This window comes from Labrys sp. ALF-8, from assembly GCF_059699065.1.
In genome coordinates this window covers 2,760,289-2,986,189 of the sequence record NZ_AP048537.1, presented here as the reverse complement: position 1 = coordinate 2,986,189, position 225,901 = coordinate 2,760,289, and the positions used below count along the sequence as shown (strand labels likewise).

Sequence of the window (225,901 nt, the reverse complement as noted above, 5' to 3'; positions counted from 1 at the left end):
CGCTTCGGCCGGCGGATGGCGCACGAACGCGGCGAACGGGCCGTCGCCCTCGCGGGAAAGGCGATACGAGCCGTTGCGCTGGGCGTCGTGGTGACTGCGCTCGTCCAGAGTCTCATCGGAGGGATAGGGCTCGTCGTGGTGGGCGTCGATTTCGCGGTGCTGTTCACGGCATTGATGTTCATTCTGTGCCTGGTCCAGCTCGGGCCGGGCTTCGTCCTCCTACCGGCGGTGATCTGGCTGTTCTATTCGGGAGAGATGATCCGAGGCGCCGCGCTGCTGGCCTTCACGCTGGTTGCCGGGACAATCGACCAGATCATACGGCCGATCCTGATCCGGCGCGGCGCCGACTTGCCCCTTCTCCTCATCATGGCTGGCGTGATCGGAGGATTGATCACCTTCGGCCTTCTCGGCATCTTCATCGGCCCGACGGTTCTTGCCGTGACCTATACACTGCTGACCGCCTGGATTTTCGAGGATGTCGACCCGGATACGGCACAGCTTCCCGCTGCTGAATCCCAGGCAAAACGCTAGAGCGTCTTGTATCTTGACGGAATCGACAAAACGCAAAGACGCGTCGAAAAACAAAGAGCTGGAGAAAAGCGGCGTTTCTCCCTAAACGCGCTTTGCTCCGGCAGATCCGAGGCGCGCAAGTCCGAAGCAAGATTTTCCCCGCTTGTTCGGACTGGCCCGGGTCAAAGGCGCCAGCGCATTCCGCCCAGCGAAATCCGATCGGCACCACCGGCGATGTCGAGGCCCGTCCGGCCGGCTCTTCCCGGCCGGACAAAGGTTGCAGCTCAATTGAGCGCTCGACACTACGCCCGGCTATCGCCGCACCTGGAACCGGCCCTCACAGCCCCCTTCACCCCGCCTTCACCACCGCCGATTTCGGCGTGCGCACGAACTCGCTGCGCTTGCCGAAGATCACCTCGCGCTGCGCCGGGCCGATCACGGCGCCGATCCTGAAGAGGTTGCGGGAGACGAAGAAGAAGTCGCGGGTGAACTGGCGCAGGGTGGTCTGGCCGGGGCGCAGGGAGAGGTTGCCGGCGCGCAGGAAGACGAAGAGCGCCACGTAGCCGATCAGGAGCTGACCGAGCAGCAGCCCCGCCAGGGGCCAGCGCAGGGGGGAGCCTAGGAGGATGGCGGCGAGGCCGGTGGGCAGGGCCACGGCCCAGGCCAGGCCCGACCACCAGACGCCGAGATGCATGGCGGCCTTCCAGCGATCGGCCCAGGGCAGGCTGGCGTCGCCCAGGATCGGCCAGAGCAGGCGCAGCATCACCTCGCCGAAGCCCTTGGTCCAGCGCTGCTGCTGCGTCATCCAGGCCTTCATGGTCTCGGGCAGTTCGCCCGGCACCGGCACGCCCATCAGGAAGGAGCCGCGCCGGCCGATGCGCCAGGCGCGATAGGAGAGGTCGAGGTCCTCCGCCAGCGTGCCGCCGCGCCAGCCGCCGGCCGCCTCGATGGCCTCGCGCCGCCACACGCCGCAGGTGCCGTTGAACGGCAGGGGATGGCCGGCCCAGCAGCGCGTGGCCTGCTCGATGGCCAGGTGCGCGTCCAGCAGCACGGCCTGGGTGCGGGTGAGTTCGTTCGCCTCGCGGTTGATGTAGTCGAAGCGGGCCTGGATGAAGGCGAGGCGGGGATCGGCGAGCAGGCAGGTCATGGTCTTCACCAGGAAATCCGGCTCGGGCACGTAGTCGACGTCGAGGATGGCGAAGAAGCCGTGCGGCGTCATCGTCATGGCGTTGGCCAGCGCGCCGGCCTTGTATTCCGAGCGGTCGGTCCGGTGGATCAGCTCGACATCGAAGCCGCGCGCCTGGCGCACGCCCACTTCCTGGCGGGCGAACAAGGTGGAGCCGTCGGTGGAATCGTCGAGGATCTGGATGTGCAGCCTGTCGCGCGGCCATTCCAGCGCGCAGGCCGCATCCAGCGCGCGCGCCACCATGGCGCCTTCGTTGTAGGTGGGGATCTGCACCACGACGTGGGGCAGGTCCTCTGCCCTCGGAAGGGGCCGCGACAGGGCCGCCCGCTCCGCCGCCATGCCCTTCCCGCGCAGGCGGCCATGTTTGGCGACGAGATAGAAGGTCGCGACCGTCGAGGCGAAGGTCACCGCCCAGCCGAGCAGGGAAACGCCCGACAGGACCATCGCCGCCACGCCGGCGACAGCCCGGATACTCTCCCACAAACCGTCCAAAACCGCCCCTATCTGCCGCCGGCCTTCGGCGTCCTCACGAAAACGTGCCGGCGCCCGAAGGGAGCAGCCAGCACGGCGGCGGAATTCGCCGCCGCCATGATCACCAGCAACGCCGGAATCATCGCCAGGGTTGCCCCGTAGCGGAGCATACCACCCCGGCGCAAGCGGCGAAACGGCGGCAGGGTGATCGCCACGGCCGACACAGCGACCATAAGCCCGGCCGATATCAGAATTGCGGCATGCGCCGGGCCGAAGCCGCGCAGCGCGGCATCGAGCGCGAAGGCCGCGACGGCGACGAGGAAGCACGGCAGCCCGAGTTGAAGGCCGAGCAACAGCGTCGAGCCTGCCTTGCGTGAAAACGGCCAGCCGGAACGCCAGACCAGCGGCAACGCCTTCCGCGCCACCTGCACGAAGCCGGCGGACCAGCGCGCCTGCTGCACGCGCCAGGCGGCGAGATCGGCCGGGGCCTCGCAAGCGAGCAGCAGGTCGAGGAGCAGCAGGCCGTGCCAGCCGGCCGCATAGGCGCGGAAGGTGAGGTCCAGGTCCTCCGCCAGCGTATCCGGCGACCAGCCGCCGGCCGCCTCGATCGCCGCGCGCCGCCAAACAGCGCCCGTGCCGTTGAACTGGAAGGGATCGCCGCAGGCCTGCCGGCCCGCCTGCTCGGCGAGGAAATGGGCGTCGACGGAGAGCTGCTGGCCGCGCGTCATCCAGTTCTGGTCGCGGTTGGCGAACTCGAAGCGGAACTGGGCGAAAGCGGCCCACTCGTCCGCCGCCAGCACCGCCACGGCCCGGCGCAGCCAGGCGGCGGGAGCCCGGAAATCGGCATCGAGGATGGCGACGAGCGGGGCTTCGCTGCGCGCCATGCCCTCCGCCAGCGCGCCGGCCTTGAAGCCGAGCCGGTCGGGGCGGCGGACATGCTGCACCAAAGGCCCGCCGGGCGGCAGGCGGGCAATGGCGGCGGCGGCGAGCGCGGCGGTCTCGTCGGTGGAATCGTCGAGAAGCTGGATGGTGAGCCGTTCGGCCGGCCAGTCCAGCGCGAGGGCCGAGGCGAGCGCCCCCTCCACCGAGCCGGCCTCGTTGTAGAGCGGGATCTGCAGGAGGATGGCGGGGAAGACCCCGGCCGCAGCGATCGCGGCCTCGTCCGCCCGCGGCGGCGTATATCCCCTCGCCCGCAACGCCAGGCGCAGATGCTGGGCGAGCAGGAGGAAGAGGAACAGGGCCGCAAGGAGGCCGAGGGCGTCGATCAGGCCGATCATGGCCGCCGCCCCGCCGAGAGCGGCATCGCCCTTCCGCCCCAGACGATGCGCCGCGCCGCGAGCGCGCGGAGCCAGAGCGCGGGCATTACGGCCTCGCGCAGCAGGATGGCGAGGGGCGTCGCCCAGGCGAGCGGCCAGCCCCGGCAGGCGGCAAGCAGGATCTCGACCGCCGGCCAGAGCGGCATGGTGGCGAGGATCGCCCAGGCGAAGGACATACCCAGGGCCGGGGCCGCGCCGGATGCGGCGACACAGGCAGCGGCAAGGCCGGTTAAAGGTTCGGCCGCGAAGGCAACCGGCTCCTCCAGCCGGCGGCAGATCGCCCAGCGCAGGTGCCGCCGCCAGATCGCGGACGGCTCGCGCACGCCGAGGTCCTGGTCCACCGTGGCGGCGAGGACGGTGCGCAACCCCCTCCCCGCCAGCAGGCCCGCAAGCGCGTGGTCGTCGGCGACCGCCGAGGCGATGGCGGCGAGCCCGCCCGCCGCCTGGAGATCGCTGCGCCGGAACAGCATGGCCGCGCCGATGCCCGCCCCGCCGCCGAGGGCGGAAAGCGCCAGCAGCATGCGCGCGCCATAGGTGTTGATCAACGCGGCCTCGACATGGGCGGCAAGGCCACGGGGCCGGCGTGCAACCGGCACCGCGCAGACGAGGCCGATGCCGGGACGCAGGGCGGCGGCCATGGCGCGGAGGGTTTCCTGCGACAGGAGCGTGGCGGCATCCTTGACGAGGATGAGGTCGTTGGCGGCGGCCTCCAGGGGCTCGGCGAGATTGGCAAGCTTGGGGTTCCAACCGGGGCGCGGGGCGGTGGGAACGCACCTGGCGCGCAGCCCGACCCCGCCGGGTTCGCGCCAGGAGGCGGCGCCGTCGCCGACCGGGTCGCGCCGGGCGGAAAACAGAATCTCGCCGGCCGGATGGTCCAGCACCGCCAGGGCCGCATTGGCAGGGTGGCCCGTCTCCTGGAAGGAGCGCAGCGGCACGAGGATGGAGATCGGCATGTCGGCCGCCGCCGCGACATCGCCATCCCTCTCCGCCGGAAGGCCGATCCCCTGACCCGGGCGGCCACGCTCCGGGGAAAACCGGCACTGCATGGCCAAAACGGCCGAGCCAAGCAGCAGTGCGACCGACGCCAGCCACCACAGCCCGAACAGGACCGCCGCGATGCTCATCGCCGCTCCCGTTCCCTGGTCTCCGGCACGTCGACGCCGGGGCGGTCGAGCAGCAGGTCGCCCAGGCGAGCCGGCATCAGAGCGAGGAGGCGCAGGCCGAGATAGAGGACGAGGGGAAAGGCGATCATCGCGCGGCGACCCTCGAGCCCGCGGCGGATGATGCGCGCGGCCCGGCCGGCGTCCATCTCCAGCGGACGCGGGGCGACCACCGCCTCGTTGAGCGGCGTGCGCACGAAGCCGGGCGCGATCAGGCTGACGGCGATGCCCTCGCGCCGCAACGCCGGACGGATGCCCTCGGCGTAGGCATGGACCGCCGCCTTCGCCATGGAATAGGCGGGCGAGGAGGGAAAGCCTCTCAGCCCCGCCAGCGATCCCACCATGGCGACGTGCCCTCTCCGGCGTGGTCGCATCGCCGCCAGGGTCGGCTCGATGGTGTTGACGACGCCTATGAGGTCTATCGCCAGCACCGCGCGCAGGGCTTCCTCGCTCTCCACGGGGCGGGCGGCGCTGGTGCCCGACACGATGCCGGCGCAGGCGATGGCAAGGTCGATGGCGTGGGCGGCATCCTGCCCGGCGATCCAGGCCGCCGTGGCCTCCCGCTCCCGCAGGTCGAGCCTGCCGGCGACGACCTCGGCACCCCTGGCGCGGCAGAGCCCGGCGACCTCTTCCAGCCGCGCCTCGTCACGCCCGACGAGCAACAGCCGCATGCCAGGTCCGGCATAGTCCAGCGCGAGCGCGCGGCCGATGCCGCTGGTCGCGCCGGTGATCAGGACGGTGCTCACCGCCAGCCTCCGGGCGGGGCGGCCAGCGTCGCCTCCGCCATGCAGGCGAGCGCGCCGGCACCCGTCCTGACCATCAGGCGCAGGATCAGCGCCTCGGCCATGCCGCCCTGCTTCACCACCCGCCCGGTGATCTCGATGCTCTCCCCCACCGGCACGGGCGCCATGAAGCGGGTTGAAAGCGCGGCGACGACGGCATCAGGCGCGTGGCGCCGCACCGCCTGGTGCAGGAAGGCGACCAGCAGCATGCCATGCACGGGCGCCTCCCGCAGGCCGATGGCGTGCGCGATCTCCCTGTTCACATGCAGCGGATTGGCGTCCCCCGAGACCGCAGCGAAGGCCTCGACCTGGGTCCGGCCGACCGGACCGATCCGCAGCGGCTCCATCACCGCCTTCATCGCGCCGCCTCCGGCCCGAACAGGCGATAGGTTGCCGAGAAGTCGGCGATGACCGCGCCCGCCTTGTCCTCGACATGCGCCTCGATCTGCACGTCACCGGCCGCCGCCGGATCGACGCGGCGCGTGATGAAGAAACGGACCTCGTCGCCGACCCGCAGCGCCCGGCGATAGCAGAAGCGCTGGGCGATCAGCACGGGGATGAGGCCGTCATCGCCGGAAAGGTCGTCGAAGGCCGACCGCGCCGCCGGATGCCACAGCCAGACCGCCGGGAACGTGGCGGGAACCTCGTCCGCCGGAGAATCGAGGCCGCCGATGGCCGTGGCCGTCCGGTAGCGCGCGACGGCCTCGGCCTCCACGCGGGCCTCGACCGGGCCAATTCGCAGCGGGGGCGGCGGGGTGGAGGGCGCGGTCATGCCCGGCCGACGATCAGCACGGCATTGATGCCGCCGAACGCGAAGGAATTGGACATGGCATGGCGCATGGTCACGGCCCGTTTGTGCCCCGGCACGCAGTCAAGATCGCACCTGGGGTCCGGCGTTGTCCAGTTGAGGGTGGGCGGGGCGACGCCGTCCCGCAGCGCCATCACCGTGACCGCCAGCTCGATCGCTCCCCCGGCGCCGAGGCCGTGGCCGTGCACCGGCTTGGTGGAGGAGACCGGGACGAGGGGGAGCTTCTCGCCGAAGACGCGCTTCAGGGCGGCGGCCTCGGTCGCATCGTTGGCGAGCGTGCCGGTGCCATGCGCGTTGACGTAGTCGATATCGCCGGGCGCCAGCGCCGCATCCTCGAGCGCTGCTCCGATGGCCGTGGCGGCGCCCTCCGCGTCCGGGCGCACGATGTCGCCGGCGTCGCTGGACGTGCCGTAGCCGCAAAGCTCGGCCAGGGGCGTGGCGCCGCGGGCCTCGAGGGCCTCCTCGCTCTCCAGCACGAAGATGCCGGCGCCTTCGCCGAGCACCATGCCGTTGCGGTCCTTCGAGAAGGGGCGGCAGGCGTCCGGCGAGAGCACGCGCAGGGCTTCCCATCCCTTCATGCCGGACGCCGTGATGCAGGCCTCCGCACCGCCGACGACGGCGCGATCCACCATGCCGGCGCGGATGAACTGGGTTCCGAGCCCGATCGCCTGGGTGCCCGAGGCGCAGGCGCTGGCTACCGAGAAGGATGGACCGCGCGCGCCATAGCGGGCGCTGAGCTGCGAGGCGGCGGCGTTCGGCATCAGCCGCGGCACGCTCCAGGGGTCGAGGCGCTGGCCGGTGACATAGGCATTGTGAATGCCGGTCTCGATCGTGTCGCCGCCGCCGATGCCGGTGCCGACGATGGTGGCCGTGCGAAGCCCGAGCTTCTCCTCGCGCGGCAGGCCAGCCTGCGCCAGCGCCTCGTCGCCCGCCACGATGGCGAGCTGGGTGAAGCGATCGCAGAAGGGCAATATCTCGGGGCCGATGTGGTCGGCGGGATTGAAGCCGCGCAACTGGCCGGCGATGCGGATGTTGTGGCGCAGCGGACGCGGAACTTCCAGGGGGCCGATGGCGCTACGGCCTTCGCGCGCCGCGTCCCACAAGGCGGAAACGCCGAGCCCGGCGGCCGTGGCCGCCCCCATGCCGGTAATGAAGACGCGTCTCTTTCTCAAATCAGGACTTTTCGCTGGCAATGCGCGCCAGAACCCCATCGATGAAGGACTTCAGATCCTTGGCTTCGGCAATCGAACCGTCCATCGGGATGTAGACGTCGAACTTCTCCTCCACCGCCGTGAGAATCATCACGATATCGATGGATTTCAAGCCAAGCGTTTCGAATGTCGCGTCTGGCGTGACCTTTTCGCGATCGACCATGCCTTCGGTTACGATAAGGTTGACCACCTCGTCATAGACACGCTGGGGATCGGACAGGAGGTTTTCTTTTGTTTCGGTCGACATCTTCTTTCCGGGCACAGATGTTCATTCTGCGCGAAGAGGCTGAATCGATGTTTCGAAGACGCCGAAGCGTCGAGTCGACTGGGCCCCGAGCCATTCAACAACGCTCGTCATGGCATAGTTGTCGTCAAGAATCCAACCGCATTCCAAATCTTGCACACCGGTGATACCGGCCCGGCGAAGCAGTTCATCCACCAGAATGAGCGAAACACTGGCCCCGGAAACCGATCCGACGAGCCTCGAAGCTACGCCGAACAGCACGGCCCGCCCCCCGGTGAAAGGCCGCCTGAGCCCCCGCCAGGCGAGCCTGAGCCAGCCGAGCGGCGACGGCGCGCCGCCGAGGTCGCCGGTAATCTCGTAGACGTTGGGCAGGAACAGCGCGAAGCCGACCAGCTCGCCGTCCTTCTCGACGAAGACCCCGTATTCGGACTTGAGCAGCGGCCTGAAGGCCTTGATCATCGCCGTCATCTCGGCCTCGGAGACGGGCACGAAACCCCAATTCCCAGCCCAGGAGCCGTTGAAGAGCCTGCGGCCGAGTTCGGCATCCTCGGCGAGATGATCCATGCGCATGGGACGCACGGAAAAGCCCTTGCGGCGACGCTCCATGCCGAGCTTCCCAAGCTTCGCGCCAAGATCGCTGCCGCGCCGGTCGAAGGCATAGGAGTGCAGCACCTTCACCAGGTGGCAGCCGGCGGCCTCCAGATGCGCGCGCAGATAAGGCGGATGCCAGGGCATCAGCACCATGGGCGGGGCGGTGAAGCCTTCGATCAGCAGCCCGGACTCGGCATTGATCGAGAGAGTGAAGGGGCCGCGCATGACCCTCTTGCCCTTGCCGGCGAGGTAGCCGCGGGCGGTCGCCACCAGGGCGGCCACCACCTCGGCGTCGTCGATCGCGTCGAAGCAGCCGAAGAAGCCGGCGCCCTCGTGCTGAGGGCCGGTGGCAAGGTTGTCGACCTGCGCGGATATGCGGCCGACCGGCCGGCCGGCCGGGTCGTAGGCAAGCCAATAGGCGGCCTCGCCATGGGTCCAGAAGGCGCTCTTCCCGGGATCGATGAGCTGCGCGCGATCATAGTCGAGCGGCGCGACATAGTCGGCGAAGTCCGCATAGATCCGCCGCGGCAGGGCCAGGAAGGCGGCCAGCTCGCGCTTGGACGAGACGGGGCGGACGATGGGGGACATGCGCTCTCCGGTGAATGCGCCGCCCTTTTGTCAATTCCCCGCCGGAAAGGCAATCGCCGGCCACGTCGGGAAGGCTCGGCATCGGAGGGGCGATCACCGATCGACCTCCCGGAAACGTCGAGCTTGTCGGCAGGGGCGGCGTCGATCGATGATCGACGCCCCGTGTCAGCACCAACGCCCCTCCCGGCGCTTGGAAACCCCTCCTCTTGCCATTAGGAAGATGGCGACCGACACCCACAACCGGAACCCGCCCTTGCTGCAGCCATTCGCCGATATCTGGCGCCAACGCGAGCTCTTCCGAGCCATCCTCACGCGGGAACTGCAGGTGCGCTTCCGCGGCTCGGTATTCGGCTGGGCCTGGGCGATCCTCGCGCCCCTCGCGATGCTGTCGATCTACACGCTGGTCTTCGCTGGCGCTCTCAAGGTCGGCGGCAACCGGAGCGATACGGGACGGTTCGACTACGCCTTTTCGATCTTCGTCGGCCTGGTGGTGTTCAACTTCTTTTCGGAGATCGCCTATCGCGCGCCCCTCCTGCTCGCCGAGCACAAGCACATCATCCGCCGCTCGATCTTCCCGCCGCAGATCCTGGCCTGGATCGCGGTGGCTCGCGGCGGTGTCTACATGCTCATCGCCCTCGGCGTGCTGCTGGCGGGGCAGATCCTGATCAACCAGTCGATCCACTGGTCGTGGCTGGCGCTTCCCTTCATCCTGGCGCCGCTCTGCCTGAGCCTGCTCGGCATCGTATGGATCCTTTCCACCATCGGGGCGTTGACCAGCGACCTCAATCACCTGATCATCTCGATCATCCCGGTGGCCATGTTCGCAACGCCGGTGTTCTATGAGGCGGCGAACGTGCCGGAGGGCTGGCGCTGGCTGCTCTACCTCAACCCGCTGACCAGCATCATCGAGATGATGCGGGCGGCGATCCTGCGGGGCGAATGGCCGGATCTCATCTCCTATGCGGGAAGCCTCGCCGCCGCGCTGCTGCTTTTCTACGCCGGCCGGACCCTGTTCATGCGGAAGAAGACGATCCTTGTCGATATCATCTGAACAGCAGCGGCCAATGCCTGCCGCTTCGGTTTCCCCGGATCTCGCGGTGGACTGCCGCGCGCTCGGAAAGGCGTACCAGTTCTATCGCCGGCCGATCGATCAAGTGAAGCAGGTACTGCTCGGCGGCCGCAAGCGCTTCTACGACGAATACTGGGCACTGAGGGACATCAGCTTTTCGATTCCGAAGGGCGACGCCGTCGGCATCGTCGGCCGCAACGGCTCGGGAAAGTCGACCCTCCTGCAGATCCTGTGCGGCATCACCGCGCCGACGGTGGGCTCCATCGCGGTCAGCGGACGCATAGCCCCCGTGCTCGCGCTGGGCGCCGCCTTCGACTACGAGCTGACCGGGCGCGAGAACTGCTACCTCTCGGGCGCGATCCTGGGCCTGAGGCGCGCGGAGGTAACGGAGCGGCTGCCCGCGATCCAGGAACTGTGCGGCCTCGGCGACTTCTTCGAACAGCCGGTGAAGCTTTATTCCAGCGGCATGGGCGCGCGCCTTGCCTTCGCCATCTGTGCTCACGCAGATGGCGACGTCCTGATCGTCGACGAAGCACTGGCTGTGGGCGACGACGCCTTTCGCGAACGCTGCCGGGCACTGATTCGCGGCTTCCGTGCGCGCGGCACCATCCTCTTCGTCTCGCACGATCTCGACCAGGTGATGGACCTGTGCGAGCGCACGATCTGGATCGACCGAGGGCGCCTGCGCGCGGACGGCGCCACGCCGGACGTGATAACGGACTACTGCAGGGCGCTGGCCGAGGAGCCTGACGATCCCAACCGATTCGCATTCATGACCTGATCAGGCCCTGCGCCTCTGCGGCTCGACATAGGTCGCGAAGACATGGTCCCAGAACGAGGTGACCACGCCGTAATTGCCCTCCTCGCCCCGGAAATGGTGGACCATGTGGTTCACGCGCAGGCGATAGAGCAGGCTGCCGGGCTTCAGTGTCCAGTGATGCGAAGCATGATGAACCAGCATATAGCCGACATAGCCTACCAGGATACCTGAGAAAAAGCCGCCCGCAAAAGCAACGCTGATAAAGTAGAAGGGCATATAGAACATCAGGAAGAACACACCGACGCTAAGGAAGGACGGCGCTCCGATCATGCCCTTGGGCTCCTGATGGTGAGCATCGTGCAATTTATCGAAAACCGGCACGGCATGGTATACCCAACGATGAATAATGTATTCTACGAGGGTCCAGGCGATGCATCCCAAGACAAAGGCGCCCCCCCATATGCCCAAAGCCGTCGCATCATGCTGGATGAGCGTGGCGATCAACAGGCCTAACGCCACCAGGGGACACAGTACAAAATCACCGAAATAGAGAAACCTGCCCAGATGCATGCATTTCACCATTCAACAAGGCCAAAGCGTTTCGACTATATTTATGGCGATTGCGACAGTTTGAGGACAGTGGGGTGCGTCGATCAGGCGCGGGGCTCTGCGCCCTACTCTTCGAACTCCCGGTTCTGTTGTTGATCCGAGGGCGTCTCAGTCCAGGGCCGTCTCGCCGATGATGCGCATGCCGTCGCCAATATCGGCCTCGATGGCGGCACGCAGCGCGGCGGCATCGCCCCTCTCGATGGCATGGATGGCGCGATGATGCTGGTCGACCAGGCCTGTCATGTCGAGATCGTCATAGACGTTGCGCATGAAGGGGCCGAACTGAAGCCACAGCGTCTCGATCAGCGGCACCAGCACCGTCGACGGCACGGCGCTGTAGATGGCGAAATGAAAGGCGTGATTCGCCTGCATGTAGCCTTCGGCGTTGTCGGCGGCGAGACATTCCTCCACCCGCGCGTCATGGGCCTTGATCGCGGCAAGGCGGTCGGCATCGATGGCCGGCAGCGCGCGCTCGGCCGCTTCCCCTTCCAGAAGTATGCGAACCCTCACGAGTTCCTCGAAGCGCGGCCTGGTCATCAGGGGAACGCTGACCCGCCTCGTGGCCGTGAGGGCAAGGGCGCCCTCGGCCACCAGGCGGGTGACGGCGGCCCGGACCGGCATCGGGCTGACTTCGAGCATGTCGGCAAGGCCGCGCAGGGTGACGGCCCGGCCCGGGACGAAGCGACCGCCCACCAGCCCCGCGCGGATCGCCTCGTAGACCTTGTCATGCACGGGCGCTTGCTTGCTCTCTGACATGGACGACGGCGACTCCATTTGACACGGTGGGATTTTGTGATCACAATTATAGAGCATGAAGGACACGTCAAGAAGCGGCGCGATCCAAAATCCGGTGCATCATGGGATTTCAAACGCACGGCGTGACAAAACTCGCCGGCGCCGAGGCACAAATGCCTCACACCTCCGAGGTCGACGTCATCGAGGTGCTCCTTCCCGATACCAACGGCATCCTGCGCGGCAAGTGGCTGCCCGGCTCCGCCATCGACAAGATCCTCAAGGACGGGGTGGCCATGCCACAGTCGATGTTCGGGCTCGATGTCTGGGGCCGCGAGGTCGAGGAGACGGGCATTCATATCGAGACCGGCGACAAGGACGGCCTCTGCCGCCCCGTTCCCGGCACCCTCAAGCCTGTCCCCTGGTCGCCGCAGCCCGCGCTGCAGACCCTGGTCTCCATGTATCTCCCGGACGGGCGTCCCTGGATGCTCGACCCGCGTCATATCCTGGAAGCGCAGCTCGATAGGCTCGGCGCCCGCGGCCTGAAGCCGGTGGTGGCGTTCGAACTCGAATTCTATCTGCTCCGGAGCGACGACCGGCCGGGCGCGACGCCGCGCACCGTGTTCCACCGGGAGAGCGGGCCGGCCCGCCAGAACATGTATTCGATCTCCGATCTCGACGAGTTCGCGCCGGTGATCCGGGAGATGCGTGAGGCCGCCGGGATACAGGGACTGCCGGCGGACTCGGTCATTTCGGAGGCCGCGCCGGGCCAGTTCGAGATCAACCTCTACCATCGCGAGGATGCGATGGCGGCGGCCGACGACGCCGTGCTGCTGCGCCGCCTGATCCAGGGCGTGGCGCGCAAGCACGGGCTGAGGGCGAGCTTCATGCCGAAGCCCTATCTCGACAGCGCCGGGTCCGGCATGCACATCCATGCCAGCCTGCTCGACAAGGAGGGTGCCAACGCCTTCGCCAAGCCGGAAACGGGCGAGACGACCCTGCGCCATGCCGTGGGCGGCCTGCTGCGGCACATGCCCGAGACGGCCCTGATGTTCGTCTCCAGCTATAACGGCTTCCGCCGCCTGATGCCTGGCTCCTATGCTCCCGTGTCCCTGACCTGGGGGTATGACAACCGGTCGGTCGCGGTCCGCATTCCCAACGGCAAGCCGGCGGCCACGCGCATCGAGCACCGCATCGCCGGCGCCGACGCCAATCCCTATCTGGTGCTCGCGGCGATACTCGCCGGAATGCACGAGGGGCTCGAACGGGAGATCGTCCCGCCGGAACCGATCATCGGCAATGCCTATGATCTCGGCGCGCCCCGCCTATCCGCCTCGATGCAGGAAGCCGTGTCGCTGTTCAGGTCCTCGGACTTCGCGCGACGCCAGTTCGGGGATGCCTTCGCGCGCATCTACGCCATCATGAAAGAGATGGAATGCGCCGAATTCGAGCGCCGGATCTCCAGTCTCGAGTTTGAGACCTATCTCTAGGAAATCCGCGCCTACAACCTGCGCGGGCATGAAGTTATTCTTGCTCGTTTTTTGCGCAAAAACGCACCACGCTGAAAATAACGTCAAAAAACACCTGCCGAGGGTTGAGCGGGGTGCTTCGGCACTTTAGCCTTTCCACAGCAGCGTTGCGTCCGGGAACACGCAACGCTCTTCCAGAGGAGGTTTTCCCGATGTCAGCCTTCAAGAAACTGGCTCTCGCAGCCACGGCAGTGGCTTTGTTCGCGGGCCAGGCGGTGGCCGAGGACAAGGTCGTCAACGTCTACAACTGGTCCGACTACATCGACCCGTCCGTGCTCGAATCCTTCACCAAGGAGACCGGCATCAAGGTCGTCTACGATACGATGGACTCCAACGAAGTTCTGGAAACCAAGCTCTATGCCGGCAACACCGGCTACGACGTCGTGGTGCCCTCGAACCTCAACCTGAAGCGCGAAATTGCCCACGACGTGCTGCAGCCGCTCGACAAGGACAAGATCCCCAACCTGAAATATGCCTGGGACAAGGTCTTCAACGCCCTGTCCACCTATGATCCCGGCAACAAATATGCCGTCGACTACATGTGGCTGACCACCGGCATCGGCTACAACGTCACCAAGGCCAAGGAACGCGTGGGCGACATGCCCATGAACAGCTGGGACATCGTCTTCAAGCCGGAGATCATCTCCAAATTCCAGGATTGCGGCATCTACTTCCTTGATTCGCCGGACGACATCATCCCCTCGGCGCTGCGCTACCTGGGACTGAACCCCGATTCGAAGGATCCGAAGGATATCGCCAAGGCCTCTGAACTGCTCCAGAGCGTGGGCAAATATGTGAAGAAGTACCACTCGTCCGAATATATCAATGCGTTGGCGAACGGCGACATCTGCCTCGTCATCGGCTGGTCGGGCGATGTGCTGCAGGCCCGGACCCGCGCGCAGGAAGCGCACGACAAGAGCCCGGACAAGCCGCTGGTCGACATCGGCTACGCCATTCCGAAGGAAGGCGCGCTGATCTCGTTCGACTCCTTCACCATTCCGAAGGATGCCCCGCATCCGGAAGAGGCGCATGCCTTCATCAACTACATGATGCGTCCGGACATCGCGGCGAAGAACTCCAGCTTCCTGTCCTACGCCAACGGCAACCTGGAATCGCAGAAGTCGATCGATCCCAAGATCCTGAACGACAAATCCGTCTATCCGGACGACGCGACCATGTCGAAGCTCTTCACCACCACCCCGGCCGACGCCAAGGCGCAGAAGCTGTGGACCCGCACGTGGACGAAGATCAAGACCGGCCAGTAGGAGCGGAGCGTCTTCCTATTGCGGAACGGCGTGGCGCAAGCCGCGCCGTTTTTCTTTTCCGAACTGCCGCCGTCCCTCGCAGAAAGTTTTTGTCCGATGAATTGACCTCGCGGCGCAATTATCGTTCCATGGCGCCAACCAAAACACCTGAGGAAACGCAATGCTCACCAAGGACTTTGAGGTCGTCGATCCGCGCTTCGAATCCCTCGTTTTCGGCAATGTCCACGTGGACAAGCTCTACACCGGCACCCGCTGGGCGGAGGGACCGGCCTATTTTCCCGCCGGCAAGTATCTGATCTGGTCCGACATCCCCAACAACCGCCTGATGCGCTACGACGAGACGGACGGCTCGGTTTCGGTCTACGATCACGACAGTCGCAACCAGAACGGCCACACGGTCGACCGCGAAGGGCGGCTGGTCGCCTGCGAACATCGCGGGCGCTGTGTCAGCCGTATCGAGCCCGACGGAAGCCGCACAATCCTCGCCTCGAAATTCGAGGGCAAGCGGCTCAACTCTCCCAATGACGCGGTGGTGAAATCGGACGGCTCCATCTGGTTCACCGATCCGACCTACGGTATCGATTCCCAGTACGAGGGCGATGCCGCGCCTTCGGAGATCGGTGCCTCCTACGTCTATCGCATCGCTCCGCGCGGAGGAAAGATCGAGGCCGTGGCCAAGGATTTCGTGAAGCCGAACGGCCTGGCCTTCTCGCCTGACGAATCCAAGCTCTACATCGTGGATACGGGCGCCACCCATGTGAAGAACGGCCCGCGTCATATCCGCGTCTTCGACGTCGGCGCCGACGGCATCACCCTGACGGGCGGCAAGGTGTTCGCCACCTGCCCGGTCGGTCTTTATGACGGGCTCCGCATCGACATCCACGGCAACATCTGGACCTCGTCGGGCGAAGGCGTGCTGTGCTACGCGCCGGACGGTACCCTGCTCGGCAAGGTGCTGATTCCCGAAGTCGTGGCCAATGTCGAATTCGGCGGCCCCAAGCGCAACCGCCTCTACATCTGCGGCACGACCTCGCTCTATGCGGTGTACCTCAATACCCAGGGCGCCAAGCGTCCGGTGAAGTAGCCCGGGATCGCCGGCATCCCTGCCTGCATCCTCCCTTCCGGACTAGGGCTCGATCACGACGTCGTAGGCCGGGGCTTGCGCCAGCCCCGGCAAGCTGTAGTGCCACCATTCGCGAGCATAGTTCGCCAGCCCATGCGCCGCGAAGGCCGCCACCAGCGCCTTGCGGTTGGCGCCGGCCTCCCGCGAAACCGCCCTGCTCGCCGTCCAGGATTTCGGATCGAACAAATCGAACCCGCCGCCGAAGTCGACCGGCACGGCCTCGCCCTTCTCGTCCAGGCGTTCTGCCCCGGCATCGACGGCGATGCCCCGGGAGTGGCCGGAAGTGCGGGCGATGTAGCCGAGCCGGAAGAGATCCTTCTTGTCGATATCGGGGTAGAACTCGGCCTTGGCGGCCTGGTCGGCCGGATCGCGCGCCCAAGCCACGAAAGCGGCCACAGCCCGCTTCGGCCGATAGCAGTCATAGACGACCAGGCGCCAATGGCGGCGCTCCAGATCCTGCTGCACGGCGGCGAGCGCCTGCGCCGCCTCGCGGCGCAGCCAGCAGGCGCCGGCCCCGTAGCCCGCCACGCGCTGGCCGGTAAAGTTGTGGGCCGTGGCGTAGCGCATCTCCTGGCGGATGGCGGGGGCGACGTCGGCAAGGCGCACGAAGCCCGGCGGAAGGTCGGCGGCGGCGGCCGGCCCGGCGACAAGCGCCGTGGACAGGGCGAAGGAAGCAAGGGCGGTCAGGCCGTCCACTCTCCACCTCAATTCTGCGGCTCGCATTCCGTTTCGGGTGCCGGCGAAAGCAGGAATATCCGGTGCTCGGGCCCATCGACGGTCTGGAAGCTCGCGCTTCCCTGCGCATCGGGGTGCTCGACCTGCACGCCGGCCTCAGGCAGGTCGAGACGAATGCCCCTGGCATTCTGCGTCGCTACCAGCCTGCCTCCGTCGCCATCGAGCACGCAGGAAAACACCTTTCCCTGCTGCCTGCAGCCGCCTCCTGCCCACCATTGCCGCTTGTCGCCGCGAAACCACATGCCGACGCCGACGCCCGTGCCGTTGTCGGCGAGCAGCCGGACGGTGATGCGGGTCACGCGCTGGTCGACATGCTTGACGAGGTGGGCGGTATCGTAGTCGCGGGCATAACAGAGGACGGCCGAGGCAGGGCCCGCAGCCGCAAGGGAAGCGGGGAGCGCACACGCGATGACGAGCAATCCTCTTGGTATCATCGCGGCCTCGCGCTCCGACTTATTTCTCTGGCATCTCACGCCGGATACGCTTATGTCCAGCGCGCTATGTCATTGATCAAGATCTGTGGTCTTTCCACCCCCGAAACATTGGAAGCAGCCCTTGCCGCCGGCGCGGACATGGTCGGCTTCATGTTCTTCGAGAAATCACCACGGAATTTGAGCTACGACAGGGCCGCCGAGCTGGGATCGCTGGTGAAGGCGCGCGCCCGCAAGATCGCGATCAGCGTCGATGCCGACGACGCGCAACTCGACGCCATCGCAGCCGCGCTGAAGCCGGACGGGCTGCAGTTGCATGGCAAGGAAAGCCCCGAGCGCGTCGCCGCGATCAAGCAGCGCTACGGCGTCCTCACCTGCAAGGTGATCGGCGTGTCCACCGCGGAGGACCTCGCCGCCGCGACGGCCTATCGCGACGTGGCCGACTGGCTGCTGCTCGACGCCAAGCCGCCGAAGGGCGCCGTCCTGCCCGGCGGCAACGGCGTTGCCTTCGACTGGTCGCTGCTCAACCATCTCGACCGCGCTTTGCCTTTCATGCTATCGGGCGGGCTCGACCCCGCCAATGTTGCCGAAGCCATCCGCATCAGCCGCCCCGACGGAGTCGACGTTTCGTCGGGCGTCGAAGACAGGCCCGGCGTGAAGAACCCCGACAAGATCAGGGCTTTCGTGGAGGCAGCTCGCGCCGCTTTCGCGTCATCCCGCTGAGAACAGGCTGAAACGATGAACGATACGCCCAAGCTCAATTCCTTCCGCAACGGACCCGATGAGCGGGGGCATTTCGGCCAGTTCGGAGGCCGCTTCGTGGCCGAGACGCTGATGCCGCTGATCCTCTCGCTGGAGGAAGCCTACAAGCAGGCCAAGACCGATCCTTCCTTCCAGAAGGAGATGGACGGGTACCTCAGCCACTATGTGGGCCGCCCCTCGCCGCTCTACTTCGCCGAGCGGCTGACCGAACATCTGGGCGGTGCCAAGATCTATCTGAAGCGCGAGGAACTGAACCATACCGGTTCCCACAAGGTGAACAACGTGCTCGGCCAGATCATGCTGGCCCGCCGCATGGGCAAGCCGCGCATCATCGCCGAGACCGGCGCCGGCCAGCACGGGGTCGCCACGGCCACGCTCTGCGCCCGCTTCGGCCTGAAATGCGTGGTGTACATGGGCGCCGTCGACGTCGAGCGGCAGCAGCCCAATGTGTTTCGCATGAAGATGCTGGGTGCCGAGGTAGTGCCGGTCCAATCCGGTTCGAAGACGCTCAAGGACGCCATGAACGAGGCGCTGCGCGACTGGGTCACCAACGTGCACGACACCTTCTACTGCATCGGCACGGTGGCCGGGCCCCACCCCTACCCAGCGATGGTGCGCGACTTCCAGTCCATCATCGGCCGTGAGACCCGCACGCAGCTCCAGGAAATGGAAGGGCGCCTGCCCGACAGCCTCATCGCCTGCGTGGGCGGCGGCTCCAATGCCATGGGCCTGTTCCATCCCTTCCTCGACGATCCTTCGGTGGAGATCTATGGCGTCGAGGCTGCCGGCCACGGGCTCGACAGCCTGCATGCCGCCTCGATCACCGGGGGCCGTCCCGGCGTTCTTCACGGCAATCGCACCTATCTGCTGATGGATGCCGACGGGCAGATCGAGGAGGCCCACTCCATCTCCGCCGGCCTCGACTATCCCGGAATCGGCCCGGAGCATTCCTGGCTGCACGATACCGGCCGCGCCAAATACATCTCCGCGACCGACAAGGAGGCGCTCGACGCCTTCATGCTGCTTTCGCGGCTCGAGGGCATCATTCCCGCGCTCGAATCGGCCCATGCCATCGCCAAGGTGGTCGAGCTCGCGCCCACCAAGCCGAAGGATCACCTCATGGTGGTCAACCTGTCGGGCCGCGGCGACAAGGACGTGCCCCAGGTGTCCGAGATCCTGGGTGGAATGTGATGACCTTGCCCGGGACCGCCGGCATCCTGCCGGCTCTTGGAAACGCTGCGTTCGTGGGAGCGGAAGATGCCGGCAGGATGCCGGCGATCCCGGAAAGCCGTCGCTCCCGCCACCCCATCCTGCCGCCTCCCACCTTCCGATAGGCCCAGCCCGACATGACCAGCCGCCTCACCGCCCGCTTCGCCGCTCTGGCCGCTGAAAAGCGCGCCGCCCTGGTGACCTTCATCACCGCGGGCGATCCCGACATCGAGACCTCGGCGAAGATCCTGGCAGGCCTGCCGGCCGCCGGCGCCGACATCATCGAGCTCGGCATGCCCTTCACCGATCCGATGGCCGACGGCCCCGCCATCCAGGCGGCGGGCCTGCGCGCCCTCAAGGCCGGCATGACGCTGACCAAGACGCTCGGCGTCATCGGTGAGTTCCGCAAGGGCGACGACAAGACGCCGATCATCCTGATGGGCTATTTCAATCCGATCTACATCTACGGAGTGGAACGCTTCCTCAAGGATGCGAAGAGCGCCGGCGTGGACGGCCTGATCGTGGTCGATCTTCCGCCGGAAGAAGATGACGAACTCTGCCTGCCGGCGCTCAAGGCCGGCATCGCCTTCATTCGCCTCGCCACGCCCACGACCGACGACAAGCGCCTGCCCAAGGTCCTGCAGAACACCTCAGGCTTCGTCTACTACGTCTCGATCACCGGCATCACCGGCTCGGCCACGCCCGACTTCGGCGTGGTGGCCAGCGCAGTCGACCGCATCAAGCAGCATACCGACCTGCCCGTCTGCGTCGGCTTCGGCGTGAAGACGGCCGAGCACGCCAGGGCCATCGCCAAGGGCGCCGATGGCGTGGTGGTCGGCTCCGCCCTGGTGGAAGCCGTGCGCGGCTCGCTGGAAGGCGACAACAAGGCGACGGACAGGACGGTGCCGGCCGTGCTGTCGCTGGTCGGCGAGATCGCCAGGGGCGCCCACTCGGTGACCAAGTAGGCCGAAGGCATCTTCCCGGGAATACGGACATCCTGTCCGCTCCGCGCTCCCGGTTAAAACAGCTCCGGCCTCCTCAGCTTGAGATTCTGGACGAGCGCATAGGTCTTGAGGTCCGTCAGATCGCCTCGCTCGGCCATGGCGTCGAGTTCGCCGAGCCCGATCTCGATCACCTCGATCTCCTCGTTCTCCTCCTCCAGTCCGCCGCCGTCGCCCACGCGGCTGGCCGAGGAATATTCGGCGAGAAACATGTGCATCTTCTCGGTGGAGATGCCGGGCATCACATAAAAGGCTCCGAGCGGAACGAGCCCTTCCAGCTTCAGCCCCGCCTCCTCCATCGCCTCGCGCCGGGCGCAATCGGCCGGATCGTCCTCATCCAGGATACCCGCGGGCGCTTCCAGGGAGGATTCGGTGCCATGTCCCTTCAGGATCGCCACCCGGAGCTGGCGCACCAGCAGCGCCACCCGCCGGACCGGGTCGAAGGGCAGCACCGCGACCGCATCGCCGTGATCCTCGACGCTGCGGTGGATCACCGCCCCGCGAGGCGTACGCACCTTCACCATGAGCAGGCGGTTCCAGCCATCATAGAGCAGGGCTTCGTCGAGAATTGCTGCGGACACCGGCACACTCCTTCGGATCTCGCGCCACACAAACCCAGCAAAGCGTCAAACGCAAGGCGCGGGGAGTTGAATCTGCCTGCCGTCACACCAATATCAAAAAGGCTGAGAAAGGGCGTTGACATCGGCCGATGCCCCCCCTAGAAGACGCCCCACGCCCAGATGGCGGAATTGGTAGACGCGCTGGTTTCAGGTACCAGTCTTGCAAGAGGTGGAGGTTCGAGTCCTCTTCTGGGCACCATTCCCTCCCGTTTCACGAACGGGGACAATAACTTAAAGATTGTCAAAGAGTTGCGATTGCGCCACCGTGTAACAAAGGTGGCAAACCGTGCTCTATCGTGTGGTCCGTCCTGTGCGACGTAGCGACTCCCGCATCCCCTATTTTGTCCAGAGAATCCCGGCCGATGTGGCGGGCCTAGCGTCCGGCCTCACGCTGGAAGTTCCCGTGGCCGGCATCACGGTCCCCGTAAAGATCACCCCCAAGACCCAATCCGTGCGGGTCTCCCTGCGGACCCCGGACCCCAGCCTCGCGAAGATCCGCCAAGCCGAGATCGCGGCATACCTAGAGGCATTCTGGCAGAGCCTCCGCGAGGATGCTCCCCTCTCCCTCACTCCCCGGCAGGCCACCGCCTTGGCCAAAGATCTCTACGTGTCCTGGGCAAACGAAGAGGCTGGCGAGAAGGTCACCTCAGGCACCATCGGGTTTGACGGCAAGTGGACCTCGGATACCCCGCCGAATCTCGAAGAGGTCCGCGCCGGGTGGGCGAACGTTGCCGAGCGGATGGAGGCTTTGGCGGCAAGCGGAGAAACCACAGACCTAGAGGCCCAACTGGGGCCGCTCGTGACGCGTCGCTTGGCCGCCAAGGGCATCTCGCGGGTAACGCCCGAGACACGGGACCTCCTCCTTGTCAGCTTCGCGGAGGCACTGCGGGACGGCTTCGCGAGCCGCAGGAGGAATGCAGAGGGCGACTACTCGCCGGACCCCAAGGCCTCGCGGTTCCCTGAGTGGCAGGCACCCGGCGAGCCTCCGAAGGTGTCCGGCTCCGTCACCCTTACGGGTCTGGTTGATTCGTGGTGGACAGAGGCGAAGGCTGCCGGCCGGACCCAGAGCACCTACGAGAGCTACCGCAATACGATGGGCCGCCTCGTGGCCTTCCTGAAGCACAACGACCCAGGCCGGCTTACAGTAGCCGATGTGATTGCCTTCAAGGACTATCGCCTTGCGGAGGGAGTGAGCCCGAAAACGGTGGGAGACAGTGACATCGCCGGGCTTCGCTCGGTCTTCACGTGGGCCGTGGCGAACCGGAAGATTCCCGCGAATCCCACAGATGGAGTCAAGGTCACTCGCGCCAAGACAGTCCGCACGCGGTCCAAGGCGTTCACCCCGAAGGAAGCCAGTGCGATCCTGAAGCATGCCACAGAGGTCACTCGCGGCCGGGAGCATCCCAAGCTATTCGCGGCCAAGCGGTGGGTCCCCTGGCTCTGTGCCTACACCGGGGCACGCGTTGGGGAGATCGTTCAGCTACGCAAGGAGGACGTGAAGAAGGTTGGGGACCTCTGGACCATCACGATCAACCCCGAGGCCGGTACGGTGAAGGACAAGGAGATCCGGGAAGTGCTCCTTCATCAACATGTGGTGGACCTCGGGTTCCTCGACTTCGTGAGAGCCTCAAAGCCCAGCCACCTCTTCCTGACACCCAAGGAGAACGGCGAAGTCCGGGGACCATGGAGGACCGCTAAGAACCGCCTTGTCGAGTTCGCCCGCGAGGTCGTCACAGACCCGAGAGTCCAGCCCAATCATGGTTGGCGCCACATGTTCAAGACGGTGGGGCGGCAGGCCGGCATTGAGGACAGCGTGTTGGATGCCATCTGCGGACACGAGCCGGGGACGGTGGGCGGCGATTACGGGGAGGTGACCCTAGAGGCCCAGGCGATGGCCTTCGAGAAGTTCCCGAGGTTCGAACCTACTTGATATGAGCAACCAGCCTAAGCGGCCGGCGGTTTCTTTTTTGAGTTCGTAGAATTCAGCATCGAAGTATCGGTTAAAGATGGATTCCACATCTGCTCAACGACAGTCAGCGCGTATTTTTTTGCCTCCTCATTGCCAATTCGCCCTGCTTCCGAAGTAGCTTGCCCGTGGCGGCGATTCGCTTCGTCGTTAAAGCCGCTCTGCCGCTCCGCAACCGCCCAGGACCCGTAAGTATCAGAGCGCATTCGCCGGCTTGTGTCATTATCCCCAATCGGCTCTTGTAGAGACAACTCAAAGTGTTGCCGTCCGGCTTCGGAGTTACCCTGATTAAATAAGAACCGAGCGAATCCGCGAAGATTTTGTGCACGAATTGTGGGAGTCGGAGACTTTGCGACGCAGGCCCGCCAATGATAGTCGGCCCGCGCATAGTCACCAGCGCTTTCCATGGCGCCGGCCACAAGGTTGTGATCTACATCTGTTACCATTTTGGGAATTTCTGCCATCAACACCTCAGCGTGTGCAGAGAGATAGCGGCGCTGTGAATTAAAATTCCTTCTCATATTGATATCTTTGTCCGTAAGACTGCCTGTTAGTTTGGTAAACTCGATATTAGTCTGCGCAATGGCAGCAATAGTGTCTGTAAGAGCCTTTCGAGCAGAGATTTTATCCTGCCATTTCTTTTGCCTATATGTAACTACGAGCGAAATGATTGACAGAGTGAACGAGGCCACGCTTAGAAGCAGTGGAAGCCCCGAGAGTACACTATCGAAGGCCATAAATCTCTCCTCGGCCGGCTTTATCATTTAAGCCAAATGATAATTCATACTTGACCAAATTCGAAGAGAGGACTCGAAGCAAGCCAAGCGAGTCGGGACAATCGGCTCTCGTCTGGCGGCAGTCCTCAGCGAATGGCGCGGGAGACGACTCCAAATGATAGCCATCGGCCTCATCTGCTTTCAACATCCAGTGCTCTTCCGGCCTGATACGCCCCCACGCAGCGCTCCCAGGACCCAATGCCCCGTTCCTGACACCAACTGGCGAGGAGGTCCGGACGGGGACCCGGAGCCGCTACCGTAGGTGGCCGGGTGAGGTCATGGACAATCCAAGGAATGATAAACGGACCCCAGGCGAGGAGACCCATCAAGAGGAGCCAGGCCAGCGCCTTTTGGTCTGCCGTCAAGTGGAAGCGAGGGAGAGACATTGCCGAACCCTGAATAGCCCCGAGTTTCGTGGACACCCTTGGGTTACATTTCCTGCTGCCGTTCGAACTCGACGGGTGACAGCATCCCGTTTCTGACGTGCTTGCGCTTGGGGTTGTAGAACATCTCGATGTAGTCGAACACGTCCTTCCTTGCCTCCTCGCGTGTTCGGTAGATCCTGCGCCGTATCCTCTCGCGTTTGAGGAGATTGAAGAAGCTCTCCGCCACGCCATTGTCATGGCAGTTGCCGCGACGGCTCATCGAGTGCTCAAGATTGTGGTGCTTCAGGAACGCCGCCCAGTCCATGCTAGTGAACTGCGAGCCCTGATCGGAATGGACTAGAACCTTGCTCTTCGGCTTTCGACGCCACACCGCCATGAGCAACGCCTGCAGCACGACATCGGTGGTCTGCCTGCTCTGCAACGACCAGCCGATGAGGCGGCGCGAGAACAGGTCGATCACCACGGCTAGATAGGCAAAGCCCTCCTGGGTCCGGATGTAGGTGATGTCTGTCACCCACGCCTTATCCGGCGCATTGACATCGAACTGCCGGGCAAGGGTGTTGTCGACCACGACCGACGGCTTGCCGCAATGGAAGCCGGGCCGACGCTTGTAGCCGATCTGCGCCTTGATCCCGGCCAGTCTCGTGAGACGAGCGATGCGGTTGGCACAACTGGTCTCTCCCTGATCGAGGAGGTCGTCATGCAGCTTGCGATAGCCGTAGACCCTGCCGCTTTCCTTCCAGGCCCTGCTGAGAAGCTCTGTCTGACGGACATCTTCCCGAGCCCGTTTGCTCAACGGGTTCTTCAGCCAGGCATAGAAACCACTGGGCCGGATACGCAGGCAGCGGCACATCGCCCGCACTGTGAACTGCTGGCGATGCTCGGCAACAAACGCGTATCTCACTTTGCATCCTTGGCGAAATACGCGGTGGCTTTTTTTAAGATGTCGCGCTCCTCGATGACGCGCGCCAGTTCCTTCTTCAGACGACGTATCTCTGCCGCCTGATCCCCATCGCTTCCTGATGGCTTCGAGAACTTCTTCTTCCACGCGTAGAGCGAGTGTTGGCTCACGCCCAGCCGCTGCGACACCTCCGCAACCGGATAGCCGCGCTCCGTGATCTGCGCGACAGCATCGCGCTTGAACTCGTCACTGAAATTGCCAGACCCCATCATGGCCTCCTTGCCTCAAAATTAGAGAAGAAGGCGTCCACAAATCTAGGGGCTATTCAGGATGGCCAACATCGAGCCGGACCCGAGGGACCTGATGGTGCCCTTCCCATCCGAGCTCATGGCCATGTGGCCGATTTCCTCGAAGGTGAGCACGGCGAGCTATAACCAGCCCGATATTACAGACCCGATAGAGGACGATCCGCTGCTTTGAGGTCCCACTAGGATATGCTATCGGTGCTTCATGGAGCTCCCAAGAGAAACGTTCCGGTCAAAATGCAGGAAGTATTGGTTCCTTGCACCGGTGTTATTTTTGAGTTCAACTATCTTAAAGCTTATTCAAACGTGGGGCCACGACATCCGGGACGCTTTGCTGTACGGGGTGTTCATGGGCCTCTTCGTTGTTCCAGCCCTGGCGTCACTCGAACTGTTCGTGGAGGCAATTCGCCGGGCATGGGCTCGGCGCTAATCGCGGTGCTGCGCTTTTGACTATCCTCTCAGTCCTCACTGCGCCTGTCGGCATGCGGGAGCCGTTGATAGAAGAGGTCCCGCGCATAAGCCTTGAATACCTTGGCGGTGATCTCCTCGACCTCCTGCCGGAGAGCCGCGAGGTCCCGCTGCATGGCGTCATTGAGAACGATGAGGGCACGTACGGCCGCCACCGGGTCTCCGCCGCAGTCCGCGATGGCCTGGGCTACGGAGGCTTCCAGTTGGGCCGCGTCACTGGCAACAAGAGGAGGGGAAGAAGCCTCGGGCATCGTCTCGGATTCCAGTCATGGTGTGCGCTGACGGTACCGCGACGGGTTGGGCTTGGCGAGTCTTTTGTTCACTCTATGTTCCCATCGATCTCTTGTCGCCTTAGCAGAGCCCACGGCGGAGGCAAGCATTTTATCTGATGCCAGATGCCCGCTTAGCCGCCGTTCGCTATGGAATCTTTGAGAAGGAGGGCTTGCCTTCGCCACGAAAATCTCCCTCATACTCTTTGTCCCCTGCGCAGTTTTCTTTTGGTGAGAGCTGCGAGGCGAGATGGACCCCTCAATTCACGTACAGATAAGCGCTAGTGGCTTTGAGGCCACCGCCTCGGGTTGGCTTGGCGTCGCCGCCGTGGTCATCCTCAGCGCCATGGTGATCTTTGTGGCACCCTGGGTCTGGCGGTACACCCTTCCCGGACGCAGCTCGAAGCCGCCCGGCCGGCCACCACAGGAAACCCTGCCCGGCCCTGACTCGCAGGAGGCCCACAGGCGGCCACCATCTCGGCCGGCACTCCCGGATTCCGAAAAGCAGAAAGCCCGCCAGTGACTCTTAGCGGGCTCTCTAGGGGGCATTCCGGTCGCGCAGATGGACGCGGCCTGTTGCTGCTATATGGTGCGAAGAGTTCGGGGAGGTGCCACAATGCGACTATCGGGACTTGCCGTTTTCGCCGCAGCCTTTGTCTTCAGCATTGTCGCAAGAGCAGAGTCGTCCAACTGGCCCTGGTACTTAGAAACAACAACCAATGGCCATATCTATCTAGGCGACACTCCCAACAAAGAGCAATGTCAGGCTGCCCTGAGAAAGTTACTTATCCGTCCTCTCACCGCCCGAGAGCAGCGCGAACAAGATAATGACTTAGCCACGAAGATGAAATTCGTCCACGCCAATGGCTGCACTGGCTATCAAATTGAGCCCGGTACTGCAGGGAGCCGGATGGTAGACGGAATCAAAATCTGCCACATCCCGCCGTGCTGCCAATGGGCACCCGAAGTCTATAAGGATTTTATGGGCCAGCCGGTGATCAAAGCCCGATGCATACAAGCCATCAAATAGCGACACGGAAAGCTGACGCATGAACCATCCAATACGTTTCTTCGGGACCTCCGAGAAAATTCTGTCGTTACGTCCTATTGGCTACAGCCCCTTCAATAGCCCGGTAGACGCTCCCCCGGCCAATCCCCAAGGCCTTTGAGATCTCCGTGGGGGTCCTGCCTTCCGCGTGCATCCTGCGGACCTCATCGGCCTTCGCCCTCGCAGTGGGCTTCCGACCTTTGTAGACCCCCTCAGCCTTGGCCTTGGCGATGCCTTCCTTCTGGCGTTCCAGCATCATCTCGCGTTCGAACTGTGCGAACCCCGAGAAGATATTCAGGATGAGCCGTCCGGTGGCGCTCTTGGTGTCCACCGTCTCGCCTCCCAGGTTGAGGACCCGCAGAGCCACGCCCTTGGCGTCCAGCTCCTTCACGATGTCCCAGAGGCCCACCGTCGAGCGGGCCAGGCGGTCTACCTTCGTGACCACCAGTGTGTCGCCGTCCCGGGCGAACGCCACGGCCTGGGCAAGCTCCGCACGGGTGGCGATGGATGAGATGCGCTCTGAAAAGATCCTCTCGCAGCCAATGGCTTTGAGGTCCCGGAGCTGGGCTTCAAGGCCCGCTTCCTGTTCCGTGGTCGATGTCCTGGCGTAGCCGATAAGCATGTGCTTCAAGCCCCTCAATGTCCAATAGGGTCTTGGCTATATGAGTCATCACGTCCAGAATGTCAACAGGTATCCTATTGGACGCACCTGAGGATGAAAGCGGACACGTCCATATGGGCAAGGTCTATTGGACGGAGCTGCTATCGTTGGCGCGGCCCTGCCGTTTTGCCCCGAGATTCTCAATGTCCTTGAGAGCAGAGATGAGGCGCGGTCCGACGTCCATGGCCCATACGGCCGCGCCAGCATCCGTTTCCTTTGTGTGAACTGCACGATTCAGGATGGGTAACAAATCTAACAATACCCCCGCTTCGTTCGGATTTAGGGTACCTACGCTCTGTAACCTCGCAATCAATTCGGGAAGGGGAAGAGGCCGGCCCCGAGAAGGAAGCACCCCGCCATGTTGAGCTAGCGCACGGACCACCTGCTCTATTTCGATCCGAAGTCCGGCAAGGGCTAACACTGGGTCGCGAGGAAATATTTCCTGGTAAGCAGCGCCGGTATGCTCCTCCGGTCCAATCTCTAAAAGTCCGGCTTCTTCGGCCTTCTCCGTGATCGCGTCGAGCTGCTCTCTAAGTTCAAACTTGAAGCCTCCCGGCAGCTCAAACGATTTTACTATCGTCAGTAAATAGGGCGCTGCGACGATCAAGAGCATCCCCAATGCAACAGCGCTCAGCGGCTTAACAAATGTATCGAACAGGAAAAGCAGAGCAGCCACCGAGATAACTGTGTGCTGTGGTTCCTTAAGCCATCGCCAAGAGAGCAAGCCAAAGCTCCGGAGGCGGCCCAATAAGCCTCTCTGTTCGGTAGCCGATTGGGGGCGCGTAGAAAATTGCTCGGCCATTTACGTAAGCGCTTTCATTCGGTTGGGCCTCAGGCGGCACGGGGGGAAAGCTCTCGCCGCTGCCACGTAGATGGGGTCTTACACGGGAGACCCCTGGGTAGTCGAGGAGACCATCTAGGTCTCTTGGGTGACCTTGCCTCCTCGGGGTGGGACCTGGGGTACGGCTTGGGCCGGGAATCTGGGGTTTCCCCGTCAGAGGCAGGTTATTACCCCGATGCGCTTTCAGCCTCCGCAAGGCTTCCGGCCTTATCGATAAGCTCCCAGAAACTCTCGGTGGGGAAGTACCGAGCATCACCGCCACCGAAAGTTGTCACCCAGACAGTACGAAGCAGCCCCCGGTTCGTCAGTTCCGCAAGACAGAGCGAAATTCGTTGGCCATCGAGGGCTACACCTCCTTGCTGCTCAGTGCCGTTAGATGGGTCCCAAAGGGCGTTGAGGACAAAAGATTGCTGGTCTCGCGCTACATCTTGTTGCCGCACCCAGGCTGCCACCGAGGCGATAACCTGAAGCTCTTCCTTTGACATTGCTTCCAGTCGTCGCGCCATGCGGGCGAAGTTACCTGCGTCCGGCAGTTTCTCTCCCAGTTCGCCTACGATGAACGCCGCGAGAACCTTCAAGGTGCGCTCATACTCACCCTGCTTGGCAGCCTCCATGAATCGGTAGGCCATCGGCACGAACTCCGCAGCCTGTTCATCTGAGAGCGCATCAAGGTCTCCTTCCTTCAAAGCCTGGATGAGTATCCGCTGAGGGCGCTCAATGAACTTGTCGATAGCGTAAGACAGAAAGGGTGCGGCAAGGGCGGCCGCAGGAAACCACAAGGCGGCCAACGCCGCACCGATCCCAGTGGTGAGCTTTGCGATATCGGCGGCGCCTGGCTTGGGACTGGGGAGACCTTTGATCATCAGCGGGGATTCCCTCGGGTGGTGGCGCTCTTCGCCTACCACAAACCCGGCTAGCCCACACGGGGGGAAAGCCGCGCCGCTGCTACGTGGATGGGGTCTTACATGGGTGACCCCCGGGTAGTTCGGCCCGCGCTAAGATGTCTAGGTGGGGCACGGGGGGAAACTCAAAGCTCTGCCTGTGAGGATGGGGCCTTGAATGGGCGACCCTGGGATAGTTTGGGAGGCTAGGCTGATATCGTACCTTGGTGGAATGTCATCCGCCAAATCCCCTCGGGCGATAGCCGCCAGATTGAACTGCGGAGGGTTTTGCGCCGGCTAGCGTCGCCCGCAAGATGTCTCACGGCAACATAGGTTAGAAGTGCAGCCCCTTCGCTCAACAGCCTTACGGATAGATCCTCGATTGTTCGTCCAATGGCAGGACCCTCTCGTTCTGCTGACAGGCTCACAATGACCATAGCCTTGTCGTAAATGTTGCCCGAACTGCCGAACTCCATGAAATCATCGGAGAGCATGCGATCCACGGCTACGGGATCTCCCCGCACGCTCGCATCCAAGAGTTGCCTCTCTAGGCTTTCGAGAAGGGCGACGGTCTCTTCTGTCATGGCGCTACGACCTCTCAGTTCCGCAGGGCATCCGGCCCGCACCAATGCAGCCGCTTCTCCATGTGAGCCTCGGAGCCGGCCTTGTAAGGAACCGCAAGATCCTCGCGGACCAACTGCATGCCGGCATTGAGTCCGCCCGGGCTGCCGATCCTCAGAGACGCCAAAGTCCGCCCATAGATGTCCCTCTTGCCCTTTGGGTCCCGCTCAATGAAGACCCGCTTGCCCCGGATGAGTTGGGCTAGTGGTGAAAACCTGACACTTGGTACCCGACGACAACGGCCGCATTGGGTGGACTGCAGACATGGCCGCCCCGCCGATTTGCAGACAATCCGGTGCAGCCACTCGCAAGCAGATTACGCTCAAGAAGTTCAGTTGGTTTGAGCAACTGTTCCCCAGCCGTCGTACGTAACGCCGAAGGTGAGTTCCAAAGTCAGCGCATCGACGGCGACACATGCGCCTCCCCACGGCCCCTTGCGTGGTAACAAATATAGAAATAATCAAGCTGTCAAACCGCATGCTAGCCCAATCCAGCTTATGTTAGACTAGATGTCACAGGTCAGTTTCAGGAAAATCAAATCTGGCGACGAGCGGCACGTTGGCTGGTCCGGCCTACAAAGGTATCGCAATGTCGCGTATGTTTCTGATCTCCTGGCCGTTAGACATGGACAACTAGGAAATAATCCCAATATCAAGAAGCAGGCGACACAGATCCGATTTTGCCTTCAGCAAGCATCCGATTATCGCATAGCCGCCGAAGCAGTGTCGATTTCTACGAAGCCCCTGTTACTCTATTATAGTGCAATGAGCTTAGCATTAGCTGAGATCCTCCTGAAACAATCGGGTGAAAGTAGCCTAGATAGAGCACGGGAGCAGCATCGACACCATGGCTTGCTTTTTGGCGTGAGGGACCCGCGAGGCGTCGCCCCTAACAGGCCGATCGAAGGGGCATCGGAGCTCTTTGCGGTACCCGCAAAGCACGGGAACAAAAGGCACGGGACATTTGAGCTTTGGCACCGCACCGCGAGCGAAAGTCCCTTGGGTGGGCGCATTGTGGAAAAGACGACTAACGGGGACACTAACGATGTTGGTGCCATCTTTGCGCCCGACAAGAAGCGCCGCCCACTGTTTCCTGAAGAAGGCGCTTCATTGCTAGATTGCATGCTAAGCCTTCCGAGAATGCGTGACTTCGTGCAGTCTTATGGCTTGACGCATCGTTCGGCGAGAACAACCCTATCGCTCATCCGAAATCACATAGAAAGATTCAATCTCCTGACGGTAATATTTCATCCCGAACTCACAGAAATTCTGGAACAGGTTTATTCTCAGATAACATGCGCCCCTTCTGACGTGTCAAAAATAAATATTCATGAATTTTCGAGCGGGTGTCGCCTAACTTTTCGTCCCGACGAACTCGGCAATATTGCTACCTACACTTTCCCAGGCGGCGTAACAAACGGTGAAGACGAGACATTGTTTTTTGCGGACCCGAAAATTTCGAATGAGTTTGGTCTTATATACGTGGCCTTATTTATCGCGGGCAACTATGCAAGATATTACCCGGATAAATGGATGTCCGAGGTGGAGCGATCGTCGGGGCTTGCCCTCGGCGTTCAAGAGCTTTGTCGTGTAAGCGAAGACAGAATGGCGCTGCTGACGCTGAGTGAATTTTCAGGGACTTATTACGTCACTGAGTGAGGGCGACCTGTGTAACACCACCGGCATACAAAGTTACCCTGCCTCTTGAAATTCCCCATACATTTCAATACTCATCGGCTTTATAGGCGCAATCCTCTTCTGGGCACCAGTTTCCAAAAGGCTCGACGCGGCTGACAGCCCGTCGGGCCTTTTGCTTTTGGGGTGCCGGTCGGTCGGGGAGAGCGACTGATTGCCTGCTCCGAACCGCACCCAAACCGCCACGATCGAGCACATCGCCACACCAATTCCTGCCGAGACGTCGATGCGGCGAACACCTCCGATCGAGGTGGCTGTTCGCCGTCGCCTCAGCTCCGGGCTGCGGTGCCTTCAGCCGAAGCCACGGCTTTGCCAAGGCGGCCAGCAGATGGCAGGAAGAATCCCACGCGAAAATCTGGGTGGTTCCCAAGACGGTAACAACAGGCCAGTGCGCCGCTCGCTTCATCGCACTTCGGCCAATTTCAACCGCGCCTCCAAGGCCGCGTGCGCCTCCTTACGTTCGCTATATCGATTGGTGAGGTAGGGCGAGATGCCACGAGTCAACAGCGTGAACTTGACCAGTTCCTCCATCACATCCACCACCCGGTCATAGTACGAGGATGGCTTCATCCTGCCTTCCGGCGTGAACTCCTCATATGCCTTGGCGACCGACGATTGGTTGGGGATGGTGAGCATCCGCATCCATCGGCCGAGCACCCGCATCTGGTTGACCGCATTGAATGACTGCGAACCGCCCGATACTTGCATGACGGCAAGGGTCTTGCCTTGGGTCGGACGGACCGCCCCGATGGAAAGCGGTATCCAATCGATCTGCGCCTTCATGATGCCCGTCATTGCGCCGTGACGCTCGGGACTGCACCAGACCTGCCCCTCGGACCACGCAGACAGATCTCTTAGCTCTTGGACCTTCGGATGGTCAGCGGGCGCGGCATCCGGCAGGGGCAGCCCTTCGGGATCGAATATGCGGATTTCGGCTCCGAATGCTTCCAGAAGACAGGCGGCCTCACGGGTCAGAAGGCGGCTGTAGGAACGCTGACGCAAAGAGCCGTAGAGCATCAAGATGCGCGGTGGATGGCTTGGCGAAGGGCTTTGCAAAGCGGAAAAGTCGGGGACTTCAAAGGCCGATGGAACAACACTGGGCAGGTCAGGCAACACGATGTCCCTCGCTGTCGATCACCACCTCGCCATCCTCCTTCACAAAGGGACCGATGTCAGGATTCGGCAAGATATCTAGGACGGCTTCCGACGGACGGCACAGCTTGGTGCCTTTGGGCGTCTCGACAATCGGACGATTGATCAGAATGGGATGCAACAGCATCTGGTCGACGAGTTGCGCATCCGTCCATTTGGAGTCGGATAGCCCAAGCTCCGCATAGGGCGTGCCCTTCTCCCTGAGCACGGCCCGCACAGGAATGCCCATGGCAGCGATGAGACCTTGCAGCCGCTCCCGGCTCGGTGGGTTCCTCAAGTACTCGATAACAATCGGCTCTTCGCCGCTCTGGCGGATCATCGCCAGCGTGTTGCGAGAGGTTCCGCAATCGGGATTGTGGTAGATCGTAATGGTCATGATTGGCTCTCTTGGATCGGACGTTGAGCGGTAACCGGCGCGCGCACGAGCCAGCCCATCAGCACCAGGGCGAGGGCCGCGCCGATCAATTCGGCCAGGATGAAACCCGGCACGTCGAGCGGTCGGATACCCGCAAAGGTGTTGGTGAGCGAGCGCGCTATGGCGACAGCGGGATTTGCGAATGACGTGGAGGCCGTGAACCAATACGCGGCGGTGATGTAGAGCCCCACCAGCCAGGGGACGGACTGCCGCTCAAAGCGAAGGCCAGCCAATATCGTGGTCACCAGCCCGAACGTCGCCACTGCTTCTGAAAACCACTGCCCACCGCCCGTACGTACCTTCAGCGAGGTTTCGAGCAACGGCAATGCGAACATGAGATGCGTGGCCCATGTCCCGATGATGCCACCGAGGATCTGCGCGAGCACATAGAGCCCTGCATCACGTGCACCGATTTCGCCCCGGAGAGCGAAGACAAGGGAGACCGCCGGATTGAAATGTGCACCGGAGAACGGGCCGAAGATTTTGATCAGCACCACAAGGACGGCCCCAGTCGCCAGGGTGTTCGCGAGTAAGGCAATTGCGGCGTCACGCGCCAGCGACTCAGCCATTATCCCCGAGCCCACGACCGTGGCGACCAGGAACGCGCTGCCAAGGAATTCAGCCACCAGTCGTCGAGATAGGTCGGCCTTCATTGCTTCAGCGCCTTCCACATTATCGTCGCGCTGGCCGGGCAAAGGCCTGCCGCTTGCTTTGTCTGGAGGATTGACGCAGGAACGTCGTCACGCGTCACCACGGCGAACCCCTGCGAGGCGAAGAAAGCTTGCGCTGCGGTGGTTAAGAGGTACGCGCGAAATGCCCCGGCTGCGCGAGCATCGTCCAGCAGCTTCCGGACGATTTCTCGTCCCCGCCCGTACCCTTGCATACCGGGAAGCACGACGATGGAGCGCAGAAGGACATCGGTGCCGTGAGCCTCGAAGCCCCCAAATCCGATGACGCGGCCGGTCCTTTCATCGAAGCGGAAAAAAGTTCGCCCCGCCTCGGCGATGTCATCGGCAGGCAGTCCGGCATGAGAGAGTGCCGCCGCCAGTTCGACGATATCGCCATCGGTCAAAGGGGTGCTGATCAGTCCGGTCATCAGACAACCAGGCCCCGGCGAACCGTCGTACCCCCAATCTGTCCAATCTCCCGCAAGCGTGGACCCAACACAGACTGATCGAGGGTCGCGATGGGAGGACTTAGAAAGAGCGTGATGCGATTTTTCAGGTAGAGCAGTGCGGTGACGAAAGCTCGTCTCTTCCCAAGTGCGAGCACGGCGAAGGGATTGACCTGCCCCTTTGGCTGGCTGCCGGCTGAGAACGCATTGAAGCGGCCAGCGCCCTCCTTGCGCAGAACACTCTCGGCCAGGATGGATCGAGCACTGTTGCCTGTGCAGAGGAACAGCACGTTGTAGATGCGTACGGGTGCAGCCGGGTCAGCCATGGATGGCTTTCTTCGTCGGTTTGCAGCAGTCGGACAGAGATGCGACCGCCGGATTGCAGACTTCCGGATGACCTTGGCAGCAGTCGCGCATCAGGAATTCCACCAAGGCAGAAAGAGCGGGGTAGGCGGCGGTGTAGACGATGGAACGGCCTTCGCGCCGAGACGCAACGAGGCCGGCCGCCTCAAGGTGGCTGAGGTGGAAGGACATGCGCGAGGACGACGCTCCGTCCATCGCTTCACCGATTGAACCCGCCGACATTCCCTCAGGCCCAGCCACAACCAACTGTTTGACGATGCGGAGGCGTGTCTCCTGCGAGAGCGCCGCAAAGGCATCGAGCGCTTGCTTTTCGTTCATTAATGTCTCAACATCTCAATAGTTATTGAGATGTTGGATACACGAAGATGAATGCTCCCGCCAGTCCCCATTCCATCGAATTTCGTGGCGACGCCTCGCTGGGCGCGGTGCTAATCGCCCTCCAATCCCATTTCACCAAGGCCTTGGTGCTTCACTACGCAGGGAGAACGATACGGCCCGGCTATCACGTGACAGAGGTAAAAGCGGGCTCGTTCGTCACCCTAGACTGCGGCGGCAACCCCGATGCTTGGCAGGAGACCATCCTCCAGGTGGAAGACTTGGGGCCAGACGGAACGCGGGACTACATGTCGGCCGGCAAATTCGCAGGCATCCTCGAACAGGTGCAGCGACGGATTGCTCTCGACAGCACTGCACGCCTCACCTTTGAAATCGGAACACCGGAAGTCCCCATGCAAGTGTTCGACGTCAACACACTGGACATCGGCTCGGACCGTGTAGAGTTGCGGCTTGCCGCGAGAGCCGCCACCTGTAAGCCGCGCCACCGGGCCGCCATTCCGGCTGCAACGACCAAGTGCTGCGCGCCGGGCTCTGATAGGACGGCGTGTTGCGCTTAGCGTGCGGCGCCGCCCCTTGCGCTTGATACAAAACTGCTACAAAAAACACCGCCAAAAAGCACTAAGCTATTGATTTTTGAAGATAAAATACTGGATTCCTTCAATCCTCTTCCAGGCACGAGTTTCCAGAAAGGCCCGCTGCAACACCGTCGAGTTCAGAACCCGAAGGTCATGGCTCCGGCACCACCGGGACTTACCGTCACTCCCTTGGGACTGGCGCATCCGGCGACGAGGCCACACACCAGCAACAGCATAAGCAAAACCCGCATGGCCAATCATCTCCGCCGAATATGCTCCCTCGAACGCTAAGGCATCGTGGCGAAAAGGCAAATGACCTTGAAACCAGCCCGGCAGGCCACATGAGACATCCGCTGGCAGGCATCGGCGGAGCCGGCTATGATCGCAGGAGGGAACCGCGACGGCGGTACGGCGTTCGTCAAGAGCGGACTTGGGCGGGTAGCTTCGGAGAGGCGGCATGCGTGGATTGATCTCGTTGCTGGTCGTGGTCTATCTCGTCGGCGTCGGCGTGGAACTGGCGCCCGTCGTGCAGGCGCAATGGAACAGCGGCACGGCCGCCGAGTTCGCCTCCAGCGTCGCGCAGGCCCTTCCCGACGCGATGGCCTGGCCGGCCAAGGTCATTCGCAACCTGACGAACCGCGGCTGATCACGAGCGGGGAAACCCAAATTCCCCGTCACGGCTGCTTGAAGGTGGTTCGGCCAGCCGATATCCCTCGGCAATGGTCAAGCGCATCGCCCGCCGGATTGGATATCTCGTCGTCGCCCTGCCTGGCCTTGCCGCCTTCTTCATCCTCGTCGCCTTCGCCTTTGCCCTGCTTCCGGCTCGAGGCCGCGGGCAGTCGGCGGAGGGCGAGCCTCCCCTCTATCTGTGTGCTTCTCTCGCCCATGCCGACATCGTGATGCCGGGCAGCGATCCCCTGGTGGACTGGGGAAGACTGTTCCCGGAAGTGGCGACGCCCAGCCTGCCGCCGCAAGCCTATCTCGCCTTTGGATGGGGGGATCTGACATTCTTTCGGGAAACACCGAGTTGGGGAGACTTGAAGGTCTCCACCGCAATCTCCGCGCTGGCGGGCCAGCACGAAACGGCGCTGCGCATCGTGGCGGTCAATCCACCGAAGGACAGGCCGGATTGCCTGACGCTTCGGGTCGACCGGGCCGGACGTCGGGCGCTGATCGCGCATATCGAGGCGACGCTTCGGCTCGACGCCGCCGACAGGCCGCAATGGAGACCCGGCGGAGCGGGACTGGAGGCGTATTATCTCGCCAAGGGCCGCTACAGCCCGCTGCGCACATGCAACCAGTGGGCGGCCGAGGGCCTCGCCGCGGCGGGCTTGCCGCACGCCCTGTTCGCCCCGTTCAGCTTCTCCGTGACATGGCCGCTGTCCGCGCTGGAAATTCCCTGAAACCGAAACCGGCGTTCGAGAGCTTCGACAACCTCCGCAGCATCGGGGAACAAGGACGGGCGAGATCGCCAATATTGGAGCCACTCCATCCTAGCTGCGAAGGGTGGTTTCATTTTTGTATTCCCTAGAGGCAAACATTCCGCAGCTTTGAAACAAAAAATAAATCTGGCTGTCATATTGCAATGCAATATGCTCCTCGTGCCTTTTTTCTCAATCCTCGGGCGGTCTTATCTTTGCCAAAATCGATGGCGAGGACTATGGTGCGCCTCCAGCCACATACGAGGAACGACATGGCCATCAACCTTCCCAGCCTCGTCTCCCAACTGATTACGCCTGATCTCATCAATCGGGTTGCGACGGCGGTCGGCATCGATCCCGCCCTCGCCCAGAAACTGGTCGGTGCGGCGATCCCGGCCGTTCTGGGCGCCTTCGCCAGCGAAGCCTCCGATCCCGAGGGAGCCAAGTCGATCTCGGACCTGATCTCAAATCAGGACCCGAACATGCTCGACAACCTGATCGCGGGCGTGAACAGCGGCAACGCCAGCGCCCTCGCGGGCGGCACCGGCGTGCTCGGTTCGCTGCTCGGCCCCGAAGGCCTCGGCCAGCTCGCTTCCGTTGTCGGCCAGGCCACAGGTGCCCCGCAGCAGGCGGCAAACGCGGTTCTCGGTCTCGTCGGTCCCGCCGTGGTCGGCGCCATCAGCAACCAGCCTCCCGAGAACTGGCAGGACGGTGCGGCAGTCGCCAATCTCTTCGAGGGAGAGAAGAAGGCCATTGCCTCGGCTCTCCCCGCGAGCCTCGCCGCAGCGCTCAACGACAGCGGCTTCCTGCAGGGTTTCGAAAGTTCGGTGACGGGCGCCTTCAAGACGACGACCTCGACGCTGGGCTCCGCCGCGGGCGCCGCCACGTCCACTCTCGGGTCCGCCGCCTCGACCCTCGGTTCCGCCGCCTCGACGCTCGACCCCAGGCCGACGCCCGGTCCCGCGCCGCAGCCGAAACCGACGCCCGTGTTCCCTCCACCCGCCCAGTCCGGTGGCGGCATGAACTGGCTCTACATCATCATCGCCCTCGTCATCGTGGCCGGCATCGCCTGGTATGTCTGGCACAAGCGCCAGGAAGCCGCGCCGGCGGCTCCCGCCACTTCCGGCCAGATCGAGATGACCGTTTCGCCCCGCATGGTGGGATGAGGCAGACACGAAAAAGGGCGGCAGGGCTATCGAAGCCCGCCGCCCCCCGCCCCGCCGGCAAGCGAGGCAACTACTCGTTGGACGAGCCGCCGGCATTGCTTCGGCGGCTCTTCTTTTTCAGTGCAGCGACACCGGGACCAGTTCCTGCTCCCAGGCATTCGCGACCGCGCCCTCGGCCGAATCCGAGATCATGATCGGCGTACCGTCGGCGGCGTTGAGCGTGAAGAGCTTCAGTCCGGGGCGGATCTCGCCGAGCTGCGGATAGAGCTTCATGGCGTCCTCCGACATGATCGGCTTGACATAGGCGACATGGCCCGCGCCCAGCGCGGCCAGCATTTCAGGGGTAGGCACAGCAGTCTTGTCGTTCCGGATCATGGGACCCTCCTGAACGTTGAATTGGATGAAAGGGGACGTGAGATCGTCAGTCCCGCACCGCAATGTCGATGCGCTTGGCGACCCGCTCGGGTTCCGGGCGAATGAGATCGACCGATAGCAGCCCGTTCTTCAGGTCTGCGCCCATCACTTCCATGCCATCGGCCAGAAGGAAGGTGCGCTGGAACTGGCGGGCGGCAATGCCGCGGTGAAGATAGACCCGCGACTTGTCGTCGACCTGTCGCCCCCGGATGACGAGCTGGTTCTCCTCGACCGATACATCGAGCTCCTCGCGGCTGAAGCCGGCGACGGCGAGCGTGATGCGCAACCTCTCGGGAGGGCGGTCGCAAGAGCCGACACGTTCGATGTTATAGGGCGGATAGCCGTCGTTGGCGGCTTTGGCAACCCTGTCCAAGGCTCGTTCGATTTCGTCGAAGCCGAGCAGGAAGGGCGAGTTCAGAGTAGGTACGCGTGACATATCAAAGCCCTCGCAGGAAGCGACTTTGCGGGTGAGGACCCTGACGGCATCCCCTGTCCCGGCATTCCGGAACAAACTCAATATGGGCAAGTGCACGCGGCTTTCAAGAGGCGGCCGGATTGCTTGCTGTTAATAGTCGCACACGCCCCTTCATTCTCCGATGCGATGATGCGCGATGGATCACGGGACCGCCATACGGTCCGGAAGAGGAGACTCGAATGCGTATCGCCGGGTGGCTGGCTGCAGCCGTCGTCATCGTCCATGGAGACTTCTCACCGGCCTGGGCCGGCCCCGCCTGCTCCCCAACCGCCGCACCGCTGCTCTCGGTAACGGCAGCGGCAAGCGCGCTGCAGCAGGCCGGCGCGAAGCGCGACGACATGGACACGGATGTCGGCGTGGACGAACGCAAGGCGCTGCAGGCCTTCAAGCAGGCCTTGGTCGAAGGCGTGGAGCAGCGCATGACCTGTGCCTCCCCCGATGCCCAGGCAGCCGAGCTGGAGAGCGATCTCGCCACCGCCCTGTCGGCGACGCCGGCTTCGAAACCCCTCCCGGAAAGCGGCATCGCCCCGGGCTTCGGACAGGAGTTGCGCATCGGCGCGGGCAGCAATGCGGCCCATCCCGGCCTGCTGCTGGTGCAGCTCGGCTTCGCCATCCCCTGCGGCGACGACAACATGCTGCTGGGCTACAGGGTCGAGAACGACAGGTGGACACGAGTGCTGCGCTGGCAGAGCGAGGACTACGACAGCATCTCAGGCGCTTTCGGTGCCCCCTTCGAAGTGCTGTCGCTCACAGGCGGCCAGGTGGCGGTCGTCCATGGCACGCCGTGGTGCACCTCGACCTGGAGCCGGCTGGGCCTCGATCTCCTGCAGCCGGCGCAAGCGGAGATGCCGCAGAAGGTGCTTTACCACCTCGACCATGGCTACAAGTCCGACGAGGACGTCTCCCTGGCGGCACGGCCCGGCGGCTTCGAACTGCGGGCCGAGGTCGGCATGCTCGATACCGATCTGCTGACCCGGCAGGGCATCTTCCGCTATCGAACCGAAGGCGGCACGGTGAAGCGCATCCAACCCGCCGCCCGCAATGGGCGCGATTTCGTCGACGAGTGGCTGCAGGTGGAAGAGCCCCTGGCCCGCGCCTGGAGCGATCCGGCGGCAGCATCCCGGATCATGCAGGCGCGGGCCAGCCTGATGAAGGACAAGCCGTCGTCCAGCTACGGCCCGGTACGCGCCTGCAAGGACAGGGCCAGGCAGTATCAGGTGGAGATCGGCCTGGGTGACTCCGGCGCGGACCTCCGCCGCTACGCCTTGCTGCGGCAGGAGGCCAACGGGTTCACAGTGCTCGGCTTTGGAAGCAAGGCGGATCCGGCCTGCAAGGGGCCGGACCTGATGCGGCAATGATCCCGCGAAAGGCGCCCCGAAGCTTTCCCCTCGACCGCTCCTATCGTACCGACAGCCCGGGCGGGTGGCGATAGGTCCACTCGGCCCACAACGAGATGACGACCGTGAGGGCACCAACGCCCCAGTGCATGCGGGTGGCCGGGACGTCGGCGATGAAGCGAAGTACCCAGGGCGCTGCGATCAGCCACGCTCCCAGGACCAGCGTGACCCATTCCTCCCACTGCCTGGTTTCGGACAGGGAGGCGGAGGCGACATAGGCCAGGAGCACGGCGACCACGCCGGCATTCCACTTGGCGGTTTCAAGATGGGCAAAGCCCAGCAGCCATGGCGACATGAATAGCACGAACGCCAGCAGCAGCAGGATGAGGTCCTGGAACCTCTTGCCGCGAAAAATAAGGGGAAACATCGCATACTCCTTCGCAGTCCCAGCGGCGCTCCTCAGGTCGGGGGCCAGCGCTGCCATCTGCTGGAAATTTATATCGTAGTACGATATAAATTTCCAGCTCGGAAAGGCCGTTCGCCGAATTGTGAAGGGGACGTCCATTCGTGCCCGGCCCAACCAGCGCCGCGGCTGAGTTTCCGCTTGCCACCGCCGCCACAGGCGAGGCAGGAACGAGGCCATGATTCCTCCCGGCCTCATCATCGCCGCCCCCCGTTCGGGCTCCGGAAAAACCACACTCGTCCTCGGGCTCCTGAGGGCGCTCGCCCGCCGCGACATCGCCGTCCAGCCGATGAAATGCGGGCCGGACTATATCGATCCCGGCTTCCATGCCGCGGCTGCCGGCCGCATCAGCTACAATCTGGACAGTTGGGCCATGCGTCCGGCGCTCCTCGACACCCTGGTCGCGCAGGCGAGCCACGGGGCCGACCTGTTCATCGGCGAAGCGCTGATGGGCCTGTTCGACGGAGTCGCCTCCCCCGGGGCCAGCGGAGACGGCTCTTCTTCCGGCATCGCCGCACGACAGAACTGGCCGGTGCTGCTGGTTCTCGACATTTCGGGCCAGTCCCAGTCGGCCGGGGCGGTCGCCAGGGGATTCGCCGGTTTCCGCCCCGACGTGCGCATTGCCGGCGTGGTGCTCAACAAGGTGGCGAGCTCCCGCCACGAAGCGCTGGCCCGAAAGGGCATCGAGGAGGCCGGCCTGCCGATCGTCGGCGCCCTGCCCCGGCAGGCCGACCTCGTCCTGCCCGAACGCCATCTCGGCCTGGTCCAGGCGGAGGAGACGGCCGAACTCGACAAGCGGCTCGACGCCCTCGCCGATTTCGTCGAGTCCCACTGCGACATCGGGGCCATCCTCTCCCTGGCGAACGCGACGGTGGTGCCCGCCGAGGCGGACGATACCGGCCTGAAGCCTCCGGGCCAGCGCATCGCCCTGGCCCGGGACGCCGCCTTCTCGTTCATCTATCCCCACCTTGTTGCCGGCTGGCGGCGCCAGGGCGCGGAGATCCTGCCCTTCTCGCCCCTGGCCGACGAAGGCCCATCCGAGGATGCCGACGTCGCCTGGCTGCCCGGGGGGTACCCGGAACTGCACGGCGCCCGACTCGCCACCAACACGAAGTTCCGGCGCTCGCTGCGCCTTTTTGCCGAGACGCGGCCGGTCCATGGCGAGTGCGGCGGCTACATGGTGCTCGGCAACGTGCTGACGGATGCCGAGGGCACGGCTCATCGCATGACCGGCCTGCTCGACCTCGAAACCAGCTTCGCAAAGCGAAAGATGAACCTCGGCTATCGGTTGGCGGAGCTGAAGGAGGATTGCGTGCTCGGCCCGCGTGGCGGCAGCGTGCGCGGACATGAGTTCCACTATTCCACCACCGTCCGCAACGGCGACGTGCCGCTCTTCGAGGTGAGCGATGCCAACGGCAGCTCGCTGGGTTCCCTCGGCGGGCGGCGCGGCAGGGTGACCGGATCCTTCTTCCACGTCATCGACAGAGTTTAGGTGGTTTCCTTCCGGACCGTAACGACACCGCCTGGACGCATTCGTCGTCAGGGGCCCGCGATCCACCGCCGGCCTCAACCCGCAAAGCCTCCTTCCTCCAGGAAGCGCCGCTCCTCCGGCGTGGTGCCGCGCCCCAGGATGGCGTTGCGATGCGGAAATCGGCCAAAGCGGCGGATGATGTCGCGATGGCCCTCGGCATGTTCGGCGTTGTCCGATCCCAACGCTCGATTCAGGGTAACCGATCGCTCCTGGTCTGCCAGATCCTCCGAGTGCGCGAAGGGCAAGTAGAAGAAGAGCCTGAGATCCTTGCCGACCTTCCGGTCCTGCCCCGCGTCGATCGCCGCGGCGGCCGAGGCGCGAGCCGGCAAGTCTGTCGCATACATGCGGGGCTCGCCGCGAAAGCAGTTGCGCGGGAACTGGTCGAGCAGGAGGATCAGGGCAAGCGCGCCGACCGGCGAATCCGCCCATGCCGCGAGCCTTCCAGCCGCCGCGGCCTCGTGCCAGCCGATGAACCGCTCGCGGAAGGACTGGTCGAAGGCCGGATCCTTCTCGAACCAGCGCTTCGGCCCCGCGTCCCGCCAGAAATCCACGACCGCTTTGGCCTCGGCCGGCGCCTTGGCGCGTCGTCCACGGAAGAGGAAGCCCATGATCATGCCGTTCTCCATGGAGGCGGAAAAGCCATCTCCCCGCAAAGGACGTTGAGAGAGGCGCCCCTCCGGCCTCCCGGGGGCGGATCGCTTGGGGCATACCACGGTGTCCGCCCACGAAGGCATTGAACAATCGGTCTTTGCCAGTCACATTAGCCGCAGGGAGATATGACCTTGTCCGCCGTGACGCCTTCGACTGCCAGTACCGAACTCGCCCAGCTCAACGATCGCTCGCGCGAGATCTTCCGCCAGATCGTCGATTCCTACCTTACAACCGGCGAGCCTGTCGGTTCACGCAACATTTCCCGTCTGCTGCCGACGTCCCTGTCTCCCGCCTCCGTGCGCAACGTCATGCAGGACCTGGAGATGCTCGGCCTGATCCAGGCGCCGCACACCAGCGCCGGGCGCCTGCCGACCGAACTCGGGCTGCGATTCTTCGTCGACGCCATGCTGGAGTTCGGCGACCTCGCCGCGCAGGACCGCGCCCAGATCGATGCGCAGATTCGCGCCGGCGCACCTTCGCGAACGCTGGAAAGCGTGCTCACGGATGCATCCAGCATGCTGTCCGGCCTGTCGCGCGGCGCCGGGGTCGTCGTCACCGCCAAGCGCGACCAGCGCCTCAAACATATCGAATTCGTCCGCCTGGAGCCGACGCAGGCGCTGGTGATCCTAGTGTCCGAGGACGGCGCCGTGGAGAACCGCGTGATCGCCGTGCCGATCGGCCTGCCGACCTCGGCGCTCGTGGAAGCCTCCAACTATCTGAACGCCCGCTCGCGGGGGAGGACACTGGAAGACCTGCGCCGCGAGATGAGCACGGCGCTCGACGCCGGGCGCGCCGAACTCGACGACCTCACCGCCAAGCTGATCGCTGCGGGGCTGGCGAGCTGGGGCGGCGGGGCCGCCGACATGCCGCAGCAGTTGATCGTGCGTGGCCAGGCAAATCTCCTCGAAGACCTGCATGCCGCCGAGGATCTGGAGCGCATTCGCCTGCTCTTCGCCGACATCGAGGCGAAGAAGGATCTGATCGACCTCCTGGGCCGCGCCGAGGCCGGCGACGGCGTGCGCATCTTCATCGGCTCGGAGAACAAGCTCTTCTCGCTTTCCGGCTCCTCGATGATCGCGGCCCCCTTCCGCGACGCCAGCCAGAAGATCGTGGGCGTGCTCGGCGTGATCGGCCCGACCAGGCTCAACTATGCGCGCGTGGTGCCGATGGTGGACTACACGGCGAAGGTGGTGGGAAAACTGCTGAACGGGTAGCCGCGGGCATCCTGTCCGCTCTGCCTCGGCCCGGTTTGTTTCAGGGGCCGACAGGATGTCCACGCTCCCAGCGATCCTCCCTGGGCGTCACCGCAAAATGAGCCCGGTAGGATCGCGAAAGGCAGGAAGCGGAGGAATAGCCGCAGGCCATCGCCACTTCCATCACGCTCATGTCGGTCTGGCGCAGGAGCTGCCGCGCCCGCTCCAGGCGAAGGCGCAGATAGTAGTTTGCCGGCGAGTCCCTGAGCTGCGACCTGAAGAGCCGTTCGAGCTGCCTCGCCGAAACCCCCGAGAGTGCCGCCAGCCTCTTCGCATCGAGCGGCGTCTCCAGATTGGCCTCCATGGCAGCCACCACGCGGATCAGCTTGCCGTTGCCGACGCCGAGCCGCTTGGGCAGGCTCATGCGCTGGCGGTCGTGCCTGTCTCGCAGCCGGTCATGGATGAACTGCTCGGACACCGCCACCGCCAGAGCCTGGCCATGCTTGCGTGCGATCATGTCGAGCATGAGGTCGAGCGCCGCCGTGCCGCCCGCGCAGGTAAAGTGCTTGCCGCAGACCTCGAACAGCGCCTCGCTGATCTCGATGTCCGGATAGGCCTCGGCGAAGCCGGGCGCCGCCTCCCAATGCATGGTGACGCGTCCGCCGCTGAGCAGCCCGGCGGCGGCGAGAATGGTCGCACCCGTATCGAGCGCGCCGATCTCCGTCCCGCGGCGGGCGAGGCGGCGCAGGGCCGCCAGCATCGCCTTGCTCATGTGCTGCTCCGGCTCGAAACTGGAGCAGACGATCAGGGTGGGAATGTCGGACAGCGCCGGGAGTGCCCCCTCTACCGGGATGGGCCACCCGTTGGAGGCCTTCACGGGCTGCCCGTCCATCGACCAGGCGCGCCAGTCGAACAATTGCCGCCCGGCAAGCCGGTTGGCGACGCGCAGCGGCTCTACGGCAGCCGAGAAGGCCATCATGGAGAATTGCGGCACCAGCAGGAAACCGATCGGCTCGGGGCCCGGACCCGGATGCGGCTTGAACATGGAAATCCCCGGCTACGCGGACGTTTAGAGCGTTCTGTGTTCTGGCGGAATCGGCAAAACGCAAAGACGCGTCGAAAAACAAAGAGCTGGAGAAAAGCGGCGTTTCTGCCTAAACGCGTTTTGCTCTAGCGCCCCTTACCTAGCTTCCGAGCGCAACGTTTCCAAGAGGCGCAGGAAATCTGAAGCGCAGGCTTCAAGGGAGAGCGCGCCAAGCACGGAGCGGCAGTCTCCGGCTGCCATCTTCCTTTCCCGTAAAACGCCTCGTCTCCAAGGGTGGCGGTCGGAGATCGCCACTCCGGGCCAGCGCCTATCCTCCCGGCCGGAAGGCCTTGCATATCGCCGGGTCGGTCTCCAGCCGCGGCCCCTCGATCAGGTCGATGCAGTAGGGAATGGCCGGGAAGACCGCCATCAGGCATTGGCGGATCGAGGCGGGCTTGCCGGGCAGGTTGACGATCAGCGCACCGCCGCGAATGCCGGCGGTCTGTCGCGACAGGATGGCCGTCGGCACATATTTGAGGCTCTCCTGGCGCATCAGCTCGCCGAAGCCCGGCATCATCTTGGTGCAGACGGCCTCCGTGGCCTCGGGCGTGACGTCGCGCCGCGCCGGGCCGGTGCCGCCGGTCGTGCAGATCAGGCAGCAGCCTTCCTGGTCCGCCAGCTCGACCAGCGTCCTCTCGATGAGCGCCTGCTCATCGGCGATCACTCGCACCACCGCCTCCCATGGCGAGGTCAGCACCTCCGCCATGAAGGCGGAAATCGCCGGACCGCTCTTGTCCTCGTATATACCCGCGCTCGCACGGTCGGAGACGGTCAGAATACCGATCTTCGCTGTCATGGCTCACCCCACTGGCGCGACGTCGACGGATACGCGCAATGTATGCCCCGCCGAGGCGACCACAACCCCATCGACCGGAGCGACATCGGCATAGTCGCGGCCCATCGCCACGCGTACATGATCCTCGCCCGCCAGAACGGCGTTCGTGGGATCGAGATCCACCCAGCCCAGGCCGCTCCCACACCAGACCGATACCCAGGCATGGGTCGCATCGGCTCCCACCAGCCGCTCCCGGCCCGGCGGTGGATGGGTGCGCAAATAGCCGGAGACATAGGCGGCGGGAATGCCGATCGAGCGCAGCCCCGCCACCATCCAATGAGCGAAATCCTGGCAGACGCCATGGCGCTCGCGCGCAACGACGTCGAGCGGCGTCGAGATGTCGGTCGCGAGCGGGTCATAGACGAAATCGGCGTGAATACGCTTCATCATGTCGATGGCGCCGTCGAGCACCGGCCGCCCCGGCTCGAAGGAGGTCCGCGCATACCCGCTGGCCTGCGCCAGCAGCGGTACGAAGCGAGAAGCGAAGAGATAGTGTGCCGGAGCTCTCCCGCCGAGATCGGGCACCAGCAGAGCTTCCTCGCGCACGTCCTGCCAGGACGGCGTGAGCAAGGCGTGCGGCGGCTCCGCCGGCTTCACGTCGATGCGGACCCGCGATTCGAAACGATGGCGCAACGCCGCCCCCGCAAAGCGGACATGCGAGGTGCGGTTGCCGAAAAAATCCACCGTCTCGACGTTTTCGAGCGGCTTGGGCGTGATCGTCAGCGTGGACGAGAAGACGCGCTGGTTGCCTTCGGTCACCGGCTGCAGATGCAGCGTGCACCGCGCCGCCGAGACCTCGGTACGATAGATGTAGGTCGTGGTGTGACGGATGACGTAGAGCAAGGGGTGATCCTGGGGGCGGGGACGTCCTCGTCCACTCTTCCTTTGTCATGAATGCAGCGCTGAAAGAACGGACGAGGACGTCCGCGCCCCCTATCCCAGTCCCTCCGCGATCTCGGCCATCGCTTCGATCTGGTTGAAATAGCGTGCCGTAATGTCGGAGGACAGGGCCAGGAGGCGGTTTTCCAGCGAAAGGATCATACGATCCTCGACATCGCTCGCTTCGGTCGTCTCGATCTCGGCCCGCAGGAGCCGCGTGGTGCGGGTCAGGGGATCGACCTCGCCTTCGCGCACCACTCTCGGCAGTTCGTCCAGGTGTTCGGCCAGCCGGATGATCTGGAAGGCGGCGGAGCGCGGATTGCCGTCGTCGAGCAGCACGAGGTCGAGCACCGGCAGGCGCAGGGTACCCATCAGGTATCGCGCCCGGTAGGTGATGCGGCTGTCGGAAACCCGCAGCAAAGCGTCGAGCATGTCGACGCTGGCGCTGGGATCGGCGAGGCGCCGGGCCAGGCGACACGTCTGGACAGCGCGTTCGAGATGCTGGCCGATGCGCAGGAAACGCCAGCCCGCCAGGCGGTTCATGTTCTCATGGGTCAGGCCCGAGAGAGCGGCGATGGTGCGCAGGTAGCGATCCGCCCGGTCAGTAACCTGCAGGTCGCGATCGCCCTGCACCATGGCGCTGAGATCGGCGATGGCCTGTGTGGCATCGCGCGACAGGCGCTCGCGGATGGAAGACGCCGTCCGGGCAGCAGAGCGGATGAGCGAGGGAATCCCGCCGATCTCCTCGCCGTTCAGCACGTCGCGCAGGATGGCCTCTGCGGCGGCCACGGGCGCCGTCGCCGCCCCCTTGCCGGTCCTCGGCCGCACCGTCTCCCGATCGCTCTTGGCAGCGCCCCAGGCCATGAGCTGATCCGTGAGGCGCTCTGTGGCCTGCGCCACGTCCTCGTCCGCCTCGGCGGCCATCTCGCTGACGGTCCGAACGACGCGCAGCGTCGCCTCGGCCCTTTCGAGATAGCGTCCGAGCCAGAAGAGATTGTCCGCGGCACGGCTGGGCAGGTGACCAAGCCGCCGCTTGATCGCAACCTTGCCCGGCGGCGGCAGGAGCGTGACATGATCGACGGGGCCTTCGGACGTCACCCAGACGTCGGCGGAACGCCCGCCATGCTGCATCGACAGGGCACGCGGGTCGTCGTTGTCGCCTACCCGGCAGAAGCCGCCATGCATCACCCTCCAGCCCTCGGGCGTGGCAACGGCATAGACGCGCAGGCTGAAGGGATGCGGCTCCAGACGCCTGCCCGTCCATACCGGCATGGTGGAAAGCCTCACCACCTCCTGAGCCACCACTTCCAGGGGGCGAGCCTTGAGGATCTGGCGCAGGCGTGCCCGGCCTTCCTCGTCGTGATCCGAGACGGCACTGGCGCCATTGCGCGACAGGCCCTCGATATGGCGGCTGAAGGCAGGCAGAATGGCGAGGCGGTCGAAATTGCGCTCCACCTCGTCGCGCACGCTCTCCTCGCCGCACCACCATGTCGCGACATTGGGAATCAGCAGGTCCTGGCCGAGCAGGCGCCGCGCCAGCGCCGGCATGAAGGCCAGCATGGCGGATGCTTCGACCAGACCGGCGCCGAGGCTGTTGGCAAGGGCGATGGTGCGCTGGCGCAGGGCCTGGACGAGGCCGGGCACCCCGATGCGCGAAGAGGCGTTGAGCTCGAGCGGGTCGGCGAAGTCGGCGTCGAGGCGCCGCACGATCGCATCGATCCGCTTCAGCCCTTCGATGGTGCGCACATAGACAATGCCATCCTGCACCGTGAGGTCCGCCCCCTCGACGAGCAGGAGACCGAGATAGCGGGCGAGATAGGCGTGTTCGAAATAGGTCTCGTTCGCCGGTCCCGGCGTAAGCAGGCCTATACGCGAGCCTTCGCGGCCTGCCTTGGCGGCCAGCGAGGAGCGCATCGCCTGGAAATAGCCGGCGAGGCGCTCGACATGCATGTCGCGATAGAGGGACGGCAGGGCAGCCGACACCGCAAGCCGGTTCTCCAGCGCATAGCCCATGCCCGAAGGTGCCTGCGCGCGATCCTTCAGGACCCACCAACGCCCGTCCGGGCCTCTGCCGAGATCCGCCGCATAAACGATGAGGTGCTCGCCGCCGAGCGGGGTGACGCCGGCGATGGCGCGCTGGAAGTCCGGATTGCCCGCGATGACGGCGGCCGGAAGCGCTCCCTCCCGGACCAGGTTCGCGGGGCCGTACAGGTCGGAAAGCACCGCTTCCAGGAGCTGGGCGCGCTGGGTGATGCCGGCCGCGATTCCGCGCCATTCCTCGTGCGGTATCACCAGCGGCACATGCGAAAGCGGCCAGGGCCTGTCGCTGCCGCCGGGCGTGTCATAGACGCGGTAGTAGACGCCGGAATTCTTGATCTGGCGATCCGCGACGGAAAAGCGCTGCGAGATCGCCTCCGGCTTGTCGCTGGCGATCTCTTCCAGCACGGGTAGCCAGTGGGGCCGGATCTCGCCGGCCGGCGTCATCAGTTCGTCCGCCGCGCCCGGCAAGGGTTTGTAGCCGGCAAGAAGCGAACGCAGGTTCGGATTGCGCGAGCGGGCGAGCATCAGGCCGCCCCGCGAGCGCCCATCGGCGCCGACTTGGCAGGGGAGAGCGCGCCAAATACGGAATGTCGATCACCGATCGACATCTCGGAAACGTTGCTTCTGCCGCCACAGGTGATGTCGATCGGTGATCGACACTCCAATCCCCCGCCTTTCCTCGCTCCCGGGATCCTTGTCATCGCACCGGCCTGCGCAGATCAAGCGTCAGCGGGAATTCGATGCTTCCTTCGGGCTGCGGCACCGACAGCCAGCCGGGCGTATGCCCGATCGGCTCGAAGCGGGCGAGACGGCGTGCCTGCGCCTCGTAGGCATTCACGGGGAATGTCTCGTAGTTGCGGCCGCCCGGATGAGCCACATGGTAGACACAGCCACCCAGGGAGCGTCCCGACCAGGTATCGATGACGTCGAAGGTGAGCGGCACGTGCACGGGGATGGTGGGATGCAGTCCGGAGGCCGGCTGCCAGGCCTTGAAGCGTACGCCGGCTACCGCCTCGCTGCCGCGGCCGGTCGAGACCATCGGCAGGCGCCGGCCGTTGCAGGCGATCACATGGCGGCTTGGGTTGAAGCCATCCGCCTTGATCTGCAGGCGCTCGACGGACGAATCCACGAAACGCACCGTGCCGCCCGCCACGCCTTCCTCGCCCAGCACGTGCCATGGCTCCAGCGCCTGGCGTACTTCAAGGCTCACGCCCTCATATTCCACCCTGCCGTAGAACGGAAAGCGAAACTCGAGCTGCGCCTGGTACCAGACCGGATCGAAACCATAGCCGGCACGGCCGAGATCCCCCAGCACGTCCTGGAAGTCGGCCCAGACGAAATGCGGCAGCATGAAGCGGTCATGCAACTGCGTGCCCCAGCGCGTGAATCCACCCAGTTGCGGCTCGCGCCAGAACCAGGCGATCAGCGCCCGCAGCAGCAATTGCTGCGCCAGGGACATGCGGTAGTCCGGCGGCATCTCGAAGGAACGGAACTCGATCAGGCCGAGGCGCCCGGTGGAGGAGTCCGGCGAATAGAGCTTGTCGATGCAGATTTCGGCGCGATGGGTATTGCCTGAAACATCGACCAGCAGGTTCCGGAACAAGCGATCCACCAGCCAGGGCGGCGGATTGTTGCCGGGCCCCTTCACCATGTCCATGGCGATCTCGAGCTCGTAGAGGCTGTCGTGGCGGGCCTCGTCGATACGCGGCGCCTGGCTGGTCGGGCCGATGAACAGACCCGAGAACAGGTAGGACAGCGAGGGATGGCGCTGCCAGTAGAGCACGATGCTCTTGAGCAGGTCGGGGCGGCGCAGGAAGGGACTGTCGGAAGGCGTGACGCCTCCCAGCACGACATGGTTGCCACCGCCGGTGCCGACATGGCGACCGTCGATCATGAACTTGTCGGCGCCCAAGCGGCTGAGGCGCGCTTCCTCGTAGACGGTCGAGGTGATCGCCACCGTCTCCTGCCAGGAGGCTCCAGGCTGGATATTCACCTCGATCACGCCGGGATCGGGCGTGACCTTGATGACCTGGATGCGCGGGTCGTAGGGCGGCGGGTAGCCTTCGATATGCACCGTCAGGCCACGCTCCTCCGCCGTCGCCTCGACGGCAGCCAGAAGTTCCAGATAGTCCTCGATGGCGCTGACCGGCGGCATGAACACGCAAAGCACGCCGTCGCGGATCTCGAAGGCCATGGCGGTTCGCACCACGCCCGTGCCGAGCTCCTGCTGCACCTGCGTCTGCTGGTTCGGCGTGCCGTCACGGGATTCGGTCGTCCGGCGGAACTGCTGCGCCAGCGCCGTCGGATCCGGCAATTCCCCCCGTGGAAGGGTGGGATCCACCTCGTGGACATGCGGGTAGGCAGAGGGCGGAACATAAGGCAGCGTGGCGAGGGGAAGGCGGAAGCCGGCCGGCGAATCGCCGGGCACCAGGAAAAGGCGCCCGCGACGAAGGCGCCAGCGCTCGCTCACCCAGCCTCCCCTGTGCTCCGCATTCCAGCGCTGAACCGGGAGGACGTAGCTCGCCGGCATGTCCAGGCCGCGATCGAAGACCCGGGCGATACGCGCGCGATCCTCGGGATCGCGCAGCTTGGAGTCCATCGGATCGACATTGTCCGGCAGCTGGGCTTCCTGCAGGATCCAGTGCGCCGCGTCCTCATAGGCAGGCACGGCGAAATCGGGCTCGATGCCGAGTTTTTCCGCTACCCCCTCGGCAAGGACGTGCATGGGCTTTGGATCGAAATTGCGCCTCACATTGGCCTTGCCCGGCTTGGGTTCCCTGGCAATGAGATCGGGCTTCCGCCAGATCGGCTTGCCGTCCTTGCGCCAATAGAGCGCAAAGGCCCAGCGCGGCAGGGATTCGCCGGGATACCATTTGCCCTGGCCGTAATGCAGGAAGCCGCCGGGCGCGAAGGCGGTGCGCAGGCGGCGGATCAACGTATCGGCCAAACCTCGCTTGGTGGGGCCGACGGCTCCGGTGTTCCACTCCTCGCCCTGGTAGTCGTCGATGGAGACGAAGGTCGGCTCGCCGCCCAGCGTCAGCCGCACGTCCTGGGCAACGAGGTCCTGCTCCACCTGCTGGCCCAGTGCATCGAGGTCCTTCCACGAATCCTCGGAGAAAGGCAGCGTGACGCGCGGGGACTCGGCTATGCGGCGAACCGGCATCTCGTAGCTGAACGTGGTCTCCACGGTTCCAATCGCCGTCATGGAGCCGACGATGGGCGCGGCCGAGGCGTAATGCGGCGTGGCGGCCAGGGGTATGTGCCCCTCCGTGGTCATCATGCCGGAGGTGGCGTCGAGGCCGATCCAGCCCGCGCCCGGCAGATAGACCTCGGCCCAGGCATGAAGATCCGCGACGTCGCGGCCGACACCGGTGGGTCCGTCCAGCGCCTTGAGGTCGTGGGTCAGCTGGATCGAATAGCCGGAAACGAAGCGAGCAGCGAGACCGAGGCGACGCAGCACCTGCACCAGCAGCCAGGCGCTGTCACGGCAGGACCCGGACTTGACGGTCAGGGTCTCGTCCGGCGTCTGTACGCCGGGCTCCATGCGGATGATGTAGGCGACTTCCGCCTGGATGCGCTGGTTGAGGGCGACCAGGAAATCGACCGTGCCCTGCCCTGCCATCTCGATCGAGGCGACGAAGTCCTCCAGCGCCTTGCCGCCGTTCTCGATCTCGAGATAGGGCCCGAGCTCGTGCTTGAGATCCGGCGGATAGGCGAAGGGCAGTTTGGTGGCGTACTCCTCGATGAAGAAATCGAAGGGATTGATCACCGCGAAATCGGCGACGAGATCGACCTCGATCTGGAACCTGGTTGCGGCCTCGGGAAACACGAAGCGCGCGAGCCAGTTGCCGTGGGGATCCTGCTGCCAGTTGATGAAATGGTTCGCCGGCTCGACCTTCAGGGCGTAGCTGACAATTCTTGTGCGGGAATGCGGCGCCGGCCGGAGCCGGATGACCTGCGGTTGCAGGACGACCGGGCGGTCATATTCGTAGGTTGTACGGTGATAGAGAGCAGCGACAATCGACAAGGCGGATTCCCGTATACGAAAACAGCGCACCGTATCGGTTTGCCTGCATGGGAGGCAAGCCTATTAGACAGGCATTGTTAAGGATTGTCGGGCCATTCGGGGGCGGCGCACAGGCTTGCGCCCGGCCGGCTTCAGCGTTTTATTAACGGACCGGCGCTAGATGGCGCTCAAGAGCTCATACCGAGGAGACCCCATGATGCGCCCGGCGTCCACCTTCGCCGCCACCCTGATCACCCTCGCCGCGCTTGGCGGCAGCATGGCCGCGGCGCAGGCCGGCAATATACCCACCTACCAGTACAAGATCTTCTGCAAGGCGCTCGGCAAGGGCCACGCGGTGATGGTGCAGAATTGCGAAACGCAGGAAGTGCTTTCCTACAAGCAGCTTCGCACGATCTGGCAGTCGCCGCCGGACGAGGACATCCAGGACCGGTGCTATGCCCGCAACCAGCCAGACCGGAAGACCGGCTCGGGATCCTACGTAAAGTATCTGAACTGCATCGTCACCAATACGGGGAACGGGTAGCATCGCCGGACTGCGTGCGCGTAGGATCGGAACGGCGGTGCCTGTCCGCCATCCTTCCTTTCTCGAAGGCCTTGTTTCCAGGCATGGCGGTCACTCGCCCAGCGATCCCGGACTTCACCTCTTAGCCAGCAGATCGCCCTCACGGCCGAAGATGGCGATGTCCAGCATGATATCAGCGCCGCGCAGCACCTTTGCCGCCGTCTCCCAGGCATGGCGCGCGACCAGCGGCGGCAGGTCGAGACCGGCGGCCGTGGCGATCTCGAGCGCTTCGATGGCCGTGTTCGCCTGGGAGATCGCGTAGACCGTATCGGGCGCTCCGCCGAGTTCCTCCGCCTTCTCCGCCAGCCAGTGAAAATCGACGGGGCCGGCCCGCGAGTGCAGGTCGAGCAGGCCCTGCCCGAGCTTGGTCATCTTGGCGAAGCCGCCGGCCACCGTGACACGCGGCACGGGGTGGGCGCGGATGTATTTGAGCATGCCGCCGACGAAATCGCCCATGTCGATGAGCGCCGCCTCCTCGAGCCCGTAGAGCTTGGCCACGGCCGCCTCCGAAGCGGAGCCGGTGGCGCCGGCGACATGCACAAGCCCCTGCGCCCTCGCGACATCGATGCCCCGATGGATCGAATGAATCCACGCCGAGCAGGAAAACGGCACCACGATCCCGGTCGTACCGAGCACGGAGAGGCCGCCGACGATGCCGAGCCGGCCGTTCAGCGTCTTGCGGGCGATCGCTTCGCCGTCCGCGATGGAGACGGTGACCTCGATGTCTCCGGCATCTCCATTCCGCGCGGCCACCTCGGCGATGGCGGCGGCGATCTGGGCACGCGGACCGGGATTGATCGCGGGTTCGCCTACCGGAAGCGGCAAGCCAGGCTTGGTGACGATACCCACGCCCTCCCCCGCGCGGTAGGTGACCCCCGAGCCGGCCGCACCGCGCCGCACGCTGGAGGATACCAGGGCGCCATGGGTGACGTCGGGATCATCGCCGGCATCCTTGACGATCGTCGCGCTGGCCCACTCCTCCGAGAGTTCATGCCGCGCGAGCGCGAAGGAGGGCGCCTCCCCGCGCGGCAGTGTGATGGCGACGGGATCGGGAAAGTCGCCGGTCAGCAAGGCCTCATACGCTGCCTTGGCTGCGGCGGCAGCGCAGGCGCCGGTCGTCCAGCCGTAGCGCAGGGGTCCAGGCGGTTTTTCTTCGGACAACAGAGGTCAACCCGATGGAGGCAAGGTGCGGCTCCTTCCCGGCAGGCCGGGAAGGCGATGATCGCGTCATGACGACTACCCTTTATCCTCAAGTCTCCCTGTGCCCAAGTCTCCCTGTCCCCAGCCCCCTTATCCAGGCCTCCTCATCCCCAGGTCTCGGGAAGCGGAATGAACTCCGGATCGCCAGGCACCGTGGTGAAACGGCCCTGCCTCCAGTCTTCCTTGGCCTGCTCGATGCGCTCCTTGGACGAGGAGACGAAGTTCCACCAGATGTAGCGCTGCCCGTCCAGCGTGGCGCCGCCCACCAGCACAAGCCGCGCGGAGGTCACCGCCCGGACCATCAGTGCGTCGCCGGGGCGCAGGATCAGCAGCGAGCCGACGCCGAAGCGGTCGCCAGCCAGGTCCACCTCGCCCGAGACGATGTAGATCGCCCGTTCCTCGGTCTCGGCGTCCACCGGAAGCTTGGCGCCAGCCTCCAGCGCGACATCGACATAGAGCGTGCTCCAGTCCTGCCGAACGGGGGAGGCAAGGCCGTAGGCGGAGCCCATCATCACCCGTACCGTCTTGCCCTCGGCACTATGCTCGGGGATCTTCAGCGCGTCGTAGTGCTCGAATGAGGGCTTGCCCTCCTCCAGCGACTGCGGCAGCGCGACCCAGGCCTGCAGGCCAAGCATCGAGAAGCCATGCTGGCGGTCCTCCAGCCCGGTTCGTTCGGAATGGACGATGCCACGCCCGGCCGTCATCAGGCTGATCTCGCCCGGCCGGGTGGTCTCGGTGTAGCCGAGGCTGTCGCGATGCACGATGGCGCCGTCGAACAGATAACTCACCGTGGAGAGCCCGATATGGGGATGCGGACGCACGTCGAACGCCTCGCCCGGCCTGAAGATGGACGGCCCGAAATGGTCGAGGAAAACGAAGGGCCCGACCAGGCGGCGGCGAGAACTCGGCAGCGCGCGGCGGACGGCGAAACCACCGAGATCACGCGAGCGGGCGATGATCTGCATCTCCACCGCATTACAGGAAAAGGCGTCACCGGCTATGGGATCGTCAGTCGGATAAACGGTCATCGGTCTCCCTCATTTCACCCATGCAATGAACCTGAAACATAATGTCCATATGGATCGATCGCACGGGCCTTTTTGCAAGCTGACCATGCAATAGCTCCGTGCATTTCCAGGCAAACCCGGCTATCACCGCCCGCGTCCCTTTCATAATCGAGAATACCCCTGATGTCCGCTACCCTCGTGCTCTGCCGCCACGGCCAAAGCGATTGGAACCTCAAGAATCTCTTCACGGGCTGGAAGGATCCCGATCTGACGGAGAAAGGCGTCGCCGAGGCCCATGAAGCTGGCAAGCGACTGAAGGACCTGGGCATCAAGTTCGATATCGCCTTCACCTCCGCCCTGTCCCGTGCCCAGCGCACCACCGCCATCATCCTGGAAGATCTCGGCCAGACAGGCCTCGAAACCATCCGCGACCAGGCCCTCAACGAGCGCGACTACGGGGACCTCTCCGGGCTCAACAAGGACGAAGCCCGCCAGAAATGGGGCGAGGAGCAGGTCCACATCTGGCGCCGTTCCTACGATGTGCCCCCGCCTGGCGGCGAAAGCCTCAAGGACACGGCAGCGCGCGTGCTGCCCTACTACATCCATCGTATCCTGCCCCAGGCGATGTCCGGCAAGACCGTGCTCATCGGCGCCCACGGCAACTCGCTGCGCGCCCTCATCATGGCGATGGAAGGGCTGACGGGCGAGGAGATCGTCAAGCGGGAGCTCGATACGGGCGTTCCGATCGTCTACCGCCTGAACCCCGACACGACGATCGCCAGCAAGCAGGAATTGAAGGGGTAAGGAGCAGCGTTGCCCGGCATCGCAGGCACCTCGCCTGCCCTGGGAACGATGCGGTTCAAGCTGCAGGCGAGGCGGCCGCGATCCCGGGGGCGCCTCACGGCGCTCCGCTTGCGTGCCGACCCCGGTCGGCACGCCATTCCTCCTACAAACTCATAGCCATGACGCGAAAGAACGCCTAAACGGGTAGGTGCTCTCGTTATTGCCGCGTTGCTGTCATGATCATCGCCTCTCCCTCCGACTACCGTGCCGCCGCAAGGCGCAAGCTGCCCCGTTTCCTGTTCGACTATATCGACGGTGGGGCCTATGCCGAGCGTACGCTGCGCAACAACGTCTCGGATCTTGAAAGCATCAGCCTGCGCCAGCGCATCCTTAAGAACGTCGAGAAGCTGAGCCTGGAGACTGAGCTGTTCGGCCAGAAATTCGCCATGCCGGTGATCCTCGCGCCGGTGGGATTGACGGGGATGTATGCCCGTCGCGGCGAAGTCCAGGCCGCCCGGGCCGCCGCTGCCAAGGGCATCGCCATGACGCTTTCCACCGTCTCGGTCTGTCCCATCGAGGAGGTCGCGCCTGCCAGCTCCCGGCCGATCTGGTTCCAGCTCTACGTCCTCAAGGACCGCGGCTTCATGAGGAACGCCCTCGAGCGGGCACAGGCGGCGGGCATCGATACCCTCGTCTTCACCGTCGACATGCCGACGCCCGGTGCGCGCTATCGCGATCCGCATTCGGGCATGTCAGGTCCGTTCGGCGCGCAGCGGCGCGTCCTCCAGGCCGTGTTCAAGCCTGAGTGGGCTTTCGACGTCGGCCTGATGGGCAAGCCTCACGATCTCGGCAATGTCTCTAAATATCTCGGTAAGCCCACGGGGCTGGCGGACTATATCGGCTGGCTCGCCAAGAATTTCGACCCCTCGATCAGCTGGTCCGATCTCGAATGGATCCGCGACTTCTGGAAGGGGCCGATCATCATCAAGGGTATCCTGGATCCCGAGGATGCGCGCGACGCCGTCAAGTTCGGCGCCAACGGCATCGTCGTGTCCAACCATGGCGGCCGCCAGCTCGACGGCGTTCTCTCCAGCGCCAGGGCGCTGCCCGCCATCGCGGACGCGCTGGGCGGCGATCTCACCATCCTCGCCGACTCGGGCATACGGTCCGGCCTCGACGTCGTGCGCATGCTGGCGCTCGGCGCCAGGGGCGTGCTGCTCGGCCGCGCCTTCGCCTATGCCGTCGCCGCCGGAGGCCAGGCGGCGGTGGAGAACCTGCTCGACATCATCGCCAGGGAAATGAAGGTCGCGATGACGCTGACGGGCGTGGAGCGCGTGGAGCAGATCGACGGATCGAGCCTGGTGAGGTAGCCGCGAACGCGGACGTGCGGGACCGGAGGTGCATCACGCCGCCCCGCTTTTCACCCGTCCCCCTTCCCAACCCAGCATGGCCTGCTTGCGTGTCAGCCCCCAATGATAGCCGGTCAGCGCACCCGAGCGTCCTATCACGCGGTGGCAGGGCACCACGAAAGAGAGCGGGTTCTTGCCGACCGCCGCGCCCACCGCCCGTGACGCGTTTGGATTGCCGATATGGCAGGCGATATCGGAATAGGTCGCCATCTTGCCCATAGGGATCCTGAGAAGGGTGCGCCAGACGCGCACTTCGAAATCCGTCCCGATCATCACCACATTCAGCGGTAGGTCGGCCTGCCATTTGCTCGGATCGAAGATGCGGCCGGCATAGGGGGCCGTCACCATGGAATCCTCGCGATATTCCGCGTTCGGCCAGCGTGAGCGCATGTCGGCGAGCGCCGCCGGCTCTTCGCCGGGATCGGCAAAGGCGACGCCGGCAAGGCCGAGGGGCGTCACCATCACCAGCGCGGTTCCGAAGGGCGAGGGATGGAATCCGTAGCTGACAGTCATGCCAGCCCCGCCCGTCTTGAAGGCACCGGGCGTGATCGCTTCGTGTGTGACGAAGAGATCGTGTAGGCGACCGGGCCCTGAAAGGCCGAGTTCATAGGTGGCATCGAGGATCGAGGCTGAATCGCGCAGGAGGTCACGGGCGCGGTCGAGCGTCACCGCCGCGAGGAAATCCTTCGGCGTAATGCCGGCCCAGCGCCGGAACAGGTGATGGAAATGCGAGACGGAGAGGCCGACATGCCCCGCTATGTCCTCCAGCGAGGGCTGCTGCTGCCATTTCCTGGAGATGTAGGCGATCGCCTTGCGGATGCGGTCGTAATCCTCGGGCGAATTGGCTAGCGGCGAGGCCAGCGACGGCTCGGTCGAGGACAGGCTGACGGGCGGCATGGCTGTTCTCCGGGCATGTTCATCATGCCCCATGTAGGCTGGCGGCGGCGGCGTTCCCACCCGAAACCTGCGATCGGCATGCCGGCCCGAACGATCCGCGCGGAGAGCAGCGCGACGGGCTTACCCGCGTCGCGCCGTATGCAGGGCCTGGGTGAAGGCGTCCGCGAACTCGCCCTTCTCATGCGCCCCGAGGAAGCGCGCGATCTCCACTTCCCGGCCCTGCTGGGCAAGGGCGAGCCGCATGGTGCCGAACTCCTCGTGCTCCTCGCGTTCGAGGCGCACCCAGCGGGGGTTGAAGTTCCAGTCGCGGCGACGGCCCCTCGGATCGATCCGGGAAAACAGCAATCTCGCGGGCGTCATGAAGACATGCTCGCGCAGCCTGGCGCCGCGATAGTTGATCTTGAACATCAGATAGAGCAGCGCGATGTCGATGCCGAAAAAGCCGACGACCGGCCAGGCTCCCATCAGATAGAAGGGAATGCTGAGCATGGTGGAGAAACAGCCCACCACGATCAGCAGATTCCGAAAGCCCCGCGGCCCGAGCGAGCGGTGGGGATAGAGCACCGCATCGAAGACGGGCTCCTCCAGCGGTGTTTTCGAATTGGCGCTGTCCATGATCGGTCAGTATAAGCGTTTCATGCCCCGCCGCCAGACTCAAATTCCGCCCCAGACCATCCCCGCTCCCCCGGCACGAAAGGCCAAAGCGAAGGCCAACGCCGCCGCCGCGGTCGCCGGTTCGAAGCGTTTGGCCTTGTCGCAGGCCGCCATCACCGAGATCTTTCGCCGTTTTTCCGAAGCGCTGCCCGAACCCAAGGGCGAACTCGAATATGTGAACGTCTACACGCTGCTGGTGGCCGTGGTCCTCTCGGCGCAGGCGACCGACATCGGCGTCAACAAGGCGACCCGCCCCCTTTTCGCCGTCGCCGAGACACCCGAGAAGATGGTCGCGCTCGGGGAGGAAAGGCTGATGGAGTATATCAAGACCATCGGCCTCTACCGCAACAAGGCCAAGAACGTCATCGCCCTATCCAGAGCCCTGATCGCCGAGCATGGCGGCGAGGTGCCGGCCTCGCGCGAAGCGCTGGAGACGCTGCCGGGGGTCGGCCGCAAGACCGCGAACGTCGTGCTGAACATCGCCTTCGGCCTGCCGACGATCGCGGTGGATACACATCTCTTCCGAGTTGCCAACCGTACGGGCATTGCGCCGGGCAAGACACCGCTGGCGGTGGAACTCGGCTTGGAGACAGTGGTGCCGGCCTCCTATGCCCGCCACGCCCATCACTGGCTGATCCTGCATGGTCGCTATGTCTGCAAGGCGGTCAAGCCGATGTGCCCGACCTGCCTGATCCGGGATATCTGCCTGTTCGAGGACAAGACCACCTAGGGCGGTTAAGCCTGGGCGTGGAATGCCTAGCCCACGCGCGCGGGCGCGCAGGGGTGTGGCGGTCGGCGACCGCGATCCCGTGCTACTGCGCCTCATCCTTCACCGTCGCTTTCACGAACTTGCCGCGCGCCATGCCCATGAGGAACGAGCGCACCTGGTCGAGCGCGCCATGCTTCAGCGCGTAGACGTCGACCTCATAGTCGCTGAAGACGCGCCAGCCGATCGTGCGATGGCCGATGGTGACGAGATAGATCCGGTCATCCAGTTGGAGCGGCAGGACGAAGGGCTGCGTATCGAGGGCATCGGCCGGCAGATCGGATCCCTGGGGCGTGGCATTGCCGGCATCGTCGGCTCCCTTGCCGGCCGGTTTCCAGGCCAGCTTCATCTTGTCGAAGGCGGCTCGCCCGTCGGGAGTCAGGCCCGAAAGGGCTTTCTCCTGCGCAGCTTGCGGACCGGCCTGGAACGCTTCGAGGAGAGCCAGGGCGGCGTCACGCAGCTTCAGGCAGTCCTCGTCCTTGCAGGCCGGCTGCGGTGTCTCCGGCGGATTGACGACGCGCTCGACGTCGAAGCGGGGGGAGAAGTCGAAGGTCGCGGTGCAATCGGGCGCCCAGCCAGCGGGCGTGCGCGCACTCAACGTGGCGCTCACGGACATGTCGGGCGTCAGGCCGCCGCCGCCGTCGATGATCGCCACCGGCGTGCCGTCCAGGCTGCCGAAGGTGGCGTCTATGCCGCAGTTGCCGCCATCGGACGGCTCCCAGCTCTTCGGCCCGGCCAGCGGCTTCGTCTTGCCGCCCTCCACCGTGAACCATGTCGTCAAAGCGCAATGGGCGGTGCCCTGCACGCCCAGGGCCAGGTAGTATGGCGACCCCGGCAGGTGCTGGATCTCGACATATTGGTTCTCGTCGTCGCTCATCTCCTGCAGAAGCGCCGGAGATGGCGTGAAGCTCTCCGGCAGTTTCTCGGCTGCCGACACGAAGGCATCGTCGGTGTAGTCCGTGAGCGTCATGATCGTCCGCGCCAGCCTGAAACCACTCGCCGGGTCGCTGGCGAGGGTCTCCACCGGACTCATGGGATAGATCGATCCGGCTCGGCCGTTGCCGCCTCCCGCCGGATCCAGCGCCGCATCGGGATTGCGGGTCACGAGCGCACCATATCCGTCGGCCAGGGCCTGGCAGAGCGGCAGGCTGGTTTCGGCGGCCCATGCCGGGCAGGATGCCACGATGGCGGCAACCAGGGACCAGCACATCATTTTCACGGGCACGAACCTGCCGTTTTTCACCATTGCCATCCATGCCCCTGCCGCGATCGCCGCATCTTGTGCATAGCTTCCGCCATGATAACAAGCGTCAAGAATACATTGGTAAGAGTGCTTGATTTAAGTTTGACAACCTATGGTTGCGATCAGATAACTTGGCTATTAATCACAATATTTTAGTAGCGCCGCTCGTGTTTCGGGGATTTTATGCCTGAATTGCTTTTGCAATGTCAGGGTATGCCTACCCCAACAAGGCCGATTTCGGCTGATCAATTGCGTAATGGGAGTTCTTTTGATGGACTTTACCCCCCAACAACGAAAGACCGTCATCGCCGCCTTTCTGGGCTGGACGCTCGACGCTTTCGACTTTTTCCTTCTCACCTTTCTGATCGGCGAAATTGCCCAGGAATTCGGCGTCAAGGGTCCGGACGTCGCATTCGCCCTGACGCTGACCCTGGCGACTCGCTGGCTCGGGGCATTCTGCTTCGGCTGGCTGGCCGACAAGTTCGGGCGAAAGCCCATGCTGATGCTGAACATCGTCAGTTATTCGGTGATCGGGGCGGCCGCCGCCTTCTCGCCGAACCTTCTCGTCTTCTACATCCTGCGCGCCCTGTTCGGCTTCGCCATGGGCGGTGAATGGGGCCTGGGCAGCGCCCTTGCCATGGAGAGCATTCCGCCCAAGGCACGCGGCATGGTCTCGGGGATGCTGCAGGCCGGTTATCCCGCCGGCTACCTGCTTGCGGCGGTCGTCTACGGCCTGCTCTCGCACAAGACCATCGCAGGCTTCACCTTCGACTGGCGAGGACTGTTCCTTCTGTCCATCCTTCCCGCCCTGATGGTGCTGTTCATCCGTTCGCACGTCCCGGAATCGCCTGCCTTCGTCGAGGGACGCACGCAGCAGCGCTCGGGCCTTTGGGAGACGCTGCAGGCGAATTGGGGCGTCGCGCTCTATGCCGTCGTGCTGATGATGTTCTTCAACCTCTTCAGCCATGGCACCCAGGATCTCTACCCCCGCTTCCTGCAGGACCAGCACAAGTTCGATGCCCCCACGGTGAGCTGGATCACCATCGTCGCCAATGTCGGAGCCATCTTCGGCGGGCTGGCCTTCGGCATGCTCTCTGAGAAGATCGGCCGCATCAACGCCATCACCATCGCCTGCGTGATCGCCCTGCCGGCGCTGCCGCTCTGGGCCTACAGCACGACGCCGATCATGCTCGCGGTCGGCGCCTTCGTCATGCAGATCGCCGTGCAGGGGGCCTGGGGTGTCGTCCCGGCTCATCTCAACGAACTCGTGCCGGGCGCCGTCCGCGCGACGCTGCCGGGCTTCATCTACCAGGCCGGCAACTTCCTCGCTTCGTTCAACGCCTACTTCCAGGCCAGAATCGCGGAGACGCCGGGCAACAGCTACGGTTACGCGCTCGCATTGGTGGGAGGCATCGTCGCCGTCGCCCTTATCGTGGTCATCCGCTTCAGCCCCGAAAGGCGCGGCCAGGTCATGACTGTGACGGACTGACCGACACGGGAAGAGCCGCTCCTGCCGGCTCTTCCCGCTTTCGCATTGACGCTGGCCGTGCTCGGCCTTATCTGCCTGACATGGCCATCAAACCGATCATTATCCTCCCCGATTCCAAGCTTCGCCTCGTTTCCGCGCCCGTCGAGCGCGTCGATGCGGAGCTGCTGGCGCTCGCCGACGACATGCTGGAGACGATGTACGACGCGCCAGGCATCGGCCTTGCCGCGATCCAGGTCGCCGTGCCGCGCCGTGTCGTGGTCATCGACCTCGCCAAGGAAGACGAGCCGCTGCAGCCGCAGGTCTTCTTCAACCCCGAGGTGGTCTGGTCCTCGGATGACCGCAACGTCTACGAGGAAGGGTGTCTCTCCATCCCCGACTATTATGCCGAGGTGGAACGGCCGGCCCGCGTGCGCGTCGCCTATGTCGACCGCGAGGGCAAGCAGGCGGAGATCGAGGCCGACGGCCTGCTCGCCACCTGCCTCCAGCATGAGATCGACCATCTGAACGGCGAACTGTTCATCGATCATATCTCCAAGCTCAAGCGCGACATGGTGATCCGCAAGTTCACCAAGGCGCAGAAGACCGGCGAGCTGCCGCAGTTCAAGCGCGAGAAGCGTCCCGCGCCGGCGCCCTCGGCGGCCGAGAGCTGAGACCTTGCGCGTCGTCTTCATGGGCACGCCGGACTTCGCCCGGCCGGTGCTGACGGAAATCCTCAGCCAGGGGCACGAGGTCGTCGCCGTATATACGCGTCCTCCCGCGGCCGCCGGCCGCGGCATGGCGCTGGCGCCCTCACCCGTGCACAAGCTCGCCGAGAGTTTCGGCATTCCCGTTTTCACGCCGAGGAGTTTTCGCGACGAGGAAACGCTCGCCACCTTCCGCGGGCTCAACGCCGACGTCGCCGTCGTCGTCGCCTACGGCTTGATCCTTCCCAAGGCGGCGCTCGAAGCGCCCGCGGAAGGCTGCCTCAACCTGCATGCCTCGCTGCTGCCGCGCTGGCGCGGTGCCGCGCCGATCCAGCGTGCCGTCATGGCGGGCGACGCCAAGACCGGCGTCATGGTGATGCGGATGGAGGAGGGCCTGGACACCGGTCCCGTGGCGCTCGCCGACAGCGTCGAGATCGGCACGGACACGACGGCGGGCGAGCTGCACGACCGCCTCGCCATCCTCGGTGCCGATCTCATGGGCCGCGCCCTGGGCGCCCTCTCTCGCGGCACGCTCACCTTCACGCCCCAGGCGGAGGAAGGCGTGACCTATGCGAAGAAGATCGAGAAGGCAGAAGCCCGCATCGACTGGTCTCTCCCGGCCGAGGATGTGCATCATCTCATCTGCGGCCTGTCGCCATTCCCCGGCGCCTGGTTCGAGGCCGACTGGGGACAGGGCCTGCAACGCGTAAAGGTGCTCCGCTCGCACCTGGCAGAAGGCTACGGCATACCCGGCACCGTTCTGGACGAGGAATTGACCGTGGCCTGCGGTAGCGGTGCTGTAAGGCTCGGCCAGGTGCAGCGCGCGGGAAAGACGCCGATGGAAGCGGAGGCCTTCCTGAAGGGCGCATCCGTCACGAAAGGAACGCGGCTGGGGTGACTTCCGCCGCTCCATGGAGTAGAGGCTCGCCTCCACCTCGTGAACGCACCGAATGCCGCGCTACAAGCTCCTCATCGAATATGACGGCACGCCCTATGTCGGCTGGCAGCACCAGGCCAATGGCCGCTCCGTGCAGCAGGCGATAGAAGAGGCGATCCTCGCCTTTTCGGGGCAGACGCTGCGCATCCAGGGCGCCGGACGCACCGATGCCGGCGTACACGCCACTGGCCAGGTCGCCTCGGTGATGCTGGAGAAGGACTGGCGGGCCGACCGCGTGAGGGATGCGCTCAACGCCCATCTCACCCTGCAGGACGACTACGTCACCATCCTCGGCGCCGAGAAGATGCCGGACACGTTCGATGCCCGGTTTTCGGCCAAGGGGCGTCGCTATCTCTATCGCCTGATCGACCGGCGCCCGCCCCTCGCCCTTGAGCGCCACCGCGCCTGGCATATCCGCAAGTCCCTCGATGCCGAGGCAATGCATCATGCCGCGCAGGGCATCGTCGGCCATCACGACTTCACCACCTTTCGCTCGGCCGACTGCCAGGCGCAGAGCCCGATGAAGACACTGGACCGGCTCGACGTCATGCGGGTGGGCGAGGAGATCCACGTCGTCGCCGCCGCGCGCTCCTTCCTGCACAACCAGGTGCGCTCCATGGTCGGCTCCCTGCGCCGGGTCGGCGCCGGCGACTGGAGCCGCGCCGACCTCGTGGCCGTGCTGGAAGCCCGCGACCGTACCCGCTGCGCGGCCCTCGCACCGCCGCATGGGCTCTATCTGACGGGCGTAGCGTACTAGCCCTGTCCTCGCATCCTGCTCGGCGGGGCATCGTGCAGCCTGCGCCAGGCGCGACGGAACTGGCGGGCGGAGGAAAAGCCCGCGCGCTCTGCCACGCTCTCCATGTCGAGGCGGGAACCAGCCATGATGTCGCCCGCGAGGGCGATGCGGGCGCGGTTGACGTAATCGGTGATGCTCATCGCAGCATGCTCGTTGAACAGGCGCGAGAGATGGCGCGGGCTGGCGGCCGCGAGATCCGCCAGATCCTCCAGCGTCCAGCCTCGGGTCGGATCGGCAACCACCGCATCCTGGGCCCGATGAACCGCCGGGTGGATATGGTTGCGCCCCTCCAGCCAGGGCGAAAGCTGGGGATCGGCGCCGCCGCGCCGGAGATAGACCACGAGCTGGCGCGCTACGGCCACCGCGCAGGCCGGGCCTGCCTCCCGCGCGACGAGATGGAGCATGAGATCGACGCCCGCCGTCACGCCCGCGCTGGACAGGCGCTTGCCGCTTTCCACGAAGAGCCGGTTCTCCAGCACGCGCGCCTTGGGCGCCAGGGCCCGCATCGTCTCGACATAGGAAAAGTGCGTGGTGCATTCATGCCCGTCGAGAAGACCTGCGCGGGCGGCGAGGAGCGCGCCGGCGCAAATCGACACGAGCCGCGTGGAGGGTGTCACGACCCGCGCCAGCCAGTCGCAGATCAGGCCTTCGTTGCGTGCATCTGCGACGGGATCGTCGTCCTCCGGCCTCAGGGTCTCGGCGGTACTGCCGGAAATGACGACGAGCGCCTCCTCCGGCAAGACCTCGGGCAGGGCTTCGAGGCCCGTGAGGTCGAGGCCGATCGAACTCGCCACCCGCGGCGTCGGGCTGACATAGCGGATATCGAAGCGGATGCGTTCCTGCATGCGGTTGGCCAGCCGAAGCACCTCGACCGGCCCCGCGACATCCAGCAGCAGCGTTCGCGGCGGCAGCACCATGAAGACCGGAATGGATTGCCGCTGCTCGGCCACCCTCAGGCCGCCTCCCGCTCGACACGACCCGCTAGCGCCTCCGCCACGGTCGCGATCCGTGCGAACCGCCCCGAAAGCACCGCCTCGGTGCAGGCCTTGAGTTCAGCCGGGCTCCAGCGCCTTCCGGCAGCGTCGACAATCTCGTGGGTCAGCGTCGCGGCGCCGACGAAATCCACCTCGTAGCCGAGATCGGACGCATGGCGCGTGGTGGTCTCGCAGCACTGCTCCGTGCGGATACCCGAGACGATCAGGCGGCGGATGCCGTGGCTCGTGAGCCAGACATCGAGACCGCTTCCGACGAGAGCGCTGTGACGGTGCTTGCGGAACACGGCATCAGGCTCGATCGAGATTTCCGCCAGCGCGCGAACGAAGCCGGATTCCTCGGAGAACGCCGCATCGCCGTCGACATGGAAGACCTGCACCACCGGGATGCCGCGTGCCTTGGCGCCATCGATCAGCGCCTGTTGCTCGCGAAGATAGGCCGGCAGGTCATCCGCTCGCCAGACCGGGAGCTGGCGGAAGGATTCCTGGACGTCGATAACGAGAAGCGCGGTATCAGGTGCGGACATTTGATGCCTCCATGCTTTAGAAGATGCGGGCATTCTAGAACCTCCGCCCGCCGGCGAAAGACAGGGAGCGGACAAGGAGAGGACAAATTACGCCATTATCCTCGCAACTGGCGCAATGGATTTTCAGTCGCCCCCAGGACCCATGCGAGCCCGCAGTAGACGGCGAGGCCGCCGCAGCACAGAACGCCCAGCATCCCGATGCGAAGCAGAATCGGCCCCTCCGCGCCATTCCATGGATCCACCAGCTCCTTCGCACCATGGAGGGCCAGCGCCATCGCGATTGCCGCGAAGAACAGCCTTGGCAACCGTTTCAGCGCCAGCGTGTCCACCTGCAGCAGACCGCTGCGCCAAGCGGCGAAGGCGAGCAGGATCAGGTTGATCCAGCCGGATGCCGCGGCTGCGACGGCAATGCCGGTCTGCCGCCAGACCGGAAAAAGGGCGAGTGAGAGGGCGACGTCGGCGGCCATGCCGATCAGGGCGACGACGAAGGGCAGGCGCATGCGTGTACGGGCAAAGAAGAGCGGCTGAAGCACCTTGGCGCCGGCAAAGGCGGGCAGTCCGGCCGCAAAGCCGGCCAAAGCAAGGGCCGTCGCCGCGCTGTCACCGGCGTGGAAGGCGCCGCGCTCGAACAGCACCGAGACGATGGGCCCGGAGAGGACCATCAGCGCCAGACCTGCCGGCAGGCTGAGGAAAGCCGCGAATTCGGCCGCACGGCTGAAGACGTTGCGCTCGGCCTCGACGTCGCCGCGCGCGCTGGCCCTTGCAAGCTCTGGCAGGAGGGCATTGCCCAGGGCCACCGCGACAATGCCGAGCGGAAGCTGATAGACCCGGTCCGCATAGTATAGCCATGTCACCGCACCGGGATCGGGCGAGGCCACGACCAGGCCGACGAAGGCGTTCACCTGCGTGACGCCTGCCGCCACCACGCCGGGCAGCGCCAACAGGAAAAAGCGGCGCACCTGTCTGTCCCATCGCGGCCTCACGGGGCGCAGCGAAAGGCCGGCACGCCAGAGCACCAGGAAGACCAGGGCACCCTGAGCGATCCCTCCCAGAAAGATCGTCCAGGCCAGCATACGGGCGAGGCTCTCCTCGTCTTGCCAGCCCGCAACAGGCGCCAGCAGCAGACCCCCGATGGTCACGACGTTGACCAATGCCGGCGCATAAGCCGATGCAGTGAAGCGGCCATGCACGTTCAGCACCGCCGAGGCGACGACCATCAGCGCCGTGGTGAGGCAATAGGTGAAGGTGATGCGCGAGAGCGCGACGGCGAGATCCACCCGCCCGCCGCCCTCGCCGAAGCCAGGAGCGATCACGCGAATCAAGAGAGGCATCGACAGGAGAGCGAGGGCCGAAAGGACGAAGAAGATCAGCGCGACCTGGGTAAAGACCTGGTCGGAAAAGGCCTGACCCTCGCCGCGTTTCTCCGCCTCGGCGTGCAGCGGCACGAAGGCGGTGTTGATTGCGCCTTCCGCGAAGAGCCGCCGCATCAGGCTCGGCAGGCGGAAAGCCACGACGAAGGCATCCGCCGCCGGTCCGGCTCCGAGCGCCGCCGCCACCATCGTATCCCTGACGAAACCGAGAATGCGCGAGAACAGTGTCGCGAAGCCCACGGACGCGGCATTGCGCAAAAATGCCATTAAAGCGCCACGCCTTTCTTGCCGCAGCGCAACACATCGCTATAGTCCGCGCGCTTCAAACAGAGATACTGCATGCCCAAGCCTCGCTTCGACGTTCTCACCATCGGCAACGCAATCGTCGATGTCTTCGCCCACACGGAAGACGATTTCCTGGTCCGCGAAGGCCTCGCCAAGGGCGCCATGATTCTCACCAGTGAGGAACGTGCCGAGCACCTTTACGCCGCAATGGGCCAGAGCGTCGAGATATCCGGAGGCTCTGCCGCCAATACCGCGGTGGGCGTTGCCTCGCTCGGCGGCAAGACCGCCTATTTCGGCAAGGTGAAGGAGGACGAGGCAGGACGCGTCTTCACGCATGATCTTCGAGCCCAGGGCGCGCACTTCGAGACCCGTCCTCTCAAGGAAGGCCCCTCCACCGCCAAGAGCTTCATCCTGATCACGCCGGACGGCGAGCGCACGATGAACACCTATCTCGGCGCCTGCCACATGCTCGGCCCTGACGACATGGAGGAGACGGTCGTGCGCGATGCGGCCATCACCTACATGGAGGGCTATCTATGGGATCCGCAGGAGGCCAAGGATGCCTTCCTGAAAGCCGCCGGGATCGCGCATGAGGCGGGGCGGCGCGTGGCGATCACGCTGTCGGATTCCTTTTGCGTCGATCGCTTCCGTGACGAATTCCTGGAGCTGATGCGCTCGGGCGTGGTCGACACGATCTTCGCCAACACGCAGGAAATCAAGTCGCTCTACCAGACCTCCGACTTCGAGACCGCCCTGAGCCTGGTCGAGAAGGATTGCCGCCTCGCGGTGGTAACGCGCTCGGAGGAAGGCGCGCTCGCCATCGAGGGCGGCGCACGCGTCTCCGTTCCGGCGTTCCCCATCGGGAGGCTGGTCGATACCACCGGCGCCGGCGACCTCTTCGCCTCCGGCTTCCTGTTCGGCCTCGCCCGCGGCCTCGGCCATCTCGCCTCGCTCCGGCTCGGCGCGATGGCGGCCGCCGAGGTGATCCAGCACGTCGGCGCCCGTCCGGAAGTCAATCTGCGGGCCATGGCACAGGAAAACGGGCTTCTCTGAGGCCTACCGGGCGGTTGACGCAAGCAGGCGCCGGGCAGCGAGCACCAGGCATTCCTCGAATGCGCCGAGATCGAGGAAGAGCCGGTCGCCGGCGACCTCGCGCGTAACGAGGGCGCCGCCCCGCGCTTCGATGCCCCCGTCGAGCATCAGGTTGTCCGCCATGTCGAAATCCTCGACGGCGAGGCCATCCGGCCCACGCGGACGTCCCTGCGCATCGGGATGCACGGCTCCGCCGTAATAACCCTTCAGCCGCTCGAAATGGGTCTTCGCCACATTGGAAAAACCATAGGCGGGACATCCCCTCGCACACATGAAGCCGAGTTCGTAGACCGTGCCGACATCGGCGGCGATGCCACGGAAGGGCGTTAGATTGGCGATGATCATTTCGGCGCTCAGCATCAGCTTCTCGTTGACGGCACTGATGGCAAGGCCGTGGGCGCGCTTGGACTCATAGGCAGTGACTTCGAGATCGCCCGGCGAGACCGGCGTGAAGCCGTAGCGCCGGGCGAGCGCAATCTTGGCGTCGAGCACTTCTCGTGCATTGGGCAGGAAGACCTCGGGGCCTGCGAGATAGACTTTCATGATCCTGCCTCTGCTGGTGTGCTGCCGTCCCGGCTGCGATGCGATGAGCCGGACGACGCCGACACTTCGGCTCATCCCGTAACATTCAGGGCGGATGGCGGTCTATAGGCGAGCCGTCAACGACGAAGAGCGAGACATGGCATGAGCCCAGGCAAGTCGAATACCGCCGAAAACCTCGCCCTGCTGCTCGCGCTCTCCACCCTTTGGGGCGCCTCCTATACCTTCATCAAGATCGGCGTCGAGACCATTCCGCCCGTGACCCTCATCGCAGCGCGCACGCTGATCGCCGGCACGCTGCTCCTCGCCATCCTCGCCGGGCGCGGCATTTCCATGCCTATGGATGGCAGGAACTGGGCGCGCTTCCTCTTCCAGGCCTGCCTGAACAGCGTCATCCCCTTCACGCTCATCGCCTGGGCCGAGAGGACTGTCGACGCGGGCCTCGCCACCATTCTCAACGCCACCTCGCCGATCCTCACCTTCCTCCTGACCGCGCTGGTCACGCGCCACGAAGGCGTAGGCGGGCGAAAGGCATTCGGCGTGGCCGCCGGACTGGCCGGCACCGCCCTGATCGTCGGCATGCAGGCGCTGGGCGGCCTTGGACAGGGGCTGGCGGCGCAACTCGCCATCCTCGCCGCCAGCGTCTGCTATGCGGGAGCCGCGATCTTCGGGAGAAATTTCAAGGGCCTCGACCCCATGGTACCGGCCACCGGGTCGATGGCCTGCGGCGCGGCGCTGCTGATACCGACCAGCCTCGTGATCGAGCATCCCTGGACCCTTTCGCCGTCCCGGGCCTCGATACTTGCGCTGCTTGCCCTGTCCGTCTTTTCCACCGCGCTTGCCTTCGTGATCTATTTCCGGCTGATCCGGACGCTCGGCTCGGTGGGCACGACCGCCCAGGCCTACCTTCGCGCACCGATCGGCGTCGGCATCGGCGTCCTTTTCCTCGGCGAGAGTCTCGACGGAACTGCCTGGCTGGGTCTCGCCTGCATCGTCGCCGGCGTGGTGGCCATGACCGTTCCTGCGCGTGCAACGGCCATGAGCCGGGCCTGACACCCTGCAAGCCCGCCGCCGCCATACCGGTCGAGAGCCGGATCAGGCCGGCCCCGTCGTGGACGGGGTTGCGGCGCTCAGATGTTCATGCACGATCTTCCAGCCGCCCGCATCCTTGCGCAGCACGGACGTGCCCCGCCCCTCTCCCCACACCGGCTCCCCGGCGGCAATCCCTTTCCAGTGGAAGCTGTAGACGCAGCTCGCCGCCGTATCGCCCAGGGCGAGCCAACGCAGGTTCGCAAGGCTGTAGACCTCGTTCTCCACGGTCTGCCAGGCTTCCTCGAATGCCCGCCGCACGGCATCGATCCCGGCGTGGGTGCCGTCCGTAAACCAGAACACCGCATCGTCGGCGATGAGGGGAAGCAGCAGATCGAAATCATGCCGATTGATCCGGGCCTCGTAGTCTTTCATGACGTCCACTGGATGCATGGATGAATGCCTCCTACTGCCGATCCTTCACGCCACCGCTGCCGCGTAGGCGCCGGGCGAGATGCCATAGACACGCGAGAAATGCCGGGTCATGTGGCTCTGGTCCGCGAAGCCACTGGCGACGGCGGCCTCCGCAAGGCTCACGCCGGAGGCCACCAGCCGCCTCGCCAAATGAACCCTGCGCTGCATCAGATAGGCATGGGGCGTCAGGCCCAGGGTCCTGGCGAAGCCACGCACCAGCTGGAAGCGGCTGAGGCCGCTCTCCCTTGCGAGATCGGCCAATGCAAGCGGTGCGGCGGGATCGTCGTCGATCATGGCGCGCGCGAGTGCGATAGCGGCGGCCGGCGCCGACCTGTCGACCCGCTCGCACCGTATCCGCTCAAGCAACATCAGGAGGGTCTCCTCGCGGCGCATGCCCGTCGCGGGGAGGTCTTCGGTCATGGCTGCGAACAGGCTGCGGAAGAGATCGGCAGGCGGACGATCGCTGATGACCGGTTGGGTGAATTCGAAGGTGCCGCTTCGGTCCTCACTGAGGTCCGCAACCGAACGTCCCATCAGCGCGGGATCGAAATAGAGCATGGTCCAACGCCGTGCCTCTCCGTCGAGCGGGACGCCGTCATGCACCTCGCCCGGATTGACCGTGATCATGTCGCCCGCGCCGGCCTCGACCGGCCCCCGGCCGCTCGCCGATCTCTGGGCGCCCCGCATCATCACACCGATGCCGTGCTGCTCGTGGACATGACGTGGAAAGCTGTGGCTGGTGTCGGCCTCGACGGCTTCGACACCGGGCATGAAGCAGCGCCGCATGCTGAACCGGTTCCTCGCGATGCCCATGCCTGCTCCGAAGCCGTGACCAATCGGGCCACGATGCCCTCCTTCCGCGCATGTCGCAATTCCGTTCAAGACACGAGGCCGCCGAAGCAGCCAGGATTGCGGCATGCCGTTTCGAGGAGGATGCCATCATGTTCAGCTATGCCGACACCGTGCCGCGCGATTTTCCCGAGCTTGCCTCGATCGTCCGCAAGGTCCCGGGAGTGCGGAGCATCGGAAATGTCGCGGCGTCGGTCCATCGCTACCACGCCGTCGCGGCCGAGCGCCTTGAAGGCCGAAGCGAAGCGGACCTGCCGGAAATCCAGGCGTGGCGCCGCACCTTCGCGAAGATGGGCCTGAAGCCGACCCAGTACCGCTGCGCGGCCGAAAGCCTGCTCCGGCGCGTGCGCAAGGAAGGCTCGCTGCCTTCCATCCATCCGCTGGTCGATCTTTGCAACGCCCTCTCCCTTGCCTTCGCCATCCCCATCGCGGTGTTCGATCTCGACAAGGTCGACGGCGTCCTCCAGGTGCGGCCCGCAACGGGCGCCGAGAACTACGAGACCTTCGCCGGCGAGGTCGAGCATCCGGCGATCGGCGAGATCATCTTCGCGGACCGGGCCGGCAATGCCCACGCCAGGCGCTGGACAAACCGCCAGAGCGGCCTGTCGGCGATCCGTCCGGAAACGGACAGGGCGCTGATCGTCGCCGAAGCGATGCACGAGACCGCGGAACGGGACATCGAAAGACTGGGCGCGGCGCTGGACGAGGCATTGACCGCGGCAGGACTGCACCGGTTCACCGCTGAAGTATGAATTTCGCGAGCGCGGGTACGAGCGGCGCGTGGTTCAATCCGGCAATGGTCCCCAGGCCATCCCAGGGTTGGCCGATCTAGCCTGCAACTCGAAAGACATAGAATTTCGTGTCGACAGCCATTAAGAGGAAGGTCTCGGGCAGCTCCGTCCTGGCGATCTCGACGAAGCCGTGCTTCTCGTAGAAGCGATGCGCCGCAAGGAAGCGATCGGTCGTGCCGAGGAAGATCTCGCTGATGGCGCCTTGCCGCGCCTCGTCGAGCAAACGCCCCAGGAGGCTGGCCGCGACGCCGAACTCGCGCCCCCGGAAAGGCGAGGCGACGAACATCTTGCGCAGAGCCGCCTGCCCGTTGCCGATATCCTTCAGGCCGATACTGCCGACGATCTTGCCCTTGTATCGCGCTACCCAGAAGTTGCCCCTGCCGCTTTGGTAGAAATCGGGAATGGCGCCGAGATCCGGCTGCTCCTCCGCCGTGATGGCAAAGCCGAATTCCTCGCGCTGGATAGGCAGGATCAGGTCGATGACGCCTTGCTCGTCACCCGTCTCGAAACGGGTGATCTCGATCTTGTCGGTCATGGCGGCGGCGGCCTCACAGCATGCTCGGCAGCACCTTGTCCGGCGGGCTGTGGCCGTCCATGAAGGCGCGGATATTGACGATGACCTTCTCGCCCATGTCCGTCCTGCCCTCGATGGTGGCGGAGCCCATATGCGGCAGGAGCACGACGCGCCCGCTCTTGGCGAGCTTGACCAGGCGGGGATTGACGGCCGGCTCATGCTCGAAGACGTCGAGCCCCGCACCGGCGATTTCGCCGGCGTCGAGCATCTTGGCCAGCGTGGTCTCGTCGATGACCTCGCCGCGGGCGGTGTTGATCACGAGGGCCTCGCGCTTGAGGAGCTTGAGGCGACGGGCGGAAAGCAGATGATAGGTCGCCGGGGTGTGGGGACAGTTGACAGAGATGATGTCCATGCGGGCGAGCATCTGGTCGAGGGAATCCCAGTAGGTCGCCTCGAGTTCCGCCTCGATGGCGGGATCGACATGGTGACGATTGTGGTAGTGCACCTGCAGGCCGAAAGCCTTGGCGCGGCGGGCGAGCGCCTGGCCGATGCGCCCCATGCCGATGATGCCGAGGCGCTTGCCGGTGATGCGCCGGCCGAGCATCCAGGTCGGGGACCAGCCCGGCCAGGCGTTGTCGCCCTCCGGAATCACGCGGGCTCCCTCGGGCACGCGGCGGGCGACGGCGAGAATCAGTGCCATCGTCATGTCGGCCGTGTCCTCGGTGAGGACGCGCGGCGTGTTGGTGACGGTGATCTTGCGCGCCATCGCCGCCTCGACGTCGATATTGTCGACGCCGTTGCCGAAATTGGCGATCAGCTTGAGGTTGGAGCCTGCGGCTTCGATCAAGGCCTTGTCGATGCGGTCATTGATGGTGGGCACCAGGACGTCAGCGGTCTTCACCGCCTCGATCAATGCCTCCTGCGACATCTTCTCGTCCGTGAGGTTGAGCCTCGCGTCGAAGAGCTCGCGCATCCGCGTTTCGACGCTGTCCGGCAGCCGGCGCGTGACCACCACGAGCGGTTTTTTTCTGATTGTCATCGCGACCTCCCGAAAACTTTAAGACGGCGTTCACCGCACTCGGACAAAGTGTACGCATAAGCCCACCATTCGTCGCTGATCTTCCTCTAACAGAGCCGCAGGCACAGCGACAGAGCGGGGAAGCGGGCGAGAGTATGCGTTGAGGTCCGGCATGTCCTATTATGAAGAAGAAGAAACGCCTCGTTTGAGCCTGATCGCCAAGATCGGCTTCGCCGGTGCCTTTTGTGCCTTCGTCCTGGCGGGCGGCGTCTATTACCTTCACCACAAGCGGCTGACCCAGACCGTCGCCAACACCACGGACGGCGTGAGTGCCGAGACCCTGGCCGACCCCACCGTCGCAGCCTTCATCGCCGGTTCCGGCAAGAGTGCAGGAAAGGCGAACGCACCGACCGACATCACCGGATCGCTGCCCGACACATCGGCGATCAAGGACCAGCTCGGCCCTGTCTCCGGCCTGCCGATGCCCCGGTTCGTGAGCCTGAAGCCGGACAAGGTGAATGTGCGCCAGGGCCCCTCCCGCGACCAGACCGTGTCCTTCATCTACCAGAAGGCCAATCTTCCGGTCGAGGTGATCGCCGAATTCGAGAACTGGCGGCGCATCCGCGATGCGGATGGTTCCGAAGGATGGGTGCTCCAGAACCTCCTCTCCGGCAAGCGCACCGCCCTGATCGCACCCTGGTCCAAGCAATTGACGCTGCCCCTCTACGCAAGCGCGGACCGCAAGGCCAATGCGGTCGCGATGCTGCAGCCGGGCGTACAGGCCAACATCAAAAGCTGCACCGCGAGCTGGTGCCGTATCAACGGCGAAGGTTTCGACGGCTGGATGCAAGAGAGCAACCTGTGGGGCGCCTATCCGGGCGAGGCGATCGACTGAGCCCGGCCCGATGCCGCGCATCCGCCTGCAGGTCAGCGGCATCGCCACCCTTGCCGAGGCGCGCATCGCGGTCGCGGCGGGCGCCGACGCCATAGGCCTCGATCCCCTGGCGTTCCCCGAGGCGGGGCTTGCAGGCGACGACCGCCTCGCCGATATCGCGCTCGCCCTTCCTCCCCCGGTCATGGCGATCCTGCTGACACGCGCGCTGACCGCCGGCACGATCGCTCAACAGGTCGATGCGGCCGCCGCCACAGCCGTCATGATAATGCGCCCCCTGCCGGCCAGCGAGTATCCCGGGCTCAAGCGCATCATCCGCGGACGCAAGATCATCCAGTCCATCGCGGCGGACGAACCGCAGGCGCTGGCATTCGCCGCCGCCTGTGCCGAGCACGCAGATGCCCTGCATCTGACGGGAGAGACGGCCACCCTCCCGCCGCTCGCCCGGCAGATCGCCGAAACGCAGCCCCTGCCCCTCTTTCTCAAGTTCGCCGCGCCGCTGCCGATCGGCGGTTGCCTCGAATACGTTCGTCCCCTTGCCATCGACTTGCCGGCGCCGCGCATCGAAGGCAATCTCGACACGGCGGCCATCGAACTTGCCGCCGCACAGCTTGCCCGGCAGGCCGGGTGATCCGGTCGACCGACGCCGGTCCGCGCTTGCCGGTTCGACGCCAAATCCGAGGCACCCATGAAATTTCACCCTGCCGTCCTCTGGTTCGCCGTCGCCTTTGGATCTCTTGCAATCAACGGAGCCGGCGCAGAAACCCTGGCGCAGAAGGCGGCGCGAGACGGAGTGCTTTTCGCCAGGAAGGGCGATGCGCAGATGAATGCTGCCTATGCCAAGGCGCAGCAGACACTGCCCTTATTCGTGGCGGCCTTGGACGGCAAGGTGCCGGGAGCGCGCGGTTTCACCGTCAAGGTTCCGGTCACCGACGCGGGCCAGACGGAGTTCTTCTGGATCAATGAACTCAGCCACCGGGGCAATCAGTTCACGGGCAAGGTCAACAATCGCCCCGAGCAGGTCCAGAACGTCCAGTTCGGTCAGACCATCACATTCACCGCGAGCCGCATTCGCGACTGGGGCTATTATCTCGACGGCAAGCTCCAGGGCAATTTCACCACCTGCGTCCTGCTGGGAAAGGAGGATCCCACGGAGGCGAGGGAGTTGCAGCGCCAGATCGGGCTGAGCTGCGAATAGGTTCCCAGGGGTCGGCCGGCTGGGTGCCCGTCAGGACGGCGCGGGCCAGGGGTTGCGGCCATCGCGCAGCCATTCCAGCGTGTCCTGCCAGAAATCGTCGGCATGGCGGTTGTGAAAAAGGCTGAAATGACCGATCTCAGCCATGCCGTAGGTCTGCGGTGAGAGCTCCGCGACGCTGCTCTGGCTGCCGGCATAATAGGACAGCGCGCGGCGGACCGCCCGGGGCGTCCCGAAGGGATCGTCCGACATCGACACCGCCAGGATCGACGCCTTGACGGCGGCGAAGCGACCGAGGATCTCCGCGCGGCGAGCCGCGGGATAGCTCCGCTCCATGCGTGGGCCCCGAAAGCTCCATTCATAGGCCACGCCGGCGGGAAGATCCTCCAGCCAGCCGAGCCGGCGTCCCGGAAAATAGCCGTTGACGGCCGTGAGCAGCGGCATCGCCACGTGCCATTTCAGGAGAAGCGCCGCCTTTTGCCGATGCCTATAGTCGGGCCAGTAGGCATACTGAGCCCCCATCGTCAGCATCCGGTCGATGGCTGTGGCCGAGGCGGCGAAGCCTGGGAGGAAGCCGCCGATGCTGTGTCCCACAACGGCCAGGAAGCCATCCGGATCACGCGTGCGGGCGAAGCGCAGGGCGGCGTCGAAATCGAGTTCGCCCCATTCGAGCCAGCCGCAGCGGTAATGCCGGAGATCCGCTGGACGCGACATTCCGATGCCCCGATAGTCGTAGGTGAGGACGTCGAAGCCGCTCTCGCTCAGGAAGCGCGCATAGTAATGGTAGTAACGCGCGAGCACGCCGGTGGCAGGGTTGACGATCACGGTGCCCAGGCGTGCCGCTCTTGCCCCGCTCCACAGATGGCCTGCCAGGACCATGCCGTCGCGGCACGAGATGGAGACCGGGGCGGCCGCATCGGCGAGCGGGGCCTTTCGAACATTCTGGCGCATGCACTGGAACTTACAGGAGGCATGCCGAATGGTATACTCACTAGGCAGTATACATGAGGCATGCCATGCCCGAGGTCCCTACCCGAGAGCGCATCGTCGCCGCCGCCGCCAGCCTGTTCTATGCTCAGGGCATCCGTGCCGTGAGCGTCGATGCGGTGGCGGAGAAGGCCGGCGTCACCAAACGCACTCTCTATTACCATTTCACCAGCAAGGATGATCTCGTCGCCGCCTATCTCGAGGCGCGCGACCAGCCCAATCTCGCCTTGTTCCGCCGCTGGTTCGACGAAGCGGAAGGCGGCATCGCGGCAAAGGTGCGAGCCATATTCCTGAACCTTGCCCGTTCGGCCCGGCATCCGAAATGGAAAGGCTGCGGCTTCCTGCGCACTTCCGCGGAACTGGCCAACCTGCCCGGACACCCCGCCATCCGCATCGGGGCGAGGCACAAGAAACGCTTCGAGGAATGGCTTCGCCAGGCCTTCGAGGTCGAGGGCATCGCCACTGCGGCATCCCTGGCCCGGCAGGTCGTGCTGCTGCTGGACGGCTCATTCGCCGTGGTGCTGCTGCATCGCGACGCCAGCTACATGGAAGATGCCGGCGAAGCGGCGTTCACTCTGATCACTGCCGCCTTGGCCTGAATCTGCATCCGGGGCATCCTTCCACCGGAAGAGGCAATCCGCATCGCCGCCGCTTATCATGCGGTGGGCGGCATTCGCTTCGCCGAAAACCACTTGCAATATGAAATCGGTTTAACTAGCGTCGGACCAATTTCGAAACGCAAGCAGTTCAAGGTCGAAAGAGACCGGCAAATGGAGAGGAAACCGCCATGTCCAAGCTCGTCGTCCGTGCCTTTTCCGTGTCCCTCGACGGCTATGGCGCGGGACCCGACCAGAGCCTCGATAATCCGCTCGGCGTCGGCGGCATGAAACTGCACGAGTGGACTTTCGCTACGCGGACTTTCCGCACCATGTTCGGCCGGGATGGTGGCGAGACCGGCACCGACGAGGATTTCGCCGCCAGAAGCTTCGAGAACATTGGCGCCTGGATCCTCGGACGGAACATGTTCGGCCCGGTGCGCGGACCATGGCCCGATGAGGAGTGGAAGGGGTGGTGGGGTGATACGCCGCCCTATCACGTGCCGGTCTTCGTACTGACGCACCATGCCCGCGCGCCGATCGAGATGAAGGGAGGAACGACCTTTCATTTCGTCACCGATGGCATCGAGTCGGCGCTGAAGCAGGCCCGGGTGGCGGCGAAGGACAAGGACGTTCGCGTCGGCGGTGGCGTCTCCACGATACGGCAATATCTGGCCGCGCGTGAGATCGACGCGATGCATATCGCCATGTCGCCGATCCTGCTCGGCAAGGGCGAGAACCTTTTTGCCGGCCTGGACCTTCCGTCGCTCGGCTATCTTTGCAGGGAACGGGTGTCGACGGCCGCAACGACGCATCTGGTCATCGCCAAGGGTTGAGACCGGCCGGAAGCGAGGGCGAGACGGGACGGCCCGTCCCGCCCGGGTCATTCCCGTGCCTCGTCCTCAAGCCGGCGGCGCAATGCTTCCAGCACCCGCGTTGCTTCGCGCATCGCCGGTACCTCAAGGCCTTCAGCCAGGACCTGCGCCCAGGGCCGTTGCAAGCGGGCCGCTGCCGCATAGGCCGCGCCGCCCTTGCCGGTGAGCGCCACCAGCCTGGCGCGGCGGTGATGGGGATTGTCCCGGAACTCCACGACGCCTTCGTGCGAAAGTTCGTTGACGATCCGCTGCACACCCTGGCGATTCAGGCCCATGACGCGGGCGAGATGCGCTACAGGCGCGGGAGCCGGTGACAAGGCGATGGCGCCGAGTACCTGCCAGCGCGCGCTCGTCAGGCCGAGATCGGCCACGAGCCTGTCGCCAGCCGCCAGCAGGCGGCCGTTCAGCCGGAAGAGTTCGAGAATGAGGGTGGTGACAGCCTCGGCGAGATCCGTCTCTTGCGTGGCATTCATTGACAATTAATAACCAAATTGACAGTATGTTGTCAATTTGGGAGATCGCCATGCTCGTGGGCCAGATCGCACTCGTCCTGGCGGCGGCCTTCGCCGGCGCCGCTTTCTACATCAATGTCAGCGAACAGCCGGCCCGGCTCCGGCTCGACGACGAAGCGCTGCTGACGCAATGGAAGCCGAGCTATGCGCGGGGCTTCGCCATGCAGGCGAGCCTGGCCGTGGTCGCGGGCCTCTGCGGCCTTATCGCCGCCTGGCAGAGCGGAAATCTGCGCTGGGTTGCCGGTGCCGTCGCGATCCTCGCGAACTGGCCCTATACGCTGCTGTGCATCATGCCTACCAACCGGCGCCTGGAGGCGACGGCACCGGGAGAAGCCGGCCCGGCCACCAGAAGCCTGATCGAGAGCTGGGGCCGCCTGCATGCCGTCCGCACCGGCCTCGGGGTCGCGGCGACATTGGCCTATCTGTGGGCGCTGGCGTAAAGCCCTCAGGCCTCACATTCCAGTTCCCTTCTTAGCCAGGCCGCGAACGCCTTCACCTTCGCGGTCGGACGTTCGCGCGCGGAATCGACAAGCCAATAGGCGAGGCCGGTGGGCACCGGTGCCGGAAAGGGCGAAACCAGGCGGCCGTCACGCAGGGCATCCTGCGCCAATGTCCGCCAGCCCATCATCACTCCTTGTCCGGCGATGGCGGCATCGAGACAGAGCGCTGCATCGGAGAAGGTCGGCCCCGGCCCCAGGGGAAGGCCTGCGCGCCCCTGCGCGGCGAGCCAGATCTCCCAGTTGCGGGGCGAGCCGTAGTCATGGATGACCGGCACGCGGGAGAGGTCGTCGACATCCCCGATCCGCGAGGCGATCGCGGGCGAGCTGAGTGGAAAGAGTGCCTGGTCGAGCAGATATTCGGCCCGCACGTTCGGCCAGGGCCCCGCGCCCACGCGCACGCCGACGTCGACATCCGACGTAGTGAAATCCACGAGGCCGACCGAGGCATCGATGCGCAGTTGCAGGTTCGGATGCGCCTCGTGGAAACGATGAAGACGAGGTACCAGCCATTTAGAGGCAAGGACCGGGGCGACCGTCACCGTCAGGACGTTCTCGGCACGACCCTCGGCCAATGCGAGAGCGTGCTCGATCTCCCGAAAGCCCCGTGCGAGGCCTGCCAGCAATTGCTGGCCCAGCAGCGTCGGCTCCAGGCCCTTCGGGGTGCGGCGGAAGATCGGCTGGCCCAAGCGCTGCTCCGCCTTGAGCACTTGCTGGCTCACCGCCCCGACCGTGACGCCGAGTTCCTCCGCAGCCTTCGCCATGGAGCCGAGACGCCCGGCCGCCTCCACCGCGCGAAGCGCCCCCAGCTGATACCGAACAAGGCTATCCATATAGTTTTACTAAAGCATAAGCATGCAGAACTCCATTTCTTTCATGCACCGGGAAGAGGAAACTCCGGACGCGATGGAAGGAGAGGGCCATGCACGCATCAAGGATATTGCAGATCGTTCGCTCGCGTTGGGCCGGCCGAACGGCACCGCCGGAAAAGTCGGCGGAACCGCTGGACCACCCGAGTATGGCTGGTATGAGCCTGAGGGAGCTCGCGGATCTCCCGGTCGAAAGATGGGGTTGCCGTTCGGGTCACGCTAATGCTGCAGCGGCTGCGGCGTATGAGAAATGCCGGCATTGAGATGCCGGCGCATCTGCCTTTCGGGCTCGTGCATGCGCTCGGCCCTCAGGCGCCGTCATAAGCCTTCTTCAGCTGCGCTATATCCAACTTGACCATCTTCATCACTGCTGACATGACGCGCGCGCCCTTGGCGGCATCGGGGTCGCCCAGCATCTTCACGATGTCCGCAGGCACGATCTGCCAGGGAATACCGTAGCGGTCCTTGAGCCAGCCACACTGGATCTCCTGGCCACCCTCGCCAAGCCTGCCCCACAGATGATCGATCTCGGCCTGGTCGGCGCAGTCGATATAGAAGGAGACCGCGTTGGTATATTCGAAGTTCATGCCGCCATTCAGCGCCCTGAAGCGTTGGCCCGCGATGGTGAACTCGACCAGCAGCACCTTGTCGGACTTGCCGTCCGCACTCTCCCTAACATCCTTCTGGACATGATCGATATGGGAATTGGGCACCATGGAGACATAGAAATTTGCGGCCTCCTCGGCATTGCCGTTGAACCACAGGCATGGCGTAATCTTCGACATTGACTGCTCCCTTGCATCGGCATGAGCTGCCTGATGTCCAGAGGACGCGGGCCACAGGCCGGCTCCGACAGCCACGGCATAAATTTCTTGCGATGCTCATCTGCGGGCTCGCCCTTCGTACGATATGATCGTGTACGATCGACCTTCAAAAGGCCAACTCCGTCATGAGGTTGCATGATTCATCCGGTCGTGGCTCCGCTCGACCAGACGGCTGTACATGAAGTCCACAAATACCCGTACCTTCGGTGAGAGCTGGCGGTTCGAGGGCCACAGCAGATTGAACTGGCCCCCACCGCCCAAATGCTCCGGCAGTATGAGTTGCAGGGTGCCGCCGTCCAGAAGATCGCGCACGATGAAGTCGGGCATACAGCCGATACCGATCCCCGCCAGCGTGGCGCCACGCAACGCCTCCATGTTGTTGCAGGTAAACACGGTGCGAATGCGTGGCTCCGCCTCGCCTGCATCGAGCAGCAGTGGCCATTCGAGGAGCTTGCCGCTATTGGGCAGGCGGAACTGGATCGCGCAATGGTGGTCGAGGTCGCGCACGCGCTGCGGCACACCGCACCTGGCCAGATAGGTGGGTGCAGCGCAGAGGAGATGCTGAAAGCGACAGAACACGCGTGACATCAGCCGGGAATCCGGCAGGTCGCCGCTACGGATGGCGATGTCGACGCCCTCCTCGATCAAGTCGACCAGCCTGTCGTTGAAATCGAGATCGAGTTCGATCTCCGGATAGAGCAGCGTGAATTCGGGCAGCACCGGCATCAGCAGGTGATAGGTGACGATGGGCGTCGAGACGCGCAGCTTTCCACGCGGCGTCTCACCGGCACCGACGACGGTGGCCCAGGCGTCGTCGAGATCATCGAGGATGCGCCGGCAGCGCTCGTGGAACAGGCGGCCTTCTTCCGTCAGGCGGATGCTGCGCGTCGAGCGCTGGAACAGCCGCACGCCCAGTTCATGCTCGAGCCGCACCACGGACTTGCCGACCGCCGAGGCGGAAAGGCCCAGCACACGCCCCGCCGCCGCGAAGCTGCCAAGATCCGCAGTGCGCACGAACGCCTGAATCGTGCCATGCCTGTCCATTCCTGCCTCCTCCAGAAAACGCGATAGCATCCAGTTGGGGCGCGTCATGACTCCAGGCCAGTCCGGCAGACCTTCAATTGCGGAATTATTTTCCGATATCATCGGAAGGAAGGCCTGATTTTCCACCCAATGCGGCGCGTCTAGATTGACTGAACGGACTTGCGCGGCGCTACGGCCGGCCTGCCCCGAAGGCCTTCCCCTCTCGAGCATCCATCATGACAGATACGACAATGGCCGGGAGCGCGGCCAGCAAGGCGCTCATTCTTCTCGCCGTCTGCCTGGCGGCGGTGAGCATGCCGTTGACCTTCACCGGCCCCGCCGTGGCGCTCACGGCGATCGCGAGGAGCCTCGGCGGCAGTCCCGTCGCCCTCAACTGGGTGACCAATGCCTTCATGCTGACCTTCGGCAGCGCCCTCATGGCCGCGGGAGCGCTCTCCGACAGTTATGGCCGCAAGCGTATCTTCATCGTCGGCGTGGGCGCCTTCGCCCTCACGTCGCTGGCCCTGATCGAAGCCCGCTCCATCCTCGTGTTCGACCTGCTGCGCGCCGCCCAGGGCCTTGCGGCGGCCGCCGCCTTCGCTGGCGGCATGGCGGCTCTCGCGCAGGAATTCGACGGAACGGCCCGAACACGAGCCTTCAGTATTGTCGGCGCCAGCTTCGGCACCGGCCTGTCCTTCGGGCCCATTGCTTCCGGGCTGATGAGCGAAACCTTCGGCTGGCCGAGCATCTTCCTGGTCACCGTCGCCCTCACCACGCTTTCCCTCGTCATCGGCATCGCCGTGCTGCGGGAATCGCGCGATCCCCAGGCTGCCGGGCTGGACTGGCCTGGTGCCGTCAGCTTCACGCTGGCACTGACCCTGTTCACCTATGGCGTGCTGCAGGCCCCCGAAAGCGGATGGACCGATCCCCTGGTCATCGGCCTGCTTGCCGGCTCGGTCGCGCTGTTCGGCCTTTTCGGCGTGATCGAGACCCGTGTCGCACGCCCGATGCTCGACCTCACGCTGTTTCGCTATGCCCGCTTCGTCGGGGTCCAACTGCTGGCAGCCTCGCCCGCCTATGCCTTCGTGGTTCTGCTCATCCTGCTGCCGATCCGCTTCGTCGGCATCGAGGGCGTCGGCGAAATCGATGCCGGCCGTCTGATGATGGCCCTTTCCGCGCCGCTGCTCGTGCTCCCGCTGGTCGCCGGCTGGCTCACGCGGTGGCTGTCGCCCGCCGCGATATCGGGCGGCGGCCTGCTGTTCTCGGCCGGAGGCCTATTCTGGCTGAGCTTCCTGCCGGCCGGCGGGAACGTGCTGGCCATGCTGCCGCCCATGGCCATGATCGGCGCGGGCATCAGCCTGCCCTGGGGCCTGATGGACGGGCTTGCGGTCTCGGTGGTCCCAAGCGAGCGGGCCGGCATGGCGACCGGCATCTTTTCCACGGTGCGTGTTGCTGGCGAGGGGGTGGCGCTCGCCGTCGTGAGTGCCGTGTTATCCGCCCTCACGGCTTCGCATCTAGCCGGCGACCATGCCCGCGAGGGGGCTCAGAGGCTGGTGACCGGCGACGTGGCAGGCGCAGCCGTTCTCCTGCCCGACCTGACACACGCAGCCCTGATCCGGGGCTATGGCGCCGCCTTTTCGAGTCTGCTCCTGCTTCTCGCCGGAATCACGGTGGTGACGGCCCTGGTGGTATTCACCTTCCTGGGCGAAGGGCGCGCGGCAAAGGCCTGCACGGAAGGAGCCTGAGCCATGTGAAGCCCTGTCGGACCGGAGCCTCCCTGTGGGACTTGAAATCAACTCCGCTGCATCCGCTCAGATCGGCCGCGCCTTGTCCGCATCGAGCCACTTGTCGAAGAAGTAGGCGATCTGCTTGTGCCACCAGGGCCAGTCATGGCTCACGTCGTGGCCCCAGAAGTCCACCCAGGCCGGGATGGCCTTATCGCGCAGAACGGCATCGAGGCGTCCTGTATCCTCGATCATAGGCTGTTCCCAGGCGCCCTGGCCGCAGCAGAAGAACAGGCGGCGAGACCGGATTCGATCGAGCGTCTCGCCATCGGGCAGACCGGGCAGGTAGTTGAGCGGGGAGTTGAAGTAGATCTGGCCGTCCAGCGCCGCACCGAAGAAATGGCGCGTGGAATAGACCCCGCTCAGCGCCACCACGCCGGCAACCCAGTCGGGAAAGCGGAAGAGGAAATTGCTGGCGTGGAAGGCGCCCATCGAGCAGCCGGAGAGGATCGGCTTGCGTCCGCCCTCATGCAGGATCTCCGGCAGCAACTCCTCGCGCACATAGCGGAAATAAGCCTCGTGCCGGCCGATGCGGCCCTGCAGGTCGTGACTGCCGGAAAAGAAGCTCTCGCCGTCGATGCCGTCGACCGTCCACACCCGAAGCTCCCCGGCCTCGATGCGGTCGGCCAGCGCGCCGATGCCGCCGGAATCCTCATATTGGTAGAAGCGGCCGTTCGAGGTGGGGAACACGAGCACCGGGCGGCCTGCGTGGCCGTAGATCTTGAATTCCATCTCCCGCCCGAGGTGATGGCTGAACCGCTTGTTATACTCGATCTGCAACGCCTACTCCGTAGCCTGGATGAATTGCACTATCGCTTTCACCTCGTCGAAATCCTCGGACCGGAACTGATAGGCGAAATTGCCCATTGCCCTGCTGAATACGTCCTCTATCGGCGAGAAATGCACGATATTGCCTCCATGGGCATCAAGAATGGCCTGATGGTCGTTGACATACCTTATATGGTTCTTCCGGCTTGCATAGCCGACGAAATAACGCCCCTTGAAGGGACCGCCAGCCTTGTTGCCCATCACCATCTGCGCCCATTCGCGATAGACGTCCATGTCATAGGCGTAGTTGATGGCATCCGTCATCCAGGCGCCGGGCGGGCGCATGTTGATCTCCAGCGCGACGATGCGCCCATCGGCCCGGGTCTGGAAGAACTCGATGTGGAAGAACTTCTCGCGGATATCGAAAGCCGCGATGGCAGCGCGCCCGGCCTTCTCCACCTCCGGATCGATCGAGGGCAGGCAATAGTAGTTGAGATGTGAGTCTGCGTTCACCACTCCCATGATGCTCTGCTCGAAGCGGTGGCTGGCGGCAAAAACGATGCGCCCATCCCGGTCGACCAGCCCGTCATAGGTCAGGATGATGCCATCGATGAATTGTTCGCAGACATAGCTGACGCCGGCGACCTTCGACTTCTCGAAGGCATCGAGATCCTCCGGCGAAGCCAGCTTCACCGTGTTGCTGGCGCCTGATCCCTGGTCCGGCTTGATGACGACCGGATAGCCGACCCTGCCGACGAAGGCCTCGACGCCGGCGCGGTCGACATATTTCACCTGCCGGATGGTCTCGATTCCCGCCCTGTCGAAAAATTCGCGCATCTTCGACTTGTGCTTCAGGTTCTCAACGAAATCGCGCCGGATGCCCGGAATGTTGAAGTCGGTACGGATACCCGCATCCAGCTCGAGCCAGTGCTCGTTGAGGGACTCGAAGCGGTCGATACGCCCCCAGCGATGGATGAAATGGCCCATGGCGCGCAGCACCTGATCCTCATCCGCCATATCGGCGATGCGATAATACTCGCTGAGAGCTCCCTTCAGCCTGGGCGCGAGATGATCATAGGGCGCGTCGCCGATACCCAGCACCGTGGCGCCAGCTTGCCGCAGGCGGTCACAGAACTCCGCCCCATTCGTTGGAAAATGCGGGGAAAAGAACACGAACTTCACGGCAGAAGCTCCAGGCGGGAGAGGTCGATTCCGCTTACAGCATGCGCGGCCTAAACTGAAGCCCGGGAGTCTTCGCAGATCCTTCAGGCCGGTACGCGGGGAAAGTGGCAAGCGACGCTCCGTCCATCCGCCAGCGGACGCAGGGTCGGACGCTCGGTTCGGCAGCGGTCGGCAACGGCCGGGCAGCGGGTGGAAAATTTGCATCCCTTGGGAGGATTTGCGGGGCTTGGCACCTCGCCCTCGAGGATGATGCGCTCGCGCCTGCCCTGCCCTGCCCGCCGCGGTTCCGGGATGGCCGAGATCAGGGCCTCGGTATAGGGATGGGCGGGCCTGTCGAACACGGTGTCGGTGAGACCGATCTCGACGATGGAGCCGAGATACATCACCGCCGTGCGGGTGGATACCTGCCTGACCACGCTGAGGTCATGCGCGATGAAGATATAGGTCAGTCCCAGGCGCTCGCGCAGATCCGCGAAGAGGTTGACGATCTGAGCCTGCACGGAGACGTCGAGCGCCGAGACGGGCTCATCCGCCACGATCAGGCGCGGTTCCATGGCGAGGGCGCGTGCGATGCCGATACGCTGGCGCTGGCCGCCCGAAAACTCGTGCGGGTAGCGGTCCGCATATTCGGCCGGCAGGCCGACGAGGCCCATCAACTCGCGGACCCGCGCATCGATCTGGCCGGGCGGCCGGATGCGGTGGACGCGCAAGGGTTCGGCGATCAGGTCGCCCACACGCCGGCGCGGATTGAGAGAAGCCGAAGGATCCTGGAAGATCATCTGCATCTTGCGGCGGAAGGGCTGTAGTTCCTTCCGTCCCGCATGGGTGATGTCGACGCCCTCGACCATCAACCGACCTTCGGTCACGTCGTAGAGCCGCGTGATGCAACGCCCGAGCGTGGACTTGCCGCAGCCGGACTCCCCGACCAGTCCCAGCGTCTCACCCTCGGTGACGGAGAAGGAGACGTCGTCGACGGCCCGCACGAGACTGCCGCTCCCCGGCAGCATCGTGCGCCCGATCTTGTAATACTTCGACAGATTGAGGACATCGAGGATGCGGGGCGGGATGGCCGGCTGGGGCGAGAAGGCGTTCATGCGGCGCTCCCCTGCAGAGGCAGCACGGTCCGACGCAAGGCTTCACGCTGCTCCGGCGCGATGAAGCAGAGCGAGGCGCGATCGCCCTCCGTCCGGCGCGGCGGCACGGTGGAGCAGGGTTCGAACCGCCAGCGGCAGCGAGGCGCGAAACCGCATCCCGGCGGCAGGTTGGCCGGCGAGGGCGGCGTGCCGGGGATCGAGGTGAGCCGTGCCGGCCTTTCGCCCCGCAGGGGCGGGATGGAAGCCAGCAGCCCCCAGGTGTAGGGGTGCCAGGGATCGTCGAAGATATCCTTCGTGTGCCCTTGCTCCACCACGCGGCCGGCATACATCACCAGCACGCGGTCGGCCATCTCGCCGACCACGCCCATGTCGTGCGTGATCAGGATGATCGAGGAGCCGAAATCCCGGCGCAACCTCTTCAGCAACTCCAGCACCTGAGCCTGAACGGTCACGTCCAGCGCGGTCGTCGGTTCGTCGGCGACGAGCAGCGCCGGATTGCAGGACAGGGCCATGGCGATCACCGCACGCTGGCGCATGCCGCCCGACAGTTGATGCGGATAGCGATCGACCATGGTGGAGGGGCTCGGCAAGCCCACCTCCCCCAACAACTCGATGGCGCGAAGGCGCGCGGCGCGCGGCGAGATGCTCTCATGGGCGCGGATCTGCTCGGCGATCTGCCAGCCGATGGTGTAGACCGGCGTCAGTGCCGTCATCGGATCCTGAGAGATCAGTCCGATATCGCGGCCCCGGATCCTGCGCATCTCGCGATCCGACATTTCGAGTATGCGCTGGCCCCGGAACAGCACCGAGCCTTCGATCTTCGTGGTGCGCCGGTCGGTAAGGCCCAGGATGCTGAGCAGCGAAACGGTCTTGCCCGAGCCAGATTCGCCGACGATCGAGACGATCTCGCCTTCGCCGATCTGGAAGGACACATCGTTGACGGCGGTGACCTTGCCGCGTTCCGTGGCGAAGGAAACCGTGAGACCGGAAACGTCGAGCAGCGTCTTGTCGGGCTGGATCCCGGCGGGTTGCGTCATGTCAGGCAGTCCTCACGCGCGGATCGAGCAGAGCATACACCACATCGACCAGGGCGTTTGCGGCCACCACGAAGAACGAGGCATAGATCACGTTGGCCAGGATCATCGGCAGGTCCAGGGTCAGCAGGGCGAGATAGGTGAGACGGCCGATGCCGTTGAGGCCGAACACCACTTCGGTCAGCAACGCTGTGCCGCCGATCAGGGCGCCGAAGTCGAGGCCGAACATGGTCACGAACGGGATCAGCGAGGTGCGCAGGGCGTGGCGGATCATCACCCGTGCGGGCCCGAGGCCCTTGGCCCTGGCGGTGCGGATGAAGTCCTCCTGATAGGCCTCGACCAGATTGGCGCGCAGCACGCGGCCATAAATGCCGACATAGAGCACCGCCAGCGAAAACCAGGGAATGATCATGGTCTTGAACCAGCCGAACGGATCCTCCGTCAGCGGCTTGTAGCCGAGGCCCGGCACCCAGCTGAACGCCCATGTGTCGTGCCAGGTCTTCTGCGTGAGCAGGTTGAGCACCTCGCCGAACCAGTAGACCGGCATGGAGACGCCGATGAGGGCGAGGATCATCAGGAGCGTATCGACGATGGTGCCGCGCGTGGCGGCGGCGAAGACGCCGACCAGCAGGCCGCCCGCCACCCACAATATCGCTGCCCCGAACACCAGGGAGAGGGTGATCGGGGTGGCCTCGATGATCTGGGGCACGACCAGTTCGCCCCGGTTCACGAAGGAGTTCAGGTCGCCGGTGACGAACAGGCGCTTCATCAGGAGCGCGTATTGAACCGGCAGCGGCCGGTCGAGCCCGAAATCCTTGCGGACCGCCAGAACGGTCTCCGGCGAGGCATTGCGGCCAGCGATCCGGGCGGCGGGATCGGACCCGGGCGTGGCGAAGAAGATCATGAAGGCGATGACGCTGACACCGAACATCACGAAGATCATCTGGAGGAGGCGGCGGGCGAGAAAGAGCAGCATGGCCTAGCCCCTGAACTTGGCGCGGGGGTCGAGCGCATCGCGCACGCCATCGCCCAGGACGTTGAGGGTCAACACGGTCAGCACGATGGCGATGCCCGGCGCCAGCGAAACCGCGGGACGCGTGTAGAGCAGCGAAAGCCCGTCCTGAATGACGGTACCCCAGCTCGCATCCGGGGGCTGCACGCCCACGGAAAGGAAGGAGAGCGAGGATTCGGTGACGATGTTGAGCGCCATCATCAGCGGCATGAAGACGATGAGCGTGGTCGAGACATTGGGCAGGATGTCCCGCAGGAGAATGCGCCAGCGCGGTATTCCCAGCCCCTCGGCGGCGAGCACGAACTCGCTGTGCTTGAGCGAGAGCACCTGCCCGCGGATCGGCCGCGCCACATACGGCACGTAGATCACGCCGATGATGACGATCGGCAGCAGCAGGCTGCCCGAGCCGATCGTGAACGGGCCGATGACCAGCGACTGATTGATCAGCACGATCGAGAGCGAAATCGCCAGGAGATAGACAGGAAAGGCCCAAAGCAGGTCGAGAAAGCGCGACAGCACGATATCGACAACGCCGCCTGCGAAGCCGGAGACCACCCCGCAGAAGGCGGCGAGCACCAGGCAGAGGATCGTCGCCGCGCCCGCGATCAGCAGCGAGTTGCGTCCGCCATAGAGAAGGCGGGCGAAGACGTCGCGGCCCTGTCCGTCCGCACCGAGGAAATAGGCCCCCCTCCACGTCGGTCCGATCGGCGTCACGCCGAGGCCGAGCCCCTCGGTGGAGGGCTGCATCACCGGCACGCGCTTGCCGTCGACGAGGATCTTGCCCGAGAGATTGGAACGGAAGGGATCGTTCTTGGCGATCTGGCTGGCATAGAGGGGCGCCAGCAGGCACATCAGCACGATCAGGAGGAAGCCGATGCCTGCGATCACCGCCGCGCGGTCGCGCATGAGCTTGCGCCCCGCCCGGACCCAGGGTCCCTGGCCCGACCTCTCGCGGATGCCCGTACGCTCCGCCGGGCTGTCCTGTGAGATATCCGCCTCTGCCGTCAATGGGCGTTCCTTGTTCTGCGCAGACGCCCGCAAGAGATATTCCGAGCGCGCCACCAATCGCGCCCCTCCCCTCTGCGGGGAGGGAGGCTCATGGCATCATGCCCTCTTCTCCACCCGCTTACCGTTGGCGGTGGTGGAGAAGGGACCCGGGTTTCCTTCCACTGGGCTTCCGCCCGAGGCCTCACTTCACCCAGGCTTGCGGGAAGACCCACTGGAACTCCAGCGAGAACTTGAAATTGCCGACGCGCGAGGAGACGAAATCGACGCGCTTGGGCGTGAACAGCGGCACGGCCGGGGCGCCCTTGTCCATCAGTTCGGCATCGAGCTTCGCCCACTCCTTGTTGGCGCCCTCCGGATCGGTCACGCCCTGGAGCATCGCCGCCTTCATCTTGGCATCGAAGTCCTTGTCGCAATAGCCGGAGATGTTGATCGAGGAATCCGAGCCGGGATGGAAGGAATCGCAGCCGAACAGCACGTTGAGGAAGTCCGAAGCGGCCGGATAATCCTGGTACCACTGGCTGACGCTGATCTGCACCTTGTTGTTGGTGTTCTGGATATAGGTGAACTGGATGTTGGAGGAGATCGGCTTGACGCTGGCGTCATAGCCCAGATCGTTCAGAACACTCTGCAAATAGGTGCCGACGGCCTTGGATACCGCCGTGTCCTCGGTGATGATGGTGACCTTCTGGCCGGCCGTGCCGGACTCCTTCACCAGTTCCTTGGCCTTGTCGAGATCGGGAGCCGACCAGTCGGTGCCGGGATCCTTGGTGTAGATGCAGCTGTCGACATGCCCGGGGAAGTTCGGTGGCAGGATCTGGCAGGTGGGCGTCGCGAGCTGGGCGCCACCGAACAGGCCGACGAGCGCGTCACGGTCGACGGCGTAGTTCAGGGCCTTGCGTACCCTCACGTCGTTGAAGGGAGGCAGATTGGTATTCATCGGGGCGTACCAGAAGGCGGTCAGCGGCGTGACATGCACCTGGCTCGCATATTTCGTGCCGAGTTCGTTGAGGCGGTCGGCGGGCGGGGGATCGAACACCCAGTCGGCCTGGCCGTTCTGCACGGCCGTGATGGCAGCCTCCTCGGTGAGGCCGAAATCATAGTCGATCTCGTCCGGGAAGCCGTCCGGCTGGGCGTCGGCGCTCCACTCCTTGAAGTTGGGATTGCGCACCAGCTTCATCCGGCTGTTGGGATCGTAGCTGGCAATCACATAGGCGCCGGTTCCGGGGATCGGCGTGGTGCCGGCATCCTTGGTGGGTGCGTCCGCCGGCAGGATCGAGGCGTGCGGGACGGCGAGCTTGTACATGAACTCGGCGTCGGGCGCGACCAGGTGGAAGGTCACCGTACCGGCCGCCGCGTCCCCCACCACGCCCCCGTCGAGCGTGCAGGTATCGGCGGTCTTCAGGCAGGCGTCGGCCCCCACGATGCCGTTGTAGAAGGAGCCGGAAGTCGGGCTCGATACCTTGAAGATGCGGCGGAAGGAAGCGACGACGTCATCGACGCCGACCTCCTTGCCGTTGGAGAACTTGATGCCCTTTCGCAGCTTGAAGACATAAGTCTTGCCGCCGTCCTGGGGGGTCGGCACGGCTTCGGCCAGGTCGGGCACGATGGTGAAGCTGTCGGGACCGTCGGCCTTCTTGAAGGCCACCAGGCCGTCATAGACGTACTGGAACACCTGCCAGTTCTTGAGGGTGTAGTTGATATGCGGGTCGGCGGTGCCTTCGGCCGCGTTGGTGACCAGACGCATGACGCCGCCACGATGGGCCGCATCATCGGCATGGGCGGTGCTGCCAAGGCCCGCAGTCAACGCCGTGGCGGCGAGGGCGAGGGTCGCTAGCGTCGGTAGGCGTCTTGCTCTGGTCATGGCTGGAAGATCCCCTGCGATCTGGAAGACTTTTGGATGGAATGGACGTCAGTCGTTCTCGGCGAGGAAATCCCCCACCACTTTCAGGCACAGTTCGGTCTCCTCGACATGAGGCATGTGGCTGGAGTGCTCGAAGATGTGCCAGCGTACATCGGGAATGTTGTCGGCATAGGGCTGCACGGTCTTGCGCGTCGCCTCGTCATAGTGCCCCGAAATCAGCAGCACGGGAACATCGATGGCATGCAGGCGGTCTATGACCGACCAGGTCTTCAGCGTGCCGATGACATGGAATTCGCTCGGCCCGTTCATGGTGTGGTAAACCGTCGGATCTTCATCGATGGCCGCGAAGGTGCGGGCGACTTCGTCCGGCATCGGCACCACGCGGCAGACGTGCTTCTCGTTGAAGACCTTCACCGCGTCCTGGTACTCCTTGGTGTCGGTGGTACCGGCGGCCTCATGCTTCAGCAGCGTTGCCTGCACCCGCGGTGGCAGTTCCTCGCGCAGGCGGTTGGCCTCGCTGAGCCATAGCTCCATCGAGGCCGGCGAGTCGGCGATGACCAGGGAGACCAACCCCTTGGGCCGCGTCACCGCGAATTCGGAACCCAGCATGCCGCCCCAGGACTGGCCGAGCACGTGATAGGCGTCGCGGACGCCGAGATGATCGATCAGGTTGTCGAGTTCCTTCTTGAAGAACTCGACGGTCCAGAAATCGGCTCCCTTGTCGCGCAGATGGGTCGAGCGGCCATTGCCGACCTGGTCGTAGTGGATGACGGCGCGCCCACCCGAGGCCAGACCCTTGAAGGAATCGACATAGTCATGCGTGCAGCCCGGACCGCCATGCAGCACGAAGAGCGGCGGCTTGCCCGAACCGGGATCGCCCGTGATGCGATACCAGGTCTGGTAGTCTCCATAGGGCGCGTAGCCTTCAATGACATTCACGGGGTCTCGTCTCCAGGACAACGGGCAGGAACGGGGTACGGCAGGCCGGGCCTGGCCGATCACTCGATGACAATTCGCGGAAAGTAGAAGGACACCACCCAGTTGGGCTGATCGACGATCTCGCTGATGCGCAGGTCACCGCACACCGAGGCGAGCATGTAGGCGTCCACCGCGGGCATCCCGGTGCGGGTCGACAGAAGGTCGACCATCTGGGCGACGGCGGCGCGGGCGCCCTCGAAAAGGTCAGTGCCGATACCCGTCGTCACCTCGTATCCAGCGGCATCGAGGTGACGCGTCACCGGCCCCGGCGTGGTGAAACGGGGAAAGGCAAGATTGGCGTCCTTCACGAGATCCAGCGTCAGTACGACGTTCATCGGGCTCTCGATGGCGGTGCCGCAAACCTCGCCATCACCTTGCGCGGCGTGGGTGTCGCCCACGGAGAACAACGCCCCGTCTACCTCGATCGGCAGATAGAGCGTGGTGCCGGCAGCAAGATCGCGGATATCGAGATTGCCGCCCACACGGCGCGGCGGCACCACGGAATGCGTGCCGGGGGCGGACGGCGCCACGCCGATCGTGCCGGCAAAGGGCTTCAGCGGGACTTTGGCCCAGGGCGACCAGGCCGCAGGGCTCAGGGTGTCGCGGTCATAGCTCCACAACTGCAGCGCCGTTTCCTTGAACTGATCCGCCAGCAACCCGAAACCGGGAATATTGGCCGTCCAGCCGAAGCCGGAGGGCTTGAAGGCTTCGATGGTGACCTTCAGTGCGTCGCCGGGTCTTGCGCCCTCCACCCGGATTGGTCCGGTGACGGGGTTGATCCGGGCAAAATCGAGGCGGGAGACGTCATCGAGCTTGCTGGAAGGGGTGAGCTGGCCGCCCGAGCTGTCGAGGCATTCGAACTCGATGGTCTTGCCGGGCTCGATGGTGAGAACCGGGGCGTTTGCCCTGTCCCAGCCGAAATGATGGTTGCGTCCGTGGATGGTGTAGTCGCAGGCTTTGCACATGGGACGAAACGCCGGCTGGGAGGAATTGAACCGAGGGGAGGAAAAGAAGGGTTCAGCTTCGTCGTCGCGGGCGCTCAGATCTTCGCAGCAAGGTCGTGGACAGGGGACCATGCACGTCCCTGTTTCGGCGCCATCGGTGATGGTCACTCGCCCGCGATGAAGACATGACACGAACCTCAAGACCGGTCTTCTCGAGATCGAACAGCCAGAAACGCTGCTGCCGCAACCGGTTTCACCGAGCGTGCGACGGCTTCCGGCTTTCGTCAATCACCCCCTGTGGTGAAAATTATTTCCCGACCGCCCGTTTCTTGCGCAGACAATCCGGGCCGGCCGGCCGTCGGGGAGAGACCGGGAGCCGCGCATCGGGAGAATGACGGACATCATTCCTCAGACAATTTATGCTGGAAGCTCAAGCACAAGTGCTGTCATCGAGTGGCGCTTCCGCGCCGGGAGCACAGGGCCCTGAGCGGTGCGTTCTCGCCCTGGCCGGCACCTTGATGTGCTCAATTATTCAGCAATTGCGGCTCGGGTGGTTTTGGGCTCTGCCACCATGAACGCCGGCTTCGCGGCGGAACGCGCAAGAAAGAAGTGCCGCCCCGGGGACAGGCACTTCGGTTGCAAGCTCCCCGGCAAGGAAGGAGGCCGGCTGGAGAGCCGGCGCTTCCGGGCTTACTTGTTTATCATCGGCAGGTTCAGTCCCTGCTCCTTCGCGCAATCGATCGCGATCTGGTAGCCGGCATCGGCATGGCGCATCACGCCGGTGCCGGGATCGTTGACCAGCACGCGGGCGAGGCGGCGGTCGGCGTCCTCGGTGCCGTCGCAGACGATGACCATGCCCGAATGCTGCGAGAAACCCATGCCGACACCGCCGCCGTGATGCAGCGACACCCAGGTCGCGCCGGAGGCTGTATTGAGCAGGGCATTGAGCAGCGGCCAGTCGGACACGGCATCCGAGCCGTCGCGCATGGATTCGGTCTCACGGTTGGGCGACGCCACGGACCCGCTGTCGAGATGGTCCCGGCCGATGACGATCGGCGCCGAGAGTTCGCCCGTGCGAACCATCTCGTTGAAGGCGAGGCCAAGCCTATGGCGCTGGCCGAGGCCCACCCAGCAGATGCGCGCCGGCAGGCCCTGGAAGGCGATGCGCTCGGAGGCCATGTCGAGCCAGTTGTGCAGGTGCTTGTCGTCTGGGATCAGTTCCTTGACCTTGGCGTCGGTCTTGGCGATGTCGGCGGGATCGCCCGACAGGGCGGCCCAGCGGAAGGGCCCGACGCCACGGCAGAACAGCGGACGGATATAGGCCGGCACGAAGCCCGGAAAATCGAAGGCGTTGTCGACGCCGACTTCCTTGGCCATCTGGCGGATATTGTTGCCGTAATCGAAAGTCGGCACGCCCATCTTCTGGAAGTCGAGCATGGCGCGCACATGGATCGCCATCGACTTCTTGGCCTCGGCGACGACATGCGCTGGCTCGGTACGGGCACGATCCTTGTATTCGGCCCAACTCCAGCCGATGGGCAGGTAGCCGTTCAGCGGGTCGTGAGCGGAGGTCTGGTCGGTGACCATGTCGGGCCGCACACCGCGGCGCACCAGTTCCGGCAGCACCTCGGCGGCATTGCCGAGCAGAGCGACGGACACGGCCTTCTTCTCGGCCTTGGCCTTCTCCAGGATGGCGAGGGCATCGTCGAGATCCCTGGCCTGCACGTCGACATAGCGGGTGCGCAGGCGGAAATCGATGCTAATCTGCTGGCATTCGACCGCGAGCATGGAAGCGCCGGCCATGGTGGCGGCAAGCGGCTGGGCGCCGCCCATGCCACCGAGGCCGGCGGTGAGGATCCAGCGGCCAGAGAGGTCGCCGCCATAATGCTGGCGGCCCGCTTCGACGAAGGTCTCGTAGGTCCCCTGCACGATGCCCTGCGAACCGATATAGATCCAGGAGCCGGCCGTCATCTGGCCGTACATCATCAAGCCTTCGGCATCGAGCTGGTTGAATTTCTCCCAGGTCGCCCAATGAGGCACGAGGTTGGAATTGGCGATCAGCACGCGCGGCGCATCGGCGTGGGTCCTGAATACGCCGACCGGCTTTCCGGACTGCACTAGGAGCGTCTCGTCGTTGTTCAGTGCCTTCAGGGTGCGGACGATGGTATCGAAGCTCTCCCAATCGCGCGCGGCGCGGCCGATGCCGCCATAGACGACGAGTTCCTTGGGATTCTCGGCGACATCGGGATCCAGGTTGTTCATGAGCATGCGCAGCGGCGCTTCGGTGAGCCAGCTCTTCGCATTGAGCTCACGACCACGCGGGGCGCGGATTTCGACATCACGGAAACGGGCATTGCTAAGCATGTATAGAGCCTCTCATGATTTGTATATACAAGTTAGGCAACAAACAGGCCCATTGTCAAGGCCTTCCTGAGACCATCGCCCCCCCGTAGGCTCCTGAAACCGTCGCGCATGCCAGGAAGGAAGAGGCCGGCGCGCACCCCGGAACATCTCACCTATCCCACCCGGTTCGACTGTCGTCTGTTCTCGATCCGGTACCGGCCGCCAGGAAGCAACAATCGCACCGCGGTCACGACATGATCGGGAGGATCCACCTCCTCTCCTTCCGGAGCCGGCCCGCCGATCCAGCCCGTCGCCCAGGTCCGGCGGCGGATGAGAAGGCACGGGTCGGCGCGCGAGATGGCGAGCAGCTTGCTCTCCCAGGGCTGCGGCAGCACCGCCTCGATACGATGCTCCGCCTCGCTCCAGGGCACGACAGCACTCAGCACTTCATTCGGCGTCAACCGGGAGAAGTCGGCCTCCAGATAGTGCGGCACAACCAGCGGATTGACGAAGCGATCCTCGAGCTGGACCGGCACGTCGTTCTCGCAATGCACGATTATGGAGTGGAAAATCGGGCTTCCTATCGGCAATTCCAGCAAATCGGCCACGTCCGGCGTCGCCTTCAGCGTGTCGAGCAGCAAGACCTGCGCGCTGTAGTCATGGCCGCGCGCCCGGATCTCGTCGGCGATATTGGTCACCGCGAAGACATCGGAGCGGCTGTTGCCGCCCGCCACGAAGGAGCCCCGCCCCTGCATTCGCACCAGCACGCCCTCGAGGCTGAGCTCGCGAAGGGCGCGGTTCACGGTCATGCGGCTGACGCCGAGCTGCTCGACCAGTTCGCTCTCGGAAGGAATCCGGAAGTCGGGCGGCCACTCCCCGCTGCGCACGCGCGCCAGGATATGCTGCTTGACCTCGGCATAGAGCGGGGTAGCGCCGACCTCGGGCTTCTTTTCCGGCACCATGCTCATATTTGCGCCACCCTTCAAAAAAGCGTCACGTCGATATCTCAATGCGCTTGCGCCCGCTGAAAATTTATGTATACCACTTATACATACAAGTTGAGCAGACATCGGTACCAAACATGCCCGATTCCCGCCCCCAACTCCAGAGCGCTCGCACCCTGCACGCAAGCAGGGCCCTTCTCCCCCATGGCTGGGCCGAGGATGTGCACATCGAGATCGACGGAACAGGCACGATCGCCACCGTCACCCCGGATGCTCCGTCCAGCGGCGCTGAGATCGCGGCCGGCCCGGTGCTTCCGGCCATGCCCAATCTGCATTCCCACGCCTTCCAGCGCGCCATGGCGGGCCTCGCCGAGGTTTCCGGCGCGGGCAGCGACAGCTTCTGGACCTGGCGGGAGGAGATGTACCGCACGGTGGGCGAGATCACGCCCGAGGACGCCCAGGCGATCGCCACCAGGCTCTATGTCGACCTGATGAAGGCCGGCTTCGGCTCGATCGCCGAATTCCACTATCTCCACCACGACAAGTCCGGTTCCCTCTATGCCGACCGCGCCGAGATGTCGAAGCGCATTCTCGCAGCCGCGCGCACGAGCGGCATCGGCATGACGCTGCTGCCCGTCTTCTATGCCCACGCCAATTTCGGCGGTGTCGCTCCGCATGAGGGCCAGCGACGCTTCATCCACGGCATCGACGGCTTCGAGAGGCTGATGGCGGAACTCGGTCCTGCCTGCGCCGAGGCCGGCGCGACGCTCGGTTACGCCTTCCATTCCCTGCGCGCCGCCACGCCCGAGGAGATGAACGAACTGCTCGCTGGCCTGCCCGAGAACGGGCCGCTGCACATCCACATAGCCGAGCAGCAAAAGGAAGTGGACGATTGCATTGCCTGGAGCGGCAAGCGCCCGATGCAGTGGCTGTTCGACCACATGCCGGTCGACGAGCGCTGGTGCCTGATCCACGCCACCCATGCCGATCCCGCTGAAATCGGACGCATGGCGGCGAGCGGCGCCGTGGCCGGTCTGTGCCCGGCCACGGAAGCCAATCTCGGCGACGGGATCTTCGAGGCGGTGACCTATCGCGCCGAGGGCGGGCGGCTCGGCATCGGCACCGACAGCCATGTCTCGCCCAGCGTGGTGGAAGAACTGCGCACGCTCGAATATTCGCAGCGCCTGCGCGACGAGCGCCGCAATCGCCTTGCCAACGGCCCGCATCGTTCCGTCGGGCGCGACATCTATGACGCAGCCCTGGCGGGCGGCGCGCAGGCACTCGGCCAGCCCATCGGCGCCATCGCGCCCGGCAAAATCGCCAGCCTCGTCGTCCTGGATGGCGACGATGCATTCATGGACAGCGCGCGGGATGACGCTATTGTCGATCGCTGGCTGTTTGCGCTCGGCGACCGGGCCGTGCGCGATGTCATGGTGGGAGGGCAGTGGCGCATTCGCGACAGGCGCCATGAACAAGACGACGACATCAACGCGGCCTTCAAGACCGCGATCCGCAATCTGGCCCGCCGCTGAAGGCGAGCCGGACAAATGACCAAACCCACAGGGGACAAAACGATGAAGAAGACCCTTCTCTCCACGGCTCTGCTGGCACTTGCCACCTTCGTGGCAGCGCCGGCGGTGCAGGCCAAGGACTGGAAGACCGTGACCATCGGTCTGGAAGGCGCCTATGCGCCCTGGAACCTGACCAAGCCAGACGGCACGATGGACGGCTATGAAATCGACCTTGCCAACGACCTTTGCGCCCGCATGAAGGTCGAGTGCAAGTTCATCGCGCAGGATTGGGACGGCATGATCGCCGGCCTCAACGCCGGCAAGTTCGACGTGATCATGGACGCCATGTCCATCACGCCGGAGCGCGAGGAGCAGATCGCCTTCTCCCGTCCCTACGCCCAGACCCCGGCCGGCTTCGCGGGCCTGAAGTCGAGCGACCTCGCCAAGATGGAAGGCACCGGCACCACGGTGACGCTGACGGGTGACGCCGCCCATGACAAGCCGACGGTCGATATCCTGCGCAAGGCGCTGACCGGCAAGACGATCGGCATCCAGACAGCCACCGTCTACACCGACTTCGTCAAGAAGAACTTCGGCGACGTCGCCACCATCACCGAATACAAGACCGCGCCCGAACATGACCTCGACGTCACCGCCGGCCGCATCGACGTCGCCTTCGACGACGACACCTACTTCACCTCCGCCTTCGCCCAGCCCGGCAATGACCAGATGACCCTGGTGGGTCCGCAGATCGCCGGCGTGATCTGGGGCAAGGGCATCGGCCCGGGCTTCCGCAAGTCCGATGCCGACCTGCGCGACATGTGGGACAAGGCGATCGGCGAGGCCATTGCCGACGGCACGGTGAAGAAGCTGTCGCTGAAGTGGTTCAAACTGGACGTCACCCCGGCCTCGGGGTCCTGATCCTCCGAATGCGCAGCCCTTCCCCCGCAGGGAAGGGCTTTCCTGCAGGGCGAGGGAACGGTCTGAGGATCGGACAGCCCCCTCTCGTCCACGCCGCCTGGCCCGATCACAGCATGGCGGCCCCTCCGGCGCGGGCGGAACGTTCCGTCCGGCGTTGCCACGGCCCGCATCTTGCATCGGCAACCTCGCGTTGCAGGACGCGCGACTTCATGGCCCATCCTGAGAGGAGAGCCGAAACGTGGATTTTTTCAGCACTGTAGCAGACCGGCTGGCCTATCTCGGCTCGGTGCTCGGATTCGGCCAGACCGGATGGGGCCTCTTCCTGCTGGGCGGCGCAGCCATGACGGTCGCCGTGACGGTCGCCGCCATGGTCATCGGCGCCATCGTCGGTTCCTTCGTCACCTGGGCCAAGCTCTCCGACACCGCCGTCGCGAAGCTCGTGGGCAACATCTACACCATCGTCCTGCGCGGCGCGCCTGAACTGCTCATCATCTACATGGTCTATTTCGGCAAGGTGGTCGACGTCATCGGCAACGGCATCGCTGCCCTAGGGCTTGGCGACAGCAACATCATCAACTCCTTCCTCGCCGGAGCGCTCGGGGTCGGGCTGATCTCCGCGGCCTACCAGGCGGAAGTGTTCCGCGGTGCCTACACGGCCATCGCCAGGGGCGAGGTCGAGGCGGCGCGGGCCATCGGCATGCCGCGCTTCATGCGGTTCCGGCGCATCATCGCCCCGCAGATCATGCGCTTTGCCATTCCGGGCCTTGGCAATGTCTTCCAGCTCAGCGTCAAGGATTCGGCCCTGATCTCCGTCACCGGCCTGGTGGAGATCATGAATGCCAGCAACAAGGCGGCCGGCTCGACCAAGCAGTTCTTCATGTTCTTCATCGTGGGCGCCTGCCTCTATCTGGTCCTGACGAGCTTCTCGACACGGATCTTCGATGCCGGCGAGCGGCGCGTGGCCAAGAGCTTCCGCCGTCCGGTTGGGATGTAGGTGCGGCATGGACACGAATTTCCTCGTCACCAGCTTCCAGCAGATCCTGACCGTCCTGCCGACGACCATGCTGCTTTTCGTGCTCTCGGTGCCGATCGGCGCGGTGCTCGCGGTCCTGCTCCTGTGGATGCGCATGAGTCCCAACCGGTTTCTCTCGCGCTTCGCCAAGACCTACATCTTCTTCTTCCGCGGCACGCCGCTGCTGATCCAGATGTTCCTGATCTTCTACGGCCTGGCGCAGTTCCAGTTCTTCCACCTGCCGCCGATGTGGTGGGTTCTTGCGAGCCGCTTCGGCACCGCCGTGCTCTGCCTGGCCCTGTGCACGGCCGCCTATTCGGCGGAGATCTTCCGCGGCGGCCTCCTGGCCGTTCCCGCCAGGGAGATCGAGGCGGCCCGTGCCATCGGCATGTCGGGCTTCAAGCTGCTGCGGCGCATCATCGCCCCGATCGCCCTGCGGCAGGCCCTGCCCGCCTATTCGACCGAGGTCGTGCTGATGCTGAAATCCACTTCCCTGGCCGGACTGATCGGGGTGGTGGAAATGACGGGCGTTGCCCAGGCCATCGGCCGGCGCACCCTTCACGAGGTGGCGACCCTCGCCCTCGCCGGCATCGTCTACCTTGCCGTCGGCTTCGTCATCATCCTGCTGCTCGGCTGGGTCGAGCGTATCCTCTCCCCCCATCTGCGCGTCATGCCGCCCAGTGCGCAGACGCCTCGCAAGATCGTCGGCTGAAAGGACCTCTCATGGCCGCATCTCCTGAAATCGCGCTCAGCGTCACGAACATCCGCAAGAGCTTCGGTAATCACGAAGTACTGAAGGGCATCTCGCTCGACGCCCACCAGGGCGACGTGATCTCGATCCTGGGCGCCTCCGGCTCGGGCAAGAGCACCTTCCTGCGCTGCATCAATCTCCTGGAAACGCCGGACGAGGGCGAGATCATCGTCGCCGGCGAGAAGATCGAGATGCGCCGCAACAAGGCGGGCCATCTCGAGCCGTCCAACGGCAAGCAGGTGGACCGCATCCGCTCCGAGCTCGGCATGGTGTTCCAGAGCTTCAATCTCTGGTCCCATATGACCATCCTCGAGAACCTCATCGAGGGTCCGGTGCATGTGCTCAAGCGCCCCAAGGCCGAGTGCATCGCCGAGGCCGAGGCACTGCTGGAGCGCGTGGGCCTGGCCGAGCGGCGCAACTACTATCCCTCGCACATGTCGGGCGGCCAGCAGCAGCGCGCCGCCATCGCCCGTGCCCTGGCGATGAAGCCGAAGGTCATGCTCTTCGACGAGCCCACATCCGCGCTCGATCCCGAACTCGTGGGCGAAGTGCTCCGCGTGATGCGCGGCCTCGCCGAAGAGGGTCGCACCATGCTGGTGGTCACCCATGAAATGGGCTTTGCCCGCAACGTCTCCAATCGCGTGATGTTCCTGCACAAGGGCGAGGTGGAAGCGGACGGGTCGCCGGACGAACTCTTCAAGGAGCTGAAGTCCGAGCGTTTCAAGCAATTCATCTCGAACCAGCACCACCACTAGGGCCCTGAAATCGCAGCGTCATTCCTGCCGATGAGCCGGTCTCTGTGAACAGGGCCCTCGCCGGTCGTCCGGAATGACGCACAGATCTCCCCGCCCCGCGAGTCCGAGTTTCTTTTCTTCAAGTCGCCCCGTCGATCGCGCGTCCCTTCACGTCAAGTCTCGTTTCATGTCCATTGTCCTCGATCGTCCTCTCACCTGGCAGCAGGCAGCTGCCGTCGCCAATGGCGAGCACCTCACCCTCTCGGATGCCGCATGGCAGCGCCTGGCACAGGCCCGTGCCATCGTCGATGCCATCGTCGAGAAGGGTATCCTCGCCTATGGCGTGAACACCGGCGTCGGCGGGCTGGCAAACGTCATCGTCGACCGGCCGAAGCAACAGCAGCTCTCCCGCAACATCGTCATGAGCCATGCCGTCGGTGTCGGCTCCTCGCTCGCCGGGGTCGAGACGCGGGCGATCATCGCCGCAGCCATCAACAACTATGCCCATGGCCATTCGGGCGTGCGCCCGGCCGTGGTGGGGCAGATGCTTGCCCTGCTGGCTCATGACTGCATTCCCGAAGTGCCTTCGCTCGGCTCGGTCGGCTATCTCAGCCACATGGCGCATATCGCCCTGGTGCTGATCGGCGAGGGCTTCGCGGTGCATGACGGCCAGCGCCTCACGGGCGCCGAGGCGCTCGCGCGCATCGGCCGCGAACCGCTGGTGCTGGAGGCCAAGGAAGGCCTTAGCCTCGTCAACGGCTCACCCTGCGTCACGGGTCTCTCGGCCCTGGTGCTGGCCCGCGCGCACGGGCTCCTCGGCTGGGCGGACGTGGCGGCAGCCATGAGCTTCGAGAATCTGCGCAGCCAACCCGTGGCCTTCGACGCCGTATCGCTCGCGCTGCGCGTCTCGGACGGCATGCAGGAGACGGGAAGCCGGCTTCGTGCCCTGCTGGAAGGCAGCGCCATCCTCGCCGCGGCCGCCGGCCGCCAGACGCAGGACCCGCTCAGCCTGCGCGCCGTGCCGCACGTGCACGGAGCCGTGCGCGACGCCCTCGCCGGTATCGGCCTGGCCGTCGACCGCGAACTCGCATCCGTCACCGACAATCCCGCCGTCATGGGCACGCCGCAGGCGCCGCAAGTCTATTCCGAGGCTCACGCCGTAGCCCCGCATATCGCACTCGCGATGGACACGGCCGGCATCGCGATCGCCGAACTCGCCGCCATGGCCGAACGCCGCATCGATCGGCTCGTCAATCCGCACGTCTCAGGCCTGCCAGCCTTCCTCGCGGCCGACAGCGGTGTCGCCTCCGGCTTCATGATCGCGCAGTACACGGCAGCCTCGCTGGCGGCGCTCAACCGCCGCCTCGCCAGCCCCGCCAGCCTCGACGGCGGCATCACCTCAGGGCTGCAGGAGGACCATCTCACCCACGCCACGCCCGCGGCCCTGAAGGCCCTGCAGATCCTCGACAATGCCGAGCATATCCTCGCCATCGAATTGATCGCCAACGCACAGGCCTACGACCTTCAGCAAGGCGGTCACGCCCGTGCGCCCGGCACGGAAGCCTTCTATCGCGACATCCGCAGCGCCCTGCCGCCCTATCGCGACGACCGCCCCCTGGCCGGCGATATCGAGATCGCCCGCGGCATCCTGCGGCGGGGAACCGCATAGGCCCCGGATGCGAGGACATGCTGTCCGCCCAAGGCGCTCCCAACGCGGTGTGGCGATCACCGACCGCCATCTTCCTCTCCCAGGAAGCGCCTCGTTTCCGGGGATGGTGCTCGGAGCACCTTTTCGTGGAAAGGGCGGCACCGCCCCCTTCGTCATGCCACCGGAAACGGCTCGTCCTCCAGGAAGCGCTTCAGGACGTTCCAGGTGATCCGGGAGACGTTGTTCTGGTAGTTGTCGTGGCTGAGCGAGCCGCACCACGCGATGGAGGCCGTGGCGAAGAGCGCGCCGCCAGCAGGGGTTTCGCCGAAAGCGAGATCGGCGTGGACGCGCGGATTGACATCGCCGCCGATATTGGGCGGCACCACGCCGAACTCCTCGTTGACCAGCAGCATCATCGGCGAATGGTCGATCGAAGAGGCGAGCCGCAGCATGTTCGGCGGCGAGCCGAGATCCGTAGCCAGGCAATCGAGTTCGATCCCTGCGGCACCACCGCCGATCAGGCCGAAGTCGCCGATGATCTCGTCCGGCACGCCCTCGAAAATGAAGGCGGCACGGGGATTATCCGCGTCCGGCGCCCGGCGATAGGGGCTGGAGATGTCGAAGCCCTGCGCGATGAAGCCGACGCCGCACATCACGTTCGGCGCACGGCCGATGCGCCGCCACAGGCCGCCGAACTCGCCGGTGAAGGAGTGGTAGTATTCGCCAGGCTCGGCAATCCAGGTGCGGATTCCGTCCTCGGCGCGACGCAGCTCGATCACACCGGGCATGGTCTGGTGCCAGGCGATGCGCCAATACCAGCCATTGCCGCCCATATACATCAGCCGGCCGCCGCGATCGATCCAGGCCTTCATCGCATCCCACATCCGGGTCGAATGATATTCGGGATGGGTGCCGGTGATCACCACCTGGTAGTGCCGCAGGAGTTCGTAGCCTTCCTCGTGAAGGTCCTCGTCGGTGATGACGTCGTAATCGACCCCCTTGTGGCCCAGCCAGTCATAGAGGTGGGTGTCGGCATTGTACTGGTAGAGCGCGGAGCCGTGGCCGCCGAGCCAGGAATGATAGCGCGGCGAAAAATTCAGGATCGGGCGCAGGCGGCTGGAGTAGCACACGCCGGACCCGTCGGCATGGCAGTCATAGAGCGAGCCGCCGAGTTCCGGATGCTCGTAGAGGTAGACGTCCGAATGGCCGAAGGTGAGCAGGCGGTTCATCGCCAGTTCAGCACCGCGGGCCGTGATGTGCTCGCCATGGTTGGCATAGGCGATGTAGGAGGCAGTGGGCGCCAGCATCGCCACCTTGGGACGCGTCCCCCGTGCCGGCTTGCGGGGCGGGCGCACGAAGAAGGCGAGATAGTTCTCCCGCGTCACCGTCTCGTCGCTCTCTCCGCAGGTGACGTGGAGGGCGTAGGCGCCGCTCTTCAGGTCCTCGGGGACAGTCAGGCTGACGGAAGTCTCCCAGCCCGCGTCGTAGAGATCGTCATGGTGGAAATGGATGGCGCCGTAATGCTCCGGCTTGCGGTTGAAATCATGCTCCTCGCCCGTCCAGTTCCAGCCCTTCATCCCGCGCGTCGGCAGATGGACGAGATCGCCATGATGGCCGGAGGGGCCGACATCGACGGCCCTCGTAGAGCCGATTTCCTTCGAAAAGTCCCAGGCAGCAATGATATGGGCCTGCAGGGCGGCCGGGCGCGGCGGCAGCAACAGGGCGTGATGCACCTCCGGCGGATGAAAGCCCGACAATATGACGGGACCATCTATTTTGCCGTCGAAATGATCGCCTATTGTGCCATTCCCTTGAGGGCATCCGGCCAGGAAGAAAGGGGCTGCGGTGGGTAGCAGGGCGACATCGGTTTCGGCCTCTTCATAGCCGGCGTCGAAAACATGGGCATAAGGCTGCACGGGGCGCTGGGACAGCATCACCCGCCTCGCATGCGGATCGATGGCCAGCGTCACGGCATACCATTGCCTCACCAGCATGGCGTCGTGCAGCGAGATCTCCGCCTCCCGGCCGCTACCGTCCGCGATCACGACCGCAAGCTGGCCGCCTTCCTTCACGAAGAAGCGAAAGCCACGCCCGCTCTCGGCCTCCCACTGCGCCGCGATGGTCTGCGGCCCGCGCGAGAGCAGGGTCGGCCAGAGCATGGCGAAGAAGGTGAAGGCGCCGGCGCCCAGCGGCGGCAGGCTCGCGGCTTCCATGTAGGAACCGGCATCGATGCGTTGGGGCTTGCCCGCATGACGGCCATCGACGGCTGTGGGGACATGCGGGAATTTGAGGCCCGGGCCTTCAGGATTGCAGTCGCCGTGGACGACGCGCACGAGCCGCGCCTCGAAACTGTCCCCCTCCTCCAGCGAGACCTTGAAGGCGATGGTTTCGCCTGGGGCGACCGAATGGCGATCGGGATAGCCGGTGATCTTCAGCATGGCGCAAACCCTGGAGTATCGGAAGGCAGAATGACCTTGGCGCGAGACGGCTCGCCGCCGGAATGAATATGCAAGCTGAGCACCGCCTCAGTCCCTGTAGGGCAGGTTGATGCTCTCGCCGGTCAGGAGGCGCCAGCGGCGGCGGAAGATCTCCCACTCCGCCTCCTCGCGGCTGGTAAAGACCGGCTCGCCCTCGAACTCGATGGGATCGCGCCTGTCCGGCGGCATCCTGGCCAGAACCCATTCCGCGAAAGGCTTGCGGCAGAACAGGATGATCTGGTTGCCGCTGGAGTCCTGTCGCATGATGTGCAGCACGCGCTGCAGGCCGGGGCTATGGCGCCCGATCGGACACTGCCGGAACTCCTCGATATACTGGCGATCTTTCTCGGGATCGATCTTGTACATGGAATGCCCTCAGGCTGGGATGCTCTCGCCGTCGATGAGATCGAGGACCGTGCGCAAGTCGGTGATGATATGGTCCGCCCCCGCGACCCCTGCGCCCGCCGGCGCATAGAAGGCGGTGACCAGGCCTGCGCCGACGGCCGATGAAAAGCCGGCAAAACTATCTTCGACTGCCAGGACCTGCGAAGGGGGAAAGCCCAAGCGACGACAGGCCCATGCATAGGGTTCCGGGTCGGGCTTGCCCCTCGCCACGTCGTCCAGGCTGATCGAGAATTCGAGATAGCCGGCGATGCCCAGGGCCTGCAGGTTGGCATCCACGATCCTGCGTCCGGAATTCGAGACGCATCCCTGCGGTATGCCCGCCGCCGAGAGTGCCTTCACGGTTTCCACGGCGCCATCCATCGCCCGCACACCCGCGCGCTGCTCGACATAGGTATCGATGATTGCTTCCTGCCACGCCGCCTCGGACGTGCCCGCGCGCATGCGATCCTTCAATTCGAGCCAGACATCGCCCATGTGGACGCCGCGGAAGTGATCGGGCGGAAGATCGGATATGTCTGCGCCGAAATGCAGGCACACCTCTGCCAGCACTTTCTCATGCAGGGGTTCACTGTCCGCCAGTGTCCCGTCGATGTCCCAGGCTACGGCCTTCGCGCTCATGTCGTCGTTCCACGCAGTTGTCCATAGAGCGCGCGGAAGCTCTCGTAGCCGCGCTCATAGATGGGTTGGTTGGAGACCTGCGGCTCGATGCGGTCGCGCAGGCTGATGAAGCGTGACACACCGGCCCACTCCCCAGCAAGCCCGGCGCCCACGGCAGCCGTCCAGGCCGCTCCGAGGCAGGAGCCTGGGTGCCCTTTTAGACGTTGCAGGGGCACCTGCAGCACGTCGGCGACGATCTGCATCCAGACCGTACTGTTCGAGCCGCCGTCCGAGACAAGGTAGTGGGTCGTGGCATGCCCCATGTCGTTCAGCACCTCGACATGGTGGCGAATGGCATAGGCATAGGCCTCCAGCAGCGCCCGCCACAGATGCGGCAGGCCACTCGAAAGGCTGAGCCCGCTGAAGGCGCCACGGATGACGGGATCGTGGATCGGCGTCTTCTCCCCGAGGAAGTAAGGCAGCACGTGCACGCCCTCCGCGCCGACGGGTATCCCGGCCGCCAGGCGGTCGAGATATTGGTGCAGCGTCAACCCCTCCCTCGCCGCTGCCTCGCGCTCGCCGACCGCGAAGGTGGAGACGAACCAATTGAGGCCGGAGCCGCCCGTCGCCATGCAGCCATTGGGCATATAGAGGCCGGGCACCAGGTGGTAGTCGAGATACATGCGCGGATCGGGCGCCACGGTCCCGGAGGCGATCAGCACGTCCACGGATCCGCCGAACTTCAGGAGCACGTCGCCGGGCGAGAGCACGCCCGCACACAGCGCCGAGGCGATATGATCGGCTGCACCGCCCACAACGGGCGTACCGGCAGGAAGATCCGTCTCGGCGGCCGCCTGCGCCGTCACGGCCCCCAGGATGGCGTGGGAAAGGCATCGCGGCGGCACGGCGGCGCGCGATATGTGGGCAAGCGCCACGAGATCGTCTGCGATCTCGTCGGTGGCGACATCCACGAACCCGGCTTCGAGCGCCCAGTTCTGCTCAATCGCCTTGACGCCGGTCAGCCGCCAGTTGACGTAATCGTAAGATCCGAACACCGTGCCGATCCGCGCAAAGGCTTCAGGCTCGTTCTTTTCGAGCCAGCGCAGCTTTGCCGTAACCAATTGCTGATTGATGCCGTTGCCGGCACGGGCGAGGAAATCCGCCTCGGGGATCTCGGCGGCAATCTCCGCCACCTCCTTCGCGCAGCGGCCATCGCTCTGCTGGATCGAGGGGCGGATGAGTTCGTCCTCACGGTCCAGCAGCACCACGGCCGGAAGCATGCCCGTGACGCCGACTGCGGCGATCTCATCCGGCGCGATGCCGCTCGTGGCGATCAGTTCCCGCGTGATGGCGCAGGCATTCGCCCACCACTGCCTTGGGTCCTCCTCCGCCCAGCCGGGATGAGGCGACGACAGCGTTACGGGGCGCGAGACCAGGCCGAGCACCTGGTCCGGCAGGCGGATCAGGATGCCGATGGTCGAAGTGGTACCGATGTCAAGGCCGAGGACACAGGGCATTGGGAATCCCGGGAGCGCGGACATGTCGCCCGCTCATGGAAGCGAGGGCGTTCTTCGATGACGGAAGAGCGGACGGGGCGCCCGCGCTTCCGAAAGGGTCATGCCAGCGGCGCGACCTTGTCCATGAAGCGCTTCACACGCGCGGGATCGACAGGATTCCACGTATTGCCGTCCACCTTCAGCGAGGTGCCCACGATCACGCCGGAGGCGACCGAGAGGACGTCCTGGACATTGTCGGGATTGACGCCGGTATTGGCGAAGACGGGCACCTCCGTCACCGTCTCCGCGACCTTGCGCAGATCCGCGGCCGCAGCCGGCTGCCCCGTGAGGGGCCCTGAGACAAGGATGGCATCGGCAAGGGAGGAGAAGACGGCGCTGCGGGCGCGCAGCTCGATCGGCCTTACGTCGAGGCTCGCCGCGAACTCGGCGTTGATGTTGTAGAAGAGCTTCAGATCCTTGCGCCCGATCTCCGTGCGCAGCTTGTGGGCGTCGGCGGCATTGGGTTGCCACAGCCCCATGTCGGAGGCGAACAGGCCCGTGAAGATCTCGCGGGCGAAGAAAGCGCCCGTCGCTCCCGCAATCGCCACCGACGCGGTGGGATCCCACAGGAAGTTCACGCCGAACGGCACCTTGAGCATGGGCTTGAGGGCAGAGATGATCGCCGTCATCGCCACCGCTGATTCCAAGGGTGCCGCGAAGCGATAGGGGCGGTCGTTCTCGTTGCCGAACATGATGGCATGCACGCCATTGTCCTGCAGGTTCTCGACATCCTTGGCCACGTCGTCGATGAGCTTGTTCATGCCGCCCTGCGCATCGAAGAGCGGCGCGCCCGGCAGGGCGCCGATATGGGCCATGGCTATCACGGCCTTGCGCCGCGAACCCAGGAAATCAAAAACCATCGGACACTCCTGTCAATTCAAGGGATCTGGAAAGGAAGCCGGCTCATGACCGGCTAGAATGATCTTCACGCCCGCGCGCTCCAGCGTCTCCGCAAGATGCTCGGGCGGCGCGGCGTCGGTCACCAGCACGTGAACCTGGTGGAAGGGCGCGACCTGCACCAGCGATCGGTGATCGAACTTGCTGGCGTCGCACAGCATCACCACCTGGCTCGCCCGGTCCATGAAGGCGCGCTTGATCTCGGCATCCTCGAGCGTGTAGTCGAAGATGCCCTGCGCCGTCAGGCCGGAGACGCCGAGGAAGACGGTATCGAGCCAGAGCGTGGCGAGCTGCGAGCTGGCCATGGGCCCGCAGACCGAGAATTCGTTGGGGCGGATCAAGCCGCCAAGTGCATAGACGGGGCTCCTGCCACCTGCGAGCAGGCCCGCCGTACGCAGATTGCTGCAGAACAGGCGCAGGCCCGAGATATCGAGCAGCTCGCGTGCGAAGCGATGCGTCGTGCTGCCGGTGTCGATGCCTATGGTCTGTCCGGAATGGACGAGCCTGGCGGCGGCCCGCGCTATCTGCTGCTTGGCCTCTGCCTGCCGACGTCCACGGGCCTCGAAGGTGGGCTCATCGGCATCGAAGGCCGTTTCGGGCGCCCGGGCGGCGGCGCCGCCGTGATCTCGGCTGATCAGGCCTGTTTCGGCCAGCCGATCGAGATCGCGCCGGATCGTCATTTCCGAGACGTGAAGCTCTGCCGCCGCATCCGACACGTTGATATAGCGGCGCTGGCCGATCATCTGGATCAGCCTGTCGCGCCGAGCCATGGCCGGAATACGGGAAGCATTCGTCGTCACGGGCGTCATCTGCACTCTCTTCGTCACTGCCGGCTGCATGTCCAAGCCCTTGTAGCGCCCCTTCGGACCGCATGCATCATGACTGAAACGAACATATTCGATCAAAGAATGTAACATCCTCGATCATCTGGCAAGCGATTTTCTCGTTCGCCTTTCTCTCCAATTCGGACGCCAACCCGATCCGAACGAGGAGACCTTTACGTATCGGCACGAGAGAGCGGCATGCGCTTCGCGATTATTAGGCAAAATCCTTATATTTTAATACTTGTGCGAAGATGCTCGATCATGTTTCAATGTGTTCGATAATTTATCGCATACAGGGGCGTCGGAATGCGGGATCTGGCTGGGAAGCGTGCCATCGTCACAGGCGGGGCGTCGGGCATCGGCGCCGCGATCGGACGGCATCTGGCGGGGCTGGGCGTACAGGTCGCCATCGCCGACCTCGATGAAGCCAGGGCCGTCGACGTCGCCTCCGCCCTCGGCGAGGGCCATCGCGGCATCGGCATCGACGTGCGCAAGCGCTCCTCGGTCGAGGCGGCCTTCGCGGCCGTCGCGGAGGCCTGGGAGGGCTACGACATCCTGATCGGCAATGCCGGTGTCTCCACCATGAACCCCGTCGTCGACCTGACGGACGAGGAGTGGGACTTCAATTTCGACGTCAATGCCCGCGGCATCTTCCTTACCAACCAGGCGGCCGTGCGCCACTTCCTGGGCACCGGCAGCAAGGGTGTGATCGTCAACACGGCCTCCCTCGCCGGAAAGGTCGGCGCGCCGCTGCTGGCCCACTACTCCGCCAGTAAGTTCGCGGTCGTCGGCTGGACCCAAGCCATCGCCCGCGAGATGGCGCCGCATGGCATCCGGGTGAACTGCGTCTGCCCCGGCTTCGTGCGCACCTCGATGCAGGAACGCGAAATCCAATGGGAGGCGAAGCTGCGCGGCATCACGCCCGAGGCGGTTCAGGCCGACTATATCGCGCAGACGCCCCTCGGCCGCATCGAGACACCCGAGGACATCGCCCCCCTGGTTGCCTTCCTCGCCTCGGACGGCGCCGGTTTCATGACCGGCCAGGCGGTGAATGTGACGGGAGGCGTCTACATGGGGTGAGGATCGAGCGCAATGATCGACGTCGCGCCGTAAAGAGCGTGGCGTCTCAGGCTTCGCAGATGGGGCACGTGCGCCCTACAGCGTGAAATGCAGCAGTTCGGAGAGAACGAGACCCGCGGCCCCCCTGAGTGCCGCCCGGTCCTCGAGGTCTCCCATCACCAGTTCGATATCGCCACCGGGACGCCAGGGCACGAGTTCGCGAACATGGGCATTTATGGCATCGAGCAAGCGAGGACCGCCTCCGACGACATCGCCGTGCAGGACGATGAAGTTCGGCGCCATGGTCTGCTGCAGATTGGCGATGCCGACGGCAACGTTGCGGGCATAACGATCGAGAAGCTCCGCCGCGCCGGCCACTCCCGCCTGTGCAAGACCGACCAGGCCGCGGGAATCCAGTGCCTGCGCAGCGGGAAGGCCCGCCTGCCCCGCCTCCCGGCGCAGCCAGCCGAGAGTGGCGATGGTCTCCCAGCAGCCACGACGACCACAGCGGCAGGTCATGCCGTCCACCTGCACGAAGGTATGGCCAAGCTCGCCGCCGGCGCCGGCCGGCCCGCGATAGAGATGCCCATCCAGCAGCAGGGCGCCGCCCAGCACCTCGCCCGTGTAGATGACGGCGAAATTCCGCCTGCCCCGGCCGATGCCGAACCAGCGGTCGCCCACCAGCAAGGCGCGCGGATGATGGTCCACGCGAGTGGTCAGGCCGAAGCGACGGGCGAGTTCCGCCCCGAGCGGGAGGCCCGACAGCAGCGGAGCGAGGTTCACCGCCACGATCGTTCCCTTGTCGGTGTCGATCATGCCTCCGGCCGCCACGCCGATGCCGAGCGGCGGGCGATGGGCGAGCGAGAGGGCGCGGCCGACGCAGTCGAAGATGGTTTGCGCCAGCGCCTCCACCCCGTCGGCATCCGGCGGAAAGCCGGCCCTGACCTCCGCCCCGATGGTGCCGTCGAGGGAGACCAGGCAGCATTGAACGCCGTCATGCATCAGCAGCACCGCGCAGATCGGCGCAGCATCCTCCGCGAACCACATGGGCCTGGCGGGCTTGCCGCCCCCTTCCTTCGAGGGCAGCGGGTCGCCGTCGACGAGGATGCCCTGGTCCACCAGGGGCTGGATGATGCCGCTGATGGTGGCACGGTTGACGCCGACATGCCTGGCAAGCTCGGCACGGCTGGTAGGGCCGAGATCGAAGAGGACCTGCAGCACGCGTCCCCTATTGGCGAGGCCGATCGTCGAGGAGGAAATCAGGCCCTGGTTGCGGCCGCGCGGACGGGAAGCCTCGTCGAACAGTTCGTTGATGGCGGCGAGGCCACCCCTTTCGTTCTCGGACGAGGATCTTCCATCGGATGCCATCGCTCTCGATCCCACTGCTTCCGCGATCTTGCCGGCCCGCACGGTCCGTTCAGGCAGGCGAATCAGGCGTTTCTTCCGCGAGGCCTAGCACTACCCGGCTCGCGCGGCGATTCCCGCTTCGCCCCGCCGCCGGGCATGGCCTGCAGTCTTGACGATAGCGTAAGTTTGTGTGAGCTTCAAACATACCGAAGAAAAAGAACAAGCCAAACCCAACTGGTTTCCCTGCGTCCCGTTGTCCGGCCCCGAGGGTCGTGCCGGTCCGCCTTATCGCCGAGAGCCGCGACGGACCTGAACACCGCCGCAGCCGACGGAACAATCAAGAAAACTACCAAGAAAACAAACCTCCAGCCGTTTGACGTCACATCAGAGGAGAATGAGCATGGTTACCAATTCCCTTGTCTCCCGCCGCAGTGTGCTGAAGAGCAGCGCGGCCCTGGCCGGCGCAGCCGCGCTCGGCCTTGCCCCCCATCGCGCCTCCGCGCAGGGCAAGACCCTGCGCGTGCTGCTCGCGGGCGACCCCTTCTACTATGCGATCCAGGGCCTTGCCGACGAATTCAAGAAGGAGACCGGCATCGAGCTGCAGATCGAGAGCATCTCGCTCGAGGCGCTGCAGGCCCGCCTCACCTCCTCCTTCATCTCCAACCAGCCGGATGCCGACGTCATCTCGGTCGACCAGATGTGGCTCGGCCAATATCTGGAGAGCAAATGGATCCTGCCGCTCAACGACTTCATCAAGGCGGACAAGGACACCAACATCCAGGATTACGTCCCCGAGGTGCTCTATTCGATGAACACCTGGCGGGGCCAGGTCGGCACATTGCCGGTTGCGACCTACGGCCAAGCCGTTCTCTACCGCAAGGACTTCATCGACAAGGCAGGCGTCAAGATCCCGGATGACGGCTCCTGGAGCTGGTCCGACTACCTCGACATCATCAAGAAGCTCAACGGGCAGGACTTCGACGGCAAGAAGATGGCCGGCACCGTGCTCGCCGGCCAGCAGCCCGCGCCCATCGTGCACATGTACACCCAGCTCGCCGCCAGTTCCGGCGTGCGCTGGTTCAAGCAGTTCCCGACCGGCAGTGCGTGGGACTTCACCCCGACGATCAACACGCCCGAGAACGTCGAGGCGCTCAAGCTGTTCGCGGAGCTCTACAAGAACTCCCCGCCAGAGGCGATCGGCTACAACTGGTTCGACGCCGGCATGCGCTTCGCCAAAGGCGATGTGGGCATGTTCTACTGGTGGACGCCCTATTCCTATCTCTGCCGCAAGGACGGCTACATGTCCGGCAAGGACTCCGTGATCGCCGACAAGATCGGCATCACCCGCCTGCCGCAGTCGCCCGGCAAGGACCAGGTGGTCTCCATCGGCGGCCACAGCCTCGGCATCCCCTCCAACACCTCGAACAAGGATGGGGCGTGGCAATTCATCAAATGGGCGACCTCGGCCAAGACCCAGAAGGCGATGGCCCTCTACACCAAATATGGCTACCAGTTCTCGGACTTCGCCCGCCCCTCGCTCTACGCCGACCCCGATCTTCTCAAGATCTATCCCTACCTGCCCGCACAGATTGCGGATCTCAAGCGCGGCAACGGCAAGATCGTACGCCCGCCCTGCCCGGTCTACACCACGCTGGAAGGCATCTACGGCCTCAACCTCAACAAGGTGCTGTCCGGCGACTCGACCCCGGAAGGTGCGTTGAAGGACACCGACTCCTTCTTCACCAACATCCTCACCGGCAACTTCCTGATCCCCTACAAGCAGCCGAGCTATGACGACACGCTCGACGCGACCAAGGCCCTGATGGCCTCCCTCGCCTGAGCGATACGGCCCGCGCGTCCCTCTCCCGTCGCGCGGGCCGTTCTGTTTCTTCGGTGCGTCGCAGTCCGAAAGGGCAGCGCGATGCATGCCGTTTAGCCGGACTGAGCGAGGGCAAAGCAATGGCCATGGCCGAAACCACCACCATCCCAACCCGATCGCGCCGGAGGATACCCGCCTTCCTGCCCTATCTCCTGATCGCGCCTTCGGTCGTGCTGCTGCTTGCGCTCATCGCCTTCCCGCTGCTTTTCGCGCTCAAGAACAGCTTCTACTTCTGGAACCTGCAGATGAGCCCCACGCCGATGGGCTATATCGGCGGCGGCAACTACGAGATGGCGTTCTCCAACTCCTTCTTCCTCGGCGCCTTGTGGAACACGCTCGCGCTGACGCTGGTGGGAACGGCCGTGGAGTTCTGCCTCGGCCTCGTCATCGCGCTCCTGCTGGTCAAGAAACTGCCCGGCCTCAATCTCGCGCGGGCCCTGCTGATCATGCCCACCACCATCGCCCCGATCGTGGTGGGCTTCCTCTTCCGCTACATGTACGACCCGAATGGCGGGCTGATCCCCTGGCTGCTGTCCTCCGCCGGAATCCCCCTGCCCGCGCAGGGCCTCCTCGGTTCCGGTACCACGGCGCTCTGGGCCATCCTGTTCGCCGACATCTGGCAGTGGACCCCGTTCTTCGCCATCGTGCTCTATGCCGGACTGCTCTCTGTGCCGCCGGACATCATCGAAGCCGCCAGGCTCGACAAGACCTCGCCCTGGGCGATGCTGGTGCGGATCAAGCTGCCGCTGATCCGCAAGACGGCCCTGATCGTGGTGATGCTGCGCTTCATGCAGCTCTTCAACACCTTCGACCTCGTGCTGGTGCTGACAAAGGGCGGCCCGGGATCTTCCACCCGGACGCTTGGCTACAGCCTCTACCAGCAGGGCCTCGTCGACTTCAACATCGGCCTATCCAGCGCCATGACGTGGATGATGGTCATCATCGTCAACGCCATCATCGGCCTCTTCGTCTTCTTCGCCTTCAAGGACCTGGATTGATCATGCGGACAGGCAAACGAATGGCAGGGTCGGTGGTGAGCTACGCCCTCACGCTCCTGCTCCTCGCCTTCTTCATCGGGCCGATCCTGTGGTTCGCGCTGCTGGCGATCCGCCCGCCCGAGACCTTCTTCACCATGCCGCCCGTGCTGGCCTTCAAGCCGGACTGGTCGTCGCTGCACTACACGTTCGGCGACCCCGGCAACAACCTGCCGCAGCTCGCCAACAGCCTCATCGTCGCGGTCGGCGCGGTGCTCCTCAACCTGCCCTTCTCGCTTCCGGCGGCCTATGCGCTGTCGCGTTTCAGGATCCGGGGGCGCAAGAACATCATGCTGTGGTATCTCGGCCTGCTGATGGCCCCGCCCGTGGCCTTCCTCATCCCTTATTCGATCCTCGCGAGTTCCGTCGGCCTCAAGGGCAGCTACTTCTCCATGATCCTGATCATGCAGACGCTCACCATTCCCTTCTCGGTCTGGCTGATGAAGAGCTTCATCGACGAGGTTCCGGTGGAGATCGAGGAGGCGGCACGGGTCGACGGCGCCCGGACGCCGGCCATCATCCTCAGGATCGTCCTGCCGCTGGTGCGGCCGGGCATCATCGTCACCTCGATGTTCGCCTTCGTCTTCGCCTGGAACAACGCCGCCTTCCCCCTGGTGCTGGCCAACCGCGCCACGGCGACCCTCCCTGTCGGCACGCTGCAGTATTTCGGCACCGCCGGCGTCACCTGGGGCTTCATCGGCGCTGCGGCTCTCGCCGCCATGCTCCCCCCGATGATCATCTTCCTCGCCCTCGACCGCTATGTCGTGCGGGGCCTCACCTTCGGTTCAGTCAAAGGATAAATTGTTGATGTCTACGACCAATTCCGCGCGTTTCGGTGTCGTCGGTGCCGGCCTCTGGGGTTCCTTCCATTGCAAGACGCTGAACGCCATTCCAGGGGCCGAACTCGCGGCGGTATGCGACCTGAATGCCGAACGCGGCGCCCAGATGCAGCGCGAGTTCGGAGCGAAGAAAGTCTACCAGGACTATCGGCAGTTGATCGCGGATCCCGATGTCGAGGCGGTGACGGTGGCCACTCCCGACTTCGCCCACGCGGACATCGTGCTGGCGGCGATCCAGGCAGGCAAGCACGTCATGAGCGAGAAGCCCCTGGCGACCACTCTCGCCGAAGCCGAGACGATCGCCAACGCTGCCGCAAAGGCCGGAGTCAAGGTCATGGTGGACTTCCACAACCGCGTGAACCCCGCCGTCCATACGGCCAGGGAGACCATCGCGTCGGGCGAGATCGGCAAGCCGCTCCATGCCTCCGCCCGGCTCTCCAATACCGTCTTCGTGCCCTTCGAACTGCTCTCCTGGGCCAGCAAATCCTCGGCGCTGTGGTTCCTGGGCAGCCACTCGGTCGACGCTCTGCGGTTCATGCTCGGCGCCGATGTCGTCAAGGTGCAGGCCATGGTCCGGCGCGGCTACCTGGCGTCCCAGGGCGTCGATACCGCCGATGTCCACGTCTCCCTGCTCGAATTCGACAATGGCGCCGTCGCAACGCTGGAGAACAGCTGGGTGCTGCCGCGCGACCTGCCGCTGGTGTTCGATTTCCGCGCGGAGATCGTGGGCGAGAAGGGCTCTCTCCAGCTCGACACCGCGCAGAACGGCACCTTCCGCAAATATGCCGGTGCCGGCCTCAAGACAGCCGATATGCTGGGCGTGACGCCGGCAGCGGGAGGGCGCATCGGAGGCTTCGTGATGGAAGCCATCGCACGTTTCGTCGACGCCGTGACCACGGGGGCGCCGGTCCTGGCCGACGCCGTGGATGGGCTCGAGGTGACGCGCGTGCTTGCCGCGATCGAGCAGGCCGCGGCGACGGGAAATGCGGTGACTCTTGCAAGATAACAGTGTGGCGGGATGCAAGCCCCGTCACGACATTCGAGAGTTCTGGATGCAACGAGAAATGACCCTTTCCGGAAACACCGGCGCAGCCCGTCAGGCTACCTCTCCCCGCGAGAACGGGGCGAGGGGACTTCGGCGTCGCGGCTTAGCGTTCCGCGCAGCGTCTCGCCCCCCTGGCCTCCCGCCGAAAGGAGCCCGCTGAATGGCAAATCTTTCCTTCAAATCCGTCGGCAAGCGCTTCGCGGACGGAACGCTGGCGCTGGCCAATGTCGATCTCGATATCCGGGATGGCGAATTCCTCGTGCTCGTCGGTCCGTCGGGCTGCGGCAAGTCCACGCTGCTTCGCAGCGCTGCCGGGCTGGAGGAACTGTCACAGGGCCGCGTGCTCATCGGTGGCCGTGACGTCACCGACGCCGAACCGGGTGACCGCGACGTCGCCATGGTGTTCCAGAACTACGCGCTCTATCCGCATATGGACGTCTACGAGAACATGGCCTTCGGCCTCGGCCAGCGCAAAGTGCCGGCGGCGACGATCAAGGAGAAAGTGGAGAAGGCGGCGCGCATCCTCGACCTCACCCATCTCCTCAAGCGCAAGCCGGGCGCGCTTTCAGGCGGCCAACGCCAGCGCGTGGCCATGGGCCGCGCCATCGTACGCGATCCGAAGTGCTTCCTGATGGACGAGCCGCTGTCCAACCTCGATGCCAAGCTGCGAGTCCAGATGAGGGCCGAGCTCAAGCTCCTCAACGCCCAGCTCGGCGTCACGACCCTCTATGTCACGCACGACCAGGTCGAAGCCATGACGATGGGCGACCGCGTCGCCGTGCTGCGGCCGGTCAGCGACGGCAGCGAGAGCAACCTCCAGCAATGCGCTCCGCCGCGCGAGCTCTATGAGAACCCGGTGAACCTGTTCGTGGCCGGCTTCATCGGTTCCCCCGCCATGAACTTCATCCAGGTGCGTCTCGGCGAGGAGGGCGGCGCTCGCTTTGCCGAGATCGCGGGATCGACACTGCGCCTCTCCATGGGAGCCGACGCATTCCAGGCCAATCCAGGGCTTGCGGATTGGAAGGGGCGCGACGTCATACTGGGCCTGCGGCCCGAGGCATTTCGCCTGCCGGCCCCGCAGGGACTGCCCTGCGAGATCCTGCTCACCGAAATGACCGGCGCGGACGCCTATCTCTTCTTCGATCTGCCGATCGCCTCGGCCGTGGCGGGGACCAGCAAGTTCTCCACCGGGTCGGAGGCTGCCATCACCCACGCCAACCGCATCACCGCCCGTGTCGAGCCGGCACGCCTGCCGCAGCGCGGCGACCGCATCGAGATCGGCGTCGACATGACGCAGGCGCGCTTCTTCGCTCCCGATACGGGCCAGGCGATACGGTAGGCGACAACGCCCTCCCGCGCGAAGCGAGGGGAGCCCTGCGCCTCATGCGTGCGATCCGACACAGAGGCGCCGGCGTGCGTGGCTATGCTACAGCCATGCACAAACGGGGGCGGCACGCATGGCTTATACGGGCGAACAGGCGCTGGACACAGCCCGCAGGCCGGACGGACCCGTCGGCATCGGCGGTTGGCTGATCCTGCCGATCCTGGGCCTGTGCGGCACGATCCTCCTGACGGGCTACAATCTCTATTCCGTCGTGAGCCAGTGGGAAGGCATAAAGGCCATCATCCTGGGCAGCAACGAAACGGCAGCGGCCTTGCGCGTGCCTGTCGGCCTCTCCGCGCTTTCGGGATTCGTCATCCTGGGACTGGCGGCGCTATGTCTCTATCGCATCTTCACCTATTCGCCGACCGTTCCACGGCTCATGACGATCTTCTACGTCGCGCTGCTGCTGATGACCTTGGGTGAGGTCGGCCTCGACAAGATGATGGCCGACACCCTGGGAACCGCGATGGATCCGAACAATCTCCGGGACGTCATACGGGTCGTGGCCGGAGCGGCGATCTGGATCCCCTATTTCAACCGTTCACGCCGCGTCGCCAATACCTTCCGCGCCCGCGAGGCCATGGTCGACAAGAAGATCGGCGAGATCTTCTAGGGCGCTTTGCGTCCTGAGGGAATCGACAGAACTCAAAGACGCTTTTAAAAACAAAGAGTTATAGCAAAACGACGCTTCTGCCTAAACGCGCTTTGCTCTCCGCCCCGCCTCGCATCGATCCACCCGAAACGTCAAAAATCTCCGCCGGGCGTAGTCACGCCACGGTGTCGTTCCAGCCCCACTGATCCGCCAGCGCCAGGCATTCCCGCCATGGCGCGACGGCGTCGCAGGTCGTGACCGAGCGCAAGGAGGCGGCAGCGGCGGCGTGGGCCAGCGCCAGGCCACGCTTCAGATCCCACCCCTCGTGGAAGCCGTAGAGGAAGCCGGCGGCGAAGGCATCGCCTGCACCATTGGCTCCGGCCACCGCCTCCTTGGGGACGCGGACCGAGGGCTGCGTGATCACCTCTCCCGCACGCGTGACGGCGACCGCCCCCTTCGGGAAGTGCGCGGCGACGACCTGGCAGGTTCCCTCCGCCAGCACCTTGCGAGCCGCGGCGACGCAGGCGCTCACGACCGTCTGGTCGTCGCGTACCGTTTGCTCCCCGCCGATCGAACCGATCTCGCTGTCGTTGACCACCAGCAGGTCGAGATGCGGCAGGAGGGGCCGGACGAGTTCCCTCAGCCTTTCGGGCGAAGCGGTGGCGAGTTCCAGATTGGTGGTGAGACCGGCGCCCCGGGCCTTGCGGAGCACCGTCAACCAGCCATTGGCGTCGCCGTTCCAGGGTTGGTCCATGCGCTTGTGCACGCCTGGCAGGCCGAGATGCAGGATGCGTCCCCTGGTATCGGTGAAATCGAAATGATCCGGCGTCAACAAGGCACCGGCACCCATGCTGAAGATGTGCGTGCGTCGGCCGGAACGCTTCGAGGTATAGGCATCAGTGTGGATCGTCCGCGCCTCCCGTGTCATCGCAAGCTTGCGTCGGTCGATACCGTACCGGTCCGCCTCGGCATAGAGCAGCCTGCCGTCCTCGTCGTCGCCGATGAGCCCCATCGTCTCGACCCATATGCCGGGATCGAGGCGCTTCATGTCGATGGCGAGATTGCAGCCGGAACCGCCGCCCCGATACTCCTCGTGCAGGATCTCCGCGAGGCCGTCCTCGCCCGGCCAGAATTCCACCAGCTTGTTGCCGTCCACGCACCAGGTTCCGGCCGTGATGATACCGGAACGTGCCATACCCGCCTGCTCGCCTTGCATTTCCTCGACCCATGACTGGCCAACCACCGGAGGAACGATAGGATAAATCGATTCACCGGGAGCAGCGCCTATTTGTGGTCAAACAAAACAATTATTCGCGGCGCTTTGCAATGCCTGCCGCGCAAGTGTCCGCGTGCAATGGCGCGGCGCGAAAAAGCCTCCAGAACGCACGTATAGATTGCCGGCAAGCCCTTACATTCCCTAACGTCATATAATTCTCTGGACAATTTTATTTTCTTTCCCCTGCAACCATTCGCAGCCATTGAGGTTGATCAGCGGCGGTGGCAAGTCACGAGACGGATGGTCCGGGCCGAAGGTTCGGGCTGCCGGCTCGTGCGAGTCGTGCGTAGAACAGGATCGCTGCAGCCCTCATCCCGCTGGCGGCGGCAAAATGGAGTTGAGTGCCATGGGCGGAGAATCCCTTCTTGTCTTTCTGGTTGTCGGCATCATCGCCGGCTGGCTCGCGGGCCTGATCATGAGCGGCGGCGGCTTCGGGCTGATCGGCGACCTGGTGGTCGGCGTCGTCGGCGCGTTCCTCAGCGGCTGGCTGATCCGCCCGCACCTGAACATCGATCTCGGCAACATGTGGGTGAACGACATCGTGTTCGCCCTGATCGGCGCCATCATCCTGATTTTCGTACTGCGCCTCTTCAAGCGAGCGTGATTGACGCCCGCCGAAAATGAACGGAAAATGAACGGCCGGGACGGGAAAAATTCAGCCGTCCCGGTTTAATAAATAACTTTAGGTAATATTTGAATCCAAGGACCCGGAGCCCTTCCCGCGAAGGCCTGGGCAGGGCCCCTTCTCAGGAGCTTTTCCGATGTTTCGCAAGATCGTATTGGCCGCATTGGCGGCCCTGACGGTCGGTGCCGCGGTCATCTCGACCGCCGCGCCGGTCGAGGCGAGGCCGTTGTACTACCGGGGCGGCGGCTGGCATGGCGGGTGGCACGGTGGCTGGGGGCACGGTCACTGGGGCGGCGGTGGCTGGGGCTGGGGTGCCGCGGGCCTGATCACGGGCCTTGCCGCTGCACCCCTCCTCTATGGACCGGGCTACGGGTATGGTTATGGGTACGGGCCCGGCTATGGTTATGGCTACGACGACGGCTATTATTACGATGCGCCGGCTTGTGGCTGGCGGCGCGTGCGGATCCAGACACCTTATGGCTGGCGCATTGCCCGCGAGCGAGTCTGCTACTGAGCCGGCCGGCGCCGGACATGCTTGAACGGCGCTCCGAGCGCAATGAATGATGGGAGCCTCCGTTGCCCGTGCAGCGGAGGCTTTTTGTCGTTTGCCCTATTTCTTAGCGCTTCTGATTTAATTGAAAACGACGCCCAATATCTTTTTATTGATAGAAATTTTCTATCAATCGACGGAAATTGCGGCTTGATCGCGCAGGGTCAAGCGCGCATTTTTCGCTGTCTGGAATTAGTCGAAAGAGAGTGGCATGCCGGCCCACGAGGATTGGAATACCGCCCGCGCCGAGGAGCTCATCGCGGCGAGCCAGGCCCTGGAGGGGCCCCTGCTGCCGATCCTGCACTCCTTCGTGGAAACATTCGGCTACGTGCCGGAGCCTGCGGAACCCCTGATCGCGGATGCACTGAATCTGTCGCGGGCGGAAGTCCATGGCGTCGTCACGTTCTATCACGACTTCCGCCGCGAGCCGGCGGGTGACCATGTCGTGAAGCTCTGCCGTGCCGAGGCCTGCCAGGCCGCCGGCTGCGAGGCTCTTGCCGACCATCTCACCCGCAAGCTCGGCATCGCCTTCGGCGAGACCACGCGGGACGGGCGTGTGACGCTCGAACCGGTCTATTGCCTCGGGATGTGCGCGGTTTCCCCCGCTGCCATGATCGACGACAGGCTGGTTGCCCGCCTCGACGAGAAGAAGCTCGACAAGGCGCTCGATCACCTGGCTCTCGAAGAGGTGGCGCGATGACCCTTCGCCTCTACATTCCGCGCGACGCGGCCGCCATCGCCTGCGGCTCCGACGAAGTGGCGGCGGCCTTCAGGGTCGCGGCCATCGCCGGGAAGGTCGACATCGAGATCATCCGCAACGGCTCGCGCGGCATGGCGTGGCTGGAACCGCTGGTGGAACTGGTGACGCCGGACGGACGCATCGGCTACGGCCCGGTGGAACCGGAAGACGCCGGCGACCTGCTCGCGGCCTTTGCCGGTGACGGCATGCACAAACTGCGGGTAGGCAAGCCCGAGGAACTGCCCTTCCTCAAGAGGCAGACCCGCCTCACCTTCTCGCGTGTCGGCATCGTGGACCCCCGCGATATCGATGACTACAAGGCCCATGGCGGCCTCAAGGGCCTGGAGAAGGCCATTGCCATCGGTCCTGCTGCAATCCTGGAGGAAGTCACCAAGTCGGGTCTTCGCGGCCGCGGGGGCGCGGGCTTTCCGACCGGCATCAAATGGAAGACGGTCGCCGATGCCGCGGCGCCGCAGAAGTATATCGTCTGCAACGCGGACGAAGGCGACAGCGGCACCTTCGCCGACCGCATGCTGATGGAAGGCGATCCGTTCTGCCTGGTCGAGGGCATGGCGATCGCCGGCGTCGCAACGGGCGCGACGAAAGGCTATGTCTACATTCGCTCCGAATATCCTCACGCGGTCGCGGCGATGAATGCCGCCATCGACAAGGCGCGCCGCGCGAATGTGCTGGGCAAGGGCATACTGGGGTCCGCCCACGATTTCGACATGGAGGTACGCGTCGGCGCCGGCGCCTATGTCTGCGGCGAAGAAACCTCGCTGCTCGAAAGCCTCGAAGGCAGGCGGGGCACGGTGCGCGCCAAGCCCCCGCTGCCGGCTCACAAGGGCCTGTTCCGCAGGCCGACCGTGATCAACAACGTGATCTCGCTCGCAACCGTGCCGGTCATCCTTGCCGATGGCGCGGAGGCGTATCGCGACTTCGGCATGGGGCGCTCGCGCGGCACCATGCCGGTCCAGCTTGCCGGCAACATCAATTATGGCGGCTTGTTCGAGACCGCGTTCGGCATCACGCTCGGCGAACTCATCGACGATATCGGCGGCGGCTGTTTCACCGGCCGGCCCGTACGCGCGGTGCAGGTCGGCGGACCGCTCGGCGCCTACTTCCCGCGCGAGCTCTTCGGTACCCCCTTCGACTACGAGGCCTTCGCGGCCAAGGACGGGCTGATCGGCCATGGCGGCATCGTGGTGTTCGACGACACCGTCGACATGCGCCGCCAGGCACGCTTCGCCATGGAGTTCTGCGCCATAGAGAGCTGCGGCAAGTGCACGCCCTGCCGCATCGGCTCGACCCGCGGCGCCGAGACCATCGACAAGATCATCGCGGGCAAGGACGTGGCGCGCAATATCGCCATCGTCGAGGACCTTTGCCAGACGATGAAGTTCGGTTCGCTCTGCGCCCTCGGCGGCTTCACGCCCTACCCTGTCCTCTCGGCCATCCGACACTTTCCTGAGGATTTCCACGGCTCGCCGCACCGGATCGCGGCGGAGTAGGCGGATGGCTGTGGTTCAAGCTTTCGCGTTCAAGGTCGCCAAGCCCCTCCTCTCGTCTCTCCCCGTGGGAACGGGGTCGGGGGACTTCGACGTTGCGCCATATTTTGAGAGCATAGTGTCTCGCGCGGAAGGCGCGACGTCCGGCTCCCCTCGCCCCGCTTGCGGGGAGAGGATTGAGGTTAGGGGCAGAACCGCCCCCGCCAAGAATTCCGTCCCTGCATTTCACTGAAGGTGTCGTGATGTCCCTCGTTCATGAAATCGACTACGGCACGCCGCTCTCGAAGTCGGAGAAGATGGTGACCCTCACCATCGACGGCCAGGAGCTCACGGTGCCCGAGGGCACGTCCATCATGCGCGCCGCCATGGAAATGGGCACGCAGATCCCCAAGCTGTGCGCCACCGACATGGTGGATGCCTGGGGCTCCTGCCGCATGTGCCTTGTGGAGATCGAGGGCCGTGCCGGCACGCCCGCCTCCTGCACCACGCCAGTGGCCCAGGGCATCAAGGTCAAGACCCAGACCCAGCGCCTGAAGGAAATCCGCAAGGGCGTGATGGAGCTCTACATCTCCGACCACCCGCTCGACTGCCTCACCTGCGCCGCCAACGGTGACTGCGAACTGCAGGACATGGCCGGCGCGGTGGGCCTGCGCGAAGTGCGCTACGGCTATGAGGGCGACAACCATCTCGGCCTGGAGAAGGACACGTCGAACCCGTACTTCACCTTCGACACCTCCAAATGCATCGTCTGCTCGCGCTGCGTGCGTGCCTGCGAGGAGGTCCAGGGCACCTTCGCGCTGACGATCTCCGGCCGCGGCTTCGACAGCCGCGTCTCGCCGGGCATGAACGAGACCTTCTTCGATTCCGACTGCGTCTCCTGCGGCGCCTGCGTGCAGGCCTGCCCGACGGCCACGCTCACCGAGAACAAGGTGATCGAGATCGGCCAGCCCGAGCATTCGGTGGTGACGACCTGTGCCTATTGCGGCGTGGGCTGTGCCTTCAAGGCCGAGATGCGCGGCGAGGAAGTCGTGCGCATGGTGCCCTACAAGGACGGCAAGGCCAATCGCGGCCATTCCTGCGTCAAGGGCCGTTTCGCCTGGGGCTATGCCACCCACAAGGAGCGCATCCTCACCCCGATGATCAGGGCCAAGATCACCGATCCCTGGAAGGAAGTGTCCTGGGAAGAGGCGATCGGCTACGCGGCGTCGGAGTTCAAGCGCATCCAGGCCAGCCATGGCAAGGCCTCGATCGGCGGCATCACCTCCTCGCGCTGCACCAATGAAGAGACCTATCTGGTCCAGAAGCTGATCCGCGGCGGTTTCGGCAACAACAATGTCGATACCTGCGCCCGCGTCTGCCATTCGCCCACGGGCTACGGTCTCGGCCAGGCCTTCGGCACCTCGGCCGGAACGCAGGACTTCGACTCGGTCGAGGACAGCGACGTGATCATCGTCATCGGCGCCAATCCTACCGACGGACATCCGGTTTTCGGCTCGCGCATGAGGAAGCGCCTGCGCGAGGGCGCCCGCCTGATCGTCATCGATCCGCGCAAGACCGACATCGTGCGCAGTCCCCATATCGAGGCGGCGTATCACCTGCCGCTGCTGCCGGGCACCAATGTCGCGGTCATGACGGCGCTGGCGCATGTCATCGTCACCGAAGGCCTCGTCAACGAAGCCTTCGTCCGCGAGCGTTGCGACTGGGACGAATTCCAGGCCTGGGCGAGCTTCGTGGCCCAGGAACGCAATTCGCCCGAGGCGGTGCAGCAATATACCGGCGTCGACCCGGAACTGATCCGCGGCGCTGCGCGCCTCTATGCAACAGGCGGCAACGGGGCGATCTATTACGGCCTCGGCGTCACCGAGCACAGCCAGGGCTCGACCACCGTGATGGCGATCGCCAACCTCGCCATGGCCACCGGCAATCTCGGCCGGCGGGGCGTGGGCGTGAACCCGCTGCGCGGCCAGAACAACGTGCAGGGTTCCTGCGACATGGGATCGTTCCCGCATGAACTGCCGGGCTATCGCCACATCGCCGGGGACGAAGTGCGCCACATGTTCGAGGAGTTCTGGGGCGTGCACCTTGAAAAGGAGCCGGGCCTGCGCATTCCCAACATGCTTGACGCCGCCGTCGAAGGCTCGTTCCGCGGTCTCTACGTGCAGGGCGAGGACATCGTGCAGTCCGATCCCGACACCAAGCACGTCACGGCGGGTCTCGCGGCAATGGAATGCGTCGTCGTGCAGGATCTCTTCCTGAACGAGACAGCAAACTACGCCCATGTCTTCCTGCCCGGCTCCTCCTTCCTGGAGAAGGACGGCACCTTCACCAATGCCGAGCGCCGCATCCAGCGTGTTCGCAAGGTGATGAGCCCCAAGGCCCGCTACGCCGACTGGGAGGTCACCATCCTGCTCGCCGAGGCCATGGGCTTCTCGATGCCGTACGACCACCCCTCCCAGATCATGGACGAGATCGCGCGCCTCACGCCCTCCTTCGCCGGCGTCTCCTACGAGAAGCTCGAACAGGACGGCTCGGTGCAGTGGCCCTGCAACGAGAAGGCGCCCGAAGGCACGCCCATCATGCACATCGACCATTTCGTGCGCGGCAAGGGCCGCTTCATGATCACCGAGTATGTGCCGACCGACGAGCGCACCGGCTCGCGCTTCCCGCTGCTGCTGACCACCGGCCGCATCCTCTCGCAGTACAATGTCGGCGCGCAGACACGGCGCACGGAGAACGTGCTGTGGCATGAGGAGGATCTCCTCGAGATCCATCCGCACGATGCCGAGCAGCGCGGCATCCGTGAGCATGACTGGGTGCGCCTCGAAAGCCGTTCGGGTTCGACGTCGCTTCGCGCCACGATCACGGACCGGGTGGCGCCGGGCGTGGTCTACACCACCTTCCACCACCCCACGACGCAGGCCAACGTCATCACCACCGACTATTCTGACTGGGCGACCAATTGCCCCGAATACAAGGTGACGGCGGTGCAGGTCATGCCCTCCAACGGTCCTTCGCAGTGGCAGGAGGAATATGAGGCGATGGCGAGGAATTCGCGTCGCATCGCGGCGGAGTGAGGGGAATCGACGGAGGCGGGTCGGCTAGCGTTGTGGGGATCCGCAGCCTTTGCCATCGGGGCTCGGCAACATCACGAAATCCATGATGCAGAAAAACCCCTCTCCCGCCCGTTCCGTCACCCGCGTCGCCTGGCGCGATGGCGTGCTCACCCCGGGCGAGCGCGTCATTCCGGAGGAGACCGCCGTCTCCCTCGTCTATGATGGCGGCTCGCATGCCGTGATGATGGCGAGCCCCTCCGACCTCCGCGATTTCGCCTATGGCTTCTCCCTCACCGAGGGCATCATCGCCTCCACCGAGGACATCGCCGAATTCGAACGCGTCGACTACGACGAAGGCGTCGAACTGCGGATGTGGCTGAAGGGCGACCGCGGCGCCACCCTTGCCGCCCGCCGTCGCATGCTCGCCGGTCCCACCGGCTGCGGCCTCTGCGGCATCGACAGCCTCACCGAAGCGGTGCGCAAGCCGCGAACGATCGAGAGCACGCTCGCCTTTTCGCCAGCCGACATCGAGGCGGCACTGGCTTCGCTCACGCCGGCGCAGGAACTGGGCAGACTCACGAGAGCCGTCCATGCCGCCGGCTTCTGGACCAGGGCGGGCGGGCTGGTGGCGCTGCGCGAGGATGTCGGCCGGCACAATGCGCTGGACAAGCTCGCGGGAGCGCTGGCGTTCTCCGGGTATGCGGACATGCTCTTTGCCTCCTCCCCGCAGACGAGCGATGCTATTCCGGGAGCGGGCGAGACGCCCGCGCACCCGGAAGCGCTTCCCGGCATCCTCGTCCTCACAAGCCGCATCTCCGTGGAAATGGTGCAGAAATCAGCGATGATCGGCGCGCCCGTCGTCGTCGCGGTCTCTGCGCCCACCGCCCTCGCCATCCGCGTCGCCGAGGAAGCCGGCATCACGCTGATCGGCGTCGCCCGCTTCGACGGCTTCGAGATCTTCACCCATTCCCACCGCATCGTCCCGGAGAGCCTCGCTCATGTCGCATGACAATTCACACACCAAACTCGTGCGCATGGCGAACCAGATCGGCACGTTCTTCGCCTCCCAGCCGGAAGCCGGACGCGTATCGGGTATCGCCGAGCACATCAGGAAGTTCTGGGAGCCGCGCATGCGCAACCAGATCTTCGCCCATCTCGACGCCGGCGGTGAAGGTATCGACCCATTGGTGAAGCAGGCGCTGGAGAGTTTGCGGCAGAAGGCGTAGGCTGCCGGCCATTGCAGGTGTCTTGCCTGCTCCTTCCGTCATCGTTGAGCACGTCGTTTCCACGAGCAGGCGAGGCCTGCGGTCCCAGGAACATCTCATGCCGGACACCGTCGTCGACTGGGACAAGCTCGAACCCCGCACCGTCATTCCGGGCTTCCACGGACGCTTCGCCCACTCCCACACCATGACCTATGTGATGTGGCAGATCGATGCCGGCGCCGTGCTGCCGCTGCACTCCCATCCGCATGAGCAGGTGGTGCACCAGTTCGAGGGCCGGATGGAGCTGACGATCGACGGGGTCACCCATCTGGTGACGCCCGGCATGATGGCCGTCATCCCGCCCCATGCGCCGCATTCGGCCCTGGCGCTCACAGCTTGCCGGACAATGGACGTGTTCTATCCGCTGCGTGAAGACTATATGGGCACGGGCGCGCCAAGCCTGCTCCAGGCGGCGATGAAATAAGCGAAGCTCCAGGCCTCTGCGCAAGTCTGCATAAGTCTTTTTCGCGCTCCAGAAGCCGAGAATCTTTACTTCTCGCCTTGCTCACCCCCTTCCATCTTGATATGGAACCGCCCATCTAACGATCAGCGGTCTCTCATTTTTCGAGACTGGCGTTGGGTCATAGACCAGATAGACGTTTCTGCTCGGCGGGCCATGCGCCGGCCGGTGGTGCTTTTTCCAAAAACACCCCGCCTGGGTTGCTCCAGCATCCCTGCCGCCTTGCGGAACGATGATCAACTCGAACCGCCGGCGCCAGGAAAACCTATGTCCGTACAAGCAAACACTGCGATGCGTGAAGACTTTGCCGCCATGCTCGACGAGAGCTTCGGCACCTCCGACATGGCCGAAGGCTCTGTCGTCAAGGGCACCGTCGTCGCCATCGAGAAGGACCTCGCGGTCATCGACGTCGGTCTGAAGACCGAAGGCCGCGTTGCCCTCAAGGAATTCAACGGCCCGGGCCGCGACAGCGCGCTCAAGGTCGGCGATGTGGTCGAGGTCTACCTCGAGCGTATCGAAAACGCGCTGGGCGAAGCCGTCATCTCGCGTGACAAGGCCCGCCGCGAAGAGAGCTGGGTCAAGCTCGAGAAGTCGTTCGAGGCCAATGAAAAGGTCGACGGCGTCATCTTCAACCAGGTCAAGGGTGGCTTCACCGTCGATCTCGACGGCGCCGTGGCCTTCCTGCCGCGCAGCCAGGTCGACATCCGTCCGATCCGCGACGTCACCCCGCTGATGAACGTTCCGCAGCCCTTCCAGATCCTCAAGATGGATCGCCGCCGCGGCAATATCGTCGTCTCCCGCCGCACGGTCCTCGAAGAGAGCCGCGCCGAGCAGCGTCACGAGATCGTCCAGAACCTCGAAGAGGGTCAGGTGGTCGACGGCGTGGTCAAGAACATCACCGATTACGGTGCGTTCGTTGATCTCGGCGGCATCGACGGCCTCCTGCATGTCACCGACATCGCATGGCGCCGCGTGAACCATCCGACGGAGCTTCTGACCATCGGCCAGCAGGTCAAGGTCAAGATCATCAAGATCAACCACGAGACGCACCGCATCTCGCTGGGCATGAAGCAGCTCCAGGCCGATCCGTGGCTGGGCATCGACGCCAAGTACCCGCTGCAGGCCAAGTTCACCGGCCGCGTGACCAACATCACGGACTACGGCGCGTTCGTGGAACTGGAGCCGGGCATCGAAGGCCTGATCCACGTCTCCGAAATGTCGTGGACCAAGAAGAACGTCCATCCCGGCAAGATCGTCTCCACCTCGCAGGAAGTGGAAGTGCAGATCCTCGAGGTGGATCCGGTCAAGCGCCGCATCTCGCTGGGCCTCAAGCAGACCCTGTCGAATCCGTGGGAAGATTTCGCCGACAAGCATCCGAACGGTTCGGTTGTCGAAGGCGAAGTCAAGAACAAGACCGAGTTCGGCCTGTTCATCGGCCTCGACGGCGATGTGGACGGCATGGTCCATCTCTCCGACCTCGACTGGAACCGTCCGGGCGAGCAGGTCATCGACGAGTTCCGCAAGGGCGACATGGTCAAGGCCGTGGTGCTCGACGTGGACGTCGAGAAGGAGCGCATCTCGCTGGGCATCAAGCAGCTTGCTGGTGATCCCTTCGTCGATGCCGGCGAGCTGAAGAAGAACCAGGTCGTCACCTGCGAAGTCATCGACGTGAAGGAAGGCGGCATCGACGTCAAGATCACGGGCACCGACCTCACGGCCTTCATCCGCCGTGGCGATCTGGCCCGCGACCGCGCCGACCAGCGCCCCGAGCGCTTTGCCGCCGGCGAAAAGGTCGACGCCCGCGTCATCCAGTTCGACCGCAAGGCCCGCAAGGTCCAGGTCTCGATCAAGGCCCTTGAAATGGCCGAGGAGAAGGAAGCGATCGCCGCTTACGGTTCCTCGGATGCCGGCGCCTCGCTCGGCGACATCCTCGGCGCTGCGCTCCGCGCCCGCACCGAGAAGAAGTAAGCCGGAGCGCAGGCATCGTGCCTGCCTCCTGGAAATGAGACGATTGCAGGAAGGGCGCGGCCTCAGGGTTCGCGCCCTTTCTCTTTTCCCAGGTGCGCGGACGGGATGTCCGCGCACCCGGGAAAAATCCATCATCCCTCTTGCATTGCCGCAACGTTTGGTTGATCGATGGCCGCTCGATACGCCCAGAACGCCGCCATCCGGCGGGAGATTTGCGGGCATTGGGGAGACAATGATGCGTATCAATCGTTTGGCGCTCGCGGCCGGCGTGGCCCTTGCCCTGGTGAGCTCGGCAGCCTTCGCAGCTGACAAGGTGACGGTGGCCGTCACCTCGATCGTCGAGCATCCGGCGCTCAACGCTGCCCGCGATGGCGTCAAAAAGGCGCTGGAGGATGCGGGTTACAAGGAAGGCGACAACCTGACCTTCCAGTTCGAGACGGCGCAGGGCAATCCGGCCACCGCCGCACAGATCGCGCAGAAATATGTGGGCGAGAATCCGAACGTGATCGTGCCCATCGCCACGCCCTCGGCTCAGGCCGTGGTCGCGGCGACGCAGGACATTCCCGTCGTCTTCACCGCCGTGACCGACCCTGTCAGCGCCCAACTCATCAAGGACCCCGCCCATCCCGGTGGCAACGTCACCGGCGTCGCCGACATGTCGCCCGTGGCCGACCACCTCAAGCTGATCAAGCAGATCGTACCGACGGTGAAGAAGGTCGGCGTTCCCTACAATCCCGGCGAGACCAACAGCGTCGTCCTGCTGACGGCCCTGAAGAAGGCCGCGCCTGACTACGGCATCGAGATCGTAGAGGCTCCGGCCACCAAGTCGTCCGACGTGCAGGCCGCTGCGCAGAGCCTGATCGGCAAGGCCGACGTGATCTACGTGCCGACCGACAACACGATCGTTTCCGCTCTGGAGGCCGTGATCGGCGTCGGCGCCGACAACAAGCTGCCCGTCTTTTCCGGCGATACGAACAGCGTCGAGCGCGGCACGATCGCTTCCGTCGGCTTCGACTACTTCGAAGTCGGCCGCCAGACCGGCGAGGCCGTGGTGCGCGTGCTCAAGGGCGAAAAGCCCGGCGACATTCCGGTGAAGAATGCCGTCGGTACCGATCTCTTCGTCAACACCAAGGCCGCTGCCTCCATGGGCGTGACGATCCCCCAGGATCTGATCGCCAAGGCAAAGAAGGTCATTCAATAATCCTGGAGCGCGGGCGTCACAGCGACAGGCCGCGACTTCAGCGCTTCCGGGGGCGGCCTTTGCCGCCCCATAGGACCATCTCATGAGTCTCTTCTCTTTCCTGGGCGCCATCGAAATCGGGCTCGTCTATGCCCTGGTGGCGCTTGGCGTCTTTCTCTCCTTCCGGATCCTGAATTTCCCGGACCTGACAGTCGACGGCAGCTTCCCCCTGGGAGGCGCGGTGGTCGCCGCGCTCATCCTTGCAGGCGTCAATCCGCTGGTGGCGACCCTGGCCGCTATCCTGACCGGCGCAATCGCGGGCCTCGTCACGGCCTGGCTCAATGTGCGCTTCAACATCCTGCACCTGCTCGCCAGCATCCTCACCATGATCGCGCTCTACTCGATCAACCTGCGCATCATGGGCGCGCCGAACCTGCCGCTCCTCAACCAGAGCACCGTGATCGACTATTTCGCCTGGGCCTCCCCGTTGATCCAGGCCACGGGCCTGCCCTTGAAGGCAACACTCAAGGTAGCCGCGCTCGCCGTCATCGTGGCGGCGGTCTGGGTCGCGCTCACCCGCTTCCTCACTTCGGAATTCGGCCTGGCGATGCGTGCCACCGGCGCGAACGCCCGGATGGCGAGAGCGCAGGGCGTGTCGACCAATCTCCATGTCTATGTCGGCATGGCGCTCTCCAATGCCCTGATCGCGCTCGCCGGCGCCCTCTTCGCCCAGACCGCCGGCTTCGCCGATGCCAATGGCGGTACCGGCACCATCGTCAGCGGCCTCGCAGCCGTGATCCTCGGCGAGACGCTGTTCCGCACGCGCTCGATCCTGGTCATGCTGCTGTCCTGCGTGATCGGGGCCATCGTCTACCGCATCGCCATCGCGCTGGCCCTGAATTCCAGCGGCCTCGGCCTGAAGTCCTCCGACATCAACCTCGTCACGGCCGTGCTGGTGGGCCTTGCGCTGATGCTGCCGAGCGTGCGCAATCCCCTGAAGACCCTGTTCCGGCGGAGTGCATGAGATGATCGCGCTGCAAGGCATCCACGTCACCTTCGGCCGCGGCACCCCGCTCGAGAACCGGGCCTTGCGCGGACTCGACCTCGTGATCCCGGCCGGCCAGTTCGTCACGGTCATCGGCTCGAACGGCGCCGGCAAGTCCACGCTCCTCAACGTCCTCAGCGGCGATGCGAGGGCCGAGCGCGGGCGCATCGAGATCGAGGGCATCGACGTTACCGCATGGCCCGCCCCGAAGCGGGCCGGCCTGATCGCGCGCGTGTTCCAGGACCCGATGGCCGGCACCTGCGAGAACCTTTCCATCGAAGAGAACATGGCCCTCGCTTACGCGCGTGGGCGCGCGCGAGGGCTCGGCGCCTCGCTGAACGGGGAACGCCGCACTCTCTTCCGCGAGAAGCTCTCCGTCCTCGGGCTCGGGCTCGAAAACCGCCTCGGCGATTCAATGGGCCTGCTCTCCGGCGGACAGCGCCAGGCCGTCAGCCTGCTGATGGCGACGCTCACCGGCATGAAGATCCTGCTGCTCGACGAGCACACAGCGGCACTCGACCCGCGCACCGCCGATTTCGTGCTCGAACTGACGCGCAGGATCATCGAGGAACAGAAGCTCACCGCGCTCATGGTCACCCATTCGATGCGCCATGCCCTGGATTACGGCACCCGCACGGTGATGCTGCATGAGGGACAGGTCGCGTTCGACCTCGCCGAGGAGGAACGCCGCGGCCTCGATGTGCCCGATCTCCTGAAGCTGTTCAGCAAGGTGCGCGGCGAGCAGCTCGACGACGACAGTCTTCTGCTGGCCTAACGCTTCGTCATTTTCCTGTTGACGAATGCAACCTTCGGTTGCGCGAAAACCGAAAAGCCCGGCAGCAAAGAATGGGTGGCGGCTCGGGCGCGCTTGGTGCTTGTCTTTTAGCCTGCCATGGGTCAGAAATATCAAATCGGCTGGCGCGGAGGGCGCGTTCTCGAACTCACATCTGCGCGAGACACCGAGATCGATAGAAGTATAATTACAACATCTTGGTCAAAATCCAAGGTTTCCATGCCGTCACAGGAGGTATCGCTTCATGAAAACCCGCATCTCATTCTGGGTCACCTTGAGCTGTTCAGCTTTCGCAGCTCTTGTTTTGACATCGGCGACAACTCCCGCGGCCAAGGCCGAGATGATCGGCAATTGCGAGGTCACCGGGACCAAGGGCTCCGACCCGATCAAGCCAGCCATCGAGGGCCAGCTCACGGTCCAGACCTCGCTGCCGGCTCCGGCCTGGTGGAACGGCGACTCGCCGGACGCGATGAAAGACGGCTATGAATTTTGCATGGCGCAGATCATGGCCTACCGCGCCGGCCTCGACAAGGTGAAGGTGGTCAACGTCTCCTTCGATGCCCTCGTGGCCGCCCAGACCAAGGATTTCGACATCGCCCTCGCCGAAATCTCGATCACCGACAAGCGCAAGCAGGTGGTCGACTTCTCCACCCCCTATTTTGACTCCGACATCGGCGTCGCGGTCAAGAAGGGCACCAGCTACACGCCCGACACGGTCAAGGACATGCGCATCGGGGTGATGCAGGGCACCACGGGCGCGTCCTTCGTGGACAAGAACCTGCATCCCAAGGAAGTGAAGGTATTCAGTGATACCGGCGCGCTGAGCACGGCCATCATGGCCAACCAGATCGACGCAGGCCTGCATGACACGTCGATCATGCTGGGTGTCGCCACCAACTCGCACGGCATGATCGAAGTGCCGGCCCAGTACACCACTGGCGAATCGTATGGCGCACTTTATCCGAAGGGTTCGGCCAACGAGGCCGTTTTCAACAAGATGATCGACGACATGAAGAAGGACGGTACCTTCGCTGCGTTGTCGAAGAAATATCTGGCCGATGCCTGGGGTGCCGATCCGGCCAAGATCCCCTACGTGAAGCCCTGATCGTGCTGTCGCACCGGATCGCTCCCAAGCGATCCGGTGTTGTCGTTCCGGGGTATCGTTTGCTGGGGGTGCGTTCCGTGTCTCGGCAGCGGAAGTGCCATGGAATGGCGGCTTCTTCCCATTTCCTCGATTTGACCGTCGTCCCGGTTGACTTCCGTTCGCCGGACGAGGCCCAGAAGGCAAACGCGCGCGATGTCCGTGACCCCTGATCAGCCGGCAGGCAAGCCGACGCTTGGCCTGTTCGGCGGCGAGCGACGCTGGAGTGCCGGCGCTCCACCCAAGGATGCGACGAGCTGGGCGATCACCGCCCTCGTCGTCAGCGTCATCGTCATCCTGATGACGTGGAAGACACTGCGCGACATCCATGCGGCCCTTGTCTCGCTCGACGCGGGCGGGCTCGCCGTGGCAGCCATTCTGGTGCTGCTGGGCCTTGTCGTGCTGCTGCTTCTCAGACCGGCCACGACCTCCTGGCGCCAGTCCCTGGCCGCCAAGCAGGCCCTTGCGACGAACGACCTGATCGCGGCCAGAACCGCCACAGCCGTGGTGCGGGACAGTGCCTACTCGGCACTCGGCTACAGCGCGATGGTGGTGATTCTCCTGGCAGCCGCCCAATTCCTGATGGCCAACAATCTCGCCGTCAGCGGCACCTTCCTGAAGATCCCTCTCATCATCGACTCGTTCAAGCCGGTGCTGTGGGCGTTCCGGATCAACATCTACGTCGCCGTCGTCGCCCAGATCTGCGTGCTGATCTGGGGCCTGATCGTCGCCATCGCTCGTCTGATACCGGGCGAAGCCGGCCGGCCCGTGCGCCTGATGGCGATCATCTACACAGACATGTTCCGCGGTTTGCCGGCGATCATCAACATCTACCTGGTCGGCTTCGGCATCCCGCTCACCGGCCTGCCCTATCTCAGCAACCTCGCGCCGGAAACCTACGCCATCATCGCCCTGACGCTGACCTACGGCGCCTACGTGGCGGAAGTCTACCGCTCCGGCATCGAGAGCATCCATCGCAGCCAGGTCTCGGCGGCGCGCTCGCTCGGGCTCTCCTTCTTCCAGACGCTGCGCTATGTCGTGGTGCCCCAGGCGGTGCGCCGCATGATCCCACCGCTGCTGAACGACTTCATCGGCCTGCAGAAGGATACGGCCCTGATCAATGTCATCGGCTCGATCGATGCTTTCAACCAGGCCCGCATCATCGCGGCCAACAATTTCAACCTGTCGCCCGTGTCGACGGTGGCTCTGTTGTTCATCCTGATCACCATCCCCCAGGCCCGTTTCGTCGACAAGCTGCTCGAGCGCGACCAGCGCCGCATGCACGCCTGAGCCAACAGGAAGGGCAACGCCGATGGCGATGATTGAAATTCGAGACGTCAAGAAATCCTACGGCCTGGTCAAGATCCTCGACGGCCTCAGCATGAATGTCGACGAGCATCAGGTGGTCTGCCTCATCGGCCCCTCGGGATGCGGCAAGTCCACGCTGCTGCGCTGCATGAACGGGCTCGAGCAGATCCAGGGCGGCGAGATCCGCATCCATGGTGACCGCATGACGGGACCGGGGGTCGACGTCAATGCCCTCCGGCGAGACGTCGGCATCGTGTTCCAGAGCTACAACCTGTTCCCACATATGAGCGTGGTCGAGAATGTCATGCTCGCGCCCACGAAGGTGCTTGGACAGAAGCGCGAGGAAGCGGAAACGCGCGCCCTGTCGCTGCTCAAGCGCATCGGGCTGGAGCATCGCGCCACCGCCTATCCCGACCAACTCTCGGGGGGCCAGCAGCAGCGCGTCGCCATCGTCCGCGCCCTGGCGATGGGGCCGATGGTGCTGCTGCTCGACGAGATCACCTCGGCCCTCGACCCGGAGTTGGTGTCCGAAGTGCTCAACATCGTGCGCGACCTCGCCGCCGAAGGCATGACCATGCTGCTGGCCACGCACGAGATGGGCTTCGCGCGAGAGGTCGCCAGCAAGATCTGCTTCCTCTATGGCGGCAAGGTCCACGAGGAGGGTCCGCCCGCCCAGATCTTCGGGGATCCCAAGGAGGAACGCACCCGCGCCTTCCTGCAGCGCATCATCGAGGCGGGGCGGCTGTAGGAACCTTCCCGGAAGCGCAGGCATTCCGCCCGGAGGGGCTGGCCCTCCGGGTGGAAGCCTGGGCAACGCAGAACGTCGATCTCCCGGAGACCGCCGGTTTCAAGGACCAGGCGGGACGTCTGCGGCCTTGGGAAGGACACCGAAGTCCGCTCTGAGGATTTCCTCCATTGCCTCTTGCGGCAATTCCATCACGCTTGCCGTCGCGGTCCATACCAGGAGCGCCCGTACCGGCCGGCCGGGATATAGCCGGGAGAGAAGATGGCGGTAGACCGCAATCTGGCGGAGATACGCTTCGGGCACGGATGCGAGGCTCGCTGGCGGCCGGCGATTGGTCTTGAAATCCGCGATGAGGATGCCAGCCGCATCGACAGCAAGGCGGTCGATACGGCCCGAGACCGCGTAGTCGGGCGCACCATGTCGCGCAAGGCGGCCAGCCAGCGAGACTTCGGCCCGGCTGCCTGTGCCGAACAAACGCGAAAGCTCGGGGAGGCCCAGCACGGCGAGAGCCTCCTCGGCCCAGGCCGGGTGATCCTCCGGCCATTCGGGCGCGGCGCGGGACAGAAAGGCGAGGGCAGCCTCGCTTTTGCCAGCTGACGCCACCCCAGGCAGATATTGCAGCAGGGCATGGATGAGGGCGCCGCGGCGCAGGACCCTGGGGTCGGGCGGCTCGGCGGCAAGGCCAGCGAGCTCCTCGGGATGTTCGGGTTCGGACGGGCTGAGCGCGACCTCGGACGGCCTCTCCGGTGCCGCCTTTTCGAAAAGCCAGGCCGGTGCGGGAACGCTCCCGCGGCCCATCGGGGCCGACCTTTGTTCCACGGGCCGCCGAGGCGTCGGCTCGTAGACGAGGCGTTCCGCCTCGCCATCGGTTTCGACCCGTGCGCCGGCAGCGCTCAGCGCAAGGGCGATCATGTCGTACCAGTTGCCGGGGCGCCGCGCGGTGGCGCCCTCGAAACCTGCGACGACGAGGCGATCCTCCGCGCGGGTAAGCGCCACATAGAGGAGGCGGCGGTGCTCGGCTTCGTTCTCGGCACGGATCCTCGCGCGGGCCTCGCCGGCCGCCGCTGGATCAGCGACCTTGCTGGAGGACCACAGCGGGATTTCGCTGCCCGCGCCCCGGCCGGGGCTCTCGACCCAGAAGAGTTTCGGATCATGCCGGCCATCCGGCGCCGAGCAGGTATCGGCGAGGATGACGATCTTCGCCTCCAGCCCCTTGGCGCCGTGCACTGTCATCACGCGCACTTCGCCCTGCGCCACGTCCATATCGCGCTTGATCTCCGCCCTGGCCTCGGCGAGCCATGCGAGAAAGCCCTGGAGGCTGGCCGTATTGCCTCGTTCGTAATCGCCGGCGATGCGCAGGAACTCATCCAGGGCATCGGCGGCCTCGTGGCCGAAGCGTGCAAGCAGCACGCGCCGGCCACCATCACGGGCCAGGATATCGGCAAAGAAGGCAAAGGGCGTCTTGAAGGCCGCCTCGTCCAACCATCGAGAGAGGCGGTGCCGGGCATAGGCCATGCGTTCGTCGTCTTCTGCCGCCTCCGCCAGCGCCGCCCAAAGCGTACCCTTGCGCTCCGGTGCGAGACGGATGAGGTCGTCGTCGTCGAAGCCGATCAGCGGTCCCTTCAGCACGGTCGCCAGCGTCAAATCGTCGTCCGGCAGCAGGGTGAAGCGCGCCAGGGCCACGAGGTCCATTACGGCGATGTGGTCGGTGAGCACGATGCGGTCCGCGCCCGCAACGGGCACACCGGCATATTTGAGCGCCCGGATGACGGCCTCGAACAGCGCGTTGCGGCTGCGCACGAGCACCATTATGTCGCCGGCCTGGTAGCGCGCCCCGGTAGCTGCATCGCCATTGCGGATCAGGCGCCTGGCCTCGCCGGCGATCCTGCGGGCAAGCCGGACCACGGGGCTCGATACCGGCGTGTCGTCGAAGGGAGCATCCCAGGCTGCTATCTCGGGAGAGGGCAGCGGTTTCTCCACCGGCCAGACCTCGACCCGGCCGGGGTCGTGGGCTCGCACCGTTTCATGCACGGTCGGCACGTCGTCGGAGGACAGGCCCCGCCGGTTGTCGGCCTCGGCGAAGACGAGATCGACCGCCTTGAGCACATCGGGCGTCGAGCGGAAGGATTGCTTCAGTTCGATCGCCTCGAAACGCTGCGGGGTGCCGAAGGCATCGCGTGCCTCTCCGACCCTGGTGCGGAAATGCGCGCGCATACGGGCAAACTCCGCCGGGGCGGCACCCTGGAAAGAAAAGATCGACTGCTTTTCGTCACCGACCGCGAAGATGGTGCGGCGCTCGACGCGCGCGCCAGCTCCGGCGGTGAACTCATGAGCCAGCCTCTCGATGATGGCCCACTGCGCGGGACTCGTGTCCTGCGCCTCGTCCACCAGGATGTGGTCGATGCCGCGATCGAGCTTGTAGAGCACCCATTCGGCTCCGGCGCGACTGAGGAGATCGGCCGCGCGCTGCACGAGATCGTCGAAATCGAGCGCCGCACGGGCCGCCTTGCCCGCCTTGTACCGCCCCAGCAGGGCGGCAGCGACGGCCAGCAGGGCCTCTGTTCGCTCATAGGCGGCAGCCGCCTTGCGGCGCTCCAGCAGTGTCGCGATACGGGAGAGCTCTTCCTGCAACTGCTCGGCATAGCCGGGATAGTCCTTGGAAAAATCCTTGACCAGGAAGGCATTGGGCGAGCGGGCCTCGCCGGTCCCGGTCAGGAAGACGCCTCGATAGGCGGAAGCACGCTGACCCGGCGCGGCAGCGACGGCCTGTTCCAGGCGGGCGGCCAGATCCTGCACACGCTTGCTGTCATATTCCCGGAGCGACGCAGCCAGCGCCGGCCATTCGCTCACCGGGATCCCTGCCTCGTCGATGGCCGCTTCGATGGAAGCCACGCTCTCGCCGGGGTGCAGGTCGAGCAGCACCCGCAGCTGCCCCAGCGCATCCTCCCGGCCCCTGTCCTGCAGGAAAGGCCGCAACGCCTCGCGTTCGCCGGTGATCTCGGCAAGCAACCCGTCGAAGGCACCCTCGCCCGTGTCCTCGACCAGCCGCGCCATGGCCCGGCCGAGCGCAGCGTCCGGCTCGGCATTGGCCTCCTCGATCAGGCTGGAGCGAGCGGCGTCCAGCAATTCCCGGCCTGCCCGGTCGTCCAGCACCGAGAATTGCGCCGGCACATTGGCTTCGAACGGAAAGAGATGAAGTACGCGTTCGCAGAAGGCATGGATGGTCAGGATCTTGAGGCCGCCCGGCGTCTCGATGGCCGAGGCGAAGAGCTGGCGCGCGCGCCTGAGTCCGGCCTCCTCGGGCCGGACGCCGCTGATGTCGGCAACGGCCTTCGCAAGCTTGCCGTCCTCCATCACGGCCCACTGGCCGAGAAGCGCGAAGATGCGGTTCTGCATGTTCGCGGCCGCAGCCTTGGTGAAGGTGAGGCAAAGAATGGCCGAGGGATCCACGCCCGCCAGGAGCAGGCGGATGACACGGCGCGTCAGCACCGTCGTCTTGCCCGAGCCGGCATTGGCCGAAACCCAGGCCGACAGCGTGGGATCGGAGGCAAGCCTCTGGTTTCGCACGGTATCCCCGGAGGGCTGGCGCAACGTCGTCATGACGCGGCCTCCGATATCGGCCAAGCGGGCAAGGCTCCTGCACCGGGCTTCATTCGTCGCCCTCCGCGCCGCTTACGGACCACTCGCGGACCCGCGCAAGATGATCATAGTCGCCATAGCGCCGCCCCTTGAACATCGGATGCAGCAGCGAGGCATAGGGCGTCTTCTCATCCTCGAAGCGATCGATCAGCACCTTGAGCCGGGCAAGGCTTTCCAGGGCGACTTCGAGGGCGGTTACATCCTTGAACTCGAGCGGCTTTTCACTCGGCCCCTTCCCGCCAGCGGCCAGATGGACGATCGAGGGATTGCCGAGCACATCGGGAGCCGGAATGCCGGAAAAGCCGGCTTCCATCAGGATCGCCATCTCGAGGGCAAGCTGGGGATTGAGACCGCTCTGGACCTGCCGCGCCGTCGGGGCCTGGCCGGTCTTGAAGTCGAGCACGCTCACCGTGCCGTCGAGAGTGGTCTCGATACGGTCGGCGCGGGCGGAAAGCGTGAAGGCACGATCGGCCGAAGTCTGCCAGGTCAGCCTGCCCGGCACCTCGCTGCGCACCTCGGCAAGGCGCGGGCGCCGCCCGCGCTCCCATTGCACCAGGAAGGCAGCGATGGCGGCAAAGCGCGGTCGCCAGAAGGCCAGCACCTCGGGAAAACCCGAGAGGCCGGCGAACAGCTCCTCGCCGATGGCTTCGAACTGCTCCAGTGCGTCGGCGGGTACGCCACGGGCGCATAGAGCGGCAAAGCGTTCCAGTGCCGCATGGATGAGCGTGCCGCGGTCGGCCGCGCCGGGCGGCGTGGCGATCTCGTCGAGCGGCTCGAGCCTGAGGATGTGGCGTGCATAGATCGTGTAGGGATCGCGGACGAGGTGCTCGATCTGCGTCACCGAGAGCCGCGTCGGCCGCAGGGCGAGCAGAGGGGCGGGCCTCGGTGCCTTTGGTTCGGGGGGCAGCGCATCGGCATGGTCGATGAGGCGCGCAAGGCCGCAGTAGCGTCCGCCACGCTGGCGCATGGCGTCTAAAGCCGGTCCCAGAAAGGCGCCGAGCCGCTGTAGCCAGCGCGAAGGCACGGTGGGCGAGCCGCCACGTTTGAGCGCCCGCGTCACGACGACGTCGCGATAACCCAGCGCCTGTTCGAAGTCGTGGGCGGCCAGCCCTATGCGCTTGTCCGGCGAGGACAGCCCGATCGCCGCGCGCATGGGCCGATTGAGCCAGGGATCGGACTTCACCTCCGGCGGCCAGACGCCTTCGTCGAGACCGGCCAGCACCAGCCGGCCGACCGGCAGCAGGCGAGCTTCAAGCAGGCCGTAAATGGCGATGCGCGGGTGCTTGGGCTCGCCGCCCCGGACCGAGCGCCCGGCCATCAGGGCGGCGAACAGGCCTGGATACTCGAAGGGCGGCAAGGAAAGTTCCTCGCGATCGACGGTATCGAGGTCCGCGAAATAGGAATGCAGGGCTTCGCCCGCCTCTTCCCGATAGAGAAGTGGTTCCTCGCCGTCAGCCGTCATGGCCAACGCGTCCACCGCCTGGCGATGAGCAGCGAAGAAGTCAGCCGCAGGCAGGGCCTCCTTCTGGCGCAGCAGGGCGGCGAAGGGTTCGAGCCTGGCAGCGAGAGCTTCCACCAGCACCTCGGCCCCTGCCCAATCCGCCTCCCCCAATGCCCGCCGGGCGGATGGGCAATGAGGATCGGCAAGGCTCTCCCTGCCCAGCGCCAGGGCCTGCGCCAGTCCGGAGGGGCCTGCGGCGGGCCTCGGCCCGCGCAAGGCCCCGATCTCCAGAGCGGCGGTTGCCTGGCGCACGGCGGCGCGCGGCAAGCCGAGATGGGCGAAAGGATGCTTGAGCAGCGAAAGGAGCGGGATGGGGTCGAAATCGCGAAGGGCTGCATCGAGCACGAGCCGGCTGAAAAGGCCGGGAGGCGACTCTCCCAGAGGCTGGCCGGCGCTGTCGTCGGCCTCGATGTTCCAGCGCCCGAGTTCAGCGACCACGCGCCGGGCAAGCTGGCGGTTGGGCGTGACGAGCACGGCCGTCCGCCCCTCTTCCAGCAAGGCCTCGCGAAGGGCGAGGGCGGCGGCGAGCGCCTCCTCTCCCTCATGCGCAGCCTCGACGAGGGCGACGCCATCAAAGGCCTGCTCTACTTGCGCTGTGTCGGCGGGGCGGCGCCCCACCCAGAGATCCGTCGTTTCCGCCGGTCGCAACGCCTCGGATACCAGTGCCGCGCGCAGCGACAGCGATACCGGCGGTTCGGCCACTAGGCGCACGCCGGAACGCTCAACCCCGATGGCGGCGAGGAGCGCACACAGGCCGGCCTGGGGATGGCTCGGCGCACCCTCCCCCTTGTTGATGGCGGCCCAGCCCGCGGGATCGAGGTCGAGGTCGAGCCCCGGCAGGACAACTGCGCCCTGCGGATGGGCGGCCACCGCCCTGATCAGGTCGCGTGTGGCGGGGATCGATCCGGTGGAGCCCGCGACGACGACGGGCCCGGATGCGGAATCGGCGGCGAGCCTTGCCGCCTGCGCCTCCAGGCGGGCATTGCGCAGCAGGACGGCATCGCCGCGCCCGATTTCCCTCAGATACCCGGGCCATGCTTCGGTTGCGATCGCCAGGAAGCGCTGGGTGATGTCCCAGTACCGATCGTAGAGCCCCGCATGGCTCTCACCCAGATGGGCAATCGCCTGCGGCGGCACGCGATCGATCTGCAGCCCGTCGAGAAATCGGCCGAGTTCGGCTGCCAACCCCGCGGCATCGCCGGGCGAGGAGGGGATCAGCAGGGGCTCGCCCGGTTCTTCGCCAGGGATCGGCAGCAGAGCCTGCTTGAGCGCCGTGCTCCATTGCAGGATCAGGCGCGTCAGCACGATCTGCCGGGAAAGGGCGCCAACGGGTTCCGGAAGTCCGGAAGAAACGTCATCGGCAAAGGCCGCCTCGTCGTCATCGATCTCGCCGAGAGCCATCAGGCGCGGCAATAAGGCGGCGTCGGTGCCCAGGCGATCGAGGAATATGCCGCGCAGGGCACGGATGGCGCGCCGGGTCGGAAGATAGATGGTGGCGCCCGATAGCGCCAGCGGATCATGCCGCGGAGCAAAGCCGGGCACGAGCCGCCCGTCCAGCAGGGCATCGACCAGCGTCTCCAGGAAGGGCGAGCCGGGTGCGATGGTGAGGAGATTCGGGCGATGCGCCATGCTGGGAGATAAACAGGCGCCTCACAAGGATTGCAAGCCCGGGAAAAGGACACTCCTTCGATATCCGGGCTATGTCGAACCAGCCGCCCTTGGGAATGACAGCTTCGCCGGAGGAGCGCAGACGGCAGAGACATCCCTGGGACCGCAGGCGTCTCGCCTGCCTCTCTCTTTTCTCGTAGCCTTGTTTCCAAGAGCAGGCGAAACGCCTGCGATCCCGGGAGCACCCCCAACGTCCGAGCCCTATCCTTGGAGCCTCCGCTTCAAGAGCGGACCGGGACGTCCTTTCCACCCGTCTCCCATCCGAAAACACTGCGCCCGCCATATGAGTGCGAGGCGCGCCGCTCCCGTGCGAACACCTGCTCCACCGTGGGGCCTGCGGCCCGGCTCTCCATCAGGCGGGCCTGATCGTCGAGGCGCCTGAGTGCGCCCAGTTCCTCCTCCCGGCCGAGCCGGGCCTTCTGCACGGCCGACTTCATCACCCGGATGGTCTCGTCATAGACCTTGATGGGCACGGGGAAGGGATGCCTGTCCTTGCCGCCGTGAGCGATGGAGAAACGGGCAGGATCGCTGAACCGGCAGGGCGCGCCGTGGACCACTTCCGCCACCATGGCGAGCGCTTCCACCGTGCGGGCACCAACCCCGGGAACTTCGAGGAGTTCAACGAAATCGGCGGGGCCGCGATCGGCGGCCGCCGCGAGGCTGCCTTGCAGCCGGCGCACCAGGATGTCGCTCTCGCGCACGTCGTGGCGGGCTGGCATGACGAGATGCGGGAGGCTGAGCTGCGCGGTCTCGGGCGGAGGCGGAGCGGGCCGGGCGCGCGCCACGATGGCGGCCGCCTCCCTCGCGAGCCCGTCCGGGCCAAGAGCGTCGAGAAGGTCCACCTGCGCCCGCCGCGAGCGCGCGGCGCGCCTGTCGGTCAGGTTCACGATCTCGCCGCGTCCCTCTCCCTCGATACCCGCATGCGGAGCATCCACGAAACTCTTCAGCCCCTCCGAGAGCCAGTGGTAGCGTCGGGCCTGGCCGCCGTCGCCGTTCATGCCCTGCTGTACCACCACCCATTTGCCGTCGTCGGCGACGATGAAGCCGTGCAGGTAGAGTTCGAAGCCGTCCTGCACCGCGGCGCTGTCGACCTTCGCCACGAGACGGCTGACCTTCGCCATCGCCTGCCCGTCGAAGCCGACCCTTTCACCGATGGCGAGGAGTTCATCGGGCGTGCGGCGCGAATGCTTGCCGCGCCCACCGCAGACATGAAGGCCCAGCTCTTTCTCGAGCGGCTTGAGCCCGCGTTTCAGGGCACCGAGTACGCTGGTCGTGATGCCGGAGGAATGCCAGTCCATCCCCATCACGGCGCCGAAGGACTGGAACCAGAAGGGATGCGAGAGGCGGGAGAGCAACTCGTCGCGCCCGTAGTGATGGACGATGGCCTGGCTGATGACCGCGCCAAGCCGCGTCATGCGCTCGCCCAGCCAGGGCGGCACCCTGCCACCATGCAGTGGAAGGTCGGCGCTGCCTGAGCGTTGTCCCAAATGCGTGCGGTCCCCGGCGATATTGTTCCCTTATTGTTCTAGTATGAATTGCCGAAGAAGAAAAGGTCGCGCTGGATTCGGGCCCGCGGTCGGAGACCGCCGCTCGAATCTCACCGCCCCTTCCACACCGGCTCGCGCTTTTCCACGAAGGCCTTCGCACCCTCGCGAGAATCCTCGGAGAGCTGCATGGCGCGATGGGCCGGGACCTTGCCGGCGGCGACATGTTCATAGGCCTCGCGCACGCCCATCCCCTCGGTGGCCGAGAGGATGGCCTTGACGGCGGCGATGGAGAGCGGGGCGTTGGCGGCAATGGTATCGGCAAGCTGGCGCGCGGTCGCCATCAGGCGGCCGATCGGCACGACCGCATTCGCAAGCCCCCAGCCATGCGCCTCCCGCGCCGTGAAGCGCCGGCCGGTGAGCAGCAATTCAGTCGCTATGGCAAGGGGTATGCGGCGCGGCAGGCGCTGTATGCCGCCGGCGTCGGCGACCAGGCCGACCGTGACCTCCGACAGCGCGAATTCGGCATGGTCGGCAACCACCATGAGATCGGCCGCCAGTGCCAGCTCGCAGCCCCCGGCGATGGCAACGCCGTTGACGGCCGCGATTACGGGCTTGGTGAGATCCCAGAACGCGGTGAGGCCGGCAAAACCGCCGGGACCGAAATCCGTATCGGGCTCCTCGTCGCCGGCTGCGGCGGCCTTGAGATCCCAGCCCGCGGAGAAGATGCGCTCCCCCGCGCCGGTAAGGATGGCGACACGCAAGGCAGGATCATCCTGCAGGGTGCGGAAGGCGGCATGGAGGGCCTTCGAGGTCGCCAGGTTGATGGCGTTGGCCTTGGGGCGGTCCAGCGTAATTTCGAGCACCGCGCCGCGGCGTTCCAGTCTGACGGCTTCGGTCATGTTTCCCCCTGGGATCGCAGGCGTACCTGCTTCCTCATCGAAAAGCGCAACATTTCCGGGAAAGCAGACAAGGATGCCCGCGATCCCAAGAGCAAAGCGCGTTTAGGTAGAAACGCCGCTTTTCTCCAGCTCTCTGTTTCTCGACGCGTCTTTGCGTTCTGCCGATTCCGTCAAAACACAAAACCCTCTAGGATCAGTCGATCATTCTTATCAGTGCGTCTGCCGCGATCGCACCCCGTCCTTCCGGAAGCACGAAGAGCGGGTTGACGTCCAGCTCCACCAGCTTGTCGGCGTGGCGTTCCGCAAAGTCGGCAATGGCGAGAACGGCCTTGACGGCGCCGCGAATATCGCCGCGCGGCTTGCCGCGGAACCCCTCCAGCAGGCGGGCGACGCGCAGGCTCATCAGCTTCTCGCGGATTTCGTCCGGCGAGGCCGGCAGCAGCATCACCGCGGCATCCTGCAGCACTTCCACCAGCACGCCACCGGCCCCCACCGTGAGCGTCGGGCCGAACTGCGGATCGCGCACCACGCCGACGATGAGTTCGGCGACGGCGCCCTCCACCATGCGCTCGACCAGGAAGCGGTCACCCAGGTGGGACATCGAGGCTACGGCATCTGTCACGTCGGCCCGCGAGCGCAGGCCGAGCTTGACGCCACCCACGTCCGACTTATGGGCAATCTTGTCGCTGTGGATCTTGATCGCCACGGGAAAGCCGAGCGCCGCCGCGGTCGAGGCAGCTTCCACCGTGCCGGCGATGCGGCTCGGCGGCAGTTCCAGGCCATGCCGGCTCAGAAGATGCTTGGACTCGTATTCGCTGAGCAGCCGTGCCTTGCGGACATCGATGCGGTTGACACGCTTGAGCGGCACGAGCTTGTCCTGGTGCGTACGGGCCGCCGTGAAGTTGGCGCCATGCACGATGGCCGTCAGGGCATCACCCATGCCCTGCATCGGCAGCACGCCATCGGCCAGCAGCGCCTTGGCGTCGTCCTCATGCATGTTCTCCGGCAGGGAGGAGACCACGGCGGCCCGGGCGCCGGAGGCCTTCACGGCCTTGGTGATAGCGGCGCGCGCAGCCGCGAAGCCGCCATCCGGCACCAGGCCGCGGTCGGTGCGCGGCTGGTCGAGCACCAGCATGTTCAGATCGAACCCCGAGCCCAGCATCTCGCTGAAGACCGCCGTGTTGGCCGGCTCGTCGCCCCAGATATAGGTGTGGTAGTCGAGCGGATTGGCCACATGCACCTTTTCGGTGAGCAGTTCCTGCATGCGGGCGGCGTTCTCCTCGGGGATGGGCGCGAATTCGAGGCCGCGGTCGGCCGCGAGGTCGGCGATCAGCGCCGCCTCACCGCCCGAGCAGCTCATCGAGGAGATGCGCCGCCCCGGCAGGCCGCCGAACAGATGCATCAGCTTCAGCGTCTCGACGAAGGAGGGCACGTCGACGACACGCGAGATCCCGTAGCGGGCAAAGAGCGCATCATAGAGGGCGTCGGCACCGGCCAGGGACGATGTGTGGCTCATCGCCATCTCGGCGCCCAGCTTGGAACGCCCTGTCTTCAGCACCACCAGCGGCACGCCCTTCTCCAGCGCCTTGATGGCCGCGGCGGAGAAGAGGGCGACATCGTCGATGGATTCGATATGGATGCCGATGGCAGTGACGCGGTCATCCGCCAGCAGCGCTTCGATATAGTCGCCATGGTCGCCGATCGCCTTGTTGCCGACGGCGATCACATAGGCGATCGGCAGACCGCGCCGCTGCATGGTGATATTGAGGGCGATGTTGCCGGACTGCGTGATGATGGCGACGCCCCGCTCCACGCGTTCGGCGCCATGGGTGTCCGGCCACAGCACGCAGCCGTCGAGCAGGTTCAGCACGCCGTAGCAGTTCGGCCCGACGATCGGCATGCCCTTGGCACCCTCGACAAGGCGCTGCTGCAGGGCCACCCCATCCTCGCTTTCCTCCGCAAAGCCCGAAGCGTAGCAGACGGCCGCACCGGCGCCGCGTTCGGCGAGGGCCGCAACGATCTCGACAGTGGGTTCGCGCGGCGTCGCGACGAACACGGCATCCGGAGCCTCCGGCAGGTCGGCCACGCTCTTATAGGCCTTGTGGCCGGCAATCTCCGTCTTCTCGGGGTGGATGGGCCAGATCGGGCCGGCATAGCCGATGCGATCGCATTCGCGGATGATGACGGAGGCAAGGCGCCCGCCGGCCACGGCAATATGACGGGGCTTCAGGAGGCGGCGGAGGCCATCGACGACGGACATTAACAGGACCTATGGGCAGGAAAGCGGGCGGGGGATCGCCAACGCTAGGGGCAGGGTTCTTGCTACAAGGTTGACGAGTGTGGGCTTTTCGTCAATTGCCGCATGCAGAGGGGCTTTTTTTGCGAGTTCATGAAGCTGCGATGGACCGGCAACGCTCTCTTCGGTCCTGCCCGCCTCGACGATTTTCTCGCCCCTCAATCGCGCCGCATCGTGGTGGGTGCCTATGAGCTTCGTCACGAAATCATGAGCGACACGAGCTTTGGCCCGCGCATCTGGCATGCACGCAAAGATCGTTGAACATCAGAAACTGCCCCGAACGGCACTCCCTCACCGTCCCTCATGCGGGCGCAGCATCTGGCGGGCGATGATCAGGCGCTGGATCTCGCTGGTGCCGTCCCAGATGCGCTCGACGCGGGCGTCCTTCCACCAGCCCGCGATGGGAAGCGTATCCATCAGGCCCATGCCACCGAAGGTCTGGATGGCCCGATCGGTCAGCTTGCCGAGCATCTCCGAAGCGGCGAGCTTGGCCATGGCGAAATCGGCATCCGTCGCCTTGCCGTGGTCGAGAAGCCAGGCGGCGCGCAGAGTCAGGAGGTCAGCCGCCTCCAGTTCCACAGCGAGATCGGCCAGCGGGAAGGAAACGCCCTGGAACTGCGAGATCGGTTGGCCGAACTGCTTGCGCTGGCCCGCCCATGCCAGCGTTTCCTCCATGACGCGGCGGGCGCGGCCCACGGAGGTCGCGGCGACCGTCAGCCGGGTGGCGCCGAGCCACTCGCTCATCAGGTCGAAACCCTTGCCCTCTTCGCCCAGGAGCTGGTCGGCGGGGATCGCGCAATCATCGAAATAGAGCTCGCAATTGTGGTAGCCGCGATGCGACAGCGCATGCGGGCCCGGGCGGACCGTGAGGCCGGGCGTATCCTTGTCGACCAGGAAGCCGGAGATCTGGTTGCGCGGGCCGCGCTTCGTTTCCTCCGTGCCGGTGACGGCAAAGAGGATGATGAAATCGGCCTTGTCGGCATGCGAGATGAAGTGCTTCTGGCCGTTGATAACGTAGCTGTCGCCCCTGCGCACGGCCTTCGTCTTCATCGAGCGGACGTCGGAACCGGCGCCGGGCTCGGTCATGGCCAGGCAGTCGATGCGCTCGCCGCGCACGGCCGGCAGCAGCCAGCGCTCGCGCTGGGCACCCTTGCAACCCTGCAGGATGTTGGAGGGACGGGCGACCACCATCTGCAGGCCGTAATTGGCTCGGCCGAGCTCGCGCTCCAGCAAGGCGAGACCGACGGCATCAAGGCCGCCGCCGCCGACCTCGACCGGCATGTTTGCGGCATAGAGACCGAGTTCGATCGCCTTGCGCTTGATCTCCGCTGCGAGTTCGTCGGGAACCTCGTCCGTCTTCTCGACCAGCGCCTCGTGGGGATAGAGTTCTTCCTCGACAAAGCGGCGGACCGTCTCGACCAGCATCTCCTGTTCTTCGGTCAACGCGAACTGCATCGAAGCCATCTCCCCTGGATTTCAGCGATCTTCGGCGATTCAGGCCGCCAAAGCGTGCCCATCACGACATCGATCAGGCGTAATGCGACGCGTCCATTTCGATGATGGTGGTAACGGGATGCTTCGACGCGGACAGCATGGCCACCTTGACCTCCCCCAGCGACCGCGCGGCGACATGGGCGGCCCCGAAGGCCTTTGCCGCGGCGGAGAAGTCGGTCGCGTGCAGTTGCACGCCAAGCGGCGCGATCTGGTTGCGGATCATGTATTCCTCGATCTCGCCATAGCGCTGGTCGTTCCACAGGAGCACGATGATCGGCGCGCCGGCATCGGCGGCGCTCGCGAGCTCCGGCAGGGTGAACTGGAGGCCGCCATCGCCGATGATGCAGACGACCGGGATGCCCGGACGCGCCACCTTGGCGCCGATCGCCGCCGGCAATGCGTAGCCGAGCGTGCCGAAGCCGGTGGCGGCGCTCATCCAGCGGCGCGGGGCCGGCGGTTCGGCCATGAAGTTGCCGCCATAGCTCGCCGCGGTGGAATCGGCCGCAACGACGGCATCCGGCAGCAATTGCCAGATCGCCTCGATCAGAGGACGATGGCGGGTGTAGCGGGGATCGGCGCCTTCCATCCGCGCCGCCTGAAGCCTTTGGGCGTAGGCGGTTCCGTCGGGGATCGTGTTCACCAGCGGCGTCAACGCAGCGGCAAAGGCGCCGGCCTCCCCGACAACCGGCAGTGCAGGATGGGCATTGCGATAAAGCTGGCGGACATCGATGTCGACGCGGATCACCGGACTGCCGAGGGCGAGCCCCTCCTCCCCGTACCAGAACTCCGTTTCGCCCAGCTCGGTGCCGAGAGCTACGACGAGATCAGCCTCGCGGATGGCATCGTGGAGGGCCGGGGTCAACATGCAGCCGCCGGCCAGCAGGGGGTGGCCGGCGGGCAGAACCCCCTTGGCGTTGGCGGTCAGCAGGGTGGCGGCGCCGAGCTTCTCGATGAGGCCGCGCACGGCGTCCGCCCCTCGCACGCAACCGCCGCCCGCGATGACCAGCGGATTACGGGCCTTGGCGATCAGGGCAGCGGCAGCTTCGACATCGCCGGCGGCCGGCGGCGGCGGGCCGGCGGGCTTGCGCATGGGGGTGACCGGGCCGACGAAAGGCTCCGAGAGGAGGTCGATCGGGATCTCGACCAGTACCGGGCCGGGCCGGGAGGAGGACAGGAAGGCGAAGGCCTCGTCGAAGGCGGGAATAAGCTGGTCCGCCGTCAGGACCGTCAGCGCCAGCGCGGAGACCTCGCGGCCAACCACGGACTGGCCGCGCAATTCGTGCAGCCGCCCTTCGCCCCGGCCCAGCGTGGAGCGCGGATTCAGCGTGGTAATCACCAGCATGGGAATGCTGTCGGCCAACGCCTGGCCCATGGCGGTAGCAACATTGAGCAGGCCCGGACCCGTGACGATGAAGCAGGCGGCGGGCCTGCCCGTCGCCCTGGCATAGCCATCGGCCATGAAGCCGGCGCCCTGCTCGTGGCGCGGCGTGATATGAGTCAGCCCTGATCCCGGGAGACCGCGGTAGAGTTCGACCGTATGCACGCCGGGAATGCCGAAAACCGTGTCGATGCCCCGCTCGACCAGAAGCCGCGGGATGAGCGTGCCGAGATGCGGATGATCGGTCATGGAGCCCTCAGGAGCGCGGACTTCCAGCCCGCTTCTTCAAATGGTTTTTCATACTGGGAGAGCGCTGCTTTCCGGGGACCGCAGGCATTCCTGCCTGCGCTGGACGAGGTCAGCCCGCAACAAGGAGGCAGGCAGGAATGCCTGCGGCCCCCGGAAGAACTAAGCCGCCTTGCCCTGCGTCAGCCGGATTGCCAGGCGCACCATGCGGGAAGAAGCCTCGCGCAGCAGGTCGGCATCGGCGCTGAGGCTGACGCGGATATGCCCCGCCGCCTGCTGGCCGAAGGAACTGCCGGGCATGACGGCGACTTTCTCCTCGTTCAGGAGCCGCCAGGCGAAGGCCTCCCCGTCGAGGCCGGTGCCGGAGACGTCGACCATGGCGAACATGCCGCCCTCGGGCTTGGAGCAGCGCAGGCCCGGAGCGTTGGCGAGCGCCTCGGGCAGGATCTCGGCACGGAGGCGGAAGCTCTCCACCATTTCGGCGCACTCGGCGAAATCCGCACTGAGGGCGAAGGCCGTCATGTCCTGGATGAACGGCTGGCCGCCGAACAGCATCATTTCGGAAAGCGGCAGCATGCGGTCGATGAATTCGGCGGGGCCCACGCACCAGCCGGCGCGCATGCCCGGGAGCATGTGGGACTTGGAGATCGAGGAGACCACCACCGTGCGCTCCGCTCCCTCCGGCAGGTCGAAGGGCGAGACGAAGGGAGAGCCGTAGGACATGGTCTCGTAAACCTCGTCCGAGACGATCCACAGGTCGTGGCGCGCGCAGACATCGACGATGGCGGCGATCTCCTCCCGCGTCAGCGTCGCCCCGGTCGGATTGTGCGGCGAATTGAGCAGCAGGACGCGCGAACGCGGGGTGATACGGGCTTCGAGATCGGCAGCCTGCAGATGGAACCCCTTGGCCGGATCGAGCGGCACCAGCACCATGTCGGCACCGCTCGCGCGGATCACGCCTTCATAAGTGGCATAGAGCGGATCGCCCACCAGCACCTCGTTGCCCGCCTCGGCGAGCGCCGCGATGACGGCGAAGAGGGCAGTCTGGGTGCCCGGCATGTAGGCCGCGTTCTCGGTGGTAATGGCGCGGCCGGTACGCTTGCTGTACTTGGCCGCAATCGACTGCAGCACGGAGCTTTCGCCCCGTCCGCCGGAATATTTGGTGCGGCGGGCCTGGAGGCTGGCGATGGTGGCGTCGATAAGGGCCTGGGGCGCCGGCGTATCGGGTTCGCCGATCGCAAGCTCAATGATGTCCTGCCCCGCGATGACGCGGCGGCGGGCCTCGCGATGCACGGCCCACTTCGCTGCGCCCAAATCGGCCAGACGATCGGTGACGGAAGCAAAACGCACGGCACACTCCTGCAGCAAAGATCCCGCCTGTCCGGAAGCCTCATGGACAGCGGGAAGGATCAAGACTCGAAAGAGGAAGGAACGGATTCGCGCCTACGCTTCGAACGCCCGGACTTCCTCCATCGACTCTTCTGACATGGGCAAGCGGATATCACGACGCGCGATCCGGCGTAACCCCCGCGGTATTCTGACTGCCCGGAGAGACCGGCGGATGACGCAGGACGCCGCCGGCATCGCCTGTTGCGACATCGGGAATTGCAAGCTGCATGTTGTATCTCATGCCGGGGGACCTTTCCAAACCCGGCGCCGCGATGCCCCAGCCTCCTTCTCCGCAGGGAGAACAACGCCCGCAAGCCTGTGGCGCTGCGCATTCTCGCGGAGGTCTATGCCAAGGCCAGCGACGGCGGAACGCAAGCGTCCGGCGCAGGTACACCGGCTGGCGCACGGGACGTTGACGGGGTCCGATCGCACTCTGTGATCCAGGGGTTGTGCGAGGCGTCCGGCCACCCCTTCGGGCCGTGGATGTGCCATTTCGGGACGGCCGCGAAGTGTCCGCGCGGCGGAGGCATAGCTCGCCCCTCAGCCATGCCGAAATGCAGGATTGAATCGATTTACAAATCGCACGCCGCAGGCGATATTGCGACGCAATAAAAAGCTTCCCAGCCCGCTGAATTTAAGCCTTTTCCAACCGGCGATGATCCATCGTGGGGCCTGTTGCTTTGTTTGTTTTCGACGTTGTCCGCATTTGAAAGCCCGATCGTGACCCATCCGGCCGCCGCCTCCTTTTCCGACCTTCCCGCCGATACCCAGACCCGCCGCGTCAACCCAGCCTGGATCGAACTGGCCCTTGCCGTCGGCGCGTTCGGTGTGGGCGCGGGTGAATTCGCGAGCATGGGGATCCTGCCCAACGTGGCCCAGGGCCTCGGCATCACCGAACCGCAGGCCGGCCACATGATCAGCGCCTATGCGCTCGGCGTGGTGGTCGGTGCACCCATCATCGCCGTGATCTCGGCCAAGATGGCGCGCCGTACCCTGCTGCTCTGGCTGATGGTGATCTTTGCCCTCGGCAACGTCGCCAGCGCACTTGCCGGCAACTACCTTTCGCTGGTGGGCTTCCGCTTCTTCGCGGGGCTGCCGCACGGCGCCTATTTCGGGGTCGCCTTCCTGGTGGCCGCCGGCATGGCCGAACCCAGTCGCCGGGCGCAAGCCGTCGGCCGGGTGATGCTCGGCATCACGCTCGCCACGCTGGTGGGATCGCCGGTGGCGACCTGGCTCGGCCAGGCGCTGGGGTGGCGCCTCGCCTTCGCGATGGTGGGCGCCATCGGTGCGTTGACGGCGCTGCTCATCCTGGTCTTCATGCCCCTCGACAAGGTGCAGACCGGCGCCAGCCCGCTGCGCGAACTCGGGGCGCTACGCCGCAAGCAGGTCTGGCTGACGCTCGGCATTCCGGCCATCGGGCTGGGCGGCATGTTTGCCGTCTATTCCTATATCGCCTCGACCCTTACGCAGGTCTCCGGCTTCTCACCGGCCTTCATTCCCATCGCGCTGGTCCTGTTCGGCCTCGGCATGAACGTCGGCAACGTCGTCGGTTCGCGGCTCGCCGATCGGGCGTTGATGCCCACCATCGGTGCCATGCTGATCTGGGTGATCGCGGTGATGACGCTTTATTGGCTCACCGCCTCCAATCCCTGGATGGTATCGCTCTGCATCTTCCTGATCGGCTGCAATTTCGCCATCTGCCCGGCTGTACAGACCCGGCTGATGGACGTGGCAGGCGATGCACAGACCCTGGCCGCCGCCCTCAATCACTCGGCGTTCAACTTCGCCAATGCGCTCGGCCCCTGGCTCGGCGGAATTGCCATCTCGGCCGGCTTCGGCTGGGCCTCGACCGGCTGGGTCGGTGCGATCCTGGCGGTGGGCGGCCTTGTGGTGTTCCTGGTGTCCTGGGCCCAGGAACGGTCCGACAAGCGGGACACCGAAGCCGAGCCGGCCGCGGCGGCCTGAAACGCCGTCTCACGAGAGGGTTGCCGGATACTCCGGGAATCGGCTCGAAATTCGCCGTCAATCCCGAAGCGTGCGGGCCTGTCCCGGCATCCGAACGCCGCAGCCCCTCGGATCACCGGGCAAGCGCGGCGGCGCACGATCCCGGCTTCCATCGATTGGCCGGGGACCGAACATCCGGTCCCAGCGTCCTCTTACGCCGCCTGGCGAGTCGCGAAACGCCGGCGATAATCGCGCGGCGACAGGCCGGTCACCTTGAAGAACACCTTCCGGAAGGCCGCCGGATCCTCATATCCGACCGACCAGGCTACCTGGTCGACGTTGCGGTTGGTCATTTCCAGAAGTCCGCGCGCCTTGTTGACGCGGATATGCTGGAAATACTCCGTGGGCTTGAAGCCCGTGGCCTTGTGAAAGCGGCGCAGGAAGGTGCGCTCCTCCAGTCCGGCCTGGCCGGCCATCTCCGAGAGCGAGACCGGCTGCAGATCGCCCTCGCCCGCCTCCTGCTCCTGCAGCCAGCGCTGCACCTTGAGCACGGCCTCATCTCCATGACGCAGGTTCGGCGAAAAGCTGCTGTAGTAGCGCTGCTCGCGCCCCGGTGGGTCGACAAGGAGAAAGCGGGCCGTCTCCAGCATCACGGCCGGGCCCAGCAGCCGCTCGACCAATGTCAGCCCGAGATCGGTCCAGGCCATGATGCCGCCGGCCGTGATGATGTCGCCGCCGTCGATGATCATCTGTCCGGTATCGATCTCGATGTCGGGAAAGCGCTGTGCGAGGGCCTGCGCGAAACTCCAATGCGTCGTTACGGGCCGGCCGGACAGGAGCCCGGTTTCGGCGAGGACGAAGGCGCCGGCGCAGACGGAACACAAGGTCGCCCCCTCCTCATGCTGTCGGCGCAGCCAGGGCGCGAACCGCGCGGATATCTCGCGCGAGGGCAAGGCTCCGAGCCCGGGCAGGGCGACGATCGCTACAGGCCGATGCCCAGTCCCCTCGTGGGTATCGACGGCGCATTCGATCTCACCGTCCCCGGCGATCTTCCACTGGCTGACCCGAATGCCCGAGACGGCGTTGCCGCTCCGGCGGCGGGCGATCTCGTTGGCTGCCTCGAACAGGTCGACCATGCCGTAAACCGCGGCGGTCCGCACGCCGGGATAGAGCAAAAGGCCGACCTCAGGTAACTTGTTACCTTTAATCATATGTCAGTTTTGCCTTGGAAATGTGTTTTGTCGATCCCTAGCACGCTGCCATCGAACGATACAATGCCTTGACCGCGGGGCCCTGCACCTCTCCGCGAAGGCACGCGAATCGGTGCGGCCCAGCTCGGCCGAAATCCAGGCGAGTGACTTATTGCCGGGCCTCCGCAGCCATCGCGACCAGCACCTTTCGCAGGCTTCCGGGATCGGCCACCCGCTCGGCGAACGGCACTCTCACCGTCTCGTCGGCGAAGGCAAGGTCCATGCCCTCAGGGTCGATGCCCGTGAGGCGCCAAGGCCCCTCCTTCCCACGGGCGAGCCTGGTGGCATAGAGCCGTACCGCATCCGCGTGATCGGCATTCATATGCTCGACCGCACCTTCCTCGCCTTGCCTCAGGGCCGCGGCTTCGCTGCAATCCGTCAGCAATTCCTCCGGCGACAACCGCGCCGCCCGCGCGAAGCCGCCGTTGAGGTGGCCGCCGGTCACGGCCATGCGAAAGAAGCTGAAATCTGGAAAGCCCGCATAGAGCGATGATTTTGGGTGGCGCGAGAGAAAGCGTCTCCTGACGTCCGCATCGTCCACGATTTCGGCCCGGCCCGTCACCGTCAGGCGTGCATGGGCGAGCGGGTCCCCCTTGCCCCCCTCGCTCAGCAGCAGGGAAACACGCGGATCCTTCTCGATGTTGCCGCGATGGGCGGCGAGCCTCGACAGCAGCAGCAGGGGCGAACCGTCGAAGTCGGTCGCGACATTCACGAGGCTGGCGAAGGGCGAACCATCCTGCGCGTCGATGGTCGCCAGCGCGCCCGCCCGTATGCGCCGCAGGAGGGCCTTGGCCTCCATCACGGGCTCGAAATCGGCGGGCTGGCCGGCCGGATTCGGCTGGCCGGGCTGGCGCGTGGTGTCGGTGTCGGACATCGGGTTGAAGACTCGCCTCGGCTGCAATTACTGCGAAATTGCCGCTTTATTACCAATAAGCAACCAGAAGTACGGATTTGCCCCGATAATTGTCACACTTCTGCCCGTTTGAGCGTAGAATGCGGGAGGAATCGGTGGTGATTTGCGCCCAGCGTCACCATAGTGGACTTCAGCGGATCGCTCCGCTCATCGTGAGGAATGCAATGCCAACGATCGCGCTGGTCGATGACGACCGTAACATCCTGACGTCGGTTTCCATCGCCCTGGAAGCGGAAGGCTATCGCATCCAGACCTACAATGACGGGATGTCGGCCCTCGACGGGCTCAAGGCCAACCCGCCGGACCTCGCCATCTTCGACATCAAGATGCCGCGCATGGACGGCATGGAACTGCTGCGCCGCCTGCGCCAGAAATCCGAACTGCCGGTGATCTTCCTCACCTCGAAGGATGAGGAAATCGATGAACTCTTCGGCCTCAAGATGGGGGCCGACGACTTCATCCGCAAACCCTTCTCCCAGCGCCTGCTGGTGGAGCGCGTGAAGGCTGTGCTGCGCCGTTTCCAGCCTAAGGATGCCGCCGCCTCCAAGGCGTCGGACGCCAAGATCCTCGAGCGCGGCCAGTTGCGCATGGACCCCGAGCGCCATACCTGCACCTGGAAGGGCGAGCCGGTCGTGCTCACGGTCACCGAATTCCTGATCCTGCATGCTCTGGCCCAGCGCCCCGGCGTGGTGAAGAGCCGCAATGCGCTCATGGACGCGGCCTATGACGACCAGGTCTATGTCGACGATCGCACGATCGACAGCCACATCAAGCGCCTGCGCAAGAAGTTCAAGCAGGCCGACGACGATTTCGAGATGATCGAAACGCTGTATGGCGTCGGCTACCGCTTCAAGGAGGCGTGAAACCGGGCCTGCCTTCGGCGCAATGATCGAAAGAGGCGGCGTCGGCACGTCCGGGCTGCCTCGGTTGCAGGGCCATCGCTCTTGCGAGGCCCGCTTCACCCTGGATCGCCGGGTCGGGCTCGGTCACCGGAGGAAAGCGGGCTTCCGGCGAATTCGGGTCCGTCTCTTCATGGGGCAGACTGAAGTGCCCGGACCTTTCTGGCGGAATGAGGCCGCCTTCCATCGATCCTGAGGTTGCCTTGCTCGACAGAAACACGACCCCCGAGCGCGAGACGGAAACCTCCGAGGCTCCCCGGTCTCGATCGGTCCTGCGCCGGCGCCTGCGGCGCCTGCTGCGCATCGTGGCGGTCCAGACCTTCTCGAGCCTCACACGTCGTATCGTCGTGCTCAACCTCGCAGGACTGGTCGCGCTGGTGGTGGGCATTTTCTACCTCAACCAGTTCAGGGAAGGCCTTATCGATGCCCGCGTGCAGGCCCTCCTGACGCAGGGTGAGATCATGGCCAGCGCCGTCGCCGCTTCCGCGACCGTCGAGACGGGCTCCATCCATGTCGATCCGGAGAAGCTGCTCGAACAGCAGGCGGCCGGGGAGGAGGACAGCGACGACTCAACCCTCCTCGACTTCCCCATCAATCCGGAGAAGGTCGCGCCCCTGATGCGGCGCCTGATCTCTCCCACCAAGCTGCGCGCCCGGGTCTACGACAAGGACGGCAACCTCGTGATCGATTCGCGCGCCTTGTTCATCTATTCCGACATCGTCCGCTCGGACCTGCCGCAACCCAAGGAAGAGCCCAACCTGCTCCAGAAGGTCTGGAACGTGGTCAAGCGCGTGATCTTCCGGTCCGACGCGCCGCTCTACAAGGAATTGGGCAACCAGAACGGCAAGGGCTACAGCGAGGTTGTGGCGGCGCTCGACGGCACGCCCTCCTATCTGGTCAGCATCAACGAGCAGAACGAATCGATCGTCTCGGTGGCGGTGCCGATCCAGCGCTTCAAGACCGTGCTCGGCGTCCTGCAGCTCTCCACCCGGCCCGGCGACATCGACCAGATCGTCACGGCCGAGCGCCTCGCCATCCTCCGCGTCTTCGCCGTCGCAGCCGTGGTGATGGTGATCCTATCCATTCTGCTCGCCAGCACCATCGCCGGTCCCATCCGTCAGCTGGCCCGCGCCGCCGAGCGTGTGCGCTATGGCGTCAAGTCGCGCCAGGAAATTCCGGACTTCACCGAACGCTCCGATGAGATCGGCCATCTGTCCGGCGCGCTACGCGACATGACGACCGCGCTCTTCAAGCGCATCGAGGCCATCGAAAGCTTTGCCGCCGACGTCGCCCACGAGCTCAAGAATCCGCTGACCTCCCTGCGCTCGGCGGTGGAGACCCTGCCGCTCGCACGCAGCGACACGTCGCGTGACCGCCTGCTTGAAGTGATCCAGCACGACGTGCGCCGCCTCGACAGGCTGATCTCCGACATTTCGGACGCGTCGCGCCTCGACGCCGAACTGCTGCGCAACAGCGCCGAGCCGGTGGATATCGTCAAGGTGCTGACCGCCCTCACCGACGTGTTCAACAGCGTCGAGCGCGATGACGGCGTAAAGGTGCGGCTGTCCATTCCCATCGGCCTGCCGGCGACCGCCTTGTTCGTCAACGGCCACGATTCGCGACTCGGCCAGGTGATCAACAACCTCGTCGACAATGCACGCTCCTTCTCGCCCCGGAACGGCGAAGTGCGCATCAATTTGCGCCGCAACAAGAACGACATCGACATCGCCATCGAGGATGACGGGCCGGGCGTGCCTGACCACGCACTGGAGCGGATCTTTGAGCGCTTCTACACCGATCGCCCGGAGGAACAGGGCTTCGGCCAGAATTCAGGCCTCGGCCTGTCCATCTCCAAGCAGATCATCGAAGCCCATGGCGGCAAGCTCTGGGTCGAGAATCGCATGGATGGCGACAAGGTGCTTGGCGCCCGCTTCACGGTGCGCCTGCCGGCCGCCGCGGCCTGAGCCAAGCCCCCATGGGCGCCGACGCTGCGGAACAAGGCGCAGAATCGGAGTGTCGATTGCCAATCGACATTCTTGAAACGTGACCGTTTGTCGGCTTGAAAGGTGGCGATTGGTAAGCGCCGCCCGGCAAGGTTCGCGCCTATGGGCATGCCGGACGTTCTTGAACCTGCGTGCCCGACGGTTCAGAAAGAACGGGCAAGATGCCCGTGCGCCCGGACCCGCTGATGCCTGCCTCCCCTACTATCCATGCGACCTGCTTCGTCCTCGACGGGCACGGCATCCTCGTGCGAGGCGAGTCGGGCGCCGGCAAGAGCCGGCTTGCGCTTCATTTCATCGAGACCGCAGCCGGAAAGGGGCGCACGGCCAGGCTGGTGGGCGACGACCGTGTCTATATCGAGGCGGTGGCGGGGCAACTGATCGCCTCCGTCCCCTCGTCGATCGCCGGACTGATCGAGCGTCGCAGCCAGGGATTGCGTGACGCCGGCATCGAAAAGATCGACTTCCAGCCTTCGGCACCGGTCTCCCTCGTTGTGGATATCGTCCCGGATGCTGAAGTTTTTAGCCCGGCCGGCAAAAAAAATCACCGCATATGGCTGCAGGGCATCGAACTGACCCATCTTCTGGTTCCACGCGATTTTTCGAGCGCCGCTGCATTAATCGAGCAGATTCTGCCCCGTTTGGTATAGTTTCAGAAGCGGATTCCACTCCTGCGCGCGTCCGTGATCGTTAACAAAGCGTTGACGCCTATGGCCCGGATGTGACGAGACTGCGACAATGTGAGCCGTAGGGAGACTTGTTTTTGTGCAACGCGAGAATAATATCTGCGGCGAAAGCTACGGGTTGCGGAATGTCGTCGAGGCATTCCGGCCGTGCGTTGCGGAGGCGTCGTCTCATTTTGCTCAACACCGGGTGGCGCGAAAGCGGAACAGGCCTGGATTGTTGTCGCGATAGCGACGGCGACCGGAAAGATTCGATGCGGATCGACCGATGATCGGCATGGTGCTCGTTACGCATGGTCACCTTGCGACCGAATTTCTGTCGGCTCTCGAACACGTCGTGGGCCCGCAGCGGAATGTGGAGGCCATCGATATCGGCCCCGAAGACGATGTCGAGCAGCGACGGCGCGACATCATCGATGCGATCGGCAGGGTCGAGAGTGGCTCTGGCGTCGCGGTTCTCACGGATATGTTCGGAGGAACACCTTCAAATCTGGCGATATCCGTGATGAGCGGCCCCTCCATCGAGGTTGTGGCCGGCATCAATCTTCCCATGCTCGTCAAACTGGCGCGCCTGCGCAGCGAGGTTCCCCTCGCCGAGGCAGTGACCCGCGCCCAAGAGGCTGGCCGGAAATATATCAATATCGCCAGCCGCGTGTTGTCAGGCCAATGATTCGACGTTCCCTCAATCTCGCTGTACATGATCAGTTTGCCGACGGGGTGATTGCAACCCCGGTGGCATTCGCCAACCCTTGGGCCAAATGTTGGGGCTCGAGTGCCCCCGCCGGTTGCACCCCGGTCCAGATGCAGGCGGAAGCCTCCTTGATGCACAGGCAGCAGATGCACGCAGGCAGTACCGACGAAGATCCCTGTATCGAACCCGACACGGCTCCCGAGCCCACAGTGGCAGGCGGCATCGTCCGAATTCTCCCCATCATCAACAACAAGGGCCTGCACGCCCGCGCTTCGGCGAAATTCGTGCAGACGGCCGAAGGTTTCGACGCCGATGTGAAGGTCACCCGCTGTGGTGAGACCGTAGGCGGCCAGTCGATCATGGGCCTCATGATGCTCGCCGCGGCTCGCGGCACCACCATCGTGGTCGAGACCTCCGGCAACGAGGCCCGCGCCTGCATGGACGCTCTCGAGGCCCTGCTGGCGGACAAGTTCGGCGAAGAAGCCTGATTACGAAAGAGTGATCGGAACAGCCCGGTTTCCTGGCATTGGGAAACCCGGAGGCAACCTTGCAGGCTCCCGCGCATCAGCCTGCCCATTCTCCTGAAGAAACTGCCGAAATTCCACGAAAGCCTGCCCCGGAACTCACGCGGCAGGAGCGAATTTCTGCGCGGGAATGCAGGCGCGAGGGGAAGATTTTCCTACACGCATAGGCAGCAATATATCTTCACCAAAAGTCATGTTTTCGCCGCAATCCAGCCAAGGAGCCGCCCCAGCCCGGGGAGAATTTCCTACTCGTTACCTCGGCACCCGGTTCGGCGTAAGCCGGAAACCTCAGCCCCCCAGCCCCCCGACTTTGCTGGACCGGGTCCGCCGAGGTGGCGTCCTAAATGAGTAAGTTGAGGCCGATCCTTGCAAAAGGTCGGCCTTTTTTTACTGCCATGGCGCTGGATTCGGCCGTCCCTTCCCATAGGCAGCTCCCCCGGTGACCGGAACCGTGTATTTGGCGAGGGATGCCGCTTCGCCTCCCGCCGGCCCACTCGAAAGCGCGACATTCCAAGGACATACAGACCTCGTTCCCAAGCTGCCCTTGAAACGGGGACGTAAATTGTCCATCTGTGCAGCGGCGTTTCCGCCCCACAGACAATCATCACGAGTGAAGAACAATGAGCGCTGAAGTTCAGGGCGCGGGCCCGGATGTTGCCGCGCCGCAGAGCCGTACCTTCGAGGCCGACGTCGCCAAGCTGCTGCACCTGATGGTGCATTCGGTCTACTCGGACAAGGACGTGTTCCTGCGTGAGCTGATCTCCAACGCGGCCGATGCCTGCGAGAAGCTCCGCTACGAATCCCTTTCCAACCCGTCCCTTCTCGGCGACGAGCAGAAGGCGGGCATCAGGATCACGCTCGATGCGGACAATCGCCGCCTCGGCGTCGAGGACAACGGCATCGGCATGAGCGGCGAGGAGCTGATCGAGGCGCTCGGAACCATCGCCCGCTCCGGCACGAAGGCCTTCGTCGAGCGGCTGGAGAGCGCCGCCCAGCAGGCCGAGAGCAGCCAGTTGATCGGCCAGTTCGGCGTGGGTTTCTACTCGACCTTCATGGTGGCCGACAAAGTCGAGGTGTTCTCGCGCCGCGCCGGCTCGGATGTGGCCAATCTCTGGTCGTCAGACGGCAAGGGCTCCTATTCCGTGGCGCCGGTCGCGCTTGAGGAAGCTCCCGCGCGCGGTACCCGCGTGGTGCTGCATCTCATGGAGGACGCCAAGTCCTACGCCGAAAGCTTCACCATCGAGCAGCTCGTCAAGGCCCATTCCGGTCACGTGCCGGTGCCGATCACCCTCCTCGACAAGCCCGACGCCGAGCCCCGGCAGATCGCGGACGGCGCCGCCTTGTGGACGCGCCCCAAGGCCGACATCCCGGCGGAAGACTACACCGACTTCTATCGCAGCCTCGCCGGCCAGTTCGACGACCCGGCGCTCACCATCCATTTCCGCGCCGAGGGCCGGCAGGAATACACGCTGCTGGCTTTCGTGCCGGGCTCGCGTCCGTTCGACCTGTTCGACCCGCAGCGCAAGGGCCGCATGAAGCTCTATGTGCGCCGCGTGCTGATCTCGGACGAGGCGGACCTGGTGCCCGGCTATCTGCGCTTCATGCGCGGCCTGGTCGATTCCGCCGATCTGCCGCTCAACGTATCGCGCGAAATGATCCAGGAAAGCCCCCTGCTGACTGCCATCCGCAAGGCGGTGACGGGGCGCGTGCTCTCCGAGCTCGAAAAGCTCGCGACCAGCGACGCGGCAGCCTACGCCAAGGTCTGGGAGAATTTCGGCGCTGTGCTCAAGGAGGGCCTCTACGAGGATTTCGAGCGCCGCGACGCCCTGCTCGGCCTCGCTCGCTTCAAGACCACGACCTCGGCCGGCGAATGGCGCTCGCTGAAGGATTATGTTGCCGGTCTCAAGGAAAACCAGACGGCGATCTATTATCTTGCGGGCGACGATGCCAAGCGGCTGGAGACCTCCCCGCACCTGGAGGGCTTCCGCGCACGCGGCATCGAAGTGCTGCTGCTCGCCGATCCGGTCGACAGCTTCTGGGTCACCTCGGCGCTCGGCTTCGACGGCAAGCCCTTCAAGTCGGTGACGCAGGGCACTGCCGATCTGGCCGCCATCCCCCTCGCCGACAAGCCCGAGGAGCAGGCTCCCGAGACCACCTCCGCCGTCGCCGCCTTCCTCGCTTTCGCCAAGACCACGCTGGGCGACGACGTCTCGGATGTGCGAGCCTCGGAGCGCCTGACCTCGAGCGCCGTCTGCCTCGTCGCGCCCGATCTCGGCATGGACCGGCGCATGGAGCAGATCCTGGCCAGCGCCGGCCGCCTGGAAGGCGCGATGCAGAAGCCTGTGCTGGAGATCAATCCGCGTCATGCCCTGGTGACGAAACTCGCCGGCGTCCAGGAAGCGGGAACCGATCCTGCCTTCGTCGAAAGCGCCACCAGGCTGTTGCTGGACGAGGCCCGCATCCTTGATGGCACCGTGCCGAGCGACCCGGCCGGTTTCGCCGAACGCCTGTCGCAGGTATTGGCGAAGGGCCTGGGATGATTTTGGGAGCCGGGTCCTCAGACCCGCGTTCCTCCGATGTCGTCGAGGTTCCCCCGCAGGCTGCAGGAGCATGACAGGGAATCGCGGGGGCTCGGTTTTGTCCCCACCGGGCTTGTCCCGGTAATCCAGCCTGGCACAACGGATTGGAAAGCAGCATCTGTATGCCCGGGACGAACCCGGGCATGACAAAGCCTGTGCCCCCGGCAAGCCAAGGCTCGATCCTTGATTCAGGCTCGGAAGGTCCAGGCCCCGACGTCCTACCGCCCTACCCTCTGGCCGATCAAACGCTCGAACAGCAGCGCCACGATGATGATCGTGCCGATGGCGGACCCCTGCCAGAAGGGCGAGACCCCCATCAGGTTGAGCCCGTTTCGGATCATCACCATGATCAGGACACCGATCAGGGTGCCGATGATCGAGCCGCGCCCGCCGAACAGGCTGGCGCCGCCGATCACCACGGCGGCAATGGCGTCGAGCTCCATGGCGTTGCCCATCAGGGGATCGGCGGAGAGGAGCTGCGCGATCGAGAAGGTGATGGCCACGGCCGAAAGAGCGCCGGAGATCACATAAGGCAGCACGGAATAGAAAAGCACGCTGAGCCCGGCCGCCCGCGCCGCCTCCTTGTTGGAGCCGATCGCATAGATGGTGCGGCCGCCCTTGGTATAGGTCAGGTAGGCCCAGGCCAGGATGTAGAGCACGGCCAGGAACAGCACATTGGTGGGTATGCCGAGCACATCGGTATAGACGATCGACTGCATGCTGTCGGGTATGCTGGCGATCGCCGTCTGACCGGAGAGAATGTAGGCGAGGCTGCGCCCTATCGCCATCACGCCGAGGGTCACGACGAAGGCAGCCAGACCGAAATAGGCGATGAGGATGCCGGAGACCAGGCCGATGCCGCCGCCGCAGAGGACGGCGAGCAGGATGGCGACCGGTACGGGATAGTTCTGCACCGCAAGGCCCAGGATGATGCCGGTGACGCCGGCCACCGAGCCGACCGAGAGATCGATGCCGCCCGTCAGGATGACGAAGGTCATGCCTACGGAGACGATGCCGACCACCACGGACTGGTCGAGGATATTGAAGATGTTCGAGCGCGTGAGGAAATAGGGCGAGAGCAGTGACAGGCAGACGGCAAGCAGGATCGCGAGGCCGATCATGCGGAACTCGAGTCGCCGGGTCAGCCAGGCGAATCGGTTGCGCACGGGTTCTGAGGTGGTGCTGTCGGTCATCGGACGATCTTTCTAAAGCGTGGCCGCGAGGTCATCGACTTGGGCCCGCACCACGGCGGGCTCGGGCGGTGCGACATGGCCGGGGAGGGTCAGGCCTACCCAGCCCAGATCATGCCCTCGCGGGCTGACGAGCGGCAGCAGCATCGTGGCGCGCGAACCGTCGTTCTCGGGCACGAAGATCCCGTCGCGCCGATGAAGGGCGCCGGCGATGCGGGTCGCCGCGAAGGGTTTCACCTCGCCCACCGAGAAGCCGGGATCCGCCGAAGCGTCGGCCGCCACGAGGTTGAGGCAGATCAGCCTGTCATTGTCGATCAGTGCCCAGAAGCCCGCGCCGCCGCATTGCTGCGTGAGGCCGCGCAGGATCTCGGTATTGCGCGCCATCGAGGTGCGGGGAGCGGCGAGCAGGGTCAGCTTTTCCTCGTCCAGCAGGTCTGCCGGCAGATCGGCGACACTGAGGCCGTCGCTGACGACGACGATGCGGTTGGAGAGGCCCAGCAGTTCCTCGAAATCGGAGGATACCACCACGACGGCCACGCCCTTGGACGCGATGTCGCGCAGGATGGCGTAGATGGAGGCACGGGTTCCGATGTCGACGCCCTTGGTCGGCTCGTCGAGGATGAGCACGCGCGGCTCCAGCAGCAGCCAGCGCGCGATGATGATCTTCTGCTGCATGCCGCCGGAGAAGTTCAGCATGTTGGCGTCGAGCAGGCGATCCGCCGGCAGGCCGAGGCTGCGCAGCAGGGCATCCACCGCCTTTTCCCGGCTGCGATAGCCGAGCCCGAAGCCTTTGTGGGCACCCAGATGCGCAAGGAGCAGGTTCTCCTTCACCGAGAGATCCGGCACGATGTTCTGGGAGCGCCGGTCCTCCGCGACGAAGCCGATGCCGGCGCGCACCGACTCCGCCGGCTTGCGCGGATCGATCGGCTTGCCGTCGAGCAGCAGAGTGCCTGCAGTGCGCGGTCTCAGGCCGAAGATCGCCTCCACCGTCTCGGAACGACCGGCACCGACGAGGCCGCCGAGACCGAGGATTTCACCCCGTCTCACGGAAAAGGAAACGTCCCGCACGAGGGGCGGTGTCGCGATGTTGCGCGCCTCGAAGACGACCGGCGCATCCTTGCGGGCTGCCGTCTCCTCGCGCGAATAGATCGCCCCGACATCCTGGCCGACCATGTAGCGGATGAGATCGGCCTGGCTCAGCGAAGCCGTCGGAAGGGAAGAGGCCACCGTGCGTCCCTCACGCATGATGGTGACCCTGTCGGTGATCGCGAAGACCTCCTCCAGCCGGTGCGAGACGAAGACGAGGCCGCGCCCGTCGTCCCGCAGCCTCGTCATGATGTCGAACAGGCGCTCGACCTCGCTGGGACTGAGCGAGGATGTCGGTTCGTCGAAGATGATCAGCTTGGCATTGACGCCGAGAGCCTTGGCGATCTCGACGAGCTGGCGCTGGGCCGCCGAGAGCCGGCGAACCTCGATGTCGAGCGGCAGCGCCTCGCCCTGCCCCAGCACAGAGAGAAGCTCGGCGCCGCGGCGGTGCAGGTCGGCATAGGAGAGGCGGCCCGGCCGCCCGAGCTCGGGCAGGAAGATGTTCTCCGCCACCGACAGGTCGGGAACGAGGCTGGTCTCCTGCATGACGATGGCGATGCCGATGTCGAGGGCGTCACGCGTGGACCGCAGGCGGACAGGGCGCCCGCGATAGACGACCTCCCCCGCATCGGGCCGCACGTGGCCGGAAATCACCTTCGACAAAGTGGACTTGCCGGCGCCATTGGCGCCGAGCAGGCCGTGAACCTCCCCAGCCAGCAGCTCGAAGCTCGCCCCCGCGAGGGCACGGGTACGATCGAACGTCTTGGCGACGCCCGCGGCAGTCAGCAAAGGCTCGGCGGATGCAGGCAAGGAAGACTCCTCCGTGGAGTGGCGGTCTTCGACCGCCATTCTTGTACCGTTGCGCGGCTTGAAAGGAAGGTGGCGGCCGGAGACCGCCACTCCACCATTTCGCCCCTCAACCCATTTCGTTGGCGAAGACGGTTTCCTTCACCGTGGGCAGTTCCTTCTCGATATTCTCGCTGGTGACCACCAGGATCGGCACGGAGACCTCCTTCTCGACCTTGCCGCCGGTCAGCGCCGCCACCAGCGCCTCTCCGGACTTCTGGCCCATGAGATAGGGCTGCTGCATGCCGGAGGCGACGATCTGCTTGGTCTTGAGAAGATCGACGAATTCCGGAATGCCGTCGAACGCCGCGACCAGGATGTCGTCACTGCGCCGGGCGGCCTTGATGGCACGCAGTGCGCCGATGGCCGGCTGGTCAGTCTGCACGAACAGGCCCCGCAGGTCGGGATTGGCCGTGAGCATGTCCTGCGTGAACTTGAAGGTCTCGTCCGCCGTGTAGGACTGCATCTGCTGGAGGCCTGCCTCCTTGCCGGTCCAGCCGCCGGCCTTGAGGCCGTCGCGGAAACCCTTCGTGCGGGCCTGGCCGTTCTTGCGCGCCTGCGAGATGGTGATGAGGCCGACCGACCCGCTCTCCCAACCCTTCGCCTTGAGCGCCGCGGCCAGCGCCTCGCCCACGCCCTTAGCTCCTTCGTAGTTGTTGGAGATGATGAAGGAGGCGTAGTCGCCGCTGTTGGTGCCGATATCGCCGATCACCACTGGAATGCCGGCGCGGCCGGCCAGCGTGAGCACACTGGGTGCCGTGGAGGAATCCGTCGGCGAGATCACGATGCCGGCGACCCCCTTGGCGATGGCATCCTGCGCGTTCTGCAGCTGGGTCTGCGGGCTGTTGTGGGAATCCAGGGCCTGGAAGCCGTAGCCCTTGGCCTTGGCAACGGATTCGACGCCCTTAGACAGGTAGCGCCAGAACGGCAGGTCGAGGCCCGGCGTCAGGTAGACGATCTCCTTGGCCGCCGCGCGCGATGACTGGACGCCGAAGGCACCGGTGCCGGCGAGCGCCGCGCCGGCCGTAAGCTGCAGGAACGTTCTTCTCTTCATTCTTTCCTCCCATTCCGCTCATCGGCGGTTCCTGGTTGATTTCCCATCCCTCTGCGGGGATTCCCGACGGGAAGTGAACCTTCCTCTATCCGTCCGCGCCCGCCGCCTCCTCCTCGAGGATCGAGCGGGTCGTGGCATAGATGCGATCGAGATGAATGCCGAAGGCCGCGACCACGGCCTCCGCGTCATGGGCCCGAAGGCCGGCCAGGATCGCGGCATGGTCCTGGCAGCTCAGGGCGATGGCCCCAGGCCGCGACACGGCCTTGCGGCGATGCGGCATGGCATAGAGATAGAGGTCGATGACGAAATCGGCGAGCAGGTCGTTGCCGCAAGAGCGGTAGATCGCGACGTGGAACTCGCGGTCGCAGATCAAGAAGCGCACGGGGTCTCCGACGGACTCGCGCTGGGCCTCCAGAGAAGCCTCCAGCATGGCCAGCGTGGCGTCGTCGATCCGGCGGGCGGCATCCGCGACAACCGGCTGCTCCACGAGGAGCCGGGCCGCCTGGATAGCTTCGATGTCGTAGCTGTTGATGATCCTCGGCTCATGCATGCCGAGTACGACCGGACCGACATCCGCGCTCAGGACGCGCGTGCGCGTGCCATGCGAAATGCCGATGATGCCGCGCCCGGCCAGGAGCTGCATGGCCCCGCGCACCGTCTCGCGGCTGACCTGAAGCGCAACGGCCAGGTGGCGCTCGCTGGGCAGGGTGTCGGAAACCTGGAGAATTCCGGCCGCGATGAGCGAGGCGATCTTGTCGGCGACGAGTTCGCGCACATTGCGCCGAACGACGCCATGGCGCAGTTCAGGCACGCGTTCGAACACCGAAAAGGCACTCTGCACGGACATGCGGCGAAGTTTGCAATCTGATCAACTGGCCCAACCAGCAGACCAGTTAGGGCAAGATTTGTCTGACCTGTCAAGGGACCCGGCGATCCCTATTTGGGTGATGCCTCACCGAGATAGAACGCCTTGACATCGCCGCGCGATGCAAGCTCCGCCGCCGGCCCGGACATGGCGACCCGGCCGGTTTCGAGCACGTAGCCGACATCGGCGTATTTCAGCGCGAGATTGGCGTTCTGCTCGGCGATCAGGAAGCTGACGCCGCTGTCGCGATTGAGCGTGCGGATGATCTCGAAGATCTCCTGCACCACGATCGGCGCCAGTCCCATGGACGGCTCGTCGAGCAGCATGAGGCGCGGCCGTGTCATCAACGCGCGGCCGATCGCGGTCATCTGCTGCTCGCCGCCGGACGTCAGTCCGGCCTTGGTTCGGCGCTTCAGCTTGAGGCGCGGGAACCAGGCATAGATCCGCTCGATATCCTCCGCTAGCTGGCGACGTCCCGGCCGGCGCAGGAAGGCGCCGGACAGAAGGTTCTCCTCCACGGTGAGCTGCTGGAAGCAATGCCTGCCCTCCAGCACCTGCACCACGCCCTTGCCCACGAGCGCGGACGGCGACAGCCGGCTCACCGCCTCGCCCCGCCAGGTGATGGTGCCGCGGCTCACCGCGCCGCGCTCGGGCCCGAGCAGGTTCGAGATGGCCTTGAGGGTGGTGGATTTGCCCGCGCCGTTCGCCCCGAGAAGGGCCACGACCTGTCCTTCCTCGACGGTCAGCGAGACATCGCGCACCGCCAGGATGGCCTGGCCGTAATGCACCTCGATGCCTGCGACTGCGAGGAAGGGAGCCGTTTGCGGAAGGGAGGATGGAGCGCTCATGGGACAGATCCTTCGAGGGGACGTTGGAAGCAGCCTCGCCTTCCCCGTCAGGCGGGGAAGGCTCGACGTCATACCTGCCGTCCCGGTGTCAGTTCGTCTGCGTCGCCGGGGTGATGCCCTTCTCCTGCGCGTAGGCGGCCGCCTTTGCGCGGATGGTGTCGGCAAAGAGCGAGGCGTCCGCCTTGATCCAGTCGGTCAGCGTGTTCCACTTGGAGCCGTCCCACTGGATGATCTTGGCGGCGATGGTCTCGCCCTTGTGGTTGTCGGGCGAAGTCTTCAACGGGGAGATCAGGCCCTGCGCCCCCAACTCGGCGATGCGCTTGTCGTCGATGTTCAGATTCTCCAGGGCCCAGCGGCCTTCCTCGGCCGTCAGCGGACGATTGCCGAACTTCTTGTGCCCGACACGCAGCGCCTCGACGAAGGTGATCGCCTCGATCACCCCGTAATTGTAGTAGACCGTGCCGAATTTGCTCTTGTCCTTGAGGTCGCTCTTGCCGGCATCGACGATCTTCTCCTTCAGGGTCTTCAGGATGCCGTAGTCGGTTCCGGGCGGGAATACCGAGACGGCGAGATAGCCCTTGGCGACGCCGCCCGCCGGACGGGCGTCATCTTCCGAGCCGCTCCAGATATCGCCGATGATGTGGTCGGCGGGGAAGCCGACGCGGGCGGCCGTCTTGATCGCCACCGGGGTCATCACGCCCCAGCCGCGCAGGAACACCCAGTCGGCGCCGGCACTGCGGATCTGCTGCCACTGCGCCTGTTGCTGTTCGCCGGGATGGGGAACCGGGATCTGGATATCGGTGAAGCCGTATTTCTTGGAGAGGATGCCGAGTGGCTCGATGGTGTCGCGGCCATAGCCGGAGTCGTGATAGAGCGTGGCGATCTTCAGGCCCTTGAGCTTGTCATATCCGCCCGCCTTCTGGGCGATGAAATCCACGATGATCTGGGCCTCGCTCCAGTAGTCGAAGACCAGCGGATATTGATAGGGGAACACGCGCCCGTCGGTGGCGATGTTCTGCCCGCCGCCGGGAGAGACGATCGGCACCTTGTCGACGCGCGCCTTGTCGGTCAGCGCCACATCGAGACCGGAGGAGTGCGGATAGATCGCGGCTGTCAAGGCACCGTCATAGCCGTTCTTGTAGCGCTCGTAGCATTCGATGCCGCGTTCGATCTCATAGGCCGTCTCGCATTCCTGGATGAGGATCTTCACGCCGTCGACCCCGCCCTCCACCTCGTTGATATAGGTGAGGTAGTCGCGGTTGCCGGCGCCGAAGGGAATGAACGAGGGCGCATAGGGGCCGGTGCGGTAGGTGAAGAGCGGGTAAAGCTGCTCGCCCTTGTGGTCCTGGGCGAGGGCCGGGGCCGAGGCGGAAAGCCCGGCCAGGCCGATCCCGGCGGCAAGCGCCAGGGCCTTTATGAGGGTGGAAGGCATGAGGTTCGTCTCCGTTGCTGCTTGGCTTGCTTGGATTTGAAGAGGGATTCCGGGCATGGTTCGCCCGTCCGCGGGCACGGCCCACGGGTCAGGTCGGCTTTTCGGGAAGCGGGATCAGGCCCGCGCGGCACGGCGGCGGAAGAGCACCTGCCGCAGCCGAACGATGAGATGGCTGAGGCCGTCAGGCTCCTTGATCAGAAGCAGGATGATGATCGCGCCGAAGATGATGTGCTGGATATTGGACAGCGCTCCCTGGTCCGCGAGGAAGCCGAGACCGGTAAAGGGGGCGATGCGGTCGAGCGCTATCGGCATCAGCACGATAAAGGCGGCGCCGAGGAAGTTGCCCCAGATCGTCGCGGTGCCGCCGATCAGCACGATGAACAGCACCTGGAAGGACTTGTCGAGATCGAAGGTGTGCGCATCCGAGGTGCCGAGATAGCCGAAGGACCAGAGCGCACCGGCAATGCCGCAGACGAAGGAGCTGATCCCATAGGCGAGCAGCTTGCGGCTGGGGACATGGATGCCGATCACCGCCGCCGCGGTGTCCATGTCACGTATCGCCATCCATTCGCGGCCGACGCGGCTGCGCACGACGGCAAAGGCGAAGGCAACCAGCACGGCCGCGGTGCCGGCCACGAAGAGATAGCGGCCCGTGGCGGATGAAAGATCGTGGCCGAAGATCTCCAGGCGCGGAGCGGAGATCGTCAGCGACTGGCTGCCGTTCGAAAACCAGTTGTAGTTGGTGAACAGCCACTCGAAGAAGAACTGGGCACCCAGAGTCGAGGCGCCGAGGTAGAACCCCTTGATGCGAAGGCTCGGCAGTCCGAACACCACGCCGGCGGCGGCGGCGATCAGGCCGGCCAGGACAAGCACGGCCGGCAGCGGCAGCGCGGGAACGCGCAGCAGGAGATTGTAGCTGGCGAAGGCACCGACCGACATGAACGCCGCGGTGCCGAGGGAAACGAGGCCCGTATAGCCCATGAGCAGATTGAGGCCGATGCCGGCCACGCCCATGACGATGGTCGGGATGATAATGGAAGAGAGCCAATAGTCGCTGGCGAAGAGGGGCACGACGCCGAAGGCGACGGCAAGCCCGACGGCGATGGCGAGCAGGCGCGGACTGAAGCTGCCGCCTCGCGCCAGCACGGCACCCTCGGAGCGCTGGGAAACGAACGACATCGGCTAGACCCTTTCGATGGCGCGATCGCCGAACAGCCCTGCCGGACGGATGAGCAGGAAAGCGACGGCGAGGATGTAGGCGAACCAGGTGGAAACGCTGCCCTGCACGAGCGGGCCGATATAGATGTCGGCGAGCGCCTCGGTTGCGCCGACCAGGAGCCCGCCGACGATCGCACCGGGCACGGAGGAAAAGCCGCCGATGATCAGCACCGGCAGGGCCTTCAGCGTCACCAGCGAGAGCGAGAACTGCACGCCCTGGCGCGCACCCCACACGAGGCCCGCCACCAGCGCCACGATGCCCGCCACGCTCCACACGATGCGCCAGATCACGGGCAGGCGGATGCCGATGGACTGCGCGGCCAGCGTGTCGTCGGCGACAGCCCTGAGCGAGATACCCATTCTGGTGCGGTCGAACAGGATGGAGAGCAGCACCACGATGGCAAGAGCGCTGCCGGAGGCGAAAAGGTCGAACTGGCTGATGGAGAGGCCGCCGATGGCAAGAGGGATGTCGTCGATGCCGAGGTCGAGCATGTGGACGTCGGATCCCATCAGGAGCTGGGCAAGCCCCTCGATCACGAAGCTCAGGCCGAGCGTGGCCATGAACAGGGTCAACGCATCGCGGTTGACGAGGGGGCGCAGCACCAGCCGCTCGATCAGCACGGCTCCGAAGATCATCACCAGCACGGTGGCGGCGAGCGCGAGCCAGAAGGAGATATCGTGCTCGACCAGGGTCACGAAGGTGAGCGAGGCGAAGAGCAGCATGGCGCCCTGCGCGAAGTTGAACACGCCCGATGCCTTGTAGATCAGCACGAAGCCGATGGCGACGAGCGAATACATCACGCCCGCTAGCAATCCGCTGATCAGTGTTTCGAGGAAGAAGCTCATGGACAGCCTCAGTGAACCGTGCCGAGATAGGCGGCGATGACGTCGGGATTGGTGCGGACCTCGTCGGGCGGCCCGTCGCCGACCTTGCGGCCATAGTCGAGCACGACGACATGATGGGCGAGGCCCATGACGATGCCGACATCGTGCTCGATCAGCACGATGGTCGTGCGCAGTTTGGCGTTCACCTCGGCGATGAGCCGGCTCATTTCCTGCTTCTCGTCCTGGTTCATGCCGGCCATCGGCTCGTCGAGCAGCAGGAGCTTGGGTTGCGCCACCAGCGCCCGGGCGAGATCCACCCGCTTTTGCAGGCCATAGGACAGCGTCGACACGACGCTGCCCGCATGGCGCTCCAGGTCCAGAAAGGCGAGGATCTCGCGGGCACGCGCCTCAAAGCTTCGGCGTTCGGCAGTATCGCGGCCAACCCGGAAGATGTTCTCCAGGAAGGTCGCGCGGCCATGACGGGCGAGGCCAGCCAGGACGTTTTCGAGCACGGTTAGCCGGTCGAACAGGGCGTTGTGCTGGAAGGTGCGCCCGATGCCGAGATGCGCCGCCTTGTAGGGGTGGATCGCCTCGAAGCGCGTGCCGTCGAAGACGACATCGCCATCATTGGCGCGATAGACGCCGTTGATCACGTTCAGCAGCGAACTCTTGCCGGCGCCGTTCGGCCCGATCAGCGCACAGATCTCGCCTTCGGCTACATCGAAACTGAGGCGATTCAACGCGCTGATGCCCTTGAAGGACAGCGAGACATCGTGGAGCTGGAGCAGCGGCGCCGGCATTGGTTCTACCGGCCCGTGGCGAGGCGGGAGACACCGGCCTCGCGTTCGGCCGCCTCGCGGCGCTTCACAGCCTCGATGTCGCGATAGGCATTGGCGGGATGGTTATGCGGCAGATAGGGTCCTTCGCCGAAGAGCTTTTCACGCAGCGTGCCAGGCTTGTAGGCGGTGGGGTAGGCCTCGCGACGCTGGAGTTCGGGAACGAGGTAGCCGACGGCATCCTCGAAGCTCTCCGGGGTTACGGCATAGGCCAGGTTGAAGCCATCGACATCGGTCTCCTCCGCCCATTCCTGGAGAATATCGGCAACCGTCGAGGCGGAACCGACGAAGACCGGTCCGAGGCCGCCGATGCCGCCCCAGCGTGCCAGTTCCTCCATGGTCCAGGTCTTGTCCTCGCCGGCGAAATGTTCGACCACCGAGATGATGGCATTCGTCTCCACCTTCCTGATCGGATCGGTGGGGGCATATTGCCCGAAATCGATCCCGCTCCAGCCGGAGAGGAACACCAGCGATCCGTCATAGGAAACGTAAGACTGGTAGTCCTTGAACTTGGCCTGTGCCTTGGCGTCGGTCTCGTCCACGATGACGGTGGTGAGGTTGTAGATGAAGATCTTGCGGGGATCGCGGCCGGCTGCGGCGGCCTGGCGACGGATATCGGCCACATAGGCCTTCAGCAGCGACTTGGTCGGTGCGGCCACGAAGACGCATTCGGCGTGGGCGGCGGCAAAGGCCTTGCCCGGCCCCGAGGCGCCGGCCTGGTAGAGCACCGGGGTGCGCTGCGGCGAGGGCTCGGTGAGCTGGTAGCCCGGCACCTCGAAATACTTGCCCTGGTGGCCGATCTCATGGACCTTGGAGGGATCGGTGAAGATGCGGCGCTCGCGATCGCGCAGCACCGCTCCTTCCTCCCACGAGCCCTCCAGCAGCTTGTAGAGGACCTCCACATATTCGGAAGCGACCTCGTAGCGGTTGTTGTGCTGGCGGAGGCCGCCCTGGCTGACGTTCTTGGCACCGCTTTCGAGATAGGACGTGACGATGTTCCATCCCACGCGGCCCTTGGTGTGGTGGTCGGCGGTCGCGAGACGGCGGGCGAACGTGTAGGGGTGCTCGAATGAGGTCGAGGCGGTGATGCCGATGCCCAGATGCTCGGTCGCGAGCGCGATCGGGGCGGCAAGCTGCAGCGGATCGTTGACGGGAATCTGCGCGGCCTGATGAATGGCGTGATGGTTGGAGCCCTTGTACACGTCGTAATAGCCCACGACGTCGGCGATGAAGATGCCGTCGAAGATACCGCGCTCCAGGGTGCGTGCCAGATCCTGCCAGTAGTCGAGATCCTTGTACTTCCAGGATTTGTCGCGGGGATGAGCCCACAGGCCCGGCGACTGGTGCCCGACGCAGTTCATGTCGAAGGCATTGAAACGAATCTGGCGGGCCATTCCCGATCTCCAAACTGTAAATGATGAGCGGCGCGCCCACGGGGTGGCCGCGCTGAATGCACCCATGAAAACTTGCCCGATTTTAAATGTCTAGTATTTTTATATAAAATATATAGAAAATGGACTGAAGGAGGCCGACGAGGCTCCTCGCCGAACCATGGGCTCGAGCGAAAACTTTCCACAAAAGCAAAGAGAATCAATACGATGACGCAGGCGCAATCGACGGTGGACGCAGCGTGGGGCAGCGGGCCCGGCGACAACTACGAAGAGCTGGCCAGCCATTTCAGGCCCGTTTTCGCCCGGATTCGCGAGGGAGCCATCACGCGCGAACTCAACCGGACCCTGCCGCACGAGCCGATTGCCTGGCTCAAGGAGGTGCGCTTCGGTGCCCTGCGCGTACCGGTCGAAAGCGGCGGATTCGGTGCCAGCCTGCCGCAGCTCTTCGCCCTGCTGGCCGAGCTCTCGCAGGCCGATTCCAATGTCACGCAGGCCCTGCGCGCGCATTTCGGCTTCACGGAGGACATCGTCAATTCACATTCGGCAAGCCGCCGTGCCCGCTGGCTGCCCCGCCTTGCCCGGGGAGAAATCGCAGGCAGCGCCTGGACCGAAATCGGCGAGGCCAAGCAGGCTGCCTTCTCCACCGTGGTGAAGCGTCGGGACGACAAGGCGCATGTCACCGGCGCCAAGTTCTATACGACCGGGTCCCTGTTCGCCGACTGGATCGATATCGGCGCCAGTGGCGAGGACGGCTCCTCGATTTCAGCCGTGGTCGCTCGCCATGCGCCGGGGGTCAATATCATCGACGACTGGGACGGTTTCGGCCAGATCCTCACCGCGAGCGGCACGACCACCTTTGCAGACGCGCCGGTGGACGTGGAGGATCTCGTGATCGACGACGACCGCTTCAAATATTCTGCCGCCTTCTACCAGCTCGTCCATCTCGCGACTCTGGCCGGCATCGGGCGCGCTGCGAGCGACGACGTCGCACAGGCCGTGAAAGCAAGGCGCCGCAGCTATTCGAATGCCCCTGCCCCGCGCCCCGCCGAGGACGCGCAGGTGCTGCAGATCGTCGGGCGCGTGCGTGGTGCGGCCTATTCGTCAGGCGCGATCGTGCTCAAGGTGGCCGAGGCGTTGCAGCGCGCCTTCGACGCCCGCTTTGGCGGCGACGCGGCTGCCGAGGAAAAGGCCAACGCGCTCGCGGAGCTCGAAGTGGCACAGGCCCAGACCGTCGTGACCAACCTTATCCTCGACGCCTCCACCCTGCTCTTCGACGCGCTCGGCGCCTCGGCGACCCTGCGCACCAGCGCCCTCGATCGCTACTGGCGCAACGCCCGCACCCTCTCCTCCCACAATCCCCGCATCTACAAGGACAGGATCGTCGGCGACTTCGCGGTCAACGGCACGCCGCCTCCCTACCAGTGGCGCATCGGCCAGGCGTAAGGAGGCAGACGCGCCTCACGCTCACACGTCAAGCGTGTTGTCGCGCTCCCACTGGGTGAAGTGCTGGGTGTAGCTGTTCCACTCCTGATGCTTGAGCTTGAGATAGGAGGAGGAAAAGGCTTCGCCCAGGGCAGCCTTGAGCGACTTGTCCTTGTCGAAGGCGCGCAGCGCGTCCAACAGGTTCAGCGGCAGCTTGGGCGCGCCCTTCACGGTATGGCCGTGCTGGTACATGTCGATGTCGTAGCGCTTGCCGGGATCGGCCTTGGCGTGGATGCCATCAAGGCCGGCGGCAATGATCACGGCCTGCAGGAGATAGGGGTTGGCGGCTCCGTCCGGCAGGCGCAATTCGAAGCGGCCCTTGCCCGGCACGCGCACCATATGGGTCCGGTTGTTGCCGGTCCACGTCACCGAGTTGGGCGACCATGTCGCGCCCGACACGGTGCGCGGGGCGTTGATTCTCTTGTAGGAATTGACGGTCGGGTTGGTGATGGCGGCCAGCGACTCCGCGTGCTTCATGATGCCGCCGAGGAAGTGGTAGCCCTGCGGCGAGAGGCCCATCTCGTCCTTGGCGTCGTAGAACATGTTGGTCTTGCCCGCCTTGTCCCACACCGAGATGTGAGCATGGCATCCCGAACCCGTCAGGCCCGGGAAAGGCTTCGGCATGAAGGTGGCGCGCAGGCCATGCTTCTCGGCCACGGACTTGACCATGAACTTGAAGAAAGAGTGGCGGTCGGCGGTGACGAGGCTGTCGTCGAAGTTCCAGTTCATCTCGAACTGGCCGTTGGCGTCCTCGTGGTCGTTCTGGTAGGGCCCCCAGCCCAGCTCGAGCATGTAGTCGCAGATCTCGGCGATGACGTCGTACCGGCGCATCAGCGCCTGCTGGTCGTAGCAGGGCTTGGCGGCATTGTCCTTGGCATCGGAGATGGCGCCGCCGTCGGCGTCGATGAGGAAGAACTCGGCCTCGACGCCGGTCTTCACATAGAGGCCCTCCTTGGCTGCGCTCGCCATGATGTTCTTGAGAACCACGCGTGGGGCCTGGTCGACATGCCGCTCTTCCATCACGCAATCGGCGGCGACCCAGGCGACGTCCTTCTTCCAGGGCAGTTGCACCACGGCGGAGGCGTCGGGCACGGCGAAGAGGTCGGGATGGGCAGGCGTCATGTCGAGCCAGGTTGCGAAACCGGCGAAGCCGGCGCCGTCCTTCTGCATATCCGCGATCGCCGCCGCCGGAACCAGCTTGGCACGCTGGGCGCCGAAGAGGTCCGTATAGGAGATCATGAAATAGCGGATGCCCTTTTCCTTGGCGAGCGTCGCCAGATCCTGCGTCATACTGTCAATTCCCGATGTCTGGATGGTCTGGTGTACCGGTCTTGGGACCGGCATCTTTGTAAATTGGACTATGCAAAAAAAGTGCCGGTCCGCAGGGCCTCGCCGGGAAAACCGGGGAACCTCGACCTTTCGTCATCGCCGGGGTCGTCCCGGCGATTCGGTTTGGCGCAAGCGCGGGCAAGCAGGGCGACCTGAATTCCCGTCACGCTCCCGGGCGTGCCCGTTCCCAGGCTGCACTCGCCCAGCCACACTCAGAACCCCTGTCCCGGGATCCAGTTCGTGCCCGCAAGCGGCACACGGGCCATGGCGGCGGCCTCGATGGTGAGGGCGCAGAGGTCCTCTGGCTCCAGGTTATGGACATGGTTCTTGCCGCAGGCCCGCGCGATGGTCTGTGCCTCGAGCGTCATCACCTTGAGGTAATTGGCGAGGCGGCGCCCGGCCTTGACCGGATCGAGGCGCTCCATCAGGGCGGGATCCTGGGTGGTGATGCCCGCCGGATCCCTGCCTTCGTGCCAGTCGTCGTAGGCGCCGGCCGTCGTGCCCAGCGCACGGTACTCTTCCTCATGGATGGGATCGTTGTCGCCGAGCGCCACCAGCGCCGCCGTGCCGATGGAGACGGCATCGGCGCCGAGAGCCAGAGCCTTCGCCACATCGGCGCCGTTGCGGATGCCGCCCGAGACGATGAGTTGCACCTTGCGATGCATGCCGAGGTCCTGAAGCGCCTGTACGGCCGGGCGAATGCAGGCGAGCGTGGGCTGGCCCACATGCTCGATGAACACCTCCTGCGTCGCCGCCGTACCGCCCTGCATGCCGTCGAGAACCACGACGTCCGCGCCCGACTTCACCGCGAGAGCGACGTCGTAATAGGGACGGGCACCGCCGACCTTCACATAGATGGGCTTTTCCCAGTCCGTGATCTCGCGCAGTTCCAGGATCTTGATCTCGAGATCGTCCGGACCCGTCCAGTCGGGATGGCGGCAGGCCGAGCGCTGGTCGATGCCCTTGGGCAGGGTGCGCATCTGGGCGACACGGTCGGAGATCTTCTGGCCCAGCAGCATGCCGCCGCCGCCCGGCTTGGCGCCCTGACCGACCACCACCTCGATGGCATCGGCCTTGCGCAGGTCGTCCGGGTTCATGCCGTAGCGCGAGGGCAGATACTGGTAGACGAGCGTTTGCGACTGCCCGCGTTCCTCCGGCGTCATGCCGCCGTCGCCGGTGGTCGTCGAGGTCCCGGCGATGGTGGCGCCGCGCCCCAGTGCTTCCTTGGCACGGCCGGAGAGCGAACCGAAGCTCATGCCGGCAATGGTGATCGGAATCTTCAGCTCGATCGGCTTCCTGGCGAAGCGCGAGCCGAGCACGACGTTGGTGGCGCATTTCTCGCGATAGCCTTCAAGCGGATAGCGCGAGATGGAGGCGCCGAGGAAGAGCAGGTCGTCGAAATGCGGCACCTTGCGCTTGGCCCCGCCGCCGCGGATGTCATAGATCCCCGTGGTGGCCGCCCGGCGGATCTCCGAGAGGGTATAGTCGTCGAAGGTCGCGGATTTACGCGGGACGGTCGGCGGGTTGTGGTAGCTCATGTGGGGATCCCTGGGATCGCAGGCTCCAGGCCTGCTCTTGCAAACGACGACGCTTCAGGAAGAAGCGGGCTGGAAGCCCGCTGTCCCAGACGTCAATACGCATCCGCATTGTCGATGTTGAAATTGTAGAGCTTGCGAGCCGAACCGTAGCGCTTGAATTCGCCCGGCTTGACGTCGTCGAAGCCCGCCTTCGCGAGCAGGCCTTCGAGGATCTCGATATGCTCGGGCCGCATTTCCTTCTCGATGCAATCCGCGCCAAGGCTCTTCACCTTGCCGCGCACGAAGAGACGCGCCTCGTAGATCGAATCTCCCAGCGCGTCCCCGGCATCGCCGCAGACCACGAGATTGCCCGACTGGGCCATGAAGGCCGACATGTGTCCGATATTGCCGCGCACGACAATATCGATGCCCTTCATCGAGATGCCGCAGCGCGAGGAGGCATTGCCCTCGATCACCAAGAGGCCACCCTTGCCGGTGGCACCGGCATACTGGCTGGCATCGCCCTTGATGCGGACTTCGCCGGACATCATGTTCTCGGCACAGCCCGGACCGGCCGAGCCATGCACGACGATGGTCGCATCCTTGTTCATGCCGGCGCAGTAATAGCCAACGCTTCCCTTGATCTCGACGCGGACCGGCGCGTCGACGCCCACCGCGACGGCATGCGAACCCTTGGGATTGCTGACTTCCCACACGGTGGCGTTGGTCCCCGCCTTTAGGGCGTGCAGCGCCTGGTTCAGTTCGCGCAGCGGCGTCTTGCCGAGATCGACCTTCTCTGTATCCGTCTTCACGCTTTCGGCCTTCGTTGCCAGTTGGTCCATGCCTCAGCGCTCCCAGAAATAGACGGTGGCGGGCTCGGGTTCCCACACCTTGGCATCCTCGATACCGGGCAGGTTCACCAGAGCACGATATTCGGAACCGAAGGCGACATACTGATCCGTCTCGGCCAGGACGGCGGGCTTGCACGCGACTGGATCGCGCACGACTCCGAACCCGTCCTTGGTGCCGACGACGAAGGTGTAGAAGCCGTCGAGGTCGCCCAACCCCTTCTCCATCGCCTCGCCGAGGTTGAGCCCCTGGTTCATGCGCCAGGTCAGATAGGCGGCGGCGACCTCGGAGTCGTTCTCCGTCTCGAAGCTCATGCCGTCATATTTGAGCTCGCGGCGAAGATTGTTGTGGTTGGAGAGCGAGCCGTTGTGAACGAGGCACTCATCGGCGCCCGTGGAGAAAGGATGGGCGCCAAGCGTGGTCACGGCCGATTCGGTCGCCATGCGGGTGTGGCCGATGCCGTGGCTTCCGGTCATCTCGGCGAGGGCAAAGCGCCTGGCGACCTCGGTGGGATAGCCCACCTCCTTGTAGATCTCGATCGCTTCCCCGGAGCCCATGATGCGGACCGAGGGCCGAAGCGCGCGGATGGCCTCGCGCGCCGCATCGGCCCTCTCGGCGGGCACGCTCAGAACCGCATGGGTGTCTTTGGGCTTGAGCGAAACGCCCTCGCCGATCGCATTGCCGACGGCATCTGCCAGGCCCTCGAAATCCGAGGCCGGGCTGGCGGACTGCACGGTGATCTTGGCCTTGCCGGCCTCGGGTGCGCCGTAGATCGCGAAGCCCGCCGAATCCGGACCGCGGTCGCACATGGTGTTGAGCATACCGGACAGGAGCGCCCCCAATTGGGGTTCCAGACTCTTGTCCTTGAGAAAAAGGCCGACAATGCCACACATGGCGTGGATCCTCAGTGCAACTAATTTCACTGAGGCTAGCAAGTTCCCCCGGCGCCATCAACCGTTCTGAACAAATTTTTCCTGTGAGGAATAATTTGTGGCTGAGGGCGTTCTCGCGCCGATGTTCGTCCGGATCGAGCTGCCCCCCCCCAGCGGGAAGCCGGCGATAGATGCAGGCCCGAGACCGGGAGGCGCGGCGGCGAGCAGCTGCCGCGCTCTCTTTTCTCACGCAGCCTGCTTCACGAAGCGCTCGACATGGGCCGAAGCGATCGGATTGGCGTTGGCCACCAATTCGTCAAAGCGATAATTCGCGATCTTGGCGATCTCGATCAGCCCGGACGCACGCTCCACGCCCGGCGAGTTGGCCATGCGCGACCAGCCATTCGCCAGCACCCGCTCATAACGCTCCACCTCACGGGCGCACACGATGAGCGGGAAGCCGAAATGTTTGCGGTAGGCGGTCGCGAGTTCCAGGACATGGTTCTGCTCCTCGCTGTCCAGACCGTCGAGGCCGGCATTGACGTGGTCAAGGACATAGGCATTGCCGGCATCGCCTTCGCTGCCGAGATCCGCGAAGGAGTTCATGAGCTGGAGCTGCTCCTCGGCGGAGCCGGTGAGCAGGGCATCGTGGAAGGCCGAGCGCAGGGCGATGGTGTCGGCGAAGGGCCGCAGTGCATAGGCCCGCTCCAGCACCCAGGGCGTATTCTCGACCAGGCCGCCGAAGGTCTTCGCGAATTCAGCCGGCGACATCTCGTTCACGTCCGCCAGGCTCACCGGGTTGTCGTCCGGCCGGCCCGCCACCGTCACGTTGTGGCTTCCGCCGACATGGTTGAAGAGGATGTTGAGGAGGATGGCGGCGAGGGCACCCAGGGTGATGCCCGAGCCGAAGATGATCTGGACCCAGTCCGGGAAGGCGTTGGCGACATAGGGCTGGGCCGTCACCAGCATGCCCAGGCCCACGCTGGTGGAGACGATGACGATGTTGGCATGGTTGTTGAAGTCGACCTTGCTCAGCGTCTGGATGCCGACCACGGCCACCGCCGCGAACATGGCGAGCGCCGCCCCGCCCAGGACCGGCAGCGGAATGCCGGCGACGATGGCCGCCGCCTTGGGCAGCGAGCCCAGGACGATCATGATGATGCCGGCGGCCACGATCACCCAGCGGCTCTTGACCTGGGTGAGGCGCACCAGCCCGACATTCTCGGCAAAGCAGGTATAGGGGAAGGAGTTCAGCACGCCGCCGATGAAGGTGGCGATGCCGTCGGCCCGGATGGCCCGGCCGATATCCTCGGGCCGGATGCGCTTCTTGACGATCTCGCCGGTGGCGTAGACGTCGCCGGTGGTCTCCACCATGGTGATGACCATCACCACGATCATCGACAGGATGGCGGTGAAGGAGAAGGTCGGCCAGCCGAAGTAGAAGGGGGAGGTGTAGCCCACCCAGTTTGCGGTGGCGACCTCGCCGAAATGGGCATCGCCCAGCAGCCAGGCGACCACGGTGCCGGCGACCAGGCCGATCAGCACCGCCACCGTCTGCATGAAGCCGGTGAAGACGCGCTGGATCATGACGATCAGCCCGAGCGTGCCGAAGGCATAGGCCAGGTTCTTGAGCATCACCGGGTTCTGGATCGCCATCGGGCTCTGGCCCAGCACGATGTCGTTGGCGGCGACCGGCAGCAGCGCCACGCCGATGATCAGGATCACCGAGCCGGTGACCACGGGCGGGAAGAAGCGCGTCAGCCTGGCGAAGTAGGAGGCGGCGAGGAAGGTGAAGACGCCGGCCACGATGACCGAGCCGTAGATGGCGAGCAGGCCCGGGGTGCCGCCGGCGCCGCCGGTGGCGGCGAGGCCGATGGCGATCATCGGCGAGACCGCGGTGAAGGTGACGCCCTGCAGCAGCGGCAGGCGCACGCCGACATTGCCGAAGCCCACAGCCTGGATGATCGAGGCGATGCCGCAGGTGAACAGGTCGGCGTTGATCAGGTGGATCAGTTGCTCCGGCGAGAGCTTCAACGCACCCGCCACGATGATCGGCACCAGAACCGCACCGGCATAGAACGCCAGCACGTGCTGGAACCCGTAGGCAGCCAGCTTCGGCAGCGGCAGAACCTCGTCAACCGGGTGCACCTTGGCGGAGCGGGCCGGCGGCACCGCTTTCCCGCCAAGATCGGTATCGGCAATGACAGTCATGAAAGATCCCCTTGTAGATCACATATCTTCTGGTCGGTCAGGCTGGGGCGGTCTCCGCCGCCTTTGTCTGCATGGCCGGCACCGGCCGCCCCCTCGGGCGGGCGGTGCCGGCGTCATGGTCCATCACGGCGCGATAGAGCCGATCGGCCGCGAAGGGCGTTTCCTGCAGGCGCACTCCCGTGGCGTCCCGTATGGCATTCGCCAGGGCGGCGGCGACGGGGTTGAACGGGCTCTCGCTCATCGACTTGGCTCCGAGCGGGCCGATGCGATCCGTGGTCCGCGCGAACAGAACCTCGGTGCGGGGAATGTCGGCGAAGGATGGAATGTGATAGCCGCGGAAAGTCGGGTTGGAGACCCGGCCTTCCTCGTCGAAATCCATATGTTCGTAGAGGGCCGCGCCGATGGCCTGTGCGACGCCGCCTTCGACCTGGCCACGGCATTGCATCGGGTTGATCACCGTGCCGGCGTCGGCTGCGTGGATGCTGCGCAGGATGCGGATCTCGCCGTGACGGCGATGAACGGCAACCTCGAAACCCTGGACGTTGAAGGCGATCGAGCGGGGCGTGCCGCCGCTGCGCCCCTCCGCCTCCAGTCGGCTTCCCTGACGCCGGGCGGCCTCTTCCAGCGAAGCCAGGCCGACCACGTGATTGCCGACGCGGACATGCCCGGCCTCCAGGTGGCCCGCGCCGGCATCCCCGCCCGTCAACTCTGCGGCGAGAGCAATGAGATCCGCACCGAGCCTGGCACAGGCCGCGCGCGTCGCCTCGCCCGCCACCACGGTGCCGGTGCTGCCATAGGCGCCGGTGTCGTGGCTGACATGGTCGGTGTCCGATTGCCTGATGCGGATTCGCTCCGGCGTCGTACACAGCATGGTGGCGGCGATCTGCGCATGTACCGTCGTGGTGCCGTTGCCGAATTCGGCGGTGCCGACGAGAAGTTCGTAGTCGCCGCCGGCCAGGAGCCTCACCCTGGCATGGGCGTGGTGGCCGCGGGGAGGAATGGTATCGATCATGCCCGCCGCGAGGCCGCGCCCCACCAGCCAGTCCGGTCCGAGGTCGGGTTTCGCCGAGGCATTGAGGCCCGTCTCCACCCCGTCCAGGCACTGATCCAGACCATAGCTGCCGAACTCGACGTCATGGGGATGATCATCGGCAGCGACCAGGGGGTCGCCCGGGCGAACCATGTTCAGGCGCCGCAGGACGACGGGATCGATACCCAGGCCCCTGGCCAGTTCGTCCATGGCGGATTCCACCGCGAAGTTGGTCTGGCTCAGGCCATACCCGCGGAAGGCGCCGCTCGGCAGCGTGTTCGTGTAGACGGCATAGCCGTCGACCTTCTTGTTGGGGCAGCGATAGAGCGCGATCGACTCGTTCCCGGCATGGAAGAGCACGCCGCCCGCATGGTTTCCGTAGGCGCCGGTATTGGACACGATGCGCAACTCGATCGCGGTCAGCGTGCCGTCCCGACGGGCTCCGATCCTGACCTTGACACGCATCGGATGGCGGCTGGTGGAGGCGGAGAACTGTTCGGACCGCGTGAACTCCAGCTTCACCGGCCGGCCGGTGCGAAGCACGGCCAGCATCACGATATCCTCGGTGAGCATCTCCTGCTTGCCGCCGAAGCCGCCGCCGACCCGTTCGCTGAAGACGCGCACCTTCTCGCGCGGCATGTCGAAGAGGGTGCACAGGGCGTCCCGGGTCAGGAAGGGTGTCTGCGAGCTGGTGCGGATATGGATACGTCCATCCTCGCCCAGCCAGCCGATGCAGCCATGCGTCTCCAGATGCGCATGCTGGATGCGCTGGCTGACATAGGTTCCGCTGTGCACGCGATCGGCAGCCGCGAAACCCTCCTCGACGTCGCCGATCCCGCCGTGCAGTTCGGCCACTATGTTGCGGGTCGGATCGTGGATGCGCGACTCCGCTCCCTTGGGATGCAGGACAGGCGCCCTCTCCGCCATCGCCTCCTCGGGGTCGAACACCGCCGTCAAGACTTCGTATCGCACCTCGATCAGCCCGAGCGCCCGCTCCGCCATCGCCTCGGTGTCCGCCACCACCGCAGCGACGCGCTGGCCGGCGAAGCGGATGATCGGATCGAGCACCAGCGTGTCGTCGACATCGTCGAGCGGATTGTCGTGCCTGGCGGTCGAGAAATGGCGGTGAGGCGCGTCGCGATGGGTCAGCACAGCCCGGACCCCAGGGGACGCCAGGGCGGCGCTGAACTCGATGTCGAGGATGCGGGCATGGGCATGGGGCGAGCGCAGGATCTTCATGTGGAGGAGACCATCCACCGCCACGTCCATCGTATAGCGCGCCTTTCCGGTCACCACCGCCGGTCCGGCGGGCGCCGGCGTGTTGCTGCCGACACCCTGCGGGCGTTCGTCGACATGGCGCACGCCGCCGACGGCATCGGCAATGGCGCGATAGCCGGTGCAGCGGCACAGATTGCCTTTCAGCGCATCGGGCAGATTCTGCTTCTGCTCTGCCGAGAGGCAGGCCGCCGTCATGATCATGCCGGCCGTGCAGAAGCCGCACTGGAATCCCTGGGCATCGAGGAAGGCCTGCTGGGTGGGATGCAACTGGCCCGGGCACGACAGCCCCTCGATGGTGGTGACCGCGCGCCCCTCCGCCCGGAAGGCCGGCACCAGGCAGCTATGCACCGGCTTGCCGTCGAGATGCACGGTGCAGGCGCCGCAGTCGCCGGCATCGCAGCCCTTCTTCACCCCGAACCAGCCGAGTTCGCGCAGGAACGTACGCAGGCACTGCCCGGGGCGAGGGGTAGCTTCCTGCTCGATGCCGTTGACGAGAAAGCTCATGCGGCCCTCCCCTCGGCGAGTTCACGACGAATCTGCTCGGCGAAGTCGAACGTGACCTGGCGCCGCCAATCCGGACGGCCGTGCATGTCGTCATAATAGAGGGCGAGGGGTATGCCGGCGGCGACCGCGTCCCGAAGCATTCCTTCGTCCGGCAAGGCGGAAAAAGCGAGACGGATCGGCATCCGCGTTGCGGCGGTCACCGTCAGCGCGAAGGCTCCGTCTTCCCTAAGCGTGCCGATGACGAGCACACCGGAGCGGCCGAGCTGGGTCAGCGAGGCCCGCCGGAATGCGGCGCGTGCCCGGAAGGCCGCCGACGGAATTTCGATCGAGCGCAGGATCTCTCCGGGCTCCAGCGCAGGCAGCCTTGGGCCGCGCACGAAATCGACGACCGGCAGCCGTCGTTCATCGCCCTTCGGCGTCCAGATCACGCAGGTGCCATCCAGCGCGGCACAGAGCGAGATCATCGGCCCGGCGGGTAGCGACATGCAGAGGTTCCCCCCGACGGTCGCCATGTTCCAGATCTTGAAGGAGGCGAGGAAGGATCTGCAGCACAGGCCGATGAGGGAGGCCGCCCGCCATTCGGATGGTGCCACGAAGCCGGCGAGCGTGGCGACAGTGCAGGTGGCGGAAATGGACAGGCCGCCTTCGTGCATCACCAGCGGCTCCCAGCCGAGGCCGGACAGGTCGATCAGGCGGGCAAGCGTCGGCTGCGGTTCGGAGAACAGCCAGGTTCCGCCAGCCAGCCAGGCATCCGCGGAGCCGGCATTCCTCGCAAGCGCCATCAGGCCCTCGCGGCTCGCCGGTCGTTCCGCCACGGTGATGGAGTTGAGATCCATGGCCGAATCTCACTCTCCCGCCAGGACGCGGATCGCCCGGGCGAATCCACGCGCCTTCCCGTCACCATCTCGCCGGAGCAGCGACATCGAACTTCCCCTCTCTTCCGGAAGGCAAGGCTCCGCCGGTCGTGGCGAGCGGGCGTGCCCTACGGATGAAACTCATTTTTTCCTGGATGCCGCGGAGGCGTTTATGACGCCCGCCTCTCATTCGACGCCAGGAGCTTAGCGCGATTTGTGCGGTGCGATATTTCCGAATCCAGAACGATGCGCTGCCGAAAAAGCAGCGATCAAGAGCAGGGTATTCCGTGCACCGTCCTGTGCGGCCGTGGCGGAGTGTGCTTAATTAGGACCATGACCTTACCTATCGGCAGCGACGAAAGTCCCGAAAGTCCCAGGGCTGCCACATTGGTACGCCCGCGCGAGAGCGCCCTCTCTCCTGCCTTGCTGGCGCGCGTCTTCCACCAGCCCTCGCTGATCTATTTCAACGCCGTGGCTCAATATCTTTCGGTACGGGAGACGGCGCGGCGCCTCAACGTCGCATCGTCGGCCGTCACGCGGCAGATTTCGGGGCTGGAGGATGCGCTGGGCATGGAACTCTTCCAGCGAGAGGGACGGCGCATCAAGCTCTCGCCGGCCGGCGAGATCCTCTTCCGCCACGCCCGTCGCCTCGTCGCGCCGCTGGAGGCCGCGGTCTCCGAACTCGACATGCTGCGCGGCCTGAGGACGGGGACCGTGCGTGTCGCGGCTGCGGAGAGCGTGGGACTCTCGTTCCTGCCACGGCTTATCGATGATTTCGGCCAGCGTTATCCTCGCCTGCGCCTCGACGTTTCCGTGACCTCCTCGGCTGACGTGATAGACCGGATCGCCGATGAACAGGCCGACATCGGCCTGGGCTTCATTGCCGGCCGGCTGCGCGGAATAGAAGTCGCCGTGCGACGCGACGTGCGCATCGGCGCGGTCATGCGGCCAGATCACCCTCTGGCTACGGCCCCCACCGTCACATTGGCGGCCTGCCTTGCCTCAAACATAGCGGTGGGCAAGCCGGAAATCTCGATCCGCGAGGTGATCGAGCCATTCCTGCAACGCACGACAACCGCACCCCCTCCCTTCGTCGAGGTGGATTCCATCCGCATGCTGGTCGAGCTGGCGCTGATCGGGCATCACGTTTCGATCATGACGCCGATCGGCGCCCACAGCGAGATCCAGCGTGGCGAACTCGTGTTCCGCTCCCTCGATGAGCCGGGCCTGCCCACCAATCGCTTCGGGCTGATGGTCCGGGCCGCCGGCAATCTGCAGTTTGCGCCGGCGGTCTTCTACGAACACGCCAGGCAGCATTTCGAGACACTCGAACTGCCCGGCGCGGTTTGAGCGGCGTCTCAGTGCAGGACGACGCCCTCGGGGAGCCCGGTGAAAGCGAACGACGATGCATCGAACGCGGCCGGCATGATGACACGCGGCACCAGGTTCGCCTGCAGTTCGCGGCAGATCCCGGCGGCCAGTTCAAGGGTGATGAGCTGGCAGCGTTCCCGGCCGCACCGTTCGGCGTGATAGAACTCGACGGGTATGTCCTCCACCAGCCGCTGCTTGAGCAGGGTTTCACTGGGCAGGCCTTCGAAGTCGAACTGCAGCGGGCGACGGGTCGAGCCGGTCACGGTCAGGGTGAGGTCTCCCTCCTTCGACACCGTGCCGATCAAGAGCGCATCGGAGCTTCCACCGGTCTGGAGCGCCAGACGACGGAACGCGACCGGCCGCTCCAGCGCTTCGGCGGGAAGTCTTATCGATCGCAGCACCTCACCCGCCCGGAGTGCAGGCAGGCCGGGCCCCCGCACGAAATCCGGTACCGAAAGGCGCCGCTCGCCGCCGGCCGGTGTCCAGACCGTGCAGATACCTTCCAGCGCCGCGCAGAGCGCGATCATCGGTCCCGACGGCAGCGCCATGCACAGATTGCCGCCCACGGTCGCGCTTCGCCAGTTCGTGAACCCGGCCGGAAAGGCACCGCAGCAGCGGCCGATCAACGGTGCGGCCTGCCAGGACGCGGGTGCCTTGAAGGCTGCGAGGGTGCCCAGATTGCAGGTCGCGGATATGGTGAGCCCATGCGGCCCTGCAGACAGGGGATCCCAGTTCATGCCGAGCAGGTCGACCAGCCGGCGAATCTGGGGCTGGGACCGGAGAAACAAGCCGGTCCCGCCGGCAAGCCACGCATCCGATTTTCTGGCGCGCCTGGCGATCACGGTGAGGGCCATGCGGTCCACTGGGCGGACGGCCTTCGATACGGTGCCCAGTTTCATGACGGCAGCTCCGGCCGCCCAGCCGCAAGCACCGCGCAGCGTCGCGGGCCACTCATGGCAGTCCCAGCAGTACCGACAGTCAACCCGACTGCCGTCAGTAAGACGACAAACGACATCAATTCCTCCAGCACAAGAGCAAGACTCCGCGGCAGTCGCCACGGACCGTTACGAGGGAACGCAACTCGAGACGTCGGCGGCGGAACGGTAGGCAAACACCGCCTTGGGATGCCGGCTTCATATCAGAAATCCAGAAGGACGATATTTCCGATTGCAGAGCGCGTCGCTGCCGAACCGGCATCAAGATGTCACGCTACGAAATTACAGTCCGACCCTGTGCGAAAGTGATGGTTTGTGCTTAAGTCGGAATATGGTTGCATTGCAGGCGAAAGAGCAGAATTCAGGTAGTGAAAAGGCACCAACGTTGGCGCGCCCGCGCGAACACGCCCTTTCCCCCGCCCTTCTGGCGCGTGTATTTCACCAGCCGTCCCTGGTTTATTTCAATGCGGCGGCGGAATACCTTTCCATTCGGGAGGCTGCGCGCAGGCTCAACGTCGCCTCTTCGGCCGTGACGCGGCAGGTTGCAGGCCTTGAAGATGCGCTGGGCATGGAACTGTTCCAGCGAGAGAACCGTCGCCTCAAGCTGACTCCGGCGGGCGAGATCCTCTACCGCCACTCCCGCCGCCTGCTGGCGCCGATAGAGGCGGCCGTCTCCGAACTCGACATGCTCCGAGGGCTGAAAACGGGAACGATCCGCGTCGCCACCGTTGAGAGCGTGGGTCTGTCGTTCGTGCCGCGGCTGATCGCCGATTTCTGCCAGCGCTATCCTCGCCTGCACCTCGACGTCTCCGTCGCCTCCTCCGCCGAGGTGATCGCCCGCATTCTCGACGAGAGGGTCGATATCGGCTTCGGTTTCATTGCCGGCGCAACCCGAGGGATCGAGGTCGCGGTACGCCGCGACGTTCGCATCGGTGCGGTGATGCGGCCCGAGCACCCCCTGGCGGCGCTGTCGACGGTGACGCTGGCGGACTGCCTCGACCACAATGTCGCCGTCGCCAAGCCCGAGATCTCCTTTCGCGAGGTGATCGACCCCTTTCTCCAGCGCATGGTCCTGTCGCGCCTGCCGCTGGTGGAGGTCGATTCCATCCGCATGCTGGTCGAGCTTGCCCAGATCGGCCAGCACGTCTCGATCATGACGCCGATCGGTGCCCAGAACGAGATCCAGCGCGGCGAGCTGGTATTTCGCCCCCTCATCGAACCGGGCCTGCCCACCAATCGCTTCGGCCTGATGCTGCGCGCAGCCGGCAGCCTGCACTTCGCCCCCGCGGTGTTCTACGAACATGCCAAGCGGCATTTCGAGACGATCGAACTGCCCGGAGCGATCTGAATTCCCCCCGACAAGCAGACATCGTCGGAAACTGATTTTCATTTGAAGAAAATCTTTTCTCTATTCGCGACATCTACGCGACATCCAATGGCCACTATGCCCTGTGGACCAGGCGAATTTGCCTTTTTCCGACATCCCTCCGGTGTAGTTTAATGAACGGAAATTTTCTTGCGCTTCAGGAATAGGCGACTAGAATTCCGGATTGATCGCATGTTGGCGAGGCGGCCGAGCACCCTCTTTTGCCGGAAACGGGGATAACCGGTTTCGATCTTTACGCTGCACGCGCGATGCGGCAGAAGGTTTACGGGCCACACCTTCCGTTAAGGAAGATTTGGCCGGACGGAATGGAAGGGTCGTTGGCCCCGTTTCGGAAGGATCGAAAGGAACGCGATGACAAAGCGGGTGGCGACGCCGACCCCTGGAAACGGGGCGGCCCCGGCGGCGAGGCGCGACCCCGTCGCAGTTGGAATTCCCCACGCTGATCCGATCGATCCCGGCGAAGGCGAGAGCCTGTTTTCCGATGCCTTTCCGACCCGCAGCTTCCCCTCAGGCGCCGTGATGCCCGCGCAGGATCCGCACGCCCTCGGTGGCGCGCGTGACAATATCCTGGAGGTGGCGATCGGGCGCGAGGTACGCGCATTCCGGAACAAGCTCGGCATCACCGTGGCAGATCTCGCCGCCGCGACGGGTCTTTCGCTCGGCATGCTCTCCAAGATCGAGAACGGCGTGACCTCGCCCTCGCTCACGACCCTGCAGACCCTGTCGCGGGCCCTGGGCGTGCCAGTTACGGCGTTCTTCCGCCGCTTCGAGGAGCGGCGGGAGGCTGTGTTCGTGAAGGCGGGCGAGGGCCTGCTGATCGAGCGCCGGGGAACCCGGGCCGGCCACCAGTACCGCCTTCTAGGCCACAACAGCGGCAACACCGGCCGCGTGGTGGTGGAGCCCTATGTGATTACGCTCACGGAAGAATCAGACGTCTTTCCGCTCTTCCAGCATTCGGGGCTGGAGTTCATCTACATACTGGAGGGCGAGGTGATCTACCGCCACGCCGACAAGCTCTACCATCTGACGCCTGGCGACAGCCTCTTCTTCGATGCCGACGCCCCGCACGGGCCGGACGAGATGCGCCAGCTTCCGATCCGTTTCCTCTCGATCATCTCCTATCCGAAGGACGAGGTCTGAAGGACAGGCCCGCTCGTCCTCGCCGGCGGCAATACCGGCGAACTCAGCCCGATCTCCCGGTTTGAACCAATGGATCGCACGCGACGGCCGCGGACGGCCCTCGCGCAGGATGGGAATTGCCCGAATTACGGCATGTCGCTGCCTATCCATTGATCTTGACAGGCTTGCGGGAGCGGCTGAAACTCGTTCGTATACAAATGAGTTTCAGCCATCCTGACCGAGATAGACCTGTACAACCGGGCGACAATCGGAAACCATCGTCACCACATCCATCGAAGAGCGGGAGTGCCGAATGCGGATAGTGTCTCGACTTGTGTTTGCCGGCCTTGCCGCCGCCACGCTCCTGGCGGCCAAGCCTTCCCTGGCGGCGGATACGATCAAGATCGGCGAGATCAACTCCTATTCCGGCCTGCCCGCCTTCACCGAGCCCTATCGCAAGGGCTGGCAGCTCGCGCTGGAAGAAATCAACGCTGCCGGCGGCGTCGGCGGCAAGCAACTGGAAGTGATTTCCAAGGATGACAGCGGCAAGCCGGCCACGGCCATCACCGCAGCCAACGAATTGACCAGCAGTGACGGCACGGTGATGCTGATGGGCACCTTCTTCTCCAATGTCGGCCTCGCCGTCTCGGACTTCGCCAAGCAGAAGCAGGTGATGTTCCTGGCCGCCGAACCGCTGACGGACGCCATCACCTGGTCGAAGGGCAACGCCCAGACGTTCCGCCTGCGCCCCTCCAACTACATGCAGGCAGCCATGCTGGCCGAGGAGGCCGCCAAGCTGCCCGCCAAGACCTGGGCGACGGTGGCCCCGAACTATGAATATGGCCAGTCGGCCGTCTCGGTCTTCAAGCAGCTCCTCAGCGCGAAGCGTCCCGACGTGAAGTGGGTCGGCGAGCAATGGCCGACGCAGGGCAAAATCGATGCCGGCCCGGTGGTCGAGGCGTTGCTCGCGGCCAAGCCCGACGCCATCCTCAACGTCACCTTCGGTGGCGACCTCGTGAAGTTCGTACGGGAGGGAACGACGCGCGGCCTGTTCAAGGACCGTTCGGTGGTGAGCTTCCTCACGGGCGAGCCCGAATATCTCGACCCGCTCAAGGACGAGGCACCGACCGGCTGGATCGTGACGGGCTATCCCTGGTATGCCCTGCACTCCCCGGCGCACGATGCCTTCCTGAAGGCCTATCAGGCCAAATACAACGAAACGCCGCGCCTCGGCTCCATCGTCGGCTACGTCACCATGAAGGCCGCCGCGGCTATCCTGGCCAAGGCCAGCTCGACCGACACGCCGGCCCTGATCAAGGCCGCCGAGGGGCTGCCTCTCGACACGCCGTTCGGCCCGATCAGCTTCCGTGCCATCGACCACCAGTCCACCATGGGCGCCTTCGTTGGCGCCACGGCGGTACAGGACGGCAAGGGCGTCATGACCAACTTCGTCTATCGCGACGGCAAGGATTACCTGCCCGATGACGCCACGGTGAAGGGCATGCGCCCGGCGGAGTGAGGCTTTCACGCGTCGCGGAGGCCGAAGGGCGGCGGCGGACCATCGATCTCCTGGCCATTGCCCGTCTTCGCGCCTCTGCCCAACCGAGGCCCCGCCTCGACCCTCCCTCGGGAGGGAGTGAAGAAAACCATTCCGAGGCCCCCGTGGGAACCATCGTCGCACAATTCCTGAGCGGCCTCGCCGGTGCCGCTTCCCTCTTCCTGGTCGCTTCCGGCCTATCCATCATTTTCGGCGTCACCCGCATCGTCAATTTCGCCCATGGCGCCTTCTACATGCTGGGGGCCTATTTCGCCTGCACGCTCGCCAATCAATGGACGGGTGCCATCGGTTTCTGGGGCGCCCTCCTGGCCGCCGTGGCGATCGTGGCGGTGCTGGGAGGGGCGCTCGAGATGACGCTCCTGCGCCGTATCTACCGGGCACCGGAGCTCTTCCAGTTGCTGGCGACGTTCGGCGTCACCCTGGTGGTGCAGGACCTCGTCGTGCTGGTTTTCGGCCCCGACGACCTGCTGGGACCGCGCGCGCCCGGCCTGAAGGGGGCCGTCGAGATCGCGGGGCGCGCCATCCCCACCTACGACCTCTTCCTGATCGCGATCTCGCCGGTCGTGCTCGGCCTGCTCTGGCTCCTGTTCAACCGCACGCGCTGGGGCATACTGGTACGCGCCGCGACCCAGGATCGAGACATGGTCGCCGCCCTCGGCGTGAACCAGAAATGGCTGTTCACCGGCGTGTTCATGCTGGGTGTCGCACTGGCGGCGCTCGGAGGCGCCCTGCAGATTCCGCGCGACGCAGTTACCCACCAGATGGACCTCGCCATCATCGTCGAGGCTTTCATCATCGTGGTGACGGGCGGGCTGGGCAGCGTGTTCGGAGCCCTGGTCGCCGCCGTCCTGATCTCCGAACTCAACGCCTTCGGCATCCTCGCCTTTCCGAAGATCTCCATCGTCCTGATCTTCCTGGTGATGGCCGTCGTGCTGGTGGTCAGGCCCTGGGGGCTGTTCGGCAAGCCGACCGGCACCCCGCGCAGCACTCTCGGCGCCTCGATCGAACCCTGGCGGCCAATGCACGCGCAAGGGCGTCTCGCCGTGCTCGGCCTCGTCTTGCTGGCCGCCCTGCTGCCGTTGGTCGCCGGCCCCTATGCCCTCTCCGTCGGCAGCGAAATCGCCATCTTCGTGCTCTACGCCGCCAGCCTCCAATTCCTGATCTCGGTCGGGGGCCTCGTTTCCTTCGGCCACGCCGCCTTCTTCGGCCTCGGCGGTTACGGCGCGGCGCTCCTGGTCACCCTGCTCGGCTGGCGGATGGAAGCCGCGCTTATCGTGGCCCCGCTCCTGGCCCTCGGCGGTGCCATGCTGTTCGCGGGCTTCGCCGTCCGGCTTTCCGGCGTCTATCTCGCCATGCTGAGCCTCGCCTTCGCGCAGATCTGCTGGTCCATCGCCTCGCAATGGGTCGATTTCACCGGCGGCGACAACGGGATCCTCGGCGTCTGGCCTTCGGCATGGGCCTCGAAGCCCTGGGCGTTCTACGAACTCGCCCTTGGAATCGCGGTCGTCGGCGTGGCGCTGCTCCGGCTCGTCACCTTCGCTCCCTTCGGCTTCATGCTGCGGGCGATCCGCGATTCGGACCTGCGGGCCGAAGCAATCGGCATCCGACGACCGTCGATCCAGTGGGCCGCCTTCGTCCTGGCCGGCGTCCTCGCCGGAATCTCCGGCGCCCTGTTCGCCTTTCTCAAGGGCAGCGTCTTTCCCGACGCCTTTGGCGTGACCACCTCCGTGGACGGCCTGGTGATGGTGCTGCTCGGCGGCATGGGCAGCGTATCCGGTGCGGTCTTCGGCGCCGGCGTCTACAAGGCGCTGTCGACCTGGCTGATGAGCGAGACGGATTATTCCAAGCTTGCCATCGGCCTGATCATCATCGCGACGGTGGTGGTCCTGCCGCGCGGATTGGCGGGACTGCGGGATTTCCTGCCCCGCCGGGAGGCCAGGCCGTGAGCGCCCTCCTGGAGGTCGCGGGCCTCGCAAAGTCCTATGGCGGAGTGGAAGCGGTGAAGTATGTCTCGCTCCGCATCGCCGCCGGCGAAATGGTGGCGCTGATCGGTCCGAACGGCGCCGGCAAGAGCACCTGCTTCAACATGATCAACGGCCAGATCCGGCCGGACCGTGGCTCCATCCGCATGTTCGGCCGCGAGACGATCGGCCTGAGGCCCGCGGCGATCTGGCGCCTGGGCGTGGGCCGCACCTTCCAGATCACCGCGACCTTCGCTTCCATGCGGGTCATCGAGAACGTCCAGGTGGCGCTCGCCAGCCATGAATCGGTTCTCTGGCGGCTGACGCGGCTCGACGGCTTCAGGCGCGCCGAGGCCCAGGCGCTGCTGGAGCTGGTGGGCATCGGCGCCCTTGCCGACCGCCCGTGCGGTGAACTCGCCTATGGAGACCTCAAGCGCCTGGAACTCGCGGTTGCGCTTTCCAACGAGCCCCGCCTCCTGCTCATGGACGAGCCGACGGCGGGTATGGCGCCGGGCGCGCGCATCGCCATGATGGCGCTCGCCGCCGGCATCGCCCGCAGACGCGGTATCGGAATCCTCTTCACCGAACACGACATGGACGTGGTGTTCGAGCATGCCGACCGCCTGCTGGTGCTCGATCGGGGCCGTCTGATCGCCGAAGGCGATGCGCAAACCGTGCGCAGCGACCCCAAAGTGCGTGCGGTCTATCTCGGCGACGGTACCGTATTCGCGGATCTCAAAGCTTCGAAGGAGATCCGCTGATGCTGAACGTCGCCGCCCTCGACAGCTTCTACGGCCCCGCCCAGATCCTGCATGGGGTGTCGCTCGAAATCGGCAGGGGCGAGGTCGTCGCCCTCATCGGCCGCAACGGCGCCGGCAAGTCCACCACGTTCCGCTCGATCATGGGCCTGGTCGCCGGCCGCCGCGGCGCCATCACGCTTGAAGGCGCCGCCATCATCGGCCTGCCCACCCATGAGATCGCACGGCGCGGCATCGGCTATGTGCCTGAAGACCGCCGCGTCTTCACGGACCTCACCGTGGAGGAAAATCTCGAGGTCGGACGCCAACCGGCACGCGGGGGACTGAAACCCTGGACTCCGGAACGCCTTTACGACCTCTTTCCCAATCTCGGGGCCATGCCGCGAAGGCACGGCGGCCGCATGAGCGGCGGCGAGCAGCAGATGCTCACCATCGCCCGCACGCTGATGGGAAACCCCGCAATCGTGCTCCTGGACGAACCTTCGGAGGGCCTTGCGCCAAAGATCGTCGAGGATATGGCCCGTGCCATCCTCGCGCTCAAGCGGGAGGGCCTTTCCATCCTTCTGTCGGAGCAGAACCTGCATTTCGCCAGGCTGATCGCCGACCGCGCCTATGTGATCGAGAGCGGCTCCATCCGGTATTCGGGCACCATGACGGAACTGGCCGCCGACCATGCCGTGCAGACCGAGTACCTCGCCCTCTGAGTTCGCGAAGCGGGGCCGCCTCCTCGGCTCGTGATTGTTTCGCGTCGCCCGCATCGATATCGAAAAAAATCCTGCTCCCCGGGAATAAATGCGGCGCGTCGGCGGTCTGGACCAGTATGGAGCGGGTGGACGCTCCATTACACGAAGTTCGGAGCGCCCCATGAGCATCCCCGGAGACAGATCCTGCGCGGACGCCGACGGCATAGACCGTCGGGGCTTTCTCGAATGCATGAGCTGGGCCGGCACCGGCGTGTTGTGGACCCTTGCCGGCGGCCTGCCCCAGGCCATGGGCCTGAGCAGGGTGCTCGCGGACGGTGCCCCCGGCAGGCCCTTTACCTTCCTGCAGATCTCCGACAGCCATGTCGGCTTCGACAAGCCGGCCAATCCCGATGCGCTGGGCACGCTGCGCGAGGCGATCTTTCGTATCAAGGCGCTGCCCGTCAGGCCCGACTTCATGATCCACACGGGTGATATCAGCCACCTTTCGAAGGACTCGGAGTTCGATGACGCCGACCAGCTCATCCGGGATGCCGGAATCCCTGTATTCTACGTGCCCGGCGAGCACGACCTCCTCGACGACGGGCAAGGCAAGGCCTATCTCGATCGCTACGGCAAGGGCTCGCGAGGCGCCGGCTGGACCAGCTTCGATCACAACGGGGTGCATTACATCGCACTCGTCAATGTCGTGAACCTCAAGGGCGGCGGCCTGGGCAATCTCGGCGCCGAGCAACTGGAATGGCTGGAGAACGACGTCGCGGGCCTCGCCTCTTCGACGCCGATCGTCGTCTTTGCCCACATCCCGCTCTGGACCGTCTATCCCGACTGGGGTTGGGGCACGGCCGATGCGGCCCAGGCGCTCGTCTATCTCAAGCGCTTCGGCTCGGTGACCGTGCTCAACGGCCACATCCACCAGGTGATGCAGAAAGTGGAGGGCAACCTCGCCTTTCACACCGCGCGTTCCACCGCCTTCGCGCAGCCCGCCCCCGGCGCCGCCCCCTCCCCCGGGCCGATGAAGGTTCCTGCGGGCGAACTGCGCAAGATGCTCGGCATCGCCACCGTCGATTTCGTAAGCGGCAGCGAGCCGCTGGCAATCATCGACAGGCCGCTGGCCGGTTGATCCCGATCTCCCCTTCCGGGCGACCGGAAGAAGGCCGGAACCTGGCCGGGCGTCCCGACCCGCCACGGCCAAGTGTTCCGGCCTTTCCTCTTTCCCGACGCCCATGCACGCAGGACCTTTTCGACATGACGCACCCACGCAATGCGCTGAGCCGCCGCCTTGCCGTCCTCGCCCTTCACCTCGGCCTGCTTGCCCTTCCGGCGATTTCCGCCTGCCGGACGCCGGCGAGGGCCGGCGACGCCCTGGCCTCGGGTGCGCAGGCGACCGTGACCATCGACAATTTCACCTTCTCTCCTCGGCGCCTCACCATCGCGCCGGGGACGACGGTGACCTGGGTCAATCACGACGATATCCCGCATACCGTCGTAGAGGAAAACAGGGCCTTCCGCTCCAGGGCCCTCGACACGGACGACAGGTTCTCCTTCACCTTCACGAGGGCGGGCGATTTCAGCTATTTCTGCTCACTCCACCCGCGCATGACCGGCAGGATCACGGTCATGGCGGGTGCGGGCTGATCGAAGGCGGCAGGGCAGTGGCCGAAGCAACACGCGCTTTTGAAGGACCGGGTGGCGCCGTCGGATTTGATATGATCGTATGTTCGGGGCGTGAAGCGGTGTCCGGTTCACATGAGGAACGCTTCCGAGCCGACGCAAAGGGGATATACCCATGATCGGTCTGGCCATCGCATGCCCGACGGGCTGGCCCGCGCCAACTGCCTTGCAGCGCCCTTGGGGACGGCTGTGTTCATGGCTCGGAGCCCTGTGGTCGGTACGCGCGGAGGCACCCGCCCGCGCGAGAACCGCCCCGCTCGATGCCGCCGATCTCGCGCGTTTCCAAGCGCTGATGCTGCCGCATCTCGACGCGGCCCACAACCTGGCTCGCTTTTTGTGCAGGGACGCCGACGTGGCGGAGGACATCGTGCAGGAGGCCTTCCTGCGCGCCTTTCGCAGCTTCGGCGACTATCGCGGCGGCAGCCCGCGCGCCTTCATCCTGACGATCGTTCGCAACTGCCATCACTCGTGGTGGCAGGAACGCAAGCGCGGCCGGACCGAGCCGCTCGACGGCGGCCTCACGGAGGACGGCGAGACGAGGGAGCGCACGGACCTGCCGCATGACGAGACCGATCCTGAATCCGCCCTGCTGCAGCGGGACGAGGCCGGCGAGGTGCGCGCGGTGCTCGACACTCTGCCAGAGGCATTCCGCGAGGTTCTCGTGCTGCGGGAAATGGAAGATCTTTCCTACCGGGAGATTTCGGAGGTGACCACCACACCCCTCGGCACCGTGATGTCGCGCCTTGCGCGCGCCAGGGCACTCTTCGCCGAGGCCTGGAAGAGGCGCGACGGCGCCGAGCGGGAGGCATCATGAGCGCCTCCCACAGCCCCCATGACGACTGGGACACCCTGTTGCACGGCTACGCCGACGGGGAACTCGACGCAGCCAATGCCCTGCGGATGGAGGAACATCTGGCCGGCTGCAGCGATTGCGTGGCCAAGCTCGACGAAATCCGGGCGATGCGCGCGATCGTGGGCAGCGAAGACGTGCGATGGCCGGCCTCCGAGGCACTGCGCAGCCGCATCGGCGCGGCACTCCAGCGGGAGATTGCCGCCCCCCGGGCGATGCGCGAGCCGGCCATGAGCTGGCGCCTGTTCGTGGACCGCTTCACGCGCTGGAGCCTGGTCCCCTCCGCGGCGGTGCTGGCCGCCTGCCTGCTGTTCGTGACACTGCGGCCGGAGCCTGGACCTTCGCTCGAAGACCAGCTCGTTTCCAGCCATGTGCATTCGATGCTCGCAAACCATCTCACGGATGTGGCGACTTCCGATCAACACACCGTCAAGCCCTGGTTCAACGGCAAGATCGACTTCTCGCCACCCGTGGTTGATCTCAAGGGGCGCGGCTTTCCGCTGGTGGGCGGGCGCGTCGACTATCTGAGCGGACGCGTGGTGGCCACGCTGATCTACCGGCGCAACGGCCACGTCATCAACCTCTTCATCTGGCCCTCGTCAGCTCAGGCGGCCGCCGCCGGCGAGCGGGACGGCTACAATCTCCTCAACTGGAGTCAGGCGGGGCTGAACTTCTGGGCGGTGTCGGACGTGAATCCGGTGGAGCTCAAGGAATTCCAGGAGGATTTCTCCGACGCCACCCCGAAGTAGGGGCACCCGGCTCCCCGGTCTTCCTCCAGGCATCGTCATTCCGGATCGCGCAACCGCTCCGGAGTGACGTTCAATCCCACGGTCGGCGTCGGCGCTAGCCTACCGCCTTGCGGTAGAGGTGCCAGGTCGCGTGGCCCAGTACCGGCATGGCCACGATCAGTCCAAGCAGGGCTGGGATCGACCCCAGGACCAGGGCCGCCGCGACGATGAAGCCCCACATCAGCATCGGGCCAGGATTGGTTTTCACCACCTCCACCGACGTCCGTACAGCGGTGCCGACGCGCACCTTGCGGTCGAGCAGCAGCGGGAAGGAAACGACGCTGATCGCCAGCACGCCGAGGGCAAACAGAAAGCCGATGCCGACGCCGAGAATGATCATCGCCCAGCCTGCTCCGGTGTTGAAGACATCGAAGACGAAGGCGGACAACGACACGGGCAGGGCTGGTCCGAGCGTGAGGTAGTAGATTAGGGCCGCCACACCGAGCCATACGATGAAGATCACCGCCAATATGGCACTCAGGCCCAAGATGGCCCCGAAATTGGGCGAACGCGTCACATCGAGCGTGTGGGCCCAGGTAACCTCCAGCCCCTGCTCCCGTCGGCGGCTCATTTCATAGAGGCCGATGGCGGCGACGGGGCCGACCAGCGCGAAGCCGGACACCAGCGGGAAGATCATGGGCAGCATGCCATTGCCGAAGGCGAGCTGCGCCAGCACGAGACCCGCCAGGGGGTAGATAAGGCCGATGAAGATGACGTCGGTCCTGTAGGCTCCGAAATCCTGGAACCCTTTCATCAGGGCATCGCGCAGGTCGCCCATTCCGATCCGTTGCACCACCGGCGCGGTCTGTTCGAACTGCGCCGCCGGGCGATGCAAGGTGTGACCGATGGCGCCGACGCCGCTGGCGGTGCCACGAACGAGATCGATGCCCCACTCGACGGGATTCCTGATCGTCATGTTCCTGCTCCCGAAATTCTTATCGAGAGGCCGCAACCGCATGGGCACCGAAACAACCGAACCGGCCACGCGAACGCGCCCCGTATAACCGCGACAATACGCCTCATGCCGGCACCTGTCAGCCGCATATTGGTGCCCAGGGTCACAAGCGCGTGTGGGCGAAGCGCCTCATCCTGAAAGTGTGCCATGCGCAGCCCGCCGGGATGATCGTCGCGGCAGGCCGGCCCCCGGTTGCGGGCATTCCTCAGCAGGCCCGCGCCAACGCCCTCACCTCATTTTCGAGCCGGCGCGTGAGGACCTTGCGATCGGTGTCCGTGTCATAGGGCAACGCCTCGCCCCAGCTCACCACCACATCGATCGGAGGCCCCGAAAGCACGCCCATGAGATGGGGCGCCAGGTCGACGTCCCCGATCCAGGCAACCTCCTGCATGGCGCCGCGGCCGATCGGCAGGCCGCCGCGCTTGGTGTACCGCAGGGCGAGCGGCTGGACATAGGCAAGCCTGTCGCCATCGCCCAGCGCCTCGCGAGCCGCGCCAAGCAGGGCCGAACGGAATGGCAGGATATGGATACCGTCGCTCGTGGTCCCCTCGCCGAACAGCACCATGGCATCACCCGCCTTCAGTCTCTCGCCGATGGCCGCCGTCGCCTGCCTCGTCTTGTGGCGACGTTCGCGCTCGATGAAGATGGAGCGCTGCAGTCTCGCGAACAACCCGATCACGGGCCAGCCCGCCACCTCGCTCTTGGCGATGAAGGAGAGAGGCGCAACCGAGCCCAGGACCACGATGTCGAGCCAGGAGACATGGTTGGCGACGATCAGCAACGGCCGCTCCGCCGCCTCGCTGCCGCGGATGGTGACCTTTACCCCGATGATGGCGCAGACGCAGCGATGGAAGAAGACCGGGAGGTTGCGGGCAAGCGACCAGTCGCGACGCACCGCCAGCCATTGCAGCGGGATCAGCGGGAGGGCGAGCAGACCGACGGCGGCAATGCGGCAGAACGCCTTGAAACGCATGGATGAACGCAATCCCCGACAGGCCCGGAACGGCCTGCCGCCTGCTCATAGCAGAAAGAAAAGGGTTTGCCAGTTTGGCGAGGGGCACGAGGCGAATGCCTCCGGCACGAAGTTGGCGAGGCTCGCACCGCCCTTCGATGACGACCGCCCGCCCTACTCCGCCGCCGTCATCAGGCCCGGCTTCTTCTCCGTTTCGCGGTCCGGCCTTGCTTCCGGCCGCACATCGTGCTGCTCGGGTTCGGGGAGCACGTCGTGGTCGCGGGCCGGCACCTTGTCGGGGCTCGCGCCGAACAGGCCGGAGACCCAGTCCATCGCCAGATAGACCACCGGCGTGATGTAGAGCGTCAGGAGTTGCGAGACCATCAGGCCGCCGACGACAGCCACGCCGAGCGGCTGGCGCAGCTCCGCGCCCGCACCCTGGCCGAGAGCGATGGGCATGGCGCCGAGGATGGCGGCAAGCGAGGTCATCATGATGGGCCGGAAGCGAAGGACGGCCGCTTCGATGATGGCGTCCTTGGCCGAGGCGCCGGCCGAACGGCGCTCCACCGCGAAATCCACCATCATGATGGCGTTCTTCTTGACGATGCCGATCAGCATGATCAGGCCGATCATGGCGATGATCGACAGCTCCAGGCCGAAGAGCTCGAGCGTCAGCAGCGCGCCGATACCCGCCGTCGGGATACCGGAGAGGATGGTGAGCGGGTGGATGAAGCTCTCATAGAGGATGCCGAGCAGGATGTAGACGACCAGCACCGCCGCGAAGAGCAGGAAAGGCATGCCGGACAGCGAATCCTGGAATTGCTGCGCCGTACCCTGGAATTGCGAGCTGATGGTGGGCGGGACGTCGAGTTCCCTTGATGCCTGTTCGATCTGCGCCACCGCCTGGCTGAGCGCGACGCCCGGCTGCAGGTTGAAGGAGATGGTCACCGAGGGCAGTTGCCCGATATGGGACAGCGACACGGCCGCCGGCTTTTCGACGATGCGCGCCACGCTGTCGAGCGGGATGAGAGCGCCGCTCGACGAGCGTACGTTCAGCTTGCGCATCAGGGCCGGCGTCGAGCTGTAGGCATCGCTCGCCTCCAGGATGACCTGGTAGGTGTTCTCAGGCGCGTAGATCGTCGAGACCTGGTTCGTGCCGTAGGCGGCATAGAGCGTGGAGCGGATCTGGTCCACGGTCACGCCGAGCTTGGCCGCGTTGTTGCGGTCGATCTCGATGACGCCATCGCGCGCCTTGATCTGCAGGTCGGAGTTGACGCCGGTGATGCCGGGAATGCGCGCCATGCGCTGCTCGACCTTCTGGGCGTAGGTGCGCAGCTCATCGACGTCGGGCGACATCAGCGCATACTGGTACTGGCTGCGCGAGCGGGTGGCACCGATGTTGATCGACTGCACGGCCTGGAAATAGGTGCTGATGCCGGGCACCTTGGCCGCTTCCTGGCTGAGGCGCTTGATCACCACGTCGATCGAATCCTTGCGGGCCGGCTTGTCGCGCAGCTGCATGAACATGCGGCCTGAGCTCAGCTGGCTCGAGGCCCCGCCACCGATGCTGGATATGATCGAGACGACATCCCGGTCCTTGCGCAGCTCGGCCACCACCGCCTGCTGGCGGGCGGCCATGGCGTCGAAGGAAACGTCGTCCGGCCCCACGGTGGAGACCGAGATCAGGCCGGCGTCCTCCTGGGGGAAGAAGCCCTTGGGAATGTTGTTGAAGAGGATGCCCGTCAGGACGAAGGTCGCGGCGGTGAGCGTGAGCATCAGGGCCGGCGCATTGACGGCCCAGCGCAGCGTCTTCTCATATCCCCTCGTAAGGGCTGTGAAGAACGCCTCGAACAGGCGCAGGAGCAGCGGATCCCGGTGGGCCGGATCGTGCTCCTTGATCAGGCGCGAGCACAGCATCGGCGTCAGCGTCAGCGAGACCACGCAGGAAATCAGGATGGCGATGCCGATGACATAGCCGAACTCGGAGAACATGCGGCCGATGATCCCGCCCATGAAGATCACCGGAATGAACACGGCGATCAGCGAGAGCGTCATCGAGAGAATGGTGAAGCCGACTTCCCGCGAGCCGATCAGCGCGGCCGCGAAGGGCTTCTGTCCCAGTTCCACATGGCGGACAATGTTCTCCAGCATGACGATGGCGTCATCGACCACGAAGCCGACGCAGAGCGTAAGCGCCAGCAGCGAGATATTGTCGATCGAGAGGCCGAGCGCATACATGCCGGCGAAGGTTCCGATCAGCGAGATCGGCAGGGCGATCGCAGGGATCAACGTCGCCCTCAGGCTGCGCAGGAAGAAATAGATGACGATGGTGACCAGGATGATCGAGAGCAGCAGCGTGAACTCGACGTCCTCCACGGCGTGCCGGATGGAAGTCGAGCGATCCTGCATCACGTCGAGATTGACGCCGGTCGGCAGCGAAGCCTCGATCTTGGGCAGCGTGGCCCTGATCGCATCCACGACCGCCACTGTGTTGGCGTCGGGCTGTCGCTGGATGGCAAGCACGATTCCGCGCGTCTCATTGCGCCAGCTCGCGGTCTGGTTGTTCTCGACGCTGTCGACCGCCTCGGCGACATCCTGAAGAAGCACCGGCGCGCCGCTCTTGGACGAGACCACGATGGGCATGTAGCCCTTTGCCCAGCGGATCGGTCCGGTCGCGTCGAGAATGATGTTGCGCCCATCCGTATTGGTCGATCCCACCGGCGTGTTCGAATTGGCAGCGGAGATGGCGTTCTTGAGATCGTCCAGCGTCATGCCGCGGGCGGTGAGCTGGTCGAGATTGGCCTCCACGCGCACGGCATACTGCTGGGAACCGAAGATGTTGACCTGTGCGATGCCCGGCAGGGTGGAGAGCATCGGCACGATGTTCGACTGGGCAAAGCGATCGATATCCGACATGCGAACCTGGTCGGAGGTCAGTGCCAGGAACAATACGGGCTGGTCGGCCGGGTTGACCTTCCTGAAGCTCGGCGGCGTCGTCATCTCGGGCGGCATCTGGCGCTGCGCCGTCGAGATGGCCGACTGCACGTCAAGGGCCGCGCCATCGATGTTGCGGCTCAGATCGAACTGCAGCACGATCTGCGTCTGGCCAAGGGTCGACGTCGACGACATCTGGCTGATATCGGCGATGGCGGAAAACTGCTTTTCGAGGATGGCGGCGACGGAGGACGCCATGGTCTCGGGGCTGGCACCAGGCAACGAGGCCGACACCTGGATGGTCGGAAAGTCGACGCGCGGCACGGCGGCGACCGGCAATTGCCGGTAGCCGAACCAGCCGGCCGCCAGGAAGGCCACCATCAGCAGGATGGTCATTACCGGGCGGCGGATGCAGAGTTCTGAGAGCATCGGCTGTCTCCGATCCGTCAGCTGGACTTGGCGGCGGCATCGGGCGAGGCGACGGAGATGATGGCCCCATCGACGAGGCGCAGCGCTCCGTCGACGACCACCTGCTCGCCATTCTGCACACCGCTCGTCAGCACGGCATCGCTTCCCGCCACACGGGCAACCTGGACAGGCCTCAACTCCACGCTTTTACCATCCTTCGCCACGAAGACATAATTACCCTTCTGCCCGATCTGCACGGCGGCATTGGGCACCACGACCTGCGACATCGTATTGGGGAAGATCACCTCCACGTTCACGAAGGCGCCGGCCCACAGGAGTTCCTCGCCGTTGGGTATGTCGGCCTTGACCAGCAGCGTGCCGGTGGATGGATCGATGGTATTCTCGATGAAGGTCACGGCGCCCGACAGGGTGTGCTTGCCCGTGGTGACGTCCACGCGTACGGGCCCGCGCGTCATCGCCTCCCGCAGGTCGCTCACGCGGTCCTGCGGAATCGAGAAGGCGGCCACGGCGGGATCGAGCTGATTGAGGGTGGCGAGCGGTGCACTGTCAGAGGTGCGCACCGTCGAGCCCGGCTTGACGGGAATGGAGCCGATGCGGCCGGGCACCGGTGCCCGGATCACCGTGTAGTCGAGCGTCGCCTGCGCAGAGGCGAGCGAAGCTTCGTCGGCCTGAAGCTGCGCCTGCGACATCTTCAGGGCGGTGGCGGCGGTGTCGCGCGTGGTGGCGGCGCCGGCATTGCGGCTGAACAGGTCGTTGGCGCGGGTGAGGTCGATCTGCGACTGGGCGATCTGGGCCTGGTCCTTGGCGATCTGCGCCTCGATCTGGCTGATCTGGGCCTTGATGGTCCGGTCATCGAGCGTGAAGAGGATGTCGCCCTGCTTGACCTCCGCTCCCTCGGCGATTCGCACGCTCGTCACGGCCGTGTTGTCGATGCGGGTGCGGATCTGGATCGAGGCGTAGGGCGTGGCCGTGCCCACGGCATCGATCACGATCGGCAGCTGCTTGGTCTCGGCAGCGGCCAGCACGACGGGAATGGGCGCGTTCGAGCGGCGTGAACGGCCGCCTTCCGCGGCTGCCTGCGCCTCTGCCTTGGGGGGATTCAGAGCATCGGCAAGGAAGGGGACCTTGGCGATATAGGCCTCGCTGCCGGGGAGAGTCTTGACGGCCCACGGCACCACGGTCCCGCGCTGCCACCATATCAGGCCGCCGACCAGGGCAAGGATGAGAATGATATTGAAAAGACGCTTCATCAGGCCGCCATCAGATCGTCGCACAGGTCCGGGCAGGCGTAGCCTCCCCCCTTTCATTGCAGCGCGATGCCTCGCTCAATCGGCAGCAGCAAACGCTATGCGTGCATAATTGCGGCAAAATGCAGCGACTGTGTGAAGAGAATGTTTCCAAAACGGCTCACACGAATTCGTGATCGCCAGTTTATCCGAGCTCCTGTTCAGCGTTGCGAACGAAGAAAAAGCCCTCTCCACTTGCGCGGAGAGGCCTTCAAGGGCCTCACAGTTGCGTGAGGCGAGACTTAGTAGCGATAAAGTTCGGGCTTGAACGGGCCGTTCTGACCGACGCCGATATAGGCCGACTGCTTCTCGCTGAGCTTGGTCAGGTGGGCGCCGACCTTGGCGAGATGGAGCGAGGCGACCTTCTCGTCGAGGTGCTTGGGCAGGGTGTAGACCTGCTTGCCGTACTGGCCCGGATTGGTCCACAGCTCGATCTGGGCAAGCGTCTGGTTGGTGAAGGAAGCCGACATCACGAAGGAAGGATGGCCGGTGGCATTGCCGAGATTCACCAGGCGCCCCTCGGAGAGCAGGATGATGCGGTGGCCGTCGGCGAACTGGATCTCGTCGACCTGCGGCTTGACGTTGGTCCACTTCAGATTGCGCAGGCCGGCGACCTGGATCTCGGAGTCGAAATGGCCGATGTTGCAGACGATCGCACGGTCCTTCATGGCGCGCATATGGTCGAGCGTGATGACATCGACATTGCCGGTGGCGGTGACGAAGATGTCGGCGCGCGGCGCGGCCTCTTCCATGGTGACGACTTCATAGCCTTCCATCGCCGCCTGCAGGGCGCAGATCGGATCGACTTCCGAGACCAGGACGCGGCAACCGGCGTTGCGCAGCGACGCGGCGGAGCCCTTGCCCACATCGCCGAAGCCGGCGACCATGGCGACCTTGCCGGCCATCATCACGTCCGTGCCGCGACGGATGCCGTCGACCAGCGACTCGCGGCAGCCATAGAGGTTGTCGAACTTCGACTTGGTGACGCTGTCGTTCACGTTGATGGCGGGGAAGAGCAGCGTGCCCTTCTTGGCCATCTCGTAGAGGCGATGCACTCCCGTGGTGGTCTCTTCCGTCACGCCGCGAATGGCCAGGGCGTTCTTGGTGTACCAGCCGGGATGGGTTCCGAGGCGCTTCTTGATCGCGGCGAAGACGACCTCCTCCTCCTCGTTGGTGGCGCCATCGAGGAAAGCGGTGTCGCCCTTCTCGGCGCGCAGGCCCAGATGCATCAGCATGGTGGCATCGCCACCGTCGTCGAGGATCATGTTCGGCGTGCCGCCGTCAGCCCATTCGAAGATCTTGTGGGTGTATTCCCAATATTCCTCGAGCGTCTCGCCCTTCACGGCGAAGACCGGGGTACCAGCGGCGGCGATGGCGGCGGCGGCGTGATCCTGCGTGGAATAGATGTTGCAGGAGGCCCAGCGCACGTCGGCGCCCAGCGCCTTCAGCGTCTCGATCAGCACGGCCGTCTGGATCGTCATGTGGAGAGAGCCGGCGATGCGGGCGCCCTTGAGCACCTGGCGCGGACCATATTCCTCGCGCGTGGCCATCAGGCCCGGCATTTCGGTCTCGGCGATCTCGATTTCCTTACGGCCCCAGGAGGCGAGGCTCATATCCTTGACGATGTAGTCGGTGCTGCTCATCGGTGGTTTCCGCGTTTGAATATGGCCGCGCCTCTAGCACAGGAGGCGGGCAGCGGCAATAAGGATATAAGGATTTCTTTATGTGACGGCATCTAAATACCGCCAAACAATTGCTTGGCGGCTCCTGCGCCTGTCCAAAAGGCACCGGACCAAACGGAAAGGGCGAGCCGCACAGGCCCGCCCTCCCAATATGATCGCCGCGAGAAGGGACCTTACTGGCCCAGTTCGCCGCTCGTGGGCAGGCGCCCGTTGGGCGTCAGCTTGTTGATGATCTCGGGCAGGTGCTGCGCGAGCTGGCCAAGCAGGTCGTTGGGATTGACTCCGGCCTTCTGGGCGAGGTTGTTCAGCGTATCCTGGCCGATGACCTGGCCAAGTTGTCCTGGCTGGATCGACTGGTTCTGGCCGTTGCCGATCCACGAATTGATAACGTCGCCGTGGCCAGCCTGCTGGAACTTCTCGAGAAGACCGCCGAGCCCGCCAAGGAGGCCGCCATCATCAGGCGCACCTGGCTGAGGAGCCGAAGGAACCGGAACCGGCGCGGGGGCCGGCGCGGGAATCGAGGGCTGTGCGTCAGGCTGGGCGGCACTGCTGCTGCCACCGAGCCACTTGGCAAGGATCAGGGCGCCGGCCGCCAGAATGAGCGGTTTCGTCAAGCTGCTCTCGGGCACGGCATCGTTCACGGCGTTGTCAAAAAAACCCATCTGCATCTCCTCGCATGTAGGGGAAGCCGCATCGACGGCGGCTGGCCTCGATAGATGTAATCTGGCACCAACCACAGGCATTTTACAATATTCCGGCTAATGAAAATTTTTCCGTTCCTTCCTTTCGTTACGACAGCCCTTTCTCTTGCGAAAAGAACGCATCCCCTTACCATGCGAAGTCCGATAAATATCGGGCATGTTGCCCGATTCGGCGGAGGAATGCGGTCATGGGTGACTTGGGTTGGATTTGGACCATCATCGTGGGCATCATCGCCGGCTTTCTCGCCAGCAAGGTGGTGAACAAGTCGGGGGCCGGCCTGATCATGGATCTGGTGATCGGCCTCATCGGCGCCGTGGTCGGCGGTTTTCTCGGACGCACCTTGCTCGGCATGGGAACCAACTCGGGAATCCTCGCAAACCTGCTGGTTTCCTTCGCAGGCGCCGTAGTGGTGCTCGTGATCTACAACGCCCTTACACGCCGCCGATAGGTCGCCACACGCACCAGTGAGAGATCTTCCCGCCGCTGCCTAGTCCGGCGCAAGCTTGGCTTTCTGCGCGTTTTCGCCGGATCGCGAACGCCGCCGCGAGTCATGCATGGACCCTTTGCTCACGGCGACGGGCAGAGCTTTCCTTGCCAAACCGTGGGCGCGCCTCAGGAAGGTCGCGCCCGCAGTTTCGTGGGTTCACTGGTGCTGAATGAACTTCGGATCGTATGGCACCACGAATTCCCCGTTGTCGGAGAGAACCGCCAGGGTCTCGCCGCGCGGCTCCACGTCGGTGACCCGATCCCAGCCCACGGGCACCGGCATGATGCCGATGGCGTGCCTGAGATCGACCTCTCCATCCGCCGTGAGGCTGATCGAGGTGGGTATGCCCTGTTCCGTAAAGGAATTGGGGACAATCGACGCCTTGTGGCCGGACAACAGGTAGGTCCTCACCTCCTCCAGGCCCAGCACCCCGCGGTGACGGCTGTTCCAGGGGCTGTAGTAGCGCCCGCCATTGCTCATCCAAAGCAGCGTCGACGGAAAATCCTCCGGCCGCTTGAGGCTTAGCACGAGGTCGCCCTCATGATGGCGCAAGGCCGCACCCCAGGCGAAAGCGCGGTCGGGCGCCTCCGGCATCATCACGCAGTCCTCGTAGTTGCGGTCGAAAGGATAGCAGGTGAGGTTGGCGGTTCCCCCATCGGCCCGAGGGGCCTTCTTCAGGTCCTGGAAGTGCGAGGGATAAGCCAGCAGCGAACGCCCCCGGATGGGATCGCTCTCCTGGGGATCGTCGGGGGTCGCCACGAAACGCTTTGGCGAGAAGCTCAGATGCCCCCCCTGCGGCAGCGACACCATCATATGGAGGCCGACGGAAACCGCACCGTCTCCTCCCGAGAAGACATGGCGCTGATACAGGAAGGGATGGCCATCCCGCAGCGTGAACTCCTTGGTGACGCGCGCGCCCATCACCCGCTTCTCGAGCTCGAAACGAGCGACGCACCCGCCCTCCACCGCGCGCGTATCGATATGCCGCCAGGGCGAATTGGCCGGCCAGCCATGCGCTGGGGAACCATCGATGTCGCTGAGGCCGAAGGGCGCGCAGAGGAAATCTCCCGATAGGCGGGCCAGATGGGCCGGTGTGTCGGGCTGCTGGGCCTCCCCGATCCAGGGCGCACGATGCAACGGCGCGATCTTGCGCCCGTCCCGCTCCACGACGAGCGCCTTAATGTGTCCCACCGCAAGGTCCAGCGTCACGCTGATGCCGCCAGCCTCGGCCGTCGCGAATTCCCCGCTGGCTGTCATGGGCTACATCCTCCTGATTTCATTTGGTTTTATGGATGAACAACAAACAGATGAAGCCTGTTCCGCAGCCAGTATGCCGCAATTGAAGGCGGACGCAACATGCCGGCGCGTCCCTCCCAGATGTCGGTCGAGCCAGGATGCAGGCTCAAGCGGAGTGTATTTTTGCGCCCCGGGAATTGGCACTTGCAAAATACAAATGCACTAATATATTAATGCATTAAGCGGGGGTTAACGATCCACCGGAATGAGCCGAGCCATGCTGGATACCACGAGACAGTCGAGCGTCAGGCCACGTTCGACGGCAGCCAATGTCTATGAAATGCTGCGAAACGACATCGTCATGGGAACCCTCAAGCCGCAGCAGCCGATCCGCGAGGCCGAGATCGCCGCCAGCCTCAACGTCTCCCGCACGCCCGTCCGCGAAGCGTTGCTGCGCCTGTCCAGCCTCGGTCTTGTCGACATCTTCCCACAAAGCGGCACCTTGGTTGCGCCGATCCGCGTCGAAAAGGTCCGCGCCGCCCAGTTGATCCGCGAAGTGGTGGAAATCGAGGTGTGCCGCCGAGCCTGCCGCATGGCGCGCGAGGAGGACTTCGAAGCCCTTTCCGCGTTGTTGGACGAGCAGGAATTCGCCGCCGTCCGCAAGGACATTCGCCGCGTCTACGAACTGGACGAGGTGTTCCACCGCCGTATCTTCGAGGCGGCCGACTGCCTGGCCGCCTATGAGGAACTCGAGGACGTCAAGACCCACCTCAACCGGTTGCGCTTCGTCACCATCAACTGGCCGAACCGTCCGAACTCCATTATCGCCGAACATCACGATATCCTGGCCGGCCTTGCCGCACGCGACGAGCAGGCGGCGGCGGCGGCGATGACGATGCATCTGCGCACCATCCTGCAGGTCCTCGACGGCGACGGCGGCAAGCCGCAGTGAAAATCGGCCGGCGGCGAAAGCGGAGCCAGCATCCCTCGCCGCCCCAATCGAACACGCGCCAGGCAGGCCGGCGACGGCCTTTCCAATATCGCGAATGGCCGCAAAAGGGCCGCCGGCAACGACCGGAACAGGAGGGAACGGATGATACTTGCAAAATTCCGCGCGGCCTTGGCTGCCGGCTTCATGGCAGCGGGCCTGCTGGCCTCCGGCGCCGGTGCCGCCGACAAGCCGGCTCTCACGGTCTCGCACGACAAGGCGGGATGGCAGGCCAATTTCGAAGCCTACGGCAAGGATGATCCCACCTCGTCCTGGCAGGTCACTCCCTTCGCCGACACCACCAACTACCAGGCCGCCGTGCGCGCCTCACTGCCTACCCCCTCCGCTCCCGGCATGTTCACCTGGTGGTCCGGCTACCGGATGAAGGATCTGGTCGATGCGGGCCTGCTCGAGGATCTCACGCCGATCTGGAAGCCGCTGCTCGCGGAAGGCAAGGTCAGCCAGGCCGTCGCCGATGCCTTCACCTTCGACGGCAAGATCTACGCGGTGCCGAACAACGTCGCCTATTGGGCGATGTTCTACAACAAGAACGTCTACAAGGAACTCGGCCTCGAAGTGCCGAAGACCTGGAACGAACTCGAAGGCAACCTCGCCAAGATCAAGGCCGCCAGCAAGGTGCCGGTAGGCCAGACCATCGAGGGGCGCTGGCCCGCCTTCATCTGGTTCTCCGAGTTCCTGATCCGCCAGGATCCCGACTTCTACAACAAGCTGTTGGCGGGCCAGGCCAAGTATACCGATCCGCAGGTCGCCGCCGCCTTCGCCACCTGGAAGGACTGGATGACCAAGGGCTGGATGGACGACGGCACCTCGCCCTTCGGCTTCACCACCGGCGACAGCGTCAACAACTCCTTCGCCCAGGGCAAGGTCGCCCACATGCTGGTCGGCACCTGGTTCGCCGACACGGTCAACAAGGCCGGCATCCAGGAAGGCAAGGATTGGGGCATGTTCGTGCTGCCCAACATGAATGCCAGCCTGCCGCCGAGCGTGATCTTCGAGGCTGGCCCGCTGCTGGTCTCGAAGAATTCCGAGACCCATGACACCGCGGTGAAGGCAGCGACCTACTGGATGAGCAAGGAAGGCGAGCAGCGCTGGGCGGATCTCACCGGCTTTCTCGTCGCCAACTCGGACGCGAGACTTCCGGCCGACAAGGAAGTGGCGAAGCTGAACGACGCGATCCAGCAGGGCCATTACAAGCTGATCGGCCGCTACTGGGAATCCACGCCCTCCCCGATCGCGGAGGCCGCCGTCGACGAGATCTCGAAATTCGTCCTCGACCCCACCTCGGCGGACTCGGTGATGCAGAACCTGCAGAAGATTGCGGACGACTACTGGGCGGCCCATCCCAAGCCCTGATCTGCTTCGGCCAGCCTCGCTCCGCGGCATTTCCGGCGGGGCGGGGCGTCTCCCCCATCTCCGCGGAACTCCCATGGCAAGCCTGTCGTCGAGAAAGCAGCGCGCGGCCTATCTCTATGTCGCCCCGGCGGCCTTGATGGTGGGCATCTTCCTCATCCTGCCGATGCTCTACACCACCATGCTGGCCTTCACGGACTGGAACGGCATGACCGCGCCCGCCTTCATCGGACTTGCCAACTTCTACAAGCTGGTGACGGATGCCAACTTCCTGCACCCCTTCGCCAACACGCTGAAATGGATGGTGCTCGGCGTCGTCCTGCCTGTCGGCCTCGGCTTCTTCTTCGCCTACGCGATCTCCGGGCTGAAGGGTGCCAAGCTGATGCAGATCTGCATCTACGTCCCGGCCACCATCTCGGCCTCCGCTGCCGGCATCGTCTTCGGCTTCGTGCTGCGCAATGAAGGCGTGCTCAATATCGTGCTGGATGCCATCGGCCTCGGCGCGCTCAAGGTCAACTGGCTCTATGTCCAGCCCTACAACACCTATGCGATGATCGGCGCCTATACCTGGCAGGCCACCGGCATCAACGTGATGATCTTCCTCGTCGGGCTCCAGGGACTGCCGAAGGAGCCGCTGGAAGCGGCCACGCTCGACGGCGCCAGGGGGTGGGTGCTCGCCACCAAGGTGATCATCCCCATGCTGATGCCCTATGTGGTGATCGCCTCGCTGCTCGCTGTGATCAACTCCTTCAAGGTGTTCGACACCATCTGGGTGATGACGGGCGGCGGGCCGGCACGCATGTCCGAGACACTGGCCGTGACCATGTACAAGGAGGGCTTCGCCAATTTCAGGATGGGCTACGCTTCCGCCGTGGCGGTCGTGATCTCGGCCCTGTCCCTTCTCTTCTCCTACTTCTACATGCGCAACATGCTCGCGCGCGAAAGCCAGGCCTGACGATGACGGCGCGCAGCAAGACCACCGGGATCATCCTTTCCGGCGCCATGTTCTCGGTGACGCTGGTCTGGCTGTCGCCCATGGCGTTCCTCCTGATGAATACGCTGAAGACGGCCACCGACTACACGCGAGGGCCGCTGCTCCTGCCCACGAGCTTCAATCTCTGGCACAACATCGCCAATGCCTGGGCGCAGGGCATCCAGGGCGGCTTCTTCAACTCGCTGCTCTATGGCGCGGCCAGCTCGCTGCTGGCTGTGCTGCTCGCCTCCTTCGCCGCATTCGGCATCGTGCGGCTGAGGATGCCGCGGGCACTCGGCTGGTTCCTGTTCATCTATTCGGGCACGATCTTCCCGCTGCAGATGTATCTGATCCCGCTGTTCAAAAGCTATATCGCGCTCGGCATCTACGACACCAGGTTCGGGTTGTTCTGCTTCTACACGGCGATCTGCATACCCTTTGCCACCTTCGTCATGCGCGGCTTTTTCCTGACGGTCCCGTGGGACATCCAGGAAGCGGCGGAGATCGAGGGCGCCACGAGCTGGGACGTCTTCTGGAAGATCATGATGCCGCTCGCCAAGGCACCCTTCCTGATGCTTACCCTGGTGCAGTTCACCTGGGTGTGGAACGACCTCCTCTTCGGCATGATCCTCGTGCGCTCGCCCGAGGCCCGGCCCGTGCAGGTGGCGCTGCTCGGCATGCAGAGCCTCTACGGCCAGGCGGACGCGCCCACCATCATCACGGCCACGCTGATCGTCTCCCTGCCCACGCTGCTGCTCTTCCTGCTCCTGCAGAAGCATTTCGTGCGCGGCCTAGCCCTGGGAACGGGCGGATGAGGGCCGGCATGCTTCATTTCATTCGAAGGATATTCCGATGAAGATCGTCGACCTCAGGGCCACCACCGTCGCCGTGCCGCTGGAGGCGCCGCTGCGCCATGCCGCCGGCGCGCACTGGGGGCGCTTCATCCGAACCATCGTCGAGGTGGTCACCGACGAAGGCATCGTCGGGCTGGGCGAGATGGGCGGCGGCGGCGAATCGGCCGAAGCGGCCGTGCGCTCCCTCCTGCCCTATCTCAAGGGCCATGATCCGCTGCAGCTCGAACAACTGCGCTGGAAGATCATGAATCCGACGGCCTCGCTCTACAACAACCGCATGCAGCTTCACGCCGCCATAGAGATGGCCTGCATGGACGCGGCAGGCAGGAAGCTCGGCATCCGTGCCTGCGATCTCCTGGGCGGCTCCATCCGGGACACCGTGCCCTTCGCCAGCTACATCTTCTATCGCTACCGCGACGAGAAGACCGGGAAGGGCGGCGAAGTCACCCCCGATGAGATCGTCGCGCATGCCCACGACCTCAAGGCCCGCCATGGCTTCAAAACCCACAAGCTCAAGGGCGGGCATTTCTCCCCCGACCACGATGTCGAGACGTTTCGGGCGCTTGGTGCCGCCTTTCCGCGCGACAAGCTCCGCCTGGACCCCAATGCCGCCTGGTCCGTCGAGGAAGCAGCACGCGTCGGCCGCGCCATCGAGGATCTCAACAACGACTATTTCGAGGATCCGACCTGGGGCCTAGAGGGGATGCGGCGGCTGCGAAATCTCGTGCGTATCCCCACCGCCACCAATACGGTGGTGGTGAATTTCGAGCAGCTCGCGGCCAATATCCGCCTGCAGGCCGTGGACGTCGTCCTGCTCGACACCACTTTCTGGGGCGGCCTGCGCCAGGCGCACAAGGCGGGCACGGTGCTCGAAACCTTCCAGTATGGCGCCGCCGTGCATTCTTCCGGCGAGCTCGGCATCCAGCTCGCCTCGATGCTTCATCTCGGTGCCGCGCTGCCCAATCTTTCCTTCGCTGCCGATGCGCACTACCACCACCTGACGGATGACATCATCGTCGGCGGGCCGCTACGCTATGTCGACGGTGCCATCGCGGTGCCCGAGGGGCCCGGCCTTGGCGTCGAGCTCGACCGAGAGAAACTCGCCAGATATGCCGAGTACTATCGGGAGGTGGGAGGCTATGCCTATGACCGCGATCCCGAGCGGCCCGGCTGGTACTCGATCGTGCCCGAGCAGCATTATGCCCGGGCACAGAGATAGGCAGGAAGCAAGGAGCGCCCGTCACGGACGCCCGTCTTCATCGTTCACGCCGCCCTGTAGCGTTCGGCCGCACGAGACTGCAGGAAGTTCGGCAGCATGGCCTGGCGCGCGCCGTTGAACGCTTCCCATTGGCCGGCGTCGGGCAGCGGCGGGATGGTGACCGTCTCATGCCGGTCGAAACCGACCAGGGCCGCATCGACCAGTTCACCAACTTCCATCACACCCGGGATCTGGTTGACGTCTCGTCCCGAACGTTCCCAGATCTCCGTGCGGGTTGCAGCAGGCAGTACCGCCTGCACGTAGATGCCCTTGGGAGCCAGTTCGACCTGCAGGCTCTGCGACAGGGTCAGCACGAAGGCCTTGGTGGCCGAGTAGACGCCGAAGGAGATTTCCGGCGCCAGCGCCAGGACCGAGGCAAGGTTGATGATGGCTCCCTGGCCCTGCCTGATGAAACGCGGCACCACGGCGGCGGTCAGGCGCGTCAGCGACGTGACGTTGAGCCGGATCAGCCAGTCAACCGCCTCGGCATCCTGGTCAGCAAAGCCGCCATGGGCGGCCGCACCTGCATTGTTGACGAGAATGCCGATCTTCTCGTCTTCACGCAGCCTCGCTTCGACGCGGCCAAGATCGTCGCCGTTCGTGAGGTCGGCCTTGAGGATATCGATCTGGACACCGCTCTCGGCACGCAGGCGAGCGGCAAGCGCCTCCATGCGGGCCTGGTCGCGGGCGACAAGCACGAGGTCATGGCCTCGGCGGGCAAACCGCTCGGCATAGGTGGCGCCAATCCCAGTCGAGGCGCCGGTGATCAGCACGGCGGGAAGCGATTGAGTCATTTTTCGAACTCCTGATGGCCGCCCATCATCGGTCACGGCCGTTTCTATTCATGATGATCATCATCATTGATGCATTCATGATATCCATCATGTATAAAGTCAAGCGTCGTGAAGGAGTGGACCGATGAAAGTCAGCAAGGAGCAGGTCGCCGAGAACCGCCAGCGAATCCTCGAGGCAGCGGCCCGGCTCTTCCGGGAGCACGGATTCGAGGGTGTAACCGTCGCCGAGATCATGGCCGCCGCGGGCCTCACGCATGGAGCCTTCTACGGGCATTTCAGCTCCAAGGAAGATCTGGTCGCCCAGTCCTTCGCGCATGTGCTGTTTCCCGAGGAAGCCAAGCCGGACGACGAAGGCACCATGGCCGAATACGCCGCCTCCTATCTGAGTCACCCGCACCGCGACCGGCCGGGGGTCGGCTGCCTGTTCTCGTCTCTCGGAACCGAGGTCGTCCGCACCACCGGGGCGGCGCGGCACACCATGACGCAGGCCCTGAAAAGGCGGATCGAGACCTTCAGCGAGACGGCGCCGGGGGATACGCCGGAAGAACGCCGCCGTGCTGCCATTGCCGGCTGGTCGGCCATGGTGGGTGCGGTCATGCTGGCTCGGATCGCGGACGACCCGGCGCTTTCGGACGAGATCCTGCGGGAGACCAAGGCGGCTATCGAGCGATGAAGCCGCCGGACATGGCTGCCCCCTTGCCGGCATAGGGAAAGGGATCGGCGGTCAGCGCCGATGGCTGGGAGTGGGCGCCCGACGTCCTGTAGATTTCGTGAAGCTCAAATCCACCCGAACAACGAAGGCTGGTCGTCGGGCAGCGCGCCCTCGATCTTGAGGAGACGGCGTTTGGTCTCCACGCCTCCATATGCAGAAAAGCCCCCAAACCCGCCGCCGGCAGCCATGACTCGATGGCAAGGCATCACGATCGGATGGGGGTTCTCGCCCATGGCCTTTCCGACCGCACGCGCCAGGAGGGGATCACCGAGCTTCCGCGCAATCTCGCCATAGGTCATGGTCGAGCCTCTCGGAATGGCCCTCGCGATGGCATAGACCTGACGATTGAAGTCCGACACCTTGTCCATGTCGAGATCGATCCAGCCGAGATCCACCGGTTCGCCGGCGAGCAACGCCTGGATGGCGGCGACAGCCTGGACCACCTCCGGCGGCGGCTCATCCTCGACCGCGCCGGGAAGCAGCCGCTTCATCCGGGTCCGCAGGGCTGCCGCGTCGGCCGACGGCAACTGTACGCTGACAAGTCCCTTCACACCCCAGGCGAGGGCACAGGTGCCGATCTTGGTCTCGAAAAGCGAGAAACGAACCGTCGTCATCTGGGTTTCTCCTTGCAGTGCAGGCATCGCCATTACACTCCCCGACGAGACCCGGCGCCACCCGATATCTGCGCCATTTTTTGCGTTTGCAAGCCGTGAATCAGCTGGAACGGGAACCTTTTCCGGTGTAGGCGCTTATAATCGACGAACGGACCCGGCCCGCCTTTAAACCGTTCCAAAATGGGGTCAAGTTCCGTAAAATCTGCACTTATCTCCTGAAAAGCAGCGTTCCAGGCGACTTTTCCCTGTACATGCGTTGGCGATATCTATCCTCCGTGCGATAAGGCGACCGGACGAATCATAGAAAGGATAACATCATGACCGTCAGCACCATCGATCTTGCCGACCGTATTGCCGCCGCTCATGGCTTGACCAAGACTGCCGCTAAGGCAGCTGTCGAAGACGTTCTGAAGGGCATCGCCGAAGCGGCGGTCAAGGGCGAGGAAGTCTCCCTCAACGGCTTCGGCAAGTTCAAGGTGCAGGCCAAGCCGGAGCGCCAGGGCCGCAACCCCGCCACCAAGCAGACCATCACGATCCCCGCCTCCAGGAAGGTGGTGTTCCAGGCCGCCAAGGCCCTCAAGGACGCCGTGAACGGCTGATACGGCCCCAACCTGACTTTTGCGGACAGGGACGGCGCCTCAGGCACCGTCCCTTTCCTTTTGGGCACGCCCACCGGCCGCTCAGGGTCCCTGCAGTTCAACCGTCACGCCGCTAGGATCCTGCAGGAAGCATTGGCGCAGGGATGTGCCCGGCAGATATTGCGGGCCCCGATAGGCAATGCCGAGCGCATCGAGGCGCGCCAGTGCCTCGTCGAGCGAGTCGACCTGGAATGCAAAGTGATCCACGAGGTTGCCGGCCTGCGCCGAACCTTCGGGTACCTCCCTCAGATGGACGGCGGGCAGGCTCTCGTCATAGAGCCACGCACCCGGGAAGTCGAAATCCGGACGTTTTCCAAGCGTCAGGCCGATGACCTTCGTATAGAAGGCAATGCTGGCCTGCAGGTCGCTGGTGCGAATGTTCACATGCTGGATGCGGACGGTCATGATTTCCTCCCGATTGCTTTTCAGGGAAGCCTAAACTGGAAGCGCCACGCCGGGAAGTGAGCATCGCCTGGCCGGCACGAGGCGGGGTCACCGGCCTCCTTCCCTCTGGATACGGCCTCGGACGAGTGGTGCACTCCGGATTCCCCAGCGGCCCTCGGCCACCGCGGACCTACCACCGTCCCCATGGTCCTTGCAGGAAATCCACGAACGCGCGCAGTGGCGCCGGCATGTGACGGCGGCTGGAATAGTAGAGATAAGGACCGGAGAAGTCCTCCTCCCAATCGGACAGAACTGGCTCCAGGATACCGCCGGCCAGGGCCGGTGCGAGAAATTCCTCGAAGCTGCGAATGATGCCCAGGCCCTCGATGGCGGCCTGCAACTGCATTTCCACCGCCGTCGTCACCAGTGCACCCGAAGGGGCGATCGTCACGCTTTCGCCTCCTCGTTCAAATTGCCAGCGGGGCGAATTGCCGCTGTCGAAGCGGTGCCGGATGCAGGCGTGGTGCAGGAGGTCGTCAGGATGACAGGGCCGTCCATGCACGGCGAGATAGGCCGGGGACGCCGCCGTCACGAAACGCTGGGTGCGCGGCCCCAGCGGCACCCGGATCATGTCGCGCTCCAGGCTCTCATCGTAGCGGATGCCGGCATCGAAACCCGCGGCGAATACATCGATGAAACTGTCGTGCCCGGTGATCTCGATCGTGATGCCGGGATGGCTGCGCATGAACTCGCCGATCATGCGCGGCAGCACGGCACGTGCCACGATGGTGGGAACGTTGAGGCGCAGCGTGCCCGTCGGCGTGTCGCGATAATCGTTGACGGCATCGAGCGCCGCCGCCACTTCGCCCAGCGCCGGGGCCAATCTGTCGAGGAGGCGCTGGCCCGCCTCCGTCGGCGTGACGCTGCGTGTGGTCCGGTTGAGCAGGCGCACGCCAAGCCGCGCCTCAAGCCGCCGCAGGGCTTCGCTCAATGCGGAGGCGGAAACGCCGCGCCGCATCGCTGCGCCGCGGAAGCTGCGTGCCCGAGCCACAGCCGCGAAGGCATCGAGGTCGGCGAGATCCAGGTCGGCCATTGTGCGTTTTTCCGTACGGCTTGCGCACACTCCATCGGATTATCGCACGAAACCATCTGCGGCATAATCCCTTCATCCAATGGGAACTATCGGAGTCCGCCATGCAAATGCGTCACCTGGGCAAGACCGGCCCGCTTTCCTCCGCCCTCGGCCTCGGCTGCATGGGCATGTCCGGGATGTACGGCCCCTCCGACCGGGCCGAGAGCATCGCCACCATCCATGCGGCCCTCGATGCCGGCGTCAACCTCCTCGATACCGGCGATTTCTACGGCATGGGGCACAACGACATGCTGATCAGCGAAGCGCTGAAGGGCATCGCCCGGGACAGGGCGGTCATTTCCGTCAAGTTTGGCGCCCTGCGCGATCCGGCCGCCGGCTGGGGCGGCGTCGACGGCCGCCCGGCTGCGGTGAAGAACTTCCTCGCCTATACGCTGCAGCGCCTAGGGTTCGATCATATCGACATCTATCGCCCCGCTCGCCTCGATCCGAACGTGCCTATCGAGGATACGATCGGCGCCATCGCCGACATGGTGAAGGCCGGTTATGTGCGCCATATCGGCCTGTCCGAAGTCGGCAGCGCCACCATCCGGCGTGCGGCGGCCGTGCACCCGATCGCCGACCTTCAGATCGAGTATTCGCTGGTTTCCCGCGGCATCGAGGACGGTATCCTCGATACATGCCGCGAACTGGGCATCGGCATTACCGCCTATGGGGTGCTTTCGCGCGGGCTGATCAGCGGCCACTGGCGCAAGGACACCGCAGGTCAGGGCGACTTCCGGGCCGTCAGTCCCCGCTTCCAGGCAGGGAACATCGACACGAATCTCGCCTTGGCCGAGGCACTTCGTGCGGTGGCGGAAGACCGGAAGGTGAGCGTGGCGCAAATTGCCATCGCCTGGGTGGCCGCGCAGGGCGACGACATCATACCGCTGATAGGCGCCCGCCGCCGCGACCGGCTGGCGGAAGCCCTGGGCGCCCTCGACGTGACGCTCACCAGCGGGGACCTTGCCGCCATCGAGGCAGCCGTGCCGAAGGATGCGGTTGCCGGCACGCGCTACGCCGCCGCGCAGATGGCCCATCTCGACAGCGAGCACTGATGCCGGAAGCGGGGCGGGAACGTCCGTATCCGCGGAAAATAAAACATGCTTGATGTCGGCCGCGCTTCAGGCCCACCGTCCTGGGGGTGTTCAATCCCCAGGGAAAAGCATCATGCGCTCGATCTTCGTCAATCTGCCCGTCAGGGACCTCGACAAGTCCAAGGCCTTCTTCGCGGCCCTCGGCTTCAGCTTCAACCCACAATTCACCGACCAGAACGCGGCTTGCATGGTCATCGCCGACAACATCTATGCCATGCTGCTCACCGAGGCCTATTTCAAGACCTTCATCAATGGCGAGATCGGCAACGCCGCCACGACGAAGGAAGTGCTGGTGGCCCTTTCCGCCGGCAGCAGGGCGGAGGTGGACGACACGCTGGCGAAGGCGCTTTCCGCCGGCGCCAAGCCCTGGAAGCCCGCTCAGGATCACGGCTTCATGTACGGCGTCAGCTTCGCCGACCTCGACGATCACGTCTGGGAAGTGATGTGGATGGATCCGAGCTTCGTGCAGAAGGGCTGAGGCCACTGGCCCGCGCATGCGGCGGCGCACACACGGCTCAAGCTGGAGACTGCGGATGTCCCAGTTCCTCGTCACCGGGCCCGCCCCCGGTGATTCCGCGCCGCGCCCACGTTTCAGGCCGCATGCCGCCGGCCCCTCTCCGTAAGATCGGCCCAGCGTCCGGGCGTGAGGCCGAAGGCCTTCTTGAAGTGGCGCGTCAGGTGGCTCTGGTCCGCGAAGCCGGTGGCGGCTGCAATCTCCGCCAGCGGCTCGCCGGCCTCGATCAGCGTGCGGGCGTAACCGAGGCGTCTCATCAGCAGGAAGCGGTGCGGACTGGTAGCGAACGCCTTCCGGAAGTGACGGTAGAGAGTGAAACGGTCGAGCCCCGCGACATCCTCAAGTTCGTCTGCCCGGACGGCCTCCAGGGCATGGGCCTCCAGGTAGTCGCGCGCCCGCTCGATCTGGTGCAGGGCAAGGGCACCGAGCGGCTTGACCGGCTGGCCGGCATGACGGGCAAGGCCGCGTGCGATACGGGCGACGAGATCGCCGGAGGCAAGCTCCTCCAGCCCCTTGTCGAGCGGGCCGAGCAGGGCAAGAAGATCGTCGCGCAGTTCCACGTCGGAAAAGACCGGCAGGCGCACGAAGGGCAGGCCTGGCACGCCTTCGCCGAGACCGCGCAGCAGCAGCGACGGCTCCAGATAGATCATCCGGTAGTGCAGAGCGGCCTCGGTGCCGGCCCCCCCGTCATGCACCTCGTCCGGATGCAGCACGATTACCTGGCCCGGCAGGCTGGCGCGCGAGATGCCCCGATACTGGAAGGTCTGGACCCCGCCGAGCGTAACGCCGACGGCGTAGGTGTCGTGGCGGTGCATCTCGAAGACCTTGCCCCGGAAGCGCGCCTCGATGCGCTCGATGCCCGGCAGGGCCGGCGCCGTGAGAATGCTCTCGGCCGTCTCACACAAACGTTCAAGACCATGGAGGGCCTGCCGCTCTAAGGGAAGCGGCACATCACCCGACGGCAGTGGAGCCTGGAAAGTACCCATCCATGTTCGATACAAAATTTGCGATCATATTGCGAGACGATCTCGCGCCCTGGCAGGCGCTCAACGTGACGGCTTTTCTTGCCAGCGGCATCGTCGGGCAGGTGCCCGAGATCATCGGCGAGCCCTATCGGGACCGTGCCGGCCATCTCTACAACGCACTTTCGGTGCAGCCCGCCATCGTTCTCGCTGCAGATGCCGCGACCATGGCGGCCATCCATCGCAGGACGCTGGAACGCGGCGTACGCACCTCGCTCTATATCGAGGAGATGTTCTCTACCGGTCACGACGCCGCCAACCGCGCCGTCTTCGCCGAACATGCGCCCGAGGACGCCAGGGTGGTCGGCATCGGCATGCGGACAGATCGGAAGCTTGTCGACAAGCTCACCAGGGGCGCCCGGATGCACCCATGAGGGCGTTCACGGGCAGATATGGCTGGAGCCCGGATCGATAGCCATGAAGGAATGGGCCGCTCCCTCGCGGGAGCGGCCAATCTTTTTATTGAGCCGGCTATGTTATTTCTTTTTCTTGGTTAC

The 225,901-nt window shown here is 64.9% G+C and carries 211 protein-coding genes and 1 tRNA gene (2 of these 212 running past the window's edge); 98 read left to right on the top strand and 114 right to left on the bottom strand.

What is annotated here, in order from left to right; genetic code table 11:
- On the top strand, positions 1-531 hold the 3' end of the coding sequence (ydiK, locus tag AC6H34_RS13780; protein WP_448149426.1) for an AI-2E family transporter YdiK. Its footprint begins 597 nt before the window's first position; the window shows 531 of its 1,128 coding nt (coding positions 598-1,128); the start codon falls outside the window, past its left edge; the stop codon is at positions 529-531.
- Positions 532-859: 328 nt separating this feature from the next.
- Here ydiK and AC6H34_RS13775 read toward each other — a convergent pair whose 3' ends face one another.
- Genes AC6H34_RS13775 through AC6H34_RS13735 form a run of 9 tightly spaced genes read right to left on the bottom strand, consistent with a single transcriptional unit; the run spans position 860 to position 8,867 of the window.
- Positions 860-2,188, bottom strand: a complete 1,329-nt coding sequence (locus tag AC6H34_RS13775) for a glycosyltransferase family 2 protein (protein WP_497539155.1) — start codon at positions 2,186-2,188, stop codon at positions 860-862.
- An 8-nt stretch (positions 2,189-2,196) separates the two neighbouring features.
- On the bottom strand, positions 2,197-3,444 hold the full coding sequence (locus AC6H34_RS13770) for a glycosyltransferase family 2 protein (RefSeq protein ID WP_497539154.1): 1,248 nt from the start codon (positions 3,442-3,444) through the stop codon (positions 2,197-2,199).
- Positions 3,441-4,607, bottom strand: coding sequence for a glycosyltransferase family 2 protein (locus AC6H34_RS13765; RefSeq protein ID WP_497539153.1), 1,167 nt, complete (start codon positions 4,605-4,607; stop codon positions 3,441-3,443). The genes AC6H34_RS13770 and AC6H34_RS13765 overlap by 4 nt, the downstream gene beginning before the upstream one ends.
- Positions 4,604-5,389 (bottom strand): SDR family NAD(P)-dependent oxidoreductase, encoded by a 786-nt coding sequence (locus AC6H34_RS13760; RefSeq protein WP_497539152.1) that lies wholly within the window; start codon positions 5,387-5,389, stop codon positions 4,604-4,606. The genes AC6H34_RS13765 and AC6H34_RS13760 overlap by 4 nt, the downstream gene beginning before the upstream one ends.
- Entirely contained in the window at positions 5,386-5,784 is a 399-nt protein-coding gene (locus AC6H34_RS13755; RefSeq protein WP_448149431.1) for a MaoC family dehydratase, read from the bottom strand. The genes AC6H34_RS13760 and AC6H34_RS13755 overlap by 4 nt, the downstream gene beginning before the upstream one ends.
- Positions 5,781-6,197, bottom strand: coding sequence for a hotdog family protein (locus AC6H34_RS13750; protein ID WP_497539151.1), 417 nt, complete (start codon positions 6,195-6,197; stop codon positions 5,781-5,783). Before AC6H34_RS13750 ends, AC6H34_RS13755 begins: the two co-directional genes overlap by 4 nt.
- On the bottom strand, positions 6,194-7,444 hold the full coding sequence (locus AC6H34_RS13745; protein ID WP_448149433.1) for a beta-ketoacyl-[acyl-carrier-protein] synthase family protein: 1,251 nt from the start codon (positions 7,442-7,444) through the stop codon (positions 6,194-6,196). The genes AC6H34_RS13750 and AC6H34_RS13745 overlap by 4 nt, the downstream gene beginning before the upstream one ends.
- Positions 7,407-7,691 carry an acyl carrier protein gene (locus AC6H34_RS13740; RefSeq protein ID WP_448149434.1) on the bottom strand — a complete coding sequence of 95 codons (285 nt, stop codon included), beginning with the start codon at positions 7,689-7,691 and terminating at the stop codon, positions 7,407-7,409. The genes AC6H34_RS13745 and AC6H34_RS13740 overlap by 38 nt, the downstream gene beginning before the upstream one ends.
- Positions 7,692-7,712: 21 nt before the next feature.
- On the bottom strand, positions 7,713-8,867 hold the full coding sequence (locus tag AC6H34_RS13735) for a GNAT family N-acetyltransferase (RefSeq protein WP_448149435.1): 1,155 nt from the start codon (positions 8,865-8,867) through the stop codon (positions 7,713-7,715).
- A gap of 253 nt (positions 8,868-9,120) precedes the next feature.
- Here AC6H34_RS13735 and AC6H34_RS13730 point away from each other — a divergent pair, with 253 nt between their 5' ends.
- Both AC6H34_RS13730 and AC6H34_RS13725 read left to right on the top strand, forming a co-directional pair.
- Positions 9,121-9,918, top strand: coding sequence for an ABC transporter permease (locus tag AC6H34_RS13730; RefSeq protein ID WP_448149436.1), 798 nt, complete (start codon positions 9,121-9,123; stop codon positions 9,916-9,918).
- A 13-nt stretch (positions 9,919-9,931) separates the two neighbouring features.
- Complete coding sequence (locus AC6H34_RS13725; RefSeq protein ID WP_497539150.1) at positions 9,932-10,717, top strand: ABC transporter ATP-binding protein; 786 nt, start codon at positions 9,932-9,934, stop codon at positions 10,715-10,717.
- On the opposite strand, the gene AC6H34_RS13720 is transcribed toward AC6H34_RS13725, so the two are convergent.
- Together AC6H34_RS13720 and AC6H34_RS13715 are read right to left on the bottom strand one after the other, a co-directional pair.
- Positions 10,718-11,266: a sterol desaturase family protein gene (locus tag AC6H34_RS13720; protein ID WP_497539149.1), complete on the bottom strand. Its 549-nt coding sequence runs from the start codon at positions 11,264-11,266 to the stop codon at positions 10,718-10,720.
- Between the two features lie 147 nt (positions 11,267-11,413).
- Positions 11,414-12,061, bottom strand: a complete 648-nt coding sequence (locus tag AC6H34_RS13715; protein ID WP_448149439.1) for a GntR family transcriptional regulator — start codon at positions 12,059-12,061, stop codon at positions 11,414-11,416.
- 152 nt (positions 12,062-12,213) lie between these two features.
- Between AC6H34_RS13715 and AC6H34_RS13710 the strand changes: the two genes are divergently transcribed.
- The 3 genes from AC6H34_RS13710 to AC6H34_RS13700 all read left to right on the top strand — a co-directional run bounded on the left by AC6H34_RS13710 (position 12,214) and on the right by AC6H34_RS13700 (position 15,915).
- Positions 12,214-13,527 carry a glutamine synthetase family protein gene (locus AC6H34_RS13710; protein ID WP_497539148.1) on the top strand — a complete coding sequence of 438 codons (1,314 nt, stop codon included), beginning with the start codon at positions 12,214-12,216 and terminating at the stop codon, positions 13,525-13,527.
- A gap of 191 nt (positions 13,528-13,718) precedes the next feature.
- Positions 13,719-14,831: a polyamine ABC transporter substrate-binding protein gene (locus AC6H34_RS13705; RefSeq protein ID WP_497539147.1), complete on the top strand. Its 1,113-nt coding sequence runs from the start codon at positions 13,719-13,721 to the stop codon at positions 14,829-14,831.
- Positions 14,832-14,991: 160 nt separating this feature from the next.
- On the top strand, positions 14,992-15,915 hold the full coding sequence (locus AC6H34_RS13700) for an SMP-30/gluconolactonase/LRE family protein (RefSeq protein WP_497539146.1): 924 nt from the start codon (positions 14,992-14,994) through the stop codon (positions 15,913-15,915).
- Positions 15,916-15,957: 42 nt separating this feature from the next.
- Here the strand turns inward: AC6H34_RS13700 and AC6H34_RS13695 are convergent, their stop codons facing one another.
- Together AC6H34_RS13695 and AC6H34_RS13690 are read right to left on the bottom strand one after the other, a co-directional pair.
- Complete coding sequence (locus tag AC6H34_RS13695) at positions 15,958-16,650, bottom strand: M15 family metallopeptidase (protein WP_497539145.1); 693 nt, start codon at positions 16,648-16,650, stop codon at positions 15,958-15,960.
- An 8-nt stretch (positions 16,651-16,658) separates the two neighbouring features.
- On the bottom strand, positions 16,659-17,108 hold the full coding sequence (locus AC6H34_RS13690; protein ID WP_448149444.1) for a hypothetical protein: 450 nt from the start codon (positions 17,106-17,108) through the stop codon (positions 16,659-16,661).
- An 81-nt stretch (positions 17,109-17,189) separates the two neighbouring features.
- Here AC6H34_RS13690 and AC6H34_RS13685 point away from each other — a divergent pair, with 81 nt between their 5' ends.
- The 3 genes from AC6H34_RS13685 to trpA all read left to right on the top strand — a co-directional run bounded on the left by AC6H34_RS13685 (position 17,190) and on the right by trpA (position 20,056).
- A complete protein-coding gene (locus AC6H34_RS13685; protein WP_497539144.1) occupies positions 17,190-17,843 on the top strand; it encodes a phosphoribosylanthranilate isomerase in 654 nt (217 codons plus the stop codon).
- Between the two features lie 15 nt (positions 17,844-17,858).
- On the top strand, positions 17,859-19,073 hold the full coding sequence (trpB, locus tag AC6H34_RS13680; RefSeq protein ID WP_497539143.1) for a tryptophan synthase subunit beta: 1,215 nt from the start codon (positions 17,859-17,861) through the stop codon (positions 19,071-19,073).
- Between the two features lie 155 nt (positions 19,074-19,228).
- A complete protein-coding gene (gene trpA / locus AC6H34_RS13675; RefSeq protein ID WP_448149447.1) occupies positions 19,229-20,056 on the top strand; it encodes a tryptophan synthase subunit alpha in 828 nt (275 codons plus the stop codon).
- Between the two features lie 53 nt (positions 20,057-20,109).
- On the opposite strand, the gene AC6H34_RS13670 is transcribed toward trpA, so the two are convergent.
- The gene (locus AC6H34_RS13670; RefSeq protein ID WP_448149448.1) at positions 20,110-20,673 is read right to left on the bottom strand and encodes an NUDIX domain-containing protein; all 564 of its coding nucleotides are present in this window, start codon (positions 20,671-20,673) and stop codon (positions 20,110-20,112) included.
- 153 nt (positions 20,674-20,826) lie between these two features.
- On the opposite strand from AC6H34_RS13670, the gene AC6H34_RS13665 reads away from it, so the two are divergent.
- Positions 20,827-20,911 (top strand) — tRNA-Leu (locus tag AC6H34_RS13665).
- Between the two features lie 204 nt (positions 20,912-21,115).
- Complete coding sequence (locus AC6H34_RS13660; protein WP_497539142.1) at positions 21,116-22,642, top strand: tyrosine-type recombinase/integrase; 1,527 nt, start codon at positions 21,116-21,118, stop codon at positions 22,640-22,642.
- 14 nt (positions 22,643-22,656) lie between these two features.
- Here the strand turns inward: AC6H34_RS13660 and AC6H34_RS13655 are convergent, their stop codons facing one another.
- Positions 22,657-23,415: a hypothetical protein gene (locus AC6H34_RS13655; RefSeq protein ID WP_497539141.1), complete on the bottom strand. Its 759-nt coding sequence runs from the start codon at positions 23,413-23,415 to the stop codon at positions 22,657-22,659.
- 468 nt (positions 23,416-23,883) lie between these two features.
- A protein-coding gene (locus AC6H34_RS13650; RefSeq protein ID WP_497539892.1) for an IS3 family transposase occupies positions 23,884-25,010 on the bottom strand; the annotation gives its coding sequence in 2 pieces (ribosomal slippage) (positions 23,884-24,770 and positions 24,770-25,010; 1,128 coding nt in all).
- Positions 25,011-25,071: 61 nt separating this feature from the next.
- Between AC6H34_RS13650 and AC6H34_RS13645 the strand changes: the two genes are divergently transcribed.
- Positions 25,072-25,221 carry a hypothetical protein gene (locus AC6H34_RS13645; RefSeq protein ID WP_497539140.1) on the top strand — a complete coding sequence of 50 codons (150 nt, stop codon included), beginning with the start codon at positions 25,072-25,074 and terminating at the stop codon, positions 25,219-25,221.
- Positions 25,222-25,504: 283 nt separating this feature from the next.
- Here the strand turns inward: AC6H34_RS13645 and AC6H34_RS13640 are convergent, their stop codons facing one another.
- Positions 25,505-25,765 (bottom strand): hypothetical protein, encoded by a 261-nt coding sequence (locus tag AC6H34_RS13640; RefSeq protein WP_497539139.1) that lies wholly within the window; start codon positions 25,763-25,765, stop codon positions 25,505-25,507.
- 634 nt (positions 25,766-26,399) lie between these two features.
- Between AC6H34_RS13640 and AC6H34_RS13635 the strand changes: the two genes are divergently transcribed.
- Positions 26,400-26,813 (top strand): hypothetical protein, encoded by a 414-nt coding sequence (locus AC6H34_RS13635; protein ID WP_497539138.1) that lies wholly within the window; start codon positions 26,400-26,402, stop codon positions 26,811-26,813.
- 67 nt (positions 26,814-26,880) lie between these two features.
- Here the strand turns inward: AC6H34_RS13635 and AC6H34_RS13630 are convergent, their stop codons facing one another.
- The 4 genes from AC6H34_RS13630 to AC6H34_RS13615 form a co-directional block, all read right to left on the bottom strand.
- The gene (locus AC6H34_RS13630) at positions 26,881-27,453 is read right to left on the bottom strand and encodes a recombinase family protein (RefSeq protein WP_497539137.1); all 573 of its coding nucleotides are present in this window, start codon (positions 27,451-27,453) and stop codon (positions 26,881-26,883) included.
- A gap of 124 nt (positions 27,454-27,577) precedes the next feature.
- Complete coding sequence (locus AC6H34_RS13625) at positions 27,578-28,168, bottom strand: hypothetical protein (RefSeq protein ID WP_497539136.1); 591 nt, start codon at positions 28,166-28,168, stop codon at positions 27,578-27,580.
- 332 nt (positions 28,169-28,500) lie between these two features.
- Positions 28,501-29,196 (bottom strand): hypothetical protein, encoded by a 696-nt coding sequence (locus tag AC6H34_RS13620; protein ID WP_497539135.1) that lies wholly within the window; start codon positions 29,194-29,196, stop codon positions 28,501-28,503.
- A 224-nt stretch (positions 29,197-29,420) separates the two neighbouring features.
- Positions 29,421-29,798, bottom strand: a complete 378-nt coding sequence (locus AC6H34_RS13615; protein WP_497539134.1) for a nuclear transport factor 2 family protein — start codon at positions 29,796-29,798, stop codon at positions 29,421-29,423.
- A 546-nt stretch (positions 29,799-30,344) separates the two neighbouring features.
- Between AC6H34_RS13615 and AC6H34_RS13610 the strand changes: the two genes are divergently transcribed.
- Entirely contained in the window at positions 30,345-31,493 is a 1,149-nt protein-coding gene (locus AC6H34_RS13610) for a YaaC family protein (protein ID WP_497539133.1), read from the top strand.
- A 438-nt stretch (positions 31,494-31,931) separates the two neighbouring features.
- On the opposite strand, the gene arsH is transcribed toward AC6H34_RS13610, so the two are convergent.
- Genes arsH through AC6H34_RS13580 form a run of 6 tightly spaced genes read right to left on the bottom strand, consistent with a single transcriptional unit; the run spans position 31,932 to position 34,891 of the window.
- Entirely contained in the window at positions 31,932-32,642 is a 711-nt protein-coding gene (gene arsH, locus AC6H34_RS13605; protein WP_448149449.1) for an arsenical resistance protein ArsH, read from the bottom strand.
- Entirely contained in the window at positions 32,635-33,057 is a 423-nt protein-coding gene (gene arsC / locus AC6H34_RS13600) for an arsenate reductase (glutaredoxin) (protein WP_497539132.1), read from the bottom strand. The genes arsH and arsC overlap by 8 nt, the downstream gene beginning before the upstream one ends.
- The gene (locus tag AC6H34_RS13595; RefSeq protein ID WP_497539131.1) at positions 33,054-33,749 is read right to left on the bottom strand and encodes an aquaporin; all 696 of its coding nucleotides are present in this window, start codon (positions 33,747-33,749) and stop codon (positions 33,054-33,056) included. Before AC6H34_RS13595 ends, arsC begins: the two co-directional genes overlap by 4 nt.
- Positions 33,746-34,192: an arsenic resistance N-acetyltransferase ArsN2 gene (gene arsN2 / locus AC6H34_RS13590; protein WP_497539130.1), complete on the bottom strand. Its 447-nt coding sequence runs from the start codon at positions 34,190-34,192 to the stop codon at positions 33,746-33,748. The genes AC6H34_RS13595 and arsN2 overlap by 4 nt, the downstream gene beginning before the upstream one ends.
- Complete coding sequence (locus AC6H34_RS13585; protein ID WP_497539129.1) at positions 34,192-34,536, bottom strand: arsenate reductase/protein-tyrosine-phosphatase family protein; 345 nt, start codon at positions 34,534-34,536, stop codon at positions 34,192-34,194. Before AC6H34_RS13585 ends, arsN2 begins: the two co-directional genes overlap by 1 nt.
- Positions 34,529-34,891 carry an ArsR/SmtB family transcription factor gene (locus AC6H34_RS13580; RefSeq protein WP_497539128.1) on the bottom strand — a complete coding sequence of 121 codons (363 nt, stop codon included), beginning with the start codon at positions 34,889-34,891 and terminating at the stop codon, positions 34,529-34,531. Before AC6H34_RS13580 ends, AC6H34_RS13585 begins: the two co-directional genes overlap by 8 nt.
- 47 nt (positions 34,892-34,938) lie before the next feature.
- On the opposite strand from AC6H34_RS13580, the gene AC6H34_RS13575 reads away from it, so the two are divergent.
- The 4 genes from AC6H34_RS13575 to AC6H34_RS13560 all read left to right on the top strand — a co-directional run bounded on the left by AC6H34_RS13575 (position 34,939) and on the right by AC6H34_RS13560 (position 38,071).
- Positions 34,939-35,466, top strand: a complete 528-nt coding sequence (locus tag AC6H34_RS13575) for a DUF6428 family protein (protein ID WP_497539127.1) — start codon at positions 34,939-34,941, stop codon at positions 35,464-35,466.
- 475 nt (positions 35,467-35,941) lie between these two features.
- Positions 35,942-36,130, top strand: a complete 189-nt coding sequence (locus tag AC6H34_RS13570) for a hypothetical protein (protein WP_448149456.1) — start codon at positions 35,942-35,944, stop codon at positions 36,128-36,130.
- A gap of 73 nt (positions 36,131-36,203) precedes the next feature.
- Positions 36,204-36,887, top strand: a complete 684-nt coding sequence (locus AC6H34_RS13565; RefSeq protein ID WP_497539126.1) for a DUF2459 domain-containing protein — start codon at positions 36,204-36,206, stop codon at positions 36,885-36,887.
- Positions 36,888-37,177: 290 nt separating this feature from the next.
- The gene (locus tag AC6H34_RS13560; RefSeq protein ID WP_497539125.1) at positions 37,178-38,071 is read left to right on the top strand and encodes a DUF937 domain-containing protein; all 894 of its coding nucleotides are present in this window, start codon (positions 37,178-37,180) and stop codon (positions 38,069-38,071) included.
- A 117-nt stretch (positions 38,072-38,188) separates the two neighbouring features.
- Here AC6H34_RS13560 and AC6H34_RS13555 read toward each other — a convergent pair whose 3' ends face one another.
- Positions 38,189-38,446 carry a BQ00720 family protein gene (locus AC6H34_RS13555; protein ID WP_448149459.1) on the bottom strand — a complete coding sequence of 86 codons (258 nt, stop codon included), beginning with the start codon at positions 38,444-38,446 and terminating at the stop codon, positions 38,189-38,191.
- Positions 38,447-38,492: 46 nt separating this feature from the next.
- Positions 38,493-38,921 (bottom strand): Hsp20 family protein, encoded by a 429-nt coding sequence (locus AC6H34_RS13550; protein WP_448149460.1) that lies wholly within the window; start codon positions 38,919-38,921, stop codon positions 38,493-38,495.
- A gap of 218 nt (positions 38,922-39,139) precedes the next feature.
- On the opposite strand from AC6H34_RS13550, the gene AC6H34_RS13545 reads away from it, so the two are divergent.
- The gene (locus tag AC6H34_RS13545; protein WP_497539124.1) at positions 39,140-40,318 is read left to right on the top strand and encodes a hypothetical protein; all 1,179 of its coding nucleotides are present in this window, start codon (positions 39,140-39,142) and stop codon (positions 40,316-40,318) included.
- A 40-nt stretch (positions 40,319-40,358) separates the two neighbouring features.
- On the opposite strand, the gene AC6H34_RS13540 is transcribed toward AC6H34_RS13545, so the two are convergent.
- Positions 40,359-40,724, bottom strand: coding sequence for an SPW repeat protein (locus tag AC6H34_RS13540; protein WP_497539123.1), 366 nt, complete (start codon positions 40,722-40,724; stop codon positions 40,359-40,361).
- A gap of 214 nt (positions 40,725-40,938) precedes the next feature.
- Between AC6H34_RS13540 and AC6H34_RS13535 the strand changes: the two genes are divergently transcribed.
- A complete protein-coding gene (locus AC6H34_RS13535; protein WP_497539122.1) occupies positions 40,939-42,252 on the top strand; it encodes a cobyrinic acid a,c-diamide synthase CobB in 1,314 nt (437 codons plus the stop codon).
- A 74-nt stretch (positions 42,253-42,326) separates the two neighbouring features.
- Here AC6H34_RS13535 and AC6H34_RS13530 read toward each other — a convergent pair whose 3' ends face one another.
- Complete coding sequence (locus AC6H34_RS13530; RefSeq protein WP_497539121.1) at positions 42,327-42,905, bottom strand: DUF924 family protein; 579 nt, start codon at positions 42,903-42,905, stop codon at positions 42,327-42,329.
- A 162-nt stretch (positions 42,906-43,067) separates the two neighbouring features.
- Here AC6H34_RS13530 and hrcA point away from each other — a divergent pair, with 162 nt between their 5' ends.
- The gene (gene hrcA / locus AC6H34_RS13525) at positions 43,068-44,156 is read left to right on the top strand and encodes a heat-inducible transcriptional repressor HrcA (protein WP_448149465.1); all 1,089 of its coding nucleotides are present in this window, start codon (positions 43,068-43,070) and stop codon (positions 44,154-44,156) included.
- A 40-nt stretch (positions 44,157-44,196) separates the two neighbouring features.
- Here the strand turns inward: hrcA and AC6H34_RS13520 are convergent, their stop codons facing one another.
- From AC6H34_RS13520 to AC6H34_RS13500, 5 genes are all read right to left on the bottom strand, one after another.
- Positions 44,197-45,180: a GlxA family transcriptional regulator gene (locus AC6H34_RS13520; protein ID WP_448149466.1), complete on the bottom strand. Its 984-nt coding sequence runs from the start codon at positions 45,178-45,180 to the stop codon at positions 44,197-44,199.
- Positions 45,181-45,487: 307 nt separating this feature from the next.
- Positions 45,488-46,015 carry a molybdopterin adenylyltransferase gene (gene mog / locus AC6H34_RS13515; protein ID WP_448149467.1) on the bottom strand — a complete coding sequence of 176 codons (528 nt, stop codon included), beginning with the start codon at positions 46,013-46,015 and terminating at the stop codon, positions 45,488-45,490.
- Positions 46,016-46,018: 3 nt separating this feature from the next.
- A complete protein-coding gene (locus tag AC6H34_RS13510; protein ID WP_448149468.1) occupies positions 46,019-46,897 on the bottom strand; it encodes a transglutaminase family protein in 879 nt (292 codons plus the stop codon).
- Between the two features lie 90 nt (positions 46,898-46,987).
- Positions 46,988-49,498 (bottom strand): circularly permuted type 2 ATP-grasp protein, encoded by a 2,511-nt coding sequence (locus AC6H34_RS13505; protein ID WP_497539120.1) that lies wholly within the window; start codon positions 49,496-49,498, stop codon positions 46,988-46,990.
- A gap of 172 nt (positions 49,499-49,670) precedes the next feature.
- On the bottom strand, positions 49,671-53,000 hold the full coding sequence (locus AC6H34_RS13500) for a transglutaminase family protein (RefSeq protein ID WP_497539119.1): 3,330 nt from the start codon (positions 52,998-53,000) through the stop codon (positions 49,671-49,673).
- A gap of 193 nt (positions 53,001-53,193) precedes the next feature.
- On the opposite strand from AC6H34_RS13500, the gene AC6H34_RS13495 reads away from it, so the two are divergent.
- On the top strand, positions 53,194-53,523 hold the full coding sequence (locus AC6H34_RS13495; RefSeq protein ID WP_448149471.1) for a hypothetical protein: 330 nt from the start codon (positions 53,194-53,196) through the stop codon (positions 53,521-53,523).
- Between the two features lie 114 nt (positions 53,524-53,637).
- Here AC6H34_RS13495 and AC6H34_RS13490 read toward each other — a convergent pair whose 3' ends face one another.
- Positions 53,638-54,723 carry a cobalt-precorrin-5B (C(1))-methyltransferase gene (locus AC6H34_RS13490; RefSeq protein ID WP_497539118.1) on the bottom strand — a complete coding sequence of 362 codons (1,086 nt, stop codon included), beginning with the start codon at positions 54,721-54,723 and terminating at the stop codon, positions 53,638-53,640.
- Positions 54,724-54,866: 143 nt separating this feature from the next.
- Complete coding sequence (locus AC6H34_RS13485; RefSeq protein ID WP_497539117.1) at positions 54,867-55,790, bottom strand: pirin family protein; 924 nt, start codon at positions 55,788-55,790, stop codon at positions 54,867-54,869.
- Positions 55,791-55,952: 162 nt separating this feature from the next.
- On the opposite strand from AC6H34_RS13485, the gene AC6H34_RS13480 reads away from it, so the two are divergent.
- Both AC6H34_RS13480 and lldD read left to right on the top strand, forming a co-directional pair.
- Positions 55,953-56,573, top strand: a complete 621-nt coding sequence (locus AC6H34_RS13480) for a 2,3-bisphosphoglycerate-dependent phosphoglycerate mutase (RefSeq protein ID WP_497539116.1) — start codon at positions 55,953-55,955, stop codon at positions 56,571-56,573.
- A 215-nt stretch (positions 56,574-56,788) separates the two neighbouring features.
- Entirely contained in the window at positions 56,789-57,922 is a 1,134-nt protein-coding gene (gene lldD, locus AC6H34_RS13475; protein ID WP_497539115.1) for an FMN-dependent L-lactate dehydrogenase LldD, read from the top strand.
- 33 nt (positions 57,923-57,955) lie between these two features.
- On the opposite strand, the gene AC6H34_RS13470 is transcribed toward lldD, so the two are convergent.
- Both AC6H34_RS13470 and AC6H34_RS13465 read right to left on the bottom strand, forming a co-directional pair.
- Entirely contained in the window at positions 57,956-58,858 is a 903-nt protein-coding gene (locus tag AC6H34_RS13470) for a methylated-DNA--[protein]-cysteine S-methyltransferase (protein WP_448149476.1), read from the bottom strand.
- Between the two features lie 120 nt (positions 58,859-58,978).
- Positions 58,979-59,473: a DUF2244 domain-containing protein gene (locus AC6H34_RS13465; protein ID WP_448149477.1), complete on the bottom strand. Its 495-nt coding sequence runs from the start codon at positions 59,471-59,473 to the stop codon at positions 58,979-58,981.
- A 22-nt stretch (positions 59,474-59,495) separates the two neighbouring features.
- On the opposite strand from AC6H34_RS13465, the gene nth reads away from it, so the two are divergent.
- On the top strand, positions 59,496-60,242 hold the full coding sequence (gene nth / locus AC6H34_RS13460; protein WP_497539891.1) for an endonuclease III: 747 nt from the start codon (positions 59,496-59,498) through the stop codon (positions 60,240-60,242).
- Positions 60,243-60,324: 82 nt separating this feature from the next.
- Here the strand turns inward: nth and AC6H34_RS13455 are convergent, their stop codons facing one another.
- Entirely contained in the window at positions 60,325-61,530 is a 1,206-nt protein-coding gene (locus AC6H34_RS13455) for a hypothetical protein (RefSeq protein WP_497539114.1), read from the bottom strand.
- Between the two features lie 262 nt (positions 61,531-61,792).
- Between AC6H34_RS13455 and AC6H34_RS13450 the strand changes: the two genes are divergently transcribed.
- The 4 genes from AC6H34_RS13450 to truA all read left to right on the top strand — a co-directional run bounded on the left by AC6H34_RS13450 (position 61,793) and on the right by truA (position 65,387).
- Positions 61,793-63,010 carry an MFS transporter gene (locus AC6H34_RS13450; RefSeq protein WP_497539113.1) on the top strand — a complete coding sequence of 406 codons (1,218 nt, stop codon included), beginning with the start codon at positions 61,793-61,795 and terminating at the stop codon, positions 63,008-63,010.
- A gap of 80 nt (positions 63,011-63,090) precedes the next feature.
- Positions 63,091-63,660: a peptide deformylase gene (gene def / locus AC6H34_RS13445; protein WP_497539112.1), complete on the top strand. Its 570-nt coding sequence runs from the start codon at positions 63,091-63,093 to the stop codon at positions 63,658-63,660.
- Between the two features lie 4 nt (positions 63,661-63,664).
- On the top strand, positions 63,665-64,591 hold the full coding sequence (fmt, locus tag AC6H34_RS13440; RefSeq protein ID WP_497539111.1) for a methionyl-tRNA formyltransferase: 927 nt from the start codon (positions 63,665-63,667) through the stop codon (positions 64,589-64,591).
- A 52-nt stretch (positions 64,592-64,643) separates the two neighbouring features.
- Entirely contained in the window at positions 64,644-65,387 is a 744-nt protein-coding gene (gene truA / locus AC6H34_RS13435) for a tRNA pseudouridine(38-40) synthase TruA (protein WP_448149483.1), read from the top strand.
- On the opposite strand, the gene AC6H34_RS13430 is transcribed toward truA, so the two are convergent.
- The 3 genes from AC6H34_RS13430 to murJ all read right to left on the bottom strand — a co-directional run bounded on the left by AC6H34_RS13430 (position 65,384) and on the right by murJ (position 68,582).
- Complete coding sequence (locus AC6H34_RS13430) at positions 65,384-66,382, bottom strand: GlxA family transcriptional regulator (protein WP_497539890.1); 999 nt, start codon at positions 66,380-66,382, stop codon at positions 65,384-65,386. The two genes, truA and AC6H34_RS13430, sit on opposite strands and share 4 nt — an antisense overlap.
- A complete protein-coding gene (locus tag AC6H34_RS13425) occupies positions 66,379-66,945 on the bottom strand; it encodes an isochorismatase family protein (RefSeq protein WP_497539110.1) in 567 nt (188 codons plus the stop codon). The genes AC6H34_RS13430 and AC6H34_RS13425 overlap by 4 nt, the downstream gene beginning before the upstream one ends.
- A 95-nt stretch (positions 66,946-67,040) precedes the next feature.
- Positions 67,041-68,582, bottom strand: a complete 1,542-nt coding sequence (murJ, locus tag AC6H34_RS13420) for a murein biosynthesis integral membrane protein MurJ (RefSeq protein ID WP_448149485.1) — start codon at positions 68,580-68,582, stop codon at positions 67,041-67,043.
- Positions 68,583-68,654: 72 nt separating this feature from the next.
- Here murJ and AC6H34_RS13415 point away from each other — a divergent pair, with 72 nt between their 5' ends.
- Entirely contained in the window at positions 68,655-69,653 is a 999-nt protein-coding gene (locus tag AC6H34_RS13415) for an adenosine kinase (RefSeq protein WP_448149486.1), read from the top strand.
- 3 nt (positions 69,654-69,656) lie between these two features.
- Here AC6H34_RS13415 and AC6H34_RS13410 read toward each other — a convergent pair whose 3' ends face one another.
- Entirely contained in the window at positions 69,657-70,235 is a 579-nt protein-coding gene (locus AC6H34_RS13410) for a nucleoside 2-deoxyribosyltransferase (protein WP_497539109.1), read from the bottom strand.
- 141 nt (positions 70,236-70,376) lie between these two features.
- Between AC6H34_RS13410 and AC6H34_RS13405 the strand changes: the two genes are divergently transcribed.
- Positions 70,377-71,285, top strand: coding sequence for a DMT family transporter (locus tag AC6H34_RS13405; RefSeq protein WP_497539108.1), 909 nt, complete (start codon positions 70,377-70,379; stop codon positions 71,283-71,285).
- Positions 71,286-71,327: 42 nt separating this feature from the next.
- On the opposite strand, the gene AC6H34_RS13400 is transcribed toward AC6H34_RS13405, so the two are convergent.
- Positions 71,328-71,714 carry a YybH family protein gene (locus AC6H34_RS13400; protein WP_497539107.1) on the bottom strand — a complete coding sequence of 129 codons (387 nt, stop codon included), beginning with the start codon at positions 71,712-71,714 and terminating at the stop codon, positions 71,328-71,330.
- 27 nt (positions 71,715-71,741) lie between these two features.
- Entirely contained in the window at positions 71,742-72,542 is an 801-nt protein-coding gene (locus AC6H34_RS13395; RefSeq protein WP_497539889.1) for an AraC family transcriptional regulator, read from the bottom strand.
- A 134-nt stretch (positions 72,543-72,676) separates the two neighbouring features.
- Here AC6H34_RS13395 and AC6H34_RS13390 point away from each other — a divergent pair, with 134 nt between their 5' ends.
- A complete protein-coding gene (locus AC6H34_RS13390) occupies positions 72,677-73,336 on the top strand; it encodes a B3/B4 domain-containing protein (RefSeq protein ID WP_448149490.1) in 660 nt (219 codons plus the stop codon).
- 76 nt (positions 73,337-73,412) lie between these two features.
- Here AC6H34_RS13390 and AC6H34_RS13385 read toward each other — a convergent pair whose 3' ends face one another.
- A complete protein-coding gene (locus tag AC6H34_RS13385; protein WP_497539106.1) occupies positions 73,413-73,910 on the bottom strand; it encodes a GNAT family N-acetyltransferase in 498 nt (165 codons plus the stop codon).
- A gap of 13 nt (positions 73,911-73,923) precedes the next feature.
- Positions 73,924-74,928: a 2-hydroxyacid dehydrogenase gene (locus AC6H34_RS13380; RefSeq protein WP_497539105.1), complete on the bottom strand. Its 1,005-nt coding sequence runs from the start codon at positions 74,926-74,928 to the stop codon at positions 73,924-73,926.
- 151 nt (positions 74,929-75,079) lie between these two features.
- Between AC6H34_RS13380 and AC6H34_RS13375 the strand changes: the two genes are divergently transcribed.
- From AC6H34_RS13375 to AC6H34_RS13365, 3 genes are read left to right on the top strand one after another with little or no spacing between them, the layout of a single operon-like run.
- The gene (locus AC6H34_RS13375) at positions 75,080-75,802 is read left to right on the top strand and encodes an SH3 domain-containing protein (RefSeq protein WP_448149493.1); all 723 of its coding nucleotides are present in this window, start codon (positions 75,080-75,082) and stop codon (positions 75,800-75,802) included.
- Between the two features lie 10 nt (positions 75,803-75,812).
- A complete protein-coding gene (locus AC6H34_RS13370; protein ID WP_497539104.1) occupies positions 75,813-76,430 on the top strand; it encodes a hypothetical protein in 618 nt (205 codons plus the stop codon).
- Positions 76,431-76,487: 57 nt separating this feature from the next.
- On the top strand, positions 76,488-76,997 hold the full coding sequence (locus AC6H34_RS13365; protein ID WP_497539103.1) for a YegJ family protein: 510 nt from the start codon (positions 76,488-76,490) through the stop codon (positions 76,995-76,997).
- Between the two features lie 30 nt (positions 76,998-77,027).
- Here AC6H34_RS13365 and AC6H34_RS13360 read toward each other — a convergent pair whose 3' ends face one another.
- The gene (locus AC6H34_RS13360) at positions 77,028-77,945 is read right to left on the bottom strand and encodes an alpha/beta hydrolase family protein (RefSeq protein ID WP_497539102.1); all 918 of its coding nucleotides are present in this window, start codon (positions 77,943-77,945) and stop codon (positions 77,028-77,030) included.
- Positions 77,946-78,010: 65 nt separating this feature from the next.
- On the opposite strand from AC6H34_RS13360, the gene AC6H34_RS13355 reads away from it, so the two are divergent.
- Both AC6H34_RS13355 and AC6H34_RS13350 read left to right on the top strand, forming a co-directional pair.
- Positions 78,011-78,580 (top strand): TetR/AcrR family transcriptional regulator, encoded by a 570-nt coding sequence (locus AC6H34_RS13355; protein WP_497539101.1) that lies wholly within the window; start codon positions 78,011-78,013, stop codon positions 78,578-78,580.
- Positions 78,581-78,768: 188 nt separating this feature from the next.
- Positions 78,769-79,413, top strand: a complete 645-nt coding sequence (locus AC6H34_RS13350) for a dihydrofolate reductase family protein (RefSeq protein ID WP_497539100.1) — start codon at positions 78,769-78,771, stop codon at positions 79,411-79,413.
- A 47-nt stretch (positions 79,414-79,460) separates the two neighbouring features.
- Here AC6H34_RS13350 and AC6H34_RS13345 read toward each other — a convergent pair whose 3' ends face one another.
- A complete protein-coding gene (locus AC6H34_RS13345) occupies positions 79,461-79,925 on the bottom strand; it encodes a MarR family winged helix-turn-helix transcriptional regulator (protein WP_497539099.1) in 465 nt (154 codons plus the stop codon).
- Positions 79,926-79,975: 50 nt separating this feature from the next.
- On the opposite strand from AC6H34_RS13345, the gene AC6H34_RS13340 reads away from it, so the two are divergent.
- Positions 79,976-80,404: an anthrone oxygenase family protein gene (locus AC6H34_RS13340; RefSeq protein ID WP_448149500.1), complete on the top strand. Its 429-nt coding sequence runs from the start codon at positions 79,976-79,978 to the stop codon at positions 80,402-80,404.
- A 5-nt stretch (positions 80,405-80,409) separates the two neighbouring features.
- Here the strand turns inward: AC6H34_RS13340 and AC6H34_RS13335 are convergent, their stop codons facing one another.
- The 3 genes from AC6H34_RS13335 to AC6H34_RS13325 all read right to left on the bottom strand — a co-directional run bounded on the left by AC6H34_RS13335 (position 80,410) and on the right by AC6H34_RS13325 (position 83,198).
- On the bottom strand, positions 80,410-81,294 hold the full coding sequence (locus AC6H34_RS13335) for a LysR substrate-binding domain-containing protein (RefSeq protein WP_497539098.1): 885 nt from the start codon (positions 81,292-81,294) through the stop codon (positions 80,410-80,412).
- Between the two features lie 344 nt (positions 81,295-81,638).
- Entirely contained in the window at positions 81,639-82,115 is a 477-nt protein-coding gene (locus tag AC6H34_RS13330) for a VOC family protein (protein WP_497539097.1), read from the bottom strand.
- A 162-nt stretch (positions 82,116-82,277) separates the two neighbouring features.
- Positions 82,278-83,198, bottom strand: a complete 921-nt coding sequence (locus AC6H34_RS13325) for a LysR family transcriptional regulator (RefSeq protein ID WP_497539888.1) — start codon at positions 83,196-83,198, stop codon at positions 82,278-82,280.
- A 215-nt stretch (positions 83,199-83,413) separates the two neighbouring features.
- Here AC6H34_RS13325 and AC6H34_RS13320 point away from each other — a divergent pair, with 215 nt between their 5' ends.
- Positions 83,414-84,922: an MFS transporter gene (locus AC6H34_RS13320; protein ID WP_497539096.1), complete on the top strand. Its 1,509-nt coding sequence runs from the start codon at positions 83,414-83,416 to the stop codon at positions 84,920-84,922.
- A gap of 66 nt (positions 84,923-84,988) precedes the next feature.
- Here AC6H34_RS13320 and AC6H34_RS13315 read toward each other — a convergent pair whose 3' ends face one another.
- The 11 genes from AC6H34_RS13315 to hutC all read right to left on the bottom strand — a co-directional run bounded on the left by AC6H34_RS13315 (position 84,989) and on the right by hutC (position 98,153).
- Complete coding sequence (locus AC6H34_RS13315) at positions 84,989-85,741, bottom strand: esterase family protein (protein ID WP_497539095.1); 753 nt, start codon at positions 85,739-85,741, stop codon at positions 84,989-84,991.
- Between the two features lie 3 nt (positions 85,742-85,744).
- Entirely contained in the window at positions 85,745-86,911 is a 1,167-nt protein-coding gene (locus tag AC6H34_RS13310; RefSeq protein WP_448149506.1) for an ATP-grasp domain-containing protein, read from the bottom strand.
- An 83-nt stretch (positions 86,912-86,994) separates the two neighbouring features.
- Positions 86,995-88,005, bottom strand: a complete 1,011-nt coding sequence (locus AC6H34_RS13305) for an ABC transporter ATP-binding protein (RefSeq protein ID WP_448149507.1) — start codon at positions 88,003-88,005, stop codon at positions 86,995-86,997.
- Positions 88,002-89,042 carry an ABC transporter ATP-binding protein gene (locus tag AC6H34_RS13300; RefSeq protein ID WP_448149508.1) on the bottom strand — a complete coding sequence of 347 codons (1,041 nt, stop codon included), beginning with the start codon at positions 89,040-89,042 and terminating at the stop codon, positions 88,002-88,004. Before AC6H34_RS13300 ends, AC6H34_RS13305 begins: the two co-directional genes overlap by 4 nt.
- 1 nt (position 89,043) lies before the next feature.
- The gene (locus tag AC6H34_RS13295; protein ID WP_448149509.1) at positions 89,044-90,015 is read right to left on the bottom strand and encodes an ABC transporter permease; all 972 of its coding nucleotides are present in this window, start codon (positions 90,013-90,015) and stop codon (positions 89,044-89,046) included.
- A gap of 3 nt (positions 90,016-90,018) precedes the next feature.
- Entirely contained in the window at positions 90,019-91,059 is a 1,041-nt protein-coding gene (locus tag AC6H34_RS13290) for an ABC transporter permease (protein WP_448149510.1), read from the bottom strand.
- A gap of 181 nt (positions 91,060-91,240) precedes the next feature.
- Positions 91,241-92,920, bottom strand: a complete 1,680-nt coding sequence (locus tag AC6H34_RS13285) for an ABC transporter substrate-binding protein (RefSeq protein WP_448149511.1) — start codon at positions 92,918-92,920, stop codon at positions 91,241-91,243.
- Positions 92,921-92,968: 48 nt separating this feature from the next.
- Positions 92,969-93,859: a proline iminopeptidase-family hydrolase gene (locus AC6H34_RS13280; RefSeq protein WP_448149512.1), complete on the bottom strand. Its 891-nt coding sequence runs from the start codon at positions 93,857-93,859 to the stop codon at positions 92,969-92,971.
- A gap of 59 nt (positions 93,860-93,918) precedes the next feature.
- On the bottom strand, positions 93,919-94,863 hold the full coding sequence (locus tag AC6H34_RS13275; RefSeq protein ID WP_448149513.1) for an acetamidase/formamidase family protein: 945 nt from the start codon (positions 94,861-94,863) through the stop codon (positions 93,919-93,921).
- 669 nt (positions 94,864-95,532) lie between these two features.
- Complete coding sequence (hutU, locus tag AC6H34_RS13270) at positions 95,533-97,206, bottom strand: urocanate hydratase (protein WP_497539094.1); 1,674 nt, start codon at positions 97,204-97,206, stop codon at positions 95,533-95,535.
- A 152-nt stretch (positions 97,207-97,358) separates the two neighbouring features.
- On the bottom strand, positions 97,359-98,153 hold the full coding sequence (gene hutC / locus AC6H34_RS13265; protein WP_497539093.1) for a histidine utilization transcriptional repressor HutC: 795 nt from the start codon (positions 98,151-98,153) through the stop codon (positions 97,359-97,361).
- A 113-nt stretch (positions 98,154-98,266) separates the two neighbouring features.
- Here hutC and AC6H34_RS13260 point away from each other — a divergent pair, with 113 nt between their 5' ends.
- The 6 genes from AC6H34_RS13260 (at position 98,267) to AC6H34_RS13235 (ending at position 104,727) form a co-directional block, all read left to right on the top strand.
- The gene (locus AC6H34_RS13260) at positions 98,267-99,661 is read left to right on the top strand and encodes a formimidoylglutamate deiminase (protein WP_497539092.1); all 1,395 of its coding nucleotides are present in this window, start codon (positions 98,267-98,269) and stop codon (positions 99,659-99,661) included.
- Positions 99,662-99,703: 42 nt separating this feature from the next.
- Complete coding sequence (locus AC6H34_RS13255) at positions 99,704-100,561, top strand: transporter substrate-binding domain-containing protein (RefSeq protein WP_497539091.1); 858 nt, start codon at positions 99,704-99,706, stop codon at positions 100,559-100,561.
- A gap of 238 nt (positions 100,562-100,799) precedes the next feature.
- Complete coding sequence (locus AC6H34_RS13250; RefSeq protein WP_497539090.1) at positions 100,800-101,555, top strand: ABC transporter permease; 756 nt, start codon at positions 100,800-100,802, stop codon at positions 101,553-101,555.
- A gap of 7 nt (positions 101,556-101,562) precedes the next feature.
- A complete protein-coding gene (locus AC6H34_RS13245) occupies positions 101,563-102,285 on the top strand; it encodes an ABC transporter permease (protein ID WP_448149519.1) in 723 nt (240 codons plus the stop codon).
- An 11-nt stretch (positions 102,286-102,296) separates the two neighbouring features.
- Positions 102,297-103,079, top strand: a complete 783-nt coding sequence (locus tag AC6H34_RS13240) for an ABC transporter ATP-binding protein (RefSeq protein WP_448149520.1) — start codon at positions 102,297-102,299, stop codon at positions 103,077-103,079.
- A 166-nt stretch (positions 103,080-103,245) separates the two neighbouring features.
- Positions 103,246-104,727: an HAL/PAL/TAL family ammonia-lyase gene (locus tag AC6H34_RS13235; RefSeq protein ID WP_497539089.1), complete on the top strand. Its 1,482-nt coding sequence runs from the start codon at positions 103,246-103,248 to the stop codon at positions 104,725-104,727.
- 152 nt (positions 104,728-104,879) lie between these two features.
- Here AC6H34_RS13235 and AC6H34_RS13230 read toward each other — a convergent pair whose 3' ends face one another.
- The 6 genes from AC6H34_RS13230 to AC6H34_RS13205 form a co-directional block, all read right to left on the bottom strand.
- Positions 104,880-107,144 (bottom strand): N,N-dimethylformamidase beta subunit family domain-containing protein, encoded by a 2,265-nt coding sequence (locus AC6H34_RS13230; protein ID WP_497539088.1) that lies wholly within the window; start codon positions 107,142-107,144, stop codon positions 104,880-104,882.
- Positions 107,145-107,231: 87 nt separating this feature from the next.
- Positions 107,232-107,549 carry a N,N-dimethylformamidase alpha subunit family protein gene (locus AC6H34_RS13225; RefSeq protein ID WP_448149523.1) on the bottom strand — a complete coding sequence of 106 codons (318 nt, stop codon included), beginning with the start codon at positions 107,547-107,549 and terminating at the stop codon, positions 107,232-107,234.
- 9 nt (positions 107,550-107,558) lie between these two features.
- On the bottom strand, positions 107,559-108,206 hold the full coding sequence (locus AC6H34_RS13220; protein ID WP_497539087.1) for an HAD family hydrolase: 648 nt from the start codon (positions 108,204-108,206) through the stop codon (positions 107,559-107,561).
- Positions 108,203-109,702 carry an FGGY-family carbohydrate kinase gene (locus AC6H34_RS13215; protein WP_497539086.1) on the bottom strand — a complete coding sequence of 500 codons (1,500 nt, stop codon included), beginning with the start codon at positions 109,700-109,702 and terminating at the stop codon, positions 108,203-108,205. The genes AC6H34_RS13220 and AC6H34_RS13215 overlap by 4 nt, the downstream gene beginning before the upstream one ends.
- Before the next feature lie 98 nt (positions 109,703-109,800).
- Complete coding sequence (locus AC6H34_RS13210; protein ID WP_448149526.1) at positions 109,801-110,601, bottom strand: BtpA/SgcQ family protein; 801 nt, start codon at positions 110,599-110,601, stop codon at positions 109,801-109,803.
- Positions 110,602-110,613: 12 nt separating this feature from the next.
- Positions 110,614-111,447: a DeoR/GlpR family DNA-binding transcription regulator gene (locus tag AC6H34_RS13205; protein WP_448149527.1), complete on the bottom strand. Its 834-nt coding sequence runs from the start codon at positions 111,445-111,447 to the stop codon at positions 110,614-110,616.
- Positions 111,448-111,768: 321 nt separating this feature from the next.
- Between AC6H34_RS13205 and AC6H34_RS13200 the strand changes: the two genes are divergently transcribed.
- Positions 111,769-112,542, top strand: coding sequence for an SDR family NAD(P)-dependent oxidoreductase (locus tag AC6H34_RS13200; protein WP_448149528.1), 774 nt, complete (start codon positions 111,769-111,771; stop codon positions 112,540-112,542).
- 75 nt (positions 112,543-112,617) lie between these two features.
- On the opposite strand, the gene AC6H34_RS13195 is transcribed toward AC6H34_RS13200, so the two are convergent.
- The gene (locus AC6H34_RS13195; RefSeq protein ID WP_497539085.1) at positions 112,618-113,889 is read right to left on the bottom strand and encodes an ROK family protein; all 1,272 of its coding nucleotides are present in this window, start codon (positions 113,887-113,889) and stop codon (positions 112,618-112,620) included.
- Positions 113,890-114,268: 379 nt separating this feature from the next.
- Between AC6H34_RS13195 and AC6H34_RS13190 the strand changes: the two genes are divergently transcribed.
- The 6 genes from AC6H34_RS13190 (at position 114,269) to AC6H34_RS13165 (ending at position 120,662) form a co-directional block, all read left to right on the top strand.
- Positions 114,269-115,708, top strand: a complete 1,440-nt coding sequence (locus tag AC6H34_RS13190; protein ID WP_448149530.1) for an extracellular solute-binding protein — start codon at positions 114,269-114,271, stop codon at positions 115,706-115,708.
- Between the two features lie 119 nt (positions 115,709-115,827).
- The gene (locus AC6H34_RS13185; RefSeq protein ID WP_448149531.1) at positions 115,828-116,745 is read left to right on the top strand and encodes a carbohydrate ABC transporter permease; all 918 of its coding nucleotides are present in this window, start codon (positions 115,828-115,830) and stop codon (positions 116,743-116,745) included.
- Between the two features lie 2 nt (positions 116,746-116,747).
- On the top strand, positions 116,748-117,581 hold the full coding sequence (locus tag AC6H34_RS13180; protein WP_448149532.1) for a carbohydrate ABC transporter permease: 834 nt from the start codon (positions 116,748-116,750) through the stop codon (positions 117,579-117,581).
- Between the two features lie 7 nt (positions 117,582-117,588).
- Positions 117,589-118,626, top strand: coding sequence for a Gfo/Idh/MocA family protein (locus AC6H34_RS13175; RefSeq protein WP_448149533.1), 1,038 nt, complete (start codon positions 117,589-117,591; stop codon positions 118,624-118,626).
- 199 nt (positions 118,627-118,825) lie between these two features.
- Positions 118,826-120,004, top strand: coding sequence for an ABC transporter ATP-binding protein (locus AC6H34_RS13170; protein ID WP_448149534.1), 1,179 nt, complete (start codon positions 118,826-118,828; stop codon positions 120,002-120,004).
- 118 nt (positions 120,005-120,122) lie between these two features.
- A complete protein-coding gene (locus tag AC6H34_RS13165) occupies positions 120,123-120,662 on the top strand; it encodes a DUF2569 domain-containing protein (RefSeq protein WP_448149535.1) in 540 nt (179 codons plus the stop codon).
- 154 nt (positions 120,663-120,816) lie between these two features.
- On the opposite strand, the gene AC6H34_RS13160 is transcribed toward AC6H34_RS13165, so the two are convergent.
- Positions 120,817-121,836, bottom strand: a complete 1,020-nt coding sequence (locus AC6H34_RS13160; protein ID WP_448149536.1) for a carbohydrate kinase family protein — start codon at positions 121,834-121,836, stop codon at positions 120,817-120,819.
- Between the two features lie 427 nt (positions 121,837-122,263).
- On the opposite strand from AC6H34_RS13160, the gene AC6H34_RS13155 reads away from it, so the two are divergent.
- The 15 genes from AC6H34_RS13155 to AC6H34_RS13085 all read left to right on the top strand — a co-directional run bounded on the left by AC6H34_RS13155 (position 122,264) and on the right by AC6H34_RS13085 (position 138,300).
- A complete protein-coding gene (locus tag AC6H34_RS13155; RefSeq protein ID WP_448149537.1) occupies positions 122,264-122,521 on the top strand; it encodes a GlsB/YeaQ/YmgE family stress response membrane protein in 258 nt (85 codons plus the stop codon).
- Positions 122,522-122,678: 157 nt separating this feature from the next.
- Entirely contained in the window at positions 122,679-123,056 is a 378-nt protein-coding gene (locus tag AC6H34_RS13150; RefSeq protein WP_448149538.1) for a hypothetical protein, read from the top strand.
- A gap of 247 nt (positions 123,057-123,303) precedes the next feature.
- Complete coding sequence (locus AC6H34_RS13145) at positions 123,304-123,792, top strand: formate dehydrogenase subunit gamma (RefSeq protein ID WP_448149539.1); 489 nt, start codon at positions 123,304-123,306, stop codon at positions 123,790-123,792.
- Positions 123,789-125,342 carry a formate dehydrogenase beta subunit gene (locus AC6H34_RS13140; protein ID WP_448149540.1) on the top strand — a complete coding sequence of 518 codons (1,554 nt, stop codon included), beginning with the start codon at positions 123,789-123,791 and terminating at the stop codon, positions 125,340-125,342. Before AC6H34_RS13145 ends, AC6H34_RS13140 begins: the two co-directional genes overlap by 4 nt.
- Before the next feature lie 239 nt (positions 125,343-125,581).
- Positions 125,582-128,413 (top strand): formate dehydrogenase subunit alpha, encoded by a 2,832-nt coding sequence (gene fdhF, locus AC6H34_RS13135; protein ID WP_448149541.1) that lies wholly within the window; start codon positions 125,582-125,584, stop codon positions 128,411-128,413.
- Positions 128,414-128,498: 85 nt separating this feature from the next.
- Entirely contained in the window at positions 128,499-129,401 is a 903-nt protein-coding gene (locus tag AC6H34_RS13130) for a formate dehydrogenase accessory sulfurtransferase FdhD (RefSeq protein WP_497539887.1), read from the top strand.
- Positions 129,391-129,618, top strand: a complete 228-nt coding sequence (locus tag AC6H34_RS13125) for a formate dehydrogenase subunit delta (protein WP_448149542.1) — start codon at positions 129,391-129,393, stop codon at positions 129,616-129,618. Before AC6H34_RS13130 ends, AC6H34_RS13125 begins: the two co-directional genes overlap by 11 nt.
- Before the next feature lie 97 nt (positions 129,619-129,715).
- On the top strand, positions 129,716-130,081 hold the full coding sequence (locus tag AC6H34_RS13120; RefSeq protein ID WP_448149543.1) for a cupin domain-containing protein: 366 nt from the start codon (positions 129,716-129,718) through the stop codon (positions 130,079-130,081).
- A gap of 303 nt (positions 130,082-130,384) precedes the next feature.
- Positions 130,385-132,085 carry a 30S ribosomal protein S1 gene (gene rpsA, locus AC6H34_RS13115; RefSeq protein WP_448149544.1) on the top strand — a complete coding sequence of 567 codons (1,701 nt, stop codon included), beginning with the start codon at positions 130,385-130,387 and terminating at the stop codon, positions 132,083-132,085.
- 235 nt (positions 132,086-132,320) lie between these two features.
- Positions 132,321-133,286 carry an ABC transporter substrate-binding protein gene (locus tag AC6H34_RS13110; protein WP_448149545.1) on the top strand — a complete coding sequence of 322 codons (966 nt, stop codon included), beginning with the start codon at positions 132,321-132,323 and terminating at the stop codon, positions 133,284-133,286.
- Between the two features lie 82 nt (positions 133,287-133,368).
- On the top strand, positions 133,369-134,289 hold the full coding sequence (locus tag AC6H34_RS13105; RefSeq protein ID WP_497539084.1) for an ABC transporter permease: 921 nt from the start codon (positions 133,369-133,371) through the stop codon (positions 134,287-134,289).
- A 1-nt stretch (position 134,290) separates the two neighbouring features.
- On the top strand, positions 134,291-135,085 hold the full coding sequence (locus AC6H34_RS13100; RefSeq protein WP_448149547.1) for an ABC transporter ATP-binding protein: 795 nt from the start codon (positions 134,291-134,293) through the stop codon (positions 135,083-135,085).
- Positions 135,086-135,347: 262 nt separating this feature from the next.
- Positions 135,348-136,208, top strand: coding sequence for an ABC transporter substrate-binding protein (locus tag AC6H34_RS13095; RefSeq protein ID WP_448149548.1), 861 nt, complete (start codon positions 135,348-135,350; stop codon positions 136,206-136,208).
- 192 nt (positions 136,209-136,400) lie between these two features.
- Positions 136,401-137,534, top strand: coding sequence for an amino acid ABC transporter permease (locus AC6H34_RS13090; RefSeq protein ID WP_448149549.1), 1,134 nt, complete (start codon positions 136,401-136,403; stop codon positions 137,532-137,534).
- Between the two features lie 22 nt (positions 137,535-137,556).
- Positions 137,557-138,300 carry an amino acid ABC transporter ATP-binding protein gene (locus tag AC6H34_RS13085; RefSeq protein WP_448149550.1) on the top strand — a complete coding sequence of 248 codons (744 nt, stop codon included), beginning with the start codon at positions 137,557-137,559 and terminating at the stop codon, positions 138,298-138,300.
- 99 nt (positions 138,301-138,399) lie between these two features.
- On the opposite strand, the gene addA is transcribed toward AC6H34_RS13085, so the two are convergent.
- The 5 genes from addA to AC6H34_RS13060 form a co-directional block, all read right to left on the bottom strand.
- Complete coding sequence (gene addA, locus AC6H34_RS13080) at positions 138,400-141,921, bottom strand: double-strand break repair helicase AddA (RefSeq protein ID WP_497539083.1); 3,522 nt, start codon at positions 141,919-141,921, stop codon at positions 138,400-138,402.
- 25 nt (positions 141,922-141,946) lie between these two features.
- Entirely contained in the window at positions 141,947-145,066 is a 3,120-nt protein-coding gene (gene addB / locus AC6H34_RS13075; protein WP_497539082.1) for a double-strand break repair protein AddB, read from the bottom strand.
- 260 nt (positions 145,067-145,326) lie between these two features.
- Positions 145,327-146,592, bottom strand: coding sequence for a DUF763 domain-containing protein (locus AC6H34_RS13070; protein ID WP_497539081.1), 1,266 nt, complete (start codon positions 146,590-146,592; stop codon positions 145,327-145,329).
- 110 nt (positions 146,593-146,702) lie between these two features.
- Complete coding sequence (locus tag AC6H34_RS13065) at positions 146,703-147,491, bottom strand: enoyl-CoA hydratase-related protein (protein WP_448149554.1); 789 nt, start codon at positions 147,489-147,491, stop codon at positions 146,703-146,705.
- Between the two features lie 193 nt (positions 147,492-147,684).
- A complete protein-coding gene (locus tag AC6H34_RS13060; protein WP_448149555.1) occupies positions 147,685-149,751 on the bottom strand; it encodes an acetate--CoA ligase family protein in 2,067 nt (688 codons plus the stop codon).
- A gap of 129 nt (positions 149,752-149,880) precedes the next feature.
- Here AC6H34_RS13060 and AC6H34_RS13055 point away from each other — a divergent pair, with 129 nt between their 5' ends.
- Entirely contained in the window at positions 149,881-150,048 is a 168-nt protein-coding gene (locus AC6H34_RS13055) for a hypothetical protein (RefSeq protein ID WP_497539080.1), read from the top strand.
- Positions 150,049-150,078: 30 nt separating this feature from the next.
- Here AC6H34_RS13055 and AC6H34_RS13050 read toward each other — a convergent pair whose 3' ends face one another.
- The 3 genes from AC6H34_RS13050 to AC6H34_RS13040 all read right to left on the bottom strand — a co-directional run bounded on the left by AC6H34_RS13050 (position 150,079) and on the right by AC6H34_RS13040 (position 154,255).
- Positions 150,079-151,242 (bottom strand): acyl-CoA dehydrogenase family protein, encoded by a 1,164-nt coding sequence (locus tag AC6H34_RS13050; protein ID WP_497539079.1) that lies wholly within the window; start codon positions 151,240-151,242, stop codon positions 150,079-150,081.
- A 73-nt stretch (positions 151,243-151,315) separates the two neighbouring features.
- Positions 151,316-152,908, bottom strand: a complete 1,593-nt coding sequence (locus tag AC6H34_RS13045) for a 5-guanidino-2-oxopentanoate decarboxylase (protein ID WP_497539078.1) — start codon at positions 152,906-152,908, stop codon at positions 151,316-151,318.
- Positions 152,909-153,067: 159 nt separating this feature from the next.
- Positions 153,068-154,255 carry a pyridoxal phosphate-dependent aminotransferase gene (locus AC6H34_RS13040; RefSeq protein ID WP_497539077.1) on the bottom strand — a complete coding sequence of 396 codons (1,188 nt, stop codon included), beginning with the start codon at positions 154,253-154,255 and terminating at the stop codon, positions 153,068-153,070.
- A gap of 834 nt (positions 154,256-155,089) precedes the next feature.
- Between AC6H34_RS13040 and AC6H34_RS13035 the strand changes: the two genes are divergently transcribed.
- Positions 155,090-156,259 carry an MFS transporter gene (locus AC6H34_RS13035; protein ID WP_448151357.1) on the top strand — a complete coding sequence of 390 codons (1,170 nt, stop codon included), beginning with the start codon at positions 155,090-155,092 and terminating at the stop codon, positions 156,257-156,259.
- A 191-nt stretch (positions 156,260-156,450) separates the two neighbouring features.
- Here AC6H34_RS13035 and AC6H34_RS13030 read toward each other — a convergent pair whose 3' ends face one another.
- Positions 156,451-157,449 carry a GlxA family transcriptional regulator gene (locus tag AC6H34_RS13030; RefSeq protein ID WP_497539076.1) on the bottom strand — a complete coding sequence of 333 codons (999 nt, stop codon included), beginning with the start codon at positions 157,447-157,449 and terminating at the stop codon, positions 156,451-156,453.
- 148 nt (positions 157,450-157,597) lie between these two features.
- Positions 157,598-158,362 (bottom strand): HugZ family pyridoxamine 5'-phosphate oxidase, encoded by a 765-nt coding sequence (locus tag AC6H34_RS13025; protein WP_497539075.1) that lies wholly within the window; start codon positions 158,360-158,362, stop codon positions 157,598-157,600.
- 203 nt (positions 158,363-158,565) lie between these two features.
- Between AC6H34_RS13025 and AC6H34_RS13020 the strand changes: the two genes are divergently transcribed.
- From AC6H34_RS13020 to htpG, 6 genes are all read left to right on the top strand, one after another.
- Entirely contained in the window at positions 158,566-159,264 is a 699-nt protein-coding gene (locus AC6H34_RS13020; RefSeq protein ID WP_448149562.1) for a response regulator transcription factor, read from the top strand.
- Between the two features lie 206 nt (positions 159,265-159,470).
- Positions 159,471-161,264, top strand: coding sequence for a sensor histidine kinase (locus AC6H34_RS13015; RefSeq protein ID WP_497539074.1), 1,794 nt, complete (start codon positions 159,471-159,473; stop codon positions 161,262-161,264).
- 224 nt (positions 161,265-161,488) lie between these two features.
- Entirely contained in the window at positions 161,489-161,950 is a 462-nt protein-coding gene (locus AC6H34_RS13010) for an HPr kinase/phosphorylase (protein WP_497539073.1), read from the top strand.
- A gap of 301 nt (positions 161,951-162,251) precedes the next feature.
- Positions 162,252-162,653 (top strand): PTS sugar transporter subunit IIA, encoded by a 402-nt coding sequence (locus AC6H34_RS13005; RefSeq protein ID WP_448149565.1) that lies wholly within the window; start codon positions 162,252-162,254, stop codon positions 162,651-162,653.
- Between the two features lie 152 nt (positions 162,654-162,805).
- Positions 162,806-163,162, top strand: a complete 357-nt coding sequence (locus AC6H34_RS13000; protein WP_497539072.1) for an HPr family phosphocarrier protein — start codon at positions 162,806-162,808, stop codon at positions 163,160-163,162.
- Positions 163,163-163,818: 656 nt separating this feature from the next.
- Positions 163,819-165,738 (top strand): molecular chaperone HtpG, encoded by a 1,920-nt coding sequence (gene htpG, locus AC6H34_RS12995; protein WP_497539071.1) that lies wholly within the window; start codon positions 163,819-163,821, stop codon positions 165,736-165,738.
- 257 nt (positions 165,739-165,995) lie between these two features.
- Here the strand turns inward: htpG and AC6H34_RS12990 are convergent, their stop codons facing one another.
- The 10 genes from AC6H34_RS12990 to AC6H34_RS12945 form a co-directional block, all read right to left on the bottom strand.
- The gene (locus tag AC6H34_RS12990; RefSeq protein ID WP_448149568.1) at positions 165,996-166,970 is read right to left on the bottom strand and encodes an ABC transporter permease; all 975 of its coding nucleotides are present in this window, start codon (positions 166,968-166,970) and stop codon (positions 165,996-165,998) included.
- Between the two features lie 12 nt (positions 166,971-166,982).
- Positions 166,983-168,863 (bottom strand): sugar ABC transporter ATP-binding protein, encoded by a 1,881-nt coding sequence (locus AC6H34_RS12985; RefSeq protein ID WP_448149569.1) that lies wholly within the window; start codon positions 168,861-168,863, stop codon positions 166,983-166,985.
- Between the two features lie 106 nt (positions 168,864-168,969).
- Positions 168,970-169,953 (bottom strand): substrate-binding domain-containing protein, encoded by a 984-nt coding sequence (locus tag AC6H34_RS12980; RefSeq protein ID WP_497539070.1) that lies wholly within the window; start codon positions 169,951-169,953, stop codon positions 168,970-168,972.
- An 85-nt stretch (positions 169,954-170,038) separates the two neighbouring features.
- Positions 170,039-170,800 carry a FadR/GntR family transcriptional regulator gene (locus tag AC6H34_RS12975; protein WP_448149571.1) on the bottom strand — a complete coding sequence of 254 codons (762 nt, stop codon included), beginning with the start codon at positions 170,798-170,800 and terminating at the stop codon, positions 170,039-170,041.
- An 89-nt stretch (positions 170,801-170,889) separates the two neighbouring features.
- Positions 170,890-171,666 (bottom strand): ABC transporter ATP-binding protein, encoded by a 777-nt coding sequence (locus tag AC6H34_RS12970; RefSeq protein ID WP_448149572.1) that lies wholly within the window; start codon positions 171,664-171,666, stop codon positions 170,890-170,892.
- An 88-nt stretch (positions 171,667-171,754) separates the two neighbouring features.
- Entirely contained in the window at positions 171,755-173,098 is a 1,344-nt protein-coding gene (locus AC6H34_RS12965) for an ABC transporter substrate-binding protein (RefSeq protein ID WP_497539069.1), read from the bottom strand.
- A 114-nt stretch (positions 173,099-173,212) separates the two neighbouring features.
- Positions 173,213-174,277, bottom strand: a complete 1,065-nt coding sequence (locus AC6H34_RS12960; protein ID WP_448149574.1) for a branched-chain amino acid ABC transporter permease — start codon at positions 174,275-174,277, stop codon at positions 173,213-173,215.
- Positions 174,278-174,280: 3 nt separating this feature from the next.
- Complete coding sequence (locus AC6H34_RS12955) at positions 174,281-175,162, bottom strand: branched-chain amino acid ABC transporter permease (RefSeq protein WP_448149575.1); 882 nt, start codon at positions 175,160-175,162, stop codon at positions 174,281-174,283.
- 8 nt (positions 175,163-175,170) lie between these two features.
- Positions 175,171-175,941: an ABC transporter ATP-binding protein gene (locus AC6H34_RS12950; protein ID WP_448149576.1), complete on the bottom strand. Its 771-nt coding sequence runs from the start codon at positions 175,939-175,941 to the stop codon at positions 175,171-175,173.
- Between the two features lie 5 nt (positions 175,942-175,946).
- Positions 175,947-177,371 (bottom strand): LLM class flavin-dependent oxidoreductase, encoded by a 1,425-nt coding sequence (locus AC6H34_RS12945; protein ID WP_448149577.1) that lies wholly within the window; start codon positions 177,369-177,371, stop codon positions 175,947-175,949.
- A gap of 204 nt (positions 177,372-177,575) precedes the next feature.
- Between AC6H34_RS12945 and AC6H34_RS12940 the strand changes: the two genes are divergently transcribed.
- Positions 177,576-178,811, top strand: coding sequence for an acyl-CoA dehydrogenase family protein (locus tag AC6H34_RS12940; RefSeq protein WP_497539068.1), 1,236 nt, complete (start codon positions 177,576-177,578; stop codon positions 178,809-178,811).
- Between the two features lie 21 nt (positions 178,812-178,832).
- Here AC6H34_RS12940 and glnT read toward each other — a convergent pair whose 3' ends face one another.
- From glnT to AC6H34_RS12905, 7 genes are all read right to left on the bottom strand, one after another.
- Complete coding sequence (glnT, locus tag AC6H34_RS12935; RefSeq protein WP_497539067.1) at positions 178,833-180,140, bottom strand: type III glutamate--ammonia ligase; 1,308 nt, start codon at positions 180,138-180,140, stop codon at positions 178,833-178,835.
- A 251-nt stretch (positions 180,141-180,391) separates the two neighbouring features.
- On the bottom strand, positions 180,392-181,717 hold the full coding sequence (locus AC6H34_RS12930; protein WP_448149580.1) for an FMN-binding glutamate synthase family protein: 1,326 nt from the start codon (positions 181,715-181,717) through the stop codon (positions 180,392-180,394).
- A 92-nt stretch (positions 181,718-181,809) separates the two neighbouring features.
- Positions 181,810-182,538 (bottom strand): protein GlxC, encoded by a 729-nt coding sequence (locus AC6H34_RS12925; RefSeq protein ID WP_497539066.1) that lies wholly within the window; start codon positions 182,536-182,538, stop codon positions 181,810-181,812.
- 3 nt (positions 182,539-182,541) lie between these two features.
- Positions 182,542-183,438 (bottom strand): class II glutamine amidotransferase, encoded by an 897-nt coding sequence (locus tag AC6H34_RS12920; protein ID WP_497539065.1) that lies wholly within the window; start codon positions 183,436-183,438, stop codon positions 182,542-182,544.
- A 225-nt stretch (positions 183,439-183,663) separates the two neighbouring features.
- Positions 183,664-185,628: a solute carrier family 23 protein gene (locus AC6H34_RS12915; protein ID WP_497539064.1), complete on the bottom strand. Its 1,965-nt coding sequence runs from the start codon at positions 185,626-185,628 to the stop codon at positions 183,664-183,666.
- A 37-nt stretch (positions 185,629-185,665) separates the two neighbouring features.
- Positions 185,666-188,440, bottom strand: coding sequence for a molybdopterin-dependent oxidoreductase (locus tag AC6H34_RS12910; RefSeq protein ID WP_497539063.1), 2,775 nt, complete (start codon positions 188,438-188,440; stop codon positions 185,666-185,668).
- Complete coding sequence (locus AC6H34_RS12905) at positions 188,437-189,276, bottom strand: FAD binding domain-containing protein (RefSeq protein WP_448149585.1); 840 nt, start codon at positions 189,274-189,276, stop codon at positions 188,437-188,439. The genes AC6H34_RS12910 and AC6H34_RS12905 overlap by 4 nt, the downstream gene beginning before the upstream one ends.
- Positions 189,277-189,627: 351 nt before the next feature.
- Here AC6H34_RS12905 and AC6H34_RS12900 point away from each other — a divergent pair, with 351 nt between their 5' ends.
- Positions 189,628-190,644, top strand: coding sequence for a LysR family transcriptional regulator (locus AC6H34_RS12900; protein WP_497539062.1), 1,017 nt, complete (start codon positions 189,628-189,630; stop codon positions 190,642-190,644).
- 8 nt (positions 190,645-190,652) lie between these two features.
- On the opposite strand, the gene AC6H34_RS12895 is transcribed toward AC6H34_RS12900, so the two are convergent.
- The gene (locus AC6H34_RS12895) at positions 190,653-191,564 is read right to left on the bottom strand and encodes an FAD binding domain-containing protein (protein WP_448149587.1); all 912 of its coding nucleotides are present in this window, start codon (positions 191,562-191,564) and stop codon (positions 190,653-190,655) included.
- Between the two features lie 421 nt (positions 191,565-191,985).
- On the opposite strand from AC6H34_RS12895, the gene AC6H34_RS12890 reads away from it, so the two are divergent.
- The 10 genes from AC6H34_RS12890 to AC6H34_RS12845 all read left to right on the top strand — a co-directional run bounded on the left by AC6H34_RS12890 (position 191,986) and on the right by AC6H34_RS12845 (position 202,354).
- Positions 191,986-192,948 carry a LysR family transcriptional regulator gene (locus AC6H34_RS12890; RefSeq protein WP_448149588.1) on the top strand — a complete coding sequence of 321 codons (963 nt, stop codon included), beginning with the start codon at positions 191,986-191,988 and terminating at the stop codon, positions 192,946-192,948.
- A gap of 390 nt (positions 192,949-193,338) precedes the next feature.
- Positions 193,339-194,127 carry a helix-turn-helix domain-containing protein gene (locus AC6H34_RS12885; protein ID WP_448149589.1) on the top strand — a complete coding sequence of 263 codons (789 nt, stop codon included), beginning with the start codon at positions 193,339-193,341 and terminating at the stop codon, positions 194,125-194,127.
- Positions 194,128-194,419: 292 nt separating this feature from the next.
- On the top strand, positions 194,420-195,625 hold the full coding sequence (locus tag AC6H34_RS12880; RefSeq protein ID WP_497539061.1) for an ABC transporter substrate-binding protein: 1,206 nt from the start codon (positions 194,420-194,422) through the stop codon (positions 195,623-195,625).
- A 143-nt stretch (positions 195,626-195,768) separates the two neighbouring features.
- Positions 195,769-197,610, top strand: a complete 1,842-nt coding sequence (locus tag AC6H34_RS12875) for an ABC transporter permease (RefSeq protein WP_497539060.1) — start codon at positions 195,769-195,771, stop codon at positions 197,608-197,610.
- A complete protein-coding gene (locus tag AC6H34_RS12870; protein WP_497539059.1) occupies positions 197,607-198,386 on the top strand; it encodes an ABC transporter ATP-binding protein in 780 nt (259 codons plus the stop codon). Before AC6H34_RS12875 ends, AC6H34_RS12870 begins: the two co-directional genes overlap by 4 nt.
- A complete protein-coding gene (locus AC6H34_RS12865) occupies positions 198,383-199,087 on the top strand; it encodes an ABC transporter ATP-binding protein (RefSeq protein WP_497539886.1) in 705 nt (234 codons plus the stop codon). Before AC6H34_RS12870 ends, AC6H34_RS12865 begins: the two co-directional genes overlap by 4 nt.
- A 160-nt stretch (positions 199,088-199,247) precedes the next feature.
- Positions 199,248-200,204, top strand: coding sequence for a metallophosphoesterase family protein (locus tag AC6H34_RS12860; RefSeq protein ID WP_497539058.1), 957 nt, complete (start codon positions 199,248-199,250; stop codon positions 200,202-200,204).
- Between the two features lie 125 nt (positions 200,205-200,329).
- Complete coding sequence (locus tag AC6H34_RS12855) at positions 200,330-200,719, top strand: cupredoxin domain-containing protein (RefSeq protein WP_497539057.1); 390 nt, start codon at positions 200,330-200,332, stop codon at positions 200,717-200,719.
- A gap of 151 nt (positions 200,720-200,870) precedes the next feature.
- On the top strand, positions 200,871-201,569 hold the full coding sequence (locus AC6H34_RS12850; protein WP_497539056.1) for a sigma-70 family RNA polymerase sigma factor: 699 nt from the start codon (positions 200,871-200,873) through the stop codon (positions 201,567-201,569).
- Complete coding sequence (locus tag AC6H34_RS12845) at positions 201,566-202,354, top strand: anti-sigma factor family protein (RefSeq protein WP_497539055.1); 789 nt, start codon at positions 201,566-201,568, stop codon at positions 202,352-202,354. The genes AC6H34_RS12850 and AC6H34_RS12845 overlap by 4 nt, the downstream gene beginning before the upstream one ends.
- Before the next feature lie 94 nt (positions 202,355-202,448).
- On the opposite strand, the gene AC6H34_RS12840 is transcribed toward AC6H34_RS12845, so the two are convergent.
- From AC6H34_RS12840 to AC6H34_RS12815, 6 genes are all read right to left on the bottom strand, one after another.
- Positions 202,449-203,309, bottom strand: a complete 861-nt coding sequence (locus AC6H34_RS12840; protein ID WP_448149597.1) for a DUF2189 domain-containing protein — start codon at positions 203,307-203,309, stop codon at positions 202,449-202,451.
- A 244-nt stretch (positions 203,310-203,553) separates the two neighbouring features.
- Positions 203,554-204,321, bottom strand: a complete 768-nt coding sequence (gene olsA, locus AC6H34_RS12835) for a lyso-ornithine lipid O-acyltransferase (protein WP_497539054.1) — start codon at positions 204,319-204,321, stop codon at positions 203,554-203,556.
- Between the two features lie 153 nt (positions 204,322-204,474).
- A complete protein-coding gene (locus AC6H34_RS12830; protein WP_448149599.1) occupies positions 204,475-207,663 on the bottom strand; it encodes an efflux RND transporter permease subunit in 3,189 nt (1,062 codons plus the stop codon).
- A gap of 17 nt (positions 207,664-207,680) precedes the next feature.
- Positions 207,681-208,913 carry an efflux RND transporter periplasmic adaptor subunit gene (locus tag AC6H34_RS12825; RefSeq protein ID WP_448149600.1) on the bottom strand — a complete coding sequence of 411 codons (1,233 nt, stop codon included), beginning with the start codon at positions 208,911-208,913 and terminating at the stop codon, positions 207,681-207,683.
- 278 nt (positions 208,914-209,191) lie between these two features.
- Complete coding sequence (gene ahcY / locus AC6H34_RS12820; RefSeq protein ID WP_497539053.1) at positions 209,192-210,592, bottom strand: adenosylhomocysteinase; 1,401 nt, start codon at positions 210,590-210,592, stop codon at positions 209,192-209,194.
- 212 nt (positions 210,593-210,804) lie between these two features.
- Positions 210,805-211,293 (bottom strand): YidB family protein, encoded by a 489-nt coding sequence (locus AC6H34_RS12815; RefSeq protein WP_448149602.1) that lies wholly within the window; start codon positions 211,291-211,293, stop codon positions 210,805-210,807.
- A 227-nt stretch (positions 211,294-211,520) separates the two neighbouring features.
- Here AC6H34_RS12815 and AC6H34_RS12810 point away from each other — a divergent pair, with 227 nt between their 5' ends.
- Positions 211,521-211,781 (top strand): GlsB/YeaQ/YmgE family stress response membrane protein, encoded by a 261-nt coding sequence (locus tag AC6H34_RS12810; protein WP_448149603.1) that lies wholly within the window; start codon positions 211,521-211,523, stop codon positions 211,779-211,781.
- Positions 211,782-211,976: 195 nt separating this feature from the next.
- Here the strand turns inward: AC6H34_RS12810 and AC6H34_RS12805 are convergent, their stop codons facing one another.
- Entirely contained in the window at positions 211,977-213,077 is a 1,101-nt protein-coding gene (locus AC6H34_RS12805; protein ID WP_497539052.1) for a hypothetical protein, read from the bottom strand.
- Positions 213,078-213,333: 256 nt separating this feature from the next.
- On the opposite strand from AC6H34_RS12805, the gene AC6H34_RS12800 reads away from it, so the two are divergent.
- From AC6H34_RS12800 to AC6H34_RS12780, 5 genes are all read left to right on the top strand, one after another.
- Entirely contained in the window at positions 213,334-214,008 is a 675-nt protein-coding gene (locus AC6H34_RS12800) for a GntR family transcriptional regulator (protein ID WP_448149605.1), read from the top strand.
- A gap of 141 nt (positions 214,009-214,149) precedes the next feature.
- The gene (locus AC6H34_RS12795) at positions 214,150-215,418 is read left to right on the top strand and encodes an ABC transporter substrate-binding protein (protein WP_497539051.1); all 1,269 of its coding nucleotides are present in this window, start codon (positions 214,150-214,152) and stop codon (positions 215,416-215,418) included.
- A gap of 73 nt (positions 215,419-215,491) precedes the next feature.
- Positions 215,492-216,370 carry a carbohydrate ABC transporter permease gene (locus tag AC6H34_RS12790; protein ID WP_448149607.1) on the top strand — a complete coding sequence of 293 codons (879 nt, stop codon included), beginning with the start codon at positions 215,492-215,494 and terminating at the stop codon, positions 216,368-216,370.
- A 2-nt stretch (positions 216,371-216,372) separates the two neighbouring features.
- Positions 216,373-217,203 (top strand): carbohydrate ABC transporter permease, encoded by an 831-nt coding sequence (locus tag AC6H34_RS12785; protein WP_448149608.1) that lies wholly within the window; start codon positions 216,373-216,375, stop codon positions 217,201-217,203.
- A 37-nt stretch (positions 217,204-217,240) separates the two neighbouring features.
- Complete coding sequence (locus tag AC6H34_RS12780; RefSeq protein WP_497539050.1) at positions 217,241-218,461, top strand: enolase C-terminal domain-like protein; 1,221 nt, start codon at positions 217,241-217,243, stop codon at positions 218,459-218,461.
- Between the two features lie 44 nt (positions 218,462-218,505).
- Here the strand turns inward: AC6H34_RS12780 and AC6H34_RS12775 are convergent, their stop codons facing one another.
- On the bottom strand, positions 218,506-219,294 hold the full coding sequence (locus AC6H34_RS12775; protein WP_497539049.1) for an SDR family NAD(P)-dependent oxidoreductase: 789 nt from the start codon (positions 219,292-219,294) through the stop codon (positions 218,506-218,508).
- 124 nt (positions 219,295-219,418) lie between these two features.
- On the opposite strand from AC6H34_RS12775, the gene AC6H34_RS12770 reads away from it, so the two are divergent.
- Complete coding sequence (locus AC6H34_RS12770) at positions 219,419-219,967, top strand: TetR/AcrR family transcriptional regulator (protein WP_448149611.1); 549 nt, start codon at positions 219,419-219,421, stop codon at positions 219,965-219,967.
- Between the two features lie 104 nt (positions 219,968-220,071).
- Here AC6H34_RS12770 and AC6H34_RS12765 read toward each other — a convergent pair whose 3' ends face one another.
- Positions 220,072-220,620, bottom strand: a complete 549-nt coding sequence (locus AC6H34_RS12765) for a methylated-DNA--[protein]-cysteine S-methyltransferase (protein ID WP_448149612.1) — start codon at positions 220,618-220,620, stop codon at positions 220,072-220,074.
- A gap of 317 nt (positions 220,621-220,937) precedes the next feature.
- On the opposite strand from AC6H34_RS12765, the gene AC6H34_RS12760 reads away from it, so the two are divergent.
- A complete protein-coding gene (locus AC6H34_RS12760; RefSeq protein ID WP_448149613.1) occupies positions 220,938-221,219 on the top strand; it encodes an HU family DNA-binding protein in 282 nt (93 codons plus the stop codon).
- 81 nt (positions 221,220-221,300) lie between these two features.
- Here the strand turns inward: AC6H34_RS12760 and AC6H34_RS12755 are convergent, their stop codons facing one another.
- A complete protein-coding gene (locus AC6H34_RS12755) occupies positions 221,301-221,663 on the bottom strand; it encodes a VOC family protein (RefSeq protein ID WP_448149614.1) in 363 nt (120 codons plus the stop codon).
- A 169-nt stretch (positions 221,664-221,832) separates the two neighbouring features.
- Positions 221,833-222,735: a LysR family transcriptional regulator gene (locus AC6H34_RS12750; protein WP_497539048.1), complete on the bottom strand. Its 903-nt coding sequence runs from the start codon at positions 222,733-222,735 to the stop codon at positions 221,833-221,835.
- A 101-nt stretch (positions 222,736-222,836) separates the two neighbouring features.
- Between AC6H34_RS12750 and AC6H34_RS12745 the strand changes: the two genes are divergently transcribed.
- Together AC6H34_RS12745 and AC6H34_RS12740 are read left to right on the top strand one after the other, a co-directional pair.
- Positions 222,837-223,829, top strand: coding sequence for an aldo/keto reductase (locus AC6H34_RS12745; RefSeq protein WP_497539047.1), 993 nt, complete (start codon positions 222,837-222,839; stop codon positions 223,827-223,829).
- A 112-nt stretch (positions 223,830-223,941) separates the two neighbouring features.
- Entirely contained in the window at positions 223,942-224,346 is a 405-nt protein-coding gene (locus tag AC6H34_RS12740; RefSeq protein WP_448149617.1) for a VOC family protein, read from the top strand.
- Between the two features lie 113 nt (positions 224,347-224,459).
- On the opposite strand, the gene AC6H34_RS12735 is transcribed toward AC6H34_RS12740, so the two are convergent.
- A complete protein-coding gene (locus AC6H34_RS12735; protein WP_448149618.1) occupies positions 224,460-225,368 on the bottom strand; it encodes an AraC family transcriptional regulator in 909 nt (302 codons plus the stop codon).
- A gap of 2 nt (positions 225,369-225,370) precedes the next feature.
- On the opposite strand from AC6H34_RS12735, the gene AC6H34_RS12730 reads away from it, so the two are divergent.
- Positions 225,371-225,778, top strand: coding sequence for a DUF2000 family protein (locus AC6H34_RS12730; RefSeq protein WP_497539046.1), 408 nt, complete (start codon positions 225,371-225,373; stop codon positions 225,776-225,778).
- Between the two features lie 102 nt (positions 225,779-225,880).
- Here the strand turns inward: AC6H34_RS12730 and AC6H34_RS12725 are convergent, their stop codons facing one another.
- On the bottom strand, positions 225,881-225,901 hold the 3' portion of the coding sequence (locus AC6H34_RS12725) for an ABC transporter substrate-binding protein (RefSeq protein ID WP_497539045.1). The gene runs 1,257 nt beyond the window's last position; the window shows 21 of its 1,278 coding nt (coding positions 1,258-1,278); its start codon lies beyond the right edge, outside the window — the gene reads right to left on this strand; it ends in the stop codon at positions 225,881-225,883.

What these genes read in the sequence shown, in the direction of transcription:
- AC6H34_RS13770 (WP_497539154.1), bottom strand. Translation starts at nt 3,444, where the DNA reads ATGATCGGCCTGATCGACGCCCTCGGCCTCCTTGCGGCCCTGTTCCTC.
- AC6H34_RS13765 (WP_497539153.1), bottom strand. Translation starts at nt 4,607, where the DNA reads ATGAGCATCGCGGCGGTCCTGTTCGGGCTGTGGTGGCTGGCGTCGGTC.
- AC6H34_RS13755 (WP_448149431.1), bottom strand. Translation starts at nt 5,784, where the DNA reads ATGAAGGCGGTGATGGAGCCGCTGCGGATCGGTCCGGTCGGCCGGACC.
- AC6H34_RS13750 (WP_497539151.1), bottom strand. Translation starts at nt 6,197, where the DNA reads ATGACCGCGCCCTCCACCCCGCCGCCCCCGCTGCGAATTGGCCCGGTC.
- AC6H34_RS13745 (WP_448149433.1), bottom strand. Translation starts at nt 7,444, where the DNA reads ATGGGGTTCTGGCGCGCATTGCCAGCGAAAAGTCCTGATTTGAGAAAG.
- AC6H34_RS13740 (WP_448149434.1), bottom strand. Translation starts at nt 7,691, where the DNA reads ATGTCGACCGAAACAAAAGAAAACCTCCTGTCCGATCCCCAGCGTGTC.
- AC6H34_RS13735 (WP_448149435.1), bottom strand. Translation starts at nt 8,867, where the DNA reads ATGTCCCCCATCGTCCGCCCCGTCTCGTCCAAGCGCGAGCTGGCCGCC.
- AC6H34_RS13725 (WP_497539150.1), top strand. Translation starts at nt 9,932, where the DNA reads ATGCCTGCCGCTTCGGTTTCCCCGGATCTCGCGGTGGACTGCCGCGCG.
- AC6H34_RS13720 (WP_497539149.1), bottom strand. Translation starts at nt 11,266, where the DNA reads ATGCATCTGGGCAGGTTTCTCTATTTCGGTGATTTTGTACTGTGTCCC.
- AC6H34_RS13715 (WP_448149439.1), bottom strand. Translation starts at nt 12,061, where the DNA reads ATGTCAGAGAGCAAGCAAGCGCCCGTGCATGACAAGGTCTACGAGGCG.
- AC6H34_RS13710 (WP_497539148.1), top strand. Translation starts at nt 12,214, where the DNA reads ATGCCTCACACCTCCGAGGTCGACGTCATCGAGGTGCTCCTTCCCGAT.
- AC6H34_RS13705 (WP_497539147.1), top strand. Translation starts at nt 13,719, where the DNA reads ATGTCAGCCTTCAAGAAACTGGCTCTCGCAGCCACGGCAGTGGCTTTG.
- AC6H34_RS13700 (WP_497539146.1), top strand. Translation starts at nt 14,992, where the DNA reads ATGCTCACCAAGGACTTTGAGGTCGTCGATCCGCGCTTCGAATCCCTC.
- AC6H34_RS13685 (WP_497539144.1), top strand. Translation starts at nt 17,190, where the DNA reads ATGTCATTGATCAAGATCTGTGGTCTTTCCACCCCCGAAACATTGGAA.
- trpB (WP_497539143.1), top strand. Translation starts at nt 17,859, where the DNA reads ATGAACGATACGCCCAAGCTCAATTCCTTCCGCAACGGACCCGATGAG.
- trpA (WP_448149447.1), top strand. Translation starts at nt 19,229, where the DNA reads ATGACCAGCCGCCTCACCGCCCGCTTCGCCGCTCTGGCCGCTGAAAAG.
- AC6H34_RS13655 (WP_497539141.1), bottom strand. Translation starts at nt 23,415, where the DNA reads ATGGCCTTCGATAGTGTACTCTCGGGGCTTCCACTGCTTCTAAGCGTG.
- AC6H34_RS13645 (WP_497539140.1), top strand. Translation starts at nt 25,072, where the DNA reads ATGGCCAACATCGAGCCGGACCCGAGGGACCTGATGGTGCCCTTCCCA.
- AC6H34_RS13640 (WP_497539139.1), bottom strand. Translation starts at nt 25,765, where the DNA reads ATGCCCGAGGCTTCTTCCCCTCCTCTTGTTGCCAGTGACGCGGCCCAA.
- AC6H34_RS13635 (WP_497539138.1), top strand. Translation starts at nt 26,400, where the DNA reads ATGCGACTATCGGGACTTGCCGTTTTCGCCGCAGCCTTTGTCTTCAGC.
- AC6H34_RS13630 (WP_497539137.1), bottom strand. Translation starts at nt 27,453, where the DNA reads ATGCTTATCGGCTACGCCAGGACATCGACCACGGAACAGGAAGCGGGC.
- AC6H34_RS13620 (WP_497539135.1), bottom strand. Translation starts at nt 29,196, where the DNA reads ATGATCAAAGGTCTCCCCAGTCCCAAGCCAGGCGCCGCCGATATCGCA.
- AC6H34_RS13615 (WP_497539134.1), bottom strand. Translation starts at nt 29,798, where the DNA reads ATGACAGAAGAGACCGTCGCCCTTCTCGAAAGCCTAGAGAGGCAACTC.
- AC6H34_RS13610 (WP_497539133.1), top strand. Translation starts at nt 30,345, where the DNA reads ATGTCACAGGTCAGTTTCAGGAAAATCAAATCTGGCGACGAGCGGCAC.
- arsC (WP_497539132.1), bottom strand. Translation starts at nt 33,057, where the DNA reads ATGACCATTACGATCTACCACAATCCCGATTGCGGAACCTCTCGCAAC.
- AC6H34_RS13595 (WP_497539131.1), bottom strand. Translation starts at nt 33,749, where the DNA reads ATGAAGGCCGACCTATCTCGACGACTGGTGGCTGAATTCCTTGGCAGC.
- arsN2 (WP_497539130.1), bottom strand. Translation starts at nt 34,192, where the DNA reads ATGACCGGACTGATCAGCACCCCTTTGACCGATGGCGATATCGTCGAA.
- AC6H34_RS13585 (WP_497539129.1), bottom strand. Translation starts at nt 34,536, where the DNA reads ATGGCTGACCCGGCTGCACCCGTACGCATCTACAACGTGCTGTTCCTC.
- AC6H34_RS13580 (WP_497539128.1), bottom strand. Translation starts at nt 34,891, where the DNA reads ATGAACGAAAAGCAAGCGCTCGATGCCTTTGCGGCGCTCTCGCAGGAG.
- AC6H34_RS13575 (WP_497539127.1), top strand. Translation starts at nt 34,939, where the DNA reads ATGAATGCTCCCGCCAGTCCCCATTCCATCGAATTTCGTGGCGACGCC.
- AC6H34_RS13570 (WP_448149456.1), top strand. Translation starts at nt 35,942, where the DNA reads ATGCGTGGATTGATCTCGTTGCTGGTCGTGGTCTATCTCGTCGGCGTC.
- AC6H34_RS13565 (WP_497539126.1), top strand. Translation starts at nt 36,204, where the DNA reads ATGGTCAAGCGCATCGCCCGCCGGATTGGATATCTCGTCGTCGCCCTG.
- AC6H34_RS13560 (WP_497539125.1), top strand. Translation starts at nt 37,178, where the DNA reads ATGGCCATCAACCTTCCCAGCCTCGTCTCCCAACTGATTACGCCTGAT.
- AC6H34_RS13555 (WP_448149459.1), bottom strand. Translation starts at nt 38,446, where the DNA reads ATGATCCGGAACGACAAGACTGCTGTGCCTACCCCTGAAATGCTGGCC.
- AC6H34_RS13550 (WP_448149460.1), bottom strand. Translation starts at nt 38,921, where the DNA reads ATGTCACGCGTACCTACTCTGAACTCGCCCTTCCTGCTCGGCTTCGAC.
- AC6H34_RS13545 (WP_497539124.1), top strand. Translation starts at nt 39,140, where the DNA reads ATGCGTATCGCCGGGTGGCTGGCTGCAGCCGTCGTCATCGTCCATGGA.
- AC6H34_RS13540 (WP_497539123.1), bottom strand. Translation starts at nt 40,724, where the DNA reads ATGTTTCCCCTTATTTTTCGCGGCAAGAGGTTCCAGGACCTCATCCTG.
- AC6H34_RS13535 (WP_497539122.1), top strand. Translation starts at nt 40,939, where the DNA reads ATGATTCCTCCCGGCCTCATCATCGCCGCCCCCCGTTCGGGCTCCGGA.
- AC6H34_RS13530 (WP_497539121.1), bottom strand. Translation starts at nt 42,905, where the DNA reads ATGATCATGGGCTTCCTCTTCCGTGGACGACGCGCCAAGGCGCCGGCC.
- hrcA (WP_448149465.1), top strand. Translation starts at nt 43,068, where the DNA reads ATGACCTTGTCCGCCGTGACGCCTTCGACTGCCAGTACCGAACTCGCC.
- AC6H34_RS13520 (WP_448149466.1), bottom strand. Translation starts at nt 45,180, where the DNA reads ATGTTCAAGCCGCATCCGGGTCCGGGCCCCGAGCCGATCGGTTTCCTG.
- mog (WP_448149467.1), bottom strand. Translation starts at nt 46,015, where the DNA reads ATGACAGCGAAGATCGGTATTCTGACCGTCTCCGACCGTGCGAGCGCG.
- AC6H34_RS13505 (WP_497539120.1), bottom strand. Translation starts at nt 49,498, where the DNA reads ATGCTCGCCCGCTCGCGCAATCCGAACCTGCGTTCGCTTCTTGCCGGC.
- AC6H34_RS13495 (WP_448149471.1), top strand. Translation starts at nt 53,194, where the DNA reads ATGATGCGCCCGGCGTCCACCTTCGCCGCCACCCTGATCACCCTCGCC.
- AC6H34_RS13485 (WP_497539117.1), bottom strand. Translation starts at nt 55,790, where the DNA reads ATGACCGTTTATCCGACTGACGATCCCATAGCCGGTGACGCCTTTTCC.
- AC6H34_RS13480 (WP_497539116.1), top strand. Translation starts at nt 55,953, where the DNA reads ATGTCCGCTACCCTCGTGCTCTGCCGCCACGGCCAAAGCGATTGGAAC.
- lldD (WP_497539115.1), top strand. Translation starts at nt 56,789, where the DNA reads ATGATCATCGCCTCTCCCTCCGACTACCGTGCCGCCGCAAGGCGCAAG.
- AC6H34_RS13470 (WP_448149476.1), bottom strand. Translation starts at nt 58,858, where the DNA reads ATGCCGCCCGTCAGCCTGTCCTCGACCGAGCCGTCGCTGGCCTCGCCG.
- AC6H34_RS13465 (WP_448149477.1), bottom strand. Translation starts at nt 59,473, where the DNA reads ATGGACAGCGCCAATTCGAAAACACCGCTGGAGGAGCCCGTCTTCGAT.
- nth (WP_497539891.1), top strand. Translation starts at nt 59,496, where the DNA reads ATGCCCCGCCGCCAGACTCAAATTCCGCCCCAGACCATCCCCGCTCCC.
- AC6H34_RS13455 (WP_497539114.1), bottom strand. Translation starts at nt 61,530, where the DNA reads ATGGCAATGGTGAAAAACGGCAGGTTCGTGCCCGTGAAAATGATGTGC.
- AC6H34_RS13450 (WP_497539113.1), top strand. Translation starts at nt 61,793, where the DNA reads ATGGACTTTACCCCCCAACAACGAAAGACCGTCATCGCCGCCTTTCTG.
- def (WP_497539112.1), top strand. Translation starts at nt 63,091, where the DNA reads ATGGCCATCAAACCGATCATTATCCTCCCCGATTCCAAGCTTCGCCTC.
- truA (WP_448149483.1), top strand. Translation starts at nt 64,644, where the DNA reads ATGCCGCGCTACAAGCTCCTCATCGAATATGACGGCACGCCCTATGTC.
- AC6H34_RS13425 (WP_497539110.1), bottom strand. Translation starts at nt 66,945, where the DNA reads ATGTCCGCACCTGATACCGCGCTTCTCGTTATCGACGTCCAGGAATCC.
- murJ (WP_448149485.1), bottom strand. Translation starts at nt 68,582, where the DNA reads ATGGCATTTTTGCGCAATGCCGCGTCCGTGGGCTTCGCGACACTGTTC.
- AC6H34_RS13415 (WP_448149486.1), top strand. Translation starts at nt 68,655, where the DNA reads ATGCCCAAGCCTCGCTTCGACGTTCTCACCATCGGCAACGCAATCGTC.
- AC6H34_RS13410 (WP_497539109.1), bottom strand. Translation starts at nt 70,235, where the DNA reads ATGAAAGTCTATCTCGCAGGCCCCGAGGTCTTCCTGCCCAATGCACGA.
- AC6H34_RS13405 (WP_497539108.1), top strand. Translation starts at nt 70,377, where the DNA reads ATGAGCCCAGGCAAGTCGAATACCGCCGAAAACCTCGCCCTGCTGCTC.
- AC6H34_RS13400 (WP_497539107.1), bottom strand. Translation starts at nt 71,714, where the DNA reads ATGCATCCAGTGGACGTCATGAAAGACTACGAGGCCCGGATCAATCGG.
- AC6H34_RS13390 (WP_448149490.1), top strand. Translation starts at nt 72,677, where the DNA reads ATGTTCAGCTATGCCGACACCGTGCCGCGCGATTTTCCCGAGCTTGCC.
- AC6H34_RS13385 (WP_497539106.1), bottom strand. Translation starts at nt 73,910, where the DNA reads ATGACCGACAAGATCGAGATCACCCGTTTCGAGACGGGTGACGAGCAA.
- AC6H34_RS13380 (WP_497539105.1), bottom strand. Translation starts at nt 74,928, where the DNA reads ATGACAATCAGAAAAAAACCGCTCGTGGTGGTCACGCGCCGGCTGCCG.
- AC6H34_RS13375 (WP_448149493.1), top strand. Translation starts at nt 75,080, where the DNA reads ATGTCCTATTATGAAGAAGAAGAAACGCCTCGTTTGAGCCTGATCGCC.
- AC6H34_RS13370 (WP_497539104.1), top strand. Translation starts at nt 75,813, where the DNA reads ATGCCGCGCATCCGCCTGCAGGTCAGCGGCATCGCCACCCTTGCCGAG.
- AC6H34_RS13365 (WP_497539103.1), top strand. Translation starts at nt 76,488, where the DNA reads ATGAAATTTCACCCTGCCGTCCTCTGGTTCGCCGTCGCCTTTGGATCT.
- AC6H34_RS13360 (WP_497539102.1), bottom strand. Translation starts at nt 77,945, where the DNA reads ATGCGCCAGAATGTTCGAAAGGCCCCGCTCGCCGATGCGGCCGCCCCG.
- AC6H34_RS13355 (WP_497539101.1), top strand. Translation starts at nt 78,011, where the DNA reads ATGCCCGAGGTCCCTACCCGAGAGCGCATCGTCGCCGCCGCCGCCAGC.
- AC6H34_RS13350 (WP_497539100.1), top strand. Translation starts at nt 78,769, where the DNA reads ATGTCCAAGCTCGTCGTCCGTGCCTTTTCCGTGTCCCTCGACGGCTAT.
- AC6H34_RS13345 (WP_497539099.1), bottom strand. Translation starts at nt 79,925, where the DNA reads ATGAATGCCACGCAAGAGACGGATCTCGCCGAGGCTGTCACCACCCTC.
- AC6H34_RS13340 (WP_448149500.1), top strand. Translation starts at nt 79,976, where the DNA reads ATGCTCGTGGGCCAGATCGCACTCGTCCTGGCGGCGGCCTTCGCCGGC.
- AC6H34_RS13335 (WP_497539098.1), bottom strand. Translation starts at nt 81,294, where the DNA reads ATGGATAGCCTTGTTCGGTATCAGCTGGGGGCGCTTCGCGCGGTGGAG.
- AC6H34_RS13330 (WP_497539097.1), bottom strand. Translation starts at nt 82,115, where the DNA reads ATGTCGAAGATTACGCCATGCCTGTGGTTCAACGGCAATGCCGAGGAG.
- AC6H34_RS13325 (WP_497539888.1), bottom strand. Translation starts at nt 83,198, where the DNA reads ATGGACAGGCATGGCACGATTCAGGCGTTCGTGCGCACTGCGGATCTT.
- AC6H34_RS13320 (WP_497539096.1), top strand. Translation starts at nt 83,414, where the DNA reads ATGACAGATACGACAATGGCCGGGAGCGCGGCCAGCAAGGCGCTCATT.
- AC6H34_RS13305 (WP_448149507.1), bottom strand. Translation starts at nt 88,005, where the DNA reads ATGAACGCCTTCTCGCCCCAGCCGGCCATCCCGCCCCGCATCCTCGAT.
- AC6H34_RS13300 (WP_448149508.1), bottom strand. Translation starts at nt 89,042, where the DNA reads ATGACGCAACCCGCCGGGATCCAGCCCGACAAGACGCTGCTCGACGTT.
- AC6H34_RS13295 (WP_448149509.1), bottom strand. Translation starts at nt 90,015, where the DNA reads ATGCTGCTCTTTCTCGCCCGCCGCCTCCTCCAGATGATCTTCGTGATG.
- AC6H34_RS13285 (WP_448149511.1), bottom strand. Translation starts at nt 92,920, where the DNA reads ATGACCAGAGCAAGACGCCTACCGACGCTAGCGACCCTCGCCCTCGCC.
- AC6H34_RS13275 (WP_448149513.1), bottom strand. Translation starts at nt 94,863, where the DNA reads ATGTGCAAAGCCTGCGACTACACCATCCACGGACGCAACCATCATTTC.
- hutU (WP_497539094.1), bottom strand. Translation starts at nt 97,206, where the DNA reads ATGCTTAGCAATGCCCGTTTCCGTGATGTCGAAATCCGCGCCCCGCGT.
- hutC (WP_497539093.1), bottom strand. Translation starts at nt 98,153, where the DNA reads ATGAGCATGGTGCCGGAAAAGAAGCCCGAGGTCGGCGCTACCCCGCTC.
- AC6H34_RS13260 (WP_497539092.1), top strand. Translation starts at nt 98,267, where the DNA reads ATGCCCGATTCCCGCCCCCAACTCCAGAGCGCTCGCACCCTGCACGCA.
- AC6H34_RS13255 (WP_497539091.1), top strand. Translation starts at nt 99,704, where the DNA reads ATGAAGAAGACCCTTCTCTCCACGGCTCTGCTGGCACTTGCCACCTTC.
- AC6H34_RS13245 (WP_448149519.1), top strand. Translation starts at nt 101,563, where the DNA reads ATGGACACGAATTTCCTCGTCACCAGCTTCCAGCAGATCCTGACCGTC.
- AC6H34_RS13240 (WP_448149520.1), top strand. Translation starts at nt 102,297, where the DNA reads ATGGCCGCATCTCCTGAAATCGCGCTCAGCGTCACGAACATCCGCAAG.
- AC6H34_RS13235 (WP_497539089.1), top strand. Translation starts at nt 103,246, where the DNA reads ATGTCCATTGTCCTCGATCGTCCTCTCACCTGGCAGCAGGCAGCTGCC.
- AC6H34_RS13230 (WP_497539088.1), bottom strand. Translation starts at nt 107,144, where the DNA reads ATGCTGAAGATCACCGGCTATCCCGATCGCCATTCGGTCGCCCCAGGC.
- AC6H34_RS13225 (WP_448149523.1), bottom strand. Translation starts at nt 107,549, where the DNA reads ATGTACAAGATCGATCCCGAGAAAGATCGCCAGTATATCGAGGAGTTC.
- AC6H34_RS13220 (WP_497539087.1), bottom strand. Translation starts at nt 108,206, where the DNA reads ATGAGCGCGAAGGCCGTAGCCTGGGACATCGACGGGACACTGGCGGAC.
- AC6H34_RS13215 (WP_497539086.1), bottom strand. Translation starts at nt 109,702, where the DNA reads ATGCCCTGTGTCCTCGGCCTTGACATCGGTACCACTTCGACCATCGGC.
- AC6H34_RS13210 (WP_448149526.1), bottom strand. Translation starts at nt 110,601, where the DNA reads ATGGTTTTTGATTTCCTGGGTTCGCGGCGCAAGGCCGTGATAGCCATG.
- AC6H34_RS13205 (WP_448149527.1), bottom strand. Translation starts at nt 111,447, where the DNA reads ATGACGCCCGTGACGACGAATGCTTCCCGTATTCCGGCCATGGCTCGG.
- AC6H34_RS13200 (WP_448149528.1), top strand. Translation starts at nt 111,769, where the DNA reads ATGCGGGATCTGGCTGGGAAGCGTGCCATCGTCACAGGCGGGGCGTCG.
- AC6H34_RS13195 (WP_497539085.1), bottom strand. Translation starts at nt 113,889, where the DNA reads ATGGCATCCGATGGAAGATCCTCGTCCGAGAACGAAAGGGGTGGCCTC.
- AC6H34_RS13190 (WP_448149530.1), top strand. Translation starts at nt 114,269, where the DNA reads ATGGTTACCAATTCCCTTGTCTCCCGCCGCAGTGTGCTGAAGAGCAGC.
- AC6H34_RS13185 (WP_448149531.1), top strand. Translation starts at nt 115,828, where the DNA reads ATGGCCATGGCCGAAACCACCACCATCCCAACCCGATCGCGCCGGAGG.
- AC6H34_RS13180 (WP_448149532.1), top strand. Translation starts at nt 116,748, where the DNA reads ATGCGGACAGGCAAACGAATGGCAGGGTCGGTGGTGAGCTACGCCCTC.
- AC6H34_RS13175 (WP_448149533.1), top strand. Translation starts at nt 117,589, where the DNA reads ATGTCTACGACCAATTCCGCGCGTTTCGGTGTCGTCGGTGCCGGCCTC.
- AC6H34_RS13170 (WP_448149534.1), top strand. Translation starts at nt 118,826, where the DNA reads ATGGCAAATCTTTCCTTCAAATCCGTCGGCAAGCGCTTCGCGGACGGA.
- AC6H34_RS13165 (WP_448149535.1), top strand. Translation starts at nt 120,123, where the DNA reads ATGGCTTATACGGGCGAACAGGCGCTGGACACAGCCCGCAGGCCGGAC.
- AC6H34_RS13160 (WP_448149536.1), bottom strand. Translation starts at nt 121,836, where the DNA reads ATGGCACGTTCCGGTATCATCACGGCCGGAACCTGGTGCGTGGACGGC.
- AC6H34_RS13155 (WP_448149537.1), top strand. Translation starts at nt 122,264, where the DNA reads ATGGGCGGAGAATCCCTTCTTGTCTTTCTGGTTGTCGGCATCATCGCC.
- AC6H34_RS13150 (WP_448149538.1), top strand. Translation starts at nt 122,679, where the DNA reads ATGTTTCGCAAGATCGTATTGGCCGCATTGGCGGCCCTGACGGTCGGT.
- AC6H34_RS13145 (WP_448149539.1), top strand. Translation starts at nt 123,304, where the DNA reads ATGCCGGCCCACGAGGATTGGAATACCGCCCGCGCCGAGGAGCTCATC.
- AC6H34_RS13140 (WP_448149540.1), top strand. Translation starts at nt 123,789, where the DNA reads ATGACCCTTCGCCTCTACATTCCGCGCGACGCGGCCGCCATCGCCTGC.
- fdhF (WP_448149541.1), top strand. Translation starts at nt 125,582, where the DNA reads ATGTCCCTCGTTCATGAAATCGACTACGGCACGCCGCTCTCGAAGTCG.
- AC6H34_RS13130 (WP_497539887.1), top strand. Translation starts at nt 128,499, where the DNA reads ATGCAGAAAAACCCCTCTCCCGCCCGTTCCGTCACCCGCGTCGCCTGG.
- AC6H34_RS13125 (WP_448149542.1), top strand. Translation starts at nt 129,391, where the DNA reads ATGTCGCATGACAATTCACACACCAAACTCGTGCGCATGGCGAACCAG.
- AC6H34_RS13120 (WP_448149543.1), top strand. Translation starts at nt 129,716, where the DNA reads ATGCCGGACACCGTCGTCGACTGGGACAAGCTCGAACCCCGCACCGTC.
- rpsA (WP_448149544.1), top strand. Translation starts at nt 130,385, where the DNA reads ATGTCCGTACAAGCAAACACTGCGATGCGTGAAGACTTTGCCGCCATG.
- AC6H34_RS13110 (WP_448149545.1), top strand. Translation starts at nt 132,321, where the DNA reads ATGCGTATCAATCGTTTGGCGCTCGCGGCCGGCGTGGCCCTTGCCCTG.
- AC6H34_RS13105 (WP_497539084.1), top strand. Translation starts at nt 133,369, where the DNA reads ATGAGTCTCTTCTCTTTCCTGGGCGCCATCGAAATCGGGCTCGTCTAT.
- AC6H34_RS13100 (WP_448149547.1), top strand. Translation starts at nt 134,291, where the DNA reads ATGATCGCGCTGCAAGGCATCCACGTCACCTTCGGCCGCGGCACCCCG.
- AC6H34_RS13095 (WP_448149548.1), top strand. Translation starts at nt 135,348, where the DNA reads ATGAAAACCCGCATCTCATTCTGGGTCACCTTGAGCTGTTCAGCTTTC.
- AC6H34_RS13090 (WP_448149549.1), top strand. Translation starts at nt 136,401, where the DNA reads ATGTCCGTGACCCCTGATCAGCCGGCAGGCAAGCCGACGCTTGGCCTG.
- AC6H34_RS13085 (WP_448149550.1), top strand. Translation starts at nt 137,557, where the DNA reads ATGGCGATGATTGAAATTCGAGACGTCAAGAAATCCTACGGCCTGGTC.
- addB (WP_497539082.1), bottom strand. Translation starts at nt 145,066, where the DNA reads ATGGCGCATCGCCCGAATCTCCTCACCATCGCACCCGGCTCGCCCTTC.
- AC6H34_RS13065 (WP_448149554.1), bottom strand. Translation starts at nt 147,491, where the DNA reads ATGACCGAAGCCGTCAGACTGGAACGCCGCGGCGCGGTGCTCGAAATT.
- AC6H34_RS13060 (WP_448149555.1), bottom strand. Translation starts at nt 149,751, where the DNA reads ATGTCCGTCGTCGATGGCCTCCGCCGCCTCCTGAAGCCCCGTCATATT.
- AC6H34_RS13055 (WP_497539080.1), top strand. Translation starts at nt 149,881, where the DNA reads ATGAAGCTGCGATGGACCGGCAACGCTCTCTTCGGTCCTGCCCGCCTC.
- AC6H34_RS13050 (WP_497539079.1), bottom strand. Translation starts at nt 151,242, where the DNA reads ATGCAGTTCGCGTTGACCGAAGAACAGGAGATGCTGGTCGAGACGGTC.
- AC6H34_RS13045 (WP_497539078.1), bottom strand. Translation starts at nt 152,908, where the DNA reads ATGACCGATCATCCGCATCTCGGCACGCTCATCCCGCGGCTTCTGGTC.
- AC6H34_RS13030 (WP_497539076.1), bottom strand. Translation starts at nt 157,449, where the DNA reads ATGATTAAAGGTAACAAGTTACCTGAGGTCGGCCTTTTGCTCTATCCC.
- AC6H34_RS13025 (WP_497539075.1), bottom strand. Translation starts at nt 158,362, where the DNA reads ATGTCCGACACCGACACCACGCGCCAGCCCGGCCAGCCGAATCCGGCC.
- AC6H34_RS13020 (WP_448149562.1), top strand. Translation starts at nt 158,566, where the DNA reads ATGCCAACGATCGCGCTGGTCGATGACGACCGTAACATCCTGACGTCG.
- AC6H34_RS13015 (WP_497539074.1), top strand. Translation starts at nt 159,471, where the DNA reads ATGAGGCCGCCTTCCATCGATCCTGAGGTTGCCTTGCTCGACAGAAAC.
- AC6H34_RS13010 (WP_497539073.1), top strand. Translation starts at nt 161,489, where the DNA reads ATGCCTGCCTCCCCTACTATCCATGCGACCTGCTTCGTCCTCGACGGG.
- AC6H34_RS13005 (WP_448149565.1), top strand. Translation starts at nt 162,252, where the DNA reads ATGATCGGCATGGTGCTCGTTACGCATGGTCACCTTGCGACCGAATTT.
- AC6H34_RS13000 (WP_497539072.1), top strand. Translation starts at nt 162,806, where the DNA reads ATGCACAGGCAGCAGATGCACGCAGGCAGTACCGACGAAGATCCCTGT.
- htpG (WP_497539071.1), top strand. Translation starts at nt 163,819, where the DNA reads ATGAGCGCTGAAGTTCAGGGCGCGGGCCCGGATGTTGCCGCGCCGCAG.
- AC6H34_RS12990 (WP_448149568.1), bottom strand. Translation starts at nt 166,970, where the DNA reads ATGACCGACAGCACCACCTCAGAACCCGTGCGCAACCGATTCGCCTGG.
- AC6H34_RS12980 (WP_497539070.1), bottom strand. Translation starts at nt 169,953, where the DNA reads ATGAAGAGAAGAACGTTCCTGCAGCTTACGGCCGGCGCGGCGCTCGCC.
- AC6H34_RS12975 (WP_448149571.1), bottom strand. Translation starts at nt 170,800, where the DNA reads ATGTCCGTGCAGAGTGCCTTTTCGGTGTTCGAACGCGTGCCTGAACTG.
- AC6H34_RS12970 (WP_448149572.1), bottom strand. Translation starts at nt 171,666, where the DNA reads ATGAGCGCTCCATCCTCCCTTCCGCAAACGGCTCCCTTCCTCGCAGTC.
- AC6H34_RS12965 (WP_497539069.1), bottom strand. Translation starts at nt 173,098, where the DNA reads ATGCCTTCCACCCTCATAAAGGCCCTGGCGCTTGCCGCCGGGATCGGC.
- AC6H34_RS12960 (WP_448149574.1), bottom strand. Translation starts at nt 174,277, where the DNA reads ATGTCGTTCGTTTCCCAGCGCTCCGAGGGTGCCGTGCTGGCGCGAGGC.
- AC6H34_RS12955 (WP_448149575.1), bottom strand. Translation starts at nt 175,162, where the DNA reads ATGAGCTTCTTCCTCGAAACACTGATCAGCGGATTGCTAGCGGGCGTG.
- AC6H34_RS12950 (WP_448149576.1), bottom strand. Translation starts at nt 175,941, where the DNA reads ATGCCGGCGCCGCTGCTCCAGCTCCACGATGTCTCGCTGTCCTTCAAG.
- AC6H34_RS12945 (WP_448149577.1), bottom strand. Translation starts at nt 177,371, where the DNA reads ATGGCCCGCCAGATTCGTTTCAATGCCTTCGACATGAACTGCGTCGGG.
- AC6H34_RS12940 (WP_497539068.1), top strand. Translation starts at nt 177,576, where the DNA reads ATGACGCAGGCGCAATCGACGGTGGACGCAGCGTGGGGCAGCGGGCCC.
- glnT (WP_497539067.1), bottom strand. Translation starts at nt 180,140, where the DNA reads ATGACGCAGGATCTGGCGACGCTCGCCAAGGAAAAGGGCATCCGCTAT.
- AC6H34_RS12930 (WP_448149580.1), bottom strand. Translation starts at nt 181,717, where the DNA reads ATGAGCTACCACAACCCGCCGACCGTCCCGCGTAAATCCGCGACCTTC.
- AC6H34_RS12925 (WP_497539066.1), bottom strand. Translation starts at nt 182,538, where the DNA reads ATGGACCAACTGGCAACGAAGGCCGAAAGCGTGAAGACGGATACAGAG.
- AC6H34_RS12920 (WP_497539065.1), bottom strand. Translation starts at nt 183,438, where the DNA reads ATGTGTGGCATTGTCGGCCTTTTTCTCAAGGACAAGAGTCTGGAACCC.
- AC6H34_RS12915 (WP_497539064.1), bottom strand. Translation starts at nt 185,628, where the DNA reads ATGACTGTCATTGCCGATACCGATCTTGGCGGGAAAGCGGTGCCGCCG.
- AC6H34_RS12910 (WP_497539063.1), bottom strand. Translation starts at nt 188,440, where the DNA reads ATGAGCTTTCTCGTCAACGGCATCGAGCAGGAAGCTACCCCTCGCCCC.
- AC6H34_RS12905 (WP_448149585.1), bottom strand. Translation starts at nt 189,276, where the DNA reads ATGGATCTCAACTCCATCACCGTGGCGGAACGACCGGCGAGCCGCGAG.
- AC6H34_RS12900 (WP_497539062.1), top strand. Translation starts at nt 189,628, where the DNA reads ATGACCTTACCTATCGGCAGCGACGAAAGTCCCGAAAGTCCCAGGGCT.
- AC6H34_RS12895 (WP_448149587.1), bottom strand. Translation starts at nt 191,564, where the DNA reads ATGAAACTGGGCACCGTATCGAAGGCCGTCCGCCCAGTGGACCGCATG.
- AC6H34_RS12885 (WP_448149589.1), top strand. Translation starts at nt 193,339, where the DNA reads ATGACAAAGCGGGTGGCGACGCCGACCCCTGGAAACGGGGCGGCCCCG.
- AC6H34_RS12880 (WP_497539061.1), top strand. Translation starts at nt 194,420, where the DNA reads ATGCGGATAGTGTCTCGACTTGTGTTTGCCGGCCTTGCCGCCGCCACG.
- AC6H34_RS12860 (WP_497539058.1), top strand. Translation starts at nt 199,248, where the DNA reads ATGAGCATCCCCGGAGACAGATCCTGCGCGGACGCCGACGGCATAGAC.
- AC6H34_RS12855 (WP_497539057.1), top strand. Translation starts at nt 200,330, where the DNA reads ATGACGCACCCACGCAATGCGCTGAGCCGCCGCCTTGCCGTCCTCGCC.
- AC6H34_RS12850 (WP_497539056.1), top strand. Translation starts at nt 200,871, where the DNA reads ATGATCGGTCTGGCCATCGCATGCCCGACGGGCTGGCCCGCGCCAACT.
- AC6H34_RS12845 (WP_497539055.1), top strand. Translation starts at nt 201,566, where the DNA reads ATGAGCGCCTCCCACAGCCCCCATGACGACTGGGACACCCTGTTGCAC.
- AC6H34_RS12840 (WP_448149597.1), bottom strand. Translation starts at nt 203,309, where the DNA reads ATGACGATCAGGAATCCCGTCGAGTGGGGCATCGATCTCGTTCGTGGC.
- olsA (WP_497539054.1), bottom strand. Translation starts at nt 204,321, where the DNA reads ATGCGTTTCAAGGCGTTCTGCCGCATTGCCGCCGTCGGTCTGCTCGCC.
- AC6H34_RS12830 (WP_448149599.1), bottom strand. Translation starts at nt 207,663, where the DNA reads ATGCTCTCAGAACTCTGCATCCGCCGCCCGGTAATGACCATCCTGCTG.
- AC6H34_RS12825 (WP_448149600.1), bottom strand. Translation starts at nt 208,913, where the DNA reads ATGAAGCGTCTTTTCAATATCATTCTCATCCTTGCCCTGGTCGGCGGC.
- ahcY (WP_497539053.1), bottom strand. Translation starts at nt 210,592, where the DNA reads ATGAGCAGCACCGACTACATCGTCAAGGATATGAGCCTCGCCTCCTGG.
- AC6H34_RS12815 (WP_448149602.1), bottom strand. Translation starts at nt 211,293, where the DNA reads ATGGGTTTTTTTGACAACGCCGTGAACGATGCCGTGCCCGAGAGCAGC.
- AC6H34_RS12810 (WP_448149603.1), top strand. Translation starts at nt 211,521, where the DNA reads ATGGGTGACTTGGGTTGGATTTGGACCATCATCGTGGGCATCATCGCC.
- AC6H34_RS12805 (WP_497539052.1), bottom strand. Translation starts at nt 213,077, where the DNA reads ATGACAGCCAGCGGGGAATTCGCGACGGCCGAGGCTGGCGGCATCAGC.
- AC6H34_RS12800 (WP_448149605.1), top strand. Translation starts at nt 213,334, where the DNA reads ATGCTGGATACCACGAGACAGTCGAGCGTCAGGCCACGTTCGACGGCA.
- AC6H34_RS12795 (WP_497539051.1), top strand. Translation starts at nt 214,150, where the DNA reads ATGATACTTGCAAAATTCCGCGCGGCCTTGGCTGCCGGCTTCATGGCA.
- AC6H34_RS12790 (WP_448149607.1), top strand. Translation starts at nt 215,492, where the DNA reads ATGGCAAGCCTGTCGTCGAGAAAGCAGCGCGCGGCCTATCTCTATGTC.
- AC6H34_RS12785 (WP_448149608.1), top strand. Translation starts at nt 216,373, where the DNA reads ATGACGGCGCGCAGCAAGACCACCGGGATCATCCTTTCCGGCGCCATG.
- AC6H34_RS12780 (WP_497539050.1), top strand. Translation starts at nt 217,241, where the DNA reads ATGAAGATCGTCGACCTCAGGGCCACCACCGTCGCCGTGCCGCTGGAG.
- AC6H34_RS12775 (WP_497539049.1), bottom strand. Translation starts at nt 219,294, where the DNA reads ATGACTCAATCGCTTCCCGCCGTGCTGATCACCGGCGCCTCGACTGGG.
- AC6H34_RS12770 (WP_448149611.1), top strand. Translation starts at nt 219,419, where the DNA reads ATGAAAGTCAGCAAGGAGCAGGTCGCCGAGAACCGCCAGCGAATCCTC.
- AC6H34_RS12765 (WP_448149612.1), bottom strand. Translation starts at nt 220,620, where the DNA reads ATGACGACGGTTCGTTTCTCGCTTTTCGAGACCAAGATCGGCACCTGT.
- AC6H34_RS12760 (WP_448149613.1), top strand. Translation starts at nt 220,938, where the DNA reads ATGACCGTCAGCACCATCGATCTTGCCGACCGTATTGCCGCCGCTCAT.
- AC6H34_RS12755 (WP_448149614.1), bottom strand. Translation starts at nt 221,663, where the DNA reads ATGACCGTCCGCATCCAGCATGTGAACATTCGCACCAGCGACCTGCAG.
- AC6H34_RS12750 (WP_497539048.1), bottom strand. Translation starts at nt 222,735, where the DNA reads ATGGCCGACCTGGATCTCGCCGACCTCGATGCCTTCGCGGCTGTGGCT.
- AC6H34_RS12745 (WP_497539047.1), top strand. Translation starts at nt 222,837, where the DNA reads ATGCAAATGCGTCACCTGGGCAAGACCGGCCCGCTTTCCTCCGCCCTC.
- AC6H34_RS12740 (WP_448149617.1), top strand. Translation starts at nt 223,942, where the DNA reads ATGCGCTCGATCTTCGTCAATCTGCCCGTCAGGGACCTCGACAAGTCC.
- AC6H34_RS12735 (WP_448149618.1), bottom strand. Translation starts at nt 225,368, where the DNA reads ATGGGTACTTTCCAGGCTCCACTGCCGTCGGGTGATGTGCCGCTTCCC.
- AC6H34_RS12730 (WP_497539046.1), top strand. Translation starts at nt 225,371, where the DNA reads ATGTTCGATACAAAATTTGCGATCATATTGCGAGACGATCTCGCGCCC.